Here is a 230,686-nt window from a genome sequence, read left to right as displayed (position 1 = left end):
CTGGGGCTGAAACTGCTGAACCGGATTCCGGGTCACCTGTTCCGGCGTGGTTTTGCCCTTATCGTTACTCTGCTGGCACTGCGCCTGCTTTGGCAGAGTTTCAGCGGCTAACTCTTTATTTTGTTGGCTGGGGCAAAAATAGTGGCATGGCTCATACCTTTTTATCGCAGATCTCTATAAGCTGTTGGTTATATTATGATTGCTGGTTTTAGTGGCTTAGGATTTTTCTGGGTTGCTGGCATTCCGGGAGACCGATAATGAACAAACGCATTCTGATAGTTTGCTGCACTCTGATGACCCTGCTGGCGTTTCAGGTACGGGCTGACGGACAACGATACGCTTATGTGGTATCTGATCTGCGCATCCCTTTCTGGAACATTATGTGGCGTGGCGTTGAGGATCAGGCTAAGGCGCAGGGTGATCAGGTCTTTGTGCTGAGTGCCGATAACAGCGCGAAAAAAGAGCTGGAAAATATGGTGCAGGCGATCAGGGAAAAGGTCGATGGCATTGTTTTATCGCCCACCAACTCCTCCTCTGCGGTAACCCTTCTTAAGCTGGCGGAAAAAGCCGGTATCCCTGTTGTGATCTCCGATATTGGTACTCAGGGCGGTCAGTTTGTCAGCTATATCGAATCTGATAACGAAACCGGTGCTTACCAGCTGGGGCAGATTCTGGCGAATGAGTTCCAGCAACTGCAGTTGTCCGGCTCTGTAGGCATTATTGCGATTCCCCAGACCCGTCAGAATGGCAAATTAAGAACTCAGGGCTTTCTTTTAGCACTGAGCGAAGCGGGCATCCCCAGTGCTTATATCCATCAGCAAAGCGACTTCAGTTATGAAGAGACTTTGACCTACAGTCAGGCACTGATCCGGGATTATCCCGATTTGAAAGCTATCTGGTTGCAGGGTTCCGATCGTTATCAGGGCGCGTTGGATGCGATCCGTCAGGCGGGTAAAGCGGGTGAAATTCTGCTGATCTGTTTTGATGCAGAACCTGAGTTTATCGACATGATTCAGCAGGGTACTTTGGTCGGTGCTGGTATGCAGCAGCCTTTCCTGATGGGAGCAAGGGCCGTGTCGTCACTCGATCAGCATCTTTCTGGCGGTAATGTCCCCCGTATTCAGCAGCTGGAAGTGCTGGCGGTATCCAAAGGCAATATTGATGACTTACTGCCCACGATCAAACGTAACGTTCTGGGTATTACGGCCGATTAAAGGAAGGTTCCAACGCTTGTTCCTGAATCAGTTGTGCATCTTAGTGTGATTTAACGGGTTTGTGTCTGTGTCGTCAGTATCGATAGTGTCTCAGAAAAAGTCTTCGCTCTATCTGATCACCCTTCTGGTGGTGATCAGCGCAGGTCTTGTGTTCAGCGGTTATGGTGCTTATACCTACCACTGGCAGCAGGAACAGCTGGAGCATGAAATCATCGGCCAGACCGAAGAGAGTGCAGTGCGTCTGGCGGGTACGCTGGCTAACTATATCGAATCCTATCAGGTTAATGAGTACGACAAGCTGGTGGCTCACGAGATCCGTACCCATAACCACTCGGCACTTTCTGCCATTGTGGTGGATGACTATAAGATGGGTGAAATCACCGGACAGAAGGTGTACACCTCCGGTTGGGAGCGCACCGCAGAGGGTGTTGTCAGCATAGAGGCTGAGGCCGCTTCGGCGAACAAACTGATCAGTCATAACTCTTATTTTGCCGAGCTTAATATCTCCGGTAGCAGTGGCGATGCCCTTGGGCAGGTGAGAGTTTACGCCAGTGACCGCGAACTGAAGAAGCGCTCTCTGGCATTGCTGATGCAGATTGTCGGTTCCATGCTGGTACTGCTTCTGGTGCTCTCTCTGGTATTGATTCTGCTGCTGAAACACCTCTTTATCCGTCCGCTGAGAACCCTGGCTGAAGCTGTGGATCAGCAGGATGGCTCCTCCATTCCTCAACTGGTTGAACCTGTTTCCCCATATCGTGAAATTTCCCAACTAACCGATGCCATGGGACAGATGCTGCGCACCATTAGCCAGACACAGCAGGAGCTGCAGCGGGAACATGAGTATCTGGAGAACATCGTAGAAGGCACCCGTGCCGGAACCTGGAGCTGGAATATTCAGACTGGCGAAACGGTTTACAACGAACGCTGGGCCGAGATGGTGGGTTATACCCTGAGTGAGCTTGAGCCGGTTTCAATCGAGACCTGGCAGTCGCTGTCGCACCCGGATGATCTGGAGCGTTCAGCTCAACTGCTGGAGAAGCATTTCTCCGGTGAAGACGACTTTTACGAGTGTGAAGTCCGTATGCGCCATAAGGATGGACACTGGATCTGGGTACAGGATCGTGGCCGTGTTGCATCATGGCAGGCTGACGGTCAGCCCCTTGAGATGTACGGTACTCATCTGGAAATCACCGAAGTGAAGGAGTATCAGGAGCAGCTTCAGCGTATCGCCCATTACGATATGCTCACCGGTTTACCGAATCGGGTCCTGTTGTTTGATCGTCTGGGATTAGCGCTGGAACATACCCGCAAAGAACGACGTGATCTGGCGGTCTTCTTTATCGACCTTGACGGTTTCAAAGAGGTAAATGACGAACACGGCCATGATGCGGGTGATTTCCTGTTAGTGGAAATCGCCAACCGTCTTGCCTCTGTACTGCGGGCTGAAGATACGCTGGCTCGCCTGGGAGGCGATGAATTTGTCGCGGTACTGCCCGGTATTCGGGGGCGGGATCAGTTAGAGCCAATTCTGAACCGTATGCTGCAGGAGATGAACAGACCTGTGGTTATGCCTGAGGGCACAGAGCTGAAGGTAACCGCCAGTATTGGTGTCAGCCTTTTTGCCGGCGAGCGGGATCTTGGCGTTAATCAGTTGGTTACTCTGGCAGATCAGGCGATGTATCAGGCCAAAATGCAGGGTAAAAACAGCTTTTGCTTTTCAAACTCCCTTGATGTGGACTGAAGTGGCTGCGCCACTTGACCAGCTTGCTTTCTGACTCCTCTTTTCTTGCTACAAGGATGAACCATGTCTGAGGCTCTCTATCTGGCCTTGCTCTATGCCACGCTGGCTGCAGTAACCATTCCTCTGGGCGGCTTTCTTGCCCGCATCGAACACTTCCAGAATCAGTGGTTGGAAAATGAGCTTAAGCACTCTGTGGTTGCTTATGGTGCCGGGGTTTTGCTGGCAGCAGTTGCACTGGTATTGGTGCCGGAGGGGCAGAAGGCGCTTTCCACTCTCTGGATTGTCATTGCGGTGCTTAGCGGCGGTCTGATGTTTATGGCGGCAGATATCATTCTCAGTCGTCGTGGCGGTTCCACGGCGCAGCTGTTGGCGATGCTGCTGGACTTTACACCGGAAGCGATGGCTCTGGGGGCATCTTTGGCTCTCGGTAGCGAAAGCGGTTTGTTACTGGCGCTATTGATGGCGTTGCAGAATCTGCCGGAGGGTTTTAACGCCTACCGGGAGATGATCGCGATTCGTCCTCACCAGTGCCGTAAAATTCTGATCTTTTTTATTCTGCTGGTGCCTATCGGCCCTGTTTCCGCCTGGATCGGTTTTGTCTGGCTATCGGAGATGGAGATGCTTTTGGGCTTTATTATGCTCTGGGCGACCGGCGGCATTCTCTATCTTACCTTTCAGGATATTGCCCCTCAGGTTCGGCTGGATAAAGACTGGTGGCCGCCGATGGCGGCAGTTGCCGGTTTTCTCACCGGTTTAGTCGGGCAGCATCTGCTGGTACATACCTGATACTGAGCCTGACGTTTTCTATGTTGTCATGACAGGGAAAACAGCCTTAATATGCGCTTTTTTAGGGCAATATCGGCCGATCTTGCAGCTTATTGCTCACAGGCCGGAAGCTGATTAATTGTTCCTCTGTGATGCTATTTAAAGCTGAGTATCATAGTCCGTTATTCAAAGAATCAATCCAATTGTCCTACGCTTCGTATAGCAGAGCTCAGGTTTTGCCGTCATTTCCTGGTCGGTTTGACCTGTAGTTTTGCAGACGAGGTTTAACGACAGCATAAAAATGCTCAAGGATAAGCAGAGGCTCAATCGCATGAAATATTCCCTTCCCCGGACACTGGCCTTCGGTGCCTTACTGCCACTGATCAGTGCCCTTTCTTTCAGTGCTCCACTGGCTCAGGCGGCCGGACCACAGATGCCCCCTATGCCTGTGGAGGCTCAGATCGCCAAGGCAGAAACACTGGAACGTACCGTGGAAGTGGTGGGTTCTCTGTCTGCCGATGAAACGGTCACCATCAGTCCGGAAGTGTCCGGTCGTGTGGCTCAGATTCTTTTCCGTGAAGGTCAGGTCGTTGAAGCGGGTAAGCCTCTGTTCAAGCTGGATGATTCCATTCAACGCGCAGAACTCAAACAGGCGGAAGCCAGTCGCGGTTTGAGCGAAGTGGAATATAAGCGTGCCAACCAGCTGGTGAATAATAATGCCGGTAGTGTGAATACCCGCGACAGTGCGCTGGCAAAACTGCGTATTGATCAGGCGGGTGTGGCGCTGGCACAGGAGCGTCTGGGCAAGATGACCCTGAATGCACCTTTCAAAGGTCTGATTGGTCTGCGCGAAGTAAGCACTGGTGAATATGTAACACCGGGCCAGCCTCTGGTGAGTCTGGTATCCGTTGATCCGATGCGTGTTGAATTCCGCGTTCCTGAAATCTATCTGACCGGTCTGGCTGTGGGTCAGAGCGTTGATGTGATGCTGGACTCCATTCCGGGCGAGCACTTCAACGGTACTGTCTTCGCGGTTTCTCCGCAGGTGGATGTGAACGGCCGCAGCGTTAAGGTGGTAGCAAGCCTTGCGAACGACAGCGGTAAGCTGCGTCCGGGTCTTTTTGCCCGCGTGAACCTGAAACTGGAAACCCTTGAGAATGCACTGATGGTGCAGGAGGAAGCTCTGGTGCCTCAGGGCAATACCCAGCTGGTTTACGTGCTGGAAGAGGGCAAGGTTGCTATCCGTCCTGTAGTGACCGGTATCCGTGAGCGTGGCCGTGTTCAGATTCTGAAGGGGGTTAACGCTGGTGACATCGTTGTCACTGCGGGTCAGATGAAGCTGCGTCCGGGAGCACCGGCCATGCCTGTTAATCTGCAGGCCGCTAAACCTCAGCCTGAACAAGGCCAGTAAGCCCGTACGCTAACGGCTAATTAAGGAGCATCTTCGGCATGGTATTGTCAGAAATTTCCATTAAACGACCGGTATTTGCAACGGTGATGAGCCTGTTGCTGATGCTGGTGGGCGTGATCGCCTACGACCGTCTGTCGGTTCGGGAATACCCGAATATCGACGTACCAACGGTTTCCGTTGTCACCACTTATACCGGTGCCAACGCCAGCATTATCGAATCTCAGGTGACCAACGTGCTGGAGGATTCTCTCTCCGGTATCGAGGGCATCGACTTTATGACCTCCTCTTCCAGTACCGGTAAGAGTCAGATCACCATTAACTTCAAGCTGGATCGTGATGCTGATAACGCGGCGTCTGATGTACGTGACCGTGTGGGGCGTGTGCGCGGCCGTCTGCCGGCTGATATCGACGAGCCGATTGTGGCTAAGGTAGAAGCCAATGCCCAACCGATCATGTATCTGGCGTTCTCCAGTCCGAATCATACACCGCTGGAAATGACCGACTTTGCCGACCGTCTGGTAAAAGACCGTCTGCAGACCGCACCGGGTGTGGCTGAGGTGCGTATCTTCGGTGAGCGTCGTTACGCCATGCGTATCTGGCTGGATAAAGCCCGTATGGCGGCTTTCGGCGTAACCACGACTGATATCTCCAATGCGATCCGCAGCCAGAACCTTGAGGTGCCATCGGGTACGATTAAGTCGGCAAACCGTGAGTTCACTCTGTTAGCACAAACCGACCTGCAAACGCCGGAAGAGTTTGAGCAGGTGATTCTGCGTAACAACGACGGTTATCTGGTACGGGTTAAAGATGTTGCCCAGGTTCGCATTGCGGCAGCTAATGATCGCGGTACCGTGCGCTTTAACGGCAAAACCGCCGTGGCGATGGGCGTGGTAAAACAGTCGGTGGCGAACCCGCTGGATGTATCCGGCAGTGTTCGTGGCATGATCCCTGAGATCGAAGCGATTCTGCCGGAAGGGATGAAGGTGAATGTGGCCTATGACTCATCCATCTTTATTGATCGCTCTATCAAGGCGGTTTACTCCACCATCGCAGAAGCTGTGATCCTGGTTATTCTGGTGATCTTTATCTTCCTGCGTTCTTTGCGTGCGACTCTGATTCCTCTGGTGACGATTCCGGTCTCTCTGATCGGTGCTTTTGTCTTCATGTATGTGTTGGGCTACTCCATCAACACCCTGACCCTGCTGGCGATGGTGATGGCGATTGGTCTGGTGGTGGATGATGCCATCGTTATGCTGGAGAACATCTACCGTCATATTGAAGAGGGTATGCACCCGATTCAGGCGGCGTTCAAAGGCTCGAAAGAGATCGGCTTTGCGGTAATCGCGATGACGATCACATTGGCAGCGGTATTTACCCCGCTGGCCTTTACCGAAGGTCGTACCGGTAAGCTGTTTGCGGAATTTGCCCTGACACTGGCAGGTGCGGTTCTGGTATCCGGTTTTGTGGCGCTGACTCTGTCGCCGATGATGTGTTCGCGCATTCTGAAGCACGAAAACCACGGTAAGTTTTATCTGTGGGGTGAGAAGGTTCTGGATGGCATGGGCGATCTTTACCGTCGCTCCCTGAAATGGACCCTGAAGGCGCGTCCGGTTGTACTGCTGGTAGGTGTTGCCTGTCTGGGCGGTCTGTATGTGACCTTTACCAGTCTGAATAGCGAACTGTCTCCGGTTGAAGACCGAGGCACCATTATCGGTTTCGGTATTGGCCCTGAAGGTTCCACCACCGAGTTTCTGGATAAGTACAGCCGCCAGATCGAAGGCGTGTTCTCTACCGTGCCTGAAATCGAGCGCTATTTTGTGATTACCGGTCTGTTCCCGACGGAAAGCAACGTGATCTCCTTTGCCGGTATGAAAGACTGGGAAGAGCGTGAGCGTAGTGCTCAGGAAGTGGCTGGTTCTCTGCGTGGCCCTATGTTTGGCGGTATTCCGGGTATTATGTCTTTCCCGATTACTCCGGCTTCTCTGGGGCAGAGCCCGATTGCACGTCCGGTTGAACTGGTGGTTCAGTCCACGGCGGACTTCAGCGATCTGCAGAAACTGATCGGTGCCGTAATGGGCAAAGTGTACGCCAGTGGCAAACTGGTGAACCCGGATGTGGATCTGAAGCTGAACAAGCCGCAGATCAATCTGAAGATCAACCGTGATAAAGCAGCAGCGGTGGGCGTGTCCATTGCGGATGTGACCAGTACGCTGGAAACCCTACTGGGTGGTCGTACCATCACCCGTTATAAAGATGGTAACGAGCAGTATGATGTGATCGCTAAGGTTGCAGATGTGGATCGTGCTACACCATCCTCTCTGTCTTCTATCTACGTGCGTTCAGCCTCTGGTCAGATGATTCAGTTGTCGAATCTGGTGACACTGGTTGAGACGGTTGCGCCGAAAGAGCTGAACCACTTCAACAAGCTGCGTGCTGCGACCATTAAGGCAAGTCTCACACCGGGTTTGACTCAGGGCGATGCGCTGGTTTGGCTGCGAGATACGGTTGAAGAAACCGCTAAAGAGATGGGCATTCAGGGTATTCAGTACGACTACAGTGGTCAGGCCCGTGAATATATGGAGTCCGGTGACTCCCTGATGATCACCTTTATTCTGGCCCTGGGCTTTATCTATCTGGTACTGGCTGCGCAGTTTGAAAGCTTCCGTTCCCCGATGGTGATTATGCTGACGGTTCCTCTGGCGATTCTGGGTGCACTTCTGACCATGAAGATGACCGGCGGTACGCTTAACGTGTATAGCCAGATCGGTCTGATTACCCTGATCGGTCTGATCACTAAGCACGGTATTCTGATGACTGAATTTGCCAACCAGCTGCGTGAGGAAGGCAAAGAGAAGTTTGAGGCAATCGTAGAGGCGAGTGTACTGCGTCTGCGTCCGATTCTGATGACAACCGGTGCGATGGTGTTGGGTAACCTGCCTCTGGCGTTGGCCACAGGTGCCGGTGCGGAAAGTCGTCAGGCGATCGGTTGGGTGATTGTCGGTGGTCTGACCTTTGGTACGCTGCTGACCCTTTACGTGGTGCCAACGGTGTACACCTATATCGTTCAGAAACTGCCGCACATGCCTGAACCTGATTATGAATAGGAGAATCCGTTTTTAACGGTGACTTATTCTGTCAGAAAGCCGACTACCTTGGGGTAGTCGGCTTTTTTGTTACATTTCATAGGGTTATCGCGGGTGTTTACTATATATGGCTAATAAATGTCTTGAATCCTGCTCTAAGACCATATCCGGAATACTGCTTTTTTGACCCAGATGCGATATAAATTATCTTTTAAGCCGCTTATTAATCACCCCGCAAATATTCACGGCTATAGATAATCAGATAACTCAGCTCCCCGGTGGCGCTATTCTTTTAAGGTATTTCGATGAGTAAAACGGTTTTGGTGGTGGATGACAGTCGCGTATCCCGCATGATGCTGAGCAAAATGATCAGCATGGCTGATAGTGAGTGGGAGATCGTGGAAGCAGAAGACGGTCAGCAGGCCGTTGAGAAAGCCTCAGCCAGCACCCCGGATCTGATTGTGATGGATATTAATATGCCGGTGATGGACGGTTTTCAGGCGATTGAGATCCTGCGTCCACAACTGCCGGATACCACCATGATTCTGTTGTCTGCCAATATTCAGTCCTCCAGCCAGGCGCGGGCAGAAGAGTTGGGTGTTCACTTTATTGCCAAACCCATAACGCCAGCGGTTGCTGAAAAAGCACTGGCGATCTGGAGCCAGGAAAATGCATGATCTGACCGTGCTTGAACTGGACGCCTTAGCTGAAATTTTTAATATCAGTGTTGGGCGTTCAGCCTCTGCCCTGAGTGAACTGACTCAGGAACCGGTTACCATGAGCGTGCCTGTGGTGCACGTGATGCCGATTCAGCGTGTTATTGAGCTGCTGTCACCGGGCATCGGTGCCGAGCGTCTGACTTGCGTCAGCCAGATGTTTAACGGCAGTTTTGCCGGTGAAGCCATGCTGATGTTCCCGGAAAACTCCAGCCTTGAGATTGTTCGCCTGATGCTGGGTAGTCAGGTGCCGATTGAGCAGCTCAGCGAGATTGAGCAGGATGCCCTGAGTGAGATCGGTAATATCATTCTGAATGCCTGCTTCTCCACCATCGCGGATATGCTGCAGGATACCTTCTCCTGTGATCTGCCGGAGCTGACGGTGGCCTCTGTGGATGAGATTCTGCAGAAGCCGGAAAGTGAGCAAACGGTTCTCTTTATTCAGATTCAGCTGGCGCTGGAAAGCCGCAGTCTGGAAGGTTATCTGGCCTTTATTATGGGCAGCGAGTCTGAAGCGAATCTGCAGCAGGCACTGCGCGGTTTCCTCAATGGTGTTCAGGGTTAAGTCTCTGTTCCGGTAAGTTTTGCGGAGTTTTTGAACACTATGCAGCTTTTTGAACAGGCATTGGCAGTCCTTCAGTCCGGCGTAATGATTCTGGATGCGGACTACCGCGTGCATTTTATCAATCAGTGGCTGAACAAAGCCTTTGATGATTCCGAAGATCTACAGGGTGAGTTGCTGTTTGCTGTTTATCCTGAACTGGAAGGCCGCCGTATCCATCAGGCGGTGGAGCAGGCATTGAAAACAGGTCTGCCGTCTCTTTTATCCCCGGGTCTGAACCGCTCTCCCCTGCCGCTTTATCATGGTCAGGGCGACCGTCGTGAGCGTTTTGCTCAGTCGATCCGTGTGCAGCCGATGCAATCGGAAGGTAAGCGCTTCTGTGTGATCGAGGTACAGGATGTAAGCTCTATGGTTCGCCGTGAGGCGCTGCTCAACAAGCAGGCGGAGAAGCTCAATCAGATGGCGCTTACTGATGAACTGACCGGCATCGCTAACCGCCGTCATTTCAATATGATGCTGGAAAAAGAGTTGCGCCGTGCTGAATTGCAGGGAACGGCGCTGAGTCTGGTGTTCTTCGATATCGACTTCTTCAAGCAGTACAACGACCATCTGGGTCATCAGGCCGGTGATAAGTGTCTGATGGCGGTGGCGGATTACCTGAAAAATCAGCTGGAGAGTTACGGTTATCAGGTGGCCCGATACGGTGGTGAAGAGTTCTGTATTATCCTGCCGGGTCAGGATCTGGAGGTGGCGCAGCATCTGGCTGAGCGTTGCCGTAAAGAGATTGAGGCGCTGCAGCTGAAACACCCGAGCAGCAATGTTGCCCCTGTGGTGACCGCAAGTTTTGGTGTGGCAGCGAAAAGTGATAAGCAGTCTGAGACCCAGACCGGACTTATTCTGCGGGCCGATAACGCCCTCTATCGCGCTAAACTGGCGGGACGTAATCAGGTGGTTGTGGCGGAGCGTCAGGATCAGAACTGATCTGGATTTTGCTGTTCCAGGCCATTCGCAGACCATAAAAAAATCCCCGCTGATGTCACCATCAGCGGGGATTTTTTTCAGAGATTAAATCTGGAGTCGATTTAAACGTCTGGATTTGAGCTCAATTTTTAAACAAAAGAACCAAAACCTACGGTTTTGCGCAGGCGATCGATCAGGTCGCTGGCTTCGGCGCGTGCTTTTTCCGCACCCTTCTGCATCACATCCTCAACGTAGCCCATGTCGTTCATCAGCTCTTCGTACTTGCCGCGCGGCTCTTTCAGGTGATCGTTCACCAGTTCGAACAGGGAGTTTTTCATATCACCCCAGCCGATGCCGTTTTCGTACTGCTGGCGCATGTCTGCAATCTGGCTTTCGTTAGCAAAAGCCTGCCAGATCTGGAACAGGGTGCAATCCTCAGTGCTCTTCGGCTCGCCCGGCTCCAGTGAGTTAGTTTTGATCTTACGGATCAGCTTGAGCAGTTTCTTCTCAGAAACAAACAACGGAATCGTGTTGTTGTAGCTCTTACTCATCTTGCGGCCATCCAGACCGTTCAGCACAGCAACGCTTTCTTCGATGCGGGCTTCCGGCAGTTTGAAGTACTGGCCTTTGTAGATGTGGTTGAAACGACCGGCAACGTCACGGGCCATTTCGATATGCTGAATCTGGTCACGGCCAACCGGTACGTCGGTGGCGTTGAACATCAGAATGTCTGCTGCCATCAGGATCGGATAGCTGAACAGGCCCATGGTGATGCCTTTATCCGGATCAGCGCCGCCTTCAGCTTCGTTGTCCTGAACCGCTGCTTTATAGGCGTGGGCGCGGTTCATCAGACCCTTGGCGCAAACACAGGTCAGCAGCCAGGTCAGCTCGGTGATTTCAGGGATGTCAGACTGACGGTAGAAAACAGAGTTATCGGTATCCAGACCCAACGCCAGCCAGGTGGCAGCGATCTCGCGACGGGATTCCTGTACGCGTTTCGGATCGTGGCATTTGATCAAAGCGTGCAGGTCAGCCAGGAAGTAGAAAGATTCATTATTCGGATCACGGCTCGCTTCAATAGCGGGGCGGATCGCACCTACATAGTTACCCAGATGAGGGGTACCTGTGGTGGTGATGCCGGTTAAAACTCTGCGTTTTTCCATGTCGGATCTGTCTTCTGATTCAGTGTATAGATAGATCACCCGTGCTGAAAAAGCTCAGGTGTTCATAAGGTTGCGAACTATTCTAATCGTTCAGGGGCGGGGTTTAAACGGTGCTAAAGCCTTAAAAGGCCTGAGCACCGTTTTTCCTGATCTGTCTTCAGGATTATTGCAAACGGTTTGGTGCGGATTTGCAGCTTAACCGTTACAGCTCAACGGTAACCGCAGCAGCGGAGCGTTTGGCTTTCTCGATAGCAGTCTCAATGCTGTTTTCCAGTGCCAGAGCAACACCCATACGGCGTTCACCTTTAACTTCCGGCTTACCGAACAGACGCAGCTGGGTATCAGGTTCCGACAAAGCTGCCGCCAGATTACCAAAGCTTGCCTGTTCCGAGTCGCCTTCCACCAGAATCACAGCGGATGCTGCCGGGCCAAACTGACGGATAGAAGGGATTGGCAGACCCAGAATCGCACGGGCATGCAGAGCAAATTCCGACAGATCCTGAGAGATCAGAGTAACCATGCCAGTGTCGTGCGGGCGTGGGGATACTTCACTGAAGTAAACGTTATCGCCTTTAACAAACAGTTCAACGCCAAACAGACCACGGCCACCCAGAGCGTCTGTGATCGCTTTGCCGATACGCTGGGATTCTGCCAGAGCAACGTCTGACATCGCCTGTGGCTGCCAGGATTCACGGTAATCACCTTTCTCCTGACGGTGTCCGATAGGCGCGCAGAAGGAAGTGCCGCCTTCGTGACGCACGGTCAGCAGAGTGATCTCATAATCAAAATCAACAAAGCCTTCCACGATCACTTTACCGGCACCGGCGCGACCACCTTCCTGAGCGTAATCCCAGGCGTGATCCACATCCGCTTCAGAGCGAAGCAGGCTCTGGCCTTTACCGGAACTGGACATGATCGGCTTAACCACACAAGGGATGCCCACTTCCTTGATGGCAGCCAGATACTCTTCTTTGGTACCCGCAAACTTATAAGGCGAGGTGGAAAGCCCCAGTTCTTCAGCCGCCAGACGACGAATGCCTTCACGGTTCATGGTCAGCTGAGTGGCGCGGGCGGTGGGTACTACGGTGAAGCCTTCGCTTTCCAGTTCTGCCAGAGTATCGGTGGCGATCGCTTCGATCTCCGGTACGATCAGGTGTGGTTTTTCCTGCTCGATTACGTTGCGCAGGGCCGCGCCATCCAGCATAGAGATCACATGGCTGCGGTGAGCCACCTGCATGGCTGGTGCGTTGGCGTAACGATCAACGGCGATCACTTCGCAGCCCAGGCGTTGCAATTCGATAACCACTTCTTTGCCCAGCTCGCCGGAACCGCACATCAGAACGCGGGTTGCTGTCGGGCTCAGAGGGGTGCCGATGGATGGGCTGTTAGCAGATGAGCTTGCTTGCTGTGTCGATGTATTTGCTTGCTGTGTCGATGTATTTGCTTGCTGTGTCGATGTATTTGCTTGCTGTGTCATAACGTCAGGTCCTTAAAAATTAAAAGGCCAGCGGAAATTGAATTCCGCTGGCACCAGAAAGGAGATGAAAAACAAAATAGGTATCAGACCTCAAACGGCAACGAACGCCTGATCGAGGGTCGCCCGGCGCTGACAACTGTTCAGCACCTGACGTTTCTGGTCGTCGTTGTATGTGTTCCAGAGGCGGATCTCGTTGCCATCACGGTAGCAACCGATACAGAAACCTTCATCATTCAGTGCACAGATGCTGACACAAGGTGATGGTGTTGGCTTAGTGCTCTCAGACCCGTTTGCGGTCTGAGGCTGAGATACTTTTTGGCTCACAAAAACTCCAGATCGAGACACTTACCTGTCGGACACTGACAAAACGGTCTCTGAAAAATGCCGTATCGGCTATTCAATTTATGTTTGCTTCGGGGATCAGCTTTCTAATTTTTTAGAGGGGATTAATCATCCGCTCTGGGTTTGAGCTGCTCACGATAGCGGGCACCATTATCAACATAGTGCCGGGCGCTGGCTTCTAACATGGCATATTGGGCTTCGGTAATCTGGCGTTTAATCACCGCCGGAGCACCAACCACCAGAGACCCGTCAGGAATCTCCATGCCTTCTTTAACCACGGCGCCGGCGCCAATTATGCAGTATTTGCCAATTTTCGCACCATTTAAAACCACGGCATTCATGCCAATCAGGCTGTAATCACCAATTTCGCAGCCATGCAGCATCACTTTATGGCCGATGGTGACGCCTTTGCCCAGTGTCAGAGGAACGTCATCGTCCACATGCAGTACGGAGCCATCCTGCACATTGGACTGCTCGCCAATGGTAATCGTATCGTTATCAGCCCGAATGGTGACGTTAAACCAGACACTGGCCTGATGTCCGATGCGGACATCACCGATAAGATCAGCGCTCGGGGCGATAAAGTGCTCTCCGGACGCGAACTGTGCGCGTTTGTTTCCAAGATCGTAGATCACGGTTGGCTCCTTTTACGGTTACTGCTTATTGTTGTTTTTATCGTTTTTATGATGCCGGTTGTTTCCAACCTTTGGGGTGTGCTGCGTCGTCAACGCTTTCTGAGCACTTATTATGTGCTTCTGTTCTTACTGTTTTCTTATCGGGAATCAGTCACTGACCCGGCGATGCTTGCTCGGTTCAAGGTGGCGCAAGGGGCTGCCAGCCGGTGGCACCTTATTCAGTGAAAAGTCTGCTCCCAAACCTGTCTTAAGCAGGTCTACCAGCATCATGGCAGAGAGTCCCCAGATAACAAATTCGTCAAAGTGATAACAAGGCACGTAAATCGCCTTCTTCTCCACCGGAATCACATCGGTGTGGTGGCGTTCATCTTTCAGAAAGAAGCTCAGAGGTACACGGAAAATCGCATCCAGCTCATCTTCATTGGCGGTTAGCTCAATATCTTCCGGCACGATGCCTACCCAGGGCGTTACCCGAACACCCATGTGGGATATCACCTGATTGAGCTTGCCGATGATCTCTACCTGATCTGGCTGCATCGCCACTTCCTCTTCGCTTTCACGCAGAGCGGTGTGCTTCAGATTGCGGTCGGTTTTATCCTGCATGCCGCCGGGAAAGGCAACCTGACCGGAATGGCTGGACAGATGAGATGACCGTCGGGTCAGAATGATTTCAGGATTGTAGGGGTTGTCGGTCAGGGCGATCAGTACCGCCGCATCCGGATGAGCGCCCTTAATGCGCGCTGGGGTGAAGTTGCTCAGTCGGTCACGGAGCAGTGCCAGATAATCAGTGCTCTGGTCAGCAGAGGTGTTTGTCTTGTCAAAAGACAGATGTTCGGAGGTTTCTGCAGTCACAAGCTTGGGTCCCTGTTGCCTAGGATCTTTCCCATAGTAAAGGAGAATCACGCTTCTGGGAAAAGTTTGACGCTAGTCAATCGGGTTTTTCTGCCGTATTCTTTCAACAATATGCGGCAGGGGGCTTAGCCCGCTGATGAAACTAGCTCGAAACAGAAGGCTTTATAAGCTTTCGTAAAGGACAGTCTTTAGGATGAATTTTTGTAGCGAATGCGGTGAGAAAGTTCGGATCGGCATACCGGATGATGATAACCGTCCACGCCATATCTGTGATGCCTGCGATACGATTCACTACCAGAACCCTAAGATTGTTGCGGGCACGATTCCGGTCTACGGCGATAAGATTCTTCTCTGTAAACGCGCCATTGAGCCGCGAGTGGGCTATTGGACGTTGCCCGCTGGCTTTATGGAGAACGAAGAAACCACTGCTGAAGCCGCAGCCCGTGAAACCTGGGAAGAAGCACAGGCAAAAGTGGATGTCAGCCATCTGTATGTGCTGATCGATACCACAGTGATTAGTCAGGTTTATATGATGTTTCTGGCGGATCTGCCGAAGCCGGAATATGCTGCAGGCCCTGAAAGCCTTGAGGTAGAGCTGTTCACCGAAGAGGAGATTCCCTGGGGTGAGCTTGCGTTTCCGACCATTGAAAAGACCCTGCGCCTCTATTTTGAGGATCGTAAAAAAGGTCACTTCCCGTTGCATCAGTGCGATGTCAGTAAAGAAGACAGAGACCGTTTTTATTCCGCTATCGAAAACGCAAAAGCCAGCTAACCGCTGGCTTTTTTTTGCACCGATGAGTTCCGGCTTTCCGATCAGAGATCTTCCAGTCTGAACACATCATAAGCAGGTTCTTCGTAGGGATGAGCCAGCTTCATGGCGGCAATTGCCTGCTTAATCAGCTTGTCCTCGCACACCAGTTCAACCCGATATTCCTCCACAGTCTCCAGTTGGTCATGAGAGCCGATATGAGGATGACTGCCTTCCAGTGGTCTGAACTGCCCCTGACCTTTCACCTGCCAGCAGCAATGATCGTAATGGCCGATGCGTCCGGCTCCGGTTTCAAAAACCGCATTCTTGACCGGCTCAAGATGAGATTCGGGAACGAAAAAAGCGAGTTTGTACATAAGGTTTCCTTGCTTAATCAGCACTGTCATCCGGAATTGAGTCTATTAAGAATAGAAGCTGTTACAGCCCTGTGAAGCTTAAATTGTTTCCGGTTCAGAATCAGTTTTCAGAGGCTTCCGGGTGAGAAATCGTCAGTTGCTGTCGGCTTTTAAAGAAGCGTTCTTCGCCGGTTACCGGATCGGTAAACTCCAGTGTGTAGGCCAGTAGCTGCAGTGGATGGCTGTAGTCGTCGTGATCACCTTCCGGTTCCACTTCCGGATACCAGGGGTCGTTCTCAATCGGGATGCCCATGGATGCCAGATGCACCCGAAGCTGATGTTGGCGTCCGGTATGGGGCTTCATTTCGTACAGCGCCCGATCACCTTCTTGTATCAACAAATCAATTGCAGTTTCGCTATTGGGTTCGCCTTCGGCTTCTTTCATGGTGAAGAAGTGATCACCACGCACAATCAGGCTTTTATGCACGCGGGGAAGCGTCAGTTCCGGATTGATCGGTGCAACCGCACGATAGGTTTTCTGCACATTTCGCTGCTGGAACATCGTTTGGTACGCACCTCTGTGTTCCGGCTGTTTGCAGAGCAGAACCAGCCCCGCAGTTTCCCGGTCCAGTCGGTGTGACGGTGCCAGATCCGGCAGATTAAGACGGTTACGCAGACGGATCAGCAGGGTCTCTTTCAGATGGCGTCCCGCAGGAATGGTTGATAACCAATGAGGTTTGTCTGCGATAACGATCAGGTCGTCTTCGTAAACGATAGATTCTTCGAAAGGCACAGGCTGCTCGTCCGGCACTTCCCGGTAGTACCAGATCTTTTTACCGGCGATAAAGGCGGCGTCTTCCGCTAAGGGTTGGCCTTCATCATCCACCAGATCCCCTTTTGCTAAGCGCTGGCGCAGTACCTCGGGTTCAATATGAGGAAATCTGTGCTGCAGAAAACTCAGCAGGTTCGGCCAGCGGCCTTCCGGATGTTCTTCATCGCAGGGCAGCACCAGATAGCTGGGCGGCACACCGTCCCGGTAGGGCAGAGGTGAATTTTTTGAGGTGGAGCGTTGTTTCTTGCGAGCCATGGATAGTCCGGAATGAAGAGCGAAGACAATCGGTTTTATATCGATCAGGTGGCGGAATTGTAGGCTATTCGGCAGATGAGGTCATGGAACAGTTTTAGCTTGCTGTTTTAACCTGCTGAGCCTGAGCGCAAAAAAAAAGCGGGCCCTGAAAAAGGGCCCGAAATGAACATGGCTTTACAGAGGATAGCGATCAGAAAACCTAGCCACTTAAGGCTGCTTTCTTCCTGCTAAGTCGAACACGTCCCTGTGAGGGTGTGGGGTTGTTCTGTTGGTGTTCTATTTTGAATAAGTTACGTGATTAATGGGTAAATACCGGCATCATGCCCATGCCCCAGAGCACGACCGTGGTTACGATCATGCCAACCAGCACGACAAGGCCAACGGTCAGAATGGAGGTGCCAAACATAAAGGCCTGTTCTTCAGGGATTTCCATAACGGTTTCAACACCGTTGTAGAGCAGATAGATGGTATAGGCCACCGCCAGAAGACCGGCAAAAACTACAAACCAGAGCACTGGCCAGAGTCCGGCAAAGCCCGCCATAAAGAGCGGAGTGGAGGTGTAAGTTGTCAGCACCATGCAGCGGTCGAAGCTGGCATCAGCGCCATAGGTTTTTTCCATCCAGTGAACAGATTTTGCCATCACATAAACGCCAACCAGCAGGGCGAAATAGAAGGCGATGGAGATAGGCAGAGCGCTGGCGACGGTGAGTTTTACGTATTCACCTCCGGCGATACTCCAACCCATCTGGGTGGTTCCGATAAACATACAAAGGGGTGGGATAGCTGCTAACCAAACCAGATCGTTTTTATAGCAATCAACCCAGGTGTATTTCTCTTCGCGAATTTGCTGCCACTCAGCTTTTGGGTGATAGATCACCCCAAAAAGATGCTGAAACATGACGACCTCCTAACCTTTTCAGGTTTCTACAGATCTTTAAGCGCGGACTGCGCTTGTTATCATTTCATCCGGTCTTTGCTCGCTGCAAATTCCCGGTAGCCTTGGCTTTTCAGCACAGGCGATATGCAGAGGGCAAAGGTTCTGGCTGTTGAACGTGCATCTGTTTTTAGCCTGAGATTTTTTGCATCCCTTTAGCCAATAAACAGATAGTGATCCGCCAGCAACACCACAAACAGCCACATGATGTATCGGATCGAGAACCAGAAGGTTCGTATTGCCGCTTGTTTATCCTGCCCCTGATACAGTTTCCAGACGAACTGAACGAAACGGGCATTCAAAATCATCACGCCTGTTATATAGAGTAGACCACTCATTCCCGTGACGTAGGGCAATATTGTGGTCAGTATCATCAGAACCGTGTACAGAATAATTTGCAATTTGGTGAAAGCTTCGCCGTGAGTGACCGGTAACATAGGAATATCCGCCTTGGCGTATTCCTCCTTACGGTGCAGGGCCAGCGCCCAGAAGTGCGGTGGCGTCCAGGCGAAGATGATCAGCACGAGCAAGAGGCCGTGCGGGTCGAGCTGGCCGCTGATCGCTGTCCAGCCAAGCAACGGCGGTGCCGCTCCGGCAAGGCCGCCAATAGTGATATTTTGCGGCGTGGCGCGCTTCAGAATCGCGGTATAGATCACGGCATAACCGATCAGGGATGCCAACGTCAGCCATGCGGTGAGGGCATTCACAGCAACAAACAAAATCCCGATGCCCAGCGTGCCTATGATAAAGGCGAAGCCCAGTACCTGAGCCGGTTGCAGCTGTCCCTGAGGCAGAGGCCGGTAACGGGTTCGGGCCATAATACTGTCGATCTTCTCATCCAGCAGATGGTTAATGGCGGCAGCAGAACCAGCGGCTAAACCGATGCCGATCAGACCGAAAACCACCTTATCCACAGGGGGAAGACCGGGAACGGCGAGAAACATACCCACAACAGCGGTGAGCAACATCACAGCGACCACCTTGGGTTTGCACAGGTTGTAATAGCTGCTGAAGCTGGCGCGACCGGCAGCAGTTGGATGATGACGAGCGGCGAGTCTAGGCATGACGAATCACTCCTTTTGCCGGAATAGGCGGATGCATGGCGTTCAGACTCCAGAGCAGGTTGCTGATGGTCAGCAGCAGAAAGGCTCCGCCCAGATTGTGCAGAACAGCCAGACTTAATGGAAAATAGAACAGGACATTACTGATGCCGATGGCGATCTGTGCCAGAAGCGCAAACAGCAGCCAGAAAGCGCGACGTTGCAGAAAGAGCGTCATCGGGCGGCGCAACATATAAAGCGCAAGACCACCGACAAAGATCAGCACGATTAAAGCGCCGACCCTGTGGGTCAGGTGGATGGCAACACGGCCATCGCCATCCAGCTGGCCACCCAGATAATTAGGGCCAACGTGTTGGGTAAAGTTAAAGCCTTTCTCCATCGAAAGATTTGGCAGCCACTGTCCCTGACATTGAGGGAAATCCGGACAGGCGACCGCAGCATAGTTTGCACTGGTCCAGCCGCCAAGAGCGATCTGCAGCACGATCAGCAGAAAGGCGATGCTGGCCCAGTGGCGTAAGCGCCAGAGCAGGAGCCACTCGTGCTGACCGGTATCTTTTAACAGCAGAGAATCAAAGCGGATCTCGCTCCAGCCCTCTTCATCTCCGGACTTGTCTCTCAGGCGCTTCAGGCGAAGCGACAGCATATAAAGCAGTGTCAGTGTTGCCATGCCGCCTAACAGGTGCAGTGTGACCACCTGAGGCCAGAGTTTCAGGGTCACCGTCCACATTCCGAACATACCCTGCAGGATTACCAGAAAGAGCAGGAAATAGCTGTGCTTGGCCGGATAACCTGCTACCCGACGCCAGCGAAAGGCGAGAAAAGCGAGCCACATAATCACCAGACCCAGAGTGGATGCGGCATAGCGATGAATCATTTCCGGCCAGCCTTTGGCGGGATCTACCGTGTGTTCCGGGAATAGTTCGGCAGCGCGAGCCAATTGCTGTTCTGAGGTTGGCACCGTGAGATGGCCGTAGCAGCCCGGCCAGTCCGGGCAGCCGAGACCAGCATCCACCAGTCGTGTCCAGGCTCCCAGAGCGACTACGGTAAAAGCCAACAGAAAGGCGAAGCGGGTCAGCAACAGAGCATCATTCAGCACGCTGCGACGAAGAAAGGTCGTGCCCGACGCCCGTAAACGGTCGGATTGTCGGTAAAGGTTGGCAGGGGATCTGATCATATCCCACCTCCATAAAACTGGGTGTGCTTGCTCGGGTGCTGACTTGCCAGGGTTGTCGGGAGTCAGACTCAGCCCGTAGAGGAAGCCTTCAATAAACGTCTCAGGTCGCGCAGCAGATCACGCCCGGTATTGCTGTCGGCGTAACCTGTGACCAGATTGCCCATGGGATCAACGATAAGTACCTGATAGCCCTCTTTAAGCCAGGGGCGAGCCAGCCAGTCCGGTGTCGACATGGTCAGGCCGTGCCAGCGACGCACATCCTGACTACCCATGCCATCAAGAGTCAGAGGCAGTGCATTGCCCGCAGTGACCGGCTGCAGAAGAACCCGTCTGACACGGTCGCCCTCTTTGCCCAACGCTTTATGGATCTGCTGCAGATTCTGTTGCCATTGGGAGCAGCTTTCGCTGCAGGTATCCGGTGTTACCAGTACCAGCAGCCAGTGCTGTTTCAGGTTGTCAGGAAAGCCTTGTTCTGATTGCCATGGCCAGCGGTGCAGAGGTTCTTTTCCCGCTAAAAAATCACCGTTGTTGATGGTTTGAGCCGGTAACCAGACCTCAAAACGCACCATGATCCAGGCGAGAAAAAAAGGCACCATCAGGCAGCTGATAAGAAGCAGTAATCTCCGGCGGTTACGCCGGATCTCATGTTCGGTAAGCACATACATAAGATTCTCCTGACCCTGTTTGAGCGACTGTCAGGCAGCGCTCAGGGCGTTATTATTTTTGTTCAGAGATCTGTTTTTCTGGTTTAGAGAACAGTTTTGCGATTGATTCAGGTTTTGAGCAGTGGCAGGTCTTTGCGCTGTTCACTCTTTTAAAGCTAGCAAATATTGGCAGGTGTGCTGGTTTTATTTCAGGTCATCAGAGGTGTTTGTACGCTTGGTTTTTTTGCGACGCCAGAGAGGTCGGCTCCACATCAGAGTGAAGGTAAAGGCGAGGGCAAACCACTGTACGCTGTAGCCGACATGCTGCTCCGGTTGCATGTTGGGGCTGGTGGGGCGGGGAATCATTACGCCGGGCTGTCCGGCATCAGAAAGACGGAATTCATAATCAGGCAAGGCGTGGCCTGTGATCTCACTGAGTTGAGGAGCAGACAGTTGCTGCACCCGAACTGGCCAGGTCAGGTTGAGTTGTTCCGGTTGAAGATCATCCTGGAGGGCTTTGGCCTGAACCTGAATACTGACCGGCAGTAGCGGAGTATCAAACCCCGGCAGATCGCTACGAAGCCTTGGTGCCTCAATCCAGCCACGATTTACCAGAATCCAGCGGGGTGTCTCTTTGGTGGAATTTCCAATCAGACGGAACGGGGTTAGCAGGTGATAGCCGACCCGACCTTCGTAGGTTCGGTTATCCAGCAAAACAGAGCGATCAGGATCATAGATACCGTAGAGCTGATACTGGCTGTAGGGCGCAAGAACAGCCAATGCCAGTGGCTGATCGGTATTGGCAGCCCAGAGTTGAGCCTCAAGCACTTCCTGTTGCAGAGGTTGCGCGCGGCCTAAGCGTATCTGTTCCAGTAATTTCTCTTTCTCATCGGCGCGCTCCAGTTGCCAGAAGCCAAGCCCTGTGCAGAGCAAAATGGCCGCCAGCATCAGCAGATGAAAGCTAAGGCCGGGAATAGAGCCGATAAAATGAGCAGCACGAAAACCCTGCTCAGGTTTTGGAGAAACCTTGGGCGGGGTTTCGTTATTTTGCCCTTCACCCTTTTGAGGCGGTGGGTTGTCCGGTGAAAAAGGTGCTGTCATATCAGAATTCTGGCTGTCTCTTGCTCAGGAGCTAACTAAGCTTCAGGTAAGGATTGAGATTGCTGATCGGGAGCGACCCATGCTGAAACTTGTCATTGCACTTTTATTTATCGCGGTTGTTATCAGTCTAGCAGCCGGACTTCTGTTTTTGCTAAAACCCAAAAGCGAGTTAGCCAGTGTACGTTTGCTGACCTCGCTGAAATTCCGCATCGGATTAACGGCTCTGTTGTTGGTGCTGCTTGTGTGGGGCTTTGCCACCGGGGCACTGCATTCACAGGCCCCGTGGTAAGAGAAAGGGTGAGGAAAAAGAACTGAAAAAGCACAAGAGTCTAAACAGAAAAGACTAATCCTCAGAAGACATAAACAAAGAGGAAGAGTCCCAGCCAAACCACATCAACAAAGTGCCAGTACCAGGCTGCAGCTTCAAAGCCGAAATGTTGCTGCGGGGTAAAGTGGCCTTTCAGAATTCTCAGCAGCATCACCAGCAGAATAATACTGCCCATGGTGACATGCAGGCCGTGGAAGCCGGTGAGGATAAAGAAGGTGCCGCCATAGATGCCGGATTCAAGGGTTAAGCCCAGCTTGGTATAAGCCTCCACATATTCCTCTGCCTGAATCACCAGAAATGCGGCACCGAGTAGTAGCGTCAGCGCCAGCCAGCTGGCCAGAGCTCCACGCTTATTAGCTCTCAAGGCATGGTGAGCAAAGGTCAGAGTCACACTGGATGTGACCAGTAGCACGGTATTGATCAGAGGCAGATGCCAGGGATCGATAATCTGCTGCGGGCCGGAATAAGCCGAGGTATCCGGTGGCGTCATCAGAGGCCACTGAGCGACAAAATCAGGCCAGAGTAGTTCATGGGTCATGGCATTGCTGCCATCGCCAGCCAGCCAGGGCACCGCCAGCTGGCGTACATAGAAGAGAGCGCCGAAGAAGGCCGCAAAGAACATCACTTCTGAGAAGATAAACCAGCCCATCCCCCAACGGAATGAGCGATCCATCTGCTCATCGTAGAGTCCGCCCATGCTTTCTTCGATCACATTGCGGAACCAGCCAAAGAACATCCAGATAATGATGAGCGCACCGACAACGGACAGCCAGCGCAGCGGGCTATCGGGATGATTGATCATCTGCCCCGTGCCGAACATCAGCAGAAAAAGCCCGCTGGCAGCAACAATCGGCCAGTGGCTCTGATGGGGTACGTAATAGGATTGATGATCACCACTGTTGTGGTTGGCATCATGGGAGTCGTGCGCGTCTGATGAGTGAGATACGGTTGCCATAATTGCCTCCTCAGAGGTCTGAAGCCAGAGTCGGTTGATCAAGCCCGGTCGGATTATCGAGTAATGCCAGAGCCTGAGCGTTGTCCGTACTGCTGGTGATATCAAATAAGGTGTAAGCCAGTGTCAGGGTACCGATATGCTCCGGAAGCTTGGGATCTACCCGAAACAGCAGTGTCATCTGCTGATTAGCACCGGGACTGAGTTCCTGCTGTTCAAAACAGAAACACTGGGTTTTCAGCAGGTATTCCGCCCCTTCGGAAGGGCTGACGCTGGGCACCGCCTGAGCGGTCATGCGTTGAGTGGTTGGGTTGATCACGGTGAAGCTGACTTTTCTCAGCTCTCCCGGATGCACCCGAACCTTGTGCTCAGCGGCTTCAAACTCCCAGTTCATGCTGGCGTTTTTGTTGGTTAAAAACTGCACAGTTACCCAGCGGCTTTTATCCACCAGTAAGCCATCTTCAGTGGCGTAGGCTTTGCTGCTGGTTTTGCCGTTCAGTCCTGTGATATCGCAAAAGACGTCGTAAAGAGGCACCAGCAAAAAGCCGAAGGCGAACATGCCAATGGATGCTAATATCAGGCGCTTTACAGTTCTGATGGGGTTGCCTGCCGAACCTGAGTTGCTGACCTGTTGTGATCGGTTTGAATCTGGAGACGACATAACACTGCCCTCCGTTTATTCGTTTAAAGCGGCAGATCCCGGAATGGTCTCTGCCGCCATCTCAAAAGCCTTATTTCACTTCCGGTGGCGTACTGAAGGTGTGGTAAGGAGCCGGAGACGGAACTTCCCACTCCAGACCTTCTGCGCCTTCCCACGGATTAGCCTCAGCCTGTTTTCCGCCACGGATGCACTTGATCACGATGTAGAGGAAGAGCAGCTGGCTGAAGCCGAACAGGAAGCCACCGATACTGGCGATCATGTTGAAGTCGGCAAACTGCAGAGCGTAGTCGGGAATCCGGCGTGGCATACCTGCAAGGCCGATAAAGTGCATCGGGAAGAAGGTCAGATTCACACCTATCATCGACAGCCAGAAGTGCCATTTACCCAGGCATTCGTCGTACATGTGCCCCGTCCACTTCGGTAGCCAGTAATAAGCTCCGGCGATAATGGAGAACACGGCACCCGGCACCAGAACATAGTGGAAGTGCGCGACCACAAAGTAGGTGTCGTGGTACTGGAAGTCGGCGGGTGAAATCGCCAGCATCAGGCCGGAGAAGCCGCCGATGGTGAAGAGAACAATAAAGCCGATGGCAAACAACATAGGGGTCTCAAAGGTCATCGCCCCACGGAACATGGTGCTGACCCAGTTAAAGACTTTTACCCCAGTTGGCACCGCAATCAGCATGGTGGAGTACATAAAGAACAGCTCGCCAGCCAAGGGCAGACCCACGGTAAACATGTGGTGTGCCCAAACGATAAAGGAGAGCAGGGCGATGGAGGCTGTGGCGTACACCATAGAGGCGTAGCCAAACAGGCGCTTGCGGCTGAAGGCGGGCACAATATGGGAGATGATGCCAAACGCTGGCAGGATCATGATGTACACCTCGGGGTGGCCGAAGAACCAGAACAGATGCTGGAACAGAACCGGATCACCGCCACCACCGGCGTCAAAGAAGCTGGTGCCGAAGTGAATATCCATCAGCATCATGGTGATAACTCCAGCCAGAACCGGCATAACCGCAATCAGCAGGAAAGCCGTGATCAGCCAGGTCCAGACAAAGAGCGGCATTTTCATCAGCGTCATACCGGGGGCGCGCATATTCAGAATGGTGGCGATGACGTTGATCGCCCCCATAATGGAGCTGATACCCATCATGTGAACCGAGAAGATAAAGAAGGTCACACTCGGTGGCGCATACGTCGTGGATAGCGGCGCGTAGAAGGTCCAGCCAAAGTTTGGCCCGCCACCTTCCATCAGCAGGGTCGACAGCAGCATGGCAAAGGCGAAGGGCAGAATCCAGAAACTCAGGTTGTTCATCCTTGGCAGCGCCATATCCGGTGCGCCAACCATCATGGGGATCATCCAGTTGGCGAGGCCGACAAAGGCAGGCATAACGGCACCAAAGACCATAATCAGGCCGTGCATGGTGGTCATCTGGTTAAAAAATTCCGGCTGTACCAGTTGCAGGCCGGGCTGGAACAGCTCGCTGCGGATCACCAGTGCCATACAGCCACCGGTCAGAAACATGATAAAACTGAACCAGAGGTAAAGCGTACCTATGTCCTTATGGTTAGTGGTGTAGATCCAGCGGGTAATGCCTTTAGCCGGGCCGTGATGATCATGCCCGCTCTGATCGCTTTTTGACGGGCTTTGAGATGTGCTCTGTGCAATATCAGACATGATGTTTCTCCTCACTGACCCGCTTTCAGATGTTGCTGAATGTCTTGCGGCGTGACCATCTCACCTGTGTTATTTCCCCAGGCGTTACGTTCGTAGGTGATGACGGCGGCCAGATCGACAGGATCAAACTGACTGCCGTAAGCCGCCATGGCGGTTCCGGCTTTACCGAACAGCACGATTCTGATGTGACCCTCTTTGTCTTTTGTTGCCAGAGGGCTGTCTTTCAGTGCGGGGAAGGCACCGGGGATGCCCATACCGTTAGGCTGGTGACAGGCGGCGCAGGCGGTGTTGTAAACCTGTTCACCTTTGGCAACCAGCTCTTCCAGTGTCCACTCTTTGGCGGCGGACGCTGTTTTGGCGGCTTTAGCGGCCTGTTGTTCAGCAACCCAGTTCTGATACTCCTCGGGGGGAACCGCTTTCACCACGATGGGCATAAAACCGTGGTCTTTACCGCACAGTTCAGCGCATTGACCGCGATAGATGCCGGGCTTGTCGATTTTGGTCCAGGCCTCGTTGATAAAGCCGGGGATAGCATCTTTTTTCACCGCAAAATCCGGTACCCACCAGGAGTGAATGACGTCGTTTGAGGTCAGCAGAAAACGAATCTTCTGACCAACCGGCACCAGCAATGGATTGTCCACCTCCAGCAGATAGTTCTCGGTTTTCTCTGCCTGATTATTGATCTGCTCTTTCGGCGTGGTGAGGTTGCTGAAGAAGTCGATCTCTTCATTCAGGTACTGATAGCGCCACTTCCACTGATAGCCGGTGATCTGAATATCCACTTCAGATTCTGAGGTGTCGTACATCTGACGCAGAGTGGCAGTGGCAGGAATTGCCATACCTACCAGAATCAGCAGGGGTATGACGGTCCAGAGAATCTCGACAAAGGTGCTTTCGTGGAAGCTGGCGGCTTTGGCGCCCCGTGATTTCCGGTGATGGAGAATGGACCAGAACATGACACCAAAAACGATCAGGCCGATAACGACGCAGATCCAGAAGATGGTCATGTGCAGGTTGTAAACCGAGGCGCTGATTTCAGTAACGCCGACCGGCATATTCAGTTCCCAGTCAGCCTGAGCCTTAGGGGCGGCAAGCAGTTGGGCAAGCATCAGCAAGGGGAGGAGTAACAGGGCGAACAGCTGCGCTTTTTGGTCTCCTGCCAGCAGAAGAAAGCGTTTATCTTCTGAGACCGGAAATGAGCGCGGCATCGACGCAGCACAGGGCTTTTGCGTCCTTTTGCATACAGTATCCATGGGCCCACCTTCTTTATTATTTTGCGGTTGGCGTATTGAGTTATTCCCAGCTCTGGTGAGTCGCGGACAAAGCGTCAGCCTTGTAACCGTGGGATGGATCTGTAGCGTTAAATCAGAGCCTGGAATGCACGATCTTCTTGTTCAGGGCCAGCATCTGGCCGATTTTTCATCTTGAACATGCTTGAGTATAGACGGGGTTTGTCAGGCAGCAATTTTTCGGAGAGAAATTTAAGTAAGACGTTGTCTGTGCGAATAAAGGCTTTAAATGTCGCTATTATTCATAAAGTTGTGTCGATATTCTGGTTTGCTGTTTTTGATGGTGGCTTGCTTTTTTGGCGCTTTTGGTGGGCTCTGATCAGTTTTCTGTCAGCCAACGTACCAACATAACCAGCAGGAAAATCAGCAGCAGAGTCATCACAATTCCGGTGATGATATAGGGCCAGGGAGAGCTCTTCTGGAAGTCCTGCTGGCGCTTATCTTCACTCTGTACGCCGATAAAGGCCGCCAGAACACTTTGTATGACGGAGAGAATTGAGCGTATGATGCCCGCTCGATGCGCTATATATTTATTAACAGACAGCATAACTGGGCCTCTTTGCTCAGGTGTTTTTGCCAACGGTTTATGAGTCAGTCACCGACTCCTGAAAGTAGAGATATCCTCATTGAACGCTGCAGAACTGATGACAACTCCCGGCGCACTTGCCAATAACAATCTCCTTCTCTGGTTGCTGATGCTGGTCAGCCTGCTTTGTGTTGTACTGGCGGTGCTTTTAATGCGCCTGCAGCGCCTTAACCGTCAGTGCCGGGCTCAGCACGAGTTGCGAGAACAGGATCGTCAGCGTCTTACCGAAAGTCATCAGCTGTTGCGCCATCTGATCGACCATCTGCCCCAACTGATCGCGGCGAAAGATCAGCAGGGTGTCTACATAGAGTGTAATCAAAGCTATCTGAATTTTCTGGGACTTTCCCGGGATGCGGTTGTCGGCAAGCGCACCAGGGATGTGTTTACCAGTAACGATATCCATCGTTCCATGGAAGAGCAGGACGAGCAGGTGCGCCTTTCCAAGTCATCCCACTCACAATCCCGTTGGTTGGCCGGTGCTGATAATGAATTGCGACTGATTTCCACCCAGAAGTTGCCCTTGGTGGACTCTGCGGATCGTCTCTGGGGCGTACTCAGTATCAGTGAAGATACCACCGCTGAAAATCAGATGCGCCAGATCGATAAGCACCGTAACCGGGTTCTGGAACAGCTGGCGCAGGGTGCTCCGCTGCTCGACATCTTTAATGAACTGGTGACCTTTACCGAGGAGCTTTATCCCGGATTGCTTTGCTCGATTCTGCTGTTGGACGACAGAAGCCAGACGCTTCAGTTAGGGGCTGCTCCCAGTCTGCCTGATTTCTACAACAAGGTGGTACATGGTATTCGTATTGGTGAGGGGGTGGGCTCCTGCGGTACAGCCGCTTTTACCGGACGTCCGGTGCTTGTCAGCGATATTCAGAACCATCCTTACTGGCGAGGTTTTGAGGAGCTAACAGCCAAGGCCGGGCTTGCAGCTTGTTGGTCATTGCCGATCAAAAACCGTCAGGGCAAGGTGTTGGGGACTTTTGCTATCTACTACACCGAGCCTGCGGACCCAACACCGGACCAGATGGAGCTGATGATGGTAAATGCCCATCTTGCAGCCATCGCGATTGAAGCGGCCAAGATGGATGAACAGTTATCCCAGCTGTCCCAGGCGGTTGAGCATTCCGCAAGTTTTGTGGTGATCGCTGACAGTGAGCAGCGTATGGATTACGTCAATCATAGTCTGATGGAGGCGACTGGTTACCGCAGCGATCAGTTGAAAGGTCAGCCGATCAATATGCTGGCTGCGGATGATGAAGATCCTGAGTTGCAGGAAAGTATTCGTCAGACCGTGCAGCAGGGTGAGATCTGGCATGGTGAACGACGCTTTAAAGGTCTGGATGGTCAGGGTTTCTGGGTGATGAGTTCGGTAGCGCCAATCCGTAATGCCGACAATGAAGTGACCCATCTGGTGTGTGTCAGTGAAGATATCACCGCTCTGAAACAGGAACAGGAGCGCATGGCGCGACTGGCTTTCTATGACCCGCTGACAGGGCTTGCCAACCGCCGCCTGTTTAAAGATCGGCTTGATGTGGCCTTGAAACAGGCCCAGCGTCAACAGCAATCCCTGGCGCTGATCTATCTGGATCTGGATCGATTCAAGGCAGTGAATGACGAACACGGCCATGAAGTTGGCGATGAACTGTTGAAAGAGGTCGCGTTAAGACTGCAGCAAACCCTGCGTGAAAGCGATGTGATTGCCCGCATTGGTGGAGATGAATTCAATATTATTCTGCCGGATGTCACCGACAGTGATGCCGCAGAGCAGGTGGCAGATAAGGTACTGCAAGCGGTGGTTGAGCCTTTTGTCACCGGTGATATCGAACTTAAGGTGTCTGCCAGTATCGGCCTGACCCTGTATCCGGATGATGGCGTCGATGCCAAGCAGCTGATTAAGAATGCCGATGTAGCCATGTACCGCAGTAAAGCGCAGGGCAGAAACTGCCGTCTGCGCTATACCGCCTGAGATTTGGCTTTGCTTGCGTGATGAACTGAAGGGTCAATCGCTAGGTGTGAGTGGCAGGGTTGGTGCACTGCCGCTGGTTTCCAGAAATGAAGCCCGTCCGGTCTGGTCAGCGATCAGGCGTTCGGTCAGATTCTCCTGCATAAAATCCACAAAGGCGCGACTGGCTTTCGACAGGTAATGATTGCGCTTCCAGCCTAAACCGATATTCAGCGGAATCCGGGGGTTGAAAGGGATCGCCTTCAGATTATCTTCCGGCCGGATAATACCGGACAGCACAGTACTGATACCCACACCATTACTCACCATGGATTTCAGCAATTCGATCAGGTTGGTCTCAAAGCGGATATCCAGCTTGATATGGTGCTGCTTGGAGAATTTACTCACCGCTTCCCGCAGGAAATAACCTTCACGGAACAGGATTAACGGCTCGCGACAAAAGGTCTCCAGTGTGATGGTGTCATGGTTAGCCAGTGGGTGATCATCCGGGATACAGGCAACTATCTCCTCGAGGAAGAGCTCGACACTACGGATCTGCTCATGGGGGCGATCCAGTCGAACCAGTGCGATATCCAACTCACCTTCTAACAGCATCTGTTGCAGAGAGGCGGTACCGGCTTCCACAAGATTGATGCGGACTCGCGGATATTGGCGTTTAAACTGCGCCAGAATCTCCGGCAGGTAATAGGAGCTGAGCATACTGGATGCGCCGAATTGAATGGTGCCGGTTTCGCAGCCCTTAAGCTCCTGCAACTCAAGTTCCGCATCACCCACTGCATCCAGAATCTTCTGGGCGTGTCGTAGCAGAACCTTGCCATCCGAGGTCAGCGCCATCTTGCGTTCGGCCCGGTTGACCAGCTTCAGATCAACCTCTTCTTCCAGCTTCTTAATCGCCATACTCAGCGCAGGCTGGGCGATTCCGAGGTAGGTCGCGGTGTGGGTGAAGTTACCGATCTGCGCGAGCGCACAGAAATACTTGAGGCGCTTAATATCCATGACTCACCATTCGCAATAGTTATTAAAACTATACCTACTATATATTGTAATTATCGTTCCCGTCTCGTTAATTTGCTTAGTAATAAGACAAATAATAAAGCGAAAAGCTACTCCTCACAGGAGCAGCGTGCAAATTAGGGAGAATCTTATGGGCGCGCTATCTCATATTCGGGTATTGGATATGAGCCGTATTCTTGCAGGCCCCTGGGCCGGCCAGATGTTGGCAGATCTGGGAGCAGATGTGATCAAAGTTGAGCGACCTGAGCGCGGTGATGATACCCGCTGCTGGGGCCCGCCATGGATGCCGGTTGCGGACGAGCAGCGCGGCGAGGCCGCCTATTATTTGTGCGCAAACCGTAACAAGCGTTCGCTGGCGCTGGATATCACCAGTCCGCAGGGACAGGAGATTATCAAAAGTCTCGCTGCCCAGAGCGATATCCTGCTTGAAAACTATAAGGTTGGTGGCCTGAAAAAATACGGGCTGGATTATGACAGCCTGAAAGCCGTTAACCCTCGTCTTATCTATTGCTCAATTACCGGTTTTGGTCAGAACGGCCCTTATGCCAAACGGGCGGGCTATGATTTTCTGATTCAGGCCATGAGCGGTCTGATGAGTATCACCGGTGAGAAAGATGGCCGCCCCGGTGCTGGTCCGCAGAAAGTCGGGGTAGCCCTGACCGATGTGCTGACCGGGATGTACGCCACCACAGGTGTACTGGCTGCATTGGCCGCCCGTGAGCGAACCGGTGAAGGCCAGTATATTGATGTTGCCCTGATGGATGTGCAGGTAGCCTGCCTTGCCAATCAGGCGATGAACTATCTGGTTTCCGGTAACTCGCCAACCCGACTGGGTAACGCCCATCCCAATATCGTGCCCTATCAGAGTTTCGAAACCTCAGACGGTTATATGATTCTGGCGGTGGGCAACGATGATCAGTTTGCCAAATTCTGTCAGGAAGCCGGACAACCGGAGCTGGCCAAAGATGAGCGCTTTGCCACTAATGCTCAGCGAGTCGGTAACCGGGAGATTCTGATACCTCTGTTAGAGCCTCTGATCAAACGCCGGACGACCGCAGACTGGATCTCAGCTCTGGAAGCCCTCTCGGTACCCTGCGGCCCAATCAACAGCATCGGCGAAGCCTTTGAAGATCCGCAGATCAAAGCACGGCAGATGCAGATTGAGATTCCCCACCCTACGGCGAACAGCGGTAGCTCTCCCTCCGTGGCAAACCCGCTGAAGATGTCCGGAACGCCGATCACCTACGATAACCCCGCACCACTTCTTGGTGAACATACCCGCAAAGTTCTGGAAGAAGCAGGACTGACACCGGATCAGATTGAAAACCTGCTGGAGAAGGGAGTGATTTCTTCCCGCCAGTAATCTGAGGGTGTGAAGAAAGGAGTTCTTACTGCTTATATAGGTGTTAATCTTTAGTCTAATCAGGGCGTGCCGGAAGGTGCGCCTTTTTTGGTTTGGGCAAGATAAAAAATGACCTGTAAAACAGCGAAAAAAGATGACGAAAAAGAGATTTTTTCATCTGCGCCAGAAAGAAAAAAAGCCCCAAAATAAGGCGTTGTTTATAAAACCCTGCCCGGAGAAAGGCCTGAAGGCCGTATGGTTATTAGTTTTGAGCGTGAGGCAGGTCAATTTATTGATTGGCGATAAAAGCTATCTTATTGAAAATTATCACTTATTTACCCTTCCTGACCTAAGCTGATGCAGTGCTTTTCACTTCTGCCCATCAATAATGCATAAGCTTAAGTATCAAAAAAAATTATCATAAATATAATTGTCATATTCTTTACTTATTTAACCTGTCTATATACCTTCGGGGCTAGTCTGCGATGCAGTGCCGGCAAACGGCTAAGAAATACAGGCTATTTCTTAGCTGATACGGAGTCGTTTTCCTTCGGGTAAGCCCTTCACTTTGTTGCACTCTTTGTAGCTCCGATGATGTCCTCTTATCGTCGACCCTATTACCGGTTTAAAACCACTACAGATGGTTATCCCGGTGCAGATGATGCCCCTAAACTGAAATAACAATTAAAGTGAGCAAAAAGATGCTGAAAAAAATCGGTCAACTCAAGAAACAGATTCTGACGGGTTCCCTGGCTGCTGTAATGGGCCTGGGCGCTATGACTTCCACTGCACAAGCAGCAGAGCACAACTGGCGCTTTGCTAACCTGTACTCCCGTGGTACTGCTTTCGGTGAAGTTTACGGCAACATGGCTAAGAACATCGAAGAGATGTCCGGTGGCCGTATCTCCGTAAAAATGATGTACGCCGGTGAAGGTGTTTCCACTACAGGTATTCTGGGTGCGGTTAAGTCTGGCCTGATCACCATGGGTGCTCACTTCCAGCCAATGAACGCCGGTGAACTGCCAGCGGGTATCGTTGAAGTTGGTCTGCCAGGTGGTACTGCTGACGTTGCTAAACTGAGCGTTCTGTTCCACGAAGATGGCTGGAACGAAGTTCTGACTAAAGCATACGGCGAGCAAGGTCTGGTTTACCTGGATCCTTACATCCAGCCACCGGTTTACCTGCTGACTAAAAAGCCAATCAACTCTGTTGCAGACTTTAAAGGTCTGAAACTGCGTGCTCCGGGCGCATACGGCAAGTTCGTACGTAACCTGGGTGCATCTCCTGTATCTATGACCTGGAGCGAGATCTACACCGGTCTGGCAACTGGCGTAATCGACGGTTCTATCGGTTCTAACCTGATCGACCACCGCGATGGTAACCACGTAGAAGTTGCTAAGTACATGTACCGTCTGCCTCTGGCGGGTGCACAGGTACTGCCTGTTGTGGTTAACCAGAAAGCATGGAACAAACTGCCTGCTGATCTGAAAGCGATCGTTAAAGCAGCAACGACTGTTCACGCTCGTGAGCAGATGACTAAGTCTCGTCTGTGGGAAGCTGAAGCAATCGCTGATATGGAAGCGAAAGGCATGAAGTGGAGCCCAGAGCCAAGCGAAGCTGACAAAGCTGCATGGGCTAAAGCGGGTGAGTCTCTGTGGGACGAGTACGCGAAGTCTGACAAGTTCAGCGCTGAGCTGATTGAGATCCTGAAAAAGTAAGCTTCCGGCTTATTGGAATGTCAGGTTCCGTTGTTAAATAAAGGGCGAACTCCGCCCTTTATTTTTTTTTCACTGCAGGCATAGTGTTATGGTTAAAAAAATATTTATATTTTACTGCTCATGGATTGATCGGCTCGTTCGCTTCATAGGGAAAAGCGTCTCTGTTCTGATGCCCCTGTTGGCGGCTGTGATCGCATTCGAAGTGGGTTCGCGATACATTTTTAACCAGCCTACTATCTGGGCTTACGATACCTCTTTGTTCCTGTCTGCGTATCTGGTGGGTTTGGGCGGTGCTTACGCCTATCAGAAAAAAACGCACATCAACGTCGATATTCTCTATCTTGCCGTTTCACCAAAGACTAAGCGTGTTTTTGATGTCCTGACCGGACTGCTGGGCATTTTCTTTATGTTTGTCCTGATGATGATCGCTTACGAAAAGTTTGGTGAGGCGCTGCAGTTCAACTATCGCAAGATGAGTAACTGGGCTCCGCCGACCCATCATTTCTGGATGATGCTGGTGGTATCCGGTGCACTGATCACTCTGCAGATCACCAGTAATATGGTGAAAGATATCTATTATGTTGTGGCCGGACATGCGTTGATCTCTGAGCCAGAAGAAGAGGATGAAGACGATGGGAATTGAGTTGCTCAGCGGTGTTCTGCTGCTCTGTATTCTGGTGAGCTTTGCGCTGGGTGCCCCGGTTGGGTTTGCACTGGGCGGTATTGCGATGGCCGTGGGTTATGCAACCTGGGGTGAAGGTATTTTCAATATTCTGCCAAATACCTTCGAATCGACCATGTTCAGCTTTATTCTGCTGGCGATTCCTCTTTATATCTACATGGGACAGCTGCTGACCCGATCCGGTATCGGTGATGCGATGTTCAACGCCAGCCAGCTGGTGATCGGTAAGATCCGTGGTTCTCTGGCAATCAGCGTGATCGGCGTATGTTCCATGATTGGCGCTATGGTGGGCATTATCGGTGCCGGCATCATGACCTCCGGTAGTATTGCTCTGAAACCTATGCTGGATCGTGGTTACGACAAGCGTCTGGCGCTGGGTGTGATCATGGCTGGTGGTGGTCTGGGTATTCTGATTCCACCAAGCGTACCTATGATTATGTTCGCTGCATCCACCCAGAACTCCGTGGGTAAGATGTTCATGGCGGCGCTGTTCCCGGCGGCTCTGGCGATTATCGTTCTGGTAGCCTACATCCTGATCAGCTGTAAGCTGAATCCGGAGCGTGCGCCTATGGGCACGGGTGCTGAAGCCAAGATGACACCGAAAGAAAAAGCCCGCACCCTGCGTGACGGCTTTATGTCGGTACTTCTGATCTTCGCAGTACTGGGCAGTATTATCAGCGGTATTGCAACACCAACCGAGTCCGGTGCTATCGGTGTTGTTGGTGCGATTATTCTCGCCTTCTTCTTTAAGCGTTTCCGACTGGGGATGTTTAAGATGGCTGGCATGGAAACCGCAATGCTGGTTTCTGTAGCGATGTGGATCATCCTGGGTGCGTCTCTGTTCAGTAACTTCCATCTGCTGATGGGTGTTCAGGACATGATTGCCAACTTCACCAAAGATCTGGGTCTTCCACCTCTGGGTGTGATTATCCTGATGCAGCTGGTGATGCTGGGTCTTGGCTTTATCATCGACGAATTCATCATCGTTCTGATGTGTGCGCCGCTATTCACGCCAATCGTGGTTGATCTGGGCTTTGACCCGATCTGGTTCGGTATTCTGATGATTCTGAACATTGAGATCGCGGTACAAACACCGCCATACGGTTTCGCACTCTTCTATCTTAAAGGTATCGCACCGCCCGATGTCACCATGCTCGACATCTATAAATCGGTGACTCCTTTCATCCTGCTGAAACTGATGGTGCTGATCATCTGTATGCTGAATCCGGATCTGGTGATGTGGCTGCCAAATAAGGTAATGGGATAGATTATGTACAACACAGTTTTGATCCCGATGGATCTGGAACATGAAGACATGTTCCCTAAAGCGGTTGCGCTGGCGCAGCAGTTGATTGGTGATGAAAAAGGTGAGATCCACGGGATCTATGTGGATCAGAATCTGGTGCATCACGGCAACTTCTCCCTGTCAGAAGATGCAGTAAAGCAGGCGCAGGACGATATGAAGCAGCAGGTGAAGAGCCTGTTCAAAAAATACGTTCCTGAGCATCTGCGCGGTAAATGCCGTGTGAAGTCCGGTGTGGTTTACGACACCGTGCTGGAAGAGGCCGAGAAGGTAAAACCTGAAGTCATTATTGTGGCTGCGGGTCGTCCGGGTTTCTCCAGCTATCTTCTGGGTTCAAACGCTGAGAAGATTCTGCGTCACGCCAACTGCTCTGTCTTTGTCGTTCGCGACGAGAAGAAATGGTAAGCATGACCGGAAGCCCGCTTTAAAAGCGAGGCAAAGGGTACAAAAAAACCTCAGACGCTTCGGCGGCTGAGGTTTTTTTATATCTGCTTTTTTAACTCTGTTGGTTCAGATTGGTCTTTTCACATCTAAAGCAGAGCTGTGATCAGTTGGCAGGAATACTCTGAGGCAGCAGTTTGCGGATAATCGGAATCGGGCTCAGGATATGACCGTACATGAGTTCCGTTGCTTTGGCCTTGTCACGGTTCAGCAGAGCATCCACCAGCTCGGCATGCTCCTGACGTTTCTCTTCCAGTGCGTTCTGGGAGAAAACCGTTTGCTTCAGCCAGAGCTGACGATAGCGTTCCGCCTGATCCAGCAGGGAGGCGCGCATCTCCAGAAGTTTTGGCGAGCCGCAGCCGTTCACTATCGCCTGATGGAAAGATTTATGGCGACGATCCCACACCTGCAGCATCTCTTCCGGTGTGTTCACTTCATTAACCCGCGACAGCTTGTGGGCTTCGCCCAGTACTTCCGCTTCCCAATCTTCATCGCCGCGTTCAACCGCAAGACCAGTAATCAGGGCTTCAAGGTGTGCACGGGCATCATAAATATCGGTCAGCTCTTCCTCTGACATCTCTGCCACCCGGAAGCCGCGCTGGCTGATCGCGGTAACCAGACGATCCGCCACCAGCTGTGACAGCGCCTCACGCATGGGGCCTGCGCCAATCTCGTAATGACTTTTCAGATGGCTCATCAGCAGTTTGTCGCCGGGTTGGTATGCGCCATTGATGATGTCCTGCTTCAGCAAACGATAGGCGATAGTGGCCTGATTGGCTTTGCTGCCTTCCACCATCTCTTTCTCGGTCACGCCTGCGGCGTTGCCATTGCTGTGTGTGCTGTTTGTCACGGGCGTATTCATTTTTCCGGTTGGTTCCATCGGTTGCGCATGCTGCTGATTATAAACAGAGTCTCCGGCCTTACAACTCAGGCGGAGTTTCTTTGCTGTTCTCTCAGCACAGGTGTCTTTGCTCTAGCTTTGGGTATTTTATCTTCAATAATAAAAAATGTAGATATTTTTGTAGAATGAATATATTATTTGTTCATCGAGACATTTTAAGTGTCCAAGCGGCTCAATTCACAGAGCCAAAACAACGACAAACCCTATTAGCAGCATGATTAAGCACTGCAGGAGCCACTAAAGATGAGCACTGTTATCGAACGCAACGGCCTGACCGCCGGTACTGAATACAAAGGTTTCACTGTTTCTGTTTCTGAGCAGAGCAACGGTCGTCTTCTTGAGCTGAAATTCAGCAAAGAAACCGTTGAGAAATTCTTCGCAGCAATCGAAGAGTGGCCGATTCAGGCGCTGGAATATAAGTCTTTCCTGCGTTTCCGTGTTGCTAAAGTTCTGGACGATCTGTGTGGCAACAAACTGCACGGCTTCCTGGTAGACACTCTGACCGATCGTCAGACTGGTGCTCTGCTGATCACTCCGGAAGGTCTGGATGATGTATCTCAGGCGGATGACATGGTGCGTTTCACCACTGCTGTTGCTCACCTGATGGGTCGTTCCAACTTTGATGCCATGAGCGGCAAATACTACGCACGTTTTGCGGTTGTGAATGTTGATAACTCTGACAGCTACCTGCGTCAGCCACACCGCGTAATGGAGCTGCACAACGACGGTACTTACGTTGAAGAAGACACTGACTTCAACCTGATGCTGAAAATCGACGAGCAGAACATGGAAGGCGGTAACTCTCTGCTGCTGCACCTGGACGACTGGGAAGATCTGGAGAAATTCTCTACTCACCCTCTGGCGTACCGCGATATCCGTTGGGCTGTTCCACCAAGCAAGAATATCTCTAAAGACATCTACCACCCGGTATTCGATCTGGATGTAAACGGTGACATCATCACTTCTTACATCGATCAGTTTGCACAGCCTGCAAACCTGGAAGAAGGTGTGTTCCTGTCTGAGCTGGGCGAGTCTTTCGAGACCAGTAAAGGCATCCAGTCTATCCGTGTACCAGTAGGTAGCTTCCTGCTGATCAACAACCACATGTGGCTGCACGGTCGTGACAAGTTCACTCCACACCCAGAGCTGCGTCGTGAACTGATGCGTCAGCGTGGTTACTTCACGCACAAGAAAACCCTGCGCAAGCCACGCCAGTAATCCGGTCAACGGCTGACCTGTCACTGGTCACCTTTCGACGGTGAAAGAACGTGGAAGCAAAAGCCGGAAACATGATGGTTTCCGGCTGACCTGAGGGGTATCCTTCGGTCCTTACCCTGCCTGGAAGCATTGAGCTCCCGGCGGGGTAAACTGCCTTATAGACACTGCATTTCTGTAACGCCGGATCTGCCTTACAGAAGCTCTATTCGCGCCAAGCGAGGAACAGAATGTACGATTACATCATCATCGGCGGCGGCATCGTAGGTATGTCCACCGCGATGCAGCTGCTACAACAGAAGCCCGATGCCAAACTGCTGGTACTGGAAAAAGAATCTCAGGTTGCTGAGCATCAGACCGGTCATAACTCCGGCGTAATTCACGCGGGTGTTTACTACACGCCGGGCAGCCTGAAGGCGAAATTCTGTCTGGAAGGTAACAAAGCGACTAAAGCTTTCTGTGACGAGAACAACATTCCTTACGATGAGTGCGGCAAGCTGCTGGTTGCCACCAACGACATCGAAATGGAGCGTATGAAAGCGCTGTGGGAACGTACCGAAGCTAACGGCATCGAGCGTTACTGGCTGAACGCGGAAGAGCTGAAAGAGCGTGAGCCGAACATCACAGGTATCGGTGGTATCTTCGTACCTTCAAGCGGCATCGTCAGCTACCGTCGTGTGACTGAAGTGATGGCGGACAAAGTTCGTGAAGCCGGCGGCACCATCGAATTTAACTGCGAAGTTAAAGCGCTGAAAGAAACCGATTCTGAAGTGGTTGTTACCACCAGTCGTGGTTCCTTCACCAGTAAGTATATGATCTCCTGTTCCGGCCTGATGGCGGATCGCATCGTGCGTATGCTGGGTATCAAGCCTAAGTTCAAGATCTGCCCGTTCCGTGGCGAGTACTATCTGCTGAAGCCGGAGCACAATCAGGTTGTAAACCACCTGATCTACCCGATTCCTGATCCGAGCATGCCGTTCCTTGGCGTGCACCTGACCCGTATGATCGACGGCACCGTAACCGTAGGTCCTAACGCGGTAATGGCGTGGAAGCGTGAAGGCTACAAGAAAACCGATATCTCCCTGAAAGACAGCATCGAAGCGCTGACCTATCCGGGTATCCTGAAAGTACTGAAAGACAACCTGAAGCCAGGTCTGATTGAGATGAAGAACTCTATCTTCAAAGGCGGCTACCTGAAGGAAGTGAATAAGTACTGCCCGATCATCAAGAAATCTGATCTGGGTGCTTACCCAGCGGGTGTTCGTGCTCAGGCGGTATCGGAAGATGGCAAGCTGGTAGACGACTTCCTGTTCGTTAAAACCAAGCGCACCATCAACGTATGTAACGCGCCGTCACCGGCAGCGACCTCTGCGATTCCGATCGGCAAACACATTCTGGAAGAGGCTGCTGCGAACTTCGCGTAAGCACCTTTCAGATCGCCAATCTGTGCTCAGACTGGTTGTATAAAAAAGCCCCGAAACCGCTTGCCGGTTCCGGGGTTTTTTTATGGCTGAGACAGCAGGAAGAGGTGCGGTAGTGACCTGTGCGTCATCTTGATAATGGCTTCTTATAGAAAGTATATGATTCATATATTGTACTTATCGTTCTGCCCTCGCTAACTTCGATACATCAGATCTCTCTATCGAATCTAATCAACCAATAATTCTAAAAGCCAAAGAAAGACAGAGGTTAACGAACATGAGCCAACGCGCAGCATTTAATTGGGAAGACCCGTTCAATCTGGATCAGCAACTCACGGAAGAAGAGCGCATGGTGCGTGATATGGCCCGTGAATATTGTCAGGGCAAGCTGCAACCTCGGGTTCTGCAGGCTAACCGCGATGAGATCTTCCATCGCGAAATTATGAATGAAATGGGTGAAATGGGCCTTCTGGGCAGCACCCTGCCGGAGAAATACGGCTGCGCGGAAGTTAACCACGTTTGTTATGGTCTGGCGGCTCGTGAAGTAGAGCGCGTAGACAGTGGTTACCGTTCTGCGATGAGTGTGCAGTCCTCTCTGGTGATGCACCCGATCTACGCTTATGGCTCTGAAGAGCAGCGTGAAAAATATCTGCCGAAGCTGGCTACCGGTGAGTGGGTAGGTTGCTTCGGTCTGACCGAGCCGGACGTAGGTTCCGATCCGGGCGGTATGAAAACCCGTGCCGAGCGCGTTGACGGTGGTTTCCGTGTGACCGGTGCAAAAATGTGGATCACTAACTCGCCAATCGCTGATGTGATGGTGGTTTGGGCGAAGCTGGATGGTGAGATCCACGGCTTTATTCTGGAGCGTGGTATGGAAGGTCTGACCACGCCGAAGATCGAAGGTAAGTTCTCTCTGCGTGCGTCTATCACAGGTGAAATCGTGATGGATAACGTCTTCGTTCCGGAAGCGAACCTGCTGCCTAACGTGAAAGGTCTGAAAGGCCCGTTCGGCTGTCTGAACAAAGCCCGTTACGGTATCGCCTGGGGTGCTCTGGGTGCGGCGGAATTCTGCTGGCACGCGGCACGTCAGTACTCTCTGGATCGTATCCAGTTCAACCGTCCTCTGGCAGCGACTCAGCTGGTGCAGAAGAAACTGGCAGACATGCAGACTGAAATTACTCTGGGTCTGCAGGGCTGTCTTCAGGCAGGCCGTCTGATGGACGAGGGGAACTGCCCGGTTGAGCTAATCTCTCTGATCAAGCGCAACTCTTGTGGTAAATCTCTGGATATCGCCCGTGTTGCCCGTGATATGCACGGTGGTAACGGTATCTCTGATGAGTTCCATGTGATCCGTCACTCAATGAACCTGGAAGCGGTGAACACCTACGAAGGTACTCACGATATCCACGCTCTGATTCTGGGTCGTGCCCAGACTGGTATTCAGGCGTTTGGTTAATCACTGAAGCTGAATCCCGTGTGAAACACACTCTGTGTCAAACGGTTAGAGATCCGGGCGGTGTTCGGTCGTCGTCATCGCCCCTAGCTTGCTTGCTGAACTAACCGTGCTTTAGCCTGCCCCCTGTGGCAGGCTTTTTTTGTTATTGCTGGGCGATTTTCCGGTGTTTTTTTCAGCCAAAAAGCCTGCGAGAGCCTTTGGCGAAAATTGCTGAACATGTAAACTGTTTTTCCCTTATTTCGTTCATGACTTATGCCTAATAGCCTGAAACCGGAAATAAGGTCACGGTTACCGGATATGAAAAATAACTGCTGCTTCTGTTTACCCGAACGGAGCGCCATCAAAGCAGAATAAGAACACCGGAACCCCGTTATTATTTGGAGGAAGTATGCAAAAGAAAATCTGGCTGCCGGAAAATGAGATGCCGACCCATTGGTACAATGTGGTGGCTGACATGCCGAATGCTCCGACACCACCTCTGGGTCCCGATGGCCAGCCTGTTGGCCCTGATGCGCTGAGTGCCATTTTCCCGAATGCGATTATTGAGCAGGAGATGTCCGCCGAGCGCTGGATCAAGATTCCTGACGAAGTGCGTGAAAAGCTGCTGTTGTGGCGTCCGGCTCCGCTGGTTCGTGCTACCGAACTGGAAAAAGCACTGGGCACTCCTTGTAAGATCTTCTTCAAGAACGAATCCGTAAGTCCGGCCGGTTCTCACAAGCCAAACTCTGCCATCCCTCAGGCTTACTACAACAAGCAGGAAGGTGTTAAGCGCCTGATCACGGAAACCGGTGCCGGTCAGTGGGGTAGTTCCCTTGCGTTGGCAGGTCAGATGTTCGGTCTGGATGTTCGCGTTTATATGGTGAAGGTGAGCTATGGTCAGAAGCCATATCGCCGTTTGCTGATGCAGACCTGGGGTGCGAACGTATTCCCAAGCCCAACCAACATGACTCAGGTTGGTCGTGATGTACTGGCGAAAGATCCAGATTCGCAAGGTTCTCTGGGTATCGCCATTGCTGAAGCGGTGGAAGAAGCCGCCGGTACTCCGGAAGCAAACTACGCGCTGGGTTCGGTACTGAACCACGTTCTGCTGCACCAGACCATTATCGGTCAGGAAGCGAAGAAGCAGCTGGAAATGGTGGGTGAATATCCGGATATGGTCTTTGCGCCATCCGGTGGTGGTTCTAACTTCGGCGGTATCGCCTTCCCATTCTTTGCTGATAAAGCTGCGGGTAAAGAGGTGCGTCTGATCGGTGTTGAGCCGACCTCCTGTCCGTCACTGACTAAGGGTGAATACACCTATGACTTCGGTGATTCTTCCGGTCTGACTCCGATGATGAAGATGTACACGTTGGGTCACGACTTTATGCCGCCGGGCATCCACGCCGGTGGTCTGCGTTATCACGGTCAGTCTGCACTGGTGAGCCAGCTGTACCATGAAGGTCTGCTGGAGGCGATGGCGGTTGGCCAGAAAGAGACTTTCGAAGCGGGTGTGCTGTTTGCCCGTACCGAAGGTATCGTTCCGGCTCCGGAATCCAACCACGCTATCGCGGGTGTGATCCGTGAGGCGCTGCGTTGCAAGGAAACCGGCGAAGCGAAAACCCTGCTGTTTACGCTTTCCGGTCACGGTCACTTCGATATGACTTCTTACGATCGCTTCTTTAAGGGCGAGCTGGAAGACTTTGAATATCCGGAAGAGGCGATCAAAGCGTCTCTGGCGAATCTGCCAAAGTTCTGAGTGCGGTGCGGGACAAGAGCGTTATCTATCTCTTGTCTGGCTTAGCGTCAGAAGACCAAAAAACACCGCCAGCTGGCGGTGTTTTTTTATGGCTGTTTTGTCGGGTTGGAATGTAAATTTCAGCTATCGGACAGCCAGCGTTCCAGCTTCTCTTTTAAGGCCATAAAGTCGATCGGTTTGGAGAGGTAATCCGACATACCGGCTTCCAGACAGCGCTCCTTATCGCCCTGCATGGCGTTGGCGGTCATGGCGATAATCGGCAGATCTATCATGCCCAGTTCTTCACGGACTTTATGGGTTGCCGTCAGACCATCCATTACCGGCATCTGCAGATCCATCAAAACCAGTTGATAGTGGTTATGTCTGATCTTCTCCAGCGCCTGCTCACCATTTTCCGCCAGCTCAAATGAGATGCCGATCTTGTCCAGAAAACGCCCGGCAACCATCTGATTGATACTGTTATCTTCAACCAGTAACACCTGGGCTTCGCGCTGAGTTTCTTTCATGGCCGGAGCTGATTCCGGTTGGCCTGAAGGCTGGTTCAGTTCAGTTTTTGGCATCAGCCCATTTCCGTTGATGGAATTAGGATGGGAAACGCTCTGAATGGCTGTTTTATAGACCTGATCACTTAACGACCAGAGTTTAAGCGTTGCCGTAAAGCAGCTGCCCTGAGCGGCTTCACTGGAAACGGTGAGGTCGCCCTGCATCATTTCACACAGCTGTTTACTGATGGCAAGGCCAAGCCCTGTCCCACCAAACTGGCGGGTAATGGAGGCATCGGCCTGCGTAAAGGCGGTAAAGAGATGGGCTTGTTTCTCTTTGGATATGCCGATACCGGTATCCTGCACAGCGATAATCAGCTCAACCCCTCTGGCGTTCGGATAGGGCGGTCGCTGAGACTGATGTTCAGCATCATCAGATTCCGGAGACGCCGGACGGCAGGAGATACTGATTTTTATCTGCCCCTGTTCGGTAAACTTGGCGGCATTACTGCTCAGGTTGGCCAGCACCTGATTGATGCGCATCAGGTCACCAAAGAACTCTGCAGGGGTATTGGGCGTGACCTGCCACTGATGCTCAATAGGACGACCGTCCAGCAGAGGTTTCAGCAGGGTATCGGTGTGGGCTATCAGGTCTGACAGCTCAAAATGCTGCGGTTCGATGGATAGCTTGCCCGCTTCAATTTTGGAGAAATCGAGAATGTCGTTCAGTATGCCCAGCAGCTGCTTCGAGGAGTAGTGAATCTTATCCAGATATTCGGTCTGTTCCGGTGTCAGCTCGGTGGACAGCAGAGCCAGATGACTGAGGCCGATAATGGCGTTCATCGGTGTGCGGATCTCGTGGCTCATATTAGCCAGAAACTCAGACTTGGCCTGATTGGCAAACTCAGCCCGTTCTTTCTCGGTACGTAGTTGCTCCTGCAGTTTCTGGGTGTCGGTCACATCGCTGTAGATGCCTACGGTGCCACCTTCAGGGGTAGGGTATTCCAGTGCCTGTATAAAGCGACCATCGGTGGTTTCTGCGGTGTTGATCCGTACCGTATAGCGGGTCTCTTTATTGATCTGATACTGAAGCCAGACATCTTTGTCGACCGGTAATACCAGAGCGTTACGCTCCACCAGCGTGTGAGCCAGTTCCGGGTAGGTAACGCCGAGTTCAATCTTATCCGCCATTTGTGGATAAAGCTCTTTGGTGCGCTCGTTGAACAGCACCAGCTGATCGTCTTTATCAAACAGGGCGATACCTTCGTTAATACTGCCGATGGCGGTGCGCAGGCGGTTCTCGATCTGCTCCAGATACTCATCGGTTTTACGCAGTTCGGTGATGTCTCTGGCAGTGCCGCGATAGCCAATAAAATTGCCTTCAGCATCAAAGCGGGGCTTGCCGCTGACAGAAACCAGAACAGGGCTATCGTTGCCTTCCAGCTCATACTCCAGATCTCTGAATGGCCGGTGAGCGTTCAGATCATCAATATGCTGTTCAAAGACCTCGGACGGTGCGTTTTTCATCAGCTCCATACGGCTGCGGCCGATCATGCTCTCCTGATCGATCCGTTTCAGTACCGGGGTAAAACCGGTCAGGGAGATGACCCTGTGTTTTGCATCGGTTTCCCAGAACCAGTCCGAGGAGGATTCGGCAAAATCCCGGAACATGGATTTGCTCTGACGTAACTTGTCCTGTGCCGCAACCCGCTCACTGATATCACGGATAATCAGCAGGGACTCCTGGCGGCCATCGTGGGTGAGTTGGCTGAGCACCAGCTCGACAGGGCTTTGATTATGGGCTATTCGGGTTTCCAGCTGGCGCTGGTCAGCGTTGGGAGCCTGATCGAAGAGTTCATCAAGAGGGTGTTGCTGCAACAGTTCCAGTGGCTGATCCAGCAGTATCTCGGCCTGTTTATTTCCGTTTTGAATCCGTTGTCGGCTGTCGAGAAAGAGCACTCCATCACCTACCCGGCTGAGTACGGTTTCGAAGTACTGCCGGGCCTGATCGATATGTTGCCGGTGCAGGGTGACCAGCTCTTCTTCCATCAGCTTGGCGGCGCGATCTGCCAGTCGGTGCTCTTTATCAGCCTCATCGTAGCTGTCACTGATCAGCTGCAGCAGATAATCCATATCCGGCTGATCAGTGCCCGATCTTCGTCTGGCTTTTGCCAGCTGACGCTGCAGAAGTTTGTGCATCTTAGTGCTCCTGCAGCAGAGTGATGGTCATGGTCTGATTGTGCAGTTCGCACTGACCTGTATAGCCATCCGGGGCGATCTCTCCATAGGAATAAAAACCGGTCAGGGCGATATCCTGCCCCAGAATATCGGCAACCACTTCAACCTCATCGTTGATACGTTGGCCCATCAGCAACTTGCGGCCGATACAGCTGACCAGAAGTGCCAGTCCACGACCTTGCTGATGCTGCAGGTGTTCGGCCGCATTGGCCGCGCCTTCAATCAGACGATCAAAGTTGCCCCGCATCAGCTGAGCGCTGTAACCCTCCGGTACATTACCGGCGAAGGTCAGGCTGTTGTTGCTTTCATCCACCGCGAGAATGGTGCGCACAACGGCACCTTCATCCTGATGGGGCGGACGTATCGAAAGCGGGAATAACAGGCCGCTGCCGGGCAGGTTCTGAGCTTCGTCTCCCAGATAATGCTTGTACAGATCCAGTGCCGGTTGGCCATCCAGCTCATACAGCACATTGTCTTCCGAGCGGGTTACGGTGCGCAGCGGGCCAAAGCGATCCCAGCCACCAAAACTACTGCTACTGACCTGCAGGCGCTCGCCATAAAACCCTATGGCAACCAGCTGACCGCTTGTTGGCTCGGCATTGCAGCCGGTGTAGGTGGTGGTGAAATCCGGGCCATCTCCGGCAAGTCCGCCGGTGATCATGATCTCTTCAGGCAAGACTTCCCGACAGCCTCTGATCAGCTCGCTGCCGTTCACCTTAAGACCGTCGCTCAGTAACCAGACCAGGCGTAGCCCCTCTTGAGGCAGTTGTTGCACCAGGTCATGGCCTGCAGCAGATGAGCTGAGCTCTTCGGTCAGATGAACGGAGGCGGTTTCTATTCGGGAGTGTTCCAGCTCAATGGCTGTTGCCGCGAGGGAGTCATCAAAAACTTCATCGGCGAGAATTTCGCCGCCAGTGCTCAAACCTGCGATATGAGCATTGGGAAATTGTTGCTGAAGTTGCTGATAAGGTGATTGGCTGCGGCAGATCTCGGGGGCGGCGAAGTAGAGTACCAGCTGAGGTTGGCTGACACCGTCGTCAGAAAGAGTTGTCCAGCGACCGTTTTCGAAGATCTGCTGCCTGATTTTCATAACGCCACCGCCTGTAAGATTTATTTTATGGGTGTGTTTAGATTGTGTCTTAAAAGCGGGCAAAAAAAAAGCGCCCTGCTTAAGGCGCTTTTTATGGAGGTTTCAGGCTGTATTGAGCCTGAGGTTCCGGGCTTAGCGGAAGGACTCAACAGGCCAGCCTTTTTGCTGCGCCTCGGCCAGCAGACTCTCGTCAGGATCAACGGCTACCGGTTTGCCTACTAAGCGTAGCAGAGGCAGGTCGTTGTGGGAGTCGCTGTAAAACCAGGTTTCCGCCAGATCAAAGGACTTATCTTCCAGCCAGTTGTTCAGGCGGATCACCTTGCCTTCTTTAAAGCTTGGGATACCGGCGACCTTACCAGTGTAACGGCCGTCAATCTGTTCCGGCTCAATGGCGATCAGTTCGTGTACACCTAAGCGCTCAGCGATCGGCTCTGTGATAAAGCGGTTGGTGGCGGTGATGATCAGAATGTAGTCACCCTGTTCGCGGTGCCAGTCCAGTTTAGCGAAGGCTTTATCCAGCAGAATCGGCTCGATCTTTTCCTGCATAAACTGGTTGTGCCACTGGTGCAGCTGTTCCGGCTCATGCTCGGCCAGCGGTGCCAGTGAGAAATTCAGGTATTCCATGATATCCATGGTGCCGCTCTGGTACTGCTCGTAGAAGCGGTCATTGGCTTCTTTATAGAGTTTGGCGTCAACAATGCCTTTCTCGGTCAGAAACTCGCCCCAGGCATGATCACTGTCTCCGGCGATAAGGGTGTTGTCGAGGTCAAAAATAGCCAGATTCACGTTAGGTTCTCCAGTCTGCATAGGGCGGCTTTCGCGGAGGAAGGAGCCGGATAATCGATGAAAAGCTCGATTATCCCAGAGCCCGAAAGCTTGTAAAGGATTGTTCTGACAGGATTGATTTGCCAAAGCAGCAGAACTGTTGTCTGATTGAAGAACTCAGGTGCTTTGTGAAACAATAGCGCTAATATAAATACAAGGTGATCTGCGTGATTGATGCTGATGGTTACCGGCCCAATGTCGGTATAATCTTGACGAACCAGTATGGGCAGCTGCTGTGGGCGCGCCGTGTGGGTCAAGACGCATGGCAGTTTCCGCAAGGTGGTATTAAAGAACACGAAACACCGGAGCAGGCCCTTTATCGCGAGTTAAAAGAAGAGATCGGCCTGGGTGCTGATGATGTCCATGTGTTGGGCTGCACCCGGGGCTGGTTACGCTATCGTTTGCCGCGAAAAATGATTCGCCGTCACAGCAAACCGCTGTGTATCGGCCAGAAACAAAAGTGGTTTTTGCTGCAGTTACGCTGCGGCGAGAAAAGTATCTGTGTTGACCATTCGCCGTCGCCGGAATTCGACCGTTGGCGCTGGGTGAGTTACTGGTACCCACTGGGACAGGTTGTGCCCTTCAAGCGGGAAGTGTACCGCAAGGCGCTGAAAGAGCTGTCCCATCGATACAACAGGAATCTGTTTAAGACTTTATAGACTCAAGAAACTATAGATCCGGGAAGTTCGATCCGAGAACCTTAGATCGACGATCTCAGATCGACAACGGATCAATCAACAACGTCAGGATTACGACTCCGTCTGACACCTCTTAAGAAACGAGGGTGATTATGCTCAAGACCTTGCAGCGCATCGTTCAGGAAGTGAACTCGGCCAGGACTCTGGACGAGACGCTTTCGATTATTGTGCGCAGGGTTCGCCGGGCGATGAAGACGGATGTGTGTTCGGTCTATCTGCTTGATCAGGAACAGCAGCGTTACGTCCTGATGGATACCATGGGTCTGAAGAAGGAATCCATTAAGCAGGTTTCCCTCGACGCCGGTCAGGGTCTGGTAGGTTATGTCGGTGAGCGGGAAGAACCCGTTAACCTTGATGATGCCACTCAGCATCCGAACTATGTCTATTTTGCCGAAACCGGTGAGGAGCGTTTTCACAGCTTCCTCGGTGTTCCTATCATCCATCAGCGCCGTATTCTCGGCGTTATCGTGGTTCAGCAGCAGGAAAAACGTCGCTTTGATGAGGGTGAAGAAGCCTTTCTGGTGACAGTTTCTGCCCAGCTGGCCGGTCTTCTGGCGCACTCTCTTGCCACGGGCTCATCCAGTCTTTCAGGTCTTGCCCAAAACAGTATTCACGGCAGTTGCTTTAAAGGCGTTGCCGGAACCTCTGGTATTGCTATGGGATCTGCGGTGGTGATTCTGCCGATGGCGAATCTGGATACGGTACCGGATCGGGTGCCGGAAGATCCGGATGCTGAGATCGAGCAGTTCCGCGAAGCGCTGACCGCTGTTCGTAACGATATCCACGAAGTTAACCGCCGTCTTGCTCAGCGTCTGAGTGAGGAAGAGCGCGCCCTGTTTGAAGCCTATCAGCGTATGTTAGATGACAGCGCGCTGGGACAGGAAGTGATCAACAAGATTGGTGAGGGTAACTGGGCACAGGGGGCTCTGTGTCAGGTGGTTACCCGTCATGCCCGTTTCTTTGAACTCTCTCAGGATGATTACCTGAAAGAGCGTGCTACCGATATCCGTGATCTGGGCCGTCGCGTGCTGGCTTATCTGCAGAAGATTGAGCAGGACGAGATCGAATATCCTGAAAAAGCGATTCTGGTCAGTGAGGAGGTCACTCCAGCTATGCTGGGTGAAATTCCGAAGGAGAAGCTGGCAGGGCTGGTCTCTGTTCAGGGCTCCAGTAACTCTCACGTTGCGATTCTGGCCCGGGCGATGGGTATTCCTGCGGTGATGGGGACTATTGATCTGCCTTTGGGTCTGTTAAACGGCCAGAAGCTGATTGTGGATGGCTATCAGGGGGTGGTGTTTAACAACCCCAGTGATGAGCTGCTGATTCAGTACGGCAACCTGATGCGGGCGGAACAGAAGCTGCAGAAGGGACTGGAAGATCTGGCGGGTCTGCCGAGCGTCACTCTGGACGGCTTTAAGATGCCGCTGCTGGTGAACACAGGTCTGGCTCAGGATATTACACACTCACTGAATCATGGTGCCGAAGGTGTGGGGCTTTTTCGTACCGAAGTGCCTTTCATGGTCAGTGAGCGCTTCCCGTCGGAAGGTGAGCAGCAACAGGTTTACCGTGAGCAGCTGAAAGCATTTTATCCACAACCGGTGACCATGCGTACGTTGGATATTGGTGGGGATAAAGCTCTGCCTTATTTCCCGATTAACGAAGCTAACCCGTTTCTTGGCTGGCGCGGTATTCGTGTCACCCTGGATCATCCGGAAGTGTTTCTGGTTCAGGTGCGGGCGATGTTGCGCGCCAGTGAAGGTCTGAATAACCTCCAGATTATGCTGCCGATGGTGTCTAACCTTCCTGAGGTAACGGAATCTATCTCGCTGATTGAGCGTGCCTTTACCGAGTTGTGTGAAGAGGGGCTGGATCTGAAACGCCCGGATATCGGCGTTATGATCGAGGTTCCGGGTACTATCTATCAGGTATCCCGAATTGCACAGCTGGTGGATTTCCTGTCGGTGGGCAGTAACGACCTGACTCAGTACCTGCTGGCGGTTGACCGCAACAACCCTCGCGTTGCAGATCTCTACAGCAGTTTCCATCCGGCGGTTCTGAATGCGCTGAATACCATTGCTCAGTCCTGTCGTGGGCACGAGTGTCGCCTGAGCCTTTGTGGTGAGTTAGCGGGTGACCCCCGTGGCGCTGTGCTGCTGATGGCGATGGGCTATGACGCACTGTCGATGAACGCCGTGAACCTGCCCCGGGTGAAGTCGGCAATTCGTCAGCTGCGAAAAGCAGATGCTGAAACACTGCTGGATCAGGTTCTGCAGTTGGGAACGTCAGAAGAAGTGATTGCCCGGCTGGCTGAGATGATGGGCGAGCTGGGGCTGGGTGCTCTGCTGCAGCCTGTGATGAGCCTGAAAACACCGAAGAAAGTTCAGTAAACAGCACTAATCAGAATTACGATCTCTCCGGCACCTGACAATAAAAAAGACCCGCATTTCGCGGGTCTTTTTTTTATTTATTGTTTATTGATTCTTTTCTTTAGCGGCGATCAGAAGCTTTTCAACCTGTTCCGGTCCCGGCAGATGATCCTTGCTGTAGATATCATCCCGCCATTGCAGGGTGCCGTTCTCATCCTGCCAAACGGTCCAGTACATCAGATAAACCGGCAGCAAAGGTTCCATCTTCAGATAGCGTTCCTCTTTGGATCGCAACACTTCCTGTACTCTGTCTTCGGTCCAGCCCCATGGCTTATCAGCCAGCAGACGATCCACCAGAGGCAGCGCATCTTCCAGACGCACACAGCCGTTACTCATGGCTCTGTCGCGACGATTAAACAGATGCTTGGCTGGGGTATCGTGCATATAGATCGCTTTGTTGTTCGACAGGCGGAATTTTACATAGCCCAGCTGATTGTATTTGCCCGGCAACTGCACAAAACGGTAAGGGAATTGCTCCGGGTCTTCCTCAAACTCGTTAAAGTTGATCTGTTCTAACGGCACTTCCTGAGCAGGGGTGTTCCAGCCATCAACAATCTGCATCTCACGATCTTTCAGATAGTTGGGGTTGTTTTTTACCCTCGGCAGGATGCTCTTCACGCCAATACTTTGCGGAATATTCCAGCGTGGGCTGAGGATCACTGAGGTCAGCGCCTGCTTCATAATCGGCGTACGGTGCTCCGGCGAGCCAACAATTACCCGCATCTCCATGGTGGGTTTGTTCTTCTCCACCAGTTCCAGTTTGTAGTCCGCCATATTGATCATCATATAGCGGTTACCCAGCTTGGCTGGCAGATGGTAGAGGCGGCGGAAGTTGTGCGCCAGTCGCAGCACACGCTTCTCAGGCGACAGGTTAAGTACCCGGCGTGTCTGCAGGCCGATAATGCCATCAACAGTCTGGCCGTGGCTGGCCTGCACCTTCTTCACCGCTGCGACCAGTTCGCCGTCATAACGTCCCGGGAAGGCGGGTTTGTAATCCTTGGACAGAACCTGCAGGCGTTGCAGCTGTTCGATCAGAACCGGCATCCAGCTCTCGCGAATCATACCCGGGTCGAGACGTTCACCCATAGACAGCTTCGGCCAGGGCGTTTTTAACTGGCTGCGCCAGTAAGTCAGGGCACTGAGAAGCGGTTTGGTTTGCTGTGCCGTCGGGTAGAGTTTGCCAATCAAACGATCCAGATAGCTGTTGCGCTTGGCTTCCGGCATAGCTGAAGCCATTTTCAGTTCCAGCTTCAGATCTTCCATCCAGGGCTTAGGTGCTGACTGAAAGCTGTTCAGGGCAACTCCGCCATAGCGGTATTCCTGATGGTCGTCATCTTCATCCGCCAGAATAAAACGTTCGGTGGCAATATCGTGACGCAGCTGAGCATAGATCTCACTGTAACGGAGATCCGTTGCCAGCAGATCACGGGGTAGCGTCAGATCCAGCGGAACCTGCTTCGGATAGAGGAAGTTCCGGTAAGGTTTCAGCCACGGATGCGGATTTGAGGGCAGATCCATGGTGGCAAAGACAGTCGCCAGTCGGGTCAGTTCTTTTGCGGCTTTACCGGGCTTGCCTGTTTTATCCAGCCAGATAGGTTTGAAGCCATTGTCCTGATAAGCCGGTGCAATCTGAGCGGCGAACTCGGTCTTGCGCTCATCAAAGAGGCTCAGCAAGTTAGTTTGCTGATAGAGGTGGCGGAAGTTGTCGGCCAGTTTCAGAACTCTATCCTGAGGCGGCAGATTCAGGAGCTGACGGGTTTGCTGCCCGATAATACCGTCAGCGGTTTGTCCGTGTTGTGTCTGCAGACGTTTTACCGCATCCACCAGCTGATTGTCGTAGCGACCCGGAAAATCCGGTTGGTAATCCTGAGGTAAAACCTGAAGACGTTGCAGCTGTTCGATCAGAGCGGGCATCCAGCTTTCCCGGATCATGCCGGGGTCGAGGCGCTCACCTTCAGACAGTTGCGGCCATGGCTTTTCCAGCTGTGTTTGCCAGTAGCCGAGATTTTCCAGCAGTGCGGCAGTTTGGTCGGCTTTCGGATAGAGGTTTCTGATCTGAGCCTGCAGATAGGCTTCCCGCTCGATTGCTGGCAGAAGGGAGGCGCTCTTCAGCTCTTTTTCCAGTTTCAGCAGTTCAGCTTTTTCTGTTTTCGTGACGCGATTACGACCTGTGCTTTGAGTGCCTGCGTCAGTCGCCATAAAGCGATTGGTGGCGATGTCGTAATGCAGTCGGGCATACATCTCGCTGTAGAGCAGGTCGGTGGCCAGCAGATAGCGGGGCAGTGCCAGATCCATGGGTTGCTGCTGGAACGTCAGAAAGCTCTGATAAGGCTTCAGCCAGTGCTGAGGATTATCCGGCGTTTCAAGGGCCGAAAAGATACGAACCAGCCGGATCAGCTCTTTAGCTGCAGCGCCCGGCTCACCGGTTTCATCCAGCCAGATATGTTTAAAGTCATTATCCAGATAAGCCGGAGCGATCTGGGGGGCAAAATCCGTGGTGGCATTATCAAAACGGCTGCGCAGGGTCACGCCGATCCAGGCACTTTCAATATTACTGATACTGCTGACAGCTTTTGGCGCAGGTGCTGCCGTAGTCGTAGATGTGGACAGGGTGGCATGAGCTGGACTTGCCAGCATCAGGCTCAAAATAAGCCCGGACAGAATGCCGGTGACCGCAGCACGCACGCCGAAAATTGAGGTTACGGTAGACGGAGAAAACCTGAACAAAAGACTACCTTCCGGATATGAATCGATGGCTGGAAAACTCGGCCCGGGATCAGAAACAGCTCACAGGCAGATCAGAGTTCGTACTCCCCTTTGTCCACCCGGATGCCACGTTTGTTCCATCAGAGTTTGCCGCCCGGAGTGGTTGCGGATCAGTATTGTACTGGCCCTTGTGCCATAGTCCATACTGGATCGGATAAAAGATGGAGATAAAAAGCGTTCTTTAGCCAAACCTATGCCTGTATCAGGTAATTCGTGGTCTGCAGCCTCTTCATCGTTGGCGACAACTGCCAAAAAATGGTTCTCGTTCAGAGGATAATGGGAGGCGGTCAGCTCCTCCATAAACTCTTCCATCAGCTGCTTGCTGTGACGCACTTTGGGCCAGGGGGTATCCAGTCGGTGATTGCTTAATCCGTAAACTCCGGCGGGCAGATTGGCGTCAAAGTCGTAGTAAGCCGCTCCACTTTCAGCACCAAAGCGATTGCAGCCATAGCCAAGAGTTTCGCCATCACTCACCAGCAGATTAAAACCACCGGTATCCATGGCGCTGGAAGCGATCTCCTTGAGAAATGCTTCCGGAGTCATAGACCCTTCAAGAAAGTCCTGACAGAGTTTTCCCCGACTCAGAGGATAACTTTTGCTCATCTCTGAAGCCTGACGATAGTTGGTTACCGCAGCAAAGCGACCGCTTTCAGTGATGCCCATCCAGGTGCCGCCGGCCTGCTGGTCACGGCCCGCGATAACCGGGCTGTTGTTCCAGCAGGCAAGTGGCGCAGTAGGTCGCTGATAAAACTCATCACGATTTGCTGCGACCACCAACGGATAGGTCTGATCTTTTTGCCAGGAAAAAAGAATTAAACACATAACAGAAGCCCGGATAAAAAGTGTGTCTGGATCAGGCGGCGATGACGCATGCTGTAACCGGCCGGAACCTGAGGCTGATCACTTAAATGTAAGTGAAAATGTCGTTGCAGACAGTGTATGATACTTTCTCTTCAGAAATGAATTCTGCCGGAAAGGTTTATTCAGGGAAGCCCATGCCAGAGACCGATCAACCGTTGCGTATCTCACTGAAAAAGTGGATCTACAAAGCCTACGTGCGCTCTAACATGGTGCAGCTGATTTTTGTCAACGCTGCCTTTCTGATTCTCCTGCTGGGAACCTTCTTTCTGCTGGGGCTTAACCAGCAAAACACCGCCCGCAAAGAATACGAGCAACAGCTGATCGGGGCGCTGCAATCCAAGACCGATTGGGTTAATGCCCGACTGAGTTCAGTACAGAGTCAGTTGCAGGTTTTGCAGCGTCAGACTGAACGAACGCTGACCTCAGATCAGCCCGGTGACTGGACAACGCCTCTGGATTACACCGAGGGCAACGTACTGATGAAGCCGCAGGATGACGGCGGTGTTGCAGTTTATTACTCCACCCAGTCCCGTGATCTGTCGTCCCGTGAAGAGAAAGCCCGCAAGTTACTTCCCCTGAGCTACCTGTTTGCAGACCTTCAGCAAGCCAACCAGCTGGTGAAACAGGTTTATCTGAATACTCCTGACAACCTTAATCTGCTCTATCCCTATCAGGATGTGCATGCTCAGTTTGCACCGGATCTGGATCTGACCACCTTCAGTTTCTATTACCTGGCGGATAAAACCCATAACCCGCAGCGTCAGCCGGTATGGACCGATGCTTATCTTGATCCGGCAGGTCTTGGCTGGATCATCTCCCATATTGCGCCGGTATATGACGGCGATAGTCTGGAAGCGGTTGTGGGCCTGGATCTGACCGTTGAAACTCTGATCAGCAATCTGTTCTCTCTGCCTCAGCCCTGGTCCGGTTATGCGGTTCTGGTCGGCAAAGATGGCAACATTCTGGCGTTGCCACCGGAAGGGGAAGAAGACTTTGGCCTGAAAGAGCTGACTGACGGTCAATACAGTTTCCGTCATGTCACCACCAATGAATTTAAACCGGAACTGTTTAATCTCTATAAACGCCCGGAGATGTCCGATCTGTCCCGACTGGTCGCACATCAGCAGGCAGGATTGGCGCAGATCGAACTGAACCGCCCAAGTGTTGTGGCCTGGAATACTGTGCCTTTAACGGGCTGGAAGCTGCTGGCGGTGACACCTCAGGAAGAACTTTACGCCCAGGCAGAGGGCTTTGCCGGTTACCTGAAAGATATCGGATTGCTTGTTCTGTTACTGATCCTGATCCTGTTTGCGCTGCACCTGGGGATTCACAAATCCCGCAGCCGTAAACTCTATCAGCAGATGCAGGGGCCATTGGAGTATTTTGATGGCGTTGCCCGGGCAGCACTGGAAGGCAAGGCGATGCCTCAGAAAACCCTCAGTAGTCCGGTCACTGAGATTCAGAATATTGCCGATCTGCTGCGTCGTTTTGCTCAGGAAAACGACACCCTGAAGCAGCAGTTGGATCAGTATCAGGCCAGTTGCCACAAACAGAATGATCATTTCCGCAGTTTGTTGAACAGCATTCCTATGCCGGTCTTTGATACCGACAGTGAGTACCGCCTTCAGGGCTGCAACCGTGCTTTCGAGCAGTTCTTTGGCAAGAGTGAAGCGGAGCTGAAAGGTCATCTGCTGACGGAGTTTATTCCGGTGACACCGCCCGATGACGGTTCCTATTCCAAAGAGCTGGTTCTGACCAGTGCCAGCAAAGAAAGTCATCCGGTATCTGTAGTACTGTCCCGTGCAACGGATAATTCCCGTTCAGAAAGCTCCCGTGGTGAGCTATCCCGTATTGAGGGGGGGCGAATCGACAGTTCCCGCCGTGAATACGGTCGTGGCCGACCTATGGTGGGTTTGCTGATGGATCTGTCGGATCAGTATCAGGCGCGGGATCAGATGAAGTTTGATCGTGACCGTGCTCTTGAAGCATCCAAATTGCAGACAGAATATCTGCAGGCGATGCGACGAGAACTGGAAGGGCCGCTGTTGAATCTGGTGAGCCTGACAGAACAGTTACGAGAGCAGCCGGATCAGCGTGAGCGTCTGAGTCTGCTGCTGAAAGAGAAAGTTGATGCCCTGATGTACCTCACCCGGGATAACTGGGTAACGGAAAATCCTGATGCGCCACCGACTCCAAAGCCCAAGGGCGAGCAGAAGCAGTCCCATGTACTGGTGGTGGATGATGGTCCGGTAAACACCATGTTGGCGAAATCTGCCCTGCAAAAGGTCGGTTACGAGGTGGATGTGGTGAACAGCGGTCAGGAAGCGCTGGAACTGATGACTGAGAAAACCTATCAGGTTGTGCTGATGGATATCTTTATGCCGGAGATGGATGGCATCGAAACGACCATCCGCTGGCGCGAGCGGGAGAAAGCGATGCAGCTATCCCCTGCTGCTATTATCGCCGTAACCGCTAATGTGCTGGAAAGTGAGCGTCAGCGCTTCTTTGATGCCGGTATGAACGAATATCTGGCGAAGCCCTATCACCCTTCTGAGCTGCGCTCCCGGGTTGATCACTGGCGACAACAGTACGAAGAGGGGCAGGTTCCGGCCTGAATCTCTGATACCCTGTACTGAATAATAATTTTAATACCCTATACCGACAGACTGAGTCCCAGCTGTCGGTTTTTCTGTCTGGAACATAAGATTTATGGAAACGCTCTTAATGTATGTGGCTCTTGGAGCCGCAGCGGGAACACTGGCTGGTCTGTTTGGTATCGGCGGTGGTCTGATTATTGTGCCTGTGCTGGTTCTGAGTTTTACCGCGCAAGGAATCTCTCCTGAGGTGCTGACTCACCTGGCGGTGGGCACCTCGCTGGCAACGATTGTGGTCACCTCAATCAGTTCGGTCAAAGCTCACCATGCCAAAGGCGCTGTGCGCTGGGACTGGTTCAGCGGTATCGCGATCGGCATCGTTTTTGGTTCTGCTCTGGGTGTTAAAACCGCCGGTATGATGAGTGGAGATCTGCTGCAGAAAGTGATCGGTGTCTTTGCCATCGTGATCGCTTTCCAGATGGGGCTGGGGCTGAAACCCAAGGCAAGCCGAACCATTCCGGGTCGTCCGGGTCTGATCGCTGCAGGTGGTGTGATCGGTTGGGCTTCTGCCATTTTTGGTATTGGTGGCGGTTCTCTGACCGTACCTTTCCTGAGCTGGTGTAATGTGAAGATGCAGACGGCGGTTGCCACATCTGCAGCTGTTGGTTTGCCGATTGCGGTGGTAGGTGCACTGGTGAATATCGAAGAGGGCTGGGGACACCCGCTACTGCCGGAATACGCCACCGGTTATGTCTATTGGCCGGCTTTTATTGGCATTGTTTCCACCAGCGTTATCTTCGCCAAAGTGGGTGCCAAGCTGGCGCATAGTCTGCCTTCCGATACCCTGAAGCGTATTTTTGCCGTGTTGCTGCTGATTATCGGCAGTCGCTTCCTGTTAAGTTAATGTTGAGCTGATCGTTAGGTCCGCTATCAAAGTGAACATTAAGGTTATTTCATGCTGCAGTACCCACAGATAGATCCTGTTCTGGTGGCGTTAGGGCCACTAAAAATCCACTGGTATGGCCTGATGTATCTGATCGGCTTTGCCGGAGCCTGGTGGCTGGCCAAACAAAGAGCACATCGTCTGGGCTGGAGCCGGGATGATGTCAGTGATCTGATCTTCTACGGTGCGGTCGGTGTGGTGCTGGGTGGTCGCTTTGGCTATGTTTTCTTCTATAACTTTGATCGCTTTATGGCAGAGCCGCTTTGGCTGTTCCGGGTATGGGAAGGCGGTATGTCCTTCCACGGTGGTCTGTTGGGCGTGATTGTCGCCATGATCATTTTTGCCCGCCGTATGAACGCCAATATGCTCACCGTAACTGACTTTATTGCCCCTCTGGTGCCGATCGGCCTGGGTGCTGGTCGTGTGGGTAACTTTATTGGTGGCGAACTCTGGGGGCGCCCGACAGATCTGCCCTGGGGTATGGTATTTCCTCATGTGGATAATCTGGCCCGGCATCCGTCCCAGCTGTATCAGTTTGCATTGGAAGGTGTCGCCCTGTTTGTGATTCTGAATCTGCTGGATCGTACCCGTCCGGCGCGCGGTGTGATCTCCGGCGCATTTCTGACCTGTTACGGCATCTTCCGTTTTGTGATGGAATTTGTCCGTCAGCCGGATGCTCATCTGGGTTTTATCGCTTTCGACTGGCTGACCATGGGGCAACTCCTGTCCCTGCCGATGATTCTCGGTGGTCTCGCACTGATCGCCTGGGGCAGAAAACAGGCGATTGTGGATCAGAAAGGCTGATCTGTTTTACAGCACATCTGCCTTTAAGTCCGGTAAACGTCTTTTTAGTTCTTTGCAAAAGGGCGCGCTAACGTAAAATAGCGCCCCTGAATTTTTAAACTCTGGAATACCCCATGCAGCAGTATCTCGATCTTAGTCGTCGCATCGTGGAAGAAGGCATCTGGGTTGATAACGAACGTACCGGCAAACGCTGCCTGACGGTTATCAATGCGGATCTGGAATACGATGTGGAAAACAATCAGTTTCCACTGATCACCACCCGGAAAAGCTTTTGGAAAGCGGCGATTGCAGAGTTGCTGGGTTACCTGCGGGGTTACAGCAGTGCTGCCGAGTTCCGGGCTATCGGCTGCAACACCTGGAACGCCAATGCCAACGACAATCCAAGCTGGCTGAATAATCCGCACCGCAAAGGTGAGGATGATATGGGGCGGGTTTATGGTGTTCAGGGTCGTAGCTGGGCAAAGCCGGATGGCACGTATCTGGATCAGCTGAAAAAGATCGTTGATGATCTGAGCCGTGGCGTTGACGACCGGGGTGAAATTCTGAATTTCTACAACCCGGGTGAGTTCGATATGGGGTGTCTGCGTCCTTGTATGTACAGCCATCACTTCTCCCTGCTGGGCGGTAAGCTTTACCTGAACAGTACCCAGCGTAGCTGTGATGTGCCGCTGGGGCTGAACTTTAATCAGGTTCAGGTATTTACCCTGTTGGCGCTGATGGCGCAGATCACAGGTCATCAGCCGGGTAAGGCGTATCACAAGATTGTGAATGCCCACATCTATGAGGATCAGCTGGAACTGATGCGTGATGTGCAGCTGAAACGTGAACCTTTCCCGTCACCTCAGCTGAAGATCAATCCTAAGATCAAAACACTGGAAGATCTGGAAACCTGGGTAACGCTGGATGATTTTGAAGTGCTGGGTTATCAGCACCACGACGCGATTCAGTATCCGTTTTCGGTCTGATCCACTTTGTGGGTTGTTGAACCTGCAAGTCTGAGTAAAGCATCAGGAATTTTATGCCGATGGTGAAAGCTGAAGGTTAACTTCTGCCCCGCCATCAGCAGCATCGATAAAAAGTGAGAGTAAAATGGCGTTAGAACTGGATGCACCGGTAGCCCTGATCTGGGCGATGGCAGAGAACCGTACTATCGGTATCGACAACAAACTGCCCTGGTACCTGCCAAAAGATCTGCAGTTTTTTAAGCAGTGCACCTGGGCAAAGCCTGTGATCATGGGACGTAAGACCCACGAATCCATTGGCCGCCCGCTGCCGGGTCGTACCAATATCATTGTCACCCGTGATACGGCTTTCACTGCTGAAGGTTGTGTGGTGGTGCACTCACTGGAAGAGGCGCTGGAGCGTGCGGACCAGCAGTGTCTGATCGATGGTGGTGAAGAGATCATCATTATGGGTGGTGCTGATATCTATAAGCAGGCACTGCCTTATGCTAATAAACTCTATATCACCAAGGTTCACGCAGAGGTTGAAGGCGATGCCTTCTTCCCGGAATACGATGAAAGCCAGTGGCAGGAAGTCTCCCGCGAAGAGTGCAAAAAGGAAGGCACCGGTGAGTACGATTATGGCTTTTATATTTATCAACCAGCAGGGTAACATGGCGTAACAGCCGGTAAGGCCGCCGTAGAAATGAAGGATAGGGTATTGCCCATGCCAAGTGATTCATCAGCCAGCACACTAGATCACCTGTTCAATGAACTCAGCGAACGGGCGGATAACAGTTTTCAGGCGCTGAAAAGCCATCACCAGAAAATTGCGGAGTTGAATCAGACCTGCTCGGGGCTCAAGGGAGAGAACCGGAATCTGCAGGAGCGTTGTGATCATCTGGAACGCAGTCTTGCGGAATCCAGAGCGGAACTTGAAGCCGCTCAGGAAGCTGCGCTTTTAGCTGCTGTGGAACAGGCTGCCGAAGAGCCTGAAGCCCCTTCGGTGGAAGAAGCAATTTCAGTTGTTGATGATGGTCTTGTTGAAGAGCTGCAGTCGGAAAACTTACGCCTCAGTACCGAACTTGAGAGTCTTCAGGGCGAGCACCAGACCCTTGAGCAGCGCATGGCGGATCTGCAGCAGCGCCTTAAGGCTCTGATTGACGGTTCTCTGCTGGATAGTTCAGAAGCGATCCGTAGTCTGATCCGGGAAACGCTGGATCCTGCGGACTGGCCTGCGGCTGAGGCTGCAACCGGAGCCGTTTCAACAAGGGTGACTGAAGCTGAAGAAGAATCAACACCGGATAAGTTTGATGCCAAGTCGATTCTGGCTGGCTGGAGTGAACGCTACCCGAAAGCCTTCTCAACGGTGACTATTCAGCCCCTTAAGATCGGTATCCATGAAGATCTGGCGCAGAGTGAATCCCTGCCGGATCACTGGATTCGCCGAGCTCTGGCCGGTTATGTACGCAGTCCCCGTTATCTTCGGGTGCTGAAAACCGGTGCGGTGCGTATGGATCTGACCGGTAATAACGCGGGTTTTGTGACGGAAGAAGAGGCTGGTCACGCTAAAGATCAGCTGGAAACGATCCGTCAGCAGCGACTTGAGAAAGAGAAAGCTGCACGGGCAAAAGAAGAGAAAAAACGTTTGAGCAATAAGCTATCTCAGCTGGTGACGAAGAAATAATCCTCGTTTTCTGAGTCTCAAATGGGCGTTAATAGCGCCGAAAATAAAAAATCCCCTCCATGTGAGGGGATTTTTTGTGACATTTATTTAATATTTTTGTCGCTGAAGCGACCTGTAAAAGTAGGTTCTTTACTTTAAACCGTAATTAGCACCTAACTTTTCAGTACCAGGCTTCAAGCTTGCCGTTGATCATCGCCTGCAGAAGATCAGTGCGAGTGATAATACCTTTCAGTTCATCTTTTGCTGTTACCACAGGCATGGCGGAAACTTTTTGCTCCAGCATGGCGTGAGCGATATCCAGCAGTGACGCATCCGGGCTTACGGTCAGCAGTTTACGGCTGATCAGATCGCCCAGCATCACTTCATCAGCGGTCCGCCCTTGCAGTTCAATATCACCAACCCCTGAGGTGACCTTGAGAATATCCTTGTCGGATACCAGTCCCATCAAAGCACCTTTGCGGTTCAGCAGCAGGAGATGATGTACCTGATGTTGCTGCATCAGTCGCCAGCCCTGCTGCAGGTTCTGATCAAATTCGGCAGATACGATAGGTGTCGACATGATCATGGCTGCACTGACTGCCGGACGTTCACCGTGGCTGTGGCTTTGCTCTGTGGAAGAGTAGGCTTTCAGGGCTTTGCGGGACAGTTCAACCTTACTCTCCGACTTGGCATCTTTGCTTTGTTCCTCTCCGGTCTGACCCTCTTCCCGCTCCTGAAGGTCTTCTTCCCGGCGTTGAATCGCGTTGCGTTGAATCTGCTCAAAAGGGCGTTCTGCCATGCGTTCGAGGTGGCTGGAATCACTGTCAGTATCGGACAAACGACGGGTATGCTTGGCCTCCTGCAGGGCATCAATGCCGCGCCGGCCAAGCAGCGTTTTGCGCGGGGTGTGGATTCTCATCCCCTGTTCATAAACGGCAAATACCATGACTTTCTCCTAAACCTGACTCGGGCACTCTTATCAATCACACAATCAACCACACAGGCTATCTATCGGCCGCAGGGTCAATAGATTTACATCTGTTAACAACTTTGACTGCAAAGCTAACAAAATGATCCTGGTTGCAGCGGCTCTACGAAGTCAGGTTTGAAAGGTAATATTGTCTGCTGATCAGAGGGGGTACTCGTCCAGAAATGCAAAGCTCAGAAAGCAGCACAAGAGACCAAGAATCATCAGGAAGGCCGGGACTGGAAAAGTCAGAGCAAGAATACCGGAACCGATCCACAGCTCCTTTACCCGACGTTTCCGTGCCAGGTACTGACGGGTAAACCCCCGGCGGTAGAAGTGCTTATCATCCGGTGTTTTGTTCTGCATCCAGGGAAGATCAAACCATTTTTTGAAGGATTTCATCGAGTCACCTCCCACTCAGGGGTTCTAAAACCGTATGTAAAATATGGTTTACAAGTGATTATTTGTCACAGTCTTTATGCACGTTCTATAAAGTTAGGAAACTTATCCTGTCTTTTTTTGGGAAGTCGCAACATTTAGCTTTCACTCAGCGGACCTCTCAGGAAAATTGACTGGAAAATTTCATACGATTGCTTTAAAAATGACACCTTGGTCTAATACGCCGAACTAAAATTAATAAAAAACATCCACAATTCACTCGATACCAGGAAGCGCACCCCATGTCCGACGCGCCTGTTGCTCTGGAAATCAGAGATCTCCATAAAAGTTATGGCTCCTTAGAAGTTTTAAAAGGTATTTCCCTGCAAGCCCGTGACGGAGACGTCATCTCAATTTTAGGTTCCAGCGGCTCCGGAAAGAGTACTTTCCTGCGTTGTATCAATCTGTTGGAATCCCCTTCATCCGGTACGATTACCGTAGCCGGTGAATCCCTAAAGCTTAAAAAGAACAAAGACGGCGAACTGGAAGCTGCAGATCAGAAGCAGCTGGAACGTATGCGTTCCGAGATCGGCTTTGTATTCCAGAATTTCAATCTCTGGCCGCACCGCACCGTGCTGGAAAACATCATTGAAGCGCCGGTACATGTTTTAAAGCGTAGCAAAGATGAAGCGATTGCCCGTGCTGAAGAGCTGCTGAAGAAGGTTGGTCTGTACGATAAGCGTCATAACTATCCGAGCCAGCTTTCCGGTGGTCAGCAGCAGCGTATTGCGATCGCCCGTACTTTGGCGATGGATCCTCAGGTGCTGCTGTTTGATGAGCCGACCTCTGCTCTGGATCCTGAGCTGGTTAACGAAGTGCTGGCGGTAATGCGTGATCTGGCAGCTGAAGGCCGTACCATGCTGATCGTGACCCACGAGATGCGCTTTGCCCGTGATGTATCAACCCAGATCGTGTTCCTGCATCAGGGACAGGTTGAGGAAGTGGGTCCACCGGAGAAAGTATTCGGTAATCCTGATTCAGAGCGCTGCCGCGAGTTTTTGAGTAGCCATATTTAAGATTTTTACTGCTTATGGTGCCTTACCATGGCGTTAAAAACCGTGCCCGTTGGGTGAGAACTTCCTTTACGGCGCACAGCGATAATTAAAATAAATCCCAAGAGGAATCCACAATGAATCTGAAACACGCTCTGGCCGGAGTGGCCGTTGTTGCGGCTACCCTGACCGCTCCATTCAGCATGGCGGCGGACAAAATCCGCATCGCGACCGAAGGTGCCTACGCGCCTTTTAACTACATCGATGAGTCTGGTGAGCTGAAAGGCTTCGATGTTGATATCGCTAAAGCGCTTTGTGAAGAGATGAAAGCAGATTGCACCATCGTTGCTCAGGACTGGGACGGTATTATCCCGGGTCTGATGGCTCGTAAGTACGATGCGATCATCGCAAGTATGTCCATCACTCCTGAGCGTAGCCGCGTGGTTGATTTCACCGACCCGTACTACTCCAACAGCCTGATCTTCGTTGCACCTAAGAAGAGCAAGTTCTCTCCTGAGAAAGTATCCGGTAAAGCGATCGGTGCTCAGCGTGCGACTATCGCAGGTCAGTACCTGGAAGATAACCTGGGCGACAAAGTAAGCGTTAAGCTGTATGACACTCAGGACAATGCATACCTGGATCTGGCTTCCGGCCGTCTGGATGCGATCGTATCTGACCAGCTGCCTGCATACGACTGGCTGCGTTCTGACGCAGGTCAGGCGTTTGAGTTCAAAGGCGAGAAGATCGATATCGATGACAAGATCGGCATCGCTGTTCGTAAGAACGACAAGCTGCGTCAGAAAATGAACAAAGCTCTGAAAGCGATTCTTGAAAACGGTACTTACGACCGCATTAACGCGCAGTACTTCCCGTTCTCTATCTACTAAGACCGGGCGTTTCGTCTGATCTGTAATGGCCGCCAAGCGGCCATTACTTTTTCAACCTATCCCTAACGTCATCGGTATCTCCTATGGATCTGCAAGGTTTTGGTCACCTGCTCATCAGCGGGGCCTGGGTTACGCTGCAGCTGGCATTGTGCAGTCTGGCAGTAGGCCTGATTTTTGGTTTGTTGGGCGCATCTGCCAAGGTGTCCTCTTCAAAAGTTCTCCGAGCAATCGGTAACGGTTACACCCTGTTTGTCCGGGGTATGCCTGAGCTGTTGCTGGTTCTGACGATCTTCTTTGGTTCGTCTGCTGTTCTGATGGCGATCGCCAGTCAGTTTGGTTATGACGAATATATCGAACTCAGCCCTTTTGTGGCGGGTGTTACTGCCTTGAGTATCGCCTTTGGTGCTTATGCGACCGAGGTGTTCCGTAGTGCGCTGCAGGAGATCCCTAAAGGTCAGAAAGAAGCGGCAGTTGCTTTGGGTATGACCAAGTACCAGACCTTTAAGCGAGTGACTCTGCCTCAGGTATGGCGTATTGCTCTGCCCGGTTTAGGTAACCTCTTTTTGGTATTGCTGAAAGACACCGCACTGGTTTCTGTGATCGGTTTGAATGAACTGATGCGTCAGGCGGCTGTGGCAGTAGGTTATACCAAAGAGCCGTTCACCTTTTATGTGGCTGCTGCCTGTATCTATCTGTTCCTGACCTCGATCTCTATGGCGGGTCTGTATTATCTGGAACGCTTCGCCAATCGTGGTTATCAGGGGGCACGCTAATGAACTGGGACTGGACTGTTATCTGGGAAAATATCCCGAAACTGATGGACGGCGCGCTGCTGACGCTGGAACTGGTTCTGTTCTCAGGCCTGATCGGTGTTTTGCTGGCGATTCCATTGGCGCTGCTGCGTGTCTCCAACAATATATGGGTACGTGCGCTGCCTTACGCCTATATCTTCTTTTTCCGTGGAACACCGCTGCTGATTCAGATCTTTCTGGTCTACTACGGCGCGTCTCAGTTCGAATGGATTAAAGAGTCGTCTCTGTGGCCGATTCTGCGTGAGCCTTACTGGTGTGCTGTGATCACCTTTGGTTTGCACACTGCAGCCTATATTGCAGAGCTGCTGCGTGGTGCGATTCAGTCGATTCCGAAAGGTGAGATTGAAGCGGCTAAGGCGCTGGGTATGAGCTATCCGAAAATGCTGCGTCGTATCACTCTGCCCCGTGCTTTTGGCATCATGATGCCATCTTACGGTAACGAGGTGATTCTGATGCTGAAGGGGAGTGCGCTGGCGTCTACTATCACTCTGCTGGATCTGACCGGTATGGCGCGTACCATTATCGCCCGTACCTATACGCCACTGGAGATCTTCCTAGCAGCGGGTGTGATGTATCTGATTATCAGTGCTCTGATTATCTTTCTGTTCCGCATGCTGGAGCGTTACTTCAATCGCCACCAGCATTGGCCGAATGAAAAGCCAAAAGGTCTGGATTCTCAGCTGCTAAGCAAGGATTGAGCGGAAGAATAGCTTAAGAGATAAGCAGTTAAGGGATATGAAAAAGCCCCGGTTTCTGAACTCTGTAATGAGTCAGGAACCGGGGCTTTTTTTGTCTATGCCTGTGCTGATTTACGGGGCTATTGTGCTGCTTCGTTAACCGACAGCTCCGAAGTGGAGGGAAACCCCGGAGCTGCAATAGGTTAAGTCAGGAGCACTTTATCCCTTTGTTTAGCACTTAAAGCGGGAGATATTCTGCTGCAGCTGAACTGCCAGTTGCGACAGCTCCTCACTGCTGGCGGCAACCATATCGGAACCTGTTGCTGCTTCGGCAGATACGTTCACAATGTTCACCAGATTGCGGTTCATCTCTTCAGCAACGGCACTTTGCTCTTCAGTCGCAGTAGCTACCTGAGCGGTCATATCACGTACAGTCTGCATCTGCTGAACAATCATCTTCAGCTCTTCACCGGCGTGAGTTGCGGCCTCTACAGACTCTTCAGCCCACTTACGGCTGCGTTCCATTACTTCCACTGCGTTACGGGCACCGCTACGCAGACGGTCGTTCATGTCGCGGATCTCTTTGGTGGAGTCCTGAGTACGCTGTGCCAGCTGACGAACTTCATCAGCAACCACCGCAAAACCACGACCACTTTCACCGGCACGGGCTGCTTCAATAGCGGCGTTAAGTGCCAGCAGGTTGGTTTGCTCGGAGATACCCTGAATCACTTCCAGAACGGTACCAATTTCTTCGGTATCGCTCTCCAGAGCGCGGATAACGCGGGACGCTTCTTCCACTTCATGGTTCAGATGAGTGATCTTTCTGACGGTGTCTTCAACTTCGTGGTTACCTTCGTCAGCTTCTTCATCGGCTGCGTTGGTTGCCTGAGCGCTGGCGCTGGCGTTATGCGCCACTTCCTGCACGGTTGCAGACATTTCGTTCATCGCGGTAGACAGCAGGTCAGTCTCTTCAGACTGGCGGCGGATACCGGTACTGGTTTGCTCGGCAGTCGAGGCCAGCTCTTCCGCTGCGCCCTGTAGCTGGTTAACGGAGCTGGTCAGCAGGAAGATGAGGTCCTGGAAGGTTTGCAGGGTGTGATCCACTGAGCGGGACATGCTGCTCAGTTCATCTTTACCTGTCATATTCACGCGAACTCTCAGGTCTCCATTGGCAACCTGATCCATGGTTTTGCTGACCTGAGCCAGAGGTTCGGTTACGGAGCGGGTGATAGCAATAGCAACGGCCAGCATGATCGCCAGTACCACTGCCAGCTGAACGGCTGCGTGGATCAGCTCATCAACAAAGAGTTCTTCGATTTCGTAGATGTAATCACCGGAACCGACAACCCACTGCCACTCCGGAAGTACTTTAACATAAGAGGTTTTGCGCTTCGGCTCGTTGAAGCCGGCTTTTGGCCAACGATAGGTGAAGAAACCATCAGCTTTGCCCTGACGACCCAGATTGGCGATATCTTTAAAGACAAACTGGCCATCCTGAGTTTTAACACCGGAAAGATCACGACCAACTACCTTGGCATCACCACCGTGGGCGATGGTTACAGCATCGTAATCCAGTACAAAGAAGTATTCGCCGTCAGCATAGATCATATTCTGAACAGAGCGTTTGGCGGCCGCCTTGGCTTCTGCTTCAGACATTGCGCCGGATTTAGCCAGTGCGGCGTAACCGGAAATCATAGTGTGGGCAGACTCTACAAGAGCTTTCACCTTCTGATTGGAGTCTTCAAAAAGAGCATCCCGGTGATCCTGCAGGGACATAAACTGCAGAATAGCCATCGCTACCACAGCCAGTCCTATAAGAAAGTAAAGGCGGGCCTTTACCGTAAATTCCTGAAGATTCATAACACTCCCTCGGGGCATGTGAGCTTGATTATCAATGCAGATGCAACATCAAAGCGTCAGGCCAAGGGGTGCATCCGTGCATTAGGTTTTCAGATCATTCTAGCAGTGAATGTTTAAACTTTCTGTTACATTCAGCGTTTCCGGCGGTGATCCTTTTGTTGGAAAATTGCCCTAAGACAGTTTTCAGTTATATCTATTGGAAAACAATAGCTTGGCAAGAAAAAGCGGTGCACATCCGGCACCGCTTTGGGGCATTTTCCGGAATACAATCCGGAAGATTAAAACCGGCGTAACGAACCCTGCAGAGGCATAAAGCCACCTTTGTCCACCACAGGTCCCATCTCGTCCGGATTGTTATCCGAATTCATCGGATCAACACTGACAATAATCTGGGCATTGACCAACTGAGTCTGCATCCATTGGGGCACATCAAGTTTGATCAGTCCGGAATGGGGCAGAGTACCTACCATGGCGTACTGATCACCCACTTTCAGCCAGAGTTTGCAGACTTTGCCATCGGGAATTGAGGCGGGTTTAACCGTCTGCACCATCAGGTGGCTGCGATCCATGCTGGCGTTAACCAACCAGGCCGGATTTTTTTCCGGAGAGTTCACCACATAGAGATGGTCGGCGGTATCGGCATTGATCATGGGCGGTTTAAATAGCAGTACCGTTGCCAGAGCCAGTGCAAAGGAGAAAGAAACCATCGCAGATAGCTGCCAGAACTTCAGGCTAAAGCCACTCCGGGCAGGCTCTATCTGCTGTTCGATCTTTTTCCACAAGCGCGCAGGCGGCTGAACAGGATCCAGACTGGTATCGAGAATCTGCAGATCTTCCCGCCATTGCTGAACATCAGCCTGCAGATCCGGGCTGAAAGCCAGCAGAGCTTCAAAGGAGGCCTTCTCCCGGGTAGACAGGGTGTTAAGAACGTACTCCCCGGCGGCCAGATGGCGCTGTTCCGGCGAAGTCAGGTCATAGGGTTCAGTTACATGATTGGGCTCAGACATGTTTTCAACCTCTCAAGACCACGACGAATCCAGGTTTTTACAGTGCCCAGCGGTTGGTCGAGTCGCTCGGACAGCTCCTGATGGCTATAGCCTTCAAAGTAGGCCAGTTCAATGCATTGGCGCTGAGCCTCTTTCAGCTCTTTCAGGCACCGATGCACGTGACCGGAGTCCTGCCATTGCTGTGCCAGATGATCAGTCTGGCTTGCGTGATCAGCCTGTTGTACCAGAACCTCATCACTGTCATTGAACTGATCATTTTTATGGCGGCGTAACCAGTCCAGAGCCTGATTGCGGGCGATGGTGTTCATCCAGGTCATCGGACGGGCGATCTCGGGATTGTATTGTCCGGCGCTGTTCCAGATTTTCAGGTAGACCTGTTGCAGACAATCTTCCGCATGGCTCTCATTGCGTAAGATACGCAGCAAAACCGCAAACAGATGCGAAGAGGTTGCTTTATACAGAACCTTAAGTGCTTTCGGCTCCTGTTGCTGACAGCGGGTCAGTAGCTTTTGCAGATGAGTTGGATCCGGAGTCTCTGATTTCATAATCACTCTCTTTTATCGTGCCTTCATTGTGCACTAAATCGGAGTCTGGCAGAAAGCGCTCTTTGCAAAAGGCTTTTTGTTAGCAGGCTGAGGAGGCTGCCTCAGATCACAAGACCGGATAAAGCATTCAGTCGACACTGAAATAGCCGGTAAAACTGTGTTAGGGTTTGATCTGATTAATTTTTCTCGTTCTGACTGGGTCAGAGACGAATAGGGTATCAAGCGTTACCCGTTAAAGAATAAAACAGGACAGGATTATGGCGATGCAGCATCAGGCAGGTATTTGTTGGATTAAAGAAGATCAGTGGCAGCGTTTTCTGGAAGTGACTGATGATGCTGATATGCTGGAAAGCGACTGGCACGAGTGGGCAGCAAAGACTGAAGAGATGATTGAAACCTTCTCTGCCAAAGGCATTGAAGTGGTTAAGGTTCCGGTGGATGTGGAAGAGCTGATCGCTTGGTGTAACGAGAAAGAGCGGACTGTAAACAGCAGCAGTCGCGCTGAATACGTCACCAAATTGATGACCGGCCAGCCGGTGAGTGGTGAGACCCGTCACTGACTCTTTGTTGTATGGGCTCAGAACAAAAAAGGGCTGCCTGTTATTTTGACAGGCAGCCCTTTTTGTTGACGGACTGCGAGCTGTATTAGCTCGCTAATGCCGCTGTTTCTGTTTTTGAAGCGGTCGCCCGATGGGAAGCGACTTCCTTAAACATCGAGCGCAGTTGCTTTACCGGCGTGCTTCCCGGATAGCGGATATTCATCGGGCCTTTGCGGAACAGGCGGTGATCCATCTCGATCAGGTCTTCTGCAATCTCCGGTGTGAAATCCATCTGTGCCAGAATGTCTTTTTCCAGATCGACTCCCGGTGCAATTTCCGTGAGTAGCAGGCCGTGTTCAGTCAGGCGGAATACGGCGCGTTCGGTAATAAAGGTCACCTTCTGACCTTTCTGGGCGGCATATTCCCCGTTAAAAGTAATCTGCTGTACCGACTGACAGAACTTCTTCTGCTGGCCGTTGCTGATCACCTGCAGGGATTCACCTTCAAAGGTCAGCTCCTGTTTACCTGAGGTAAAGGTGCCCAGGAAAAAGACTTCCTGTGTGTTCTGGGTGATATTGATAAAGCCTCCGGCCCCGGCCAGTTTTGGGCCAAAGCGACTGACATTAACGTGTCCTTCCGGGCAGGTTTCCGCAAGACCCAGAAATGCCTGATCCAGACCGCCACCATCGTAGAAATCAAACTGTGCAGGCTGATCCACTACCGAGGTCGCATTGGTCACCGCACCGAAGCTGAGGCCGCTGGCCGGTTGTCCACCGATACCTCCTGGTTCAACGCTAAGGGTAAAGCTGCTGAGCAGGCCTTCTTCTGCGGCTACCTGAGACACCATCTCAGGCATGCCGATACCCAGATTGATCACGCCACCTTTTTTTAGCTCCAGCAGAGCACGACGACCAATCACCTTGCGGGCATCCAGAGTGACCGGGTTAACCTGAGTCTGAGGAACGCGAATCTCACCGGTATAGGCTGGGTTGTAGGTCTCTGCAAAAGTTTGCGGATGATCTTCAGCTGGGGCGACGATAACGTAATCCACAAGACTTGCCGGAATACGTACCCGATCCGGTGTCAGCTGATGTTGCTCGGTCAGGCGTTCTACCTGAACAAAGACCTTGCCGCCGCTGTTATGCACCGCTTGAGCGATGGCAAGACCATCTAATGGCAGGGCTTCACGCTCCATGGAGATATTGCCTTCAGCATCCGCCGTAGTACCACGCAACAGGGCGACATCCAGCGGGAAGCTTTTATAGAACAGGTAATCCTCGCCATTAATCGGCATCAGCTGCACATGATCTTCTTCGCTGACCTGATTCACCTTGCCCCCATCCTGACGGGGATCGACAAAGGTGTGCAAGCCCACACGGGTGAGAGTGCCGGGTTTGCCGGCAGCGATATCGCGATAGAGATGGCAGATCACACCTTGCGGCAGGTTGTAGGCAGCAATTTCATTATTCATCGCCATACGGCCAAGGCCGGGAGCCAGCCCCCAGTGCCCGCCAAGAACCTTCTTCACCAGACCTTTGTGGGCAAAATGGTTAAGCCCTCGGGTCTGGGCGTCACCCTGACCTGCGGCATACACCAGAGACAGATTGTTGGGATGGCCGGTTTCCAGAAAGCGTTTCTCAATCGCTTTCGCCAGTGTTTCGGCGAAACCGATACCGATAAAGCCGCCGGTGGAGATGGTTGCGTTGTCGTCGATGAGCTGAGCCGCCTGTTCGGCGCTGATTAACTTATCCATTGTCAGAACTCTCAGATTATTTTTGTTTTGATAGCTGTAAAAAAGGGCTCTGTCCGAGCCGGATCTGGAGTCTGTTATTACAAGGTTCAGGCCAGTTTGCTGAAGGTCTGTGAAAACAAGGGGTTAGAGTTTTTGATCGATTTGATAGAGCTGCTTTGTGTCTAGCTTAAGGCTAAAAATGTATAAATAGCTGGACGATTTCTTAATTATTAGACGTTTTATCTTGGCATCGTTTCAGACGGTTGTAGAAGGTTGCCCGTGAGATACCAAGGCTTTGTGCTGCGGCGGTGCGATTACCCTGATGGCGATTAAGTGCTTCCTGCAGCAGCTGGCATTCATGCTGTTGCTGAAGACTCTTCAGATCCGTTGGTGTTGGTTTAGCAGGAGCTGCATCGTTTTGCAGATCACTGGCATTTGATACGACTTGGGTGACGGGTGAGACGAAAGATTGAAGCGCCGCCGAAGGATCAAGTGCCGAGATAGGATCGTCAGCCCCCAGATCCTGCGGGCTGATCTGTTCGCCTTCGGCCATAACGCAGGCCCGCTCGAGACGGTTGCGCAGCTCCCTGACATTGCCCGGCCAGTGATAATCGCTAAGCCAGCCTAGTGCGGATTCTGACAGCTGTAGTTCCGGCAGGTGGGTCTGGCGCTGAATATCCTGTAGCAGATGTTGCGCAAGCAGAGCGATATCTCCCTGCCGCTGGCGAAGAGGAGGCAGATGAATCGGCAGAACGTGCAGCCGGTAGTAAAGATCGGCGCGGAACTGTCCCTGCTCGACAAGCTCGGCAAGATTCTTGGAAGTGGCCGCGATAATGCGGACATCCACGCTGATCAGGCGGTTGGAACCGAGAGCTTCAACTTCCCGCTCCTGTAACACCCGCAGCAGTTTGGCCTGCATCGCCAGTGGCATCTCGGCAATTTCATCCAGAAACAGGGTGCCGCCATCCGCCAGTTGGATTTTACCGATCCGGCCTTTGCGGTCGGCACCGGTATAGGCACCTGCTGCGGTGCCAAAAAGCTCCGCTTCTGCCAGAGGCTCCGGCAGTGCCGCCATATTGATGCCGACAAAAGGGGCGTTACGTCTGGGGGATGCCTGATGAATCCCCTGTGCCAGCAGCTCTTTACCGGTGCCGGTCTCGCCTAATAACAGCAGTGTGGTATCCAGCTGAGCAGCACGCTGCGCCTGACGTTTCATCTGGGTGATCTGAGGCGACTGGCCGATAATATCGTCCAGCTGATAGCGACTGGTTCGCAGCAGGTTCTCTTTTTCAAAGCGCCGGCGCAGACGGGCAAACTTATCAAACAGCGGCTGCAGTTCATCCAGATCGTTGTGGAAGATAAGCCCTAAAGCACCGACTACCTCACCGGCTTCATTGCGTAACGGCAGACGGTTGACCACACACCAGTGGTTGTTGATCTCCATAAGATCGACAAACATCGGCTTACCGGTCTGCACCACCCTTGGCATCTGAGAGGTTGGTAGCAGTTGTTCTACCGGCATCCCGGCAGGATCAAGATTTGCAGGCAGATCCAGCAGTTTGCGGTAAGCATCACTGATCCAGACAATGCGGCACTGACGATCGATCACCAGCGAACCCTGACAGGCGTTGGTCAGCTGTTCCAGCAGAATATGGGACGCGTGATCGTTGGAAAGCAGGTGCATCAGATTTTTCGGGGTCATCAGTTATACCGTCTCAAGCCTTTGTTTTTATTCGATTGAGAAACCTTTGCTGGGTGCCACCATCAAATTAGGGCTAAAATAGCACGGCGGATCAAGAGGTGGCTATTTCACCTGATAAGAGGGAAACATGCAGATACAAGAGATTGATAAACAAAACTATTTAAAGCTGAGCCGAAAAGTCAGTCTGGTGCTGATTGTCTGTTTTGCGGTTACAGCGATGGCCAGTGGCCAGTTTCTGGTGCTGACCTGGGGTAACCCTGAAGGTGGAAACTTCTATCTCAATCTGGCGGGTGTGATTGTTGGTGTTCTGGTGACCAGTCTGGTGTTCTCCTTCTACAAAAATGACCCGCGCCTGACCGACCTGCTCTATGTTTTCCGCCTGAAACGTATGCTGGCGCGAATTACCAACCGTATGCATCTGCTGAAAAAAGCAGTAAAAGCAGATGATGAGGATGCTCAGCGTATCCTGCGTTTCTATTATGAAGGACTGATGCAGGTCTACTATCTGGAAAGCAATGAGTACGGCCATTCCGAACTGATTAAAGAGCGGGATGTTTTTTACGAAGGCCTGTCGGATGCTCTGAAAGAAGAAGCTCTGGTGGATCTGCAGCCGGAGTTTATTGAAGCTATTGCCAAGCGGCATGCGGATTAAACCGCTTTGTTATTCGGGAGTCTGAATCGGTTATGGCGATCAGCAAATCTGAATCAGCTTTGATAGAGCAGACCCTTCATTCGATTGAGGGGCTGAAACTGGCCTATCTTTTTGGCTCAAGGGCTCAGGGATGCTCAACTTCAGCAAGTGATTGGGATATCGCTTTTCTTGCACAAAAGCCCATGGCTGCATTGGATCGCTGGGAGTTAGCCCAGGCACTGGCTTCTGAATTGGGTGCTGATGTTGATCTGATCGACCTTGCCGAAGCCTCAACGGTAATGCGCATGCAGGTTGTGACTCAGGGCGTTCGTTTATATGGCAAACCGTATGATGCGGACGTTTTTGAGATGCAGGTTTACAGCATGTACGGTCGGCTACAGGAGTCCAGAGAAGGGATTCTGCAGGATTTTATCGGGGAGCTGAAAGATGAATGATGTTGTTGTGAACAAGCTGGCGACAATCCGTCGTTGCCTGAATCGTATCAGAGAAGAGTTTACTGACGAGACGGAATTTCGCAGCAACTTCACCAAGCAAGACTCTGTCATCCTCAATTTGCAGCGAGCCTGCGAAGCTTCAATCGATATCTGCAATCATATTATTCGCCAGCGCTCACTGGGGATTCCTCAGTCAGCCAGAGACAGTTTTGAAATTATGGTTCAGGCTAAATTGATACATACCGATAGTGGCGAAAAGCTCAAAAAAATGGTGGGGCTACGTAATATCGCAGTACACGATTATCAGGCTTTGAATCTGGATATTGTGGTTGCTGTGGTGAAGAAACATCTGATCGACTTTGAGGACTTTTCCCGCCAGGTGGTTGATCTTTAAAGCCCATTTTTGAGCTGTTTAGTCGGAAAAGGCCTGCTATTGCAGGCCTTTTGTTTTTTAGCTGTGCCTGAAAATCACAGCGAGTGATCAGACAGGTTTCTGCGTTGTTGGCGGATCATCCTGTGAGTTGTCGTTTGGCTTCGTGCCTTCATTGCTATCTGTTTTATCCGTTGAGGAATGTTGAAGATCCGGCAGTGGCACAGGTTTCATATGGCGCTGGCGACCATCCCGTCGGGAAAGTTCAGTACCGCAGAGTTTGCAGTAGTCAGCATCGGCATCATGGCCCTCTTCGCCGCAACCACGGCAAACCAGATGCATGTGCCGCTTCATGGTATTGGAGAGCTCTACCGTTACGATACCCGTTGGTACGGCAATTACGGCGTAACCCATGATCATGACGATTGATGACAGGAACTGGCCGAAGTTGGTCTGCGGGGTGATATCGCCATAGCCTACGGTAGTGAGGGTCACAATTGCCCAGTAGATGCTGCGGGGAATGCTGGTATAGCCGTTCTCCGGGCCTTCAACCACGTACATGATGGAGCCAAATACGGTCACCATGGTGATAACGGTAAAAAGGAATACCGTGATCTTACGGCGACTGGCCTGCATCGCCTTGGCAAGAGCTGCGGCTTCGCCAACGTAGTGGAACAGACGCAGAATCCGGAAAACCCGGAGCACCCGCACTAGACGAACCACCAGTAAGACCTCGGTTCCGGCAAAAAATAGGCTGAGATAAGTCGGGATAATACAAAGCAGATCCACCACACCAAAGAAGCTGGTGGCGTATTTCAGCGGTTTGCCAATGCTGTAAAGGCGCAGCAGATACTCGATGGTAAAGATGATGGTGAAGCCCCACTCGATAATATAGAGCTCTTCATGCCAGCGATCATGGATCTCCTGCACACTGTCCAGCATCACCAAGGCGACGCTCAATAAGATGCAGATGATGAGTGCTATATCGAAACCTTTTGCCAGCGGCGTATTGGCTTCGAAGATGACGTGATAGATCTTCTGACGCAGCCCCTGTTGTGCAGGTTGCTCCGTTTGTTCAGTGGAGGGTGTTTTCTGATCCGCAGCCATTGTGGGGGTCACTTTTGTAGCTGGTTAAGACATCGTTGCGGGAGCCGAAGCTCCCATTTATTCGTTTGCCGGAATTGTCCGCTAATCAGCGCAGCAGATTCTGCTGCAGACTGTTGAAGGTCAGCTCGTGGCGGCCAAGCTCCAGAATCAGTTCGTACTGATCGTCCTGATTGCGTTTGATCAGTTTTTGATCAATGCCTGCAGCACCTTCACGTTCCAGTTTCAGCAATGCCATCTCTTCTGCCATCAGGCCACTTAATTTCGTGATGTCTTTGAGTAGCTCTTTGGTTTGCTGCTGCAGGTTTTTGACTCCCAGTGCTGGTGTCGGGTACTGATAGTGAATCCAACGACTCAGGTGTAACAAAGGTGCTTGTTGGCGCAGCCATAGGACTTTGTCGGTGGGATAACGTGGCAGCTGTACCCGATTCAGAAGCGCCTGAAAGATTGTCTCGCTGTCACTGAAGTGACTTTGCGGTAGCTCACGGTTCATCAGATAGAGCCACTGCATCACTTCCAGCAGGGTTTGACCGACCCAGGGGGCGGTCATCAGGCGCTGATAGTGCTCGTTCAGGGTAGAAAAGTCGGCACTGTTTCTCAGTTCTGCCGGGCAGCTTTCCAGGCGCTCCCAGCTGTTTTTCTGCTGGTGCGATGTTGCCAGGTATTCCAGTGAATAGCTCAGCATGCGCATTTTATATCGCAGTGCAGTTGGGTAGCGCAGAATCTCAGGGATGTTGTTTTGTCGGCTCAGGTGCAGCAGGCACCAGCGCAGCTGGCGCAGACTGTCATAAAGCTTGTCCAGTAAAACCCAGTTGCGGTTAAAGGCCAGTTGGTCTCGGGCAGAGATAAACTGATCCAGCTCGCTTTGTGCTGCACGAATCAGCCCCTGAATATCCTCAAACGCGGGAACTCCGGCAGGCGTCAGGCCGGCCTTTTCCGGTGCAAAAAGACGGAAGCCTCTTTGAGCTTTGCTGATATTGCTGATTAGCAGAGGGACTTCATCGGACAGGTCGTGGGCGACTTTAAACAGCAGGTCGGCATCACCGGATTTCAGTTCCAGTTCGATCTCGCTGATAGGGTCTTTTTTGCCTTGGGCGATCGCTTCGCCCTGATCGTGGACCAGCTCAATCTCAGCATTCAGATGCTCATGGCTGACCTTCAGCATCCAGCGTTGGCGGGTGAAGTTGGTTTCAAAGGCGGGTTGCAGAGTTGCTTTCAGCTGATCGGCATCCAGAGACTTGGGCCAGCAGTCGGCATCGATCAGACTCAGGTCTAGTTCAGGTTTGCTCAGTTCCCATTCCCATTCGCCTCTTTCATGCAGACCACCGCTGCCACTACCACTGGTTTTCAGGGTCTGAATGTAGCGGTCACCGGCTTTTCGGATGCGCAGTGCTACTCTTGCTTTATTAAGCTGTAAATCCTGTGTATCGAAATAGATATTTGTCAGAACCTTACTGTCGAAGCTGACCGCCTGACCTAAAACAGGGTGCTGGCGTAACAGAGCGCCGGCCTGAGCAGGTATGGTCAGTTTGAGTTCGATTTCCTTGGCCATGGTGTCCTCTTTAACAGTGGTTCGGTGGCGATACACAACAAGTCAGTGAAAAACAGATCGTTCAAAGTAGTGCTGCAGGATAAAAAGCATCCGTGCAGTTTACCAGTCTAATATCTGTTCAGGTTGGCATTTTGTGCTGGCATTTTAGCCCTGCAAACCGGCTTGCGGATTTTGGTCAAAAAAGTCTGTTAAGGGTTGGGTTGTAATAAAGCTGTAATATAACTGACATATAAAATGGCCATATCAAGAAATCATGACAGTTGAGTCAAGAAAAGATGACAAAACTGGGATTTTTTTATGACATGGCGAAAAACAGCTCTTATACTTTCGCCCAAATTCATACTCCAAGGCAGAAACCCACATGAGTAATCCATTTTCCAAACTCTTTGGGCGCTCCCCATTTGGTCCTATGCAGGATCATATGTCCAAATCATTCAACTGCGCGGAGCAGTTGATTCCGTTTTTTCAGGCCGTTCTGGCGGAAGATTGGGAACAAGCTGAAAAGCTACAGCAACGGATCGCTGTCATGGAGAACGAAGCTGACGATATGAAAACAGCTATCCGCACCAATATGCCGGACAGCCTGTTTATGCCAGTGCCTCGTTCAGACTTGCTTGAACTGCTGACCGTTCAGGACAAGATCGCCAATAAAACCAAAGATATCGCCGGTATTATGCTGGGCCGCAAGATGAAAATCCCTGCTGCAATGGCCGATGCGATGGTTGCTTACGTTGAGAAAACGGTAAAAGCCGCTGAGCACGCTTCCCGTGCACTGAATGAAATTGATGAGTTGATTGAAACCGGTTTTGGTCGTCACGAATCTGAACTCGTGAAGAAGATGATTGCTGAGATCGATGTTTGTGAACACGAAGCGGATCAACTTCAGGTTGAGATCCGTGCACAGCTGTTCAAGCTGGAAGCTGAATTGCCTCCGGTAGACGTGATCTTTATGTACAAGATCATCGACTGGATCGGTGATGTTTCCGATCGTGCTGAGCGTGTGGGCAGCCGCCTGCAAATCTTGCTGGCGAAATAATCAGCTGACTTAACAGCTGTATTTGCTGATCCAATAACGAAAGACGACTAGATACGGTTTTTTTATGGAAATTATTGCTCAATACGCCGACGTATTTATTATCCTGGCCTGTGTGTTTGGCTTTTTCATGGCCTGGGGTGTTGGTGCTAACGACGTGGCAAATGCCATGGGAACCTCTGTAGGTTCCAAAGCGATTACCATCAAACAAGCGATTCTGATTGCGATCCTGTTTGAATTTGCCGGTGCTTATCTGGCAGGTGGTGAAGTAACGGCTACCATCCGTAAAGGCATTATCGACCCGAGCCTTCTGTCGGGTAGTCCGGATCTTCTGGTTTACGGCATGCTGGCGTCTCTGCTGGCAGCGGGTATCTGGCTGCTGGTGGCGACTCACTTTGGTTGGCCGGTATCCACTACTCACTCCATCGTAGGTGCGATTGTCGGTTTCGCCGCTGTCGGTATCTCTATGGAAGCGGTTGCCTGGGGCAAGGTGGGTAAGATTGCGGCAAGCTGGGTTGTTTCCCCTCTTCTTGCGGGTACCATCGGCTTTATGCTGTTCCGCAGTGTTCAGAACCTGATTCTGGAAAAAGACGATCCATTCGCTAACGCCAAGCGCTACGTTCCTTTCTATATGTTCCTGGTAGGTTTCATCATCGCGATGGTTACCCTGCTGAAAGGTCTGAAGCACGTTGGTCTACACCTGAGCTATGGTCAGGCGACCCTGTGGTCTCTGGTGATTGGCGCGGCTGTTATGGTTATCGGCATCATGCTGCTGAAAAACATCAAGCGTGATGAGAAGGCTGACAAAGAATTCCACTTCTCCAGCGTTGAGAAGGTGTTTGGTGTTCTGATGATGTTCACCGCCTGTGCGATGGCTTTTGCTCACGGTTCTAATGACGTAGCAAATGCTGTAGGTCCTCTGGCTGCGGTTGTAGGTGTTGTTCAGTCCGGTGGTGAGATCGCCAGCAAGTCTGCTATGCCTGCATGGGTTCTGCTGCTGGGTGCCGGTGGTATCGTTGCAGGTCTGGTGATGTACGGCCACAAGGTTATCGCGACCGTTGGTACTAACATCACTGAACTGACGCCAAGCCGTGGTTTTGCCGCGACTCTGGCAGCAGCAACAACGGTTGTAGTGGCTTCCGGTACAGGTCTGCCGATCTCTACCACGCACACTCTGGTTGGTGCGGTTCTGGGTGTAGGCCTGGCTCGTGGTATGGCTGCTCTGAACATGAACATCGTTAAGACGATCTTTATGTCCTGGATCATCACTCTGCCAGCAGGTGCTGCTCTGTCGATCTTCTTCTTCTTTATGCTGAAGGGTATCTTTGGTTAATTGAAATCGCTTAACCAAAAGTAGATTACCCGGAAGATCCGGGATCGAAACTGACAATGGCCGCTGATGCGGCCATTGTTGTTTCTGGTCTGGCCTGAAGTCTTGTGAGTTAGCCCACAACCTGCTTCTTTTCCTTTTGCTCTCTTTTCTCCAATCCTCAGCCCGACTACAATCAAGGTCATATCTGAGGTTCGCTTAAGCGGACGGAAGATGCTATTTGCGAACTCGCATGCTCGTTTTGTTCCGACAAGGCAGAAGCTATGCGGGTTTTTCTGTCTTTAAAGCCCTGATCGGGCCGGAGAGCCATTTACTTACTGATCTGCTGGGATTCATCTTGAACTCAAGTAACCAAAAGACCAACGACTGCCTGCCATCCTCCAGTGACTGTCTTCAGGCCACAAGTGATTATGTGCGCAGTTTTCGTAACTCCTCGCCTTATATCAATGCCCATCGGGGCAGAACTTTCGTCGTTCTGCTGGATGGTCACGGTATTCAGCACCCAAATTTTGCCAATATCATTAATGACCTTGCCCTGTTAAACAGTTTGGGTGTGCGTCTGGTGCTGGCTTATGGTGCCCGTCCTCAGATTATGGAGCGACTGGAGCGACGACGTTTGGCTTTGGAATACGTAGGGGCAAGGCCGGTTATCACCACGGATGTGATGGAAGCGGTTAAGGATGCTGCAGGTTCAGCGGGTATCGATATTCAGTCCCGGCTCTCTATGGGGTTGCCGAACTCACCGATGCACGGTGCATCTTTGCGGGTTGCTACCGGCAATATGATTACCGCACGCCCTGTTGGTGTGATCGATGGTAAGGACTTTGGTCATACGGGGCAGGTTCGCAAGGTCGATTGCGGCGCTATCAATCGCCAGCTGGGTGATGGGGCTATTGTTCTGCTGCCGCCGCTGGGTTTTTCGCCCACGGGCGAGGTCTTCTCCCTGAGCGTGGAAGAAGTTGCCACCCGCGCGGCTATCGAGCTGAAAGCCGATAAGCTGATTGTGTTCAGTGAGGCTCAGGGGCTTCTTGATGAAGCCGGTGATGTGATTCGTGTGATGCCACCCCGAGAGGCTGGTCGCCGTCTGGAATCCCTTGATGAAACGACGACAGACTATGCAGCCCTGCATGCAGCGTGGCAGACCAGTCGCTTTGGTGTTAATCGCGCCCACCTGATCAGCTATCAGCAAGACGGTGCCTTGATCGAAGAGTTGTTTACCCGCAATGGTGGCGGCACCATGATTACGCAGGAGCTCTATGAACAGGTTCGTGATGCCACCATCGAAGATGTCGGCGGTATTCTGGAACTGATCCGTCCTCTTGAAGAGCAGGGTGTCTTGGTGCGCCGCTCCCGGGAGCGATTGGAAAACGAGATCGACCTGTTCACCGTGGTCGAACTGGACGGCATGATGATCGGCTGTGCCGCCCTCTATCCGTTTGCGGAAGATGGGATCGGAGAGCTGGCTTGCGTTGCGGTTCACAGCCAGTATCAGGGTGGCCATCGGGGTGATCTGATTCTGCAGCATATTGAGAAACGTGCGAATCGTATTGGTCTGGAGCGTTTGTTTGTGCTCACAACCCATACCGCGCACTGGTTCCGTGAACGAGGCTTTGAACCGGCGGATGTGGATGCACTACCAAGAGCCCGACAGGAACTCTACAACTGGCAACGTAACTCTAAGGTGTTTGTTAAAACCCTTTAAGAGATTCTTACACGGTTAGATCCAAAAAAAGGCGGGGCTCTCCAGTGCTACCGAGAGCTTCCCGCCTTATTTGCTGCAAGAGCAGCCAAGCAAAAGACCTGTATCACCCGACAAAACTTGTCGGATTAACGTAAGCATAGTCCAGAGCTTCGGCTACCGCCTGATTTGTTACCTGTCCTGCATGAATATTTAGCCCATTCATCAGGTACTTATCGTCTTTTATTGCATCTTGCCAACCCTTGTTAGCCAGAGCCAAAACGAAGGGCAGGGTAGCGTTGGTCAATGCCAGAGTTGATGTGCGGGCAACTGCTCCCGGCATATTGGCAACGCAGTAGTGCACAATATCTTCTTCGATAAAGACAGGGTCATCGTGGGTTGTGGCGCGACTGGTTTCAAAGCAGCCGCCTTGGTCGATGGCGACATCCACCAGCACACTGCCTTTTGGCATCTCTTTCAGCATCTCTCGGGTAATCAGCTTGGGAGCTGCTGCCCCCGGAATCAGTACTGCGCCTACCACCAGATCACTGCGACGAATGCAGTCGAGTACCCCTTCCTGCGTGGAATAAAGGGTTTTAAGACGACCAGCATAGCGGGCTTCCAGCTCTCTAAGGCGGGGAATAGAGCGATCCAGAATCGTAACTTCTGCGCCTAAGCCCATCGCCATTCTGGCTGCATTTTCACCGACGACACCGCCACCGATAACAGTGACATGACCCGGTTCAACACCCGGTACGCCGCCCAGTAGCACGCCACGGCCTCCCATGGATTTCTCCAGACAGCGGGCTCCAGCCTGAACTGAAAGCTTACCGGCGACTTCACTCATCGGTGCCAGCAACGGCAGGCCACCATGGGTATCGGTAACGGTTTCATAGGCGATAGCGGTACAGCCGGATTTGATCAGACCTTTGGTTTGTTCCGGATCGGGAGCCAGATGCAGATAGGTAAAGAGCAGCTGGCCGGGTTTCAGGCGAGCGTATTCCACCGGTTGCGGCTCTTTGACCTTAACGATCATCTCTGCTTTATCAAACAGAGCCGCAACATCCGGTTCGATGCTGGCCCCTGCGGCCTGATAGTCGCTGTCGGGAAAACCAATGGCATCGCCGGCATTGTGTTCGACGATGACCTGATGACCGGCGCGGGTCAGTTCACTAACGCCAGCGGGTGTCATGCCCACGCGGTATTCCTGATTTTTGATCTCTTTTGGTACGCCGATAAGCATAGAGTGCTCCTTATAGATCTCAGTGCAGTTTGTCCGGCAGTTTTCCGTGTTTCAAAAGAAGAAAAGGCGCTGTAATGAACCGGAATCCGGCTCTCTTGCCTGTAAAACAGGGCTCTGCCAGTAAAATCCAACAAAAACGTACGGTTATCGCCAGTATAGAACAGGCTTTGCAGTGAAAATTTCTGTTTTAAGGCCGTTTTTCCACCCTCTATGCCTAGCCATACCGGCGTCACAATGGTAAAAAAGTGGGTTGCAAGAGTTAATCTATAAAGAAGGGTAAAGCCACTGTTTTTACGGGGCTTTTATCCGCACCAAGCTGCTGAGGACTACCCATGCCCGTGTATCGTTCCAAGACCTCCACCGCAGGCCGTAATATGGCTGGCGCCCGTGCCCTGTGGCGCGCAACCGGTATGAAAGATGATGACTTTCAGAAGCCGATTATTGCGGTTGTGAACTCCTTTACCCAGTTTGTACCGGGCCACGTACACCTGAAAGATATGGGCCAGCTGGTTGCCCGCGAGATTGAAGCTGCCGGCGGCGTTGCTAAAGAATTTAATACCATTGCGATCGATGATGGTATCGCTATGGGACACGATGGCATGCTGTACTCGCTGCCATCCCGCGACATTATTGCGGATTCCGTTGAGTACATGGTGAACGCACACTGCGCCGATGCCATGGTTTGTATCTCCAACTGTGACAAGATCACTCCGGGGATGCTGATGGCAGCCATGCGACTAAATATTCCGGTCATTTTTGTCTCCGGTGGCCCGATGGAAGCCGGTAAAACCAAATTGTCTGAGCACAAGCTGGATCTGGTTGATGCTATGGTGCTGGCGGCTGATCCGAATGCGTCTGACGAGATGGTGGATGCTGTTGAGCGTTCTGCTTGCCCTACCTGTGGTTCCTGCTCCGGTATGTTTACCGCCAACTCCATGAACTGCCTGGCGGAAGCCCTGGGTCTGGCACTACCGGGTAACGGTACTGTGGTAGCCACTCACGCGGATCGTGAGCAGCTGTTCAAACGTGCCGGTCACCGCATCGTTGAAATGACCCGCGAATACTACGAGCAGGACAACGAGCGTGTTCTGCCACGTTCGGTGGGCTTTAAAGCGTTTGAAAACGCTATCGCGCTGGATATCGCCATGGGCGGTTCCACCAATACCATTCTGCACCTGCTGGCGATCGCTCAGGAAGCAGAAATCGACTTCACTATGAAGGACATCGACCGTATGTCCCGCGTGGTGCCTCAGCTGTGTAAAGTAGCACCGAACACGCAGAAATATCACATCGAAGACGTACACCGTGCCGGTGGCATCATGGGCATTCTGGGTGAGCTGGATCGTGCCGGTAAGCTGCACACCGATACCCCAACCGTACACAGCGATACCATGAAAGACGCTCTGGATGAGTGGGACATCATGCGCAACCCATCGGAAGAGGTGGTTGAGTTCTACAAGGCTGGCCCTGCCGGTATTCCAACTCAGACCGCGTTCAGTCAGGCAACCCGTTGGCCGACACTGGACGGCGACCGTGAAAACGGCTGTATCCGTTCTCTGGAGCACGCTTTCTCGCTGGAAGGTGGCCTGGCGGTACTGTACGGCAACATCGCGCAGGATGGCTGTGTGGTGAAATCTGCCGGTGTGGATGAATCCATTCTGGTGTTTGAAGGCCCGGCTCATGTCACCGAGTCACAGGATGAAGCAGTAGCCAACATTCTGGATGACAAAGTGGTTGCCGGTGACGTGGTTATCGTACGTTACGAAGGCCCGAAAGGTGGCCCGGGTATGCAGGAGATGCTGTACCCGACTTCGTACATCAAATCCAAAGGTCTGGGTAAAGCCTGTGCCTTGCTGACGGATGGTCGTTTCTCTGGTGGTACTTCTGGTCTGTCCATCGGTCACTGCTCACCGGAAGCCGCAGCCGGTGGTGCCATCGGTCTGGTACGCAATGGCGATATGATCCGCATCGACATTCCAAACCGTACCATCGACGTGCTGGTTTCCGATGAAGAGCTGGCCAAACGCCGCGCCGAGCAGGACAAACTGGGCTGGAAACCGGCAGAAGAGCGCCCGCGTCGTGTATCGGCGGCACTGAAAGCCTATGCTAAGTTGGCAACCTCTGCCGACAAAGGCGCAGTACGGGATCTGTCTCAGCTGGATTAATTACTAGCTAAGACGAAGAACCTAAAAGCCCGCTGTGAGCAATCACAGCGGGCTTTTTGTTATTAGTAGGCTGGCACTGTTTGTGATGACTGGATCCTTGTAATATAGATGGAGGCTAATATTGGGATGATTTATCAGTTTTAAGGATATTGCTTTGGAAATGAAAGAGGCACAACTTGGAAGTTTACGGACGTTACTGGGAATTATCCCGGAATTAGAAGACAAGGACAGCTTGTTTTTCTTTCGAGGGCATGCAAATAAGACTTATGAGTTGAAGCCGTCAATTTATAGAAAGGCACAATGGATAAGTAATGAGAATAGAATTATCCGAGAAGTCATAATGCGCTGCCCAACCGAATTCAGCATGATGAACAGTAGCTTTGAAAAATTGGTTAAGATGCAGCATTACGACTTGCCAACTAGGTTATTAGATTTAACTGAGAACCCATTAGTTGCCTTGTATTTCGCTTGCGTCGGAGGCGATGAAAATACTGAAGACGGTGAAATCATTTTTTTCAAAATACCTAAGTCTGAAGTTAAGTATTTTGATAGTGATACGGTAAGTGTAATTTCGAATGTGGCTTGGGCTAATTCCGATTTTGAAGTTGGTGAGCGTTTTAGGGGAAGCTCGAAGGCTTTCCATCACAATGATAATCACCATGCTGTTAACTTAATGCATGATATCAAACAAGAGAAACCTCATTTTTTAGATAGAATAGACCCCAAGCATATTGAAAGCATTGCCTGCGTTAAACCTAAAATGGATAACCCAAGAGTTGTTAGGCAAGATGGTGCTTTTTTACTCTTTGGTATTAATGGGAATAAGCATTCTGCAGCATCAGTCCCTAGTAATTGGATTTATCGACCTAGCGGTAAGAGATATATTGTAAAGGCTTCTGCAAAAGAAGGTATTTTGAAGCAGTTAGCAAGCGTAGGTATCTCAAAAGCAAAGCTGTTTCCAGAAATAGATATGGTGTCTCAGTTTATAAAAAACGAATATGGGCTTGATGAAATTGCATTTTCATCAAGTATCAAGGAGTTAGAAATTCCAAAGATGAAATTCAAGATGTACTGATATTTTCTAAACTAACTGATACGCGCTGCTGCTCAGCAGCGCCCCGCCGATTAACGTAATCAATACGCCGCTGACCATCCGGGTTTTATTCAGAGCCCCCATGCTTAGCTTCTGGGCTAACAGATGCGCGCCGAGGGCGTATCCCATCATAATGCTGACATCCAGCACCAGCCAGCCGAAGGCGAGATAGAGTGAGGCCTGCCAGTAGGGCAGGTCGGTGATGATAAATTGCGGCAGAAGGGTGGCAAAAAAGATCAGGTCTTTCGGGTTGCTGATGCCGGTATAGAAGGCGGATTTAAAGAGTTCTTTGTCGCTCTCGTTATGTTCGCCTTCCTCATTCAGCTCTATCGGTTTAAAGCTTTTAAAGCCAATCCAGATCAGCAGACAGGCTCCCAGAATCGATAGTACGTTGATCCAGATACCCTGCACCAGAAAGGCAACACCGCCCAGTGAGAGGGCGATGAGAATCAGGGCTGCGCTGACACCGCCCAAGGCGTTATAAAAGCTGCGCTTTACGCCATAGGATGCTGAGTGCTGCATGATCAGCAGAATTGAAGGGCCGGGTGTGGCGATAATCAAAAAGATGGTGGCGAGATAAAGCAGAAACAGGCTCATAAAGCTCCGGTATTCAGGGGGCAGATATTTGAGGTACAGGAAACAAAAAAGGCTGCCACGCAGAGCGTGGAAGCCAGTTTGTTGCTCAGAAATTCAGTTTAAATAGAGTACGTGGGCGAGCTTAAGTTCTGTCCGTAGCGGAGGGTTAAACCTCCGCCAGATTACCGTATTGCTGCAGCCAGTCTTTACGGTCACCAGAGCGTTTTTTCGCCAGCAGCATATCCATCACTTCCAGTGTACCGTCGTGCTCTTCACGGGTTAGCTGAACCAGTCGGCGGGTGTTCGGATCCATAGTGGTTTCTCGCAGCTGCAGCGGGTTCATTTCACCCAGACCTTTAAAGCGCTGTACGTTGACCTTACCGCGTTTGTTCTCAGCTTCCAGACGATCCAGAATGCCCTGCTTCTCATCATCATCCAGTGCGTAGTGTACCTCTTTACCGATATCGATACGGTACAGCGGTGGCATGGCAACAAAGACATGACCGTTATCGACCATTGCCGGGAAGTGGCGGATAAAGAGCGCACAGAGCAGAGTTGCGATGTGCAGACCATCGGAGTCCGCATCAGCAAGGATACAGATCTTGCCATAACGCAGACCGGACAGATCCGGATTAGCCGGGTCGATACCCAGCGCGACCGCAATATCGTGTACTTCCTGAGAGGCCAGAATCTGATCGGAGCTGACTTCCCAGGTGTTCAGAATTTTACCGCGCAGGGGCAGAATCGCCTGATATTCACGATCCCGTGCCTGCTTGGCAGAACCGCCTGCAGAGTCACCTTCCACCAGAAACAGCTCAGAACGGGCGGTATCCTGACCGGAACAGTCCGCCAGTTTACCCGGCAGAGCAGGGCCCTGAGTGACCTTTTTACGAGCCACTTTTTTGCTGGCGCGCAGACGTTTCTGGGCGATGTTGATGGTCATCTCCGCCAACGCTTCCGCTTCAGCGGTATGTTGGTTCAGCCACAGGCTGAAAGCATCTTTGACCACGCCGGAAACAAAACTTGCGGTCTGACGGGAGGAGAGACGTTCTTTTGTCTGACCGGCAAACTGCGGGTCCTGCATTTTTACAGACAGCACATAGCTGCAGCGTTCCCACAGATCTTCGGGGGTCAGTTTGACGCCACGGGGAATCAGGTTGCGGAACTCACAGAATTCACGCAAAGCATCCAACAGGCCGGCACGCAGACCGTTGACATGGGTGCCGCCCTGAGCGGTAGGAATCAGGTTGACGTAACTTTCCGTCAGTAGCTCGCCACCTTCCGGTAGCCAGTGCAATGCCCAATCTACGGCTTCTGTAGTAGCGCTGAAACTGCCGGTAAAAGGTGATGCTGGCAGAGTTTCCCAATCTACAGAAGATTGCTTCAGGTAGTCGGTCAAACCATCTTCATATTGCCATTCGGTGGTTTCGCCGGTGTTCTCATCCCAGAAGGTGATATGCAGACCCGGGCAGAGAACTGCTTTGGCACGCAGGTTGTGCTTTAGCTTACTGACGGAGAACTTAGGGCTGTCGAAGTAACTGGCTTCCGGCCAGAAGTGAACCTTGGTACCTGTGTTGCGTTTGCCAACGGTGCCGATCACTTCCAGATCTTCAACCTTGTCGCCGTGGGCAAAGGCGATTTTCAGCTGTTCGCCGCCTCGTTTTACAGAGACTTCCAGACGGCTGGAGAGGGCGTTTACCACAGAAACACCTACCCCGTGCAGACCACCGGAGAACTGGTAGTTGCTGTTGGAGAATTTACCACCGGCATGCAGGCGGGTCAGAATCAGTTCAACGCCGGTAACGCCGTGTTCCGGGTGAATATCCGTTGGCATACCCCGGCCATCATCTTCCACTGAGACAGAGCCATCTTTAAACAGGCAGACCTGAATATTGCGGGCAAAACCGCCGAGTGCTTCATCGACACTGTTATCGATCACTTCCTGCGCCAGGTGATTTGGGCGGGTAGTATCGGTGTACATTCCGGGACGTTTTTTCACCGGATCCAGACCGCTTAAAACCTCGATGGCCTGAGCGTTATAACTTTGTGTAGGTTTATCTGCACTCATGGGTGTTCCTGATATTCTTTTTGTCTTGTATGACGGCCAGAGCCTTTTCGCTTTTGGGTTTTATACCGCTTGATCTTTATACCGTCTGGCCTTTATCTGAGGCCGTTTTTAAACCAGAGCTCTGAGCTTCAGCACTTCATCTTCTTCCGGCATGGTCAGCTTATCGGGATAGCTGATTCCGGCAAAGTCCAGAAGGGTGGTGAAGTGGTGTTCAAAATTCTGGAAGCCGTGATCGCCGCCTTCAATAACCTGTACATCCGCCTGACGGTAGTAGTTTTCGGCCCGACGATAATCCAGCACTTCGTCATCGGTTTGCAGCAGCACTTTAATATTCTGGGTGCAGGCAGGTTCGGCCATGTGCAGTTTACGTAGCTGCTGCATGTGGTCCTGAGTCAGCTCGTACTGTTCGCCAGTATAGAGGTTCTCGTTCAGCCCGAGATAGGCTGGTAACAGCTCCTGCGGGAAGACTGCCGGATTGATCAGTACTGCTTTAAGACCGGGATAACGAGCCATCAGATAGGTGCTGTAGAAACCGCCCAGTGAACTGCCTACCAGCAGAATGCGGGTAATCTTCCCTGCAGCCTGATCATCGGCTTTGATCTGTTCAAGCAGATCTTCCAGCGCATCCATCGCTTTTTCCGGCCAGTGGCTGAGCATTGGCGAATGGTATTGCAGATCCAGCTGGTTCTGTTCGACAAAAGCTTTCAGCTGCAGCGCCTTAAAGGAGCCCGGCGAGCTGTTAAAGCCGTGCACATAAATGATGTGATGTTGAATCTGGTTATCCACAATGACCTCATCTGCCGTTTATACAGGACGGATTTAGGGCAAACAGTTTAGGTAAATACTGGTTGGGTGTACAGATGCTATTTGTATCTGGCTGATCTGAATCAGCGCAGGAAAAAGGCTTAAAATTCAGCGACAAAAAAGCCCGGCAAACCTTTGCATTAACAAAGGATGTCGGGCTTTTTCAGTCCCAGTGATTAAACCGGGCCAGAGATCAGAGCTTTGTTGTGCTTAGATCAAAGCGCTTCGATCTTTTTGTACTGCTCCTGCAGTTTGGCCTGAGACTCCTGAGCTGCGGTCAGTTTCTCGCGCTCTTTTGCCACAACCTCTTCCGGCGCGCTGGCAACAAACTTCTCGTTGCCCAGTTTGCCTTCCAGACGGCCCACTTCTTTCTGCAGTTTTTCCATCTCTTTCTTCAGACGACCCAGCTCGGCATCTTTATCAATCAGACCGGCCATAGGTACCAGCACTTCCATCTTGCCAACCAGTTTGGTGGCAGACATAGGTGCTTCTTCGTCTGCTTCCAGCCAAGTGATCGCTTCCAGCTTGGCCAGCTTGGTCAGGGCAACGTAGTTGTCCTGCAGACGACGGAAGTCTTCGTCGCTACCGTTCTGGATCAGAACCGGCAGTTCTTTACCCGGAGCGATGTTCATTTCACCACGGATGTTACGGATACTGACGATCACAGACTTCAGCCACTCGATGTCGCTTTCAGCAGCTTCGTCGATTAGCTCAGCTACAGGAACCGGATACGGCTGCAGCATGATGGTGTTGCCTTCTTTGCCCGCAAGATCTTTGATCTGCTGCCAGATCTCTTCGGTGATAAACGGCATGATCGGGTGAGACAGACGCAGAATTGCTTCCAGAACACGTACCAGAGTGCCACGGGTGCCACGCTTCAGAGCCGCCAGCTGGGCTTTCTCTTCTTCGGTTTCACCTTCGGACTCATCCCACAGTACCGGCTTGGACAGTTCCAGGTACCAGTCGCAATACTGGTTCCAGATAAAGTCGTACAGGGTCTGGGATGCCAGATCGAAACGGTATTCGTCCATCTGACGCATCACGGTTTCTTCGGTGCGCTGCAGGCTGCTGATGATCCAGCGATCCGCCAGAGACAGGATCACTTCTTCACCATTCTGACCACAATCCTGACCTTCAGTATTGGTCAGCACGTAACGGGCGGCGTTCCAGATCTTGTTACAGAAGTTGCGGTAACCTTCCAGACGCTTCATATCCCAATTTACGTCACGGCCGGTAGAGGCCAGTGCCGCCAGAGTGAAACGCAGGGCGTCGGTGCCGTGAGCTGCGATACCTTCCGGGAATTCCTTCTTGGTACGCTTGCCGATCTTTTCAGCCAGCTGCGGCTGCATCATGTTGCCGGTACGCTTATCCAGCAGCGTCTCCAGATCGATACCGTCGATCATATCCAGCGGGTCCAGAACGTTACCCTTGGACTTGGACATTTTGTCGCCGTTCTCATCACGGATCAGACCGGTGACGTAGACGTTTTTGAACGGTACCTGAGGTTTGCCGTCTTCATCTTTGATGAAGTGCATGGTCATCATGATCATGCGGGCAACCCAGAAGAAGATGATGTCAAAACCCGTTACCAGCGTATCGGTCGGGTGGAAGGTTTTCATCTTCTCGATATCGTTTGGCCAGCCCATGGTGCCGAAGGTCCACAGGGCCGAGCTGAACCAGGTATCCAGTACGTCGTCGTCCTGACGCAGTTCCAGCTCAGGATCCAGATTGTATTTCTCGCGCGCCGCTTCAGCAGAAGCTGCTACGTAAACATTGCCTTCGTTATCGTAGAACGCCGGAATGCGGTGGCCCCACCACAGCTGACGGGAGATACACCAGTCCTGAATGTCACGCATCCAGGAGAAGTACATGTTTTCGTACTGCTTAGGTACGAACTTGATCTCGCCGTTTTCAACCGCTTCGATAGCAGGCTTAGCAAGTGTTTTGGCATCGCAGAACCACTGATCCGTCAGCATCGGCTCGATCACCACACCACCACGGTCACCGTAAGGTACCGTCATGTTGTTCTCTTCGATCTTAACCAGCAGACCTTTCTCTTCCATCTCGGCAACGATCGCTTTACGGGCAGCGAAACGCTCCATGCCACGGTATTGCTCAGGAATAGTGGTGTCGATTTCAGTGTTTACCGAACCGTCGGTGTTAAACGCCTGCGCCTCATCACGGATATCCGCGTTCAGGGTCAGCACGTTGATCATCGGCAGGCCGCAGCGCTTGCCCACTTCGTTATCGTTGAAGTCGTGTGCCGGAGTGATTTTTACGCAGCCGGTGCCTTTTTCCATATCGGCGTGCTCGTCACCCACGATAGGGATGAGACGGCCCACCAAAGGCAGTTCAATAAACTTACCGATCAGGTCTTTGTAACGCTCATCTTCCGGATTTACCGCAACACCGGTATCACCCAGCAGGGTTTCCGGACGGGTGGTACCCACAACGATATGGTCTTCACCGGCAGCAGTTTTAACGCCATCGGCCAGCGGGTAACGCAGGTACCACATCTTGCCTTTAACTTCTTTGTTCTCAACTTCCAGATCGGAGATCGCAGTGTGCAGCTTCGGATCCCAGTTCACCAGACGTTTGCCGCGATAGATCAGGCCTTCGTCGTGCAGACGGATAAAGACTTCCTGTACCGCATGGTAGAAGCCGGAATCCATGGTGAAACGCTCGTTTTCCCAATCCACAGAGTTGCCCAGACGACGCATCTGTTTGGTGATGGTGCCGCCGGATTCCTCTTTCCATTCCCAGATCTTTTCAACGAAGGCTTCGCGACCCAGATCGTAACGGCTTTCACCGGTTTCAGCGGCTAGCTTACGTTCTACAACCATCTGAGTGGCGATACCGGCGTGGTCAGTACCCACAACCCACAGCGCGTTACGGCCCTGCATACGACGGTAGCGGGTCAGCGCATCCATAATGGTGTGCTGGAAGGCGTGGCCCATGTGCAGACTACCCGTGACGTTTGGCGGCGGAATCACGATGGAATAGGCATCACCTTCGCCGGACGGGCGGAAGTATTTGTTGTCTTCCCAGTTCTGATACCAGGTGCGTTCAATCTGTTCGGGTTGGTAAGTCTTATCCATGGAGGTATGGTTCACCGCTAATCTGGTTGGCTGCCTGCATATAGGTTGGTCAGAGACCGCCGGGCAGCTAACGGAAGTTGTAAGTTAGTACTTGATTGAAGGGCAGTACTTGATAATCGGTCGATTATACATGGCGTTGGCGGCTCTGATAACCGCCCGGAGGCTGCTCAGTACGAGAAATTAAGTCCCGTCAGGCGAGTTTTCAGGCGGAAGTTTTACAGCGCGTCGTTTGCGACACTAACGCCGCATATCGTGACGGTTCAGCGCATAGCCGCGCTCTTTATAGAAACGCCAGTCATCGCGCTTGGCTTTGAGCAGATTTTCCTGCTGGAACACGATCTCAGCAACACGCTCGAAACGGCTGAAATGATCCGGCACATGGTGGCAGAGGTTGATCATCACATCATGGTGGTGAGCACAGTCTTCACCGTGGCCGATAGCCACCGGCACTTCCTGAATTTTCTCATCGCCTACCATAAGGTGCGGGATAAAACTGTCCGAGCGGAACTCCCATAACAAACGGTCGATCTCTTTCGCCTGAGCCTCATCTGCTGCCTGAATATAGATCTGGTGACCTTTGCGCAGCACCTTCTCAGTCAGACGACAGACAAAGTTGAGCTGAGCTTCCGGCTCAGTGGCAGGCAGGATGTAGAAATCGACTTGAGTCATGGCAGGTGTCCGGTTGCTTCAGGCGAGTACTGGTCGGTGATTATATCAGAGGCGCAAACTGCACGAACCCTGATGGATGACCAGTAGTCGAGAGCTGCATATCGTGTAATGGCGTAGATAAACCGTATCTAATGTCTGGTTGATCCCTACGCAGGTTGGAGTATTCTGGCTGTTCAGGTGAGGATGGTTTCCTCAGTTTTTCAGGGAGTTGATGATCTGATGATCCGCGAGCAGTTGGATTTTATTAAGCGTTGCTGGCTGCAATTAGCGATGCTGTTAGGTGTTACTTATCTGTTAATGACGTTGATTCTGGTCTTTGGTCGCGAGGTTTATGATGACGGGCTGAAAAGTCGTACAGCCGAGCGCCATCAGTATCTGTTGGACCTGGCGGAAAGTCAGATCCACGAATTTATCCTTCGCATCACCCAGGATATTCAGCAATTGAGCATTCTGCCCAGTGTTTCTGAATATCTGGCTCTTCCGAATGCCGTTAACCGACGAACTCTTGAAGAAACCTTCGCTGCTACCAGTCATATCTATGGTCGTTATGACCAGATTCGTCTGCTTGACCTCAAGGGACAAGAGCTGATTCGGGTGAATTATCACGCTGGCGGACCCGTAGCAGTGCCCCAGAGCCTTCTGCAGAATAAAGCGGATCGCTATTACACCCGGGAAGGCATGCAATTAAATCCGGGTGAGTTTTATTTGTCACCCTTGGATCTGAATGTCGAAAACGGTGAGATCGAAAAACCCTTGAAGCCGGTTATTCGTGCAGTGAACTTACTCAGGAATTCGAGTGGGAAACCTCAGGCACTGTTGATTCTGAACTATCGTGCCGGAGATTTTCTTAATAATTTCCGGGCGTTGTTCAGTCACGGCGGTAGGGGCATGTTGATTAACAATGACGGTTACTGGCTTTCCAATCATGAGCGGATGAATGAGTGGGGCTGGCAGCTGGGTCAGCCCGATAAGCAGATTTCGCAATGGAATCCTGAACTTTGGTTGAAAATACAGGACAGCAAATTTGGTCGATTCGACTCTGAAAGCGAGATGGTGAGTTTCCGGACTATTCAGCCCTCCAGCTTTGATAAATTGGTGGATGGCCGCTTTGCTTCCAGTAGTGGTTTGAAACAGGATGTGAAAATTCAGTCCTGGTATGCATTGGTGCAGAGCACCAGAGATCAATGGTTGGAAGACGCTTTTTACCATCATCCAGCGGTGAAACTCTTCATTTTCTCTCTGTATCTGGCGACCTTCGCTCTGATCTGGCTATTCCTGAAGCACAAAGCTGACAAGAAGCTTAATGCGGAACAGCAGGCTCGTTATACCTCTGAGCTGGAGGATCTCTACTACAACGCTCCGATCGGCTATCTGACAATCGATGCTGAAACCCGAATTACCAATGCGAACCGAAAGATTCTTGAGTACCTGCAGTATGGACGGGAGGATCTGTTGGGGCATCGACTAACGGATATTCTGTCACCGGATTCTCATAAAGAGCTGATGGCGGCTATTACCACTCGTCATAGCGGGGAGTTACGCATGGAAGCGCGCTGCAAGGATGGCAGTTGGCTACCGGTGAATAGTGCGATTTCATCTAAGTTTGATGGCACGGCGCTAACGATGAGCCGCTGCAGTGTGCAGGATATCAGTCTGCAGATGGAGCTTGAGCAGAGACTGAGGAATCTGGCAAATACTGATGCTTTAACCGGAGCTTATAATCGCCGATATACTGAGATTCTGTTTTTAGAGGCATTGGAGCATCTGGCTGATGGCGATCTTGGGGGGGAACTCTCAATTCTGGTCTTGGATATTGATCATTTCAAAGCGATCAATGACAACTACGGCCACGGCGCAGGTGATGAAGTGCTGGTGGCATTCACCAAACTCTGTCTGCAATGTATTGGTTCGAAAGGGCATTTTTCCCGATTCGGTGGTGAAGAGTTCCTGGTGCTGATGCCGCAATCTGATAGTGCTCAGGCAGTTCGATTGGCAGAGAAAATACGACAGGAAACTGAAAAACTGGTTGTTGAAACCAGTGATCGCCGAGAAGTTCGGTTTACCGTTTCTATCGGTATAGCGGTTTACCAACATTCGAGCCATGAAAACCTGGATCAGCTGATCCATCGGGCTGATGAGAAGCTATACGAGGCCAAACGATCAGGTCGAAACAGGGTGGTTGGTTGAGTTCGATCTAGGGTAGTGCTGCCGACAAAAAGGCCATGCTTAATGTAAAGCATGGCCTTTTTTGGGCTTTGAGTTCGGCAAAGCTACGCTGAACCCAGTTAGTTCCTGCCTTGTTTCTCATCTGATTACAGCAGGTACTATTCGTTTCAGACGGCTATTATTCAGCCTTGGACAGCAGGTACTGGGTCAGCAGAGGTACCGGACGACCGGTTGCTCCCTTCTCTTTACCGGAGTGCCATGCGGTGCCTGCGATATCCAGGTGCGCCCAGCGGTAGTCTTCGGTGAAGCGGGACAGGAAGCAGGCGGCGGTGATGGTACCGGCCGGACGACCGCCGATGTTAGCCATATCGGCAAAGTTGGAATCCAGCTGCTGCTGGTATTCGGCCCACAGCGGCAGGTGCCAGGCTTTATCGTTGGCATCGATACCGGCTTCCAGCAGTTCTGCTGCCAGTTCGTCATCGTTCGCCAGCAGGCCGGAGGCGTGATGACCCAGACCGATAATGCAGGCGCCGGTCAGGGTCGCGATATCCACTACGGTTTCCGGGTTGTATTTACCGATATAGGTCAGGGCATCACACAATACCAGACGGCCTTCGGCATCGGTATTCAGAATCTCAACGGTTTTACCGGACATGGTGGTGACGATATCACCTGGCTTGGAAGCGTTACCCGCTGGCATGTTTTCCACTGCGGCAACCACACCGATTACATTCAGCTTAGGCTTCAGCTGTTTCAGCATCGCCATGGTACCCATGACACTGGCAGCACCGCACATGTCGAATTTCATTTCGTCCATGCCTTCGCCCGGCTTCAGGCTGATACCACCGGTATCAAAGGTCACGCCTTTGCCCACCAGAACGTGTGGCTTGGCATCGCCATTGCCCTTGTATTCCATGACGACAAGGCGTGGCGCTTCGACACTGCCTTTAGCAACGGACAGCAAGGAGTTCATACCCAGTTCTGCCATCTGGTTTTCATCCAGAATAGTCAGGGAGAGTTCGTCAAAATCCTTTGCCAGCTCTTCAGCCTGTTCTGCCAGATAAACCGGTGTACAGATGTTGCCCGGCAGGTTGCCCAGAGTACGGGTTACATTCATGCCCTCACCGGTAGCGGCACCGGTATCCAGCGCTTTCTGCACGGCACCTTCAGCACCCGGTACAAACAGAGTAATGCTGTTCAGAGCGACTGGATCGGCTTGTTTGCTCTTCAGCTGATCGAACACATAGAGAGTCGTTACCGTGTTTTCTGCCAGCAGACGGGCTTTCCAGTTCAGGTCACGGCCTTTGATCTCAACATCTTCAAGGCTCAGAGCCAGAGTGGCGATTTTGGTGTCTTTAACTGCAGAGATCAGATTTTTGATCAGGGTGCGGAATTTGCCATCTTTCAGCTCTTCAGGCTTGCCTGTGCCGACCAGCAGCACTCGACCTTTCAGCTCACCGGCTTCCGGCAGCAGTTGTGTCTGGCCAAATTTACCGCTGAAATCACCCAGCTCCAGAATACGGCTGATGGCACCGCCACTGGCTTTATCCAGTTGTTGAGCATTGTTACCCAGTGCAGCATCTGCACCCACAAAGGCGATACGGCAATCTGCTGATAGTTCGGTTAGTGCTTGAGTTGTAGCGTTAAAAGACATAAAAACCCCACTCGAAAATGATGACAGGCAAGACAAAAGCAGTCTGTTATTAGATAATTTGCCCGTTTGACTCAGTAGTATATGGTGACTGCTGACAGTTTACGCAATGCCTGATGTAACGGAAAGCAGAGGAAAATTGTTCTCCGTTATTATTACTCTATTTAAATGAGCATCCGTGTTTATGGGTTTATTTCTGGGAGCCGCCTTTTGATCCTGTTTCGCTATCTGGTCCGTGAGGTTTTGCTGACACTGACAGCGGTATCTGCTGTTCTGCTGTTGATTATTCTCGGTGGACGTTTTATCGGGCTGTTTCAGGATGTTGCCGAAGGCTCTCTGTCGCTGGATTTTCTCTGGACACTGTTGCTGCTGCAGTTCCCTTCGGTTCTGGAACTGATTCTTCCCTTGGGGTTCTTCCTTTCTGTCATGCTGACGTACGGTCGTCTCTATCAGGAAAATGAGATCGGCGTTCTTCTTGCCTGCGGTTTCTCACCTAACCGACTGTTGGCTTATACCTTAATTACCGGACTGTTTGTTGCTGCAATTGTCGCCAGTTTTAGTCTTTGGTTAACCCCTTTGAGTGAGTCGAAAACAGCACAAATTTTGGACGAACAAAAACAACGGGTCGATTTCTCAACGATTCAGCCTGGACGTTTCCAATCATTTTCCGGTGGTCAGGTGGTATATACCGAAGATCTGAAAGATTCCAATACCAAGATGCACAATGTTTTTTTATCCCAGCAAATTAAAGGGGAGGATGGCAAAGTGCGAACAGCTGTATTCAAAGCGGAACTTGGCTATCAGTATCTGGATGAAAAAACGGGTAGTCGTTATCTGGTATTAGAGGATGGGGCCAGAACTGAAGGGCGCGCAGGACAGAGAGATTTTTCGATACTTACTTTCGAACGTTATGCCGTTCGTATGTCAGAGAAGAAAAAATCAGCAGCGTCACTGAAGGTTCGCCAACTTCCCTCTACAGTCGTTTTTTCCTCGGATAATCCTGCCCATCAGGCGGCAACTCAGTGGCGATTATCGCTTCCTATTATGGTTCTTGTGGTTACTTTAATAGCTGTCCCCCTGAGCTATGTTCGCCCGAGGCAGGGGCGCTTTGCTAAGTTATTCCCTGCTGTGTTTCTACATATTTTTTATCTCAGCGCGCTTATTTCTGTTCAGGGAATGATCGAAAAGGGAAGGCTTGACCCTTCCGTAGGTCTTTGGTCTGTCCATGCAGTATTTTTGTCGATTGCAGTATATCTCTTGTTTAAAGAGCCACTAATCAATGGATTGAAAGCAATCAAGCGTGAAAGAGGTTCTGTGTGAGAAGGATTGATAATTACATAGCGAAGAACGTTTTTGGTGCTGTACTGGTTGTTCAATTACTTTTGCTTGGGCTTGATATGATGCTGGCCTTGGTTAATGAACTGGATAACCTCAATCAAACCTACCAGTTAAGCAGTGCTCTCTATTATGTTTTATTAAGTGCGCCGCGGCGTTTTTATGACTTAGTCCCCGTTAGCGTCATGGTCGGTGCATTGATTGGCCTTGGGAGTTTAGCTAGCAATAATGAGTTGGCTGTTATTCGGGCTGCTGGTGTTTCTATCACTCGAATTATCTGGGCCGTAATGAAACCAATGTTGTTGATTATCGCTGTAACAGCTTTCATTGGTGAATATGTATCCCCGAAAACAGAAGTTGATGCACAGAATTACCGCACAATGAAGCGCTGGAATGCCGCAGGGGTTGGTAAAGGGGGGGTTTGGATTAGAGATGGAAGTGATTTTTTTTATTTCCAGTCGATTCGAACCGATGGTCGCTTATTCGGTATCCAACGACACAGTTTTGACAGGACAGGTCAGGTTCTAGAGTCTGTAACCGTTGCTGATAGTGGACGTTATGACTTTGATCGAGAAGGTTGGCTTTTAGAGAGCGGTCAGAAGACACTTTTATCCAGTAAGACAGTTACTACAACAAAGCTCGATACAGTTTTCTGGCAGAGTGACCTCAAGCCAGATCTCATGAAGGTGATTATCCTGAATCAACGCTACCTTGCGCCATCAGATCTTTGGCGTTATTCGCAATATCTGAAAGAGCAGGGTCTGAAATCCCATGAACATGAGATGGCTTTCTGGCAAAAAGTGTTGTTGCCTGTGACCATTGGGTCCCTGGTGCTAGTTGCCGCTTCCTTCGTTTTTGGCCCTCTACGTTCGGCGCCAGCAGGTACCCGGGTGTTCAGTGGTGTGGTAGTGGGGCTGGTTGTTAAATATATTCAGGATATTTTGGGCCCTGCCAGTGTCGTATATGGCTTTGATCCGGTTTGGGCCGTGCTGACACCGGCGATAGGCTGTGCTTTATACGGTATTGTTCTGATTCGCCGAACCGGATAAACATTTCTTAATTTTTTGCTCTCAGTGCTAAGGCAGATAAATGACAACAAGTGGACGCCAGTTTCCAAAACAGACCTATACCCGACCAGCAGGACTAATTCGTCGGTTGGGTGCGATGATGTACGATTTTCTGATTATTGTGGCAATTTGGATGTTGTTGGGCTTTGCCCGTCTGCCTTTTGTACCGGAAGGCGTTGATGCGATGAACGATCATGCAGGCCCGGGCTTTCAGAGTGTTCTGTTTTTAGTGACTTTTGGTTTCTTTACCTTCTTCTGGCGTCGTACCGGTCAGACTTTGGGGATGCAGGCGTGGCGAATTCGTATTCAGAATAGCGATGGCCGTGCTATTACGCTGACTCAATCACTGATGCGTTTCTTCTGCGGGGCTTTCTCTCTGGTGTGCTTGGGGTTGGGGCACTTCTGGATGCTGTTTTCACCTTCGAAAAAGACCTGGCCGGATAGTTTTTCTGAGTCTGAGGTGGTCTATGTACCTTCTGATAAAGAGATTACACGCCTGCATGCAGACGATGAGAATGCTGCTGAACCTGCCGGTAAAGAAAGCCGTAAGAAAAGCAAAAAAAAGAGCTAAGCGTTCAGGCTTAGCTCCAAGTCCTTTCTGATTTTCCTTTTAACATCCCGCTATCTTATTCAGTACTGGTTAGCTGTTGGCCTGAATCCAGGCTTTCAGCTGAGCGGGCTGCAACACACCTGACTGCCGGGCAACCTCTTTGCCGCCTTTAAATATCGCCAGAGTTGGTATGCTTCGGATACCAAACTGAGCACCCAGTTGCTGTTCCTGTTCGGTATTGACCTTGGCCATGCGGACATAAGGCTCCAACTCAACGGTCATCTGAGAAAAGATCGGCCCCATCATCTGACAAGGCCCGCACCAGGGCGCCCAAAAATCCACTACAACTGGCAGGTCAGAGTTAGCGATCACCTTAGCCATGGTCGTCTGTGTCAGATTCTGAGGCTCACCAGTAAACAAAGGTTGTTTGCATTTGCCGCAATTAGGTCGGTCAGACAATCTCTGGTTAGGAATACGGTTAACGGCACTGCAATGAGGGCAGACAACATGAGACGTTTGCTGTTCGGACATGATGATTCCTGTCGATAAGATTTGTTAGTTAAATCTTATATAAGGGTGGCGAGGCACTTTTCAACCACCCTTTCCGGGATGAGTCTCTACAGACAGGTATTTGTCAGCGAAGAATTTGTTCCAGCTGCTGAAGGTTCTCAAGGCATTGCTTGTGATCCAGCAACAGTACGGCCTGATTCTCCGAGTCCAGCGTTAGCCCCTTGAGCTGTTCGCTGGCAGAAAACAGAATGGATGGCTGTAAGCCGTAACCTTCTGTCAGAGAGCCATTGCGAAAAATTGCAAAGTTCAGAGAACTCAGTTTTTGCTGGTTTGGTAACGCGAGTTTACCCAGTCGGGCGAAACTGTGGGCCGGTTTAATATTCAGTCCATCACCTAAAGGCAGGTCTGTGAAAGGCACCAGTAAAAGGTCTCCGATCAGGCTGCCCTGTTCCAGCTTGTGTCGGAACCATAAAGCCAGGTTTTGCAGGCGATGCAGTTTCTGCTCTTCGGCAGACAGCAGTTGCCAGTCCAGTTGCGTCAGTTTTTCCAGAGGGCTGGCAAAGTAAAGCCATTCCTGAAGATTACCCTTCTGTTCTGTTGGAATACTGGTCAGGCTGCGTGATGACAGGTGCTGATGCAGAGCCTGATTGGCACTGAAGCTATCATCGGGTTGCAGTGAAATTTGGTAGTTCCAGACCTGGTTTTGCCACTCTCTGCTGACAGCAAAAGGAATATTGGTTTTCAGCTGCTGGGCAAGGAAGCGTGATGATTCTGGTAGTGTCTGGGAGAGGGGTTCAGAAGCATGCTCTGACAGATGAGTGCCAGTAGATGTTGAATCGAAAAGTTTTAGCGCGCTTTGAAGAGGAAGCCGGCAAAGGGTGCCGAAGCAGTCGCCCAGATCAAAAAGGGCAGAAGTCAGATGAGATGATGAAGCAAATTCAAATGGATTAGCAGACGGATTCTGAGACAGCATGATGAAGTTCCTGATTATGTGATAGTCGTTCTTGTGAGCTAGGTAGTGATTCAGCGGTAATGGTCATAATCTTGCGCATCATAGGTTTCATCATCGTGGTCATAATCATAGGTTTCATGGTCGTATTCTCTTTCTCAGTTGTATTTGAAAATAAAAAAACCGGCAAATCGCCGGAGTTCTATTGATATCACGTCAACGCCGCGACCACAACTGCATATAAGTGCTTTCCCGTAGCCGAATGTGAACGATCAGATAACCTGATAGGTTTTGTCTATTAATTTGATCTGAAAGTTATATTTATCCAATCAGAATTGAAGCGATATAGTGGCTACATCAAGGTTCAGCACAGACATGAATTGTTATGCTGTTGTTTGGATCTGAATGTTTAAGTAGAGGAAACGCTTACCCGCGCTGATCCTTAAGCCGATACCTGACAACAGGATGTCGGAATCATTACCCGCATTGGAGAAACAAGATGTTAGCGAATCGTGAAGGTCAGAGAGTTCCTGAAGTTGCATTTAACACCCGCATCAACAACGAGTGGGTTCAGTTAAGCACTGACGACCTGTTTAAAGGCAAGAATGTGATCCTGTTTGCGCTGCCGGGAGCATTTACACCGACTTGTTCCAGCACCCACCTGCCTCGCTATAACGAACTGGCTTCTGTGTTCCGTGAACAGGGTATCGACGACATCATCTGCCTGTCGGTTAACGATCCCTTTGTGATGGATGCCTGGGCCGGTGATCAGAATGCAGAGAATATCTCTATGCTGCCGGACGGCAATGGCGACTTCAGCCGCGGTATGGGTATGTTGGTCAATAAAGGTGAGCTGGGTTTTGGTGATCGTAGCTGGCGCTACTCTATGCTGGTTCGTGATGGTGTTATCGAGAAGATGTTTATCGAGCCGGATGTGCCGGGCGACCCGTTTGAAGTGTCCGATGCCGATACCATGCTGAACTATCTGGCACCGGAAGCCGCTGCACCGAAGCGTGTCACTGTGATCGGTAAGCCGGGCTGCAGTCACTGCACGCGAGCCAAGAATGCACTGAAAGAGCGCGGCATGAAGTTTGAGGAAATTACCATCGGTAGTCACGGTATCAGCCTTGCGACTCTGCATGCGGTATCTGGCCGCGGTACGACACCTCAGATCTTTATTGAAGGTGAGCATATTGGCGGTGCGGACGAACTGGAAAACTGGCTGAAGTCGCACTGAGTTCCAGTTCAGAGACTGCTAGCCTGAAATAAAAATGCCCCGCCCGATCAAGATCGGGTGGGGCATTTTTTTAAAAGGTCGTTCTATGAACAGCCTTTTTATGAGCAGTCATTTTATAAGCAGCCTTTCTATCTTATGACCTGACCGATAGCTTAAATCAGTTCTGTCCCATCAGCAGACCTATCGCATTACTCAGGGCATCACTTCGATCCGGATCACGGAACTGAGCGATAATCAGAGTACGCAGACCCGGTACAAAAATCAGGTCACGCACGATCTTGATAAAGGCCTGTTCACCGGCAGGGCATGCTGCCAGTTTCTCCAGATAAGGCTTCAGCAGCTCTGGGTTCTCCAGAGATTCCCAGGCGCGGGCAGCAATAACGGTAAGAATTTCAATATCGTCACTGTGCGCGCTGGCCAGTACATCTTTGATCAGGCCGTCACGCAGGCCTTTGGCCTGACTGTGACCAACACCACGGATCGCCGCCGCCAGTGTTAAGCGGTCAGCTTCCGAATCTGCAATCAGCTTTTCAGCCCGGTCACAGATCGCGGCGGTCAGCTTGTGATCGATGCTCTCATTTTCAAGGCAGCGACACAGAGCGCTGAATGGAATATCCGGGAAGGACGCGATGTGCTTTGTCAGATCACCGGCATTGTCCTGTTTCTCAAGACGAACGGTAAAGTCTGCAATCCCCTGCAGGCCGACGTCTTCCCAGTCATCCATATCGCGCTGGCCAGTAAAGTATTCTTCCGCCTGATCATGGAAGCGGGAAGCTGGCTGACCCAGAGCTAACTTGGCTTTGGCGTTAAAAATCGCAATGCGTTCCTGATCCGGCGTAAATGCCAGCGGGTTATCCTTCATCAGGTTCTGGGCCTGCTGATTTTCTTCGGCAGACATATCTTTGGCATTCTGGCCGATGGTTTCTAACAAGCGCTTCAGGAAGTCGTCGCGGGCCGCCTGAATAATGAAACCCTGTTCATCCAGCGGAAACTGCAGGAACCAGATAAAGTGTTGCTCGGGAGCCTGTGGATACCAGAACAGAATCCCAAGGCGCGCGTGATACATATAAGGCTGCGGATAAGGCAGTTCGCACTGTTCAAAGCGGGAGAAGGTATTAGCAGACACCAGGGACACCCGACGTCCCATATCGAACACGCGAAGGTTAGCCCCGGTTTTGTCGAGAAAGTCGGTAAGGGTTGTGATGTCAGACATAGAGCTTCCTGTTTTGCCAGCTGAAGATTCAGATCATGGGGATTTCAGAGGTTGCAGAGATTACTGCTTTTAGCCTGAATTCTCCAGTATGCAACAGTGTTATACGGCTCGACAGAAACTTATCTGGTTAAAAAATGAACAGTTTTCTGCAGGCATGATAATCCCTGATGTCGCTCCTGTTGTCCCACAATTATCCACAGTTGTTTACCGGATACTTGTGCATAGTCGATAATTTCTGTCACAGAAAACGTGGTTGAGCTGTAAGGTAGCGCAAGAGTCTTTGATGGGTATAAAAATCGAGCAAAAACAGTTAATTATAGTGTTTTTATATCCAGTGTTTTAACGGTTTTACCAAACTTGGCGGGTGATGTTATCCCCTTGGTCAGCCGTGCATTTAACGGAAATAACAGTATACTCCCCGATAAGTACCAAGCTATCCCTGTGGTTATCCACAGCTTTGGCGCAAACCTCAGAAAAAGAGAGTTTTCCACAGTTCCGGCCGCCTGAATCGAATAATAAGAGACCATCAGCAATGAGTTCAGCAGACAATCGCTATCACATCCGGATTATTTTGCACGGCAAAGAAGCACAGAATATTGCCCTGCGGGATGCTGTGCGTCTGCTGCGTGATCACAGATATAAGATTGATGTCCGGGTCACCTGGGAAGAGGGGGATGCCCGACGTCTTGCCAGAGAAGCCCGTCAGCTTGGTGTGCATACCGTTGTTGCCGCCGGTGGCGATGGTACCTTGAACGAAGTGGTTAACGGTTTGATGGCCGCCGATGCCCGTCTGGAGATGCCATCTCTGGGATTGATCCCTCTGGGAACAGCGAATGACTTTGCCATGAGCTGCCGGATTCCATTGGCTCCGCTGGAAGCGTTGAGGCTGATTACTGAAATATCCCCGGTTGCTGTGGATTTAGGTCGGGCTAATCAGCGCTATTTTCTGAATCTGGCGTCTGGTGGTTTTGGTACCCAGATTACCACCTCGACCCCGGATGAGCTGAAACGGGCTCTAGGCAGTCTGGCCTATCTGCTGACAGGAATGAGTAAATTCACCAGTATCGCTGCGGTTGAGGGCAGAATTAAAGCGCCTGATTTTGATTGGCAGGGTGCATTTATGGTCCTGGGAGTGGGCAATGGCCGACAGGCAGGTGGTGGCCACGAGCTCTGCCCGGATGCGCTATTGGATGACGGGCTTCTGGATCTGAATATTCTGCCGAAAACTGAGCAGCAGACCCTGACCGATACCCTGCAGTACTTTATGCTCGATAACGGTGCTGTGTTGCAGAACCTGATGATCCATCGCCGGGTCCCCTGGCTGGAAATCGAGGCTGAACAGAGTATGAACATCAATATCGATGGTGAACCCCTGTCCGGGCAACATTTCCGCTTTGAAATCCATACAGCTGCTTTAAAGATGCACCTGCCGCGAAGAGCTCCCTTGCTGAGTAAAAACGCAGGTGATGAGGGTCTTACCTAATAAAAAAGCCGGTTTTACCGGCTTTTTTATTGCTGAGTCAGAGAAGGGGGGAAATCGGGTCAGTTCTCTTTTTCCAGCTTATCGTTAATAAACAGGATGGCATCATCCACAGCTTTAACCACCTGTTTTCGCATCAGCAGGTAGTCTTCACTTTCCATGTAAAAGCCCATATCGACTTCAAAACGGAAGTATTGAGTAGGCAGGTTGTTAAGGGCCACGCAGGCGATATCTTCCACATATCCTTGCTCGTAGCCGGACAGAAAGCCCCGCTCGGTCAGTTCTTCCAACACCAGTTTTTCATAATAATTCTGCACATTCTGAAACAGCATAACCATTCTCCGGCAGTCAGATATCTCCTCATCCCTGAAGGTCTTTTGTCGTATGCTCCTGCTTCACCTTCAGCATAGTCCGTCAGCATTTATTGTGCACAAATTGTCGTATCCGGTGGCGCTGTAAAGGCGTTATCAGCCGCTGTAGATCAAAGATTCCGCCTGCTCGATGTGATCCGTCATACCCTGAAGAATCAGAGTGTCGCCTTTCTGAAGCTCAAAGTCGGCTGACGGACTCTCAATATCCACGTCGTCACGATTGATACGCAGCACCTGAACCTGACAGCTATCCAGATTCAGATCGCCTATGGTTTTTCCGTGAGCAAAGCAGCTGTCGCTGATCTGAACCGGATGCAGTCGGATCAGCGGATTACCCTCTTTATCCAGCAGCTGAGACAGACGACCGTGGAAGTAACCGTGAAGCAACTGATAGCGCTGCTCCCTTGCGGTCTGAACCATACGAGCGATGCGGCGGAAAGGGATCTGCATCTGGGTCATCACATGGGTCACCAGCATCAGGCTACCTTCCAGTGCTTCCGGTATCACCTCGGTGGCACCTTCCTGCTTCAGGTCTTCAAGGTGGCTGTCATCACGGGTACGAACCACCACAGGAATCTCATGGCTGAGTGCTCGCACGCTGCGCAGAATCGACAGTGTCTGTTCGTATTCATTAACGGTAATCACGACCAGGCTGGCGCGATGCAGACCGGCGGCTTCCAGTACCTTACGGCTGGATGAGTCTCCGAAGAAGATATTTTCACCACCGCCTGTCGCTTCCTGAACCCGGATCGGATCGTTATCCAGAGCCAGAATCGGGAGTTTCTCTTTGCGCATAAAACGGGCAACGGTCTGCCCGACACGACCAAAGCCGCACACGATAATATGCCGGTCCAGTTCTGATGTTGCAGCGGCCAGCTCTTCAGAATTGTGCGGAGGTGGTTCTTCGTAAGGTTTGTTGGGTAATAGCAGCTGACAGATCTTCGCATTGAAGCGAATCAGGAAAGGGGTTACGGCGATGGAGAATACAATGATCGCCACCACAAGGCTTGCGATCTCGGCCTCGAGAAGGCTGTTTGCCAGCGCCAATGTCAGCAGAGCAAAACCAAACTCACCACCTTGTGCCAGAACCAGCCCGGTTCGGATCGCGGTGGACCTGTCTTTACCCAGCAGTTGAGCCAGCAGGCCAATCAGAATCGCTTTCGATAGCACCAAACCGATACTGCCGAGTAATACCCAATGCAGGTTGCGGATCAGTACCTGATAATCCAGCTGCATGCCCACGGTGACAAAGAACAGGCCCAGCAGAATATCCCGGAAAGGGCGGATGTCGGCTTCAATCTGATGTTTGAAGTGACTTTCTCCCAGCATCATGCCTGCCAGGAAAGCACCAAGCGCCATAGATAGTTCAAGGGCGTGAGTGATCCAGGCCGCGGTCAGGGCAACCAGCAGTACCGTCATCACGAAGAGCTCTTCGGAGCGGGTTTTGCTGATTTCATGGAAGATAAAAGGCATTAGCCATTTACCCACAGCAAGCATGACCGCAAAGAGGGCAACGCCTTTCAGCAGAATCAGGCCGATGGCAAAAGAGAAACTGTTGTCACTGGTGCCTGCCAGTGCAGGAATCATAATCAGGAAGATAACCGCTGCCAGATCCTGAAACAGCAGCACGCCGATGGCAGAGTGGCCGTGGTTGCTGTTGAGTTCGTTCCAGCGGGTCAGCTCCTGTGTCACGATGGCGGTAGAGGACAGGCCAAGGGCACCGGCAATAATAAGAGAGGCTTCAGAGCTAAGCCCCAGCAGGAAATGAAGAATCGACCAGAAGAAGAGGCTGCAGATAATCACCTGACTGCTGCCAAGACCGAACACGGTTTTACGCAGGGCGTTCATCTTGCCCAGAGAGAACTCAAGTCCCAGAGAGAAGAGTAGGAAGACGAGGCCAAACTCAGAGAGAAAGTGCAGATCATCAGGTTTGGGGATCAGCTGGAAGGCGTAGGGGCCGATCAACAGGCCAACCATCAGATAGCCCAGTACCGGCGGCAGGCGCAGGCGGCGCAACAGCGCCGTGGAAATTACCGAGCCTCCCAGAATAATCATCACCTGATTGAAGTAGTTAGCACTCTCTAACATCTGCATCCTTAGGCTGAAGCCCTTGCCTGTTCTTATTCTTGATTGGTGTTATTAGCTTTGGCTGAGCTAATTAAGCGTTCAGATTATCACTGTACACAGAAAATAAAATACCACTTCCGTGAGTCAAGGTGGCGAAACGTAATCCAATGGGGCGGATCGGGCCCATACAGCAGACAGAAGCGTTTTGCCGAGCAACGTCAGTCTATTTAAAATGCACGATGACTTGATGCATTTCCCCGCGTCGCTGTTTTTCTTAAATGAAGGTTTAGAAATGCCCCGAAATTTACGCGAACTGTTATTTGAACTTGAGGCTGAAATGAAAGCGACAGCTCTCTGGCAGGCAGAACCTTTGCCGCCGTCTGCTTATGAGAGTACGGAGCCTTTCTGCATTGATCGTATGAATTTTGCTCAATGGCTGCAGTTTATTTTTCTGCCCCGGATGCATGCTTTGCTGGATGCAGAGCAGCCGTTGCCGGCACAGATCAGCATTGTCCCTCTTGCCGAAGTATATTTTGCTCAGGCGGGGGTTAAGGCGGAAAAGTTAGTGAAATTGCTGCAAAGGATTGAACAGGCTGTGTTGGCCTGATAGTTTTTTCATACCTATCGGTAAGATGATAGATAGCTCAGCTTACGCTAAGATGAGCAGCGCGCCAGATATAAAAACAATAAGGCGAAGTGCATTCCGAGGATGCACACCATAAAAATGTGCGTCCGGTCTGACAGGAAGGATGCAGCTAAAAATAACAATTAAAGAAAAAAGCCGCAGGCAATGTCTGCCGCTTATTTAGGGTCAAGATGAATAAGAACAATAACTCATCGACGGCTGAGCGTATTCTGGATATTGCCCAGGATCTGTTGCAGCGTCAGGGCTTTAACGGCTTTAGCTATCAGGATATTGCCGAGCGGGTCAAAATTCGTAAAGCGAGTATTCACTACCACTTTCCTTCCAAAGGCGATCTGATCATCAGCCTTTGTGCGCGTTATGTAGACCAGTTTCTTGAGCGTCTGCATCAGCTGGACCGTAAACATGAATCCAGTCACGCCCGTCTTAAAGAATTCACTCAGATCTACAGTCGTATCATTAAGGATAAAGAGAAACTTTGTCCGGTGACCATGCTGTCAGCCGAAGTTGAGGCCCTGCCGACTCAGGCAAAGGAACACCTGCAGCGCTTTGTCAGCGAAACAGAACGCTGGCTTGGCCAGACATTGGAGCAGGGTAAGCGCGCCCACGAGCTTCAGTTTCCGGGTGGCTTTCAGTCTCAGTCCCGAATTCTTCTGGCGACTCTTCAGGGTGCTATGCTGGTGGCACGAGCATCTGGTGACCGTGGACATTTTCAGGGTATCGCCGATGATCTGCTGCGTCAGCTTCAGCTCAATCCGGCAAGACCGGTTGCGGCCGTTCCTTCGCAGAAGCTGGCTCACGCCTGATAACGCCTCTTCTTATTTGGCATTGATCAGCAGAGATCTTTATCCCTTTACGGGATCTCTGCTGATGCTCTTCCTCCTGACTATTCCCCTGCTCGCCCTTTCGGTATGATGCACAGCAACGCATGTTCTGAAGGAAGAGGTTTTCAATGAGTGGTCAGCCTGAATTAGCGGTAGATTGGCAAAGTCAGATACTGAGGGATGCAGCCATCGCGCTGTTTAAAACCGAACGTATCCGCCGGGATGTTTATACCTGGCCGCTGATCAGTGAGCTGCTGGATCTGGAATGGATCAGTCAGACTGATGGTGCTGAAAGCTACACCCTGACCACGAAAGGCCGCCATCAGTACCCCAAGCTACTGGATCAGAATCTTCCACAGTGGCAGGAACTGGCCCTGTCCGGTATGAGTATGCAGGACGAAGAACGCGATGCCTTTATGCGTCGTCTGGAGTTTATCCGCGCCAATACCCGTTTTGACCTGCCGGTATGGATCAACCGTAAAAGCTTTAACACGCTTTATGGTGGCGATGAGCGTGCTGAGATTTCTGAAGAGCTGCAAGGCTTGCTGCCAAAATACCGAATCAGTGAAGATGCGGTACTGAGAGTTCGCGGCACCACAGATATGCATCTGGTGCGTAAGATGCTTAAGCCGATCCGGTTAGGGCCGATTCTGCAGCTGATGTCCCATGCGGCTATTCCGGAGCGGGATGTGATGGAGCTGACCGAAGTTGATGGTGAACAGCCTTATATGGTGATGACCGTCGAGAATCTGTCTGTGTTTACCGATATGGATATTCCGGATCATCTGATGCTGATCTGGGCTCCGTTGAATTATCCTGATCTTGCAATCAAAGTGCTGAAGATGATTCCTCAGTACGTTCCCCATGTGCACTTTGGTGATCTTGATTCCAGTGGCCTTGCACTGGCAGAACATATTGCCGATGAAACCGGTCGACCCGTTCGCCGTTTCCTGCCGGAGTTCTGGCAGGAATATATGAATGAATATGCACAGCCTTGCGCGGATAAAGCGGTGAAAGGTTGTAGCTGGCAGCAGGCGATCAGTTCTAACACTCTGATTCGTAAGCTGATGTTGCGTAAAGAGTGGCTGCCACAAAGTGCAGTCCTGCTTGATCCCCGTCTGAGAAGTGAGCTCTCAGCCCTGATGAACTAAGGCTTTCAGCGAATATTGCCGACACGAACCTCCCGGTTAACAATATGGGAATCCTGAGCCTGATCAGGGTTCCGTTATTCCTCTGGCGGATAAATTGTTTTTGTAACTGAACTCCGTTACCTTCAATAAGAGGGTAAAAGAAGACTGATCTGCTCAATCTCCGGGAGTCGCTTATGAACGATAGCCAGTCCTTCACCGAACAGCCTGCCGTTTCCGGGGCTTCATCTACGCCTGCCGCCTGGAAAGTGCTTATTGCCGATGATGATGCCGCTGTGCATCAGGTCACCAAAATGGTGATGTCCGGCTTTCAGTTCGATGACAAACCCGTACAGTTCATCAGCGCCTTTAGCGGTAAAGAAGCTTGTCAGGTGATGGATCAGCACCCTGATATTGCCTTGGTGCTATTGGATGTGGTGATGGAAGACGATCAGGCCGGTTTATCCGTTGCCCGTCATATCCGCGAGACATTGTGTAATCACAGCGTACGTATCGTGATGCGGACGGGGCAGCCAGGTCAGGCTCCTGAAGAAGATGTAGTGCGTCGGTACGATATCAACGACTACAAAGACAAAACGGAGCTGACCAAAACCAAACTGGTGACACTCTTTTTCTCTGCTCTGCGCTCCTATCGGGATATCACCGGCATGCAGGACGCCGCTGATGAAACCGTTTCCCGCCCCGTTTCCTTTCTGCAAAACCCTGATGCTCTGCCCTCCGATATTCTGATCTCCGGCATGGCCCATGAGATAGGCACTCCGCTGGGGGTTTGTATCAGTAGTCTGAGCTATCTCCAGGAGTTGCTGGATGGTCTGGCTGAAGCGGCGGAAAATAATCGGCTGAGTCCGGAGCAATTGAAAACCGAATTGGCTTCCAGCCGGGAAGCAGCTCAACTGACCTGGGATAACCTGCAGCGCTCTGCGGATCTGGTAAAAAGTTTTAAGGCGATCGCTACTGATAAGTCCTCGGCCTTTGTCAGTCGTTTTAATCTGGCGGCGTTACTGCAGGATGTTGTTCGTAGCTTGCAGCCGGAAACCCGCAAGAAAGTCGCTCAGGTAGAGTTATTTTGTCCGGACAATCTGGAGGTTTCCTCTGATGCCGGTGCGATCACCCAGATTCTCTCCAACCTGATTATCAATAGTCTAAAGCATGGCTTTGCAGAGTCGTCATCGGATGACGATAACCGAATTAAAGTTTCTGTGGCTCTGCTGGAAGATAAGTCTGAGCAACAGGGTGGTGAGATCGAGCTGGTCTATCAGGATTCCGGTGTCGGGATTTCAGATCAGAACCGTTCCAAGGTTTTCGAAGCCTTCTTTACGACTCAGTCTGAAGAGGGTGGTACGGGGATTGGATTACCTGTGGCGCGAGAGCTGGCGCAGAAGCGGTTAGGGGGAAAGCTTGAGCTTATGGAGTCTGATTCCGGTGCTTGTTTCCGTCTGCTGTTCCGTCGTAACCAGATAACGTAACGCTTTAATTTTGAACAGGTTTTGACAGGCAAGGAGAAAGCCTGTTGCTCTGTTTAGACTAAAGGATTAGACATCATCTTCGGGCTGTGGTTATCTATGTAGCCCGAAGGCAAGGAGCACGTGTTGATGAAAGCGTCAAAACCGATCACTTGGCACAAATCCAACCTGAGCGAAAAGCCGGTACATTTCCCTATGTCCGAGCGAAATCTCAGGACTAACGCCTTTGCTCAATCTTCAGTATCTCCGGAAGATTCATCCTCAGCTTCAACCTCTTCTCTGGCTCCTTACTACATTGTCTGCTCTGCTTTCGGGCTTATGTTCTATGGCATTTTTACTCTCTTTCAGGGAGACGTGGCCTTAGATGGGTTTCAGACTTCAGCCCTGTCTGATGAGTGCCACTATCTGAGCCATCTGGGGTTGTCCGGGCAATATCAGCATCAACGGGATGGTTCGGTTCGCTGTCAGAGTCAGGTGCGTTATTTGGGGGTGAATAATCAGCACACGCTGCGTTATATGGCTGTGGGTAGCGAAGGTGTCATTGAAGAGATGCGGGTTAGTCTGCGCCTTGGGGGGCACGGCCAGGCGAATGCAGTGGATGAGTTGATCCGTTTTGGCCAGAGTTTATCGCTTCCTGTTATTGGCCACACCATGCCTGCGGAAGTGGGACAATACCTGCGGGAAGGACATGTCGGTCACTGGGATTTCTCCCGGGCGAGCCTCTACATTGAGCGTCACCATTATCCTGTTCAGCGGGTTGTGGCTTCAGAGTCGGGAGAAAGCGGCTATGAAGATATCGAGTTGGTTTTCCGCAAAAACCGCGTCCACTGAAGCCTGTCTTATTCGCTATATGAGCGGCGGCTGTTGCCGGTGCTCCTCTTCTTTCTGATCCGCCAGAGTCCCCATCCCGTGGCTGATCGCTTGGGCTAATGCTCTGAAGGTTGAGTATTCGCTGTCAGTCAGGCTACGGCCTGAATCCTTGGTATCAGCATACAAAATACCGGACACCTTACCCCGTAACATGATGCTGGAAAGCACAAATTCATCTGGTGTACCCAGATGCTCCCAAAGTCCTTCCGGTAACTCGGGAACGTAACGAGCACGATTCTCTTTTTTCACCCAAAGAGCTGCTTGCTTTACCAGAAGCTTCCCGAACAGGTGTTTGCTGTCGGCGTTGAGGGTCATTTTGGCGAAAGGGCTGTTGTCAGCAAAGCCTTTGGCATAAACCCCTTTTACACTGCCGTGGCTGCGGGATTTCATAAACAGGATGCAGCGGGTCAGTCCTAAATCGAAGTGCAGAACCTGACTGGCACCATCCATCATCTGATGGATTGAGAACACTTGCTGTTGTTTCACCGTTTGCAGGTAATAAAGCTTAAACAGCGCCGTTTGTACGGCATGGTTCTTATCGGCAACAGGGGACTTAGCCTTGCTTGAGGTCTGTGTTACTGGTTTGACCGCCGGCTTAACTTCAGCCACCGGTCGTTTTACTGTTTTTTGAGGGTTCACCGCTTTCAGAGGTTCAGCGGCAACCCGAACCGGTTTAAGTTCTGCCCGAACCCGGGTGTCGCTGGAAAGATCTTTATAACGCTTCGCTTTTTTGCTCTCGTCCGCTTTGATCTTTTTACGAACCGAGCGCTTAGGCAAAGGCGGATGCAGAAGTTTTATCGCCGGAAGCCAGACACCGTCAATCGAGTGGCTGGAAGAACACAGCACAGCATTCTGGTGCAGGAAAGGCACAACATTATCTAAGTGCTGATGCAGGTAGGTCGCAATCATGCGTTCAACACGATCGGTTTTCGGGCTTAACCAGTTTACCGAGGTGTTGAGTGCCAGCCAGTGAGCCAGAACAGAGGCTGTCCATGGCGTTTGCAGAAAGTGACCAGCACTGCGCGGAACTTCCGGAGCTATCTCTTTACGCCATGCGCATTTAGCGATCTTACCAAGCATGGCTGGCTTAGCTCCCAACAGCTGATTCAGATTAGCCTGAGTGTATTCGCTCAGATACCAGTCCTTCAGCATGGTTTGGGTTAGCTGTTGAGTGGTGCACCCCATCAGTTCCTGTTCGACACGGGTACGGCTTTCGCCGGTTTGAACCCGCTGTTCGATGGCGTGATAGGTTTTTGGCGAAGCCAGAGACAGCTGCCAGAAAACAGAGCTCAAACGCAGGGAGATCCAGTAATTACCTTCACCGGTACCGGGGTTTTTCCGTTCCGCAATCTGATACGCCTGAGTGGCGGCGTGAAGGCTGAGATTAAGCGCCTGCAGAAAAGCTTTATGCGCTGTTTTAGAGGCATCGAAGCGGATGTACTTCACCTTGGTCAGCATAGGACGCAGTTTATCCATGCCTACCAGAGAAAGCGCATGCGGCAGAGAGAGCACATCGTTTTCCGGATTGGTGCGCAGCTGACTGGCTTTGGCAATCAGCTGAAATGAAAGCACCGGATCGTCAGAAATGACCTGTTCCAGATCCCGCAGGGAGATATCGGGATTTTTCAGCATCTTGATCAGGCGGGCACCGGTATCGGCCAGAGCGGGCAACGATACTTTTAACAGCTCTTTTCGCCAGTAATTGAGTCCTGTGGCTGAAGATGTGCTTGCGGCTTTTGATGGCATGAAGTTATCCAGAATTCCGATGCGTTGGGTGCTTTCAGACCCACTAAATACAGACAGTTAACTGCATTGTAACTCAGATATCTGAAGGTTTGTTTATCTGAACAGGCTTTTTATTTACTGAGAGAAAAGGGCGGGAGTTTATAAGGGGCAGAAACAACAAAGGGCCTGAAAAGGCCCTTTGCTGACGGTTACGCAGTTTGCGAACTGATCGGATTAGCGGTTAGCTACCTGATCAAATTCTGCCTGAATTTCCTGAGATGGTTCAGGGGTTACCAGGCTTACTACGTAGATCGCGATCCAGGCCAGAATGAAGCCAGGTACGATTTCATAGATGTCGAACAGACCGCCGGACAGCTGTTTCCAAACCACAACAGTTACGCCACCAACAACGATACCCGCCAGAGCGCCCATCATGTTCATGCGCTTCCAGAACAGAGCCAGAATCAGAGTTGGACCGAATGCAGCACCGAAACCTGCCCAAGCGTAAGACACTAAACCCAGTACGGAAGAGTCAGGGTCACGAGCCAGCAGCAGAGCGATTACTGCGATTCCGACTACGGCGATACGGCCAACCATAACCAGTTCTTTCTGAGTCGCATCTTTGCGGAACAGAGACTTGTAGAAGTCTTCAGTCAGAGCAGAAGAAGATACCAGCAGCTGGGAATCCGCAGTGGACATCACTGCAGCCAGAATCGCTGCCAGCAGAATACCCGCTACAACCGGATGGAACAGAGCGTTAACCAGCACCATGAATACAGTCTCGCCGTCCGCCAGACCGGTATCCAGATAGCTGATCGCGCCGAAACCTACGAAACATGCACCCAGCAGGCTGATTGCAGTCCAGATGGTTGCAATGCGACGTGCAGTCGGGATGTCTGCTTCGCTGCGGATTGCCGCAAAACGCGCCAGAATGTGAGGCTGACCGAAGTAACCCAGACCCCATGCAACCAGAGAGATGATAGCAACAGCACCCAGAGATTCGCCGTTAGTTCCGGAGAACAGCGTCAGCAGCTCAGGGTTTTTCGCTTCCATCGCAGCAAAGGTACCGGATACACCGCCGGTTTCACCCAGCAGAATCACAGGAACAATCACCAGTGCAGCAGCCATCATCAGACCCTGAACCAGGTCAGTCCAGGATACCGCCAGGAAACCACCGAAGAAGGTGTAGGTGATTACTGCCAGAGTACCAACCAGTACTGCAGTGAAGTAATCCATGCCGAATACAGTAGCAAACAGCTTACCGCCTGCAACCAGACCGGAACTGGTGTAGAACAGGAAGAACAGCAGGATGAAGAACGCAGAAATAACACGCAGCAGGTGAGAGTTATCGCGGAAACGCTTCTCAAAGAACTCAGGCAGAGTCAGAGAGTCGCTTGCCACCTGACTGTACACGCGCAGACGACCTGCAACGATCAGCCAGTTCAGCCAGGTACCTACCAGCAGGCCACCGGCCAGCCAGAACGCTTCAAAACCAGCCGCCAGAGCATAGCCCGGCAGACCCAGCAGCAACCAGCCGCTCATGTCAGAAGCACCTGCCGATAGCGCAGAAGGCCAAGGGCCCAGGCTACGGCCACCCAGAATGTAATCGGAAAGATCTTGTGTTTTGCGGTAGGCGTAAATACCGATCCCCAGCATCAGGGCGATATAGACCACAAAGGTCCAGCCAACAATCGCGTTAGTTTCTACCATGGTAGTTTACCTTTATGTGCAGACTCTTTAGTTATTTTTATGGGCACACCGGATGGTGTTTAGACCGCCTCTACTTATGGAGGCTTATACCCAACGGGCTACACCGGACAGAATTGGGTTTGAGCATACAGGCTAAACCGAATTCAATGCGATGTAGCAGAACATTTGCTATGTAATATCTACAGAGGGTAGATGATTACTTCTGTTCCTGCCTCACTTGAGGCGATTACTTCCTGTGGGTGTCTTTTCTCCCCCTGCATTTGGAGAAAACAGACGTCGCGTGGAGGTACAGAGATCCACGCTGAAGCCACTTTATTGAGATAAGAGCGGTGCTTCTTGCAAAAAACTGTGATTTTTTTGCAAAAAACTCTGATGTTCTTTGTAAGAAGGGACTAATGTTTTTGACGGAATTGGCCGGGTGTTAGCTGAAAATACCGTTTAAAGGCATTGCCTAAGGCGCTTTGACTGGTAAAGCCGGTTTGTTCGGCAATATCGTTTAGTGGAGACTGGGACTGGCGCAGCAGACGAGCCGCTTCTTTCAGACGCGCCTGAATCAGATATTGGTGGGGAGTAATGCCGACAACATTGCGGAACATGATATGAAAATGGCTTTCACTCATGCAGGCAACTTCGGCCAGTTGCGCCACAGAGATCTTTTCTGCCAGATGTTCTGCAATATACCGGTCGATCAGATCGAGTTTGAGGGTTACCCGGTCAATCTGTTTGAGGGGCGCTTCCTGCTGAAAGATACGCTGATGCAGTCGATGCAGAAAGGCAAAGGCGAGAAAATCCGCCGTACCGGGATCATCACCAAAGAGCTCAATCTCTTTCAGCATAAAAGAGAGGAACAGTTTCAGATTGCTGTCGATGGTGAAATAGCCGGGGGTATCAAACAGACGGCTCAGATCGATCACACTGCTTTGCAGTAACGGATGACGGTGAGGCAGGTCGATAATCAGATGATTATTGGCACCTATGCCTTCGTAATAATGCGTGTGCTCTGAAGGGACGAGACAACCTTGCCAGGGCGTAACAATGCCCTGATTGCCTTCAATCTCAAATTCAGCTTTACCGGACAGAGCAACAACCAGCTGGTGGTACTCATGGTCGTGGCTCAGACAGCTGTTAGGGAGTCGGTTTACGCGGATCGCCGTATTCATGGGTCGCCTCTTGACCGATTTCAGATAACACACCAAAGGATCAGATATGCCGGAATGACACGAAACACGGGTATTTTGTCCGCTACGTGTCTTCCAGAGCGGCTATTGTACGACTTTGGTTTAGCGGGTAAAGGTCTTTTTTGTGAGCAATTCTCATTTGGAAAGGAGTGAACTTAGAAATCCTCTTGGGATTCAGGCGGTTAGTGAATCCTGCTCTCTGAGTTGATTTAGTTCCTCTTCGATCATTTTCAGTCCCTGCCGGGAAAACATCAGTTCCGGTTTACCCAAACGGGCAGATCGGTGCTGATAGTACTTCTCTTCAATATCCATACAGCGCTGCCGAACAGCCTCAAGTCTCAGGTCATGCCGTACCGGTACGTGCATGATGGAACTCCACTGGTCATAGTCTGCCTGACCGGTCAGTACGAGATTCATCACCCAGGCAAAATCCCTCTCAGTGGCATGAAACTTTGGCTCATGGCGAAAGCAGGCCAGCCAAAGGCTGAGGGAGATAATCAGAAAGGCAAAAAGTGCGGTAATCAGAAACAGGTACATCTTTTTCTCCCCCAATAGTCTGGTGATTGCTTCTCAGTATAGATAGCCATTCTCACTCTTTCTTAAGCTTTATAGCGCAGCAGAATCTTTTCAGATCATATTCGTATACAGGATGAAACCGCATTCCTGCTGGGCTGGTGATAAAGCTGAATAAAAAAAGAATCAAATTTTTTCAGTAATTCGCAATGGGCATTTGACACCTGCCAATATCAACTATGCTGTAAATGTGGCCGGTTTTTCAGGACCTCATATTTCAGACAGAAGAGAAACCGGTGTTGTGCGTCACAAATGAATTCAGGTTTCAGCCAAGGGTTTTAGGCCCATCTGGCCATAAAAGGTCAGAGTTAAAGCGGGTTTAGCGCATCGCTTCTGCTGCTTGGCTGTATCGAGGAGGCCACTATGAGCATCTTTAGTCATGTACAAAACCGTTTCGACCGGGTTCAGCAGGAAGAGTACAGCCTGCAGGAATATCTTGAGATCTGTAAAAACGATCCGATGGCTTATGCCAGCGCAGCGGAGCGTATGCTGCAGGCGATCGGCGAGCCTGAAGTAATCGACACCGCCAAAGATTCCCGGCTCAGTCGTATCTTCTCCAATAAGGTGATCCGTCGTTATCCGGCCTTCTCTGAGTTCTATGGTATGGAGGAGGCCATTGAACAGATCGTTTCCTATTTCCGTCACTCTGCTCAGGGGCTGGAAGAAAGTAAGCAGATTCTTTATCTCTTAGGTCCGGTTGGTGGTGGTAAGTCTTCGCTGGCAGAGCGCCTGAAAGCTCTGATGGAACGAGTGCCCTTCTATGCCATTAAAGGCTCTCCGGTGTTTGAATCGCCTCTGGGCTTATTCGATCCCGATGAAGATGCCGAGATTCTGAAAGAGGAGTTTGGTATTCCGCACCGCTACACCACCTCCATTATGTCGCCATGGGCCGCTAAACGCCTGAAAGAATACGGTGGTGATATCTCTAAATTCCGGGTGGTGAAACTCTACCCGTCCCGCCTGGATCAGATCGCTGTGGCTAAAACAGAGCCCGGTGATGACAACAATCAGGATATCAGTGCGCTAGTGGGTAAAGTCGATATCCGTATGCTGGAAGACTTTTCACAGAACGATCCGGATGCTTACAGCTTTTCCGGTGGTTTGTGTCGGGCTAACCAGGGCTTGATGGAGTTTGTGGAGATGTTTAAAGCGCCAATCAAGGTGCTGCACCCTCTGCTGACGGCCACACAGGAAGGTAACTACAATAGCACCGAGGGTATGTCTGCGATTCCTTTTCAGGGGGTGATTCTGGCGCACTCTAACGAATCCGAGTGGAAATCATTTAAGAACAACAAGAACAACGAGGCCTTCCTTGACCGCGTATATATCGTCAAGGTGCCTTACTGTGTCCGTGTTTCTGAAGAGGTGAAAATCTACGAGAAACTGCTGGAAAACAGTTCGCTGCATAGCGCCCATTGTGCACCGGATACTCTGAAAATGCTGGCGCAGTTCTCGATTCTGTCCCGCATGAAAGAGCCGGAAAACTCCAGTATCTACTCGAAGATGAGGGTCTATGATGGTGAAAACCTGAAAGATACCGATCCGAAAGCCAAGTCGATTCAGGAATACCGTGATAACGCAGGTGTTGATGAAGGTATGGAAGGTCTGTCGACCCGTTTCGCCTTCAAGATCCTGTCGAAAGTGTTCAACTTTGATGCCACAGAAATCGCGGCTAACCCGGTTCATCTGCTCTATGTGCTGGAAAACCAGATTGAGCAGGAGCAGTACGCACCGGAAATCCGTGAGCGCTATCTGCGCTTTATTAAAGAGTGGCTGGCACCGCGCTATGTGGACTTTATCGGTAAAGAGATTCAGACCGCGTATCTGGAATCCTACAGTGAATATGGCCAGAACATCTTTGATCGCTATGTCACCTACGCAGATTTCTGGATTCAGGATCAGGAGTTCCGGGATCCTGAAACCGGTGAGCTGTTTGACCGCCAGTCCCTGAATGATGAACTGGAAAAAATCGAAAAACCCGCAGGTATCAGTAACCCTAAAGATTTCCGTAACGAGGTGGTCAACTTTGTACTGCGCGCCCGAGCCCAGAACAATGGCAATAACCCATCCTGGCTGAGTTACGAAAAACTGAAAACCGTGATCGAACACAAAATGTTCGCCAACACTGAAGAACTGCTGCCTGTGATCTCCTTTAACGCCAAAGCTTCTTCCTCTGAACAGAGCAAACATGAGGACTTTGTAGCCCGTATGACTGAGCGTGGTTACACCGAGAAGCAGGTGCGTTTGCTGTCGGAATGGTATCTGCGCGTGCGCAAATCCCAGTAAGGCGTAGTGCAGGCTGAATGTTTGCGCGCTGAATCCGAAAGGCATTCGCAAGGCATTAACCCGGGGCGCTGTTGCATCTTTGAATAGCGGCAGTGGCCCGTAACGGGTCTTAACTTAAACCGGATGAAAGCCATGCGCTTTCATCCGGCAGAGGGTTGGCCGGTGCAAAAGGAGAGTTCGCATGAGCTTTATTATCGACCGACGCCTTAACGGCAAGAATAAGAGCGCGGTAAACCGACAGAGGTTTTTGCGCCGTTACCGTAATCACATCAAAAAGGCGGTGACCGATGCGGTTAACCGTCGCAGCATCACTGATCTTGAACATGGTGAGAAGATCAATATTCCCACCAAAGATATCAACGAGCCTGTATTCCAGCAGGGACAGGGCGGTCATCGTGAAATCGTCAGCCCCGGCAATAAAGAGTTTCAGCAAGGGGATCGTTTCAGCCGGCCTCAGGGCGGTGGCGGCGGTGGTGGTTCCGGCGAGGGTAAGGCCAGTAATTCCGGTGAAGGTGAAGATGAGTTTTCTTTCTCCATTACCAAAGATGAATTTCTGGAGTTTATGTTTGATGGCTTAGAGCTGCCTAACCTTGTGCGTAAAGAGTTCAAGGATATGGAGTCTGTTAAGCAGGTTCGCGCTGGCATTATCAAAGATGGCACGCCAGCCAAGGTAAATATTGTGCGTTCTATGCGCAATGCTCAGGCACGCCGTCGCGCCATGACCAGTAAAAGCCGTCGCAAACTGCGTGAGCTAAAAGCAGCCCTTGAAGAAGAGCTCAGTAAAGATGAATTACTGCGCAGCTCAGTACGTATTGAAGAGCTGGAAACGGCTATTGCCCAGCTGAAGCAGAAGATTGAAAGCGTTCCTTTTCTGGATACTTATGACCTGCGCTACAACCATTTCCGTCAGGAACCTCAACCCAGCAATCAGGCAGTGATGTTTTGTCTGATGGATGTTTCCGGTTCCATGACTCAGTCACACAAAGATATGGCTAAGCGTTTCTTTATCCTGCTGTATCTGTTTCTTGAGCGTAACTATCAGAAGATCGAAGTCGTTTTTATTCGCCACCACACCAGTGCTACCGAGGTGGATGAAGAGACCTTTTTCTATTCCCGCGAAACCGGCGGCACCATTGTCTCCAGTGCGATCCGTCTGACCCAGGAAGTGATCGCTAAGCGGTATTCACCCAGCGAGTGGAATATCTATGTTGCTCAGGCCTCTGATGGTGATAACTGGGACGATGATTCCACCAACTGCAGCAAGATTCTGGTTAACGAGCTGATGCCTCTGTTGCAGTACTTTGCCTATGTTGAAATCACCCCACATGCCCATCAGTCTTTGTGGGAGGAGTACGAAGGGGTTCGGGATAAATTTCAGGATCGTTTTGCCATGGAGCAGATCGTTAGTGAAGCTGATATCTATCCGGTATTCCGGGAGTTGTTCAGGAGGAAAGAGGCATGAGTGAGCATACTGATAATAAAGCCGTTTCTGAACCGGATAACAAACGTGAGCCTATTTCCAAAGGTTCCGAGTGGAGTTTTGAACTGCTGGAAGATTATGACCGCGAGATTAGTCGTATCGCCAAAGAGTACCGGTTGGATACCTACCCGAATCAGATTGAAGTGATTACCACAGAGCAGATGATGGATGCTTATTCATCCGTCGGTATGCCTTTGGGCTATCACCACTGGTCATTTGGTAAGCAGTTTCTTTCTGTTGAGCAAGGCTATAAACGGGGGCAGATGGGGCTGGCTTATGAGTTGGTGATCAACTCTGATCCCTGTATCGCTTACCTGATGGAAGAGAACACCATGACCATGCAGGCGCTGGTGATCGCTCATGCTTGCTATGGCCATAACTCCTTCTTTAAAGGCAACTACCTGTTCCGTACCTGGACGGATGCCAGCTCCATTGTTGATTACCTGCTCTTTGCGAAAAAGTACATCAGCCAGTGTGAAGAGCGGTACGGTGTCGAAGAGGTAGAGACTCTGTTGGATGCCTGCCATGCCCTGCAGAACTACGGTGTCGACCGTTACAAGCGACCATCACCGATCTCGGCTGAAGAAGAGCAGCGTCGTCAGGCTGAGCGGGAAAACTATCTGCAGCAACAGGTGAATCGCTTGTGGAGTACGATTCCGCAGATGAATCATGATGAGGTAGATGAGGCCCAGAGCCGTGCCCGTTATCCGGCAGAACCGCAGGAAAATCTGCTCTACTTTATTGAAAAAAATGCTCCGCTATTGGAACCCTGGCAGCGGGAAGTGGTGCGTATTGTGCGTAAGATAGCTCAGTACTTTTATCCACAACGTCAGACTCAGGTGATGAACGAAGGTTGGGCAACCTTCTGGCATTACACCATTATGAATCGTCTGTATGACGAAGGGCTTGTTACTGAAGGTTTTATGCTGGAATTCCTGCAGTCACATACCAGCGTTGTTTATCAGCCAGCTTATAACAGCCCTTATTACAGCGGGATCAACCCTTATACCCTTGGATTTTCGATATTCACAGACCTCAAGCGTATATGTGAAGAACCTACAGATGAGGACAAAGTCTGGTTCCCGGATATTGCCGGCAGTGACTGGCTGGATACGCTGCACTTCGCCATGCAGAACTTTAAGGATGAGAGTTTTATCCTGCAGTATCTGTCACCAAAAGTGATGCGGGACCTGAAGCTCTTCTCCATTGTTGATGACGACAAAGACTCCGAACTGGAGATTTCGGCCATTCATGATGAGATGGGCTATCGCAGACTCAGGGAGCAGTTAGCGGCTCAATATAATCTCGGTAATCGTGAGCCGAACATTCAGGTCTATGAAGCAGATATCCGGGGGGATAGATCACTGACTCTGCATCACTACGCCTACAATCGCAGACCGCTGGATGCTTCTGCTCAGGAGGTGATGCGACATCTGCATTTCCTATGGGGGTTCCCGGTGCATCTGAAATCCATTTCAGAGGGCAACGAGACTCAGTCCTTCCAATGGCCTGAGGCTTCCGAAGAAGGCGCTTCAGCAGCCTGAAGCTTCATGTCTCTTATCGAAGGTTTGATCGCCTGATGATTGGTTTTGTCAGGTGGTTAAACCTTCTTCACCCAAGCCTGACACCAACCTTCAGGTGCAACACTGTTTGATGAAAAAAGCACGCAGCCGTTGTCCAGAGGGTTAAACAACTGACAGTTGGCGCAAACCTGACCCTTTTGGTATTTGGGGTGCTTCACGCGACTGACATCGCTTTTGTAGTGCAGGGCTTTTGCTTCAGCAGCGCGTTCTGAGAGTAACGGAAACGCGGCTTCAACGCGCTGGCTGACAAAAGGGATGACGGGCAAGGTGCAGGCCATCATCAGGAATTTGCGACGACTAATATGCATCTTTAGTTCTCCTAAACGACAAAGGGCCCGGTAGAAACCGGACCCTTTTTTAAAGCAGAGACTTAAGCTTACAGAGAGCTGAAGTATGCCGCCAGATCAGCGATGTCCTGATCGCTCAGGTTTGTTGCCTGAGGTGTCATCAGGGCAGCAGTTGCACCGCCACGCTGACCTGCTTTGTATGCTTTCAGTGCGTTTTCCAGGTACTGAGCTTTCTGGCCAGCCAGGTTCGGGTACATAGGAACCATGCTCACACCGTTGGCACCGTGACAAGCTGCACATACTGCCGCTTTGGTTTTTCCTGCTGCTGCATCACCAGCAGCCATCGCAGAACCGGAAGCAGCCATTGCAACGATACCCGCTGCAGCTAATAGTTTTTTCATAAGATTCACCTTAGGTCTTTTTATCATCAAGCTTTTTTAAAATTATCACTGAGCGCTTCAGACCAAGATAAGGATAAAACGCTCTGTGGTTGTAAACCGTGCACGTGATCAAAGCAGATGGCATTGGGTCACGCATTGGCGTAAATCATATTTGTCCTAAGAATACTCTCTTTCAGGGATAAAAAAAGGCGGTCATAAGTCGCATGCCGCCTTTGATCATAATTCTTTGTCATGAGTTCCCGTCATCAGGGTGTCTGAGAGGGACTGAATAAACGGGGTTTCTGCATAGTACGGCGGGAGATCCAGTTGCCTGCACGCTCCTCACCGGTTGCACCCAAATGGTAACTCTGCAGACCGTCTGGCTGAATGTAATAACGAATTGTACCTGTCTTATCCAGGTGGTACTGCTCGATAAAGTAAACCGGTTCTACGTTGATGGTTTCATACATCTCAAAGCGGTAGCGGTTCAGTATGTCGCCATCGCTGGTGATCATCAGCTCACCTGTGGTGCTATCTTTGTATTCTTTCTTCAGCTGGATAATCGCCTGAGTATCCTGTTCGGACTGCTGATCAAACAGATAGCGGATACCCAGTGCTGCTGAGGGCTGATCAATAAACAGCGTCTGGAAATTACGGGTCAGAAAAGGCGCTGCTTCAGTACGGGCAGAGATATGGTTCACATCACTCATATCCGGAGAAACACTGTACCGGAAACTGCCGAAGAAAAGTTCATAGTGATTTTTGCTGGCTTCGTAATTGATCAGTACTTCTTTCAGTTCTGTGCCCGGTAGGGTGCGCAGAATAAAACTGTCGGGGTGAGCCGAAACCAGACTGCCATCTTCTGCTTCGGAAAACAGCGGACGGTAAACCAGTTCCTGAGGGCCGGAAACATAGGCGCGAACCAGAAGTGACTGACCCTCACCGATCGGGTTGAAGACGCGTTCGATCGTTGCCCGATTCGGGTTGAGTTGTTCTGTCAGAAGTAAGCGGAAATGTTGGAGCGCATCATCGGAATTTTCCGAATTGCCTGCAGCAAAACTCGTCTGTTGGGTGAGCGACAGCGTGATGAAAAGAGTAATGCTAAAGACGTATTTGATAAGTGACATTTTGGGTCGCAGGCTGATGCAGTTTGGTGATTAATTATGTTGACTCTACCCCTTATAAACACGGTAATCTAGCGATAATTGGTGCTTTTTGATGATAAACGGTTGCTAAGTGTCAATTATGTTTAGTTATGTCAAAACTTCAGTTTAGTGGTATTTCTGGCTCAGGTTTTACCCTCGTCGTCAGACAGATTTTGTCGTAGCTGTTGGACGGATTTTGACCGGCCTGAGCATAAGGAGTGTGGTATGCATATTGAGTTTCATGGTGCAGCACAGGAGGTCACCGGATCCTGTCATCTGATTCAGGTTGGCCATTACCGGATTCTTCTTGATTGCGGATTAATTCAGGGTGGCAAGTATGGAGAGCAGCGCAATGCCGAGCCTTTCCCCTTTGATCCGAAACGTATTGATGCCGTCGTCCTGAGTCATTCCCACCTTGATCACTGTGGAAGGATTCCTCTGCTGGTGAAGCGGGGGTTTAAAGGCCCTGTTTATACCCAGAAAGTATGTCGCGAAATGTGTGGCATCATGTTCCGGGATGCCGCCAATATCTATGATCACGACACCCGCACCCTTAACCGCAAGCGTGCACGAAAACATCAGCCTCCTGTCGAGCCACTTTATACCGCTGATGATGCTGAAAAAGCCCTGCAACACTTTCAGCCGAAAGATTACGATGTTGAAGATGAGATTCTACCGGGAATCCGTATCCGCTTTAAGGATGCGGGGCATATTATTGGTTCTTCTATTGTCGAGCTCTGGCTGGAAGAGGGGCGGCATAAACGCAAAGTAGTCTTTACCGGTGATCTTGGTCATAGCGAAGCGCCGATTCTGAGAGACCCGGCACCTATTCCGAATGCCGATGTGGTGCTGATGGAAAGTACCTATGGAGGACGCTGTCATCGCCCCTGGCAGGAAAGCATGGATGAGATGGGTCAGATTCTGAATGAAGCCGCTCAATCGAAAGGCAATATTCTGATTCCGTCGTTTGCTGTTGGCCGTACTCAGGAGCTGCTATATCTGTTCAGTGAGTACTTTGATGAGTGGAATCTGGGGCGCTGGCAGATCTTTCTGGATAGCCCCATGGCGATTGAAGCGACAGAGGTCTATCTGAATCACTGCGAGCTCTATAACAAAGAAGCCAAGCAGCGGGTTCTGAACCATCAGGCGCTGAATAGCCTGTCCAATCTGCGTTTAACCAAAACACCGGAAGAGTCGATGGCGCTGAACCGAATCGCCTCCGGGGCCATTATTATTGCCGGTAGCGGAATGTGTGAAGGCGGCCGCATTCGGCATCACTTCAAATACCAGCTCTGGAAACGGAACACCAAGGTGTTAATGGTGGGGTTTCAGGCCAAAGGCACTTTGGGGCGACAGCTGGTTGAGGGTGCGGAAACCGTCAAACTCTGGGGGGAAACCGTTAATGTCGGTGCAACGGTTCATACTGTTGGTGGTTTTTCGGCTCATGCCGATCAGGAAGAGCTGATCGGTTGGCTGCAGCATTTTAAGAAGCAGCCAAAAGTTATTTTGGTACACGGTGAACCCGGAGCACAGGATGCTCTGCAGCAGGAAGTTGAGCAGCGTTTGGGTTATCGACCTGATATCGCCAAACCGGAGCAGAAGCTGGATCTGATTCAGATGAGGTATGAGTCTCTGGAAAAATCAGCAGACTAAACGCTGGTCATTCCTCTTAGCCTGTTATGCAGTTTTGCAGGGCATGACCCGATAGGGTTAAGTCTTTAAACTAAGCCAAACTCTTTATCGGGTTTGGCTTTTTTCATCCTGTTCAGTCAACTGAAATAGAAAAGGAATACCTGTGCGTTCAGTTCCTGTGATTCTGGCTTTTATATTGGCCATTTTGGGTAGTACGGCCTGGTACTATCTTGAGCAAAACAGTCGAAGCAGTTTTATCTACGGTGGCATGCCGGAGCGAATGGAATCCGGCTGGCAGCACTGGTATCGGGTGCTGAGAAATGAAGGCTATATGGTGGGGTATTCCGACCTGCGTATGAATCCCCTTTGGGCAACCTATTGGCTACAACCGTTAACGCCAGAGCAAAAACAAAATGGCTATAAACGTCCGGGACAATTCAGTGAAGACTGGCGTACCGTCTGGCGGGTAAGTCATCAGGACTATACCCGTTCAGGTTATGATCGCGGGCACTTGGCACCTAACTACGCGATTTCCCGTCTGTACGGCAAAGAAGCTCAGGTCGAAACTTTTCTGATGACCAATATAGTCCCGCAAAAGCCAAACCTGAATCGCAAGGTGTGGCAACGACTGGAAGAGGCGGCGATCGATCATTTTACAGAGCAGTTCAGTCGTATTGCGGTGATCACAGGGCCTGTATTTGATGCTCAGACCGAACGGTTGGATAGCTGGGTTGAAGTGCCTGATGCCTTTTATAAAATTTTCGTTGGTTTTGATGCTGATGGTCAGGTTAAGAGTATGTTGGCGTTTCTGATGCCGCAGAATGTTCGTGGTAGTGAGCCGCTGACAAAATTTGTAGTCAGTGTGGATCAGATAGAAGAAGCGACAGGTCTGAACTTCTTTAGCGAATTGCCGGATGGACAGGAAGTGCGCCTTGAAGCTATGACTGATAGAAGAATGTGGAAACTCAATGAGGTTGCCCGTAAACCTTCACGTTATTAGTCGTGGTCAAAAGAAGGTCAATGAAAGGCTGGATGGTTATGCGTGTTTCTGAGCGCGTTTAGCCGGAAGGCTTTTTTGATATTTGAGAAAGGCGAAAAGAGAGAAGAAAAACCAAACCCCAGAAACGAAAAAAATCCCATGCGGGATTTATTTTCTTTTAGGCTTGTCTTTGTTTTGCTTGCATTGGGAATGGTGCCCAGAAGAGGACTTGAACCTCCACGGCCATACGGCCACTAGCACCTGAAGCTAGCGTGTCTACCAATTCCACCACCTGGGCGCAATGCACAGGCAAAACAGATGTTATTTAACTATCAGCCAAATAACTTAGTTGTCACATCAACCGCTTAATCTGCCTAAGATTAAGAGTTGGTGCCCAGAAGAGGACTTGAACCTCCACGGCCATACGGCCACTAGCACCTGAAGCTAGCGTGTCTACCAATTCCACCACCTGGGCTGGACAACTGGAGGCGTATTATAGGGAGGTTTTTCGGATGTGCAACACTTTTTTTTAGAAAAATCAGTATGAAAGGGAAATTTCTTCGCCAAGCCGCATAAACAGTGGTACTTTGGTGGCGAAATTAAAAACAGATGAACATAAAAGAAGATATCGATTGATAAAAAAGGCAAAAAATATGACAGGCTGGTCAGTGAATCAGGATCCCCAGGCCGATCGTGAAGCTCAGAAATATGATAATCCGGTGCCAAGCCGTGAATTTATCATGGAGTGGCTGGAAAATTACGGGCGTCCACTGACTCATATGCAGCTATGCGAGCGTATGGGGCTGACCACCGATGAGGATATTGAAGCGTTGCGTCGTCGTCTGAAGGCGATGGAGCGTGATGGTCAGCTGCTGAGCAACCGAAAAGGTGCTTACGGCCTGATCTCAAAAATGCAGTTAGTGAAAGGGCGCATTGAAGCCCATGGAGATGGCTTTGGCTTCCTGGTGCCGGATGACGGTGGCGAAGATCTGTTTCTTTCCAATTACCAGATGAAAACGGTTTATCACGGTGATCATGCGCTGGCGCGTGTGGTTGGCGTGGATCGCCGCGGCCGTAAAGAAGGTGCTGTGGTTGAAGTTCTGCAGCACAACACGACGGAGATTGTTGGTCGTTACGTGATTGAGCGTAATGGCATCGGTTATGTGCGCCCGGATAACCCAAAACTGCACCATGATGTACTGGTGCCGCCGGGTCAGAATGCCGGCGCGGAAGATGGTCAGGTGGTGTGTGTCGAGGTGACACAGCAACCGGCACGCCGTACCCATGTTCAGGGTGTGATTAAAGAAGTACTGGGTGATGAGATGGCTCCGGGAATGGAGATCGACATCGCCATCCGTAAACACAATATTCCCCATGAATTCCCTGAGGATGTACTGAATCAGATCCGCTCGATGTCGGATCAGGTTCAGGAGGCTGACAAGCTGGATCGAGTTGACCTGCGTCATCTGCCGTTTGTGACCATCGATGGTGAAGACGCCAAAGATTTTGATGATGCGGTTTATTGCGAGAAAAAACGTTGGGGTAGCTGGAAGCTTTATGTCGCTATCGCTGACGTGTCTCACTATGTGGGCGTGAACACCCCGCTGGATCATGAAGCCCATCGTCGCGGCAACTCGGTTTATTTTCCGGGGCAGGTTGTTCCTATGCTGCCGGAGTTGCTGTCTAACGGCCTTTGCTCGCTGAATCCTCATGTGGATCGTCTGGTAATGGTCTGCGAAATGAGTATCAGCGCCAAGGGCGAGATCAGCCGCTACCGTTTCTGTGAAGCGGTTATTCAGTCCCATGCTCGTCTGACCTATACCCAGGTGGGCGCGTTGCTGGAAGATCCTGATCTGCCGGATGCGGCCATCTTTAAAGATCGCTATGCAGATCTGGTTCAGCCGGTTGAAACCCTGTACGGACTGTATAAGCAGCTGCGTGCCGCTCGTGATGTTCGTGGTGCGATCGACTTTGAAACTGTTGAAACCCGTATCGTTTTCGATGAAAACCGCAAGATCGAGCGCATCGTTCCGGTTGTGCGTAATGAAGCGCATAAACTGATTGAAGAATGCATGCTGTGTGCAAACGTAGCGTCTGCCCGTTTGCTGGAAAAATACAATGTGCCGGGTCTTTTCCGGGTGCATAAAGGCCCTAAAGAGCAGCGTCTGGAGAAGCTGAAGTCCTATCTGGGTGAGCTAGGCTTTGAGTTGGGTGGTGGTCTGAAGCCAACGCCGGAAGATTATCAGGAAGTACTGCAGGCGATTGCAGAGCGTCCGGATGCCGGGACAATTCAGACGATGCTGCTGCAATCTCTCTCTCAGGCGGTTTATACCCCGGAGAATGAAGGGCACTTTGGTCTGAACTATAAGGCTTATACCCACTTTACCTCGCCGATTCGTCGTTATCCGGATCTGCTGTTGCATCGGGCGATTCGCGCCTTGATCCGCAGCGACATCAAATCCAGTCACCTGCAGCGCTCGGAAACAACGCCAACGCAGCCCCGTAGCCAGTGGCTGCCCTATGACGAAGCTCAGATGATTGAGCTGGGCGAGCATTGCTCCATGACTGAGCGTCGTGCGGATGATGCCACCTATGATGTGCTGGCATGGCTGAAGTGCGAATACACCGCGAGTCATATTGGTGAAAGCTTCACCGGCAAAGTGACCGGCGTAACAGGCTTTGGCTTGTTTGTTCGTCTGGATGAGATCTACGTTGAAGGTCTGGTGCATATCACAGGTCTGCCATCGGATTACTATCAGTTTGATCCGCTGAAGAATCGTCTTCGTGGCGAACGCAGTGGTCGTGTCTTTGGCATGGGTGATGAGCTGACGGTAATTGTGGCTCGGGTTGATCTCGACGAGCGTAAGATCGACTTTGAACTCGATCAGAAGCAGCCGGATAACTCCGTTGGTCGCAAGAAGAAGGCTCCGGCTCGGCAGCCAAGAAAGCGTGCGCTTAGCGATGCGGAAGCGGGTCTTGCTAAGGTCGTTGAGGCTAATCAGAGTGAAGCTGACAAAGCTGAAGCGAAAAAAGACAAAGGCAAGCCGAAGAAAAAACACGGCAAGAAAAAACTGAAGCCAGCTGAAAAAGGCCGCTCCGGTTTTAAAGCATCTGCGGCGAAAGGCGCTGAGAAGAAAAAACGTCCGAAGAAAAAGAAGGCCAAAAAAAGCAAAGTGGATTAAATCAGTCCGAGACTGAACCGCTGGCCGGAAGCTGATGCGCTTATTTTTTCCTTTTTGTTCTATCGGATGGGATAAACTAGAAGCCATCGGATTTTATTTGGCAGACGACCTGACAGGGCTCTTATTCAGAGCCCTGTTTCCGTCTAAGGCCGGAACGGAATTATTGAAACAGCAGGGCGGTGTCCTGTTGATGGTTACGCAAAACTGAGAGTGCACAGTGAAGCAACAGAGAAATGATCGTCCACAAAACGGTGGCGGTAAAAAGCAGCAGGGCCGACGTAAGGCACCGAAAAAAGCTTCCATCGAAGCGGTATTTGGCATCCATGCGGTAACCAGTCTGTTGGAGCGTCAGCCAGAGCAGGTGATCAGTCTGCATCTGCTGAAAGGGCGTGACGATGAAAAGCTGAACAAAATTGTCCAGTTGGCGACTCAGGTTGGTTTGCGTCAGCAATTCCATGAGCGCGAGTCTCTGGATGAGATGACGGATGGTCTGGTTCATCAGGGTGTAGTTGTCGTCTGCAAACCCCTGAAAACCTATAACGAACAGTGGCTGTTTGAGCGTCTGGCGGAAAAATCAGCACCTCTGCTGCTGGTGCTGGACGGTGTTACCGATCCTCATAATCTGGGGGCGGTTCTGCGAACCGCTGATGCAGCCGGTGCTGATGCGGTAATCGTGCCGAAAGATAAATCCGCCAGCCTGAATGCGACTGTGCGCAAGGTTGCTTGTGGGGCTGCCGAAGCGATGCCGGTTGTGAGTGTGACGAACCTTTCCCGTTGTCTGGAAGAGCTTAAGCAGCAGGGCATCTGGGTGATGGGTACGGCTGGTGAGGCGGATCAGGGACTTTACGAGACTGATCTGACAGGGCCTGTGGCTCTGGTGATGGGGGCGGAAGGTAAAGGTATGCGCCGTCTGACCCGTGAACACTGCGATCTGCTGGTGAACCTGCCGATGGCGGGTGAAGTCAGCAGTCTGAATGTTTCTGTTGCTACCGGCGTGTGTCTTTACGAGGCCGTGCGTCAGCGACAGCAAAAAGCGTGATTCAGCGACAGCAAAGAGTCTGATATTGCCTGTGTCCCGACTTTTTCGGGGCGTTAGGGTAAATTATCTTGCGTCTTGAAGTCGGGGTCTGTAAGATCTCGCGGTTGTTTTTAAACAACGTTTCTTTCCACTCCTTGCTTTTCCGGGGAATAGCCCTCAGAGAAGCTGTAAAACCGTAAGGAGCTATAATGCGTCATTACGAAGTTGTGTTCATGGTTCACCCGGACCAGAGCGAACAGGTTCCAGCAATGATCGAGCGTTACACCAGTCTGGTACAGGACAATGGTGGTGCAGTTCATCGTATGGAAGATTGGGGTCGTCGTCACCTGGCATACCCAATTAACAAGATTCACAAAGCTCACTACGTTCTGATGAACGTTGAGACAACTAGCGAAGTTGTTGACGAGCTGACTGAGATCTTCCGTTACAACGATGCGATCATCCGTAACCTGGTTGTTCGTACTAAAAACGCTGTGACTGAAGCATCTCCTGTTAAAGCAGAAGCCTCTCGTGAAGATCGTCGTGACGAGCGTAAAGCAGAGCGTGCTCCAGAAGCTGTTGAGTCTGAAGAAGTAGCTGACGAAGCTGCGGATTCTGAAGAGTAATCACTAAGAGACTTTTGGGGAGTATATCCATGGCACGTTTTTTCCGTCGTCGCAAGTTCTGCCGTTTCACCGCTGAAGGTGTAGATCAGATCGATTATAAAGACATCGAAACTCTGAAAAGCTACATCACTGAAACTGGCAAGATCGTTCCAAGCCGTATCACTGGTACTAAAGCACGTTATCAGCGTCAGCTGGCTACCGCTATCAAGCGCGCCCGCTACCTGGCTCTGCTGCCGTACACTGACGGCCACCAGTAAGACTTAAAACGATATAAGGCAGGTGCATGCGTTCTATCGCAGAATATGCACTCAAATCGCGGACTAACGCGATTATTGCAACAGCGTTGAGTGCAGCTATCCCGTTTCTATTCTGGATTGCTGCTGCTGTTGTCAGTGTGGTCACCCTGAGAAAGGGTGGCAAAGATGGCAGTCAGGTGATGCTTTGGGGCTCACTGCCTGCGATCTTTTGGTTAGCTCAGGGCGATCTGACTCCCGCATTTGTGATTATCGGTGCCTATATTATGGCGCTGGTGCTGAGACAAAGTGTCAGCTGGTCACAAACGCTTCTGGTCAGCGCCGGTATTGGAGCTGTGACTGCAAGTACGGTTCAGTGGTTACCACCGGAATTGATGCTCGAGCTTGCTCAGGTAAGCCGTGAAATGATTCTGAGTGATGCTGAACTGGCAGAGCGTTCAGGAGTTGAGCTTGATCAGTTTCTGGTCGGACTTTTCTCCGGTGTGATCTCTGCAGTACATGCGCTGATGATGACGGGAAGCCTTATGCTGGCCCGTTACTGGCAAGCAGGTCTGTTTAATCCGGGCGGCTTTCAGAAAGAGTTTCATCAGCTTCGGCTTCCGGTCTGGGCGGGTTTGGTTCTGGGAACTCTGGTTGTCTTTGGTGTGGGTATTACCCCCGAAGCAATTAAGTGGATTCCATCACTGACACTACCACTGGTATTCGCCTGTATCGCTTTAGTACACGCTGTTGTAGCGATCAAACAACTGAGTTCGTACTGGCTGACAGCCTTCTATTTTGTGCTGTTTTTTGCCGGACACTCACTGTACGTATTGATGATTTTTGTGGCGCTGCTCGATAGCAGTCTGAATTTCCGCCAGAAGCTGGCGAAGTCTTCAGATGATGAGACGCCATAAAAGAGAGAGAGGTTAACGAGATGGAAGTTATTCTGCTCGAAAAAGTAGGCAAACTGGGTGGCTTAGGCGACAAAGTAAGCGTTAAGCCTGGTTATGGCCGCAACTTCCTGTTGCCATACGGTAAAGCTGTAGTAGCAACAGAAGCAAACATTGCTGAATTCGAAAGCCGCCGCGCTGAGCTTGAAGCTCAGGCTGCAGAGATCAAAGCTGAAGCAGAAGCTCGTGCAGCTGCTCTGGGTGAGATCGAACTGTCTATCGGCGCTAAAGCTGGTGACGAAGGTAAGCTGTTCGGTTCTATCGGTACTCGTGATCTGGCAGAAGCAATCAGCGCTGCTGGCATCGACGTAGCGAAAAGCGAAGTTCGCCTGCCAGAAGGCCCGATTCGTAACGTTGGTGAATTCGACGTTGCAATCCAGCTGCACAGCGATGTTATGACTTCAGTTCGCGTTATCGTGACTGCTGAAGACTAAGATCTGCTGATCAGTTATAAAAGGCACTTTGGGGTTTCCCCAAGTGCCTTTTTTTGTCTCTGGCGTTTGCTGATCAGATAGGGATAAGCCTTGTATGACTGAAGGCTCATCCCTATCTGATTATCCGTCTTTATAGGTTTTATTTGCGGTACACTATCCGCACAACTTGTTTTATCCACATCCGTTTTTGCAGAAGAGAGTCTCAGGTTTATGGCTGAACGAACCGATACCGATAAGCAAACAGAAGCCCTGAAAATTCCTCCCTATTCCCTGGAGGCTGAGCGTTCCGTTCTCGGTGGTTTGCTGCTGGATAACGAAGCCTGGGATACGGTTGCTGAACGGATCAGTGCCCATGACTTTTATCGTCGTGACCACAAGATGATTTTCAACGCGATGATGGAGCTGGCCGAGCGTGCTCATCCCTTTGATGTCATTACCATTTCAGAGCTGCTCGAAGACCGGAAAGAGCTTGAGCAGGTAGGTGGTTTGGCTTATCTGGCGGAGGTGGCCCGTAATACGCCATCGGCCAGTAATATCGCCGCTTATGCCACCATCGTGCAGGAGCGTTCAACTCTGCGTCAGATGATCCATGCGGCGAATAAAATTGCTGAAAGCGCCTACGATACCGAAGGGCGAACCTCTGATGAGCTGTTGAACGAAGCAGAGCAGCTGGTTTTCTCCATTGCGGAAAACAGACCTAAGGTTGGTGGGCCGGAAGGCGTGGTTTCGATCCTGCAGAAAACCGTGGACAAAATTGACGAACTATACCGTCTTGATTCGTCAATGACAGGTATTGCCACCGGATTTACCGACCTGGATGGTATGACCTCAGGTCTTCAGCCATCGGATCTGATTATTGTGGCGGGTCGTCCTTCCATGGGTAAAACCACCTTCGCCATGAATATCGTGGAGAACGTGACCCTGTCTCAGGAAAAGCCTGTGGTGGTCTTCAGTATGGAGATGCCTAGTGATTCTCTGATGCTGCGTATGCTCTCTTCTCTTGGCCGTATTGACCAGACTAAGGTGCGTACCGGTAAGCTGGATGATGATGATTGGCCGCGCCTGATGTCTGCGGTGAACCTGCTGGAGAAGAAGAAACTCTTTATCGACGATACACCGGGTCTTAGCCCCAGTGAAATGCGCTCCCGTATTCGTCGACTGCACCGTGAAAACGAGGAGATCGGGCTGGTGATGATCGATTACCTTCAGCTGATGCGTGTACCGGGTCTGTCCGATAACCGTACGGCTGAGATCTCTGAAATTTCGCGCTCTCTGAAAGCGATCGCAAAAGAGTTTAACTGTCCGGTAATTGCACTATCACAGCTTAACCGTAGTTTGGAGCAACGTCCGAATAAGCGCCCGGTAATGTCGGATTTGCGTGAATCCGGTGCGATCGAGCAGGACGCCGACGTTATCGCCTTTATCTACCGTGATGAGGTCTATAACAAGGATGACGAAGCCAACAAGGGTATTGCGGAAGTAATCATCGGTAAGCAGCGTAACGGTCCTATTGGTAGCGTTAAGCTAGCATTCCGTGGTCAGTTTACCCGCTTCGAGGATCTGGCACCTGAACACTATGCCCAGTACGTAGAAGCGATGGGAGGGGAGGAGTAATGCTCTCTTTTCAGTTCGCCTTTATGGGGCTGGATCTGGGTAGGGGGCGGATCAACACAACATACAGCGCTTACGGCGATTATCGTAATGCTCCGTCATTACCTTAAGTGCTGCTTCCGGCTCCAGTACACCAAGCAACTCTGAGCGATAGTCGGCGGTGTAGAACAACATCAGCTTGTGCTCGTCATCGTCGATACCTTCCTCACTATCCTCTTTCAAAAGATAACCGCTGAACGCGGTGCCGAAAACCCCCGTAAAAATAGGTAGAGCTTTAGGTTGCTCTGGGCCTCTGAGGGCTTTCGTCTGATCGGAAGTCAGTGCGAGTGCCGGCGTGGTTTCCGGGTTCTTAATAAAGCGCTCCGCGCGTGCTTTTAGCTCGTTTTCATTACTGAAATAACCAAGATGGAGGCTTTTATCAGCTTCATCTGAGAGCCAGAAAAGGGCGGCCTGCGAGTCGTCAGTGCGGATATAACCTGCCAGAGCACCGTTGTCGCTTGCTACTCCTAAACAGGTGAGTTTGGCGCGAAAGATTAACCGAAAGTCAGGTCTGTGCGACATGTTTTGGCCTCTTAAATCTAAATATTAGATTTATCTTATCTTGCGATGAGCAAAATGTCAGGCTACTTTTTAAGTTCAGATTCTCAGGTTGTGACTGGTGGCGTAGAGAGGAGAGCAAGCGGCCGAAGAGGCTGGCCGCTATTTATAAAGCTGATGAAATTCAGATCTGACGGCGACGTTCAGCCAGAAGACCGACCATCAGGAAGAGAATCATCACCGCCGGTGCCATATAAAGCGATGGAATGCGGCTGATCAGATCTTCCAGCACGGGAGTAGCATAGACCGTCAGCGCTCCATAACCAAAGGCGCAGAGAACAACAAAGCCGATCAGGCGCACGATGTAAGGATAAGGGCGCAGTTGCTTCTTAACTGCACGGTTGATGTCGTCACCATAGACAACCAGTAAGGTAGCGATCAGTGCCAGTGCAATATTGCCGCTGTGGGGGCGAATCCAGTCAGCCAGAGCAAAAAGAACTTCGCGAAAGAGTTCCATAAAAGTGAGTTCCTTACTTGGGTAAAACAGCTAGTTTACGGATTACGATCTGATCCACCAGTTAAAAAAGTAATAAGCCTTGGCGGTTTGTAATCGGTCCGGGAGTAATTTGTCGCTTTGTAACTTGTGTCATACAAAATAAGCCCTATAATCCTTCGCCTTTCGTTCAGGTGAACGGGTTTCTGATCAACGCGTTACATATATATGAGGAGTATTCATGGCAGGCTTCCGTCCCGGAGCACGCAGACAGCGTGTACCTAAATTGCAGGGCAAGGGAACACTAGAATCGGTTGCTACGGAAGGACCATTTCAGGAATGGCTTGGAATGCCGGAACTCTATCGTCACGCGTTGATTGTTGATGGCGTTACTTATTCTTATCAGACGGAAGAGCCTGAGCTGTCCGTTAGCGTGGGTGATATCGTGGTTTTCCGCTATAAGGAAAACAAGCAGGGTAACTGGATCGACCGTAACTCACTGGGTGTCTGGATCGATCCGGCAACTTACAACCAGTAAGCTGCCTCAGGGTTGAGTTTAAGGCTGCACTTAATGCCTGCTGCTCAACCCTCTTTCTTCTTTCTGCTTCTCTTTCCCAGTCAGGAAATCACGCCACGAGCCTGACGCCATGGGCTGGGTGCATAAGTCCCCAGAATCCGGATATCCTGAGCAAAAAATGCCAGCTCTTCTAAGGCATTGATCATCCCCTGCTCTGACTGGTGGGCCTCCACGTCCATATAGAAGGACGTTGCCTGGAAGCTACCGGTATCCATATAACTTTCCAGTTTCACCATGTTGATGCCATTCGTGGCAAAACCGCCCATGGCTTTATAAAGCGCAGCGGGCAGGTTGCGTACGCGGAACATCAATGAGGTCAGATACTTCTGGCCGGGGCGATATTCCGGCATCTCAGCTTCACGGGACAGGATGATAAAACGAGTGGTGTTGCCATCGTGATCCTGAAAGTTCTCCCGCAGAATATCCATATCATAAAGCTCGGCCGCCAGAGATGAAGCGATCGCTGCACGGGAGGTATCCTGAAGCTGCATGATTTCATGGGCAGCACCGGCCGTATCGGATTTAACATCCGTTTCCAGACCCAGTTTCATAATATTGTTATCACACTGTGCTAAAGCTTGTGGGTGAGAACATACGGTACGGATCTGATCCAGTGTGCTGCCTTTTAAAGCGATCAGGCAGTGGTTGATACTTTCAAAGTGTTCGCCAATGATCGACAGGTGGGTTTTTGGCAGCTGTCGGTAGATCTCTTCCACACGGCCAGCAGTAGAGTTTTCAATCGGAATCATTGCCAGTCCGGCTTCGCCTTTTTCGACCATCTGCATTGCGGCGGTAAAGGTTGCACATGGGATCGGTGACAGTTGAGGGCGTGCATTGCGACAAGCGAGATGGGAGTAAGCACCCAGATGTCCCTGGAAAGCAATAACCTGATCCGGAGAGCTTAGCGAAGTTTTGATTTCAGACACTGACATTTTCCTGTGAAAGCCGTAGGTTTAGAAGATGTACAAATTAGGTCAGTCATGGCATTTTGTTTTAGTTGCCATTGCCCTAAATAATTAAAAAAAATATATGTTTTAATGGTCTCCGGGATGCTAAGTTTTCTCCCCAGAAACTGAGTGATCTAAGGCAGTCATTAAAAACTAACTAGAATTAAAAAAATAGCGCTGATGAGGCGGAGAACATAATGAGTCAGACTTCCCCGGGAACCTCCATTCAAACCAAAATCACTGTGGCGTTGCTTTTGGTTTTTGTTTTGGTGCTTGCGGTCTCCATGGTCTTCAGTGTCCGTAATGAACGGGCAATGGTTGAAGAGGTGATTCTGCAACATACCCAAGATACTGCAGATTCCTACTTTGATGCAGTAAACATCATGATGATCACAGGTACGTTGGCAAATAGGGATATTTTGCGTCAAAAGGTAATGAGCCAGCCTGATGTGGTCGACGCCCGTATTATCCGTGGACCGGATATCAATAAATTCTTTGGCCCGGGCTTTCCGGAAGAGAAAGCATCTGATGAGCTGGACCGTCGTGCCTTGGGTGGTGAAAAAATCATCCATATCGATGAAGGTGACAAGGGCCGGGTTCTGACCGTGCTTAACCCTATCCGGGCAAGCAAGGATTACCGCGGTACGAACTGTCTGATGTGCCACGTTGTCGATGAGGGCACGGTTCTTGGTGCCGTTCGTGTGAGCTATTCGCTGGCGACTCTGGATAGTCATATCTCCGCAAACCTGTGGCGCTTAGGTGCAACTCAGGTGGTGCTTTTCTTTGTCGGCTTTATGGTTATTCTGTATCTGCTGCGTCGTTTGATTGTGACGCCGATTAACCGCGTGCGAAGTGTGATGCAACAGGTTGAGCAGCAGTCTGATCTGGCGGTTGAAGTTCGTAATGTACAAAGCGACGACGAAATTGGCGCTCTGGCAACAGCCTTTAACAATATGCTGGGTCGTTTCCGTAACAGCATGCAGCAAGTAGCCGGAACCACGCATCAGCTGAAAGAATCCGCTGAGCGTATTTCTAAGGTTTCTGAAAGTACTGTTAAGGCTGTGCAGAGTCAGCAGGCGGGAACGGAAACCGTTGTCACCGCTATGCAGCAGGTTGAAAGTAATGCCCATGAAGTGAAGTCCTATGCGGAAAGTGCCTCTGATGCCTCCGCTAGTGCCAATGAGCAGGCAAAATTGGGCACAGCTCTGACTGGTACTGCAATCTCGGCCATCAGTCGTCTGACCGGTGAAATCGAGCAGGCAGCAGCGGTGATCAGCAAAGTGGGTAACTACAGTAATGAAGTGGGCACGGTTTTGGACGTGATTACCTCCATTGCTGAGCAAACCAACCTGTTGGCACTTAACGCAGCGATTGAAGCGGCTCGTGCTGGTGAAGCTGGTCGGGGCTTTGCGGTGGTGGCTGATGAAGTTCGTTCTCTGGCAACTCGTACCCATGAGTCGACTCAGGAAGTTCACAAGACCATCGAGCAGTTGCAGCAGGAAGTGGCAGAAGCCGTTGAAGTGATGCAGAGTGCTCAGGAAAGTACCCATACCAGTGTCAGTGAAGTGGAGAAGGTTGCTAATTCTCTGCAGGAGATCGCGGAAGCGGTGGCAGGTATTAATAGCCTGAACAGTCAGATGACTCTTTCTGCCCAGCAGCAGGAAAGTGCATCCGCAGAGGTAAACCGTAGCGTTCAGGAGATTGGCTCCATTGCAGAGCAAACCTCTTCTGAAGCCAATGAAGGTGTGGCAGTGAGTGAAAGCCTGCTGAAGCTGGCTGTTGATCTGGAGAAGATGGTTGACCAGTTTAAATTGCGTTAACCATTGGCTCCTTCCTCGCTAATAATGCTGGGAGGGAGTTTAAGTTCTGAAAAGAAAAGCCCGTCAGTTGCCTGACGGGCTTTTCTTTTGAATTCAGAGCGTTGTACTTAGTTAGCTTCTTCTGCTTCCGGTGGCAGCATTTTTTTACGGCTCGGTTTGATTGTACGGGCTTTGATAACACCCGGTCCGCCACCCAGTTTGCGGGTACGTACAATCACTCGTTTGGCTGGACGGGCAGGCTGGTCGGAAGCGGTTGATGTCTGATCCGGTTGTGCAACCGGATAGCTGTCACGATCAATTTCGTTACCCACCAGATAGTCGGCACAGGCAAACATATCGGAAGAGATAAAGCGGAATACGTCCATACCGCCAAACTGCTGGTAAACCCGTTTTTTGTAAGAGTTGAAGTGACGGGTGATGGTTTGTGTCAGCTGCTCGGAAAATAGAATTGCCGAGGAGTTGATGCCGTTACCCTGCAGGCCGCACTTCGGTGCCTGAATAAACATCAGCTCAATGGGCATGCCATCGAAGCTTTTCTGCACACCATTATGCTTACTCATAATGGTTTCGACGTGTTTTACCAGATCGTCGCGTAGGGCCTTACTAACGTGTTTATACAGGTCGATGGGGTTTTCCATCGGCAGATCACGTCCCTTGATACTACGGGACCATTCTCCGCGATAGTTAACCTCGATCTTGCCGTAGAGCATACGACTATTGATCAGAGTGATACCGTAAGTATGTAGTACAGCTTGATCCACAGTGATCTGGCGGTCATAAACCTCAACCTGAAGATTGTTAATCACAATCATATCGGTGCTTTCGCCAAAAGCGGTCTTCAGCTTGCTGGCTACATCGGCACAGTTTTCCTCTGCGCGGGAGTCACTTTCAGGGCGAAATTTATATTCGGTCAGGATCATTGTTATTGGGCTCTGGTAATAGATTACGCATGCATATATCAGGTTGATTATAGTCAGAAAACTAATCAACTGAGTAGATGCACTTTATCGGCAGCTTTGGCGCTTTCTTAATGCGGGATTAACTCACTTAGGCAAGTGAGATGAATCTATTACAGCTCTTGATATGAACCCTGTAAAGATAAACAGATGTTAGTTAGACTTGGGTAAAAATTTTTCCGTGTGAACAATCAATGGATTACCGAATCGGATGAGCGCACCTATTAACCCTGTTGGCCCGGGCTTCGATGGCATTGAGCAAATCTCGCTCAAACAGTACACCGAAAAAGCCTATCTTGATTACTCCATGTACGTGATTCTGGATCGTGCATTACCTCATATTGGTGATGGCCTGAAGCCGGTACAGCGTCGCATTATTTATGCGATGTCTGAGCTGGGGCTGAAAGCCAGTGCCAAGCACAAGAAGTCTGCCCGTACCGTGGGTGATGTTCTGGGTAAATTCCACCCTCATGGGGATAGCGCCTGCTATGAAGCTATGGTGCTGATGGCTCAGCCGTTTTCCTACCGTTATCCGCTGGTTGATGGTCAGGGTAACTGGGGCTCGCCGGACGATCCCAAGTCCTTTGCCGCGATGCGTTACACCGAAGCTAAGCTGACCAAGTTTGCGGAACTGATGCTGTCCGAGCTGGGGCAAGGTACCGCGGACTGGTTGCCCAACTTTGACGGTACATTGAATGAGCCTGCTGTACTGCCAAGTCGGGTGCCTCATGTGCTGCTGAATGGCTCAACCGGTATTGCTGTGGGTATGGCGACGGATATTCCTCCCCATAACCTCAATGAAGTGGCTCAGGCAGCGATTCACCTGCTGAATAATCCTGCTGCGGGCATTGTGGACCTGATGCGTTTTGTTAAAGCGCCGGATTACCCTACGGATGCTGAGATTATCACTCCGGAAGCCGAGATTCGTAAGATATACGAATCCGGTAAAGGCAGCCTGAAAATGCGTGCGGTCTATCAGATCGAAGACGGTGATGTTGTGATCACCGCTCTGCCGCATCAGGTTTCTGGAGCCAAGGTGCTGGAGCAGATTGCGGCTCAGATGCAGGCGAAAAAACTGCCGATGGTGGTGGATCTGCGGGATGAGTCGGATCATGAAAACCCGACCCGCCTGGTGATTGTACCGCGTTCAAACCGTGTTGATACAGAAGCCATGATGGCGCACCTGTTTGCTACCACGGATCTGGAGAAAAGCTATCGCGTTAACCTGAATATGATCGGCACTGATGGCCGTCCTCAGGTAAAAGGTCTGGTGCAGATTCTGGGCGAGTGGCTGAACTTCCGTCGCGCCACGGTTAAGCGTCGTCTTGAGCATCGCCTTGAGAAAGTAAAAGATCGTCTGCACCTGTTAGAAGGCTTGCTGATTGCGTATCTGAATATCGATGAAGTGATCGATATTATCCGTACACAGGATGAACCCAAGCAGGAACTGATCAAGCGTTTTGGTCTTAGTGAGCGTCAGGCAGAAGCGATTCTCGAATTGCGCTTGCGCCAGTTAGCGAAACTGGAAGAGATCAAAATCCGTGGTGAGCAGGATGAACTGCAGGAAGAACGTGAAAAACTGGAATATCTATTGGGCTCTGAAAGCGCGCTCAATCAGCTGATCGAAGATGAGCTGACCGAAGATGCAGATAAATTTGGTGATCTGCGTCGTTCACCTCTGGTGCATCGTCAGGAAGCCAAAGCGCTGGACGAAACCGCTCTGGTAAGTGCTGATCCGGTAACCATCGTGCTGTCCAAGCAAGGCTGGGTTCGTGCCGCCAAAGGTCATGATATCGATCCTGAAGGGCTGAACTATAAGTCCGGTGATGGTTTCCATCTGGCCTGTAAGGGTAAATCGAATCAGCAGGTTGTCTTTGTTGACAGTAGTGGCCGTAGCTACTCACTGCCTGCACATACCTTGCCTTCTGCTCGCGGACAGGGTGAGCCTCTGACCGGACGTATCAACCCCCCATCCGGAGCTACCTTCCAGGGGCTGGTAATTGCAGAAGAGAAGCGTCGCTTCCTGATGGCCAGTGATGCAGGCTACGGCTTTGTGGTGGATTCAGCAGATATGCTGGCCAGTAAAAAAGCGGGTAAAGCCCTGTTAACTGTACCAAAAGGCTGTGAAGTGCTTCCGCCTCAATCGGTACCTGAGGGTGAAGATACTCGTGTTGCCGTTGTCACCACAGAAGGTCGCTTGCTGGTATTCCGCCTGGATCAGCTTCCGGAACTGGGCAAAGGCAAGGGTAACAAGATGATTGATATCCCATCGGCGAAATCGGCAGGTCGCGAAGAGTTTGTACGTGATCTGGTAGTTATGGATGGGGAAGACTCTCTGACCATCTATGCCGGTAAACGTCATCTGAAGCTCAAGCCTTCCGATCTGGAGCATTACCTTGGTGAGCGTGGTCGACGTGGTAACAAGTTACCAAGGGGCTTCCAGAAGGTAGATCGCATCGGTATCAAAGATGATGACTGATCATTAATCAATAAATTTGATCCCGCTGGGCTGTTAAGCCTCCTGAAACCAGCGCTGCGGCGCTGGTTTTTCTTTTTAAGGAATGTATTTGTGTGGGCGATTGGGAAAAGTGTCGATACGCCTTGTAAGTAATATCCTACAAGGTGCGTAGAGATTGGCACTATAGGACAGGGATTTAGCACCTATGGTCAGCAGGTTAAAAGTAAAAGTCATTTTAAAACAGTGGGTTATGGTTTTCGGTTGCTTACCTTGAGGAGGTTGGAGCTGATTGGCGTTGTTTACCGCTTGCGGGAATTTGCTAAAGTTAACTTGCAGTCACGGAGCGGCTGCAACCGGTAAGGAAACCGGAATCAGGGACGTTAAGGAAGCAGGAATGGACCCGTGGCGAACAGGGATGCAGGATGCAATCAAAGTTCAGGAATGCCACAAGGATGACTTAGGATAAGTCAGCTATCAGGATGATGGCGCTGTCATGGAATTGACGGGATAGGGATAAGGGCGGCCAGGCCGCCCTTCTCTTTTTTTTTGGCAAGCCTTTCTGGAAGGTTATCAGTCCTCAAGTCATCAATCCCGTCAGCATATCACTTTCTGTATTTTCTCAGGCTTTCCCGATTTTTCTTTCTTATTACTTGTTGACTCAGATTTTAAGTTCCTTAAGGTTCGCTCTCCCGATTTGTTTAGCCAGGCTGACCAAACTTAATCTGGTGAATCATCGGGCGCTTCATCTTCATTTATAAATCACCCCTAACCCAGCTATGCCCAGACGGGTTCGTTTCACAATTCCCTTGTTGCCACCGATATCGCATATCTCCTCCCAGTTTGTAAGATATTTCCTACAAAGATCGGAGACATTGGTACTACAGCACCGAGTTTTAAGTGCTTTTATTATAAGATTTAATTAAATTTCCTTTAAAATCAAAATGTTAGTATTTTTTGGGTTGCTCGCAAAATGAATAACCTTGTTTAGTGTAGGTTTTCTCATCGGGGAAATTTGCTAAAGTTATCTTGCAGTCAGGGAATGGCGGCAAGCCAGTAAGGAAACTGGTTAAAGGATTTTTAGGATCAGGAATGGAACACAGTGGCGAACAGGGATGCAGGATGCAATCAAGTTCAGGAATGCCACAGGGATGACTTAGGATAAGTCAGCTATCAAGGATCAGATAGCGCTGTCATGGAATCGATGGCAAAGGGACATAGGGCGGCTAGGCCGCCCTTCTCTGTTTCTGGGTGATAGGTTTTCCAAACCCTTCCGCGATTCACCCGTTTTCATATTCGTTTTTTATCAGATGTCTCGCAGTTTTCTCACCGGTTAGATATCCGGCATACCTTCAAGTTTATCCAGTTTATCTGCCACACCGTCCCACTTTTCGGCATCCGGCAGCGGGTCTTTGCGCCCAGAAATATTGGGCCAGTGTTCCGCCAGCACCTCATTCAGTTCCATAAAGTGCTGCATCTCGTTGGGTAGCTCATCTTCTGAGTATATCGCCTTAGCCGGACACTCCGGTTCACACAGAGCGCAATCGATACACTCATCCGGATGAATCACCAGAAAGTTAGGCCCTTCATAAAAGCAATCCACCGGACAAACGTCCACGCAGTCGGTGTATTTACACTGAATACAGTTATCGGTTACCACAAAGGCCATATTGGGTTACCCCTTTGCTAACGCTTTCAGTTCATAGAGTAGCTCAAGGGCCTGGCGGGGTGTCAGGTCATCAGGACTGATTCCTTCTAGCTTTTCCAGCGCCGGGTCGGGCTCGGTTACGGCAAACAGGTCATCCTGTACCGGGGTGTAAACCGTCTGCACCTGAGAGCCTTTCTGGCTGTCCTGCTGTTCCAGCTGAACCAACTTCTCTTTGGCCTGACCCACCACATCCTGTGGAATACCAGCCAGTTTTGCTACCTGAAGACCATAACTCTGACTGGCGGGGCCTTCCTGTACCTTATGCATAAAGATGATGTTGTCGTTATGCTCGGTGGCATTCAGGTGCAGGTTCATTACACCGTCGAACTGTTCCGGCAGAGCGGTCAGTTCGAAATAGTGGGTGGCAAACAGAGTGTAGGCCCGTAGTTTTTGTGCCAGATGCGCTGCACAGGCCCAGGCCAGCGACAGGCCGTCAAAGGTACTGGTACCCCGGCCGATCTCATCCATCAGCACCAGTGAGCAAGGTGTTGCGTTGTTGAGGATATTGGCGGTTTCCGTCATCTCAACCATAAAGGTCGAACGGCCACTGGCCAGATCATCCGATGAGCCGATACGGGTGAAAATACGGTCGATTGGGCCGATTTTTGCGCTCTCTGCCGGTACATAGCAGCCGGTGTGAGCCAGTAGTACTATCAGGGCAATCTGGCGCATATAGGTCGATTTACCGCCCATGTTCGGACCGGTAATTACCGCCATGCGCTCATCGTTACTGAAGGTCAGATCGTTCGGTACAAAGGGCTGATCGGAAACCTGCTCCACAACAGGATGGCGGCCACCCTCAATAAGAATGCCGTTGTCGCGCATCAGCATCGGGCGGGAGAAATTCAGAGTTTCCGCGCGCTCGGCAAAGTTGTTCAGCGCATCCAGCTCCGACAGGGATACCGCCAGATTCTGCAGACCCATCAGATTTTCGTTCAGCTGTTCGATCACCTGCTCGTACAGCGCTTTTTCCCGTGTTAGCGCACGGGATTTACTGCTCAGTACCTTGTCTTCAAACTCTTTCAGTTCCGGGGTGATAAAACGCTCAGCGTTTTTCAGGGTCTGACGACGGATATAGTGTGCCGGAGCCTGATCGGATTGCGCGCGGCTGATCTCGATGTAGTAGCCGTGTACGCGGTTGTAGCCCACTTTCAGCGTAGAAAGACCTGTGGTGGCTTTCTCCTGCTCTTCCAGACGGATCAGGAAATCACCGGCGTGTTCGCTCAGCTGGCGCAGTTCATCCAGTTCGGCATCAAAACCTTCCGCAATAACACCACCATCACGGATCACCACCGGAGGGTTGTCGATAATCGCGCGGGCCAGCAGATCTGCTTCCACCGGGAAGTCGATAATGGTGTCGCGCAGATGATCCAGTGCGGATTCATCAATGCTGCCCAGGAGTGTCGTCAGCTCCGGCAGTTCCTGCAAAGCATCGCGCAGGCGCGCCAGATCCCGTGGGCGGGCACTGCGTAATGCCACACGGGCGAGAATACGTTCAATATCACCGATCGCTTTCAGGTGGTCGTAGATGCCCTGCCATTGGAAGCTGTCCTGAATCGCCTGTACACAGGACTGACGCAGATGCAGTTGATCGTGACAGCGGATCGGACGGTTCAGCCAGCGGCGCAGCTGACGGCTGCCCATGGCCGTTGCCGTGTTATCCAGCACCGAAGCGAGAGTGTTTTCCGTACCGCCTCCCAGATTGGTATCGATCTCCAGATTGCGACGGCTTGCTGCATCGATCTGAATGCACTCATCGCGGGATTCTTCCTGCAAAGCGCGTACGTGGGGCAGACCGGTACGTTGGGTATCCTTAACGTATTCCAGCAGAGCACCGGCGGCACCAATCGCCACTTCCAGTTGCTGACAACCGAAACCGGCCAGATCACGGGTTTCAAACTGGCGGCACAGCTGAGTGGTGGCGCTTTCGGTATCAAACTGCCAGGGTGGCACCATACGGGCACCTTTACGCTGACGAATCTGAGGTTCAAACGCTTCACCTTCATCCAACAGTAGTTCTGCCGGATCCAGACGTTGGATTTCGGCTAATAACGCGGATTCGTCATCCAGCTCCTGCACCGTGAAACGGCCGCTGGTGACATCCAGTGCCGACAGACCAAACACCTCGCCACGACGGGTCAGGGAAACCAGCAGGTTATCTTTGCGCTCGTCCAGAAGCGCTTCATCACTTACCGTGCCCGGTGTCAGCACCCGAACCACTTTACGTTCCACCGGACCTTTGCTGGTGGCCGGATCACCTATCTGTTCCGCAATCGCCACCGACAGACCACCGCGCACCAGACGCGCCAGATAGTTCTCTGCCGCATGGAAAGGAATGCCCGCCATAGGAATCGGCTGACCACCGGATTTGCCCCGTGCCGTCAGCGTGATATCCAGCAGGCTGGCGGCCTTTTTGGCGTCATCAAAAAACAGTTCGTAAAAATCCCCCATCCGATAAAAAACAAGCTCGTTCGGGTGATCCTTTTTGATGCTGAAGTACTGTTGCATCATCGGCGTATGCTTTTCGCTGGACACGGCATTTCCTATCTGTTTCTGGCTGCTTTTTCAGGCAGCGGTTTGATAACCAATTACGGACGAAAGGTGGCTGAATTCGAACCGGCCATTTTACTGAAATGCGTCAGCGGGTTACAGGTGAATTGGCAGAGAATTTTGATCATCTGCCCTGATTTCACAGCATATTTTTCAGCCCATCGCCAAAACCTATCGCAGTGATAGAAAAGGGTGATTTTCGCAAAGGCTCAGGCAGGTCTATCTTGTTTAGCATGCTTCAGTAATTCGTCGTGCAGGAGGGTTGCTGAATAAACAAATATGCAGAGCATCAAAAAGGATAATGACTTATGAGCCAGAATAACTCTTCAGGCGGAAAGTGCCCGGTAATGCACGGTGCGAATACTGAATCCGGTAACAGCGTAATGGCCTGGTGGCCGAATGCTTTGAATCTCGACATTCTTCACCAGCACGATCAGAAAACGAATCCTTTGGGCGAAGACTTTGACTACGCCGAAGAATTTAAAAAGCTGGATCTTGAAGCAGTTAAAGCCGATCTGAAAGCCATGATGACCGAGAGTCAGGAGTGGTGGCCTGCGGACTGGGGGCACTATGGTGGCCTGATGATACGTATGGCATGGCACAGTGCGGGTTCTTACCGCACAACAGATGGTCGCGGTGGATCTAACACCGGTAATCAGCGTTTTGCACCGCTGAACTCCTGGCCGGATAACGGCAATCTGGATAAAGCCCGACGCCTGTTATGGCCGATCAAGCAGAAATACGGCAACAAGCTGTCCTGGGCGGATCTGATGATTCTGGCGGGTAATATGGCCTATGAATCTATGGGCTTTAAAACCTTTGGTTTTGCCGGTGGTCGTGCTGATATCTGGCACCCTGAGAAAGATATTTACTGGGGTTCTGAAAAAGAGTGGCTGGCGCCAAGTGGTAGTGAAGGAACCCGTTATAGTGGTCAGCGTGATCTGGAAAACCCGTTAGCCGCTGTGATGATGGGGCTGATCTACGTTAACCCGGAAGGGGTTGATGGTAATCCTGATCCGCTGAAAACGGCTGCCGATATGCGTGTCACCTTTGAGCGCATGGCGATGAATGATGAAGAAACTGTTGCCCTGACTGCCGGCGGTCACACCGTGGGTAAAGCTCACGGTAATGGTGATGCGGGTAATCTTGGCGCAGACCCTGAAGGAGCAGATATCCACGAGCAGGGTCTTGGCTGGAACAACCATAAAACCCGTGGAATCGGTCGCGACACCGTGACCAGTGGCGTAGAAGGTGCCTGGACCACAAACCCGACCAAGTGGGATAACGGCTACTTCGAGCTGCTGTTTAAGTATGACTGGGAGCTGACGAAGAGTCCTGCCGGTGCGAATCAGTGGCAGCCAGTGAACATCGCAGAAGAAGATATGCCAGTGGATGTGGAAGACCCTTCCATCCGTTGCATGCCGATGATGACCGATGCGGATATGGCGCTGAAGGTTGACCCTGAGTACCGCAAGATCTCTGAGCGCTTCCAAAACGATCAGGCTTATTTTGAGGATGTGTTTGCCCGAGCCTGGTTCAAGCTGACACACCGGGATCTGGGACCTAAGAGTCGTTATCTGGGTACGGATGTTCCGGCAGAAGATCTGATCTGGCAGGACCCGATTCCGGCTGCGGAATATGTTCCTAATCAGTCAGACGTTGCCGTGCTGAAACAGCAGATTCTGGCCTCCGGCCTGAGTGTGTCTGAGCTAGTCGCAACGGCCTGGGATAGCGCACGAACCTTCCGGGGTTCCGATTATCGCGGTGGTGCAAATGGTGGTCGTATCCGTCTGGCACCGCAGAAAGACTGGGTCGGTAACGAACCAGAACGTCTGCAGAAAGTTCTGAGCCAACTGGAAGCGATCCGCTCGGCCTTTGGTAAGCCGGTCAGCATGGCAGATCTGATTGTGCTCGCTGGTAGTGCTGCGGTTGAGAAAGCAGCCAAAGATGCTGGTGTTGATATTGCAGTTCCTTTTGCAGCGGGTCGTGGTGATGCAACCGATTCGCAGACCGATGCGGCATCCTTTGATGTGCTGGAGCCACTGCATGATGCTTTCCGCAACTGGCAGAAAGAGCACTATGCTGTTCAGCCGGAAGAGATGATGCTGGATCGTGCGCAGTTGATGGGGCTGACAGCACCGGAAATGACAGCACTGATTGGAGGTATGCGGGTACTGGGTGCTAACCATGGCGGTAGTCAGCATGGCGTCTTCACCGATCAGGTGGGTGTGCTGAGCAATGACTTCTTCGTCAATCTGACGGATATGGCTTACACCTGGCAACCAACCGGTCGTAACTCTTACAACATCGTTGATCGTAAGAGTGGTGCGACTAAGTGGACCGCAACCCGGGTTGATCTGGTGTTCGGCTCTAACTCTATCCTGCGTGCTTATGCCGAAGTCTATGCGCAGAATGACAACAAAGAGAAATTTGTCCGGGACTTCGTCAAAGCCTGGGTAAAAGTGATGAATGCGGACCGCTTTGATCTGAAATAAGTACAGATTTAATATCCGCAACTGGAAGATGAACCCGCTTCGGTAAACCGAAGCGGGTTTTTGCGTTTAATGAGCCGATTTCCCTGCAGGCTGAGACATCCATCACGGTTTTATCACGATTTGTACTGATCCTGGAGTGGATCAACTTCGTAACACTGTAACTGCTCATGGGACTTCTATTTCAATTCAGAGGTTTCAGTTGATCAGTAATATGAGTAAATGCACTAAACTATTTATTAGGTTTTGTTTGATTAGCTTTTCTGTCGGGAGGTTGCTGCCGTTGCTTTTGAAAGCCAAATGGTTGCCGGCATTACTGTTGTCTCTGGCGGTTTCCGTTGTTCTGTTTTCACTGCCCTTTTTACCGGCGCTTTTAAGTGACGGGAATTACTTCGGTCTGAAGCGAAAGACAGATGTCGGTGAACTGGCCTTACCTGCAACGGATAAGCAGACTCTTAGCCTTGTATTTCTGGGCTATCTGCAGTGCGGGACCGTATGTCCGAAGCAGTTGCTGAACCTGAAAGTTCTGGATGAGCGTCTGAAGAATGCTCCGGTGCGTTTTATCTTTATCAGCCTTGATCCCGAGCGGGATACATCAACTAAGCTGAAACAAACCATGCAGGCTTTAGGCGAGCGTTTTGTAGCGGTCAGACCTGAATCGTTTCAAGCGGCTCAGAAATTGGCTATGGATCTGATGGATTCAGCCGCCATCCGGCCAACCTCGCAAAGCTATGAAATCGACCATAGTGGATTTTTATATGTGGTGAATCCGGCTCGACAGCTTGAGCTGGTTTACACCTCAACAGCTCTGGATCTTGATCGCGTTGAGCAGGATCTGAGACGACTGATCAATAGGTTTGATGATAGGAAGTAAACCATGAACAACTCCAACTATGCTCAGCAACAGCTGCTTTCGATCGATAAGCAGATGCTGATCCTGCTGCTGCTTCATATCCCCGTGGTCGGACTTCTTGTGCCTTACGGTTACGGCACGACGGTTTTTGCTTTAGTCGCTTCTCTTATGGTGGGCGGGCTGGCATTTGCCGGTTACAGCCTGTTGAAGGGAACCCGCGCCTGTTCTGCACTGTTTGCTGCCTGCGTAATGCTTTTCTCCGCCATTATGATTCAGGCGCAGATGGGGCGTATCGAGATGCACTTTCATATCTTTGGCGCACTGGCGCTGCTGATTATCTATCGGGACTGGCTGCCGGTACTGGTCGCGGCAGGCGTGATCGCGGTACACCATCTGCTCATGACCTTCATGCAGCTATCCGGGGTTGAACTGGGTGGTATGGCGCTGATGGTTTTCAATTATGGGTGTAGCTGGGGAATCGCTTTTCTGCATGCTGCCTTTGTGGTTTTTGAAGCCGGTATTCTGATCTATTTCTCGATTCAGATGGGAGCACAGCGGGATCAGGCTAACAGAGTGATTGAGTTGGTGGATCAGTTCCGGGCTGAGAATGATCTGTCCGGTCGTGTTGAGTCAGGCAATGCTGCCGGTGAGTCTTTCAACTATCTGATGGAACAGTTTACCGGACTGGTTGAGAAGGTTCGTGGGCTTTCAGGGCATTTGAAAGAGAGTGCAGGAGAGCTGGTTGCGGTAAGCGAATACACCAGCCGTATCTCTATGGAGCAGGAAGGTCAGCTGAACTCCGCAGCAGGCTCAACTCAGGAGATGACCGTGAGTGTGCAGCAGGTGGCAGAGAATGCGCAACTGGCCTCGGACTCTGCCAATCAGGCCGTGGATGCCGCCCGCGAAGGCTCCAGAAGTATGCATCATTCCATCGAGATGACGGAAACGACCAATCAGGCGTTAGAGGCCGCGATTGCTCAGGTTAACGAGTTGGTGAGTAAGGTTGCGGCGATTGCGAATATTACAGGATCCATCAGTGATATTTCGGAACAAACCAACCTGCTGGCACTGAATGCTGCGATTGAATCAGCCCGTGCCGGTGAGCATGGGCGTGGCTTTGCAGTGGTCGCTGATGAGGTGCGCACACTTTCTCAGCGTACTCAGGAATTTACCCTGGAGATCCGCAATACCGCTGATGAACTGACCCGAATCTCGAGCGTGGTGTTGGAATCTATCGAACAGGGACATCAGCGTTCTGAAGAAACACTGGCTTCTATTCAGAATGCGGGTGTTGCGATTGAGCATATCGAAAGTGCTATCGCTCAGGTGAATGAGATGAATATTCAGATTGCCTCAGCAACGGAGGAACAATCCGCTACCTCTAATGCGATCAATGAGAACCTACAGGTTATGACAGAGTCGGGACAGGGTCTGATAGATGGGGCGCAAAAAGCCAGAACAATGGCTGAGCAGTTGGATGAGCAGATCCTGCAGGTTGATCAGCTGATCAGTGGTTATAGAACCTGATCTTATTTCCAGAGCTGATTTTTGGCTGCTTTCTTTCCAGGTCAAAAGGCCCGCTAGCGTTTAGGTTATCGGGCCTTCTAATATCTGTCATTGGGTGATGAACGCTTGATCGTTAAGCGGAATACCCTAAGATGCCAGTTCTCATTCCTGATCTGAGTAGTCTTCAATGAATAACATTCAGCGCCTTAAAACTATCAGCCAACTGGCAAATCAGTTAACCCGGCGGCAGGTTTTTATGGCCACGTCGGAATCCTGCACAGGTGGCGGTATCGCTCAGGCTTTAACCGCTGTGGCGGGAAGTTCTGCCTGGTTTGATGCCGGTTTTGTTACCTACTCCAATCAGGCGAAAAGCCGTATGCTGGATGTTCCTGCTGAGGTTATTGCTGAGCACGGAGCAGTGAGTGAGGCTGTGGTCAAAGCCATGGTTGCTGGCGCGGTAGCCAATAGTGAAGCCTCCTTTGCTGTAGCCGTCAGCGGTGTCGCGGGCCCGGGGGGCGGTAGTCCGGAGAAACCGGTCGGCACCGTCTGGATTGCTTGGGGTGGTCTCTCTGAAAGTGCAGGTGACGACATTCAGGCTGAGTGTTTTTTGTTTGAGGGCGATCGGGAAGCCGTTCGGGAACAGACCATAGATATGGCCTTGTCCCGTCTGCTGGCTTTTCTGTCATAAGTGTAAGTTCAGGTGGTCGTTTTGGGTTTGCGGCTTGGGTATTTTCTGCCGGAGCCTGCACTACTGGCTTTAGTTTTTGTCTTTGTTTTACTGGTCGCCCCTGACTTTGCACTACTTTTACGACGTTTCTTAAACGGGCTTTGTCCTTTTAAACCGGCCAGTCCGCTCATGCGGGTTGTCTTGGCTTGTTCGACCAGCGCTTTAAGGTCCTCCAACATGGGCGACATAAAATCGTTGTAGCGTTTGGCTTTCTGGCTGATGGCATCCAGCTGACTTTCCCACTGAGCAGTGCGATCCGGTAGTGTGGTGGATTCCGGCAGATTCCGGATCAGTGCCTGACCTGAGTCTGTGGATAAAATGAGTTTGTTCTGTCGTCGGATAAAGCCTCGTTTTATCAACAGCTCGATAATGCCCGCCCGGGTCGCTTCTGTACCCAGTCCATCGGTTTCCTTCAGAATTTTGCGGATCTCGGCATCCTGTACAAAGCGGCTGATCCCCGTCATCGCTGCCAGCAGGGTCGCATCGGTAAAGTGCTTGGGTGGCTGCGTTTCCTTAGCCAATAACTCACCATGACTGCACCAGAGGATATCCCCCTGTTTGAACGGTGGCAGGTGTTGCTCCTCAGGCTCCTGTTTCATTAGTGGCTTCCAGCCGAGGTCCTGATTTTGTCGTGCCTTGGCGATAAAGTGACCGCCTTTGATCTCGAACTCTGCCGTTTGCGCCAGATAGCGATAAGCGGGAAAAAACTGCGCCAGATAATACTGGGCAATCAGGCGATACAGTTTCTGCTCCGTAGCGGAAAGTCGGCTGATATCAGAACGCTTTCCCGTCGGGATAATCGCATGGTGCGCATCAACCTTGCTGTTATTCCAGACTTTGCTCTTCAGCTCCGGATTGGCTTGTGAAACAAAAGTAGCCGGATGCTCGTTACCCAGATTATTACCGATAGCACTGAAAACCTGATGACGATCGCCCCATTGTTCAGTGGGCAAATGACGGCTGTCGGAGCGGGGGTAGGTGATCAGGTTGTGCTTTTCGTAGAGACTTTGGCAGGTATCCAGCACCTGCTGGGCAGAAAGGCCAAATGCCTTGTTCGCAGTAATCTGCAGCTGTGACAGATTGAACGGCAGTGGCGGTGCTTCACTTTTCTGCTTCTCCTCCAGTTTCACCACCTTAGCGGGTTGCTGGAAAATACTCTGCACCACATGCTCAGCCAGCTTGCGATTGATTACTCTGCCCTCTTCATCCTGATGGGGCAGGCAGGCTTCGCTGGGAAGCCACTTAGCGGTAAAACTGACAGGATCACCTTCGGCAGGCTGGATATGAGCCAGCACCTCATAAAAGTCTTTCGGTCGGAAATTGTTAATCTCTTCATCCCGCCGTACCACCAGACCCAGCACCGGAGTCTGTACACGACCGACGGATAGCACACCGCTATAACCGGATTGCTGGCCTTTCACCGTGAAGGCGCGGGTCAGGTTGATGCCGTACAGCCAGTCGGCCCGACTGCGGGCGAGGGCGGAGGTCGCCAGTGGAATAAAGTCACGATTGGATCTTGGGTTTTCAATCGCTTTTTTAACCGCAGCCGGAGTCAGATCGCTGATCAAAACCCGCTGAGCGTTTTTGATCTTATTCACAGGTGGTTTAAGGTAGCTGATCACCTCATCCACCAGCAGCTGTCCTTCGCGGTCCGGATCTCCGGCGTTAACCAGTTGGCTGGCTTTCTTCACCAGCTGGCGCAGCACGGTCAGCTGCTTGCGGGTCTGGCTTTTGGGTTTCAGCTGCCATTCTTCGGGAATAATCGGCAGGCTATCCAACTGCCATTTTTTCAGGGCGGGGTCATAACTTTCCGGATCAGCCTGTTCCAGCAGATGGCCAATACACCAGCTGACACAGTCACCATTGGCCGCCTCGATGTAACCTTCATGCTTTTTGTGAGGCTTGGGTAATACCGCAGCGATTGCGCGTCCTAAACTGGGTTTTTCCGCAATATAAAGTTTCATCAGACTGCCAGACCGTTATAATTTGCCACTATCGTTTCAACCTGTCCCTGAGCTGCCAAAACCTGGGTTTTATCCAGTGTTTTACCGGATGACTTCCGGTTAAGGAAGCAGGTTTAAAGCTTAATTTTTGTCCTGATTTTGCGCTATCTATTTGATTATAAAGTACTTTGAAAATGTGCTTCAGATAGTCGCTGGGAATACTGTACACCTATACTGTTTTCATATACAGTATTCCGCAGTTTAAGGATCTCAATCGAAAGGTGTGTCATGTCTGATCAAGAAAATCGCCAGAAAGCTCTGTCTGCCGCATTAGGCCAGATTGAACGTCAGTTTGGTAAAGGCGCGGTAATGCGCATGGGCGAACAGCCTCGTGAAGCTATCCCTGCAGTATCCACCGGTTCTCTCGGTTTGGACGTTGCTCTGGGTATTGGCGGTCTGCCTTTTGGTCGTATTGTTGAGATTTTCAGAAAGCCTATAGGGAATTCGGTTTGCACGCTGTAGATCTGTTTTAGTTTCACGAAAATGTTTGTTTAAAAAGTGTACTGGTATACACAGGTTTTGGAGAGAGATAATGGATGAAAATCGAAAAAGAGCTTTAGATGCTGCTCTATCCCAGATTGATCGTCAATTTGGTAAAGGCGCAATTATGAGAATGGGTGATACACCACGAGAGGCAATTCCAAGTATTTCAACAGGCTCTTTGGGTTTGGATATTGCGTTAGGGATTGGAGGTCTTCCTCTGGGGCGCATAATTGAGCTGTATGGTCCAGAAAGTGCTGGTAAAAGTACGCTTTCTCTACAGGTTGTAGCAGAAGCACAGAAAGCAGGTCATCAATGTGCATTTGTTGATGCGGAGCATGCACTGGACCCAATTTATGCAGAAAAGCTTGGTGTAAATCTCGATGACTTGCTTGTCTCTCAACCAGATACTGGCGAACAGGCTTTAGAAATCGTTGACATGTTGGTACGTTCTAATGCAGTTAATGTAATTATCGTTGACTCAGTTGCAGCTTTGACGCCAAAAGCTGAAATCGAAGGTGATATGGGGGATTCTCATATGGGGCTTCAAGCACGCCTCATGTCGCAAGCCCTTCGTAAATTGACTGGTGCAGCAAAGAACGCGAACTGTATGATTGTGTTCATCAACCAAATACGAATGAAAATTGGCGTCATGTTTGGTAACCCTGAAACCACAACCGGTGGTAACGCACTGAAATTTTACGCGTCTGTTCGTCTGGATATACGTCGTACCGGTTCTGTGAAGCAGGGGGACGAGATTGTGGGTAACGAAACCCGCGTTAAGGTTGTAAAGAACAAGGTATCACCGCCTTTCAAACAAGCGGAGTTCCAGATCCTATATGGTCAGGGGATTTACCATATGGGTGAAGTGATTGATCTTGGGGTTCAACTAAAACTCATAGAGAAGGCTGGTGCTTGGTACTCTTACAAAGGCGAAAAAATAGGACAAGGTAAAGCTAACGCGTCGAAATACTTGGAAGAGCGTCCAGAGATAGCTGAGGAAATCGAAGCAGCTATTCGCGATGAGTTGTTACCTAAGCCAGCGCCAAAAAAGGTAGATGAAAACTCAGAAGAATAAAATCATTATTTCTCCTTAGCAGGTGAGGGGGGGATCATAGATACGAGAGGTCATTAATGCTATGAATTACACCCTCACTAAAGAATACCTATCCCGAGATTTCTCCCCCTTTCTCCAAGCATTTGGAAGCGACTTCTTACTGAAAATAATTGAAGCATACCGTCTGTGGACTGATCAAATGCCAAGGCGTTCAGAGGAAACGCATTGGGCACAGCTGCGTTCTTTTTTTAAATACTTTGCTTCAGAAAAAAAGATTGATTCTTTAAGAAAATTTGTAAGAGGCGAGGTTGAGCTTAATGCGGATGCCGAATTTATGCTCTGGCAGAATGCATTGTCATCTTATCGTGAACATATTGACCTTCATGAATATAAGTTAGTAACTAAAGATAATCTGTTAGCAGGGCCTAGAGTATTTATATGTGATTTCTGTGCTAACCAAGGAATAGTGCCTCATGACTTGGTACTGAAAGGGTGGAATATCGATAAAAGCTTAGGATCCGGTACCACTCTGCTTAATGAAAGTACTCTAGCAGTACTTGGATTATCTGAAGATGGATTGTCATCACTTGTAAACACTCTAGATGACGATGATGTACAGCTCGATTCCGATTTGGTTTATTTGCTTCAATCGCTGGTTAATCATCCTTCAGCTAAAATTATTAGTTCTTCTTCTCATATTAACATTGCGACAAGGCTCTTAGAGAATCGTATATCGCAGTTAAAGAGAGAGGCAGCGAAACAATATGTCAACTATATTCAAGCCACGAGTGAGGCGGCAGATTGGTGCAAAAATCCTGAGATTATAGCTCTTGCTACACATATAAATACTTTAATTGAAGGCCCTAGACCCGATCTGGGTAGTGACTTTATCTCTCCTTCCTATCGTCTGAAAGCCATGGTCATCTGGCTAAAGATTTACAACAGTGGTCTTTATCCTCTTTATAATGAAAAAGTTTATTTTAAATTCAATGAACTACGGAAGTTGCATGGTTTAGCGAGAGAAGAAATAGAGTTTTATTTAGGTAAGAGTCGATCTGGGATGGTGGCTGGTTACACTTTTATATTGTTTGAAACAGCTGGAAACTCGGAGTCGATCTGGAGTCTTTCGATTAATGATTTAGTAATTAATGATGGTGTAGAAGAAAGCTATAGGCTGAACTGGATCAAACGCCGTTCATCTGGTTTCGAAAGTATGAGTCGGGCCTTTACTGTACGTGATGCGCCATTGTCTGAAGATACCCTGACTGTAAAGGATGTTTTTGAACATCAGTTAGAATGTCGAAAGGATTTTTTGAAATATGTAAGGTTTAAAGATAGAGATAAATTATTTTTGTCATGGCATAAAAACTATACAAAAAATAGTACAACTGGTCCGCGTATCTATATACCAACTCACCCAACAAGTAGTTTTCTAAGAAATAGATTTTCAAAATTATGTGAAGATGCGTCTGGCGGTGCCTGGCACGCTACACCTCGTGCGATCAGGGGGTCTCTATTGCTTCTCGAAGGGATATTGACGAGAGATGCTACAGCTGTTGCAGAGCTGGGACAGCACGTAGGGCTTCAAATGGCAAATCGTTACACTTATCACTTGCCAGAAACACTTAGACGTGAAAAAAATATACGAGACTTTCTAGACTGGTTTGAGGCGTTGCTGACAATAGATATTACCGAGTTTGCGATGAAGGTTGGTATTGATGAATCTCTGTATTCTACGCGTGAGACTAAGGCAAGTAGCATTAAGAAAGCTGAACTAGAAGATACTCTGAATCAACAATTTGGCGGGATACACTGTCGCGATCCATTCGCAGGAGTCGCGCCGGATACATCTCCTGGCGTGATCTGCAACAAAGTGGAGCATTGTCCAACTTGTGATAATCGAAGAGGTATTTTCGTGCTTTCGCAGTCGAATATCGCAAATGTTATGCACTGGAATGAAATTCTGGAATTGGCAGAAAGAGAGTTGTCAGAGGATGCATTTGAGAAATGGCGAATCTGGCATATATTTACCAAGATGTTGCTAAATCGTTTTAGTTCGAATTCTATGCACACTGCGTTGATAAGACTTGCAGCAAGACAGCAGCGTAAAGAGACAAATCCTTACAGGCATGTGATACCAATGCTTGAGGTGCCTTAATGAACGTAGCGATCGATCTTTCTCCGTACGACATGTTTCTTAAAGTAGGCCATTACCATGCCTCTGATGGGTTATCGCTTCCTTGGTTCGATGGTTGCTGTTTTGATTCAGATGAATGGGTCTTGAAGTCAGAAAGGAATGCACAGAAAACATGGACTCTCAAGCTGGCTAATGAGCCTATTGATGTCGGTGGTATGACACTCAGAGAATCCCCTGATCTACTGCAAACCATAAAAATTTTTCTTGTCTTAAGCTGGATGATGAAGAAAGGCTATGTATCTATCTCTTCAACATCTCCAGAGGGAATATATAAAACATATAATATAATTATTGGTTTTGTAAGATACTTAAGACAAGTGATTGGTATTAGCAATCTATCCAGTATTAATAAGTCTGTATCGGAAAGAATAATCAATGATTATTTAAATAAGACGAATGAACAGCGGTTAAATATAGAAAACCGGGCAATTGAATCGATTTGCTACCTTTTTGATGATCCCGTACGACTATCTGACTTCAAGATATATAGGCTTGGCCAATCAAAACCTGTATTTGATCATACCGCTTTTATGGCTGAACTTGGACTTTCGCCTAGATCTGCTCAAAGCTGTCAACGCTATCAAGAAAAACGGATTATCTTGCTAAAAAAACACGGCTTTTCATATAAGAAAAATTCCAAGTTGCTAGTAGAAAATACCGATACGAAGACGGTACAGACTTCGGATACTATTAGAAAAAGTCTTCATCCTATACTGGGGCTTTTCAAAGCGGTATATATCTTTAGCTCTATATTTCCTGAGAGTCAGAGGCTGAAGGAGTATTGGCTCTCGGGTATAAACATTTCAGGGCTCTCCAAGAGACATGCATCCGCAAAACGAGGTAAAACACGTAATATCCCCCGGCAGGTTTTCTATAGACTGATGGATGAGGCAATTAGGTGGGTACTTGATTATTCTGAGGACCTATTAGCTTTTAAAAAGAAAGCTTTAAAACGTTATAGCCGGTACCTTGACGATCTTAATGAACGAGAGAGTAAGGCGTCAGATGCATCAAGGCGGCATTATGTATCTAAGAAAATGACGGAATGGTTTAAATATAATCAGCCTGATTTTTTTCCTTTCTCGATTAATTCTATAGAACGATCTTTTGCTAAAACTGGAGGTGCAGTTGATTTAGTTAAGGTTGCGGAAGCTAAGAGTCTTCGATTAAAAGGTAATACCTATCTTGAAGTGGCTAGGGAAATGGGTTGTAGTAAAGCGACAGCTCATAGATGGTGTAATTATACGCCGCCTATAGAGGGTAATTCATTGCAGCGTGTTATTAATAAACACCTAGTATCTGCATGCTTACTTGTGACTTTCGCTTTTACTGGGCGCCGAAAAGATGAAATTATGGGGCTTAAAACTGGTTGTATCCAGAAAATAAGTGATAGTTACTTTATTGTTTTCGATCAGGAAAAAGTTGGTAAGGGCGATAGATTATTGCCAACAACTAAGTTGGTTGCAACTTCAATCAACTTGCTTGAAAAAATAAGTGAGGATGCACGCAGCAAAGATAGTTCTAATAAGTTATTAAAGCTGCCATCAATAGTAAATGAAAATATCCAAGATGCTTGGCCTGATTTTAATGACTTCTGTGATTATTGCAGTATCGAAGCATTAGACGAATATGGGCATTCCTACTCATTTTCAGACCATCAGTTTCGTCGATTTTTAGCGATGAGTTATTACTATCGTTATGATGATGCTGATTTACCTTCACTAAGTTGGTTTCTTGGACATGAATCTGTAGATATGACAATGCACTACATTACAGATGAAGATGGACAATGGGCGTTTAAGTCAGTGAAAAATGAACGAATCATTGATCTTGTTGAAGAGGAGCTTAAGTCTTGTAGTGAATCGGTTGTTGGTAGCGAACTAGATGAAATATTTGGTCAAATTGACACACAGACCGAGAGTCGTATTCAGAGGATGGAAAGAAAAGAAAGATTAGCCGACCAGTATATTTTGTCCTTTGTACCAGATGGTGCGTGTTTTGGCCGGACCGAAAATATCAAGTCTCGCAGCAAGTGCTTTGAAAATAATACTGTACAACTTTCAGCTGCCTCCATTGGTTCATGTAGTGGATGTCATAACCTAATACCTGTAGAGCAACCTATGTCTCTTGTTAATATTAATGATTTAATTTCTGATAAATCACCAATTCTGGCTGCGGCGAAGCTTCGAGGGGTATCTGATGTCTAATATCTCGAATGTCAATACACAGAAAATGGTGGCACTAATTGAGAAAGTAGAAACAAAGCTAGCGGCACTTCAATGCTTTCTAGAAGGAGGTGATGGTGGATTTACAATTCCTGATAGGTTTAGCTATAACTGGTTTGTTTCACTCTCTGAAGGTGCATTTAAGCCGATATCAAAGGCCTCAAAATCACTAAAGTCTGGCACCGAATTACGAAGTAAGATTGACACGGCACTTTTAGAATGCGAGCAAATACGACGTAATGAAGCTCGAATCAGCAAAGGCAATCAACCAAAAATTGCAGAGTTAGAACGCCAGAAGAGAAATCTAACTGCAGAAGTAAAGCGTCTAAAGCGGCAACTGGATACCAAGGTGGATGAAAATATTCAGCTCAGGCGTGAGCTCATGGATATGCGCTGTCAATTAGGAGTTAAGCAGGCAGTATGGGCAGATCAAGTAACGTCAAAGAGAAACTTGTCTAAGGCTAACTATCGTGAAAGTTAGCTACTATAGTGCTCCTTCGTGTCCTGTTATCCATAGTGAAACAGGCGTAACTGAGCGAGACTTGACGGAGTTTTTAATTTGGCGGAAATTTTCGCTCAAACTTGATTACTCCACTGTGGCCAATGACGCTCGGCATTTGGTGAATTGGAAGAACTATCTCTCTGAAATAGGGGTGCCTCTTTACGGAGCTACAAGTTTAATTGTTGAGCAGTTTAGAGATTTTCTGGTCGAAGAGGATCTTTCTTATCAGTATGTTAATAAGCATTTGATTAGTATCTGTACGTTCTATTGGTGGTCACAAAATGAAGGGCGTTCAGATAGTATGATTGGTTGGAAAGATAAAGCCTCGGATGCGGAATATAGAATTCGTGTCAGCAAACAGAAACCAGGCAGTAACTCGGTAGTGGAATATCGTATCCCATTTTTACTAAAAACGATTAAATCTCACCAAAAACCTGTTCCGACACATAGTGATATAGAGCGTGCAGAAGAGACAATTCTACTTCGCTATGCGGCGCAAAACGAGGAGCTTTCAGAGGCAATGAAGCTCCGGGATCATCTCATCTTTCGTTGGCTAACAGCTGTTGGTTTACGCCGAAATGAATTAGTTAGTTTAGAAGTTGTTGATATTCCCAGTTTAGACAATCTTGATACTCATATGGTTGATGTGATCGTCAGTAGGGGGACTAAGTTCGCAAAAACTCGCAAGGTGATGGTTCCACGAACAGTGATTGAGGCGACACACGAATATATTGAGTTTGAGCGTGCGGATATACTTGAAGCAAAAAAAGAGAAGTTTGGGGCTCCGATTGATATACCCTATTTGTTCGTAAACGCAGGTAATAGCTCAAAGCATGCCAAAATGGATGCAAGAACAGTTTACGACTTTCTCAAAGGTCTAGGTAAAAATATCACTCCACATGCATTGCGCCGCTATTCGTTAACAGCACTTGCAACTGTTTTATATCGTGTTGAACGCACTATGGCTGCTGGTTCTCCTGATAAAGAGAGAGTAATTAAGGCCAACTTGATGCAGATTGTTGCAGTTCAGGCCGGTCACGAGAGTCCGGATACAACTATTCGATATTATGTCGATACTGCACAAGCTCGCTACATGTCAGAAGAAGGACGAGAAAATCTGTCGCTTCGGGAGTCTGAGCTAGAAATGGAATTGGCGCTTATTAGAGAACGTAAAATTGGTGGAATCACGAGAGTGCTTGCTTAATAAAAATAGGTGCTGGTTTTATTAATCTGCCTACGAATGGATGGTAAGCTTAGTGCAAAAGGCTTTTTGATTAACTACTTTTTTACTGCAGGATGAAAGAAGAGTCACAGCGTATCCACTTTGTTGGTAGTAGGTTTGTTCTTTAATATCATCAGGAAATAGCTCTAATGCATCAGGGTGGAACCATATATCATCAGCACATTTATCTTCTGTTAAAATAGTACCCGGAAATACATTAAAATTGGCCGTTTGAGATTGTTCAGGAAGCTTACACCCTTTGTTTATCATTAGGTGTTCCCTTGCACCTTTCCTATTGTTCCAAACTGAGTAACAAACCCCATTGTATGAGAAAATCAAAAACATAGGGGTGTTGTACATCAGCGTGCAACACCTTCTAGCTGTTAGGGCGAAACTTGCTTGGCTAAGCTCTGATAGTTCCTTGAACAGCTCTAAAGATGGCTCTTTGCCATTGAGATAAGGAGCTACTAAGTGCTCTGGAAGGATTAGTTTTTCTGCGAAAAGATTTGCTTCACGCTCAAAGATATCTTGTTTTTCGTTGAAGTCACTACTGATACACCCTTGAGTAGATCGGTGGTTTTGGTGAAGGTGATGGCCTAATTCATGTGCGATTGTAAAATTGTCTCTTCCAGGGGCATGGGGATGCTCTTTGTATAGGATGACTCCCTTTTCTTTGTAGTCATCACTAATAATCATGCCTTCAAGAGGAATTCCGCTCGAGTCCAGCCATGGAAGTAATTCAGAGAACGTAGCAATCTTGATAATGCCGGTTCTGAGGGCAATTTCTCTGACGGGAATTGGAAACGCCAAGTCGGGGCACTGTCGGAATATTTCGTTAACTTTATCATCAGCGTGAAAAGCATCCGACAGCGCCATCAAATCAAGATCAATCATCAAGTTCCTTTCTAGACTTCTCGATTAAAGCCATAGCCATTTGTATGGCATTTTGAATGATTTCTTTTTCAGAATCAGTAAGTTTGGCTTCATCTATTTCGCGAAAAAGAGCATTTGGGCTACTTACATACTCTTTTTCCTCGTTACCAGCCAAATAATCCACTTTCACATTATAGAATTGTGCCATTTTTGTCACTATCTCTAATGATGGGTTCTTTACCTTCCCTTTTTCTAACTCCCAAACATGGGGTTTGGATACTCCAACAGCATTAGCAACGGTTTGGAGAGACACTTCCTTTTCTGCTCGAAGCTCTCTCAGCTTTTCAGCAAGCTCTTTCATCGTTTTCTCCCTGATTCAAAATGTCGCGTATGATATACCTAACATAGGTCGTTAGCGATAGCTTGACAACAAAAAAAAGTATGGCATCCTTATCGTGTCGTTAGGTATTCCTATACGATTAACGTAAGGCAATTGATAACGGAGGCTTATATGGCCACAAATGGTAAATCAGGCGACAACCGTCGTCATGGAGCTGTACGCAGCAGGTCACAAACGCAAACTCCAAGTGGTAACTGGGTTAAACGCGATGCAAAGACAGGACGGTTTATGGATGTGAAAACATCTGATAAGACGCCTTTTAAAGGTGTCCGAAAGGAAAAATAGGCATTCACGTTCGTGAATGCCTATTTTGGCGAGATAGGAAATAAATGTTGTGGCGACATTTATTTCGAGACAATAACCGGAGGTGTCGGTCTCCGCAGTTACTGCTAGTGTCGAAATTGATCTCCAGCATAACTTTAGCTATCTCGCATTACAAGACGTCCCTCCGTAACTTTTTGAATGGAGGTATACACAATGGACAAGCAAAAAGTCGTTCATGTGTGTTCATACACAAGGTTTCGATGTGGAAGATGGGAAGACGTAGGAGCCCATTTCCGCTCTATGCCTACCCGATAATGCGAAAGGCCTGATGCCAGCCTGAAATGGCATCGACGTTTGAATTTTTTGAGGGGTAAATGATTATGTCTGGTAAGTTTGAAATTTTCCGAAGCACTGCAAATATGCAGTTTTATTTTCGCCTTAAGGCCGCTAATGGTCAGGTGATTCTCTCAAGTGAAGGTTATGTTAATAAAGGTGGATGTGAAAATGGTATCGCTTCAGTCCGGTACAACGCTACTGATGATAAGCAATATAACCGTAAGGTAGCTCGTGATGGTCAGTTTTTCTTCAATCTACATGCTGGAAATAATCAAGTGATTGGAGTTAGTGAAATGTACACTACCTCTGGTGCGCGAGATAACGGTATTGAGTCTGTTAAGAGCAACGCCCCTAGTGCCAATTTGATTGATTTAACATAGAAGGGTTTTGCACCGCTCTTCGATGAGCGGTGCTTTTCTGAGCCGGTGTGATTTGAAGGCAGGCCGAATTGTTTGTTTCTCGACGTCTGAGTAAGCTCAAGAAATGTGGCGCATGAATTCTTTCTGTGGCTTGTTGATTTAAATCGTCTCTTCAGGGTGCTGAACTACATCAGGTGTGAGGGCTTAGTGATTGACGAGGGCTTTTCATTGCCAACGATAAAATTTAAATGGACTCTTAGCCAACTCATTGATAAGTGTGCTAATCAGAATGTCATCTTTAGTTTCGATGGCTGAGGAGTTCAATAAGCTCCTGCTTTTTCTTTTCATCCAGCTTGGCTATCAGGCAGGCTAGCTCTGCACTGAGCTCATCTTCACAGAAGAAGAAGTTCAGTGGTACGTTGAGCTCGGCCGCAATTTTCCTCAGTGTTGCCACATCCGGAACGTGACGACCTTTTTCGTAGTGGTTCATGCGGCCACTGGCAGAACTTTCATCCATACCAATTTTTATCCCAAGTGCTTTCTGGGAGATGCCTGCTCTTGTGCGAGCTTGCTTGAGTCGTAATGGAATGGGATTGTCAGACTGCAATGGAACATCATCTTTGAAACCTAAGTTGCTTAGATTGTCTAAGTTTTGCTGATTTCTGTATACTTAGCAATCCTAAGTTTTATGGTTTCGAGATTTGAAATGAGCGCGAGAAAAACCAATATCAATTTCGTTTTTGCGAACATTCTTCGCAAAGTCAATGCTACGAGCATAGGCCGAAAAGAACTGATCCAACTGGTGATGGAGGTTAATCAGCTTCAGGAAGCGGATGCTACGCGCTTTGTCGGACGGCATATTCATCAGCTTAAGAAGAAAAATCTGCTTTACTCCGAAGGTGAGAGAAACACTACAAGATATGTTTTTTGCGATGCACTGGTGGAGATGCTTGCCAGCCCGGTCAAAAATCGGAACGAACAAGGCTACAAACCCGAATTAGCCATTTGTGCATCTTCACTACGACAGGAGAAAGATACACTATCTGCAGAGCTGAAGCTCAAAATGGGTGAGGTCGAAGCATTTCAGGATTACATGGCAAAGTTTCCTGAGGCGCAAAAAGTTATTGCAGACTTGCTGAATGAATCAAGAGATTCAGCCGCTCTGCTTTATGGCAGGCTGAATGCGATTCAGAAAATTATTGATGCGACCTCTGTGGAGAGAGCATCAGCATGTTGAGACGCTGGCAGAAAGACTGCCTGGAGCAGGCTGCAATATCCTACAAAACTCAGTCTCATTTTCTGGTTTTGGCGGCACCGGGGGCAGGCAAAACTAAGCTGGCAGCCGAGGTTGCGAAGCAGCTTATCACCAACGATCAGGTTGATTATGTCGTTTGCTTTTCTCCGTCGCGGATTGTTGCTTCAGGTATAGAAGAGGCTTTTCAGTCAGTTCTGGAGAGACCATTTCATGGGAGATTAGGCTCAGTCGGTGCCTCTAGGACCTATCACTCGCTGATCAGTGCCAACCAACTGATTAACGACCTTCGCAATAGCCGTGTGCTGGTCGTGTTTGATGAAATTCATCACTGTGCAGGTGATGGGGTTTCTGAATCGAATAGCTGGGGATTGCACCTTCTGACCAGTATTCAGGAACTGGCAACTTACACGCTTTCTTTGACTGGCACACCGTGGCGGACTGATACGCTACCCCTTCCTTTTGCCCGTTATGCCGATCGAGAAGGAAACATTCTCTGTGACTTCTCCTATGGTTTGGCCGAAGCGATCAGAGATGGTGTGTGCAGAATGCCTAAGGTCACTGCAATTGATATTGAAGATATTACTGTTAAACGTCAGCAGGATTTCACGACGTATCAAGATATAGCCGCAGTACTTGAAAGCGGTGAACTTGGATATCGGAACCTTATTAAGCACCCTGAAATCATTGAATATCTTCTAGGTAAAGGCATTTCAAAGCTCACTGAACTTCGTAAAAAATCCCCCAATGCCGGTGGGCTTATTGTGGCCTCTTCCTGTGAGCATGCGCTTCAAATTCAAGAGCTACTCGCATCAGTATTCGGCAAAATGGCGAGGGTGGTTTCCTACTATCAGCAAGATTCTTCGGACCTGATTGATGACTTCAAAAACGGTGATGCAGAGTGGATTATCAGTATTGCGATGATTTCTGAAGGTACTGATATTCCTCGTTTGCAGGTTTGTTGTCATCTCACAGATGTAACCACAGAGCTTTATTTCCGACAGATTACTGGCAGGGTTATACGCACTTCACCTGATCAAGAGAATGAGGCATACCTCTATATGCTCGCTGAACCGCGTCTGGTCAAATATGCCGAGCGACTAAATGAGGATGTGCCGGGTTGTTATATGCACGAGGGTTTAGAACAGGTAAGCGGAACTGCCATAGAGGTGTATTCAGAGCCCGCGGGGTACTGCGGTGCCTCAACTCACACTAATGCAGACCAAGGAATATCGGCTCCCGAGCTTTCTGGCTTAGGTCTTTATAAACAAGAAAATTGTAAATCAGTATCCTTTGAAGTGAAACTTAAATCATTTAGGGAAAGACTGCTGGCGAGTTTTTTTGATTTATCTAGTTATTATTGAATAATTATTATGGTTACTATGGTTTTATATTTTTTTATTTGTATATGTTCTTAGCGGCCAGTTATGAGTGCAACACCTAATCCAATATCGGATAAGGTGTTGTTATGACTTACAAAGAACTTAACATAGAAGAGCGCGCCACGATTCAAGTTGGCTTGCTCAACAATCTCAGCCTGCGGCGTATTGCTCGTCTCATTAGTCGAAGTCCGTCTACTATCAGTCGGGAGGTGCGTCGGAATCAGCTCTTTGATGGACGATATGAAGCACCAAAAGCTCAGGTTAATCGCTTGGCTCGAAGAGCTGCTTGTAGACCCAGTAAAAAGCTTATTCAGGGTGAGGAGCTGTTTGAACTGGTCATTGTAATGCTGCGCAAGAAGTTCTCTCCACAACAGATTGCGGGTAACCTTAAACACATGAAACTAACCGGATATGAAGACAGCTATGTCTGTCGAGAGACGATTTACAACGCCATCTATGCATTGCCTGTTGGTGAGCTGCGCAAAGAGCTGATTCATTGTTTGCGGCAAGGCAAAACGACCCGTAGGCCGCGGACGGGTGGTGTTGATCGCAGAGGCCAAATCCCTGACATGGTCAGCATCCACCTAAGACCACCAGAGGTTGAAGATCGCCTGATGCCTGGTCATTGGGAGGGCGATCTCATCAAAGGTAAAAACAACGCTTCTGCTGTCGGAACGCTGGTTGAACGCACCAGTGGTTATCTCATACTGGTCAAAATGAACGACGCAACAGCCACATCTGCTGTTGAGGGCTTCAGTGCCGCATTAAATGGTATGCCGCTGAAGCTACGTAAAAGCATGACTTATGACCAAGGTAAAGAAATGGCCAAGCATGCGGAAATCACGCAACGTACGGGTATAGCGATCTATTTTTGTGACCCACACAGTCCATGGCAACGGGGGAGCAATGAGAATATCAATGGCCTGATCCGTCAATATTTACCGAAAGGAACAGGTCTGTCAGTGCATAGCCAGGAGCAGTTGGATGCGATTGCTTATGAGCTGAATATTAGACCTCGGCAACGTTTTAAATACCGTTGCCCGATTGAAGTGATAAGTGATGTGATGGCTCGGGAATATAATGCCACCACATCAGTGCAATAGTGTGTTGCACTCAGAGTCTGCAACCGCCCATCCAGTGAGCATCTAGTTGAGCTTGGTTCAAGCCGCATGCTGCAAGCCGGTTTTCTTTATTAGACATACGACACCCCTGAATAGGATTGAGATACGAGCACAAGGCATCAAATATACTTTGTGTATACACTATATGAGGTGCAAAATGTTTAATAAATACCTAATAAATTAATCTAAGTTAAGCATATTGTTACCTAAGGCCAGAGGTAGGATGCACCGTAGGAACAGTCACTGTATGAAATGTTGTAACTCTTGACTGGAAGGAAGGGTAGAGTCGATCTGAATCGACCAGTCTTCTCTAGATGCTTATTTGATTAGCAGTATTAAGTGCCTAGAGCAGGCGCTATGAAATCCAAGTTATAGAAGGGGGTAAGATACAAGCTGTCAAACAGATCACGGAAGATGTTTATGCGGTCAGATGGATTTCTGAACGAAAAGGAGTGTCGTGCAATAGCCTTGTATGGTTCTCGGCATAAACACGGTCACGCAAATAATCTGCTGCCACTGTTTTACGAACAGGTTGGGGGGCTAACAGGGCAAAAACAGCCTAAAGAAGGCTGGTCGATCCAATCGATGAGCAACAAACAATAGCTGTGGAGTTCTTTCGGTGGATTACAGAAAAGGGAGTTGTTCTCCGGATCCAGTTTGAGTCAGCCCCAGAGACGCTAAAAAACCAAATAATAATGAACAGGCAAGCAGTGACAAGGTAAACCAAAACATTACTATCTTTTTGCTAGCACCCATGGCAATTGCAAATGCACCGGCGGCATGAATACCAATCAAAAATGGACCTATAAATGCCAAGCCTGGAACACCAAATTTTTCCATAATCAAATGCTTACGACTTGAGGTTCCTTCGGGATTTTGCTTTTTTTTCTGCTTATTTCCCCAACGGTTTATAAGTAATTTAACTTTTTCACTTGCATAGATTATGGGTAAGAGCGAAAGCAAATTTCCAACAAATCCTGCAATAGCGGCTGGAATCCATGGCAATCCAGCAATGACACCCAATGGGACAGCAATCCACACTTCAAGCACTGGAATCGCTGAACCCACAAAGACACTGGCATAGAGTAATAGATCGTTCATTTGAGTCGCTCTTTTGCTTTCTAGTATGAAGAATTACACATGTAAGCTGGGTGTAATAACTAGCGTTGATTAGTGCTTGAATCACTCGAAACTATCGAGAGAAGCACAGGGGTTATGAGCAACGCCGCTGTAAGCCTGAATAGATGGTTTAGCGCTACGAACGCTGCTTCAAGATGCATTGCTACTGCAATAATTGACATCTCTGCTAACCCACCAGGGGAGTAAGAAATGATGAATGTTATTGGGTCGCGATCAAGGGCTATCGCTGCTAACAAGCCCAATCCAACCGCTATTCCGATCTGAATAACGACGATCACTAATGATGTAAATGAAACACGTTTGATAGCAGAGCGGGTCAGAGTGCCAAACTTAGATCCTAAATTAATTCCAATAAGAAGTTGTGCAATATTTACAATATAAGTTGGCACTTCGAACTCAGTTATCCCGGACAGATGTAAAAGAGCGGTAATACAGAAAGGAATCAAAATTACACTTGCTTGAAGTTTGAATCGCTTCTCGAAAAATGCCCCACTCATCACGCAAAATCCGAAAAATAGCCAATCTATAAAGGACATGGTACCAAAGCCAGCATCTTCTGGAGCTTTGGAAATTTCGATATTGTATAGCGATGCTACGATGAGAGGCATTGCCAATACAGCTAGACCAACTCTGAATAGATGCGTTGTGGCAACTTGAACCTGATCACAGCCTGGGCGCTCGCTCAGCATCGATATTTCCGTCATTCCTCCTGGGATTGAGCAAAGTAGCGAAGTTGTTCGATCTACGTTAAAAACACGACTGAGTGTGTAATAGCCGGATAAGATCGTCAGCGCCATCGCAGCTAGCAGAAACACAATAGATGCCCATGAATCTATCACGAGCTGTATAAACTCGAATGTGACAGTTACACCGAGAAGAGTCCCAACTGCTCCCCTTACATAAGGCAAGTAGGGTTTGCAGGCGAGAGGCTTTATTCCTATTGCTTGGGTAACAACGACAGCCAGAAGGCTCCCTATCAGCCATCCTAACGGAATACCAAGATAAGAAAAAATCCAGCCCGCCAACACTGCAATAGTGAAAGAGCTGGTAAAAAAAGTAGTGAAAATTGAAATCACTTCGAGCAAAACTCCCTGTTCAATATTTAACTAATGACTCGATCAACTGTTGTACTGGTTTCAACATTGATTTTCCTTTGAGCATCCCCCCCAGATAGAGTCATTCCACGGCGTTGATTAAATGCCATCTTAATACCTAACAGAGTTACCAAAATGAACGAGACTAATGTCACGCCTAAAATACGCAGTGCCCATCCAAGAAGACCGGATCCGATCATCAGTACAGATCGAAGGTTGACCCTGATATTGCGTAGAAACCACCAAATCAGATCATGGCTACAACTGAAAATACCATTCGTATCGGTACCATAAGTACGCAAGTGAACACTTCAGCCAACGGGATATGTAGGGTCACCAATATAAAGTTTCCAATAATCAAGGCAGCGATTAGTCCTCAAACGATATTGAGGCTATTTGCAAATAACATTGGATATCCCTCTGGTGCCTTAGCTCCTAGGTAAGCTTCGTATTCAAAATCGCGAGATCATTTACATTTGTGGCCTTAGCCTGATGTGCTCATATTGCTCTCACTTATCAAGTAACAGATTGGGAGGGGCAGCAATGATTGATATTGAATCCATCAATTGCTTCAGGGTATACACCTTGAGTTTAACGAGAGCTCGTACAATATGAAGTCATTACGCTTCTGCAGTAAATAAAACACCACCTGCCCCTGTATATACTGCGAAAACCATATTGCCGCATCGGTCGCAATGGCTAATGCACACAGTTTCATTTTTGAGTGAGTCATCCCTTCTAAGAACTTCTGCCGATGTTCCAATTACATGTATGAAACGCCTTCAGTACAATTGCACATACATAATCATAAATGCAATGAAAATATTTTGTTGGAATTGCTCTTGCCATAGATTGAGATAAATTAACCATTCACACGAGATCAAATATCTGAAAGAGCATGCTCTATTAGCTGCATCTTTGGCCCTTTACAGATTTCTCTTCAAAACCCGCCACGGTCGACAGAAAGCATTTGTAAGCAAAAAAACTTGCAAAGTGCATTTCTATATATAAATATGCACATTGTGGTTAACAAAAACAATTAGAAGGTGTCAAAAATGTTTAACACATTCAAGAAGGCTCTCGCCGCCGGCTTAGTTGCTGCAATCGCTTTAATCTCTCACGTTGCTTTGGCTGAAGATTTCCCATCAAAACCCTTGAGAATCATCGTTCCTTTTAATCCAGGAGGCGGTGTAGATACTGTTGCGCGAATCATTGCTGACAATCTCCGTGAAAACTTAGGCGCGGAAATAATTGTTGAGAATAAACCAGGCGGTAGTGGAATGATCGGTGCTAATGCTGTAGTGAAAGCTGCTCCAGATGGTTACACGGTGCTGTTAGGCTCTGCAGGCGAAGCAGCAATCAATGAATTTGTTTACAAGAAGATTCAGTACTCTCCAACAGAAGATTTGGCACCTATAACATTGGTTGCTCGAATTCCAAACGTAATGGTTCTGAGTCCTAAAGTACCTGCGAATACTATGGAAGAGTTCGTTGCCTATGCTAAAGAGAACCCCGGTATGACCTACGGCACGAGTGGTATCGGTAATTCCCAGCACCTTAATGGAGCTCTATTAGCAGGTATGTCTGGACTTGATATGGTTCAAATTCCATACAAAGGTGCATCAAAGCAGTTGGTAGATGTTGCATCTGGTGACGTGGATATGACCTTTGTGAGCTACACAGCTGCACGCGGATTTATCACTGACGGAAAAGTTAAAGCTCTTGCGATTACGGCTGCTGAACGCGCCCAATTCGACAAAAACATTCCTGCGATCGCTGAGTATGCTCCACTCAGTAACTATCAGCTGGAGAACTGGTTTGGTATGTTCGCACCGGCAGGAACTCCAGCAGATATTGTTGACAAGCTCAACGGTGCGATCGTCGCTGCACTGAACAATGACGAACTTGCTACTAAGCTCCAGAACATGGGGGGGCAGCCTGCCCCTATGACTGTTGCTGAGTTCACAGCTTTTCTCGCAACTGAGCGTGCTCAGTTTGCTGAAATTGTTAAGAAAGCCGGTATCTCAGTTGAGTAATTCGCTCCATTCGCGGTTCGGTCATTCATCGGGCCGCATTTTTCGGTAAAAAACTTTATGAAACTTTCACGAGATTTGTGGGCTGGAATCCTACTGTTTTCTTTGGGGCTTATCGTCGCCATTTACGTCTACGCAAACTATCGCATGGGTACGTTACGAAGTATGGGCCCCGGTTATATGCCCTTTGCACTTGCTGTTGTTTTATCGGCTCTTGGTGTAATTGCTGCGATTATGTCCCAAGTACTTCCACCTCAAGATTATAGCGGTCGAGAACTGGACTGGAGGAAAGTAGTACCGGTCGCTCTGGGTGTTCTGATTTTCGCGCTGACAGTTACCAAATTGGGGCTAATAATATCTACGATTCTCCTCGTAGTGATCTCGTCTATTGCAGATAGAAGGTTCAATTTCAAGCATTCCTTCTTTTTGGCGATTAGTCTCTGCTTAATCTCCTGGGTCGTTTTTGTCCTGCTGTTAAAAATGACAATTCCAGTTTTTTGGTGATTTATGGATATTTTATCTAGTTTTTTTGACCATCTTGCAATCGGCGCAAGTGAAGCGTTTACGCTTCAGAATCTTTGGTACTGTTTCGTAGGTGTTTTTCTTGGAACCTTGGTTGGGGTAATTCCTGGTCTCGGTTCACTCATAACCATCTCACTGTTACTGCCGCTTACATATCACCTTGAACCAACCGGCGCTCTCATCATGCTTGCAGGCGTTTATTTTGGTGCAGATTACGGTGGTGGTACGTGCTCTATTCTCCTAGGTGTACCCGGGCATCCTGCAGCTGCTGTCGATGTCCTTGATGGCTACCCTATGGCAAAGCAGGGACGAGGCGGAATCGCCCTCTTCATGAAGTGTATTGCTTCGTTCTGGGGGTCAACCGTTGGTGTAGTTCTATTAATGATGTTTGCTCCAATGCTGGCTGCGGCTGCGCTAAATTTCGGGCCGCCAGAATACTTCGGCTTGATGTTTCTAGGTCTCGTGGCGGCTTCGACAGTCGGGGATGGTTCCCCACTTAAGGGGCTAGCAATGATGATTATTGGGTTGTTGGTGTCATTTATTGGAACCGATGTAAATAGTGGGACAGAACGCTTCACATTCGGCTTTCCGGATTTGTCCGAAGGGGTCGGTTTAATCGTCGTAGCTATGGGTGTTTTTGCCATATCAGAAGTGATGCGAAGCGCGGGAAGTCCTAACGTGCAACCGGTGAATCAGAAGTTTAGCCTCCGAGATCAGATGCCCACTCGTGAAGACTGGAAGCGCTCATTTGCCCCCATGTTACGTGGCTCAGGTATTGGATCTTTTTTCGGATCGTTGCCTGGTACTGGCGGTGGTATGGCAACCTTCTTGGCATATGCAGTCGAGAAACGTGTTTCTAAACAGCCTGAGCGATTCGGAAAAGGTGCCATAGAAGGAATAGCCTCGCCCGAGGCATGTAACAATGCCGGCGTGGGCACCGCGTTCATTCCTACCTTAACACTTGGAATCCCTGGTGATGCCATTATGGCGCTACTGTTAGCAGGGTTGGTTGTTCAAGGTATTCAGCCTGGTCCTATGGTTATGAGCACCAATCCAGAGCTTTTCTGGGGCCTGATCGTGAGTTTCTTCATAGGCAACTTGATGTTGTTGGTACTCAATATCCCTCTGATTGGAGTATGGGTGCGATTGTTGAGCATACCCTACCAGTGGCTTTTCCCTGGCATCTTGCTATTCACGTGCATCGGGGTATTCAGCACCCATTACAACGTCTTTGATCTTTACTTGCTACTTGGATTTGGCGCAATGGGCTACATCGCGTGGTTGTTAAAGTTAGAGGTCGTTCCTCTTATCCTAGGTCTTATCTTAGGACAGCCGATTGAAGAGAATTTCCGTCGAACCATGCTCATTTTTAAAGGTGACCTTTCAATATTTATTAGCCGCCCAATTTCTGCTGTTGCGATAGGCGTCGCAGTATTTCTGCTGATTTGGTCAGTTAAATCCCAAATTACTCGGAAGCATAAATTATGAATCAAACCCAACAGGTAGGATTGGACAAGTACAGTAATATCGCTCGTTTAAACATCGGTTCGAGCAGCTATCACGTAGTAGATATTCAGTCGATTGCCGGAAATAAGTTCAATCGCCTTCCAGTTGTATTACGATTATTACTTGAGAACGTTTACCGCAACTCTGAAGGTGTGGAACGCAAAGAAAATGTAAACGCGATTTTGAGTTGGCTAGATACTCACACTAGCGTTAGAGAGATACCCTACCAACCTGGTCGTGTGCTAATGCATGACACGACCAGCACGCCCGCTCTCGTTGATATAGCAGGGATGCGAGATGCGCTTCGCGAAGCCGGGACAGAACCATCCGTATTAAGGCCAACCTTGCATGTCGATGTTGCCATCGATCACTCATTGGCAGTCGAGGTCTTTGGTAAGGAAGACGCATCCTCAGAAAATATGCAGCATGAAATTCGCCGAAATGGTGAGCGTTATCGATTTTTGCGCTGGGCTGCGGGAGCACTGGGTAATGTGACGATTCATCCCCCAGGGACTGGAATTATGCACACTATCAACCTCGAACAGCTCGCAACAGTCGTTACAACAGAAGAGCGTGACGGCGAGCAGTGGATGGTTCCTGACATGATGCTGGGGACAGATAGTCATACACCTATGATTAATGGAATTGGTGTATTGGGCTGGGGGGTCGGTGGATTAGAAGCGCAAACCGTTATGTTTGGTATGCCGACCATGATCAGAGTTCCTGACGTTATCGGTGTTAAATTTACTGGAGAACTTTCCGCTGGCGTTCAGGCCTCGGATGTTGCATTGACAGTAACACATCGATTGCGTCAGGTAGGTGTTACCGGCGAGTTTGTGGAATTTTTCGGTCCTGGCGTTGCAAATCTGAATGCAGATGCGCGGTCTGTGATCGCTAATATGGCACCAGAATATGGGGCAACAACGGGCTACTTCCCTATTGATGACCACACTCTCGAATACCTCACAAAGACGGGACGTTCGGATGAATCGGTTAATCAAGTAAGAAGCTATGCGATTAGCCAAGGTATCTGGTTCGTCCCGGATTCGGAGCCAGAGTACTCTCAAGTTGTTGAAATTGATCTATCAGAGATCGGTTTCCACGCCGCAGGCCCAAAACGCCCGCAGGACCTTGTGACGCTGGATCAAATACCGGAGAAACTTCGAGAGGCGACTGGAGCCGAAGCCCCCGAAGCGCATGATTTTCCGCGGTTTCCGGTTGCAATCGCCGCGATTACCAGTTGCACCAACACGTCGGATCCTTCGCTTATTATGGCTGCAGGAGTTGTTGCACAAAAGGCCTCTGCTTTCGGTCTAACTGTATCAACCTGGGTTAAAACCTCTTTGGCACCAGGGTCGCCTACTGCGCTTTCGTATCTAAAACGAGCTAATTTGCTGGCTTCCCTTGAGTCTCTTGGGTTCGGGATCGTTGGCTACGGATGTACAACCTGTATTGGTAACTCAGGGCCGTTGACCACTCCTATTGCCGACTCTATATCTGGGGGGGAATGTAAACCAGTAGCGATACTGTCAGGCAATCGGAACTTTCCGGGTAGAGTACATCCTGATATTGATCTTAGCTACATCATGTCCCCGGCGTTGGTCGTCGTATATGCGCTTGCAGGAAATGCAGAAATAGATCTCAGTAGTGAACCGATACAAATCTCGCCTTCGGGTCAGCCTATCTATTTGTCGGATCTTTGGCCTACACATGAAGAGATCAACCTAGCGCTCAGCAAGGGCATCCAGACCATAGATTTCAAAAATGACTTCGAAGAAGCATCACAAAACCCACTCTGGAACGCTTTAGAGTCACCAGTCTCTGATTGTTTTCCATGGGATGAATCCTCAAACATACTTCGCCGTCCTCCATTTGCTTCGCTGGGCCAGGGATCCTCTTTAGGTGAGTTTTGTGCCTATCCATTGATGGTTCTAGGAGACGACGTTACAACAGATCATATCTCACCTGCGAGTGCAATTCCGAAAAACAGCTTAGTTGCGGACTACCTAGTGGCTCGAGGAGAAGATAGAAACGATCTAAATGTATTTGCGTCTCGGAGAGGTAACTGGGAAGTTATGATGAGAGCGGCTTTCCACAGCAAGTCGCTTGTTAACTATCTCGATCCTGATATGCCCGTCGCCCATACGCTGCACGTTCCTAGCATGGAGGTGATGCCTATTTGGGAGGCTGCTGAGCGATATCGACAGGACGGAAGCTCTGTCGTAATTATTGCAGGTGAACGCTACGGCATGGGGTCGTCGAGAGACTGGGCCGCTAAAGGACAGCAGCTGTTAGGTGTTAGAGCAGTAGTTGCAGCCAGTTTTGAACGTATTCATCGGTCAAATTTAATCGGTATGGGAATACTGCCTCTATGTTTGCCGCAAGGTATGAGCCCTGAGGCTCTAGCTATAAAACCAGGGGACCAGATTACTATAAATGCACCTATCGAAAATTTGATATGCAGAGGTGAAGTGTCTGTAAGAATCCTCCGAGGAGATCATCGTGAGGATAAGATCACCGCGATTGCTGCAGTAGAGACTCAACTTGAACTTGAGCTATTACGCGTCGGTGGAGTTTTACCAATGATACTAAAACGCAATTTGAGTAGGTATTGATCATGTTCCAGGATAATGATGTTTTGGATTCAGATATGCTGGATTTGGAAAAACTACAACGAGTTTTTGCGCCGACTGGGAAGCTTAGAGCTTCAATCAATCTAGGTAATCCGATTCTGGCCAATCGATCAGATGACACAGGTGAACTGTATGGAGTGTCTGTTGATCTAGCAACAGAATTTGCTAATCGATTAGGCCTGGAGCTTGAATTAGTCGTGTTTAATGCAGCGGGCAAGTCGGTCGAAGCAGTTGCTGCGGAACAAGCTGATTTTGGTTTTTTCGCGATTGATCCTCTTAGGGGTGAAAAGCTAAGTTTCACAGAGCCTTACGTCTTGATCACTGGCAGTTATCTCGTAGCCGACGACTCACCGATTAAAACGTTAAGTGACGTGGACCGTGCTGGTAATCGAGTTGTCGTAGGTCGTGGTAGCGCTTATGACCTATACCTTACACGTGAACTAAAGTTCGCCAGTATAGAGCGAGCGCAAACATCTCCGACCGTAGTCGATACATTCTTAGACCTTGGTTGCGAGGTTGCTGCGGGTGTGACGCAGCAATTGGAAGGTGATCTATTACGTTTTCCTGGACATCGAATGTTACCGGGCAACTTTATGACAATTCGACAGGCAATGGGAGCTCCAAAAAGTCGGGGAGATTTAGCTGCAAGTTATCTAAGCATGTTTGTTGAGACCATGAAATCAAGCGGTTTTGTCAAACGATCTCTCGCTAAACACAGTATTCAGGGTGCAAAAGTCGCTCCATTAGTAGGAATTTGATGATGTTTGCATATATTGGGTGTCGAACTACAAAAGAGCGTAACGCACGCGGTGAGGGTATCAGTGTTGTTAGCATCGACGGTCAAACAGGTGCACTCCAGCTAGTAGAGCTGATGGGTGGACTTACCAACCCCTCGTTTCTGACGTTGAATTGTAATCGTACCCGTCTCTACACGGTACATGGTGATGGATCAGAAGTTAGTGCTTTTAAGATTGATTCCTCTTCAGGGCGGTTGAGCCATCTTAATACTGAGTCAACCCAAGGTAATAATCCCGTTCATCTGGCTTTATCGCCTGACGAGGACTCACTTGTTGTCTCGAACCATATCACGAGTTCGTTAGCCGTACTGCCTATCGATGACGAAGGAAAAATTGGTCCGCTACGACAACTGGTAAAACTGGAAGGAGAACCTGGCCCTCATCGCAAGGAACAACCGTTTCCGAAGCCACACTTCAATCCCTTTGATCCTTCGGGTCAGTTCGTAGTCGTTCCAGATAAGGGTTTAAATAAAGTATTTTCTTTCCCTTTTAAGGAAGGTCGTTTGGTTGCAGAGGAGATGACAGAGGCAGTTACACGCGAAACGGCAGGGCCTCGCAACATAGTGTTTCACCCATTAAAGCCATACGCATACGTGATCAACGAGTTAGACTCGACCGTCACCAGCTATTCGTTTGATGGTAATACTGGCAAAATGAGTGCCTTCCAAGTTATCAGTTGCCTCGCAGACACATTTACTCAGGATAGCCGTGCCTCCAGTATTCAAATCGACAAAACGGGTAAGGCACTTTATGCCAGTAATCGCGGCGAAGACTCAATAGCAGTCATGTCTATTAGCCCGGAAACCGGACGCCTTACCTTGATTCAGACGATGGAAAGCCAAGGAAAAACTCCCCGATTCTTTACCCTGGATCCATCGGGTCGATGGATGTACGCCCTCAACGAAGACAGCGACACTATTGTTGGATTCTCGGTTGATCCATCAGATGGACGATTGTCAAATACGGCTATTGAATTCGAAACTGGTAGTCCTGTCTGTATGATATTTGCTGATTAGAATGATATACCCGGTGTAAGCACCGGGTTTTTTTAAAAATTTAGATTGAAAATTCGAGCGAGTAGTTAGGGTAATTTAGTCGGATTTCATGCTCTCGACCCGGTATGTCGAAAGGCTTGCAAAAGGCACCTGTGGTAACCCTCTGTCCTTTAAGCAGCGATAAATTTTGTTCCCGAGCATGATCGATCAAATAGCGAAGAGATGTCATTGGGTTAATTCCATTTTTACCCACAAGCGGCGACGATACGTTGTTACCATCAAGCTCAACGAAACATTCTCGCTGGAGTGATATCAAAAGTTCATCGGTGATTTCAGTTGATAGCCGGTCACCGATGACAATCGCTTCAAACGCAGCATTGTCTGCAACAAAACTAGGCCAGCCAATTGCTCGGCGATCAACGAAGCGCGATCTCACGATTTCAAAATTAATGGTGACCTCATCAATTAGTCGATTATCGATGGGTAGTGCCTCATGGGGATGTATGTCGCGAGAGAGACGAAGACCTACCTCACACTCAATAGTCAAAGCTCCGGTTGTCGGAGTTTGGATTATGTCTCCCGCCTGGTATGAGCGTTCTCGGAATAGCCTACCTACCAACCCACGAGGCAAATTGGACTGAGCAATTTGATTATCGCTTGCGGCAGCGAGCTTCCAGCCAAGGATCGTCAGATCGAGTTGCCGAACAAGCTCATTTTGAATCGAATACCCCTCGTTTAATGAGTTAGGTAGCAGGTCGTTAGGCAGTTCCGTTTCCAAGTTGCCTGTATGCCATCGATCAGCGATGAATTGAGCAGATCTAATGATTTTGTCTTGATTTGACGGTGGTATGTGCAATTTCTCATCCAGAATGATTACTTGAGTGAGCATTAACTATTTACATTTAATACGTTATTTTATTTTTTCTGTCAGACTTAGGTTATAATCTTCCAGTGATTATTGCATTTCTGTAAACATAAAAACAGTTTGATCTTTCTGTTTACATGAGAGAAAGAGGTATTCAGGTGACCGAGCGACTAACAGGTGTAACCGGCAGGCTATCCAAACAAATCGCGCAGGAGATTTTGTCCGGGCGGCGTTCTTTAGGAGAGCGACTGAACGCTAAAACAATCTCAGAAGAATATAGAGTATCTCGTACGCCTGTTCGTAATGCACTGATGGAGCTTGAAAAAAATTCGCTGGTAGAACGTATTCCTAACAAAGGTTTCTTTGTCGTTCAAAGCTTACCCGATTGCGCTCAAGGATGGATGGAAAGTCGCGTTTCGACTGAAATAGATGATTATCAGCTTCTCGCAAATGACTGGCTAACCGATTCAATTCCTTCGACGGTAACAGAGCAGTTTGTTAGGGAGCGTTATGGTTGGGCCAAGGTAAAAGCGGTATCGCTTCTTAACCGCGCTACACGGGAGGGTTGGGCTGAACGAAACCCCGGCTACGGATGGACTTTATTGCCCGTAGCGAAAACAACCGAGTCGTTTAGTGAACTTTATCGGTTTCGCATAGCTATAGAGCCAGCGGCATTGATGGAGCCAACCTTTAAGCTTGATAGAAAAGTTATCAATCAACAGCGTGACATTCAAAACATGATTCTTGACTCGGAAATGGGATCCATTCCGGATGAAGCAATTTTGGAGTACGGCGCATCCTTTCATGAAGAGCTTATCAAATTATCAGGTAACCCCTATTTTTTGATGGCTCTTCAGCGTGTCAATAAAATGCGCAAACTTATGGAATATAAAGCACAGATTAATCGCGAAAGATTGGTTGTCAATTGTTCTGAGCACTTGGAAATACTTGATATGTTGGAGCAAGGCAGTGTCGTTGACGCTTCATTCAAGCTTCGCCAACATTTGAGCAAAGCTCTCAACAGAAAAGCAGATAAAACCCGAACTTGGGATGAGACCGTCGAAAAGCTCGGTTAATCACCTCTATTTGAGCTGGATTGTTGGTTTTCACTTAAAAGTAACCCAGTATTTGCATCTAACATTGTAATTCCCCCGCTTTTACATGGTTTAAAATTTAATGAAAATATGAGGGGGAGAGGCATATTTCGGTGCAAATCAACAATTCAATCGAGATTTTTCTTTAGACCTGCCTAATCAACGCTTGTTATCAGCCATTACGTATATCTAAACTCACGAAGGCTGATTTTACTTGGCTGTGGTGCTCGATCTGCTTTCAAAAGCAGTAACTGGTTGGTCGATTCACTTTTTTCTGATGGATTACAGAAAAGGGAGTTGTTCTCCGGATCCAATTTGAGTTAGCCCTAGTGATGCTAAAAAACCAAATAATAATGAACAGTCAAGCAGTGACAAGGTAAACCAAAACATTACTATCTTTTTGCTAGCACCCATGGCAATCCAGCAATGACACCCAATGGGACAGCAATTCAAACTTCAAGCACTGGAATTGCTGAACCCACAAAGACACTGGCCTAGAGTAATAGATCGTTCATTTGAATCGCTCTTTTGCTTTCTAGTATGAAGAATTACACATGTAAGCTGGGCGTAATAATCAAGCATGGTTTAGGGTTGGGTATCAGACTGTATACGGTTTCAATTCTTGTATTCATACACCCTACTTATCTATTGCTAGCTTGGTGCCTAGTCCTACAAAAAGAATTCCCGTTCCTTTGTTTAATGCAGAAAGATAGTTCGGTTTCTCACGAAGGTTTTTACTGAAGATGGCCGCCGACCAAGCAAGAAGTACGCACCAAATGGTACTCGTTGTGACAAAGGTAGCCCCAAGTGCTAGAAAGCTTACAAGAGCTGAATTGGCATCCTCAGAAATAAACTGAGGAAGAAATGCTAGAAAGAACATCGCTACCTTAGGGTTGAGCGTATTTGTCACCAACCCTTGCTTAAATGCAGAGAATGCACCTGTGGTTTCAAAAGATGTTGGTTCCAAAGGGCTCGATTTACTGTTCAGAATCATCTTGATTCCCAAGTAAATCAGATAGGCAGCTCCCGCGAGTTTGACAATCATAAAGGCAGTTGCTGATGCGGTAATCAAGGCCGAAAGCCCGAATGCGGCAGCAAAGGTGTGAACCAATGCACCGCCAGAGATTCCTAGGGCAGATGCAACGCCGACTGACCGTCCTTGAGCCAAACTTCTACCCAGTATGTAAAACGTGTCTGGGCCGGGTATCAGATTTAAAATAATGCTAGCAACCAAAAAAGTTTCAAAGCTTTGAATACCAAGCATATAAACCTCCAGCCAATGCAAAAAATATGCGGCTCCGCGTAATTCACTGAACCATAAGAAGAGAGGAGGAATATACTCCCCTTTCCCTTGAATGCCTATGTTTAGCCTGCACCTCAAGTGGCTCGCAGCGAAATTTATTCTATAAGGCTTGTTGATTTATGGTGGGTAGCTTGTCTTGATCGGCTTTGGGCTATCACAAAAAATAGGGCTGCTAACAGCACGGGAACAAAGGAAACCCAAAGTACAGAATTCCAACCAAAAGCACTTAGTATCCCGCCTGAAGAGAAAGACCCAAGTGCCATTACTCCAAAAACGATAAAATCATTCAGTGCTTGAACACGCGTTTTCTCTTCTGGTTGGTGGCATTCCAGCACCAATGCAGAAGCGCCTAAAAATCCAAAGTTCCATCCTAGGCCAAGAATAATTAGCATCCACCAGAAATGATCAACTTCAGCCCCGATCAATCCAACCCCGGCAGACAGAGCGGTGAGGATAAGACCGAGTATTGCAATGCGGAGGGGCCCAAACTTTTCAATTAAGTTTCCTGTAAAAAAGCTAGGGCCATACATAGCTAGAACATGCCATTGTAATCCTAGGTTTGCTGACTCCTGTGAGTGACCACATAAATGCATTGCTAGTGGTGCTGCTGTCATTAAAAAGTTCATTACCATGTAAGAAACAGCGCCACATAACGCTGCAGCAATAAAGCGTGGCTGCATGGCAATTTCTGGCAGTGGACGTCCCTCATAAGGCAATTTGTTGTCATTGACGGATGGTTTAGGAAGCTTAACTCCTAAGAGGAGCAGTGCCGATAAAGCCGCCACTAATGATTGGATAACAAACGTGGCTGCAAATACGCTTGGCATCCACAAATACATTGTCCAGGTTACAAGCTGTGGACCAATGATCCCGGCGGCAATCCCGCCAGCCATAACAAGTGATAATGCTCTTGCTCTTCGTTCAGGTTGAACGCCATCTGCAACAGCAAAACGGTAAGTAAGAACGACAGCTGCGTAAGCCCCTCCGAAGAAAGTTGCCAGGCAGAACAGCCAAAACCACCCTTGTAAAATTGCGGCCAGAGATAGGATGCCCGTTAGTACTCCTGCACCTGTTCCTAGGATAAATGATGCTTGGCGACCATATCGGCTGGCTATAAACCCAAATGGCAAAATACTGGCAGCCATCCCAACAACGAAAATAGAAATTGGTAAGGTGGCTAATGCTGGAGATGGTGCCAACATATTGCCGATGATTGATCCTGTAGCATAAACAACAATTGAGTTTGCGCCTGCTAGAGCTTGTGCGATTGCTAAGAGCCATATATTCGCTCTTTGTTGCCTATCTGATAAAAGTGTTTCGGTATTTACCGTATTATTTGATGACATTCTATTGCTCGATTTTTCGTTAGTTAGAGCCTAAACATGCACTTTTGCATGGGTATAGCCTTCATATATTCGACGCTTCCAGACCAAACCCTTTGGTAAGGCTGGTTTGCTATTTAATGTTTATTCTGTTTCATCTTGAGCCTTCTCCCTTTGGCTAATCTGTATTGATATACAGCTGAGATTTAAAATCTGCTCGATAGCTGCCCTTAATTCATTAATGAGTACTGCTTGCCTGCTGCAATTCTGAGGTTTACCCCTAACTGGGCCGCATCAACAGCCCCAGCCAAATAACCAGGGAATAAGGGAGACCATTCACTTGCAATACCTACAAGCTTGTCTTCCCATGCGCCATGCACGACAGAAGGAATCTTCGAAGGTGAAATAGCTGGAAAAATCAAGTCTTCAGCTACGGCTGTAAACGGATCGCTTGCCCAATCTTTGTAAAATTCACAGAGTGGAAAGCTCCCTTCTATTCCAAAAAGTCGAGCAAGTTGCATACGGCAATGACGCTGAATCTCTTCGTCAGATATGTTTGAACGTTTGTGGGGGGGGAGGCCGACAAAACCAAACAAGGCCCCATAGCCAGCACCTGATGCATCATAGATTTCAATTAGAGGGCCTTTCGAGCTTCTAACAGCACCAGAAAGGCCGCCATCTCTCCAGAATGGGTAATTGAACACAGCAAGATATTTCGCATGAGGAGCCATCCATGTGGGGCACTCCGACCATTGTCGCTTTAACTTCGAAGGGAGCTCAGGAGTGAAGGCAATATTTTGTACAGCGAGCCGTGGAGGAACAGCTAAAAAAACCTGGTCAACACGGTATGAAGATGAGCCACTAATCGAGTTCTTCGCTTCTATATCAATATAACGGTCAAATTTTTTAAGACCCGTAACATGAGTATTAAGGACCCGCTGCCCATACCTCAAACGCTTTATCAGAGCTGCCGCGATAGAACCCATTCCGCCTATAATTCTGAACCCCTTGGGGCCGGACTCAATACCTTGGCTTTTTTGAAGGGGAGTTTTTCCGGTGTGTTCTAGCAATATATCACCAGTCTGATATTGCTCTGTGCATGTTAGTCCTAAGTCTTTAACAACTTGTGCAAAATCAGGTTGTAAGGCAGGCCAGAACCAGGTAGCTCCCAAATCAATATGATCCTTCATTGATGGCTCTGAAAGTACGCGTCCACCAAAATAGTCACGGGCTTCAATCAGCACATAATCCGAAATACCCTTTTGCTCCAACAGCATTGCAGCATATAAGCCGCTAACTCCTCCACCAATAATGGCTACACGCGCTTTTATCATCGAATACCTGCTACTGAGGTTAGGTCTTCAAATCGGCCATATTTCAAGTAGACAGTAGCTCCATCCTGGTGCGATTTAAGAGAAGGATGTTGGCCAGAGGGAAATCTCAGCCAGCTGCCTTTTGTGTACTTCCTGTAGCCATCTCATAGTGATCCCTCTAAGACTAATACTTCTGCGCCTACTACTGGTTCTTTGAATAAAGAAACATTAGCGGCAAGACGCTCAATTAGGACGTTTTCCGAGTCATCTTTATACAATGGGCAGGTATCACGGCCTTCAGAGAAATACCAATTACTCTTATCTTTAATATTGATGCGAACACAGGGTTGTTTTTTGCCGGCCATCTGCCAGAGCTTTACAAAAATTGTCGCGCCACAATCACTGGAAGGAGAATGAGAGGAATCAGGTGGGTTGCGTAAATACCACCCTGATGAATAAGACTTGCCGGATTCAGAAAAAACGCCATCTAGTACTAAAATTTCCTCCCCTCCAGGGTGAGAATGATGTGGAAAACCAGAGCCTTCCTCGAACCGAACAATACTGGTTGCACGACCCTTTTCAGCACCAACGCGATCCAGCATTACCCGTTGCACACCTTGCTGTGGCGAGCTTGACCATTCGTATTTATCGGGCGTTACTGAGACCTGAACGGAAAAATCAGTATTGACTAACATAAAGCCTCTCGAAAATCGGATGGTAGGTCCTAAATCTAAACTGATCACAGAGCCTTGATGGAAAGAGGCTCAAACATCCGTAGTCTGGAACTCTGAACGATATTCTTAGTTTAAAAGAAAAACTTTTCAGACCTTTAGTGGCTTTGAATTTTCATTCTTTTAATAGAGGGTTTCAAATGAGAAGATGTTTTTCCCTTTAAAAGAAAATATTTCAATATGACTTATCCATCACATCTAAACGCATTGCGAGCCTTAGAAGCGAGTGCACGGCACCAGAGTTTTTCGGGTGCAGCTGAAGAACTAAATGTAACTCCAGCAGCAGTTGGGCAAATAGTAAGGGGGCTTGAAGATTTGATTGGTCGCCCTCTCTTTATACGTCGGAATAGTGGGCGAGTTAGATTGATTCCAACAGAGGCGACAATGGGGGCCTTAGCAGATATAAGAATGGGCTTGGATAAGCTAAGTTTAGGCTTGGAAAAACTACGATCTCCTGAAAATAAAAATATTCTTACCGTTACTGTTAGCCCGGCATTTGCAGCAACGTGGTTACTGCCGAGGTTCGAAAGTTTTCAAGCGCGCTGCCCTGACATTGATCTCAGATTAGATACAAACTTGAAACCAATCGATTTCACCCTTCATCATGTCGATATTGGTGTTCGCTATGGTTCAGGGCGTTGGCCAGAACTCGAGTCGGAAAAGCTGATGGATGAAGAAGTTTACCCCGTCTGTTCCCCAGGCCTGTTCTCTAGATTGCCCCCTCAATTTGAGCCGAAAGATGTCACAGACTTTACCCTAATTCATGATCTATCCATGGATGGGCATATAGAATTTCCTACATGGGAGCGTTGGCTTTTGAAAGCCTGTGGGACTAAACATGATACATCAAGAAATATAACAATTAATAACTCAGCAGCAGTCCTCCAGGCAGCAGCTAACGGCAGAGGTATAGCTTTGGCCAGAAGCGTTATGGCGCAGGATGATGTTAAGTCGGGCAGGCTTATCCGCTTGTTCCCGGAAATAAGTTTCAAGCCAAAGCTGGGGTATTATATTGTTTATAAAAAAGAAAATATGAAATCAGAAAAGCTCAACGCATTTAAAGAATGGATCATAAATGAGACCGAATGCGCTTCATCTGAGTTTTAGTGGTTCACTAATTCCGGACAGAAAGCCGAAGCTTTTCTTCGGCTCATGAAGGAGCTAATCCCTTGTTGTACTGATTTCTCTGATCCGAGTGGAGCAGAACCTTTTGTAGTCTTCCACGCTGCTTGTAATCCATCTCTAATGCTTTCACCGCCAAGTTAACATCGGCTTTTCTCGATAGCGCCCAACTGACAACTCGGCGAACACAGAGATTTTCGCGGCGGCCAGATAGTGTCAGCGACCCGTGTTCGGAAGTAAGTGATATCAGCTCGCTTCACCGTTACCTGCGCGCCCCCTATTGCTTACACAATAGCCTGCTTCACGCATCAGCGAACTAACCTTTTAGCGACCAGTCTCAATACCATCTTTGCAGATGATCTCCATGCGACTGCCAGCAGAGCTTCGACTACAAGTAAATATCTCGCCAACTATAGCTCTCAGGCGAGGACGATTGATATTGATACGTGCCTGCCGTTGCCGATAGCTATAAAAATACGAGCGGTTGATACCAAAGGCTGCGCAGACCAAATTGATCGATCAGCGCGTACGACCGAGATCTTCTGCCATCAAGAGAGCGGTAGCCTTTTTTAGTATCGACTTCTCCAGCTCTAGTCGGTTCACACTGGCTTCCAACTCCTGAATACGCTGTTGTTCAGGCTTCAGAGCCTTACTGTTTGGGGTGATGCCACTGCGTTCTTATTCAAGCTGCTTTATTGCCCCCTACATCCAGTGAACGGCTCGCCTCGGCCAGTGAATATCCCTGATCAAGGACTAGGCTAGCAGCTTCCTTCTTGCACTCTGTTGAATAAGATCTACGTTGACTTGCCATTGAACACCTCTTCTAAGGTGGTGGCATTGCCACATAAATCGGTACATGGGGTCATTGGAACTCAACAATATGGTCTTTTTTGTGTGAGAACCACTTTGGAATAAAAGGCTTATCTGTTTTCTATCTACGGTCCTGAATCTTCCGGTAAAACCACACTGACCCTTCAGGTGATTGCTGAAGCGCAGAAGATGGGTAAAACCTGTGCCTTCGTTGATGCTGAGCACGCGCTGGATCCTATCTATGCTGAGAAGCTGGGTGTGAACCTGGACGATATGCTGGTTTCTCAGCCGGATACTGGTGAGCAGGCGCTGGAAATTACCGATATGCTGGTGCGTTCTAACGCGGTTGACGTGGTTATCGTTGACTCCGTAGCGGCACTGACACCACGTGCCGAGATCGAAGGTGAAATGGGTGATTCCCACATGGGTCTGCAGGCGCGTCTGATGTCTCAGGCACTGCGTAAAATTACCGGTAACATCAAAAACGCTAACTGTCTGGTGATCTTTATTAACCAGATCCGTATGAAGATTGGCGTTATGTTCGGTAACCCTGAAACCACAACCGGTGGTAACGCACTGAAGTTCTACGCTTCTGTTCGTCTGGATATCCGTCGTACCGGTTCTGTGAAGCAGGGGGACGAGATTGTGGGTAACGAAACCCGCGTTAAGGTTGTGAAGAACAAGGTATCGCCTCCGTTCAAGCAGGCTGAATTCCAGATCATGTACGGCAAGGGTATCTACCACGCTGGTGAAGTGATCGATCTGGGTGTAGCCAACAAGCTGGTTGATAAAGCCGGTGCATGGTACAGCTACAAAGGCAACAAGATCGGTCAGGGTAAAGCCAACGCCGCTCAGTTCCTGCTGGATAACCCAGAAGTGATGAACGAGATCGACGGCGCGCTGCGCGATATGCTGCTGACTTCTCCGGTTCCTAAAGCGGAGCAGGAAGCGGATGCAAAAGACGATAACCTGCAGGATGCTGAATAAGCATTAGCGGTCTTCGGGCAAGATCTTAAGACATGAAAAAGCCGGTTCATCCTAAGTGAACCGGCTTTTTTTGTGCTTGATGATCAGCGGTTTTCGCTGATTAGCTCAGTAAAAGTGGTTTACAGATTCGGCTTGTACTCAAAACCTGCTGACGCTTGGCTGTCGGAGAAGGCTTTAATGGCTGTCTTCTTATTCAGCATGCCGTTGACCAGTGAACCCGGGAACATCTGAATACCGTTGTTAAAGGCTTCAACGTTCTGGTTGAAGATACGAATTGCTGCGCCGATCTGTTCCTGCTGCTCTGAGATCTCCGCCATAACTTTCAGATAGGTATCAGAGGCTTTCAGCTCCGGATAGGCTTCTACTGCAACGCGTAGTCCCATCAAAAGATCATTGGTTTGCTTTTCTGCCTGCGCCAGAAGGTCAGCGTCCACTGAGCCGCTGGATAGCTGATCCAGTGCGCTACGCAGTTTGGTGACTTCCGTGAGTACGGAGGCTTCGTGCAGCTTGTAGTCTTCCACCAGCTGTTCAACATGAGGGATGATCTTGTTCTTCTGACGTTCCTGAGTCAGAACCGAGGCCCAGGCGCGATCGACTGCGTTATAACGACCGATAATGGCGTTGTAGGTCATGACCACCCAGATGCCGATCAGAACAATGGGGGCCAGAATAAAAAGTGTGCTTTCGCTCATAATTGCTTTCCCTGTAGTGTGTCATTTCAGACGTGTGTGCCATTTAAGGCTTGTGTGTCGTTAGTGACCGATTGGTGATGTGGAGATTCCATCGGTTTTGTGTCCGTCAGGACAATTTTAAAACTCAGTTCAAACTTAGTCAGAGGTCTGCTCTGCAACACTCGCCACAGGCTGACTGTTAAAGGTATGCGTGGTGTTATCGGCAAAGTTGTTATCCGATAAGCGCATCAGCTCGTGAATCAGATCCAGCAGGCCATCCAGTTTCTTCAGGTCAGCATGACTGGAGATCTCTTCGGCAAAGGCTGATGGATTTTCCAGGCTGTGTTGGCGCTTAAGGGTGATCAGGTCATCATCAGCAAAAGAGAGACAAAGCTGTTTATCGTAACTGAACTCAACCACAGGTCGTCTTACCTGTTCCTTCAGGGTTGAGAGCTTTTCAATAACGGCTGGCGACAGGAAGCGTGCCGCATCCATTTCTGATCCTGCCCGGACTTTAAAGATTTTATTGAATACTGTTGAGGCGGTTTGATATTTCACGCCATTGCCATTAACGCCGCCATCATTACTCAGCGTTAGATTCTGAGCAAAAGGGAAGGGCAGTACTAAACCGTGGCGGTAATAGGATGTGCGGGTTGTGGTGGTCCGGGTATTACCGTCCGAGTCTGTTGTGGTACGTGTCGTTTTCACTACGTAATGGAAGTGGTAGATCTGAAAATCAAAATTATGCACATCGCCTTTATAGTGTCCCTGATACAGCGAAAGCAGCTCGCGGGTATCGTTTCCGCGTTTGAAATCAGCATAACGGGAGTAAAGCTGGCCGTAGCGATCCGCACATTGGCTGCTGATATCATCGATACCGTTGTTAAACAGCGTATCCAGCAGGAAGATGCGATTCGACACAGGCTTGCGCCAGTTGCTTCGGGCGCGCAGATAGCGCCAGAGGAAGAAGAGAACAATCCCTGTTGTGATGCCATAGCCGCCAATGGGGGCTTCATAACCCAGACCGATAAGTTCGCCAATGGTGTCCAGTAGCCCCCAATAGAGCCCGTGCCAAAGCTGAATCGGATACAGTAGCAGCGTAGGAACGATAGCTGCAGCGGCAAAGCGCAGGAGAGGTTGCTCAATATACTGATCCAGATAGTATTTTTTGCCGTTGTTATCAAGCCACAATACGGTGTACAGCGAGATCAGACCTGGCACCCAAACAGAGCTGTTGATGATAATAAAGCGGAAGAAGTTATCGATAACTTCTGTGCTCAGGCTGTAGTAAAGCGGTGAAAAGAGTTGGCTGTAAAAGGCGTACACCAAAGTGGAAAACAGAAGCCCCGCCAGAGCGTAGCTGGCGTTGTCGTTGTAATCGAGGGGACCGGGGTGTTGGGCAACGTCTTCGATAACCTTAACCAGATCATCCTGGCTTTTTGACGCCTCGACCTGTTCCTTGATTTGGCGGATATTGTCTGCCACCTGTTGGTTATGGCGCATGAAATCGTCCTTATTCTTTTCTTTATTGTGATGCGCTGCAGAGCGTGCATCATCCTGAAAATATCCGTGTCGGCTTATGCGAAAGCATTCTACGGTTGATGTAGGTGATTGAAAGTACAACAATTTGTCAGAGCAATAATTTTAGTGCTTTAGCTCTTATATAGATATGACACGCTCGTCATTTTTGAAAACTCCTGACGGCAATGCTTAAACAGAAAGGCAGTGGTAATGGCAAAAAAACTGGCAGAAACAGAATCAGAGCTTTTTCAGATGGCGATGGAGTATCTGGCAAGAAGGGATCATGCTGAGAAAGAGCTGCGTCAGAAGTTAAGCACCAAGCTGGATAAAGAAAATCCTCAGAGTTCCGAATGGTTGAATGTGGTTGTTCAGAAGCTGCAGGAGCTGGGTTATCAGAGCGATGAGCGTTATATCGAGATGCTGGTACGTGCCCGTACTGAGCGGGGGTATGGCCCGCAGTTTATTCGTCAGTACCTGCAGCAGTATCAGCTGGATAGTTTACTGATCGAGGAATACATCGATCCGAAGGACAAGGCCTGGAATGAGAGAGCTTTGAACCAGTTGGAAAAGAAATTCCGACAGCCAACCCGGGACTTTAAGATCCGCCAGAAGCAGCAGCGCCATCTTTACCAGCGCGGCTTTTCCGGTGACAACATTCGCTGGGCGCAGGCCCGGTTCGATGAGCAGGGTTTTCTTGATGAGATCGATCCTGATGATGCCGATCACGGATCATTTAATTAATCTATTGCGGTTGTTTGCGTCCGTAACTGTGCCCCGATCACTCAAAATGGGGTAACGGAAACCGATCTTTGTCATTATCAGACTAATTAACCGTTTGAATCCCCTGACAGCGTAAAAGTAATACTACCTTTCCTGTGGTTAGGTCTTATAATGTTGGCCTTTTGTTTGGGATAAGCGGCCGCTTGTGGGCGGTGCGCGGTTAGTCTTCCCAACCCGCTTACGGGCGGTTAGCAGTGTCTTTCAGACGCTGTATTAAGTAGACCGGTATCGGGTATGAATCGATCCCTGTATTAGCATTAGCCAACGGACCCAGTTGTATGAAAAGCGCAGAAATTCGCCAGGCTTTTTTGAACTTCTTTAAGTCAAAAGGCCATCAGATTGAATCCAGTAGCTCACTGGTTCCCGCCGATGATCCAACCCTGCTGTTCACCAATGCAGGTATGAACCAGTTTAAAGACTGTTTCCTCGGTCTGGAAAAACGTCCTTACACCCGTGCTACCACTTCTCAGAAGTGTGTTCGTGCCGGTGGTAAGCACAACGACCTTGAAAACGTGGGCTACACCGCCCGTCACCATACCTTCTTTGAAATGCTGGGTAACTTCAGCTTTGGTGACTACTTCAAACAGGATGCGATCAGCTATGCATGGGAGTTTCTGACTTCCGAGCAATACATGGCGATTCCTAAAGAAAAACTCTACGTCACCGTTTATGCGTCCGATGATGAAGCTTATGACATCTGGACCAAAGAAGTGGGTGTGCCGGAAGCGCACATGATCCGCATCGGTGATAACAAGGGTGCGCCATACGCTTCAGACAACTTCTGGGCGATGGGTGATACCGGTCCTTGCGGTCCTTGTACCGAAATTTTCTACGACCACGGTGAAGATGTTGAAGGCGGCCTGCCAGGTACTCCTGAAGAAGATGGCGACCGCTTTATCGAGATCTGGAACGTGGTATTTATGCAGTTCAACCGCACTGCAGATGGCGAGATGCATCCGCTGCCGGCACCTTCCGTTGATACCGGTATGGGGCTGGAGCGTATCAGTGCGGTGATGCAGAAGGTTCATGCGAACTACGAAATCGACCTGTTCCAGAGTCTGCTGAAAGCGACTGCTGAAGCAGTAGGTTGTGCCAACGACGACAATCCATCGCTGAAAGTGATTGCTGACCACATCCGCTCCTGCAGCTTCCTGATTGCGGATGGCGTGACTCCTTCTAACGAAGGTCGTGGTTATGTGCTGCGTCGAATTATCCGTCGTGCTTGCCGTCACGGTAACAAGCTGGGTGCGAAAGGCTTGTTCTTCCACAAGATTGTTGATGCTCTGGTTGCCGAGATGGGCGAAGCCTTCCCGGAACTGAAAACCCAGCGTGACACTATTGTGCGTCTGCTGAAGTCGGAAGAAGAGCAGTTTGCCAAAACTCTGGAGCAGGGTCTGCGTATTCTGGAGCAGGATCTGGTCGAGCTGAAAGGCAAAGTGATCCCGGGTGAGGTCGTGTTCAAGCTGTATGACACCTACGGCTTCCCGATGGATCTGACCGCAGATATTGCCCGTGAGCGTGAGCTGGAAATCGATGAAGACGGTTTTGAAGCGGCGATGGAAGCTCAGCGTGAGCGTGCCCGTGCCGGCAGTAGCTTTGGTCTGGATTACAACAGCCTGATCAAAGTGGATCAGGACACAGTATTCACCGGTTACGAAGCGACTCAGGGCGAAGGAAAAATCATTGCACTGTTCCGCGACGGTCAGGAAGTAGACAGCCTGAATGCAGGCGAAGAAGGTGTGATCGTCCTGGATCAGACGCCTTTCTACGCTGAGTCCGGTGGTCAGGTGGGCGATTGCGGTACGCTGACAAGTGCCGGTAACCGTTTTGATGTGCGTGATACCCAGAAAGCTTCCGGTGCGCACGTACACCACGGTGTACTGGCAGAAGGAACTCTGGCAAAAGGCGATACCGTATCGGCTCAGGTTGAAGCGGACCTGCGTGACCGTACCGCCCGTAACCACTCGGCAACGCACCTGCTGCACGCAGCACTGCGTCAGGTACTGGGTGAGCACGTTCAGCAGAAAGGCTCTCTGGTAGACAGTCAGCGTTTCCGTTTTGACTTCAGCCACTTTGAAGCGATGACCGATGAGCAGATCGCTCAGGCGGAAGCCATTGTTAACGCTCAGATCCGTGCTAACACCCCGGTTCAGACTGAACTGATGGAGCTGGAAGCGGCGAAAGAAAAAGGCGCTATGGCGCTGTTCGGTGAGAAATACGCCGGTGAGGTTCGCGTGCTGAGCATGGGTTCTGACGATTTCTCCATCGAGCTGTGTGGTGGTATCCACGCTAAGCGCACCGGTGATATCGGCTTTATCCGTATCACCTCCGAAGGTGGTATCGCTTCCGGCGTACGCCGTGTTGAAGCGGTAGCAGGTGCAGAAGCACTGGCTTATACCCAGGAGCGTGAAGCACAGCTGTCTCAGGCGGCATCTCAGCTGAAGACCAAACCAGAACAACTGGTTGAGCGTCTGACTGCGTCTATGGACCGCAGCAAACAGCTGGAAAAAGAGCTGGAACAGCTGAAAGCCAAACTGGCAAGCGCTGCCGGTTCTGATCTGGCAGGTCAGGCGGTTGAGATTGGTGATGTGAAATTGCTGGCCATCCATGTTGAAGGTGCTGATGGTAAATCTCTGCGTGATCTGATGGATCAGCTGAAGAATAAACTGGGTCGCTGTGCGCTGGTTCTGGCGGCGGTGAACGGTGACAAAGTATCCCTGATCGCCGGTGTCAGCAAAGACCTGACCGGACAGATCAAAGCGGGCGAGCTGGTGAACCATGTTGCTACTCAGGTAGGCGGCAAAGGTGGTGGTCGTCCGGATATGGCTCAGGCGGGTGGTAGTGATCCTGCTGCTCTGCCTGCAGCACTGGAATCAGTGCAGGCCTGGGTGGAATCCAAACTGGCATAATTTATCGATTCGATAAAAACGCGCCCTTCGACCCGAAGGGCGCTTTGCTGTTTACTGGATTTTATCCTGGTCTGGCAAAGCTGTACCCTTGGTCTTAAAAGACTGTACTTTTTGGTCTCGAAAGACTGTTAAGCCCGAAACAAGCCCGGTTACCGGGTAAAAACAAACCCTAACGGAACGCTGATAATGGCTCTTTACGTTCAAAAATTTGGTGGCACCTCGGTAGGTTCCATCGAGCGTATCAAGGCCGTAGCTGAAAAAGTGAAAGGTTACCGTGCAGAAGGCCACGACGTAGTTGTGGTTGTGTCTGCAATGAGCGGTGAAACCAATCGCTTGATCGCGCTGGCTCATGAAATTAATGAAGACCCGACTCCCCGGGAAATGGATATGCTGGTATCCACCGGTGAGCAGGTTACGATCGCTCTGTTGTCGATGACCCTGAATACGATAGGTTGCCCTGCGGTATCCTACACAGGTCCTCAGGTGAGCATTACCACCGACAGCTCGCACACAAAAGCCCGTATTAAACAGATTGACGATCAGAAGATCCGTAATGATCTGAAAGAAGGCCGTGTGGTTGTCGTTGCTGGTTTCCAGGGTGCGGATGAAAACGGCAACATTACCACGCTGGGTCGTGGTGGTTCGGATACCACAGGTGTTGCTCTGGCTGCGGCTCTGAAAGCTGATGAGTGCCAGATCTTTACGGATGTGGATGGTGTTTACACCACAGATCCACGGGTTTGCTCCAAAGCGAAACGTCTGGAGACCATTACGGTTGAAGAGATGCTGGAGCTGGCCAGTCTGGGCTCTAAGGTTCTGCAGATTCGTTCTGTGGAATTTGCCGGTAAATACAATGTTCCCCTGCGGGTTTTGTCCAGTTTTGACGACCAAGGCCCGGGTACCCTGATTGTTGCTGAGGAAACAAACGAGATGGAAGATCCATTAATCTCTGGTATCGCCTTCACTGCGAATGAAGCCAAACTGACTGTTCTGAATGCGCCGGATGTTCCGGGTGTTGCTTCTAAGATTCTGGGCCCGATCGGTGCTGCGAACATCGAAGTGGACATGATCGTACAAAACGTTGCTCCGGACGGTAAAACCACTGACTTTACCTTCACTGTAAGCCGTGGCGATTACAAAAAAGCTCAGGCTGTACTGGAAGGTGTGGTTGCAGAGCTGGGTGCTGGCGAAATCTCTGGTGACAACGCGATCGCTAAGGTTTCTCTGGTAGGTGTGGGCATGCGTTCCCACGCTGGTGTTGCATCCAAGATGTTCCAGGTGCTGTCTGATGAAGGCATCAACATCCGTATGGTTTCCACTTCTGAGATCAAGATCTCTGTGGTTATCGACGAGAAGTTCATGGAACTCGCAGTGCGTGCACTGCACACTGCTTTTGGTCTGGATAAAGAAGAAGAGTAATCTGATTTCTGTCCGACTTGAGCCGGAAGCCTGCAGTTTACTGCGGGCTTCTTGCGTTTCAGGCTTCCGGAAACTTATGGCAGACAGCATTTTTGCAACTGATTGATTTTCTCCATAGGTTTTAACTCATTCTTCGATAGTTTTAGCCGACAATCTTTTTTGAATCTGCTAACGTAAGATTAAACGGAAGCAAACGGCGTAATGTGGTCGATTATTTACAGCTAAAGCCCCTATAACGGAAAGTTATGACAGGAAAGTGTTGAGCTGTAGCTAATTTGCCGCATAATATGCGCTCTTTTTACAAGATGGCCTCTACATCCATCTTATAAAGTCCAGACGCTAACCGAGATAGGGTCTGGTACCCCGAGGAAATAAGGAGATTCAACCATGTTGATTTTGACCCGTCGTGTTGGCGAAACTCTGATGATTGGTGACGAAGTAACCGTAACGGTTCTGGGCGTTAAAGGTAATCAGGTTCGTATCGGTGTTAACGCACCAAAAGAAGTTGCTGTTCACCGTGAAGAGATCTATCAGCGCATTCAGCGCGAGAAAGAAGACTCTCAGGGAAATGTATAAGACCCTGAGGTAACTATCGGGAAAATAACTAAAATTTTTTCGATTGAAGAGTAGACAAGTTAAAAAAACGTGGTATTATTTGCCGCGTGTTTGGAGAGGTGGCCGAGAGGCTGAAGGCGCTCCCCTGCTAAGGGAGTATAGGGTTTATAGCCCTATCGAGGGTTCGAATCCCTCCTTCTCCGCCACTTTTTTCGATTATTTGTAATCGATAACCCGCTCGTAGCTCAGCTGGATAGAGTACCTGGCTACGAACCAGGCGGTCGGAGGTTCGAATCCTCCCGAGCGGGCCATTATTTACTTCAACAATTTTTGTTGATTGCAAAATATTGGATTAAAAGTGGTTATATGACTCGTTTCAGGTTGAGTATAAATTCCTGAACCCACCCGCTCGTAGCTCAGCTGGATAGAGTACCTGGCTACGAACCAGGCGGTCGGAGGTTCGAATCCTCCCGAGCGGGCCATATTTTAAAAAGCTGTAGTTCAATGAGCTACAGCTTTTTTTATCCGATCTGAGTTTTCAGGTTTTGGATTCAATTTCTGCCGATTGGTAGGGACTCTTCAGATTGAGTATAAATGTCTGAATCACCCGCTCGTAGCTCAGCTGGATAGAGTACCTGGCTACGAACCAGGCGGTCGGAGGTTCGAATCCTCCCGAGCGGGCCATATTTAAAAAGCCGTTACTAACACTGTTAGTAACGGCTTTTTTCGTTTCAGGAGTCTGATTTATAAGGCCTGAGGTTTGTCACGCTTTAGGCTACTGCCGACTTATTCATTGGGCAGTAGATGAATGAAGTGTCGTTCTTTGCCAGCGCTTTGCTCAAGAATCTCAAACATAGTGTCACTGTTCTGGCAGGTTTTAACGGCATCGAACAGTGTATCTACAGGCACGAGTCCTTTTTTCATCATCCCCAGCCACTGCTTACCACGGGCGAGTAAAAACTTACTCGGATGGTCCATCTGCATGCGTCGCAGATAGATTAAAAGGGCGGCACTGAGATCAGCCTCTGTAGGTTTAATCTCTATGTTATCCACAATGCGTCTGGCCAGGTATGGATCGGCTAATAACCCCCGGCCAAGCATGCTATCAACGCAGCCGCTGATTTCCCTGCACTTGTCATAATCACCAAGACTCCAGATCTCGCCGTTGGCGATGATAGGGATGCTGCTTGCCTCACGAAGCTTTGCCAGCCACTCCCAGTGTGCTGGTGGTTTATAGCCTTCAACCTTGGTACGGGCATGTACAACAAGTTCAGTAGCGCCGCCTTCTTCTATCGCTTTCAGGTTATCGAATACAAGTGCGGTATCTTCATAACCGAGCCGCATTTTTGCAGTCAGTCGGGCATTGGTATCTTTAAGGGCTTCTGAGCAGGCTGAAACGATCTCGTGAATCAGTTCCGGTGTTTGCAGAAGAACCGCACCGCCTTTATGACGATTTACCGTTTTAGCTGGGCAGCCAAAGTTCAGATCGACCACTTCAGCGCCGTACCAGGCAACTTTGCTGGCATGAGCAGCCAAGAGCTCCGGATCACTGCCTAAAAGCTGGTAATGAACCGGTGTTCCGGTGCTGGTTTTGCTTTGTGTTACAAGCTCTGGGCAAACTTTCATAAAAGAACGGCGCGGCTGCAGCTCCGTCGTGACACGCATAAATTCAGTGACGCAGAAATCCAGTCCGCCTATTTCACTGATCAGTTGACGAACACCGGCATCAACAACGCCTTCCATGGGAGCTAACGCGATTCTTCCTTTTGAAGAAACAGTAGGTTCAGTCGTATTCGACAAACTCAGAGCAGTGGGTGCGTTCGACATAAAGAGAGATGACTCAGTAATGCTGATGGGATAACAGATCAAGGTGACTTGATAGGGATCAAGTCTTAACGTCGGGCGGCAATGATATAACGTCTGAAGTCAAAGCTCACGGCTGTTTCACAGGAAAGAGTGACTCTTTCAATTTTGTCTTCGGGGTACAGGGAATGCCTGTTACAGCTTTTTAAGCAATCCCTAAACCGGACTGATTTGATTGTGAAATAGTCTGTTACAACTGACTTACCAGTCTTACAAATTGTCAACAATAGACGGTAGTTTTATTGCCTGTATTTATTAATCAAGGTAAATTAGCTCCGCTGCTGGGCTTGTGTCATGGGCGAGAGCATGGGCACAGTAGCTTGCAACGCATGAGAAATGTGATGCAAGAGACAACAAAAATGGTGACAGGCTAAGTGTCTGACCCAACCAAAAACGAAACGAGGAATGGCTTAATGCACTCTTCTGAGCTGATCTCCGAAGGCATCAATCTGATGCTGTTTGGTATGGGGTTTGTTTTTGTCTTTTTGACGTTGCTGGTTGCTGTAACAAGTTTTATGTCCGCTACGGTCAATAAACTTGTTAAGCCGGCACCTGAAGCGACGAACAAACCAGCTCCTGTAAGCGCACCTGCAGCCGGTAACGATGAGCTGATTGCTGTTATGACAGCGGCTGTTCATAAATACCGTTCCGGTAAATAAAACCCGGCAGACGCGTTTTAGCCAATAAAACTCATTAATATGGAAAAGGCCAAACCCATGACCGAGTCCAAAAAACCACTAGGCATTACTGATGTCGTCCTGCGTGATGCCCATCAGTCCCTGTTCGCGACCCGCCTGCGCCTTGATGACATGCTTCCGATTGCTGAGAAGCTGGATCAGGTAGGCTTCTGGTCTCTTGAATCCTGGGGCGGAGCGACATTTGACTCCTGTATCCGTTACCTGGGTGAAGACCCATGGGATCGTATCCGTGAGCTCAAAAAAGCGATGCCAAATACCCGTCACCAAATGCTGCTGCGTGGCCAGAACCTTCTGGGCTACCGTCATTATGCTGACGATGTGGTTGATAAGTTTGTAGAGCGTGCTGCGACTAACGGTGTGGACGTATTCCGCGTATTCGACGCGATGAACGATCCCCGTAACCTGAAGCGCGCCCTTGAGGCGGTTAAGAATGTAGGTAAGCATGCTCAGGGCACGCTGTCTTACACGACCAGTCCGGTTCACAGTCTGGATGCCTGGATCAGCCTGGCAAAAGAGATCGAAGATATGGGTGCAGACTCTATCGCGATCAAAGACATGGCCGGCATTATGACGCCTTACGATGCCTACGAATTGGTATCTCGCCTGAAATCAGAAACCGATCTGGAAGTTCAGCTGCATGCGCACGCAACCTCCGGTCTGTCTGATATGACTATTCTGAAAGCTGTTGAGGCCGGCATTGACCGTGTTGATACTGCGATCTCTTCAATGTCGATGACTTATGGTCACACGGCAACTGAATCTGTTGTGGCAGCTCTGAAAGGAACTGACCGTGATACAGGTCTGGATCTGCTTCTGCTGGAAGACATTGCGGCTTACTTCCGTAAAGTTCGTAAGAAATACGCGAAGTTTGAAGGTGCACTGCGTGGTACCGATTCCCGCATTCTGGTTGCCCAGGTTCCTGGAGGCATGCTGACCAATATGGAAAGCCAGCTACGTGAACAGGGTGCAGGTGACAAGTTCGATGAGGTACTGGCTGAGATCCCACGTGTACGTGAAGATCTGGGCTTTATCCCTCTGGTAACACCAACTTCTCAGATTGTAGGTACTCAGGCGGTACTGAATGTACTGACCGGCGAACGCTATAAGAGTATCTCCAAAGAAACTCAGGGCATTCTGAAAGGTGAATACGGTGCTGCACCAGCTCCTTTCAATGCTGAGCTGCAAGCTCGTGTTCTGGATGGCGCGGAAGCAATTACCTGCCGCCCTGCAGACCTGCTTGAGTCTGAAGTTGAAAAACTGACCGCTGAACTGGCCGATCTGGCGAAAGAGAAAGGTTTCAACCTGTCTTCTGAGTCAATCGACGACGTTCTGACCTACGCATTGTTCCCTCAGATTGGTCTGAAGTTCCTGGAAAACCGTGGTAACCCAGACGCATTTGAGCCAGTCCCAACAGAAGAAGAAGGTACTAAAGCCGTGAGCAAACACACTGGACCAGAAGTTTACACCATCACCGTTAACGGCCAGAACTACGTGGTTCAGGTAACTGAAGGTGGCGATATCTCTAACGTACAGCCAGCTGCAGCTCCTGTGGCAGCCGCACCTGCTGCTTCCGGTGGTGAGCCTGTTGCTGCTCCTCTGGCAGGTAACATCTTTAAAGTACTGGTAAACCCAGGTCAGGCTGTTCAGGAAGGTGATGTGATCATCATTCTGGAAGCGATGAAGATGGAAACTGAAGTACGTGCACCTCGTGCCGGTACTGTTGGTAGTGTAAGCGTTCGCGAAGGCGATGCGGTTGCTGTTGGCGATACTCTGCTGACTCTGTAAGTCCCTGCTGAAACAACGAGGTTGATCAAATGGAACAACTTTTGAGCTTATGGCAGGGCTCGGGTCTTTACAATATGGGTCTGGGACAGCTGACGATGATCTTCATCTGTCTGCTGCTCCTGTACCTTGCAATTGTTAAGAACTTTGAACCTCTGCTGCTGGTTCCAATCGGTTTTGGTGGTCTTCTGGCCAACATTCCTGAGGCGGGACTTGCGCTATCGGCTGCTGAGCAGGCGATTCACTTTGCAAAACCTGAGGTACTGGCGGCTATTGCTCAGGCAATTGACGTTAATACCACTGACCCTGAAGCTCTGAAGCACCTTGTCCATGAACAGGGACCTAGTGCTTATGCAGCCGCTCAGGCTGTGGCTCAGGATGCAGGTTATACCAACGGTATGTTGTACAGCTTCTACTCAGTAGCGATTGGTAGCACCATTGCACCACTTCTGATCTTCATGGGTGTGGGTGCGATGACCGACTTTGGTCCTCTGCTGGCGAACCCTAAAACTCTGTTCCTGGGTGCAGCTGCTCAGTTCGGTATCTTTGCAACCGTATTGGGTGCAGTAGGTATGTCCGCTCTGGGTATCATGGACTTCTCAGTAGAACAAGCTGCTGCTATCGGTATTATCGGTGGTGCTGACGGTCCTACCTCTATCTATGTAGCGAGTCTGCTGGCTCCTGAGCTGCTGGGTGCAATTGCGGTTGCCTCCTACTCTTACATGGCTCTGGTACCTCTGATTCAGCCGCCAATCATGCGTGCGCTGACGACTCCCGAAGAGCGTAAGATTCAGATGGTGCAGCTGCGTACCGTATCTAAAGCAGAGAAGGTTATCTTCCCGATTTCTCTGTTGATTCTGGTAGCCCTGCTGTTACCTGATGCAGCACCTCTGTTGGGTATGTTCTGCTTCGGTAACCTGATGAAAGAGTCCGGTGTGGTAGACCGTCTGAGTGATACTGCTCAGAACGCTCTGATCAACATCGTAACTATTTTCCTTGGTCTGTCTGTTGGCTCCAAGCTGGTTGCAGATAAGTTCCTGGCGCTTGAAACTCTGGGCATTATGGCTCTGGGTATCGTAGCTTTCGGTATTGGTACCGCTTCTGGCGTACTGATGGCGAAAATTATGAACAAGGTGACCAAGACTCCGGTAAACCCGCTGATCGGTTCTGCAGGTGTATCTGCGGTACCTATGGCTGCGCGTGTTTCCAACAAGCTGGGTCTGGAATACAACCCGCACAACTTCCTGCTGATGCACGCAATGGGCCCGAACGTGGCTGGTGTAATCGGTTCGGCAGTAGCTGCTGGTGTGATGATCAAGTATCTGGGTGGCTAAGGCTTCCTGGTTCTGATCAGAACAAAAAAACCACCGCATATGCGGTGGTTTTTTATGCCTGAAGAAAGCCTGTTTATCAGCTTATGCCGCCTTGAACAGACTCTTTGATAAACAGCTGGATAAAGCTGTTAAACAGTTTCTCATCAAAATGATGGGACATCTTATCCTTCATCAGTTTCAGGGCTTCGAACACGGTCATCCCTTGCTTGTAGGATCGTTCAGCTGTCAGAGCATCATAGATGTCCGCTAAAGCGCAGATCTGACCAAACTGGTGGAACTCCTTACCTTTGAGTCCGTAGGGGTAGCCTGAGCCATCAATCTTCTCATGATGCTGTAACACAGTGATTTTACGAATCTCATCCAGCGAATTGGCTCTTTTCAGAAGTTGAGCACCGCGTTCAGGATGATTGCGCATGATCGTAAACTCTTCATCGCTCAGCTTCCCGGGTTTGTTCAGAATACCCGGGTCAACCTTAGACTTGCCGATGTCATGAAGGAAGAAACCCACTCCAAGATCCTTCATCAGATTATCGTCAGATGTTTTGAGGATGTGTTTGGCGATCAGAAGAGACTTCACACCCACATTCACACAGTGGGTATAGGTGTAATAGTCATGGGAGGTGATACGCAGAAGGCTGCCGGAAACCTCTTCGTCAGCGATAATACATTCTGCCAACTCAATAATCGGCTGACTGGTATCCTCGATCAGAGTCTCGGTAACAGGCTCATTCATCAGGTTATGCATCAGCCCGCTGCAGTGTTCAAACACCGCTTTAGCTTTTGCATCGGAACTGGTGGGGGCTTTCAGGGCTGCACTCAGTTCTTCCGATGGGCGGTTTTTCTTGCCCCATTCACTTGGGTCATCCTTAACAAATTGCACCAGAGGCTCAGCGGTACTGGTGTTAAGTTGAGACGGCTTCACCCTTTTATCCTCAAATTTAAGTGTACTTTTATTGATGTAAAGCATAGTAGATTTTTGAAAAACCATGACCTCGGAAAAACCCTTGGGAGATGCGGGTTTTAAGCGGATTTTTGTATCTTTATGTAAGTATTCGAATTGCGAATAACGCTAAAGCGACCGCGTAGTAATACCGAGGAATAATTCGGCTTTGATAGGGTTTTCTGCAAGCTGCTTTTTCGATACCCGTTTTCAGAAAACAAAGTTAGCGCCATAATAGGTGCTCATTTGACTTAAGCGACAGTTATGGATTTTTTAGCAGCTTTTTCACCACTGACGATGATCGTTATTCTGATCATTACAGCGCTGACTCTTTACTTTCACGGGCCGGTCTACTCATTGCGCACCGTGAATGCAGCGCCTTCGATTCTCACCAGTATCGGTATCTTTGGTACCTTTCTCGGTGTGGCACTTGGTCTGATGGATTTTGATACCACGGATATTGAGGGCAGTGTCCCGCGGTTGATCGAGGGCCTCAAAACAGCGTTCTGGTCCTCTATTGCGGGCCTGCTGGCGGCGATGAGTATCAAACTGCGTCATGTGATCAAGCATGTGCGCAATTATGAGACGGAAACGAAATATACCGGTGCAACAGTTGATGATCTGGCGACACTGCTGGGCGATATTCGTCTGGTTCTGAATAAAGCTGGTTTGGCTGATATCGGCGATAACATTCAGGCTGGAACCAAAGGTCTGGAGCAGCATCTTGAGCGTTTGGAAAGTGTTATCAGCCAGTATCAACAGGAGATGGTATCCGCTAACAGTAACGCCCTGACAACGGCGATTACCGACCTGATGACTAGCTTTAATGAAAAGATCACCGTGCAGTATGGTGATAATTTCCGTCAGTTAAATCAGGCGGTTGGCCGCATGGTGGAATGGCAGGAGAATTATAAGGGTGAGCTTGCTAAGCTGCTTGAGCAACAGAAAGCCAATGGTGATGTGCTGGATAAAGCTACAGAAGCTTATCAAACCATGGTGCAGCATACACAGGCCTTTAACGAGGTCTCTGAAAAGCTGGGTGATGTGATGACCGGACTTCAGCAGCAATCGGATTCTCTGGGCAGTTATCTGGATAGTCTGGCAAGTCTGGTGAGCAAGGCATCCGATGGTCTTCCAGCCCTTGAAGGGCGGATTATGACGCTGACCGAAGAACTGGCGAACGGCATTCGTGAAAGTCATCGTCAGATGAATGAGCTTCTGACGAATACCTCATCGACCATTGAGAAAACTGTCATTACAGTGAATAAACAGCTGGTCACGGATATGGAACAGGTGAACAGTCGTCATAACGATATCCTGTTACAGATGCTGGATCGTAATGAGCAGCAGCTGGTTCGCATGGATAACGCCATGGAGCAGGAGCTGACTCATGCCCTGCAGACCTTTGGTGGACAGCTGACAGCCTTGTCTGAAAAGTTTGTAAGTGACTACTTGCCATTGACCGAGAAGCTGCGTCAGGTTGTGCATCTGTCTGGGCAGATTCCGGCACAGGGCAAGTCGACGACTCAAGCGTCTAAAATGCCGGTAGCGCAGGAAAAGGTTCCTGTCAGAAAAGCGGCAGATATTCAGTCGCATACCAAGCCAGCGACGGAATCCCCGTCAGTCGCACCAGTTGCTCCGATGACATCAGATCGAACTGTGTCAGCCAGTGAGAGCAAAGCTGATGATTCTGGCATCGAGGAACCTCCGCAAGCTGAGGTTCCTTCCGTATATAGCAAGGAACACGCTGAGCAAAACTCAGATGTTGTAAATTCAGATGCTATGGATAAAACGTCAGCCAAACCTGAGTTATCTCCTGTGATGCCAACTCGTAAAACGCTGGCGGATGAAAGTGATCAGAACCCATCTCTGAGACCGGGTCGTCGTGCCGCCAGGGCAGGAAGGAATCTGAAGTGAATCCACTGAATCAGCAGCAGAATGAAGAAGAAAACCTGACCGCTGAAGAAGGGGCGCACTGGGTCGCTGTCAGTGACCTTATGGCTGGCCTGATGATGGTATTTCTGCTGGTTGCTGTAGCTTATATGGTGATTCTGGAGCGGGAGACTGAGAAGATTAAACAGGTCGCCCTGCTTTATCAGGATCTTCGGGAGCAGCTGTATCAGGATCTATATCAGGAGTTTAAGGATGACCTGCCTCGCTGGGGTGCAGAGTTGAAAGCCGATGACCTCAGTTTTCAGTTCTACAACACAGAAGTGATGTTTGATCTGGGTAAGTCTTCACTGCAGCCGGAGTTTGAGGAGATCCTGTCAGACTTCTTCCCGCGTTATACCCGTATTATCACCTCAGAAAAGTACCGTCACGATATCTCAGAGGTTCGTATCGAGGGCCACACCTCCAGTGACTGGACCAACGCCAGAAGTCAGGATGAAGCCTATATCAATAATATGAGGCTTTCTCAGGCCCGAACCCGATCGGCGCTGGGTTTTGTATTGGCTTTACCGGAAGTGGAATATCAGAAAGACTGGTTGAAAGGCCACCTGACGGCGAATGGCTTGTCATCGTCTAAGTTAGTTATCACTTCCTCCGGAGAGGAAAACAGTGAGCGCTCCCGTCGGGTTGAGTTTCGTCTGAGAACCGATGCGGATTCCCGGATTCGGGAGATCCTGAAAGATGTGCTGGATGAAGAGGCGCAGGCTGATCGATGAAGCTTCCGGACTTCAATCAGGATGAGGGGATGTTATCGCTTCGGCGTCAGATGAATGCCCGCAGACCCGGTCATTTCGTGCTTTTTGATGCCAGTAAACATCTCTCAGGGCAGGAACGGTCTCAGCTGGAGAATCAGGGGGTAACAACTTCCTATGACAGCCTGAGGGTATTACCGGATCAGACTCTGGCAATTAAGAATGGTCGGGTGATCGTTTTTTTCGCCGGTAACAGTACATCGCACAAGGAAAAGACTTCCGGAGAAAAAACGGTGCAGCCGCAGAAAAAGGAGAAAGAGTTCTTTCATGTGGCAGCTTGCAGTGTATTACGGGACCGGCGCCAGGAAGCTCTGATCGTGACTACCTGTCTGACATCACCGTTTCCAGTGCCCGGTATGGAGAGTAAGCGCAGAAGCTTAACGGTTTGTCCGGAATGCCTTACGCTGCTGGCTTACAAAGGATTCAGTCTTACCCGGAACCGGAAGATACGCTACAGCGAGAATCTGTTGCGGAATTTTCAGCTGCAGGATTTCTTTCGGGTTTATACCCTGTATCCACTCAGGATTGAGGGGCACTTCTTAACCCCTCAAGCCGGTACTAGTGCACGTTAAGCAGTTTTGACCAGTCAACTTACTTGATCACTGCCACTTCAGCTTTAATCGAATTGGCGATAAAGCAGTTTTTGTGCGCGCCTTCATGCAGTCGGTCAAGCTCAGCTTCCGTCGGTTGCTTTTCTCCGACAAATACGATGGTTGGTTTCAGTTCGATACGGCTGACAACCTGGCCTCGTTCTGCTTTGGTCAAAAAGCCAACAGCATTATCCTGATAGCTCTCAACTTTAAAGCCCTTGATATCCGCAATCGCCAGAAAAGTCAGCATGTGGCAGCTGGACACAGCGGCTACCAGCATTTGCTCTGGATCTGCACACTGGTCATCCCCTTTAAAACTTGCCGCTGACGAGGCGTTGATAGTCTGGCCGCCGTTCAGTGTTAAGGTGTGATTCCGGCAAAAAGTGCTGTCGTCTTCCGGGGGCGCTTTACGTTTCCAGTTCAGTTGGGCGCGATGTTCTGACATAGGTCTTTCCTTCTAAGATATGTGGGTTTGTTCTTATTCGGTTTGAAGCCAAATTATAATAAGAATGTTCTAATGTTTGTTGTTGTCGATGTTAATGGAACGTGAATCAGAATGGTGAATTCAACAGGAAATGCTGATGCAAAAGCACGATAGAGAAATATCAGGCAATAAAAAACCCAGCAGTATGACTGCTGGGTTTCGGTATTCAATGGTGGGCCTGCTCGGACTTGAACCGAGGACCTAACGATTATGAGTCGTGTGCTCTAACCAACTGAGCTACAGGCCCTTCAAGCAACGGTTGGCCTTAATAAGCTCAATCCGTAAAACTTAAGTGGCCGGAATTGTACAAAAGCTTAATCAGATTCGCCAGTCTTTAAACGCTCAAACTGTTTGATATATCAGAATTTATTCTAAAAAAAGGTTATGCAGTGGTGTGCTTAGTCTGCTTTATCGATCTGATCGGGCGTGAGTTCAATTAACTGAGGCTGTTGCAGAATATTCAGAAGCACCAGTACCCGGTCTTCGCCTTTACTCTGCTTATAAATCGCTTCAAGAAACTCGAAGGGGCCGCTGGTAATGCGTACTTTGTCACCGGCTTTGAGACCTTTGACAGGCGTTTCTGTTTGTTTCAGCTGAGTTTCATTAGCTTTGATCTCGTCGATTAGAGCCTGAGGAATAGCAGTAGGCAGTTCACCAAAACGAACAACATTTGCAATTCCCCGAGTTGCTAACAAAGACCGCCAATTGCCGACTCCATCAGGCAGCTGCACAAAGATGTAGCGTGGAAAGAGACTTTCCTCCACCAGAACCTGTTTACCATTGCGCTTCTTTTGCACCTGAATAACGGGGCGATAGCAGGTATAGCCTTGATTTTTAAGGTTTAGTTCTGCTCTGTTATCTTCCCGAGGCTTGCAGGTAAATAAAAACCAACTCAAAACAAGCACCTTCCGTGTTAAAAAATCTATTAAATACTATTTTAACGAAAAATTATTCCTCATTCGCCAAATATAACGTAGGAATGTGTAACGGCTCGTATTTTGCTGCTCAAATTTTTTTTATAAAAACTGCAAAAAGTAGTTGTAAAGCCATAAAGTCATGCTCTAATAGAGGTACTGCAGCACGGGTTGCAGAGGTAATGATGGAACGTCCTTCGGATGAACCATATAAGATTTTTTTCCCGGTGAGTCCGGGTGCTAGCAAGAGTAAAGAGGACGTTATGTCAGGTTTAATTACTGGTACCGTTAAATGGTTTAACGACGAAAAAGGTTTTGGCTTTATTTCTCGTGAAGGCGACAGCGATGTATTCGTACATTTCCGCGCTATCAACGGTACTGGCCGTCGTAGCCTTGAGGAAGGTCAGCAGGTTACTTTCGAAGTAACTCAGGGCCAGAAAGGTCCTCAAGCAGAGAACGTAACTGTAGTTTAATTGCTACTGTTCAGTTTTCTCGAATACCCGCCACAAGGCGGGTATTTTTTTGCCTGAATTTTTTGAATTGATGCTCGTTTTTAAAACTCGATATCCACCACCAGAACTTCCAGTGCTTTGGATGACGGGGTTTCCTGAATCTTAAAGCGGATATTAGCCTCCAATAGCCGAACACCGTAAACCTTCTCTTCAGATTTACCATGTCGATAAGCGGGTCTCGGATCCTGCTGTAGCACCTGCTCGATTAAGGCTTTGAAACCTCCATATTTCTCTCCATGGCTTTGACGATAATTCTCAAGGGCAAGCTCAGCTTCCGGTAGCCAGCTGACTGGGTGAGCAACCGGTGCTTCCGGAGCAAAAGCGCTCTCAGCATCTTCTACTTTATCCACATAGGGAATGTAAGGCTTGATATCCAGAACCGGAGTGCCTTCCACCAGATCCAGTCCGCTAATGTGGATAAGCACCTCACCGCCTTTGATCTCAACCTTCTCCAGCTTAACGACGGAAAGCCCTAGTGGATTGGGCCTGAAGGTGGCGCGGGTTGCAAAGACGCCAAGTCGTTCATTGCCTCCCAGACGAGGAGGACGCACGGTCGGTTTCCACTCATCTCTCAGGCACTGATGAAAAACAAACTGCACCCAGATATGGCTGTTCTCTTCCAGTCCCCGTACAGCATCCGTCAGGTTATAGGGAGGAAGTAAGCGAATGATCCCGGTTGAAGCTGGCGCGAGCCCCGGTTGACGGGGGATGCCAAACTTCTCTTTATAGCAGGAGTGCACAACGCCTATGGCTGGCAGATTGAATGCAGTTGACGTGCTGTTATCGGTATCTGGAGAGTGTTTGTGCATTGGGATGGTCGCTCGGAAATTCATCGGGTGTAAAACGCTTTTCGATGCTTAAAAAGCCTTGTCTGCACGCGGTGTTGTGCGAAAATGCGCTCAACTTACAACAGTCGGTAAGCATTGGCAAAAGACTTACCGCGCCTTACTCAACAACTGCGTTCTATTCTGTGTTTACATCCGGACGCTTCAGAGAGGATATACCGTGGTCGATCAGGCAAGCTATGCGATTAAAGCTCAGGAAGTGATTGAAGCTGGGCAATTTCTGTTTGCTGAGGGCTGGTCACCTGCAACCAGCAGTAATTATTCTGCTCGTATCGATGCTCAAAATCTGGCGATCACCGTATCCGGTAAACACAAAGGCCGTTTAAAGGCCGGTGATATCATGGTGGTTGATCTGCAGGGAAACCCTGTCCAGTCCATGCTGAAATCATCCGCAGAGACCCTGTTACACTGTGTGCTTTATGACTGGCGCGATGATATCGGTGCGGTGTTGCATACCCACTCGGTTGCGGCGACGGTATTAAGTCGTGCCCTGGTCGGTGAAAATGAATTGGTGCTGCGTGATTATGAGCTGCAAAAGGCGTTTCCGGGGATTGATACCCACGAAGGCGAGCTGCGCATTCCTATTTTTGAAAACACTCAGGATATTGATGCGCTATCTGCCGAGTCACTCGCCTATCTGAAGCAGCATCCGACTACACCAGCTTATCTGATTCGTGGCCATGGCCTGTACACCTGGGGCGCGACGATGGCAGATACTCTGCGCCATATCGAAGCGATGGAATTTCTGATGGCCTGTGAGCTGAAAGCGCTTTCGCTACGCTAGATGCCTTTCTTCACGGTCGATCGACAATTAACACTAAGGTAATGATCTATGAGTTTTCTTAATCTGTACGCGGCTGACAAACCGCAAGCGGTAGAATTATCGCTGACTGATGGTGATCAGATTCAGGCTTTTCTGGCGGAGCAGGGTGTTCGCTTTGAACGCTGGCAGGCGGAGCAGCCTCTGAATGAGGATGCCGACCAGGAGGTAATTCTGGCCGCTTATGGTAATGAAGTAACTCGTCTGAAAGCGGAAAATGGTTTTCAGACCGCTGATGTGATCAGCCTGACACCGGATCATCCGGACAAAGCCGCCCTGCGTGAGAAGTTTCTTTCTGAGCATATCCACAGCGAGGATGAAGTGCGTTTCTTTGTTCGTGGTAAGGGGCTGTTCTATATGCACCTGGGCGATAAAGTGGCCGTTGTGGGCTGCTGCAAAGAAGATCTGATCTCGGTTCCTGCAGGCACTAAACACTGGTTTGATATGGGAGATGCACCGGACTTTACCTGTATTCGCCTGTTCACTAATCCGGAAGGCTGGGTTGCCCAATACAGTGGCGACAAGATTGCTGATGCTTTCCCGCGTTTTGAAGATCTGGCAGGCCAGTTCTGATGAGTGAGGGCGCAGAGCAGAAAATTCGTTTCGATGGCGTTAAAGCGATCATTACCGATATCGAAGGTACAACCGGTTCAATCGACTTTGTGCATCAGGTGCTTTTTCCTTATGCAAAAGAGCATCTGCCGGAGTTTATCCGTCAGAATACCGAGAAGCCTGAAGTTGTTGAACAGCTGAATACTGCGCGTCAGGAGATGGGCGACGCAGATGCAGACGTTGATGCTGTCATTGCGCAACTGCTGCAGTGGATCGCAGAAGACAAGAAGATCACGTCCCTTAAAGCCCTGCAGGGCCTGGTATGGGAAGCAGGATACAGCTCTGGCGATTACACGGGACATGTTTATCCTGATGCTCACGAGTCACTGAAGCAGTGGAAAGAGCAGGTGCGCCTGTTTATCTACTCGTCTGGCTCAGTCTACGCGCAAAAGCTTCTGTTTGGTTATAGTGATTTTGGTGATCTGACGCCTTGGTTTGAAGGTTACTTCGATACCAAAGTTGGCGGAAAGCGTGAGCAAGCCTCCTATCAGAATATTCAGTCTCAGATCGGTTTGCCTGCAGAACAGTTACTGTTCCTGTCTGATGTGGTTGAGGAACTGGATGCGGCAAAAGAAGCTGGTTTCCAGACGGTTCAGCTGGTCAGAACTGAAGGTATGGTCACTGGTGACCACCCGCAGGTAGCCAGCTTCTCGCAGATAGAAATCTGATCGTTTATCTCGGCTGTAGTCAGCTGCAATAAAATGACAGATCGTTAAAAAGACCTGGTTGGTTTACAAGCTAACCGGGTCTTTTTGCTTTTATTGGCTGTTCGCAGAAATTAGCTGTTTTTCTACTGCTAATGGCGGATCTATCATGCTTTTTATCTGGGTTCCCCAAGCTGATAAAGCCTGATAGACTGCTTTATTTAGAAGCTGGAAGAAAAAATGATCCGCAATAAAGTACTTGTTAGTGCCTGTCTGCTTGGCGAGCGTGTGCGTTATGACGGCTCCTCCCGTCCGGTTGCTCACCCTGTTCTTGATCAATGGCAGAAGGAAGAGCGTCTTGTTCCGGTTTGCCCTGAGACTCTCGGCGGCCTCCTTGTTCCGCGTCCTGCGGCAGAAATTCAGCCCGGTTTTGATGGCAAAGATATTTTCCACGAAGAAGGTAAAGTGATTACCCGTCAGGGGCACAATGTCAGCCAATACTTCGTGCGTGGTGCCCGTAAAACTCAGGAGCTGGCGCTGAAAGAAGAGATCGCTGTAGCTATCATGAAGGCCAATAGCCCTTCCTGCGGTAATCAGCAGATCTACAGTGGTGAATTCAGTAAAGAGCTGCGTGATGGACAGGGGGTGACAGCTGCTGCTTTGGAAGAGGCCGGCATCAAGGTGTTTAATGAGCATCAACTGGATGAAGCTTCAGCCTATCTTTCGTCTCTGGAAAATACTGCTGCTGAAGCAATTGATTCCTGAGCTTGCCTTTAATCTCTTTATTTAAGCTGAATATCGAAGCAGGTGATATCAGATGAGCTTTGAACTCTTTCTGGCGTTTTTGTTGGCCTCTATACTGATCAGCGTTTCACCGGGTGCTGGCGCGGTGAATACCATGAGTAATGGTCTGCGCTACGGGGTGCGTAATAGTATGCCTGCGATTTTAGGTCTGCAGGTAGGTTACGGTGCTCAGGTAATTATCGTAGGGGTTGGTTTGGGTGCGCTTTTGGCATCATCCGAGGTAGCTTTTGGCCTGGTGAAATGGCTGGGGGCTGCTTATCTGGTTTGGCTGGGATATCAGAAGTGGCGTGAAGCTCCGTTATCCTTGGAAGCTCAGCAGGATCAACCGATAGAAAGTGGTAGCCGTCGTTTCTGGCAGGCGGCTTTTGTTAACCTGATTAACCCGAAAGCAACGGTATTTCTGGTGGCACTTTTCCCGCAGTTTATTGTTGCGGATGCGCCTCAGTTACCGCAGTTTCTGATTATGGGAACGACGCTGATTATCGTCGATATTCTTGTGATGGTGGGCTATGCATCACTTGCGGCTAAGCTGAGTCGTTGGTTTAAAGACCCTAAGCATCAGAAATCTCAGAACCGTATCTTTGGCGGTATGTTTATGGCCGCAGGAACCGCATTGGCTTCTTATAGCCGATAAACCGGCGGTAGATAACAGATTCTGCTACTGAACAAAAAAAGCCGCGCTTCGATCATTCAAAGCGCGGCTTTTTAATGTCTGATATTGCTGCAAGCCTAATCAGAATTCGTATTAGATCTAACTTAGATTTCAACCAGACGCATCGACAGGTCAACAGCTTTGCAGTCTTTGGTCAAAGCACCGATCGAGATGTAATCCACACCCGTCAGGGCGATATCGCGCAGGGTTTCATCAGTAACACCGCCAGAGGCTTCCAGCTTGGCCCGGCCATCGGCGATCTTCACGGCTTCACGCATCATATCGAGAGAGAAGTTATCGATCATGATGATATCGGCACCAGCTTCCAGCGCCTGATTCAACTCATCCAGATTTTCCACTTCCACTTCCACCGGCTTGCCGGGAGCGACTTCATGGGCGCGTTCTACTGATGCCGAGATAGAGCCGCAGGCAGAGATATGGTTCTCTTTAATCAGGAAGGCATCGTAAAGACCGATACGGTGGTTGTAGCAGCCGCCGCAGGTAACGGCATATTTCTGAGCCAGGCGCAGGCCCGGAATGGTCTTGCGGGTATCCAGCAGCTGAACTTTGGTATCCGATACCAGATCGGCATACTGCTGGCAGCGGGTCGCGGTACCGGACAGAGACTGAACAAAGTTCAATGCGCAACGCTCACCGGTCAGCAGGGAGCGGGCAGAACCTTCCAGATAGAAGAGCACCTGGTTGCGGATAACACGATCACCATCTTTGGCCTGCCAGATCACTTTCACATCCGGATCGATCTGACGGAACACCTCATCAACCCAAGCAGTACCACATAGAACTGCATCGTCACGGGTGATGACACGGGCGCGAGCCTGACGCTCTTCAGGAATCAGCATGGCCGTAATATCACCGCCGCCTACGTCTTCGGCAATTGCCCCGGCAACTTGTTCAGGGATACTTTCTACCAGCAGCTTGGGCATGGTTTCTAGCTGGGGATGCGCAGACATAAACAACCTCGGTCACCAATGGATAAAATGCTGCGGGCATTATAAAGACAAACGATCATAAAAGCAGCGACTGGCGAAAACTGTTTTGACCGCTAAATGATGAGAGCTTTAAAGCCTGGGATGGCAAGATAAGGTAGACTGTATCGCTCATAGAAAGAGCTGATTTGGCCGAAACAGAATAAAACGATGCATGATGATTTGCTGATTACATCTCTCGGGATTAACGTGACTGAAACTGCAGATATATGGCTGGATGGTGTCATCAAAAGACCTTCACCAAATTTTAATCAACGTCCGGATTCTGAGGATGTTGATCTGCTAGTGATTCATAATATTAGCCTGCCGCCGGGGCAGTTTGGTGGCGACAGTATCGAGCTATTTTTCACTAACTGTCTGGATCATTCACTGCATCCCTTTTTTAAAGAGATCGAGGGTGTTGAGGTTTCGGCGCATCTTCTTGTTCGCAGGGATGGGAGTGTGATTCAGTTTGTGCCTTTGAATCGGAGGGCATGGCATGCCGGACGATCGCAGTTTGAAGGCAGTGAAAATTGTAATGATTTCTCTATCGGCATTGAGCTTGAAGGCACGGACACTTGTCCCTATACCGATGAGCAATATATCGCTCTGGCCAAACTGACTTCAGATATTCAGCAGCTGTATCCAAAGATAACGAATGACCGAATCACTGGTCATAGTGATATTGCGCCGGGGCGAAAAACAGACCCCGGTGAGGCTTTTGATTGGGAGCGTTATCGGTCGCTTTTATGATTTCCAGCTGGCATTTGGCTGATTTATCGATAAACGATATTGCCAATAAAAACTATTAAGAACTTAAGGTAAGACAGGCGAGGTTTACTCATGGAATTTGTCGTTTTAATCATTGTGCTCATGCTACGTAGCCTTCTTGGCCTGTTGCCGGGAAGACGTCATGATCGATGGTTTTTGGCCCTTAAAGCATGGGCTGGCCGCCTATTTAAGCCAAGTGCGCCTCACCTTTACGACTCAGATGAAGAGTCGGAACAGCTTGGCAATCAATCGAAAGCTTCGGCTATCAATCCGACCCGTTGGTTTTCCGGAACTGGTGCATTCGTCGTAGCTGTTGTTTTACCCGTTGCAGCACTGAGTATTCTGATGGCGATACTGGATGATGTGATCTGGGGCTTACCTGCATTTGCTGTTTCGATTCTGGTCTTACTGTATAGCCTGGGGCGAAAGGATAGTGCTTATTGGTTAACCCGTTTCCAGATCGCATGGCGTCAGAAGGATCTGCAGGGTGCTTACCAATACGCAGCTGAAGTTCTTCCTGAAGAAGCTATTAAAGATGAAAAACAGCTCTATCAGCGCGTTTTTTCTCGCCTTGTAGGTATTAGTTTTCAGGACTTCTTTCTCGTCACTTTCTGGTTTATGTGGCTTGGCGCAGAGGGGGCTTTGCTGGCGCGACTGATGATCCTCTTCTGTGAGAAGCAACCGGAAGAGAAGGGGCAGGAATCACTGCAGGCTATAACTCTCAGCAAAATCAAAAGTGTGCAATATCTGTTTGAGTGGCTACCGGCGAAACTGATGGGCTTAAGCTTTATGCTCACCGGTCACTTTGTGCACTGTAGCCAGCAGTGGCTGACCTGCCTGTTTAATCAAAAGCTCTCTCACGAAATCCTACTGACCCGTTTTGCTCTGGGAGCACTCGGTGAGAAAGTAGAAGACAGCGCCAAGGAAGTGCTGCAAGCTGCACAGGATAATGCTCATAAAGACGAGCAACTGCAGGATCTTGAAGCCCTATTACGCAGAAGCTCAGTGCTGTGGGTGATTGCTATTGCTGTGACAGTGGTTTTGATGGAGTTGTGAGGCTTTGCAATAGCTGCAGCCTGCATCAGCTGTGGGGTGGTAAGCGCTGACGTCAGCATCATTACTTAACCCAGAGTTGACATATCAAAAATATCGTCTAAAAGCCCATCCGGTTGTTGATCAACACGACTAACATCGGAGCACATTTGATCTGAAGAGTCCGTCGCAGAACACTTTTTCGGAGGATAAAGAGAGGACTCAGAGATGCCAAAGATTGAAGAGAGCTGTTTTGCATTAAACAGCCCATCGTCACAAGTCTTTAACTGCTCCAGATAACCTGCAGATTTTTGACTGTAAAGGCCTGAGTTTAATATTACTCGGCGAGCTTGCCACTGAATGATCTCTTTTAAAGTTTTACCCGAGCGCACCAAACAGGTCACTTGGAACTTAGGCGCATATTGCTGAAAAAACGGCATCAGATGTGGAAAGTCCAGAGGAATATAAATACTACGACCTGCAATACCAGAAGCAGACTCTTCCTTATAAAGCGCTACATTTATGGGCTGTAGCAGCAGATCATTCACACTTTGCTCGATGAATTCAGAAGCCCCTCTTCCTTGCAACATCGCCTTCTTATCTGATAGCTGGGCGAGGTATCGTTCAAGCGCATCTCGGCGCGTATTCAAAGGAGCCATGGCCTCGGCTGAAAATTGGCAGCTGAGCTGTGCCAATGGCAATTGTTTAATCTTCAGTTTTAAGCTGCCTGCCAAGATACACTCCTTTCATGAGATTTACCTGGATCCAATTACTGTATATATGAACAGACTGCATATGGATACAAAGCTAACAGATAAAACCATGCTATCAAAGCGGTTTTTAGACTTGGGGTGTGTTAGCAGATGCCCACAAATAAAGGCATTGTTTTTGGCACCACAAAAGAAAGAACCCCAGCTTTTTGAACTGGGGTTCTTTTCATAAGAGAGGGGAGCACTCTGCTCAGTTGTATGTTTGACTGGGTTAATAAGCCATTGAAACTTTAATTCCTCTTTATAGCACCCGCCCCAGCAAGGCACGGGCTTCATCGATCAGCTCATTCAGATGCTGTTCACCCTTAAAGCTTTCCGCATAAATTTTATACAGCGGTTCAGTTCCACTCGGGCGGGCGGCAAACCAGCCGTTTTCCGTAACCACTTTAATACCTCCAATGGATGCCTGATTACCCGGTGCCTTAACATAGACCTGCTCGATTTTTTCACCGGCCAGTTGCGCAGAGGTGATACTCCCGGCGGTCAGGTTTTTAAAGCCTGCTTTTTGCTCTGGTGTCAGCGGTGTATCCACACGGCGATAAGCCGGACTGCCGTATTTCTCAGTCAGCCCCAGGTAATACTCAGAAGGCGATTTACCGGTTACCGCCATGATCTCAGCCGCCAGCAAACAGAGGGCGATACCGTCCTTGTCCGTGGACCAGGGTCTGCCATCGCGGGTCAGCAGCGTGGCACCGGCACTTTCTTCTCCACCAAAGGCGAGCCAGCCCTGCTTCAGGCCATCAACAAACCATTTAAGACCTACCGGTGTTTCATACAGATCTCGCTGATGTCCGGCAACCACACGGTCAATCATCGAAGAGGAGACCAGGGTTTTACCGATTTTCAGGTTTTCTGCCCACTGCGGACGATGACTGAGCAGATAATCGATACACACCGCCAGAAAGTGGTTAGGACTCATCAGCCCCTTATGGTCAACAATACCGTGACGGTCTGCGTCCGGGTCATTACCAAAAGCCAGCTGGAAACGGTCTTTAATGGCCAGCAGGTTTTCCATAGCAAAAGGACTGGAGCAGTCCATGCGGATTTTGCCGTCATGATCCGGCGGCATAAAGGCAAAACTGGCATCGATAGCGTCATTAACCACTTCAATCTCAATACCGGTGTTTTCGGTCAGTGCCTGCCAGACCGGCAGACCGGCGCCGCCTAAAGGATCAACCCCCAGTTTGATGCCGGCGTTACGGATCGCATCCAGATCCACTACCTGCTCCAGATCCCCCAGATACAGACCGGTGTAATCAAACTTCTCGGCGCTGGCAACAGCTGCTTCCAGTGCCACGCGTTTAACCCCCTCAAGACCGGCTGCCAGATAGGCATTCGCTTTAGCCTGAATCCAATCCGTTGCATCAGCACCGGCCGGGCCGCCATGGGCCGGGTTGTATTTGATGCCACCATCTTCCGGTGGATTGTGGGATGGCGTAATCACCAGACCATCACTTAACTGTTCCGGGTTCGCCGCATTATGAGCAAGGATGGCATGGCTGATAACCGGTGTTGCGGTAATCGCCAAAGCACCGGCATCAATACGCACATCAATATCGTTGGCAATCAGCACAGAAAGCGCAGAGTTCCAGGCCTGCTCCGACAGCGCATGGGTATCGCGGCCCAGATGCAGAGGTCCGGTATACCCCTGCTGTTTACGGTAATCCGCGACTGCCTGGGCAATCGCCAGCACGTGCTGTTCATTAAATGAGGTTTTAAGAGAGGAGCCACGGTGACCGGACGTACCAAAACTGACCTGTTGCTGCGGATTGGCCACATCCGGAGTTTGCTGAAAATATGCCTGTAATAGTGCTGATAACATCTCAAGACCTTGTTTGGTTGTAACCTAGATGGTTTGCCCACGACCTATAGCGGAATATACAAACCCTGCCTGCTGCGCCCGCTTTGGCGGATAAATATTACGTCCATCCAGTAACAAAGGAGTTTTCATACGGGTGGCAATTTCGGTCAGATTCAGGTTCCAGAACAGTTTCCACTCAGTTACCAGCATGATGGCATCGGCCTGTTCCGCAGCCTGCTCCGGACTGTCACAGAATACAACCTGACCGTCATCAGGCTTCTGTTCAGAATTTAACCGTATCTGTGCAGAGTTTAACCAGAGCTTCAGCGATTCCATCGCCATCGGGTCATAGACCTGAACCTGCACCCCGTGACTGAGCAGCGCCTGAATCAGAACCAGCGCCGGGCTACCGGCAATACTTGCGGTATTAGGTTTAAACGCGCAACCCCACAGGGCAACCGTACGGCCTTTGATTTCGGCATTAAAATAACGCCAGAACTTCTGAAACAGCAGGTCTTTCTGCTGTTCATTGATCTGCCAGACACTGCTTAACAGGCCGGAAGCCAGCCCTTGAGCGCTCTCTGTGGCTTCAAGCTCCTCACCCAGAAAACCGAGGGTATCCGTGAAGGCTTCGCCGCCAAAACCGCAGCCCGGGTAAAGATACTGATGGCCGATACGCGGATCAGCACCTATGCCCTGACGCACCGCTTCAATATCAACGCCCTGACGACTGGCGATATCAGCCAGCTCATTCATAAAGCTGATACGGGTGGCCAACATGCCATTGATGCCGATTTTGGTCAGCTCCGCCTCCCGGGCACTCATCACCATGGCAGCATCTTTACTGCGGTTAAATGGCGCCATCAGTTCACGGATTGCAGCAACACCTTCCGGTATATCACCTTCTGTTTTTGGGTTCTGACACAGGCGGCTGGCACCAATCAGCAAACGGCCGGAGCGGGTGAAACTCTCGAGTGCACGACCAGCTTCAATAAAAGAGGGCCAGTACAGGCAATCAATTTGTGCCTTAGTCTCACGGCCCTTGCAGGCATCCAGCAACATGCACTGCAGTTGATCTGTGGTACCCACTGCAACCGGTTGTACCAGAGCATAAATAGCGGACTCTGCCTGAACGGCATCAGAAAACATCTGCAGCGCCTGGAAACGCTGCTCTGCGGACAGGTTCGTGCGGGCATCAATCAGCAACTCACAGCTGTCAGCAGGATTAAAAACCGTATCCGCAAGGTCAATCAGCTGCAGGCGCCCCTGAGCCAGCTGCTTTTGCAAAAGACGCAGCAGGTCCAGCTCAGCCAGTTCACTGTGTTCATCCGGTAATTGTTTTGCCGCAATAACAACACGGCAGCCGGTTGAAGCAAGCACTGCCGCTAGTGTCCAGGCTTCTAAATTGTTGCCTAATACGCGTATATTCATTTTCCAGACCGTCCGTTCTGCCCACGAAGGTCGGCAATTCGCTCAGCCAACAACCGGGTTGAGCTGTCCAAACCTGCTTTACCGTCATTATCGCTCTGCTTTAACAACGGCTGCAGCTGAAGTGCAACCTGTTTGCCCAGCTCAACGCCCCACTGATCAAAAGGGTTAATACCCCAGATCATCGCTTGGGTGAACACCTTATGTTCATAACAGGCGATCAACGCTCCTAAGGTGTAGGCATCAAGCTGTTCCAGCAACAAGGTGGAAGAGGGCTGATTACCCGGATAATGCCGGAAGGGATTATCTGCAGGCTCCACCGCGGCATTACCCAGCGCCAGAACCCGGGACTGCGCCAGACAATTGGCAATATTAAGCTCATGCTGAGCAGTCAGAGCTTCGCCATGAGCCTGGTCTAACGAGCGGTCGTAACGCCGGGCTGCAAGAATAAAGTCAGCTGCGACCGGCTGGGTCCCCTGGTGCAGAAGCTGATAAAACGCATGCTGGGCATTGGCTCCAATCTCCCCCCAGAGCACAGGACAAGTGGCGTAGTCGATCGCCTGGCCATCCTGAGTCACCGACTTACCGTTACTCTCCATTTCCAGCTGTTCCAGATAAGAGGGAAAATACTTTAACCGGCCATCGTAAGGCAGAATGGCATGGGCACGGATATCCAGAATATTAACGTTCCAGACACCCAGCAACGCCATCATTGCAGGAATGTTTTCCAGAGCAGGCGCGGTGCGGAAATGTTCATCCATGGCATGGGCTCCCGCCAGCAGTTCACGGAAGGTGACCATACCCAGATCAAGCGCAATAGAACACCCTACCGCAGACCAGAGCGAAAAGCGGCCGCCAACCCAGGGCCAGAATTCCAGCTGATTTTCAGCAACAATGCCCCACTGGTTCATTTTTTCCACAGCTGTGGAAATACCCACAAAATGACAGCGTAGCATCAGAGCTTCATCCGGGCAGACACGGCTAAGCCAGGCCCGAACCGTATCCGCATTGGACAGCGTATCGATGGTCGTGAAGGATTTCGAAGCAATCAGAAACAGGGTTGTTTCCGGATTCAGGTGATCCAGCAGATCAAACAGCTGGCTGCCATCAATGGTTGAAGCAAAGTGAACACGCAGATTTTTAGCCTCCGGTGCCGCATACTCTTTCAGCGCCTGAGTCAGCATCAGCGGGCCCAGATCACTGCCACCTACGCCAAGATTGACCACATCGGTAATGCGTTTACCGGAAAAACCGCGCCAGACGCCACTGTGCACTTTATCCACCAGCCGGGACATACGCTGCAGCTGGTTTTCCACATCCTGATAAGCCTGTGGTTGTTTATCCGCCGGAACACGCAGCTGTGAGTGCAGTGCCGGGCGGTTTTCACTTTTATTCACCACCTCACCGCTAAACAGGTCTCGGATCGCTTCCGGAAGTTTCAGCTGGCAGAACAACTGTTCAAGAGCGGACAACACATCGTCATTAACCCGCTGTTTACTGTAATCCAACAGCATACCCGGGCCCTGCACCAGCATCTGCTGCGCCCGGTCAGAATCCGCTGCAAACAGATCTTTCAGATGCGGAACGGCAGAGGCTTTTTCCTGCAGCAATTTAAATACCGGCTGCTCAGTCAGTAACGGTTTATTCATGGAATCCAAACTTTACATCCTGCGAGAGCGCTCATGCTTAATCAATCAGACCCGCTTCACGCCCCAGAACCGTATTCGCCTGCAGCCAGCCCTGAATATAACCACAGTCAAAAGTACGCCCGCTCATACGGTAGGCTTCAACGGCACTGCCTTTAGCAATAAGCGCTGCAATAGCATCCGTCAGCTGAATTTCACCACCGGCACCCGGCTGGGTTTCAGCCAACAACTGCATAACCTCACCCGGCAGAATATAACGGCCTATAACAGACAGCTGACTGGGTGCTTCTTCTGGAGCCGGTTTTTCCACCATACCTTTTAACGCAAGGCTTTGCCCCGCCTCCGGTTCGCTGCCACAGCAATCAACAATACCGTACTGATTAACACGCTCTAACGGCACCTGCTCTACCATAATCTGCGCTGCCTGTGTTGCCTGATAGGTTTCAACCATCCACTTCAGATCGTTATTCGAATCTGTAACACCCGGCTGAGTCTTAACCAAAACATCCGGCAGAATCACAGCAAAAGGCTCGTCCGCATTTACCAGATGTGCCGCACAATAGATCGCATGCCCTAAACCCAAAGCCCGATCCTGGCGAACACTGGTCACTTTCAGCTGTGGCGGCGCAATCGCCCGCAGAGCTTCCAGCAAAGCGGTTTTTCCTTTGCGCTCCAGCTCGGTTTCAATCTCATAGTGGCTGTCAAAATGATCTTCCACGGCTGACTTACCACCGCGAGTGACCAGAATAATTTCGTTCAGGCCCGCTGCTATGGCTTCTTCCACCACGTGCTGAATCAGTGGCCGGTCTACCACAGGCACCATCTCTTTCGGGATCGACTTACTGATCGGCAACAGACGGGTACCCAGACCCGCCACAGGAATAATGGCTTTTTTTAATGTGGAAGACATAACAACCTCATAATGCGCGGTTTCGGATAATAAGTGCAATTCCTTGAGGGGTGGTCAAGCGGTATAGTTCGGCCATTTTCTCGCCAAAGGAAATTGCACAATGAGCTATATACACTTGACCGAAAACGAACGATACCAGATCTATTCATTAAAGAAAGCAGGCCTGAATCAAAAAGAGATTGCAGAACACATTGGTCGGAGCTTTTCTACGCTATCTCGTGAACTGGGAAGAAATAAAGGCTTCCGCGGATACCGCCCAAAGCAGGCTCACAAGCTTGCTGAAGAAAGGAAAAAGAAGGCATACAAAGCTACGAAAGTTACCCCAAGAATCCTTATATGTATTGAGGTCTTGATTCGTCAGGAACTCAGCCCTCAACAGGTGGCAGACTATCTGGCTAAGTATGCAGGTGTTGAGCTGCATCACGAAACGATCTATCAGATTATTTACCAGGATAAAGCACAAGGAGGAGACCTGTATCAGCATCTTCGAGTCGTCTTAAAACCTTATCGCAAGCGTTATGGTCGCTATGATCATCGCGGCAAGATTAAGAACAGGGTCTGCATTGAAAAGCGGCCTTTAATTGTTGATGAACGCAGTCGCATAGGGGATTGGGAGGGAGATACTGTGATCGGTGGAGGACGTAAAGGGGCCCTGCTAACCCTGGTTGAGCGTAAAGCCCTGTACACCATAATCGTCAGGCTCAACAGCAAGCATGCGGGAGACCTTGCGCAAGCTGCGGTCGATGCAATGACGCCTCTGAAAGACAAAGTGCATACGATCACCTTTGATAATGGGATGGAGTTTTCAGGTCATGAGACGATAGCTAAAGAGCTTAATGCTGAAATCTATTTTGCCCATCCCTACTCCTCTTGGGAGCGAGGTATCAATGAAAATACGAATGGCTTAATCAGAGAGCATTTTCCAAAGGGAACAGACTTCAACCAGGTTACGGATGATGATGTCCAAAGGGTGATGGATCGACTGAATAACAGTCCCCGAAAAACACGAGGATGTCAGTCACCGAATGAACTCTTTATGGCGCAGCGAGTTGATTTACTCGCTGCGTAAATTGGATTGCACTTATTACTTGAATCCAAGATGCATAAAAGCGATCCTGTGACCGCTTTTACTAAAATATCAAAAACAAGGATTAATGCAATTGGCCACTAACTTTGTCAGCGATTTTAGCTACTGGAGGCATAAGCAAATCCACCAGATCTGAAGAAGGCTTAAAACCACTGACCGCTTTTTGCAGCAGAGCACGGGCAGAGGCACAGTCATTCTGCTTTTCGTAATCAGACAGTTTTTGCAAATACTGCTGCAGTGTGAGGCTATCCAACAGCTCTTCATTGGCCCGCATGATTTTTTCATGGCCGGTACCGGTTACATTGTCACCGATCAGCAGCTCTTCATAAAGCTTCTCACCGGGGCGCAAACCGCTGAAAACCACCTCAATATCCCCTTGGGGATGGCTCTCATCTTTCACCTCAAACCCGGACAGGTGAATCATGCGTTTTGCCAGATCAACAATTTTAACCGGCTGCCCCATATCCAGTACAAAAACATCGCCGCCCTGAGCCATGGCTCCCGCCTGAATCACCAGCTGGGATGCTTCAGGTATAGTCATAAAAAAACGGGTAATCTCCGGATGGGTCACCGTTAAAGGGCCGCCTGTCTCAATCTGCTTACGGAACAGAGGCACAACAGAGCCGGATGAGCCCAGTACATTACCAAAACGCACCATACTGAATACCGTGACCGCGGACTCTACGGCCAGGTCCTGCACAACCATCTCAGCAAAACGCTTGGTAGCCCCCATAACATTGGTGGGGCGTACCGCTTTGTCGGTAGAGATAAGCACAAAATGCTGTACTGCAAACTCCTTGGCCAGTTCAGCAACCGTCTGCGTACCCACAATATTATTGCGGATGCCTTCAAAAATATTGTGTTCAACAATAGGTACGTGTTTATAGGCCGCCGCGTGATAAACGGTATGCACAGGATAACGTTGGAACAGCTCCTGCAGACGCTGTCGGTTACAGACAGAACCCAGCACAGGCAAGACGCGTAGGTTAAGGGAGTGCTCAGCAATCAGTTTGCACAGCTCCTGCTCAATCGCATAGAGAGCAAATTCACTCTGCTCATACAGAATCAGAGTGTCAGGTTTTGCCTTAACAATCTGGCGGCACAGTTCTGAGCCGATAGAGCCACCGGCACCTGTTACCAGTACTGTTTTTGCTTCAATACAGGCGGTGAACAGCTCTTCTTTCGGCGGCACTGGGTCCCGCCCCAGCAAATCCTCGAGATCCACCTCCTGTAACTGATCCACACTGGCACTACCGGCCAGGATTTCCGGCATAGAGGGGATAGTCTGCACATGTATCGGGAAAGGGGACAAGCGATCCAGCACGGCTTTACGTTGCTGCTTACTGGCATTAGGCAGGGCTAGCAGCACTTTTTTAATGCCATGGTCATCAACAAGCTTTTGAATATCCTGCGGCGGGTGCACACGGATACCCTGCACAGTATGCTTCCACAGGGCTTTATCATCATCGATAAAAGCCACCGGGTAAAATTCATGACCCGGCATTAAAGCAGACGCTAACTGAGTACCGGCACCACCGGCACCATAGATAAGTACGGCTTCTTTCTCGGTAAAGTGCTTAATCAGCCACTGATAATAACTACGCACCAATACACGACTGCCACCAATAAAAACCAACAGAACCAAGGCAAAATTGATAGGTACAGAACGGGGAAACCCCTGCAACTGCAGAGTATAAGCCAGCGACCAGAGCAGCAGAGCCATAACCGCAGCCCCTTTAGCCACGGCGACTACCGCCTGCCCACCCATAAAGCGAACCACAGCACGATACAGCCCCAGCTTGGCAAAAATCAGAATACCCGCTGGAATGACCGCAACAAACATCCACCAATGAAGCTGCATCTCTTTGAGTGACATAATCTCACCCAGACGCAACGCCCAGGCAGCCCAGAGTGCCAACGGAATCATAACAATGTCCGCGGCAATCATTATCGCTTTTTTGCGGCTACGGCTTAGAGTAGAGACTTTTTGATGGAAGTGCCGAGGCATAAAGTGGTCGCCTTAAAACAGTTAAAACAAGAAGCTCAGAAATACTGAAGGGAACTACTCACCCAGTACAGCAGAAACAATATCAACCAGAACCTGACATGTTTTATCCACTTCACCTTGAGTCAGTGTTGGGTGCACTAGGAACATCAGGCTGGTTTCGCCCAATATCTTTGCTATAGGCAAGGGTTCCCTCGGACGCCAGCCTGTATTGTCGAAAGCTTTTTCGAGATAAACCTCCGAGCAGGAGCCAGAGAAACAAGGTACACCTGCGCCATTTATCCGTTGCATAATCTCGTCACGCTCAGCCTCAGTACCTTCAACAAACACATAACACTTGTAAGCGGCATGTATGGTATCAGAAGGAGTTTCCGGCACACGCAGTCTAGGTAAGTGCCTGGCGGTATCCCAGATTTTCTCACTATAAGATAAGCGTTTCTCGTGCCATTGCGGCATACGCTGCAATTGAATTCGACCAAGAACCGCTTGCATCTCTGTCATCCGCCAATTGGTACCAAAAGATTCATGCAACCAGCGGAAGCCCGGTGGGTGTTCGCGCTCATAAACCGCTTCCCAGCTTTTACCATGATCTTTAAACGACCACATACGGGACCAGAGCTCATGATCATTGGTGGTGACCATACCGCCTTCGCCGCCAGTGGTCATAATCTTGTCCTGACAAAACGACCAGCAACCCACATGCCCCAGAGAACCAACAGAGCTGTCTTTATATCGGGCACCGTGCGCCTGAGCACAGTCTTCCACAACATACAGATCATACTCTTCTGCCAGAGCGATAATAGGATCCATATCACAGGGCCAACCTGCCAGATGCACGCAAACAATAGCTTTGGTTTTATCAGTCAAAACAGCCCGGATAGTATCTGCCGTAATATTTTGTGAGTCTGCATCCACATCTGCAAATATAGGCACAGCACCAGCATTAACAATACTAGAAACCGAGGCAAGAAACGTACGAGAGGTAACGATGACTTCATCACCAACACCAATGCCCAAAGCCTGAAATGCCAAATCCAAAGCGACCGTCCCATTCGCTAAAGCTATGGCATACTTGCTATCAGAAAATTCGGCAAACTCCTTCTCGAACAGCCGCCCCTCCTGCCCAGTCCAATAGTTGACTTTATTTGATAATAAAACATTGCTTATAGCATCGGCTTCTTCTTGAGTGAAAGAAGGCCAAGGAGAAAAAGGTCCGTTTAACATTATTACTTTAATACCTTATGCGTTAATGTTTTATTTTAGCTGGTACACCGAATGCTTTAGTGTTGTCTGCAATATCTGATACTACGACACTACCAGCACCGATAAGGCAGTCTTGGCCTATAACTACGCTTTGGATAATGGATGAGCCTATACCAACCCAAGCCCCTTTTTTTACTTGAACTCCTCCTGAGAGCATCGTTCCAGGACAAATGTGGGCGAAATCCTCTACATTACAATCATGATCAACACATGCGCCAGTATTGATAATAACTCCACTACCTATTTGGCTGCCAATATTGATGATTGCCCCCTGTACAATCAAGCTACCATAACCGACTTGAACAGATGGACTGATAATTGCTCGAGGACTTATCAATATAGCCAAAGATGCACCTGCATCTATAAGTGCTGTTTGCTTATTGGCTCTGATCTGATTATTACCAATGCTAACGAATATACTGTCGAACTCATTTAGGCGCTCAAACAACGCGAGCTCATTACCGACGATAGGCCAACGACCACATTGAGTTTTTTCGCCATACTTATTATCAAAAAAAGATATATCATCCCAACCGATTTGCTCGGCAATCTCTGCTGCTACTTTTCCATGGCCCCCTGCACCGTATAATGCAAGCCTTTTGGTTGATTGAGACATGTTTAGCTCCAGAAAATAGCAACGCTAAGTATAATAGTTTTACCGAGAGCATTGATTTGCAAAGATTTATTCCTAGTCAATAGTACGTAATACTGAAAAGGCTTCAGCAGCCATCACCCCTACAGCGGCACCACGTAATCGCGCTTGATGTTCTAAGGCTTGCAAAGAACGACTATTAGGAAAAGGTTTTAATTGAGAGTTAAAGCTGCTCATTGCTGCAAGCTTTTTGGTTAGGAAAGTCCCACTGATATCGACAAATTTATTAGCGATAAAAACCGCATCCGCAGAAGGATGTCCCCATTCTGTTTCTGAGAGAGTTTCATAGGCAAAGACATGCTTTACTGTTTGACCAGGCACTGGACGGGTAGCCACTAAAGCCGCATTATATATGGCTCCATGGTCAAGATGCAGATCACCTTTATGAGGCACATAGACGATATGAGCTTGAATCTCGCGAATCAGCTGATTGAGTGTAGAAGCTATCTTGTAGTTTGGGTATTGCTCAAGTTGCGGAGCGGGCATATTGTAGAAAAATGTTTCTGTTACATCGAGCAGTTGGTGGGCTTTTTTCGCCTCTGCCCTTACCTCGTCAATTTGCTCTTGTTTAAACAGCTCAGGTGCACCTAGGGCTGCATTGGTCATAATCGCAACATATACGTTATAACCTTGAGCTCTGTGCTTGGCAATCACGCCACCACAGCCGAGTACTTCATCATCAGCATGAGGGGCAATAACTAACACGTTGGCCATATTAAATTCCTATCGCTTGTTTAATTGCGGCTAATTCTTGAAACAGATGATAAATTTCCAACTGGCTATCAAACCCAAGTTTTTCACCGATCTTTGGCCGATCTCCACCACATTGATAGCGATCTATCCACAACAACCCTTTGCCAGTTTGTATCAATAGGCTCTCCTGCTCCACCTTCAGCACCCTGCCTATGATGCCTTGGATGTTAAGCGTCTGCTCCAAGCGACACGATAGGATCAGCATTTTCTCTTTCTTGAAAAAGCTAAAGGCACCGGGGTGCGGCGGAGCTGCAGCTTTAATGATGCGGTCTATCTGCACGGCGGGCAGTGACCAGTCAATCAAACCATCTTCGGGTTTACGGATACCGTATTCGCTCGCTTGACTGTGCTCTTGAGCCACTGGAGCCCAAATACCCTGTTTCAGCTGCGGCAGCCACTCATCTAAAGCTGAGTCAATAGCTACTAAAATCTTTTGCTCAACAGTTGTGGCATCATCTAATGCAGTTACCGCAAAACGCTGTTTAACAAAAATAGGACCGGAGTCAGCGATATCGTTGATCACAAAAAAATTTGCTGCGCCATCTTGCTGATTGGCCACCAGCCAAGCAATGGGAGCACGGCCTCTACCTTTCGGTAAGTCTGTCGGATGAAAGCCTACAACCCCAAGTTTCGGCGCCTCGATAATGCGCTGGCATACCAACTGAGAGAAGCCCACAACAAACAGCACATCAAGCTCAGCCTGTTCGATTAGCTCTGCATGGTCGTTGATTTTGACAAAAGGCACATAGTTAAGGTTATAGTCTTCACAGACACTGCGCATATTGGTCAGACCGCTGACATTTTCCGCATTAATCGGTTCAAACCCCATAACTAGCGTGATGTCGAATTGATGTTTGATCAGCGATTTCAAAGTCACCATAGTGCTGTTGACAGCGCCGACAATGCCTATTTTCATTTTTTACCCCATTGCTCGCCTAAGATCACAATCAGCACTGTTCTAAATAAAATCTTGATGTCTAACACCAGTGATAAATCATCGACATACTGGCGGTCTAGTTGCCAACGTTCAGGCCAATCAAGATAAATATTGCCTCTCACCTGAGCGAGACCAGTCAGCCCTGGTCGCACTTCCAAGCGTCTATGGCCATCGCTATTAAACGAAGCTTGTAATGAAGGCAAACAAGGTCTTGGGCCAACTAAGGACATATCGCCGCTAAGCACATTCAACAGTTGTGGTAGTTCATCAATTTTAAAACGTCTGATCCAATGACCGATTGCCGTGATCTCGTCACTACCTTGGTGAACCTGTACTGACAAGTCGCGTTTGGCATTAGTCATAGAGCGAAATTTATACAGTTTAAACACTCGGCCACGAAAGCCTAAACGCTCTTGAGTGTAAAAGATAGAGCCTGATGAAGAGAGCCTAATGCCAAGTATTACCAAGATAAACATTGGTGATAACAGCAAGATCAAACTAGCTGCCACCACAATATCCAACAAACGTTTAAAAATTGCATACATAAGGGATTTACCAGTATATTTTAATCTCAGATCAACTAGTGGTTAACCACAGAGCAAACTGATCCGATAGTCTGTTTCTATCAAACTCCTGCCCTGCCAAGGCTCTAGCATTCAGTCCAAGCAGTTGAAGTTGTGTTTTATCCTGCAGCGCTTTTTCAAGAGCATCGGCAAATAGCTTAGGGGCTTCGTGGTTCAACAGCAAAGCCACATGATGCTGTTCAATCATTCCCGCCAACCAGCGCGGGTAATTATTGATCACTGGCAAACTGGCGGCGATATAGTCAAAAAACTTATTCAGTGAGGTCTGGAAATAAAATGCTGGCACATCAGCTAAGATCTGCATGCCAATATCCGCACTACCCAACAGACTCGCCAGCTTTTTCTTATCGACTGGAGGGCGGAAGATGGCATTATCCAACCCCAGCTTGGCAATGTCATCGCCCCATACTTTTGGGAATTTCCGGCCTCAGGTCACGCATCTCAAAGTCAAAACTCTTACTGCGAAAGATTTCCGCAACGATCCCAGGAATTCCCGGCCGTCAAAAGTACCGTCGTTGCAAACAACAGGTCATTAGCTTCTTTAAACTCTGCTGCAAACCCGAATTACCACCAGCGTAAATCGCCAACCATGGTCACTTGATGACCTAAAGGAATAAGCTTAAGGGTATTTCATAGAAGAGAATATCAGTAACCATCTTGGGTAAAAATGCTGGTAGAAGTTCGACACCTACATATTAATAACAGTCAACTAATGTCGTGATGCGGCATTTATCTGATTTCAACTTCTAAGAAACCTCTAAATAACTCATCTACCAACCTCTTTGTTGCTGATTATTGAGCCTCAGCGC

The 230,686-nt window shown here is 49.8% G+C and carries 200 protein-coding genes, 7 tRNA genes and 1 pseudogene (1 of these 208 cut by a window edge); 115 read left to right on the top strand and 93 right to left on the bottom strand.

Annotated elements, in window-relative coordinates:
- The 9 genes from BV405_RS04860 to BV405_RS04820 form a co-directional block, all read left to right on the top strand.
- On the top strand, positions 1–111 hold the end of the coding sequence (locus BV405_RS04860) for a sulfite exporter TauE/SafE family protein (RefSeq protein ID WP_086479742.1). It extends 660 nt beyond the left edge of the window; the window shows 111 of its 771 coding nt (coding positions 661–771); its start codon lies beyond the left edge, outside the window; the stop codon is at positions 109–111.
- 146 nt (positions 112–257) lie between these two features.
- A complete protein-coding gene (locus BV405_RS04855) occupies positions 258–1,214 on the top strand; it encodes a substrate-binding domain-containing protein (RefSeq protein ID WP_217895571.1) in 957 nt (318 codons plus the stop codon).
- Between the two features lie 85 nt (positions 1,215–1,299).
- The gene (locus tag BV405_RS04850) at positions 1,300–2,955 is read left to right on the top strand and encodes a diguanylate cyclase domain-containing protein (RefSeq protein ID WP_086479741.1); all 1,656 of its coding nucleotides are present in this window, start codon (positions 1,300–1,302) and stop codon (positions 2,953–2,955) included.
- Positions 2,956–3,018: 63 nt separating this feature from the next.
- A complete protein-coding gene (locus BV405_RS04845) occupies positions 3,019–3,741 on the top strand; it encodes a ZIP family metal transporter (RefSeq protein ID WP_086479740.1) in 723 nt (240 codons plus the stop codon).
- 310 nt (positions 3,742–4,051) lie between these two features.
- Complete coding sequence (locus BV405_RS04840) at positions 4,052–5,131, top strand: efflux RND transporter periplasmic adaptor subunit (RefSeq protein ID WP_176330051.1); 1,080 nt, start codon at positions 4,052–4,054, stop codon at positions 5,129–5,131.
- 38 nt (positions 5,132–5,169) lie between these two features.
- Positions 5,170–8,235, top strand: coding sequence for an efflux RND transporter permease subunit (locus tag BV405_RS04835; RefSeq protein WP_086479738.1), 3,066 nt, complete (start codon positions 5,170–5,172; stop codon positions 8,233–8,235).
- A 284-nt stretch (positions 8,236–8,519) separates the two neighbouring features.
- Entirely contained in the window at positions 8,520–8,891 is a 372-nt protein-coding gene (locus BV405_RS04830) for a response regulator (protein WP_086479737.1), read from the top strand.
- Positions 8,884–9,495, top strand: coding sequence for a chemotaxis protein CheC (locus BV405_RS04825; protein ID WP_086479736.1), 612 nt, complete (start codon positions 8,884–8,886; stop codon positions 9,493–9,495). The genes BV405_RS04830 and BV405_RS04825 overlap by 8 nt, the downstream gene beginning before the upstream one ends.
- A gap of 39 nt (positions 9,496–9,534) precedes the next feature.
- On the top strand, positions 9,535–10,473 hold the full coding sequence (locus BV405_RS04820) for a GGDEF domain-containing protein (protein ID WP_086479735.1): 939 nt from the start codon (positions 9,535–9,537) through the stop codon (positions 10,471–10,473).
- Positions 10,474–10,601: 128 nt separating this feature from the next.
- Here BV405_RS04820 and BV405_RS04815 read toward each other — a convergent pair whose 3' ends face one another.
- From BV405_RS04815 to BV405_RS04795, 5 genes are all read right to left on the bottom strand, one after another.
- Positions 10,602–11,615 (bottom strand): tryptophan--tRNA ligase, encoded by a 1,014-nt coding sequence (locus tag BV405_RS04815; RefSeq protein ID WP_086479734.1) that lies wholly within the window; start codon positions 11,613–11,615, stop codon positions 10,602–10,604.
- Between the two features lie 202 nt (positions 11,616–11,817).
- Positions 11,818–12,951: a formate-dependent phosphoribosylglycinamide formyltransferase gene (gene purT, locus BV405_RS04810; RefSeq protein WP_245832262.1), complete on the bottom strand. Its 1,134-nt coding sequence runs from the start codon at positions 12,949–12,951 to the stop codon at positions 11,818–11,820.
- A gap of 231 nt (positions 12,952–13,182) precedes the next feature.
- Complete coding sequence (locus tag BV405_RS04805; RefSeq protein ID WP_086479732.1) at positions 13,183–13,416, bottom strand: DUF1289 domain-containing protein; 234 nt, start codon at positions 13,414–13,416, stop codon at positions 13,183–13,185.
- A 122-nt stretch (positions 13,417–13,538) separates the two neighbouring features.
- Positions 13,539–14,069: a gamma carbonic anhydrase family protein gene (locus BV405_RS04800; protein ID WP_086479731.1), complete on the bottom strand. Its 531-nt coding sequence runs from the start codon at positions 14,067–14,069 to the stop codon at positions 13,539–13,541.
- 147 nt (positions 14,070–14,216) lie between these two features.
- A complete protein-coding gene (locus tag BV405_RS04795; RefSeq protein WP_086479730.1) occupies positions 14,217–14,921 on the bottom strand; it encodes a CoA pyrophosphatase in 705 nt (234 codons plus the stop codon).
- 193 nt (positions 14,922–15,114) lie between these two features.
- Here BV405_RS04795 and BV405_RS04790 point away from each other — a divergent pair, with 193 nt between their 5' ends.
- Positions 15,115–15,693, top strand: coding sequence for an NUDIX hydrolase (locus BV405_RS04790; protein WP_086479729.1), 579 nt, complete (start codon positions 15,115–15,117; stop codon positions 15,691–15,693).
- A 41-nt stretch (positions 15,694–15,734) separates the two neighbouring features.
- On the opposite strand, the gene BV405_RS04785 is transcribed toward BV405_RS04790, so the two are convergent.
- From BV405_RS04785 to BV405_RS04755, 7 genes are all read right to left on the bottom strand, one after another.
- Positions 15,735–16,046 (bottom strand): YqfO family protein, encoded by a 312-nt coding sequence (locus tag BV405_RS04785; RefSeq protein ID WP_086479728.1) that lies wholly within the window; start codon positions 16,044–16,046, stop codon positions 15,735–15,737.
- Between the two features lie 100 nt (positions 16,047–16,146).
- Positions 16,147–17,112: a pseudouridine synthase gene (locus tag BV405_RS04780; RefSeq protein ID WP_086479727.1), complete on the bottom strand. Its 966-nt coding sequence runs from the start codon at positions 17,110–17,112 to the stop codon at positions 16,147–16,149.
- Between the two features lie 298 nt (positions 17,113–17,410).
- Positions 17,411–18,010, bottom strand: coding sequence for a Yip1 family protein (locus tag BV405_RS04775; RefSeq protein WP_086479726.1), 600 nt, complete (start codon positions 18,008–18,010; stop codon positions 17,411–17,413).
- Positions 18,011–18,201: 191 nt separating this feature from the next.
- Positions 18,202–19,110 carry a heme o synthase gene (gene cyoE, locus BV405_RS04770; protein ID WP_086479725.1) on the bottom strand — a complete coding sequence of 303 codons (909 nt, stop codon included), beginning with the start codon at positions 19,108–19,110 and terminating at the stop codon, positions 18,202–18,204.
- Positions 19,103–20,281 carry a COX15/CtaA family protein gene (locus BV405_RS04765; RefSeq protein WP_086479724.1) on the bottom strand — a complete coding sequence of 393 codons (1,179 nt, stop codon included), beginning with the start codon at positions 20,279–20,281 and terminating at the stop codon, positions 19,103–19,105. The genes cyoE and BV405_RS04765 overlap by 8 nt, the downstream gene beginning before the upstream one ends.
- Before the next feature lie 68 nt (positions 20,282–20,349).
- Positions 20,350–20,946, bottom strand: a complete 597-nt coding sequence (locus BV405_RS04760) for a hypothetical protein (protein WP_086479723.1) — start codon at positions 20,944–20,946, stop codon at positions 20,350–20,352.
- A gap of 183 nt (positions 20,947–21,129) precedes the next feature.
- Complete coding sequence (locus BV405_RS04755) at positions 21,130–22,026, bottom strand: SURF1 family protein (protein ID WP_086479722.1); 897 nt, start codon at positions 22,024–22,026, stop codon at positions 21,130–21,132.
- 79 nt (positions 22,027–22,105) lie between these two features.
- Here BV405_RS04755 and BV405_RS04750 point away from each other — a divergent pair, with 79 nt between their 5' ends.
- Complete coding sequence (locus BV405_RS04750; RefSeq protein ID WP_086480140.1) at positions 22,106–22,315, top strand: DUF2909 family protein; 210 nt, start codon at positions 22,106–22,108, stop codon at positions 22,313–22,315.
- A gap of 61 nt (positions 22,316–22,376) precedes the next feature.
- On the opposite strand, the gene BV405_RS04745 is transcribed toward BV405_RS04750, so the two are convergent.
- The 5 genes from BV405_RS04745 to BV405_RS04725 all read right to left on the bottom strand — a co-directional run bounded on the left by BV405_RS04745 (position 22,377) and on the right by BV405_RS04725 (position 27,484).
- A complete protein-coding gene (locus tag BV405_RS04745; protein WP_086479721.1) occupies positions 22,377–23,309 on the bottom strand; it encodes a cytochrome c oxidase subunit 3 in 933 nt (310 codons plus the stop codon).
- Between the two features lie 10 nt (positions 23,310–23,319).
- Entirely contained in the window at positions 23,320–23,967 is a 648-nt protein-coding gene (locus BV405_RS04740) for a cytochrome c oxidase assembly protein (protein WP_086479720.1), read from the bottom strand.
- 70 nt (positions 23,968–24,037) lie between these two features.
- Positions 24,038–25,648: a cytochrome c oxidase subunit I gene (gene ctaD, locus BV405_RS04735; RefSeq protein WP_086479719.1), complete on the bottom strand. Its 1,611-nt coding sequence runs from the start codon at positions 25,646–25,648 to the stop codon at positions 24,038–24,040.
- 11 nt (positions 25,649–25,659) lie between these two features.
- On the bottom strand, positions 25,660–26,757 hold the full coding sequence (gene coxB, locus BV405_RS04730; RefSeq protein ID WP_086480139.1) for a cytochrome c oxidase subunit II: 1,098 nt from the start codon (positions 26,755–26,757) through the stop codon (positions 25,660–25,662).
- A gap of 499 nt (positions 26,758–27,256) precedes the next feature.
- Positions 27,257–27,484 (bottom strand): DUF2970 domain-containing protein, encoded by a 228-nt coding sequence (locus tag BV405_RS04725; RefSeq protein ID WP_176330050.1) that lies wholly within the window; start codon positions 27,482–27,484, stop codon positions 27,257–27,259.
- Positions 27,485–27,563: 79 nt separating this feature from the next.
- Here BV405_RS04725 and BV405_RS04720 point away from each other — a divergent pair, with 79 nt between their 5' ends.
- Positions 27,564–29,495 (top strand): diguanylate cyclase domain-containing protein, encoded by a 1,932-nt coding sequence (locus BV405_RS04720; RefSeq protein WP_086479718.1) that lies wholly within the window; start codon positions 27,564–27,566, stop codon positions 29,493–29,495.
- A gap of 33 nt (positions 29,496–29,528) precedes the next feature.
- Here BV405_RS04720 and BV405_RS04715 read toward each other — a convergent pair whose 3' ends face one another.
- Positions 29,529–30,488, bottom strand: a complete 960-nt coding sequence (locus BV405_RS04715) for a LysR family transcriptional regulator (RefSeq protein ID WP_086479717.1) — start codon at positions 30,486–30,488, stop codon at positions 29,529–29,531.
- Between the two features lie 148 nt (positions 30,489–30,636).
- Here BV405_RS04715 and BV405_RS04710 point away from each other — a divergent pair, with 148 nt between their 5' ends.
- The 5 genes from BV405_RS04710 (at position 30,637) to BV405_RS04685 (ending at position 35,956) form a co-directional block, all read left to right on the top strand.
- Positions 30,637–31,869 (top strand): CaiB/BaiF CoA transferase family protein, encoded by a 1,233-nt coding sequence (locus BV405_RS04710; RefSeq protein WP_086479716.1) that lies wholly within the window; start codon positions 30,637–30,639, stop codon positions 31,867–31,869.
- Between the two features lie 680 nt (positions 31,870–32,549).
- Positions 32,550–33,566: a TRAP transporter substrate-binding protein gene (locus tag BV405_RS04700; protein ID WP_086479714.1), complete on the top strand. Its 1,017-nt coding sequence runs from the start codon at positions 32,550–32,552 to the stop codon at positions 33,564–33,566.
- A 169-nt stretch (positions 33,567–33,735) separates the two neighbouring features.
- Positions 33,736–34,209, top strand: a complete 474-nt coding sequence (locus tag BV405_RS04695; RefSeq protein ID WP_245832238.1) for a TRAP transporter small permease subunit — start codon at positions 33,736–33,738, stop codon at positions 34,207–34,209.
- Positions 34,199–35,515 (top strand): TRAP transporter large permease, encoded by a 1,317-nt coding sequence (locus BV405_RS04690; RefSeq protein ID WP_086479712.1) that lies wholly within the window; start codon positions 34,199–34,201, stop codon positions 35,513–35,515. The genes BV405_RS04695 and BV405_RS04690 overlap by 11 nt, the downstream gene beginning before the upstream one ends.
- 3 nt (positions 35,516–35,518) lie before the next feature.
- Positions 35,519–35,956: a universal stress protein gene (locus BV405_RS04685; RefSeq protein WP_086479711.1), complete on the top strand. Its 438-nt coding sequence runs from the start codon at positions 35,519–35,521 to the stop codon at positions 35,954–35,956.
- Positions 35,957–36,098: 142 nt separating this feature from the next.
- Here BV405_RS04685 and csiR read toward each other — a convergent pair whose 3' ends face one another.
- Positions 36,099–36,788: a DNA-binding transcriptional regulator CsiR gene (gene csiR / locus BV405_RS04680; protein WP_086480137.1), complete on the bottom strand. Its 690-nt coding sequence runs from the start codon at positions 36,786–36,788 to the stop codon at positions 36,099–36,101.
- Between the two features lie 348 nt (positions 36,789–37,136).
- Between csiR and glaH the strand changes: the two genes are divergently transcribed.
- The 4 genes from glaH (at position 37,137) to BV405_RS04655 (ending at position 42,720) form a co-directional block, all read left to right on the top strand.
- Positions 37,137–38,111: a glutarate dioxygenase GlaH gene (glaH, locus tag BV405_RS04675; RefSeq protein ID WP_086479710.1), complete on the top strand. Its 975-nt coding sequence runs from the start codon at positions 37,137–37,139 to the stop codon at positions 38,109–38,111.
- 227 nt (positions 38,112–38,338) lie between these two features.
- Positions 38,339–39,532, top strand: a complete 1,194-nt coding sequence (gene lhgO / locus BV405_RS04670; RefSeq protein WP_086479709.1) for an L-2-hydroxyglutarate oxidase — start codon at positions 38,339–38,341, stop codon at positions 39,530–39,532.
- 274 nt (positions 39,533–39,806) lie between these two features.
- Entirely contained in the window at positions 39,807–40,985 is a 1,179-nt protein-coding gene (locus BV405_RS04665) for an acyl-CoA dehydrogenase (protein WP_086479708.1), read from the top strand.
- A 388-nt stretch (positions 40,986–41,373) separates the two neighbouring features.
- Complete coding sequence (locus BV405_RS04655) at positions 41,374–42,720, top strand: TrpB-like pyridoxal phosphate-dependent enzyme (RefSeq protein WP_086479706.1); 1,347 nt, start codon at positions 41,374–41,376, stop codon at positions 42,718–42,720.
- 119 nt (positions 42,721–42,839) lie between these two features.
- Here the strand turns inward: BV405_RS04655 and BV405_RS04650 are convergent, their stop codons facing one another.
- The 3 genes from BV405_RS04650 to BV405_RS04640 form a co-directional block, all read right to left on the bottom strand.
- Positions 42,840–45,401 (bottom strand): response regulator, encoded by a 2,562-nt coding sequence (locus BV405_RS04650; protein WP_086479705.1) that lies wholly within the window; start codon positions 45,399–45,401, stop codon positions 42,840–42,842.
- A 1-nt stretch (position 45,402) separates the two neighbouring features.
- The gene (locus BV405_RS04645; RefSeq protein WP_086479704.1) at positions 45,403–46,530 is read right to left on the bottom strand and encodes an FIST signal transduction protein; all 1,128 of its coding nucleotides are present in this window, start codon (positions 46,528–46,530) and stop codon (positions 45,403–45,405) included.
- A 132-nt stretch (positions 46,531–46,662) separates the two neighbouring features.
- Positions 46,663–47,316, bottom strand: a complete 654-nt coding sequence (locus tag BV405_RS04640) for a histidinol-phosphatase (RefSeq protein ID WP_086480136.1) — start codon at positions 47,314–47,316, stop codon at positions 46,663–46,665.
- Between the two features lie 206 nt (positions 47,317–47,522).
- Here BV405_RS04640 and BV405_RS04635 point away from each other — a divergent pair, with 206 nt between their 5' ends.
- A complete protein-coding gene (locus BV405_RS04635; protein WP_086479703.1) occupies positions 47,523–48,014 on the top strand; it encodes an RNA pyrophosphohydrolase in 492 nt (163 codons plus the stop codon).
- Positions 48,015–48,145: 131 nt separating this feature from the next.
- Positions 48,146–50,440 carry a phosphoenolpyruvate--protein phosphotransferase gene (ptsP, locus tag BV405_RS04630; RefSeq protein WP_086479702.1) on the top strand — a complete coding sequence of 765 codons (2,295 nt, stop codon included), beginning with the start codon at positions 48,146–48,148 and terminating at the stop codon, positions 50,438–50,440.
- An 84-nt stretch (positions 50,441–50,524) separates the two neighbouring features.
- On the opposite strand, the gene BV405_RS04625 is transcribed toward ptsP, so the two are convergent.
- Positions 50,525–53,206 (bottom strand): L,D-transpeptidase family protein, encoded by a 2,682-nt coding sequence (locus BV405_RS04625; protein WP_140054467.1) that lies wholly within the window; start codon positions 53,204–53,206, stop codon positions 50,525–50,527.
- A gap of 60 nt (positions 53,207–53,266) precedes the next feature.
- Positions 53,267–54,067: an NRDE family protein gene (locus BV405_RS04620; protein WP_086479700.1), complete on the bottom strand. Its 801-nt coding sequence runs from the start codon at positions 54,065–54,067 to the stop codon at positions 53,267–53,269.
- A 173-nt stretch (positions 54,068–54,240) separates the two neighbouring features.
- Between BV405_RS04620 and BV405_RS04615 the strand changes: the two genes are divergently transcribed.
- From BV405_RS04615 to BV405_RS04590, 6 genes are all read left to right on the top strand, one after another.
- Positions 54,241–56,721, top strand: coding sequence for a response regulator (locus BV405_RS04615; protein ID WP_176330049.1), 2,481 nt, complete (start codon positions 54,241–54,243; stop codon positions 56,719–56,721).
- A 94-nt stretch (positions 56,722–56,815) separates the two neighbouring features.
- Positions 56,816–57,604 carry a sulfite exporter TauE/SafE family protein gene (locus tag BV405_RS04610; RefSeq protein WP_086479698.1) on the top strand — a complete coding sequence of 263 codons (789 nt, stop codon included), beginning with the start codon at positions 56,816–56,818 and terminating at the stop codon, positions 57,602–57,604.
- 51 nt (positions 57,605–57,655) lie between these two features.
- A complete protein-coding gene (lgt, locus tag BV405_RS04605) occupies positions 57,656–58,447 on the top strand; it encodes a prolipoprotein diacylglyceryl transferase (RefSeq protein ID WP_086479697.1) in 792 nt (263 codons plus the stop codon).
- 113 nt (positions 58,448–58,560) lie between these two features.
- The gene (locus BV405_RS04600) at positions 58,561–59,412 is read left to right on the top strand and encodes a thymidylate synthase (protein WP_086479696.1); all 852 of its coding nucleotides are present in this window, start codon (positions 58,561–58,563) and stop codon (positions 59,410–59,412) included.
- 124 nt (positions 59,413–59,536) lie between these two features.
- Complete coding sequence (locus tag BV405_RS04595; RefSeq protein ID WP_086479695.1) at positions 59,537–60,061, top strand: dihydrofolate reductase; 525 nt, start codon at positions 59,537–59,539, stop codon at positions 60,059–60,061.
- 54 nt (positions 60,062–60,115) lie between these two features.
- Positions 60,116–61,075 (top strand): ProQ/FINO family protein, encoded by a 960-nt coding sequence (locus BV405_RS04590; protein WP_176330048.1) that lies wholly within the window; start codon positions 60,116–60,118, stop codon positions 61,073–61,075.
- Positions 61,076–61,235: 160 nt separating this feature from the next.
- Here the strand turns inward: BV405_RS04590 and BV405_RS04585 are convergent, their stop codons facing one another.
- Together BV405_RS04585 and BV405_RS04580 are read right to left on the bottom strand one after the other, a co-directional pair.
- On the bottom strand, positions 61,236–62,000 hold the full coding sequence (locus tag BV405_RS04585) for a CBS domain-containing protein (RefSeq protein ID WP_086479693.1): 765 nt from the start codon (positions 61,998–62,000) through the stop codon (positions 61,236–61,238).
- 183 nt (positions 62,001–62,183) lie between these two features.
- Positions 62,184–62,423, bottom strand: a complete 240-nt coding sequence (locus BV405_RS04580) for a hypothetical protein (protein WP_086479692.1) — start codon at positions 62,421–62,423, stop codon at positions 62,184–62,186.
- A gap of 278 nt (positions 62,424–62,701) precedes the next feature.
- Between BV405_RS04580 and BV405_RS04575 the strand changes: the two genes are divergently transcribed.
- The 4 genes from BV405_RS04575 to BV405_RS04560 all read left to right on the top strand — a co-directional run bounded on the left by BV405_RS04575 (position 62,702) and on the right by BV405_RS04560 (position 65,848).
- Entirely contained in the window at positions 62,702–63,475 is a 774-nt protein-coding gene (locus BV405_RS04575; protein ID WP_086479691.1) for an ABC transporter ATP-binding protein, read from the top strand.
- Between the two features lie 113 nt (positions 63,476–63,588).
- Positions 63,589–64,338: an ABC transporter substrate-binding protein gene (locus BV405_RS04570; protein WP_086479690.1), complete on the top strand. Its 750-nt coding sequence runs from the start codon at positions 63,589–63,591 to the stop codon at positions 64,336–64,338.
- 83 nt (positions 64,339–64,421) lie between these two features.
- Positions 64,422–65,111 (top strand): ABC transporter permease, encoded by a 690-nt coding sequence (locus BV405_RS04565; RefSeq protein WP_086479689.1) that lies wholly within the window; start codon positions 64,422–64,424, stop codon positions 65,109–65,111.
- On the top strand, positions 65,111–65,848 hold the full coding sequence (locus tag BV405_RS04560; RefSeq protein ID WP_086479688.1) for an ABC transporter permease: 738 nt from the start codon (positions 65,111–65,113) through the stop codon (positions 65,846–65,848). Before BV405_RS04565 ends, BV405_RS04560 begins: the two co-directional genes overlap by 1 nt.
- Positions 65,849–66,058: 210 nt before the next feature.
- Here the strand turns inward: BV405_RS04560 and BV405_RS04555 are convergent, their stop codons facing one another.
- The 3 genes from BV405_RS04555 to BV405_RS04545 all read right to left on the bottom strand — a co-directional run bounded on the left by BV405_RS04555 (position 66,059) and on the right by BV405_RS04545 (position 69,239).
- A complete protein-coding gene (locus BV405_RS04555; protein WP_176330047.1) occupies positions 66,059–67,687 on the bottom strand; it encodes a methyl-accepting chemotaxis protein in 1,629 nt (542 codons plus the stop codon).
- A 278-nt stretch (positions 67,688–67,965) separates the two neighbouring features.
- On the bottom strand, positions 67,966–68,694 hold the full coding sequence (locus tag BV405_RS04550) for an anti-sigma factor (protein ID WP_086479686.1): 729 nt from the start codon (positions 68,692–68,694) through the stop codon (positions 67,966–67,968).
- On the bottom strand, positions 68,673–69,239 hold the full coding sequence (locus BV405_RS04545) for an RNA polymerase sigma factor (protein ID WP_086479685.1): 567 nt from the start codon (positions 69,237–69,239) through the stop codon (positions 68,673–68,675). Before BV405_RS04545 ends, BV405_RS04550 begins: the two co-directional genes overlap by 22 nt.
- A 257-nt stretch (positions 69,240–69,496) precedes the next feature.
- On the opposite strand from BV405_RS04545, the gene BV405_RS04540 reads away from it, so the two are divergent.
- Positions 69,497–69,799, top strand: a complete 303-nt coding sequence (locus BV405_RS04540; protein WP_086479684.1) for a hypothetical protein — start codon at positions 69,497–69,499, stop codon at positions 69,797–69,799.
- 85 nt (positions 69,800–69,884) lie between these two features.
- Here BV405_RS04540 and BV405_RS04535 read toward each other — a convergent pair whose 3' ends face one another.
- Positions 69,885–71,531: an acyl CoA:acetate/3-ketoacid CoA transferase gene (locus tag BV405_RS04535; RefSeq protein WP_086479683.1), complete on the bottom strand. Its 1,647-nt coding sequence runs from the start codon at positions 71,529–71,531 to the stop codon at positions 69,885–69,887.
- A 202-nt stretch (positions 71,532–71,733) separates the two neighbouring features.
- Entirely contained in the window at positions 71,734–73,212 is a 1,479-nt protein-coding gene (locus BV405_RS04530) for a sigma-54 interaction domain-containing protein (protein ID WP_245832237.1), read from the bottom strand.
- A gap of 127 nt (positions 73,213–73,339) precedes the next feature.
- On the opposite strand from BV405_RS04530, the gene BV405_RS04525 reads away from it, so the two are divergent.
- From BV405_RS04525 to hepT, 3 genes are read left to right on the top strand one after another with little or no spacing between them, the layout of a single operon-like run.
- Positions 73,340–73,864 carry a DUF3087 family protein gene (locus tag BV405_RS04525; protein WP_086479682.1) on the top strand — a complete coding sequence of 175 codons (525 nt, stop codon included), beginning with the start codon at positions 73,340–73,342 and terminating at the stop codon, positions 73,862–73,864.
- A gap of 32 nt (positions 73,865–73,896) precedes the next feature.
- A complete protein-coding gene (gene mntA / locus BV405_RS04520) occupies positions 73,897–74,298 on the top strand; it encodes a type VII toxin-antitoxin system MntA family adenylyltransferase antitoxin (protein ID WP_086479681.1) in 402 nt (133 codons plus the stop codon).
- Positions 74,291–74,692 (top strand): type VII toxin-antitoxin system HepT family RNase toxin, encoded by a 402-nt coding sequence (gene hepT / locus BV405_RS04515; RefSeq protein ID WP_086479680.1) that lies wholly within the window; start codon positions 74,291–74,293, stop codon positions 74,690–74,692. The genes mntA and hepT overlap by 8 nt, the downstream gene beginning before the upstream one ends.
- A gap of 87 nt (positions 74,693–74,779) precedes the next feature.
- Here hepT and BV405_RS04510 read toward each other — a convergent pair whose 3' ends face one another.
- Both BV405_RS04510 and BV405_RS04505 read right to left on the bottom strand, forming a co-directional pair.
- The gene (locus tag BV405_RS04510) at positions 74,780–75,775 is read right to left on the bottom strand and encodes an ion transporter (protein ID WP_086479679.1); all 996 of its coding nucleotides are present in this window, start codon (positions 75,773–75,775) and stop codon (positions 74,780–74,782) included.
- 85 nt (positions 75,776–75,860) lie between these two features.
- Positions 75,861–77,324 (bottom strand): CYTH domain-containing protein, encoded by a 1,464-nt coding sequence (locus tag BV405_RS04505; RefSeq protein WP_086479678.1) that lies wholly within the window; start codon positions 77,322–77,324, stop codon positions 75,861–75,863.
- A 361-nt stretch (positions 77,325–77,685) separates the two neighbouring features.
- Between BV405_RS04505 and BV405_RS04500 the strand changes: the two genes are divergently transcribed.
- The 3 genes from BV405_RS04500 to argA all read left to right on the top strand — a co-directional run bounded on the left by BV405_RS04500 (position 77,686) and on the right by argA (position 81,389).
- Positions 77,686–78,360 (top strand): TIGR00153 family protein, encoded by a 675-nt coding sequence (locus tag BV405_RS04500; RefSeq protein ID WP_086479677.1) that lies wholly within the window; start codon positions 77,686–77,688, stop codon positions 78,358–78,360.
- 64 nt (positions 78,361–78,424) lie between these two features.
- Positions 78,425–79,690 carry an inorganic phosphate transporter gene (locus BV405_RS04495; RefSeq protein ID WP_086479676.1) on the top strand — a complete coding sequence of 422 codons (1,266 nt, stop codon included), beginning with the start codon at positions 78,425–78,427 and terminating at the stop codon, positions 79,688–79,690.
- A gap of 334 nt (positions 79,691–80,024) precedes the next feature.
- A complete protein-coding gene (gene argA / locus BV405_RS04490; RefSeq protein WP_342743913.1) occupies positions 80,025–81,389 on the top strand; it encodes an amino-acid N-acetyltransferase in 1,365 nt (454 codons plus the stop codon).
- 103 nt (positions 81,390–81,492) lie between these two features.
- Here the strand turns inward: argA and ald are convergent, their stop codons facing one another.
- A complete protein-coding gene (ald, locus tag BV405_RS04485) occupies positions 81,493–82,608 on the bottom strand; it encodes an alanine dehydrogenase (protein WP_086479674.1) in 1,116 nt (371 codons plus the stop codon).
- A 332-nt stretch (positions 82,609–82,940) separates the two neighbouring features.
- On the opposite strand from ald, the gene ilvD reads away from it, so the two are divergent.
- Together ilvD and BV405_RS04475 are read left to right on the top strand one after the other, a co-directional pair.
- A complete protein-coding gene (gene ilvD / locus BV405_RS04480) occupies positions 82,941–84,773 on the top strand; it encodes a dihydroxy-acid dehydratase (protein WP_086479673.1) in 1,833 nt (610 codons plus the stop codon).
- Between the two features lie 160 nt (positions 84,774–84,933).
- Entirely contained in the window at positions 84,934–85,848 is a 915-nt protein-coding gene (locus BV405_RS04475) for an FRG domain-containing protein (RefSeq protein ID WP_245832260.1), read from the top strand.
- A gap of 6 nt (positions 85,849–85,854) precedes the next feature.
- Here the strand turns inward: BV405_RS04475 and BV405_RS04470 are convergent, their stop codons facing one another.
- From BV405_RS04470 to BV405_RS04450, 5 genes are all read right to left on the bottom strand, one after another.
- Entirely contained in the window at positions 85,855–86,463 is a 609-nt protein-coding gene (locus BV405_RS04470; RefSeq protein WP_086479671.1) for a LysE family translocator, read from the bottom strand.
- Between the two features lie 145 nt (positions 86,464–86,608).
- Positions 86,609–88,510 (bottom strand): DNA topoisomerase IV subunit B, encoded by a 1,902-nt coding sequence (parE, locus tag BV405_RS04465; RefSeq protein WP_086479670.1) that lies wholly within the window; start codon positions 88,508–88,510, stop codon positions 86,609–86,611.
- 108 nt (positions 88,511–88,618) lie between these two features.
- Positions 88,619–89,296: a YqiA/YcfP family alpha/beta fold hydrolase gene (locus BV405_RS04460; protein ID WP_217895570.1), complete on the bottom strand. Its 678-nt coding sequence runs from the start codon at positions 89,294–89,296 to the stop codon at positions 88,619–88,621.
- Between the two features lie 233 nt (positions 89,297–89,529).
- Positions 89,530–92,412: a valine--tRNA ligase gene (locus BV405_RS04455; RefSeq protein WP_086479669.1), complete on the bottom strand. Its 2,883-nt coding sequence runs from the start codon at positions 92,410–92,412 to the stop codon at positions 89,530–89,532.
- A gap of 237 nt (positions 92,413–92,649) precedes the next feature.
- A complete protein-coding gene (locus BV405_RS04450; RefSeq protein WP_086479668.1) occupies positions 92,650–93,081 on the bottom strand; it encodes a DNA polymerase III subunit chi in 432 nt (143 codons plus the stop codon).
- 183 nt (positions 93,082–93,264) lie between these two features.
- On the opposite strand from BV405_RS04450, the gene BV405_RS04445 reads away from it, so the two are divergent.
- The gene (locus BV405_RS04445; protein WP_086479667.1) at positions 93,265–95,268 is read left to right on the top strand and encodes a sensor domain-containing diguanylate cyclase; all 2,004 of its coding nucleotides are present in this window, start codon (positions 93,265–93,267) and stop codon (positions 95,266–95,268) included.
- 157 nt (positions 95,269–95,425) lie between these two features.
- Here BV405_RS04445 and BV405_RS04440 read toward each other — a convergent pair whose 3' ends face one another.
- Entirely contained in the window at positions 95,426–96,901 is a 1,476-nt protein-coding gene (locus BV405_RS04440) for a leucyl aminopeptidase (protein ID WP_086479666.1), read from the bottom strand.
- 207 nt (positions 96,902–97,108) lie between these two features.
- On the opposite strand from BV405_RS04440, the gene lptF reads away from it, so the two are divergent.
- Genes lptF through BV405_RS04425 form a run of 3 tightly spaced genes read left to right on the top strand, consistent with a single transcriptional unit; the run spans position 97,109 to position 99,871 of the window.
- A complete protein-coding gene (lptF, locus tag BV405_RS04435; protein WP_176330046.1) occupies positions 97,109–98,218 on the top strand; it encodes an LPS export ABC transporter permease LptF in 1,110 nt (369 codons plus the stop codon).
- The gene (gene lptG / locus BV405_RS04430; protein WP_086479664.1) at positions 98,215–99,282 is read left to right on the top strand and encodes an LPS export ABC transporter permease LptG; all 1,068 of its coding nucleotides are present in this window, start codon (positions 98,215–98,217) and stop codon (positions 99,280–99,282) included. Before lptF ends, lptG begins: the two co-directional genes overlap by 4 nt.
- A 40-nt stretch (positions 99,283–99,322) precedes the next feature.
- Positions 99,323–99,871 (top strand): RDD family protein, encoded by a 549-nt coding sequence (locus BV405_RS04425; RefSeq protein ID WP_086479663.1) that lies wholly within the window; start codon positions 99,323–99,325, stop codon positions 99,869–99,871.
- 69 nt (positions 99,872–99,940) lie between these two features.
- On the opposite strand, the gene trxC is transcribed toward BV405_RS04425, so the two are convergent.
- Complete coding sequence (gene trxC / locus BV405_RS04420) at positions 99,941–100,381, bottom strand: thioredoxin TrxC (protein WP_086479662.1); 441 nt, start codon at positions 100,379–100,381, stop codon at positions 99,941–99,943.
- Between the two features lie 103 nt (positions 100,382–100,484).
- Positions 100,485–101,333 carry a hypothetical protein gene (locus BV405_RS04415; RefSeq protein ID WP_086479661.1) on the bottom strand — a complete coding sequence of 283 codons (849 nt, stop codon included), beginning with the start codon at positions 101,331–101,333 and terminating at the stop codon, positions 100,485–100,487.
- A gap of 475 nt (positions 101,334–101,808) precedes the next feature.
- On the opposite strand from BV405_RS04415, the gene BV405_RS04410 reads away from it, so the two are divergent.
- Positions 101,809–102,546 carry a glutathione peroxidase gene (locus BV405_RS04410; protein ID WP_086479660.1) on the top strand — a complete coding sequence of 246 codons (738 nt, stop codon included), beginning with the start codon at positions 101,809–101,811 and terminating at the stop codon, positions 102,544–102,546.
- 157 nt (positions 102,547–102,703) lie between these two features.
- Here the strand turns inward: BV405_RS04410 and BV405_RS04405 are convergent, their stop codons facing one another.
- Positions 102,704–103,759: a DUF3549 family protein gene (locus BV405_RS04405; RefSeq protein WP_086479659.1), complete on the bottom strand. Its 1,056-nt coding sequence runs from the start codon at positions 103,757–103,759 to the stop codon at positions 102,704–102,706.
- 532 nt (positions 103,760–104,291) lie between these two features.
- Here BV405_RS04405 and yegS point away from each other — a divergent pair.
- A complete protein-coding gene (gene yegS / locus BV405_RS04395; RefSeq protein ID WP_086479657.1) occupies positions 104,292–105,242 on the top strand; it encodes a lipid kinase YegS in 951 nt (316 codons plus the stop codon).
- Between the two features lie 59 nt (positions 105,243–105,301).
- Here the strand turns inward: yegS and BV405_RS04390 are convergent, their stop codons facing one another.
- Both BV405_RS04390 and BV405_RS04385 read right to left on the bottom strand, forming a co-directional pair.
- Positions 105,302–105,571 carry a late competence development ComFB family protein gene (locus BV405_RS04390; protein ID WP_176330045.1) on the bottom strand — a complete coding sequence of 90 codons (270 nt, stop codon included), beginning with the start codon at positions 105,569–105,571 and terminating at the stop codon, positions 105,302–105,304.
- Between the two features lie 135 nt (positions 105,572–105,706).
- A complete protein-coding gene (locus tag BV405_RS04385) occupies positions 105,707–107,698 on the bottom strand; it encodes a monovalent cation:proton antiporter family protein (RefSeq protein WP_086479655.1) in 1,992 nt (663 codons plus the stop codon).
- A gap of 184 nt (positions 107,699–107,882) precedes the next feature.
- On the opposite strand from BV405_RS04385, the gene BV405_RS04380 reads away from it, so the two are divergent.
- The 5 genes from BV405_RS04380 to BV405_RS04360 all read left to right on the top strand — a co-directional run bounded on the left by BV405_RS04380 (position 107,883) and on the right by BV405_RS04360 (position 112,586).
- Positions 107,883–108,284, top strand: a complete 402-nt coding sequence (locus tag BV405_RS04380) for a YqcC family protein (RefSeq protein WP_217895569.1) — start codon at positions 107,883–107,885, stop codon at positions 108,282–108,284.
- Positions 108,285–108,493: 209 nt separating this feature from the next.
- Entirely contained in the window at positions 108,494–109,126 is a 633-nt protein-coding gene (locus BV405_RS04375) for a TetR/AcrR family transcriptional regulator (protein ID WP_086479654.1), read from the top strand.
- Positions 109,127–109,272: 146 nt separating this feature from the next.
- Positions 109,273–110,295: a hypothetical protein gene (locus tag BV405_RS04370; protein WP_086479653.1), complete on the top strand. Its 1,023-nt coding sequence runs from the start codon at positions 109,273–109,275 to the stop codon at positions 110,293–110,295.
- A gap of 173 nt (positions 110,296–110,468) precedes the next feature.
- Complete coding sequence (locus BV405_RS04365; protein WP_086479652.1) at positions 110,469–111,758, top strand: hybrid sensor histidine kinase/response regulator; 1,290 nt, start codon at positions 110,469–110,471, stop codon at positions 111,756–111,758.
- A 126-nt stretch (positions 111,759–111,884) separates the two neighbouring features.
- Positions 111,885–112,586 carry a hypothetical protein gene (locus BV405_RS04360; RefSeq protein ID WP_086479651.1) on the top strand — a complete coding sequence of 234 codons (702 nt, stop codon included), beginning with the start codon at positions 111,885–111,887 and terminating at the stop codon, positions 112,584–112,586.
- Positions 112,587–112,601: 15 nt separating this feature from the next.
- On the opposite strand, the gene BV405_RS04355 is transcribed toward BV405_RS04360, so the two are convergent.
- The 4 genes from BV405_RS04355 to BV405_RS04340 all read right to left on the bottom strand — a co-directional run bounded on the left by BV405_RS04355 (position 112,602) and on the right by BV405_RS04340 (position 117,775).
- Positions 112,602–114,371, bottom strand: coding sequence for an HDOD domain-containing protein (locus BV405_RS04355; protein WP_086479650.1), 1,770 nt, complete (start codon positions 114,369–114,371; stop codon positions 112,602–112,604).
- Between the two features lie 213 nt (positions 114,372–114,584).
- On the bottom strand, positions 114,585–116,060 hold the full coding sequence (gene putP, locus BV405_RS04350) for a sodium/proline symporter PutP (RefSeq protein WP_086479649.1): 1,476 nt from the start codon (positions 116,058–116,060) through the stop codon (positions 114,585–114,587).
- 392 nt (positions 116,061–116,452) lie between these two features.
- Complete coding sequence (locus BV405_RS04345) at positions 116,453–117,220, bottom strand: AraC family transcriptional regulator (protein ID WP_086479648.1); 768 nt, start codon at positions 117,218–117,220, stop codon at positions 116,453–116,455.
- A 192-nt stretch (positions 117,221–117,412) separates the two neighbouring features.
- Positions 117,413–117,775, bottom strand: a complete 363-nt coding sequence (locus tag BV405_RS04340; RefSeq protein ID WP_086479647.1) for a hypothetical protein — start codon at positions 117,773–117,775, stop codon at positions 117,413–117,415.
- Between the two features lie 399 nt (positions 117,776–118,174).
- Here BV405_RS04340 and BV405_RS04335 point away from each other — a divergent pair, with 399 nt between their 5' ends.
- The 3 genes from BV405_RS04335 (at position 118,175) to BV405_RS04325 (ending at position 123,121) form a co-directional block, all read left to right on the top strand.
- Positions 118,175–120,097, top strand: a complete 1,923-nt coding sequence (locus BV405_RS04335) for a PrkA family serine protein kinase (RefSeq protein WP_086479646.1) — start codon at positions 118,175–118,177, stop codon at positions 120,095–120,097.
- Between the two features lie 181 nt (positions 120,098–120,278).
- Complete coding sequence (locus BV405_RS04330; protein WP_086479645.1) at positions 120,279–121,559, top strand: YeaH/YhbH family protein; 1,281 nt, start codon at positions 120,279–120,281, stop codon at positions 121,557–121,559.
- Positions 121,556–123,121, top strand: coding sequence for a SpoVR family protein (locus BV405_RS04325; protein WP_086479644.1), 1,566 nt, complete (start codon positions 121,556–121,558; stop codon positions 123,119–123,121). Before BV405_RS04330 ends, BV405_RS04325 begins: the two co-directional genes overlap by 4 nt.
- A 56-nt stretch (positions 123,122–123,177) precedes the next feature.
- Here BV405_RS04325 and BV405_RS04320 read toward each other — a convergent pair whose 3' ends face one another.
- The 3 genes from BV405_RS04320 to BV405_RS04310 all read right to left on the bottom strand — a co-directional run bounded on the left by BV405_RS04320 (position 123,178) and on the right by BV405_RS04310 (position 124,954).
- Positions 123,178–123,468, bottom strand: coding sequence for a high-potential iron-sulfur protein (locus tag BV405_RS04320; RefSeq protein WP_086479643.1), 291 nt, complete (start codon positions 123,466–123,468; stop codon positions 123,178–123,180).
- Between the two features lie 68 nt (positions 123,469–123,536).
- The gene (locus BV405_RS04315; RefSeq protein WP_086479642.1) at positions 123,537–123,848 is read right to left on the bottom strand and encodes a c-type cytochrome; all 312 of its coding nucleotides are present in this window, start codon (positions 123,846–123,848) and stop codon (positions 123,537–123,539) included.
- Between the two features lie 245 nt (positions 123,849–124,093).
- Entirely contained in the window at positions 124,094–124,954 is an 861-nt protein-coding gene (locus tag BV405_RS04310; protein ID WP_086479641.1) for a hypothetical protein, read from the bottom strand.
- A gap of 243 nt (positions 124,955–125,197) precedes the next feature.
- Here BV405_RS04310 and BV405_RS04305 point away from each other — a divergent pair, with 243 nt between their 5' ends.
- Positions 125,198–126,625 carry an MBL fold metallo-hydrolase RNA specificity domain-containing protein gene (locus BV405_RS04305; RefSeq protein ID WP_086479640.1) on the top strand — a complete coding sequence of 476 codons (1,428 nt, stop codon included), beginning with the start codon at positions 125,198–125,200 and terminating at the stop codon, positions 126,623–126,625.
- A gap of 142 nt (positions 126,626–126,767) precedes the next feature.
- Positions 126,768–127,604, top strand: coding sequence for a DNA/RNA non-specific endonuclease (locus tag BV405_RS04300; RefSeq protein WP_245832236.1), 837 nt, complete (start codon positions 126,768–126,770; stop codon positions 127,602–127,604).
- A 190-nt stretch (positions 127,605–127,794) separates the two neighbouring features.
- Here the strand turns inward: BV405_RS04300 and BV405_RS04295 are convergent.
- Together BV405_RS04295 and BV405_RS04290 are read right to left on the bottom strand one after the other, a co-directional pair.
- Positions 127,795–127,881, bottom strand: a tRNA-Leu gene (locus BV405_RS04295).
- Between the two features lie 90 nt (positions 127,882–127,971).
- A tRNA-Leu gene (locus BV405_RS04290) sits at positions 127,972–128,058 on the bottom strand.
- A gap of 178 nt (positions 128,059–128,236) precedes the next feature.
- On the opposite strand from BV405_RS04290, the gene rnr reads away from it, so the two are divergent.
- The 7 genes from rnr to dnaB all read left to right on the top strand — a co-directional run bounded on the left by rnr (position 128,237) and on the right by dnaB (position 135,643).
- Positions 128,237–130,765, top strand: a complete 2,529-nt coding sequence (gene rnr / locus BV405_RS04285) for a ribonuclease R (protein ID WP_086479639.1) — start codon at positions 128,237–128,239, stop codon at positions 130,763–130,765.
- Positions 130,766–130,982: 217 nt separating this feature from the next.
- Entirely contained in the window at positions 130,983–131,804 is an 822-nt protein-coding gene (gene rlmB, locus BV405_RS04280; RefSeq protein ID WP_425435130.1) for a 23S rRNA (guanosine(2251)-2'-O)-methyltransferase RlmB, read from the top strand.
- A gap of 188 nt (positions 131,805–131,992) precedes the next feature.
- Positions 131,993–132,409: a 30S ribosomal protein S6 gene (gene rpsF, locus BV405_RS04275; RefSeq protein ID WP_086479638.1), complete on the top strand. Its 417-nt coding sequence runs from the start codon at positions 131,993–131,995 to the stop codon at positions 132,407–132,409.
- A 29-nt stretch (positions 132,410–132,438) separates the two neighbouring features.
- Positions 132,439–132,666 (top strand): 30S ribosomal protein S18, encoded by a 228-nt coding sequence (gene rpsR / locus BV405_RS04270; protein ID WP_028299482.1) that lies wholly within the window; start codon positions 132,439–132,441, stop codon positions 132,664–132,666.
- A 26-nt stretch (positions 132,667–132,692) separates the two neighbouring features.
- The gene (locus BV405_RS04265; RefSeq protein ID WP_086479637.1) at positions 132,693–133,559 is read left to right on the top strand and encodes a hypothetical protein; all 867 of its coding nucleotides are present in this window, start codon (positions 132,693–132,695) and stop codon (positions 133,557–133,559) included.
- A gap of 20 nt (positions 133,560–133,579) precedes the next feature.
- On the top strand, positions 133,580–134,029 hold the full coding sequence (gene rplI, locus BV405_RS04260; protein WP_086479636.1) for a 50S ribosomal protein L9: 450 nt from the start codon (positions 133,580–133,582) through the stop codon (positions 134,027–134,029).
- 210 nt (positions 134,030–134,239) lie between these two features.
- Positions 134,240–135,643: a replicative DNA helicase gene (gene dnaB, locus BV405_RS04255; protein WP_086479635.1), complete on the top strand. Its 1,404-nt coding sequence runs from the start codon at positions 134,240–134,242 to the stop codon at positions 135,641–135,643.
- A 51-nt stretch (positions 135,644–135,694) separates the two neighbouring features.
- Here dnaB and BV405_RS04250 read toward each other — a convergent pair whose 3' ends face one another.
- Both BV405_RS04250 and BV405_RS04245 read right to left on the bottom strand, forming a co-directional pair.
- Entirely contained in the window at positions 135,695–136,201 is a 507-nt protein-coding gene (locus BV405_RS04250) for a hypothetical protein (protein WP_086479634.1), read from the bottom strand.
- Positions 136,202–136,361: 160 nt separating this feature from the next.
- Positions 136,362–136,694 carry a DUF3392 domain-containing protein gene (locus tag BV405_RS04245; RefSeq protein WP_086479633.1) on the bottom strand — a complete coding sequence of 111 codons (333 nt, stop codon included), beginning with the start codon at positions 136,692–136,694 and terminating at the stop codon, positions 136,362–136,364.
- A gap of 217 nt (positions 136,695–136,911) precedes the next feature.
- On the opposite strand from BV405_RS04245, the gene BV405_RS04240 reads away from it, so the two are divergent.
- Positions 136,912–137,208 carry a hypothetical protein gene (locus BV405_RS04240; protein WP_086479632.1) on the top strand — a complete coding sequence of 99 codons (297 nt, stop codon included), beginning with the start codon at positions 136,912–136,914 and terminating at the stop codon, positions 137,206–137,208.
- An 80-nt stretch (positions 137,209–137,288) separates the two neighbouring features.
- On the opposite strand, the gene BV405_RS04235 is transcribed toward BV405_RS04240, so the two are convergent.
- Positions 137,289–138,173: a prephenate dehydratase gene (locus tag BV405_RS04235; RefSeq protein WP_245832235.1), complete on the bottom strand. Its 885-nt coding sequence runs from the start codon at positions 138,171–138,173 to the stop codon at positions 137,289–137,291.
- 218 nt (positions 138,174–138,391) lie between these two features.
- On the opposite strand from BV405_RS04235, the gene BV405_RS17615 reads away from it, so the two are divergent.
- The gene (locus BV405_RS17615) at positions 138,392–140,014 is read left to right on the top strand and encodes a methyl-accepting chemotaxis protein (protein WP_086479630.1); all 1,623 of its coding nucleotides are present in this window, start codon (positions 138,392–138,394) and stop codon (positions 140,012–140,014) included.
- 107 nt (positions 140,015–140,121) lie between these two features.
- On the opposite strand, the gene BV405_RS04225 is transcribed toward BV405_RS17615, so the two are convergent.
- Complete coding sequence (locus tag BV405_RS04225; RefSeq protein ID WP_086479629.1) at positions 140,122–140,934, bottom strand: nuclease-related domain-containing protein; 813 nt, start codon at positions 140,932–140,934, stop codon at positions 140,122–140,124.
- 247 nt (positions 140,935–141,181) lie between these two features.
- On the opposite strand from BV405_RS04225, the gene parC reads away from it, so the two are divergent.
- A complete protein-coding gene (gene parC, locus BV405_RS04220) occupies positions 141,182–143,449 on the top strand; it encodes a DNA topoisomerase IV subunit A (protein ID WP_086479628.1) in 2,268 nt (755 codons plus the stop codon).
- Between the two features lie 1,309 nt (positions 143,450–144,758).
- Here parC and fdxA read toward each other — a convergent pair.
- Positions 144,759–145,094 (bottom strand): ferredoxin FdxA, encoded by a 336-nt coding sequence (gene fdxA / locus BV405_RS04215; RefSeq protein ID WP_086479627.1) that lies wholly within the window; start codon positions 145,092–145,094, stop codon positions 144,759–144,761.
- Positions 145,095–145,100: 6 nt separating this feature from the next.
- A complete protein-coding gene (mutS, locus tag BV405_RS04210) occupies positions 145,101–147,644 on the bottom strand; it encodes a DNA mismatch repair protein MutS (protein WP_086479626.1) in 2,544 nt (847 codons plus the stop codon).
- Between the two features lie 347 nt (positions 147,645–147,991).
- Between mutS and katG the strand changes: the two genes are divergently transcribed.
- The 4 genes from katG to BV405_RS04190 all read left to right on the top strand — a co-directional run bounded on the left by katG (position 147,992) and on the right by BV405_RS04190 (position 153,222).
- Positions 147,992–150,178, top strand: coding sequence for a catalase/peroxidase HPI (katG, locus tag BV405_RS04205; protein WP_086479625.1), 2,187 nt, complete (start codon positions 147,992–147,994; stop codon positions 150,176–150,178).
- A 286-nt stretch (positions 150,179–150,464) separates the two neighbouring features.
- Positions 150,465–151,049 (top strand): SCO family protein, encoded by a 585-nt coding sequence (locus BV405_RS04200; protein ID WP_176330044.1) that lies wholly within the window; start codon positions 150,465–150,467, stop codon positions 151,047–151,049.
- 3 nt (positions 151,050–151,052) lie between these two features.
- Entirely contained in the window at positions 151,053–152,555 is a 1,503-nt protein-coding gene (locus tag BV405_RS04195) for a methyl-accepting chemotaxis protein (RefSeq protein WP_086479623.1), read from the top strand.
- 166 nt (positions 152,556–152,721) lie between these two features.
- On the top strand, positions 152,722–153,222 hold the full coding sequence (locus BV405_RS04190) for a CinA family protein (RefSeq protein ID WP_086479622.1): 501 nt from the start codon (positions 152,722–152,724) through the stop codon (positions 153,220–153,222).
- A gap of 8 nt (positions 153,223–153,230) precedes the next feature.
- Here the strand turns inward: BV405_RS04190 and BV405_RS04185 are convergent, their stop codons facing one another.
- A complete protein-coding gene (locus BV405_RS04185) occupies positions 153,231–155,225 on the bottom strand; it encodes a DNA topoisomerase III (RefSeq protein ID WP_086479621.1) in 1,995 nt (664 codons plus the stop codon).
- 267 nt (positions 155,226–155,492) lie between these two features.
- Between BV405_RS04185 and BV405_RS04180 the strand changes: the two genes are divergently transcribed.
- The 6 genes from BV405_RS04180 (at position 155,493) to BV405_RS04155 (ending at position 162,929) form a co-directional block, all read left to right on the top strand.
- A complete protein-coding gene (locus BV405_RS04180; RefSeq protein ID WP_086479620.1) occupies positions 155,493–155,726 on the top strand; it encodes a hypothetical protein in 234 nt (77 codons plus the stop codon).
- A gap of 70 nt (positions 155,727–155,796) precedes the next feature.
- Entirely contained in the window at positions 155,797–156,822 is a 1,026-nt protein-coding gene (gene recA / locus BV405_RS04175; protein WP_086479619.1) for a recombinase RecA, read from the top strand.
- A 61-nt stretch (positions 156,823–156,883) separates the two neighbouring features.
- Entirely contained in the window at positions 156,884–158,959 is a 2,076-nt protein-coding gene (locus BV405_RS04170; protein WP_086479618.1) for a hypothetical protein, read from the top strand.
- Positions 158,959–161,205, top strand: coding sequence for a site-specific integrase (locus BV405_RS04165; protein ID WP_086479617.1), 2,247 nt, complete (start codon positions 158,959–158,961; stop codon positions 161,203–161,205). The genes BV405_RS04170 and BV405_RS04165 overlap by 1 nt, the downstream gene beginning before the upstream one ends.
- On the top strand, positions 161,198–161,704 hold the full coding sequence (locus BV405_RS04160) for a hypothetical protein (protein WP_086479616.1): 507 nt from the start codon (positions 161,198–161,200) through the stop codon (positions 161,702–161,704). Before BV405_RS04165 ends, BV405_RS04160 begins: the two co-directional genes overlap by 8 nt.
- Positions 161,694–162,929, top strand: a complete 1,236-nt coding sequence (locus BV405_RS04155) for a tyrosine-type recombinase/integrase (protein ID WP_086479615.1) — start codon at positions 161,694–161,696, stop codon at positions 162,927–162,929. The genes BV405_RS04160 and BV405_RS04155 overlap by 11 nt, the downstream gene beginning before the upstream one ends.
- Before the next feature lie 30 nt (positions 162,930–162,959).
- Here BV405_RS04155 and BV405_RS04150 read toward each other — a convergent pair whose 3' ends face one another.
- Positions 162,960–163,841 carry an ImmA/IrrE family metallo-endopeptidase gene (locus BV405_RS04150; protein ID WP_086479614.1) on the bottom strand — a complete coding sequence of 294 codons (882 nt, stop codon included), beginning with the start codon at positions 163,839–163,841 and terminating at the stop codon, positions 162,960–162,962.
- Complete coding sequence (locus BV405_RS04145; protein ID WP_086479613.1) at positions 163,834–164,181, bottom strand: helix-turn-helix domain-containing protein; 348 nt, start codon at positions 164,179–164,181, stop codon at positions 163,834–163,836. The genes BV405_RS04150 and BV405_RS04145 overlap by 8 nt, the downstream gene beginning before the upstream one ends.
- Positions 164,182–164,331: 150 nt before the next feature.
- Here BV405_RS04145 and BV405_RS17610 point away from each other — a divergent pair, with 150 nt between their 5' ends.
- Together BV405_RS17610 and BV405_RS04140 are read left to right on the top strand one after the other, a co-directional pair.
- A complete protein-coding gene (locus BV405_RS17610) occupies positions 164,332–164,505 on the top strand; it encodes a hypothetical protein (protein ID WP_176330043.1) in 174 nt (57 codons plus the stop codon).
- A gap of 359 nt (positions 164,506–164,864) precedes the next feature.
- The gene (locus BV405_RS04140; RefSeq protein WP_086479612.1) at positions 164,865–165,200 is read left to right on the top strand and encodes a YegP family protein; all 336 of its coding nucleotides are present in this window, start codon (positions 164,865–164,867) and stop codon (positions 165,198–165,200) included.
- A 277-nt stretch (positions 165,201–165,477) separates the two neighbouring features.
- Here BV405_RS04140 and BV405_RS04135 read toward each other — a convergent pair whose 3' ends face one another.
- The gene (locus tag BV405_RS04135) at positions 165,478–165,786 is read right to left on the bottom strand and encodes a helix-turn-helix transcriptional regulator (protein ID WP_086479611.1); all 309 of its coding nucleotides are present in this window, start codon (positions 165,784–165,786) and stop codon (positions 165,478–165,480) included.
- Positions 165,787–165,885: 99 nt separating this feature from the next.
- Here BV405_RS04135 and BV405_RS04130 point away from each other — a divergent pair, with 99 nt between their 5' ends.
- The 3 genes from BV405_RS04130 to BV405_RS04120 all read left to right on the top strand — a co-directional run bounded on the left by BV405_RS04130 (position 165,886) and on the right by BV405_RS04120 (position 168,916).
- Positions 165,886–166,416: a hypothetical protein gene (locus BV405_RS04130; protein WP_086479610.1), complete on the top strand. Its 531-nt coding sequence runs from the start codon at positions 165,886–165,888 to the stop codon at positions 166,414–166,416.
- A complete protein-coding gene (locus tag BV405_RS04125) occupies positions 166,410–167,795 on the top strand; it encodes a DEAD/DEAH box helicase (protein ID WP_086479609.1) in 1,386 nt (461 codons plus the stop codon). Before BV405_RS04130 ends, BV405_RS04125 begins: the two co-directional genes overlap by 7 nt.
- Positions 167,796–167,899: 104 nt before the next feature.
- A complete protein-coding gene (locus BV405_RS04120; protein ID WP_086479608.1) occupies positions 167,900–168,916 on the top strand; it encodes an IS30 family transposase in 1,017 nt (338 codons plus the stop codon).
- A gap of 642 nt (positions 168,917–169,558) precedes the next feature.
- Here BV405_RS04120 and BV405_RS04110 read toward each other — a convergent pair.
- Positions 169,559–170,035 (bottom strand): small multi-drug export protein, encoded by a 477-nt coding sequence (locus BV405_RS04110; RefSeq protein WP_086479606.1) that lies wholly within the window; start codon positions 170,033–170,035, stop codon positions 169,559–169,561.
- A 59-nt stretch (positions 170,036–170,094) separates the two neighbouring features.
- Complete coding sequence (locus BV405_RS04105; protein WP_245832259.1) at positions 170,095–171,150, bottom strand: AbrB family transcriptional regulator; 1,056 nt, start codon at positions 171,148–171,150, stop codon at positions 170,095–170,097.
- Between the two features lie 1,073 nt (positions 171,151–172,223).
- Here BV405_RS04105 and BV405_RS04100 point away from each other — a divergent pair.
- Genes BV405_RS04100 through BV405_RS04075 form a run of 6 tightly spaced genes read left to right on the top strand, consistent with a single transcriptional unit; the run spans position 172,224 to position 179,675 of the window.
- The gene (locus tag BV405_RS04100) at positions 172,224–173,204 is read left to right on the top strand and encodes a Bug family tripartite tricarboxylate transporter substrate binding protein (protein ID WP_086479604.1); all 981 of its coding nucleotides are present in this window, start codon (positions 172,224–172,226) and stop codon (positions 173,202–173,204) included.
- Positions 173,205–173,261: 57 nt separating this feature from the next.
- Positions 173,262–173,705, top strand: coding sequence for a tripartite tricarboxylate transporter TctB family protein (locus tag BV405_RS04095; protein ID WP_086479603.1), 444 nt, complete (start codon positions 173,262–173,264; stop codon positions 173,703–173,705).
- 3 nt (positions 173,706–173,708) lie between these two features.
- Positions 173,709–175,211, top strand: coding sequence for a tripartite tricarboxylate transporter permease (locus BV405_RS04090; RefSeq protein ID WP_086479602.1), 1,503 nt, complete (start codon positions 173,709–173,711; stop codon positions 175,209–175,211).
- Positions 175,208–177,844 carry an aconitate hydratase AcnA gene (acnA, locus tag BV405_RS04085; RefSeq protein ID WP_086479601.1) on the top strand — a complete coding sequence of 879 codons (2,637 nt, stop codon included), beginning with the start codon at positions 175,208–175,210 and terminating at the stop codon, positions 177,842–177,844. The genes BV405_RS04090 and acnA overlap by 4 nt, the downstream gene beginning before the upstream one ends.
- Before the next feature lie 2 nt (positions 177,845–177,846).
- Entirely contained in the window at positions 177,847–178,620 is a 774-nt protein-coding gene (locus BV405_RS04080) for an ABC transporter substrate-binding protein (RefSeq protein WP_245832234.1), read from the top strand.
- A 2-nt stretch (positions 178,621–178,622) separates the two neighbouring features.
- Complete coding sequence (locus BV405_RS04075) at positions 178,623–179,675, top strand: lactonase family protein (protein ID WP_086480129.1); 1,053 nt, start codon at positions 178,623–178,625, stop codon at positions 179,673–179,675.
- Between the two features lie 40 nt (positions 179,676–179,715).
- On the opposite strand, the gene BV405_RS04070 is transcribed toward BV405_RS04075, so the two are convergent.
- The gene (locus tag BV405_RS04070) at positions 179,716–180,543 is read right to left on the bottom strand and encodes a hypothetical protein (protein ID WP_086479600.1); all 828 of its coding nucleotides are present in this window, start codon (positions 180,541–180,543) and stop codon (positions 179,716–179,718) included.
- 134 nt (positions 180,544–180,677) lie between these two features.
- On the opposite strand from BV405_RS04070, the gene BV405_RS04065 reads away from it, so the two are divergent.
- Positions 180,678–181,595: a GntR family transcriptional regulator gene (locus BV405_RS04065; RefSeq protein ID WP_176330041.1), complete on the top strand. Its 918-nt coding sequence runs from the start codon at positions 180,678–180,680 to the stop codon at positions 181,593–181,595.
- Positions 181,596–182,250: 655 nt separating this feature from the next.
- Here BV405_RS04065 and BV405_RS04060 read toward each other — a convergent pair.
- The 4 genes from BV405_RS04060 to BV405_RS04045 all read right to left on the bottom strand — a co-directional run bounded on the left by BV405_RS04060 (position 182,251) and on the right by BV405_RS04045 (position 186,246).
- The gene (locus BV405_RS04060) at positions 182,251–182,877 is read right to left on the bottom strand and encodes a LysE family translocator (RefSeq protein ID WP_086479598.1); all 627 of its coding nucleotides are present in this window, start codon (positions 182,875–182,877) and stop codon (positions 182,251–182,253) included.
- Between the two features lie 134 nt (positions 182,878–183,011).
- Positions 183,012–184,262: an MFS transporter gene (locus BV405_RS04055; protein WP_086479597.1), complete on the bottom strand. Its 1,251-nt coding sequence runs from the start codon at positions 184,260–184,262 to the stop codon at positions 183,012–183,014.
- A gap of 206 nt (positions 184,263–184,468) precedes the next feature.
- A complete protein-coding gene (locus tag BV405_RS04050) occupies positions 184,469–185,572 on the bottom strand; it encodes a flavin monoamine oxidase family protein (RefSeq protein ID WP_086479596.1) in 1,104 nt (367 codons plus the stop codon).
- A 143-nt stretch (positions 185,573–185,715) separates the two neighbouring features.
- Positions 185,716–186,246 carry a cupin domain-containing protein gene (locus BV405_RS04045; protein WP_217895568.1) on the bottom strand — a complete coding sequence of 177 codons (531 nt, stop codon included), beginning with the start codon at positions 186,244–186,246 and terminating at the stop codon, positions 185,716–185,718.
- Positions 186,247–186,462: 216 nt separating this feature from the next.
- Between BV405_RS04045 and BV405_RS04040 the strand changes: the two genes are divergently transcribed.
- Positions 186,463–187,389 carry a LysR substrate-binding domain-containing protein gene (locus tag BV405_RS04040; protein WP_086479595.1) on the top strand — a complete coding sequence of 309 codons (927 nt, stop codon included), beginning with the start codon at positions 186,463–186,465 and terminating at the stop codon, positions 187,387–187,389.
- A gap of 697 nt (positions 187,390–188,086) precedes the next feature.
- Here BV405_RS04040 and BV405_RS18105 read toward each other — a convergent pair.
- Complete coding sequence (locus BV405_RS18105) at positions 188,087–188,215, bottom strand: transposase (protein WP_425435129.1); 129 nt, start codon at positions 188,213–188,215, stop codon at positions 188,087–188,089.
- Between the two features lie 122 nt (positions 188,216–188,337).
- Here BV405_RS18105 and recA (BV405_RS04035) point away from each other — a divergent pair.
- A pseudogene (gene recA / locus BV405_RS04035) lies at positions 188,338–189,201 on the top strand (recombinase RecA); the annotation flags it as partial.
- Positions 189,202–189,320: 119 nt separating this feature from the next.
- On the opposite strand, the gene BV405_RS04030 reads toward recA (BV405_RS04035), so the two are convergent.
- Both BV405_RS04030 and BV405_RS04025 read right to left on the bottom strand, forming a co-directional pair.
- Positions 189,321–189,893 (bottom strand): LemA family protein, encoded by a 573-nt coding sequence (locus BV405_RS04030; RefSeq protein ID WP_086479593.1) that lies wholly within the window; start codon positions 189,891–189,893, stop codon positions 189,321–189,323.
- A gap of 135 nt (positions 189,894–190,028) precedes the next feature.
- Positions 190,029–191,375: a DUF3137 domain-containing protein gene (locus BV405_RS04025; RefSeq protein ID WP_086479592.1), complete on the bottom strand. Its 1,347-nt coding sequence runs from the start codon at positions 191,373–191,375 to the stop codon at positions 190,029–190,031.
- A gap of 228 nt (positions 191,376–191,603) precedes the next feature.
- On the opposite strand from BV405_RS04025, the gene BV405_RS04020 reads away from it, so the two are divergent.
- The 8 genes from BV405_RS04020 (at position 191,604) to BV405_RS03985 (ending at position 197,740) form a co-directional block, all read left to right on the top strand.
- Positions 191,604–192,134 (top strand): regulatory protein RecX, encoded by a 531-nt coding sequence (locus BV405_RS04020; RefSeq protein ID WP_086479591.1) that lies wholly within the window; start codon positions 191,604–191,606, stop codon positions 192,132–192,134.
- A 317-nt stretch (positions 192,135–192,451) separates the two neighbouring features.
- A complete protein-coding gene (gene alaS, locus BV405_RS04015; protein ID WP_086479590.1) occupies positions 192,452–195,082 on the top strand; it encodes an alanine--tRNA ligase in 2,631 nt (876 codons plus the stop codon).
- Positions 195,083–195,268: 186 nt separating this feature from the next.
- Positions 195,269–196,501 carry an aspartate kinase gene (locus tag BV405_RS04010; protein ID WP_086479589.1) on the top strand — a complete coding sequence of 411 codons (1,233 nt, stop codon included), beginning with the start codon at positions 195,269–195,271 and terminating at the stop codon, positions 196,499–196,501.
- Between the two features lie 387 nt (positions 196,502–196,888).
- A complete protein-coding gene (csrA, locus tag BV405_RS04005; RefSeq protein WP_086479588.1) occupies positions 196,889–197,077 on the top strand; it encodes a carbon storage regulator CsrA in 189 nt (62 codons plus the stop codon).
- Between the two features lie 92 nt (positions 197,078–197,169).
- Positions 197,170–197,262: transfer RNA gene (locus BV405_RS04000), tRNA-Ser, on the top strand.
- 28 nt (positions 197,263–197,290) lie between these two features.
- A tRNA-Arg gene (locus BV405_RS03995) sits at positions 197,291–197,367 on the top strand.
- A 94-nt stretch (positions 197,368–197,461) separates the two neighbouring features.
- Positions 197,462–197,538, top strand: a tRNA-Arg gene (locus tag BV405_RS03990).
- A 125-nt stretch (positions 197,539–197,663) separates the two neighbouring features.
- Positions 197,664–197,740 (top strand) — tRNA-Arg (locus BV405_RS03985).
- A 102-nt stretch (positions 197,741–197,842) separates the two neighbouring features.
- On the opposite strand, the gene BV405_RS03980 is transcribed toward BV405_RS03985, so the two are convergent.
- A complete protein-coding gene (locus tag BV405_RS03980; RefSeq protein ID WP_086479587.1) occupies positions 197,843–198,883 on the bottom strand; it encodes a tRNA dihydrouridine synthase in 1,041 nt (346 codons plus the stop codon).
- A gap of 449 nt (positions 198,884–199,332) precedes the next feature.
- On the opposite strand from BV405_RS03980, the gene BV405_RS03975 reads away from it, so the two are divergent.
- From BV405_RS03975 to BV405_RS03965, 3 genes are read left to right on the top strand one after another with little or no spacing between them, the layout of a single operon-like run.
- Positions 199,333–199,578 carry an OadG family protein gene (locus BV405_RS03975; protein ID WP_086479586.1) on the top strand — a complete coding sequence of 82 codons (246 nt, stop codon included), beginning with the start codon at positions 199,333–199,335 and terminating at the stop codon, positions 199,576–199,578.
- 57 nt (positions 199,579–199,635) lie between these two features.
- Positions 199,636–201,402 (top strand): sodium-extruding oxaloacetate decarboxylase subunit alpha, encoded by a 1,767-nt coding sequence (gene oadA, locus BV405_RS03970; protein ID WP_086479585.1) that lies wholly within the window; start codon positions 199,636–199,638, stop codon positions 201,400–201,402.
- 29 nt (positions 201,403–201,431) lie between these two features.
- On the top strand, positions 201,432–202,733 hold the full coding sequence (locus BV405_RS03965) for a sodium ion-translocating decarboxylase subunit beta (protein WP_086479584.1): 1,302 nt from the start codon (positions 201,432–201,434) through the stop codon (positions 202,731–202,733).
- 76 nt (positions 202,734–202,809) lie between these two features.
- Here the strand turns inward: BV405_RS03965 and BV405_RS03960 are convergent, their stop codons facing one another.
- Entirely contained in the window at positions 202,810–203,655 is an 846-nt protein-coding gene (locus BV405_RS03960) for an HD-GYP domain-containing protein (RefSeq protein WP_176330040.1), read from the bottom strand.
- A gap of 282 nt (positions 203,656–203,937) precedes the next feature.
- Here BV405_RS03960 and BV405_RS03955 point away from each other — a divergent pair, with 282 nt between their 5' ends.
- The 3 genes from BV405_RS03955 to BV405_RS03945 are packed head-to-tail and all read left to right on the top strand — an operon-like array spanning position 203,938 to position 206,947.
- Entirely contained in the window at positions 203,938–205,590 is a 1,653-nt protein-coding gene (locus BV405_RS03955; RefSeq protein WP_086479582.1) for a hypothetical protein, read from the top strand.
- Entirely contained in the window at positions 205,587–206,339 is a 753-nt protein-coding gene (locus tag BV405_RS03950; RefSeq protein ID WP_245832233.1) for an OmpA/MotB family protein, read from the top strand. The genes BV405_RS03955 and BV405_RS03950 overlap by 4 nt, the downstream gene beginning before the upstream one ends.
- A 29-nt stretch (positions 206,340–206,368) precedes the next feature.
- Positions 206,369–206,947 carry a hypothetical protein gene (locus tag BV405_RS03945; RefSeq protein ID WP_140054463.1) on the top strand — a complete coding sequence of 193 codons (579 nt, stop codon included), beginning with the start codon at positions 206,369–206,371 and terminating at the stop codon, positions 206,945–206,947.
- A 19-nt stretch (positions 206,948–206,966) separates the two neighbouring features.
- On the opposite strand, the gene BV405_RS03940 is transcribed toward BV405_RS03945, so the two are convergent.
- The 3 genes from BV405_RS03940 to rfaH all read right to left on the bottom strand — a co-directional run bounded on the left by BV405_RS03940 (position 206,967) and on the right by rfaH (position 208,345).
- Positions 206,967–207,410, bottom strand: coding sequence for an OsmC family protein (locus tag BV405_RS03940; RefSeq protein WP_086479580.1), 444 nt, complete (start codon positions 207,408–207,410; stop codon positions 206,967–206,969).
- Between the two features lie 209 nt (positions 207,411–207,619).
- Positions 207,620–207,696 (bottom strand) — tRNA-Ile (locus BV405_RS03935).
- 151 nt (positions 207,697–207,847) lie between these two features.
- Positions 207,848–208,345, bottom strand: coding sequence for a transcription/translation regulatory transformer protein RfaH (gene rfaH, locus BV405_RS03930; RefSeq protein WP_176330039.1), 498 nt, complete (start codon positions 208,343–208,345; stop codon positions 207,848–207,850).
- A 281-nt stretch (positions 208,346–208,626) separates the two neighbouring features.
- On the opposite strand from rfaH, the gene BV405_RS03925 reads away from it, so the two are divergent.
- A complete protein-coding gene (locus BV405_RS03925; RefSeq protein ID WP_028303926.1) occupies positions 208,627–208,836 on the top strand; it encodes a cold-shock protein in 210 nt (69 codons plus the stop codon).
- Positions 208,837–208,916: 80 nt separating this feature from the next.
- Here BV405_RS03925 and tsaA read toward each other — a convergent pair whose 3' ends face one another.
- Positions 208,917–209,708 carry a tRNA (N6-threonylcarbamoyladenosine(37)-N6)-methyltransferase TrmO gene (tsaA, locus tag BV405_RS03920; protein WP_245832232.1) on the bottom strand — a complete coding sequence of 264 codons (792 nt, stop codon included), beginning with the start codon at positions 209,706–209,708 and terminating at the stop codon, positions 208,917–208,919.
- 172 nt (positions 209,709–209,880) lie between these two features.
- Between tsaA and BV405_RS03915 the strand changes: the two genes are divergently transcribed.
- The 5 genes from BV405_RS03915 to rhtB all read left to right on the top strand — a co-directional run bounded on the left by BV405_RS03915 (position 209,881) and on the right by rhtB (position 213,234).
- A complete protein-coding gene (locus tag BV405_RS03915; protein WP_086479577.1) occupies positions 209,881–210,504 on the top strand; it encodes a methylthioribulose 1-phosphate dehydratase in 624 nt (207 codons plus the stop codon).
- A 48-nt stretch (positions 210,505–210,552) separates the two neighbouring features.
- The gene (locus tag BV405_RS03910) at positions 210,553–211,113 is read left to right on the top strand and encodes a 1,2-dihydroxy-3-keto-5-methylthiopentene dioxygenase (protein WP_086479576.1); all 561 of its coding nucleotides are present in this window, start codon (positions 210,553–210,555) and stop codon (positions 211,111–211,113) included.
- Positions 211,113–211,820, top strand: a complete 708-nt coding sequence (gene mtnC, locus BV405_RS03905; protein WP_086479575.1) for an acireductone synthase — start codon at positions 211,113–211,115, stop codon at positions 211,818–211,820. The genes BV405_RS03910 and mtnC overlap by 1 nt, the downstream gene beginning before the upstream one ends.
- 216 nt (positions 211,821–212,036) lie before the next feature.
- On the top strand, positions 212,037–212,561 hold the full coding sequence (locus BV405_RS03900) for a 2-thiouracil desulfurase family protein (RefSeq protein ID WP_086479574.1): 525 nt from the start codon (positions 212,037–212,039) through the stop codon (positions 212,559–212,561).
- Positions 212,562–212,613: 52 nt separating this feature from the next.
- Complete coding sequence (gene rhtB, locus BV405_RS03895; protein WP_086479573.1) at positions 212,614–213,234, top strand: homoserine/homoserine lactone efflux protein; 621 nt, start codon at positions 212,614–212,616, stop codon at positions 213,232–213,234.
- Between the two features lie 122 nt (positions 213,235–213,356).
- On the opposite strand, the gene nadC is transcribed toward rhtB, so the two are convergent.
- Positions 213,357–214,223, bottom strand: coding sequence for a carboxylating nicotinate-nucleotide diphosphorylase (nadC, locus tag BV405_RS03890; protein ID WP_425435128.1), 867 nt, complete (start codon positions 214,221–214,223; stop codon positions 213,357–213,359).
- A gap of 186 nt (positions 214,224–214,409) precedes the next feature.
- Between nadC and ampD the strand changes: the two genes are divergently transcribed.
- Positions 214,410–214,991: a 1,6-anhydro-N-acetylmuramyl-L-alanine amidase AmpD gene (ampD, locus tag BV405_RS03885; protein ID WP_086479572.1), complete on the top strand. Its 582-nt coding sequence runs from the start codon at positions 214,410–214,412 to the stop codon at positions 214,989–214,991.
- Positions 214,992–215,081: 90 nt separating this feature from the next.
- Positions 215,082–216,065, top strand: coding sequence for a regulatory signaling modulator protein AmpE (gene ampE, locus BV405_RS03880; protein ID WP_086479571.1), 984 nt, complete (start codon positions 215,082–215,084; stop codon positions 216,063–216,065).
- Positions 216,066–216,130: 65 nt separating this feature from the next.
- Here ampE and BV405_RS03875 read toward each other — a convergent pair whose 3' ends face one another.
- The 5 genes from BV405_RS03875 to BV405_RS03850 all read right to left on the bottom strand — a co-directional run bounded on the left by BV405_RS03875 (position 216,131) and on the right by BV405_RS03850 (position 222,596).
- Positions 216,131–216,775 carry a hypothetical protein gene (locus BV405_RS03875; protein ID WP_140054461.1) on the bottom strand — a complete coding sequence of 215 codons (645 nt, stop codon included), beginning with the start codon at positions 216,773–216,775 and terminating at the stop codon, positions 216,131–216,133.
- 277 nt (positions 216,776–217,052) lie between these two features.
- A complete protein-coding gene (locus BV405_RS03865) occupies positions 217,053–218,633 on the bottom strand; it encodes a phosphoglucomutase (protein ID WP_086479568.1) in 1,581 nt (526 codons plus the stop codon).
- A 24-nt stretch (positions 218,634–218,657) separates the two neighbouring features.
- Positions 218,658–220,043, bottom strand: a complete 1,386-nt coding sequence (locus BV405_RS03860) for a nucleotide sugar dehydrogenase (protein WP_086479567.1) — start codon at positions 220,041–220,043, stop codon at positions 218,658–218,660.
- A complete protein-coding gene (pgi, locus tag BV405_RS03855; protein WP_086479566.1) occupies positions 220,040–221,689 on the bottom strand; it encodes a glucose-6-phosphate isomerase in 1,650 nt (549 codons plus the stop codon). Before pgi ends, BV405_RS03860 begins: the two co-directional genes overlap by 4 nt.
- Before the next feature lie 37 nt (positions 221,690–221,726).
- Positions 221,727–222,596 carry a UTP--glucose-1-phosphate uridylyltransferase gene (locus tag BV405_RS03850; protein ID WP_086479565.1) on the bottom strand — a complete coding sequence of 290 codons (870 nt, stop codon included), beginning with the start codon at positions 222,594–222,596 and terminating at the stop codon, positions 221,727–221,729.
- A 100-nt stretch (positions 222,597–222,696) separates the two neighbouring features.
- Here BV405_RS03850 and BV405_RS03845 point away from each other — a divergent pair, with 100 nt between their 5' ends.
- Positions 222,697–223,665, top strand: coding sequence for an IS30 family transposase (locus BV405_RS03845; RefSeq protein ID WP_086479564.1), 969 nt, complete (start codon positions 222,697–222,699; stop codon positions 223,663–223,665).
- 82 nt (positions 223,666–223,747) lie between these two features.
- Here BV405_RS03845 and BV405_RS03840 read toward each other — a convergent pair whose 3' ends face one another.
- The 7 genes from BV405_RS03840 to BV405_RS03810 all read right to left on the bottom strand — a co-directional run bounded on the left by BV405_RS03840 (position 223,748) and on the right by BV405_RS03810 (position 230,202).
- A complete protein-coding gene (locus BV405_RS03840) occupies positions 223,748–225,610 on the bottom strand; it encodes a polysaccharide biosynthesis protein (RefSeq protein ID WP_245832231.1) in 1,863 nt (620 codons plus the stop codon).
- A gap of 135 nt (positions 225,611–225,745) precedes the next feature.
- Entirely contained in the window at positions 225,746–226,912 is a 1,167-nt protein-coding gene (locus tag BV405_RS03835) for a DegT/DnrJ/EryC1/StrS family aminotransferase (RefSeq protein ID WP_086479563.1), read from the bottom strand.
- A 22-nt stretch (positions 226,913–226,934) separates the two neighbouring features.
- Entirely contained in the window at positions 226,935–227,567 is a 633-nt protein-coding gene (locus BV405_RS03830; protein WP_086479562.1) for an acetyltransferase, read from the bottom strand.
- 72 nt (positions 227,568–227,639) lie between these two features.
- Positions 227,640–228,317 (bottom strand): PIG-L deacetylase family protein, encoded by a 678-nt coding sequence (locus BV405_RS03825; RefSeq protein WP_086479561.1) that lies wholly within the window; start codon positions 228,315–228,317, stop codon positions 227,640–227,642.
- Position 228,318: 1 nt separating this feature from the next.
- Positions 228,319–229,272 carry a methionyl-tRNA formyltransferase gene (locus BV405_RS03820; protein ID WP_086479560.1) on the bottom strand — a complete coding sequence of 318 codons (954 nt, stop codon included), beginning with the start codon at positions 229,270–229,272 and terminating at the stop codon, positions 228,319–228,321.
- Entirely contained in the window at positions 229,269–229,838 is a 570-nt protein-coding gene (locus BV405_RS03815; protein ID WP_086479559.1) for a sugar transferase, read from the bottom strand. The genes BV405_RS03820 and BV405_RS03815 overlap by 4 nt, the downstream gene beginning before the upstream one ends.
- Positions 229,839–229,869: 31 nt before the next feature.
- Positions 229,870–230,202, bottom strand: coding sequence for a glycosyltransferase family protein (locus BV405_RS03810; RefSeq protein WP_140054458.1), 333 nt, complete (start codon positions 230,200–230,202; stop codon positions 229,870–229,872).
- Between the last annotated feature and the right edge of the window lie 484 nt (positions 230,203–230,686).

The sequence above is a fragment of the Oceanospirillum sanctuarii genome (assembly GCF_002150805.1).
GTDB classification, from domain to species: domain Bacteria; phylum Pseudomonadota; class Gammaproteobacteria; order Pseudomonadales; family Halomonadaceae; genus Oceanospirillum; species Oceanospirillum sanctuarii.
The sequence above is the reverse complement of the archived record's forward strand: the minus strand, read 5'-3'. Positions and strand labels throughout refer to the sequence as shown.

Coding starts and splice junctions, on each gene's coding strand:
- BV405_RS04710 (WP_086479716.1), top strand. CDS start 30,637: ATGGGCGCGCTATCTCATATTCGGGTATTGGATATGAGCCGTATTCTT.
- BV405_RS04195 (WP_086479623.1), top strand. CDS start 151,053: ATGAACAACTCCAACTATGCTCAGCAACAGCTGCTTTCGATCGATAAG.
- BV405_RS03835 (WP_086479563.1), bottom strand. CDS start 226,912: ATGTTAAACGGACCTTTTTCTCCTTGGCCTTCTTTCACTCAAGAAGAA.
- BV405_RS04225 (WP_086479629.1), bottom strand. CDS start 140,934: ATGATCCTGACCGAATATAAATTTCGCCCTGAAAGTGACTCCCGCGCA.
- BV405_RS04585 (WP_086479693.1), bottom strand. CDS start 62,000: ATGGTATTTGCCGTTTATGAACAGGGGATGAGAATCCACACCCCGCGC.
- BV405_RS04740 (WP_086479720.1), bottom strand. CDS start 23,967: ATGTCGTCTCCAGATTCAAACCGATCACAACAGGTCAGCAACTCAGGT.
- BV405_RS04650 (WP_086479705.1), bottom strand. CDS start 45,401: ATGCACAAACTTCTGCAGCGTCAGCTGGCAAAAGCCAGACGAAGATCG.
- csiR (WP_086480137.1), bottom strand. CDS start 36,788: ATGGTGGAAGGCAGCAAAGCCAATCAGGCCACTATCGCCTATCGTTTG.
- BV405_RS04060 (WP_086479598.1), bottom strand. CDS start 182,877: ATGCTTGGTATTCAAAGCTTTGAAACTTTTTTGGTTGCTAGCATTATT.
- parC (WP_086479628.1), top strand. CDS start 141,182: ATGAGCGCACCTATTAACCCTGTTGGCCCGGGCTTCGATGGCATTGAG.
- BV405_RS04095 (WP_086479603.1), top strand. CDS start 173,262: ATGAAACTTTCACGAGATTTGTGGGCTGGAATCCTACTGTTTTCTTTG.
- trxC (WP_086479662.1), bottom strand. CDS start 100,381: ATGTCCGAACAGCAAACGTCTCATGTTGTCTGCCCTCATTGCAGTGCC.
- BV405_RS04055 (WP_086479597.1), bottom strand. CDS start 184,262: ATGTCATCAAATAATACGGTAAATACCGAAACACTTTTATCAGATAGG.
- BV405_RS04040 (WP_086479595.1), top strand. CDS start 186,463: ATGACTTATCCATCACATCTAAACGCATTGCGAGCCTTAGAAGCGAGT.
- BV405_RS04470 (WP_086479671.1), bottom strand. CDS start 86,463: ATGAGCCTGTTTCTGCTTTATCTCGCCACCATCTTTTTGATTATCGCC.
- BV405_RS04010 (WP_086479589.1), top strand. CDS start 195,269: ATGGCTCTTTACGTTCAAAAATTTGGTGGCACCTCGGTAGGTTCCATC.
- purT (WP_245832262.1), bottom strand. CDS start 12,951: ATGTGCGGTTCCGGCGAGCTGGGCAAAGAAGTGGTTATCGAATTGCAA.
- BV405_RS04180 (WP_086479620.1), top strand. CDS start 155,493: ATGTCTGATCAAGAAAATCGCCAGAAAGCTCTGTCTGCCGCATTAGGC.
- BV405_RS17610 (WP_176330043.1), top strand. CDS start 164,332: ATGGCCACAAATGGTAAATCAGGCGACAACCGTCGTCATGGAGCTGTA.
- BV405_RS04340 (WP_086479647.1), bottom strand. CDS start 117,775: ATGTACCTGTTTCTGATTACCGCACTTTTTGCCTTTCTGATTATCTCC.
- rnr (WP_086479639.1), top strand. CDS start 128,237: ATGACAGGCTGGTCAGTGAATCAGGATCCCCAGGCCGATCGTGAAGCT.
- BV405_RS04025 (WP_086479592.1), bottom strand. CDS start 191,375: ATGCGCCATAACCAACAGGTGGCAGACAATATCCGCCAAATCAAGGAA.
- BV405_RS04170 (WP_086479618.1), top strand. CDS start 156,884: ATGAATTACACCCTCACTAAAGAATACCTATCCCGAGATTTCTCCCCC.
- BV405_RS04425 (WP_086479663.1), top strand. CDS start 99,323: ATGACAACAAGTGGACGCCAGTTTCCAAAACAGACCTATACCCGACCA.
- BV405_RS04020 (WP_086479591.1), top strand. CDS start 191,604: ATGGCAAAAAAACTGGCAGAAACAGAATCAGAGCTTTTTCAGATGGCG.
- BV405_RS04700 (WP_086479714.1), top strand. CDS start 32,550: ATGCTGAAAAAAATCGGTCAACTCAAGAAACAGATTCTGACGGGTTCC.
- hepT (WP_086479680.1), top strand. CDS start 74,291: ATGAATGATGTTGTTGTGAACAAGCTGGCGACAATCCGTCGTTGCCTG.
- BV405_RS04365 (WP_086479652.1), top strand. CDS start 110,469: ATGAACGATAGCCAGTCCTTCACCGAACAGCCTGCCGTTTCCGGGGCT.
- BV405_RS04845 (WP_086479740.1), top strand. CDS start 3,019: ATGTCTGAGGCTCTCTATCTGGCCTTGCTCTATGCCACGCTGGCTGCA.
- BV405_RS04440 (WP_086479666.1), bottom strand. CDS start 96,901: ATGTCTTTTAACGCTACAACTCAAGCACTAACCGAACTATCAGCAGAT.
- BV405_RS04450 (WP_086479668.1), bottom strand. CDS start 93,081: ATGACTCAAGTCGATTTCTACATCCTGCCTGCCACTGAGCCGGAAGCT.
- BV405_RS04185 (WP_086479621.1), bottom strand. CDS start 155,225: ATGAAACTTTATATTGCGGAAAAACCCAGTTTAGGACGCGCAATCGCT.
- BV405_RS03850 (WP_086479565.1), bottom strand. CDS start 222,596: ATGTCTTCCACATTAAAAAAAGCCATTATTCCTGTGGCGGGTCTGGGT.
- BV405_RS04600 (WP_086479696.1), top strand. CDS start 58,561: ATGCAGCAGTATCTCGATCTTAGTCGTCGCATCGTGGAAGAAGGCATC.
- fdxA (WP_086479627.1), bottom strand. CDS start 145,094: ATGGCCTTTGTGGTAACCGATAACTGTATTCAGTGTAAATACACCGAC.
- BV405_RS04840 (WP_176330051.1), top strand. CDS start 4,052: ATGAAATATTCCCTTCCCCGGACACTGGCCTTCGGTGCCTTACTGCCA.
- katG (WP_086479625.1), top strand. CDS start 147,992: ATGAGCCAGAATAACTCTTCAGGCGGAAAGTGCCCGGTAATGCACGGT.
- BV405_RS04100 (WP_086479604.1), top strand. CDS start 172,224: ATGTTTAACACATTCAAGAAGGCTCTCGCCGCCGGCTTAGTTGCTGCA.
- BV405_RS03945 (WP_140054463.1), top strand. CDS start 206,369: ATGTTATCGCTTCGGCGTCAGATGAATGCCCGCAGACCCGGTCATTTC.
- BV405_RS04385 (WP_086479655.1), bottom strand. CDS start 107,698: ATGTTAGAGAGTGCTAACTACTTCAATCAGGTGATGATTATTCTGGGA.
- BV405_RS04150 (WP_086479614.1), bottom strand. CDS start 163,841: ATGATTGATCTTGATTTGATGGCGCTGTCGGATGCTTTTCACGCTGAT.
- BV405_RS03955 (WP_086479582.1), top strand. CDS start 203,938: ATGGATTTTTTAGCAGCTTTTTCACCACTGACGATGATCGTTATTCTG.
- BV405_RS04330 (WP_086479645.1), top strand. CDS start 120,279: ATGAGCTTTATTATCGACCGACGCCTTAACGGCAAGAATAAGAGCGCG.
- BV405_RS04715 (WP_086479717.1), bottom strand. CDS start 30,488: ATGGATATTAAGCGCCTCAAGTATTTCTGTGCGCTCGCGCAGATCGGT.
- dnaB (WP_086479635.1), top strand. CDS start 134,240: ATGGCTGAACGAACCGATACCGATAAGCAAACAGAAGCCCTGAAAATT.
- rpsR (WP_028299482.1), top strand. CDS start 132,439: ATGGCACGTTTTTTCCGTCGTCGCAAGTTCTGCCGTTTCACCGCTGAA.
- BV405_RS03860 (WP_086479567.1), bottom strand. CDS start 220,043: ATGAATATACGCGTATTAGGCAACAATTTAGAAGCCTGGACACTAGCG.
- BV405_RS04545 (WP_086479685.1), bottom strand. CDS start 69,239: ATGAAATCAGAGACTCCGGATCCAACTCATCTGCAAAAGCTACTGACC.
- ptsP (WP_086479702.1), top strand. CDS start 48,146: ATGCTCAAGACCTTGCAGCGCATCGTTCAGGAAGTGAACTCGGCCAGG.
- BV405_RS04455 (WP_086479669.1), bottom strand. CDS start 92,412: ATGGATAAGACTTACCAACCCGAACAGATTGAACGCACCTGGTATCAG.
- BV405_RS04090 (WP_086479602.1), top strand. CDS start 173,709: ATGGATATTTTATCTAGTTTTTTTGACCATCTTGCAATCGGCGCAAGT.
- BV405_RS04265 (WP_086479637.1), top strand. CDS start 132,693: ATGCGTTCTATCGCAGAATATGCACTCAAATCGCGGACTAACGCGATT.
- parE (WP_086479670.1), bottom strand. CDS start 88,510: ATGAGTGCAGATAAACCTACACAAAGTTATAACGCTCAGGCCATCGAG.
- BV405_RS04050 (WP_086479596.1), bottom strand. CDS start 185,572: ATGATAAAAGCGCGTGTAGCCATTATTGGTGGAGGAGTTAGCGGCTTA.
- tsaA (WP_245832232.1), bottom strand. CDS start 209,708: ATGAATTTCCGAGCGACCATCCCAATGCACAAACACTCTCCAGATACC.
- BV405_RS03845 (WP_086479564.1), top strand. CDS start 222,697: ATGAGCTATATACACTTGACCGAAAACGAACGATACCAGATCTATTCA.
- BV405_RS04570 (WP_086479690.1), top strand. CDS start 63,589: ATGAATCTGAAACACGCTCTGGCCGGAGTGGCCGTTGTTGCGGCTACC.
- ilvD (WP_086479673.1), top strand. CDS start 82,941: ATGCCCGTGTATCGTTCCAAGACCTCCACCGCAGGCCGTAATATGGCT.
- BV405_RS03830 (WP_086479562.1), bottom strand. CDS start 227,567: ATGTCTCAATCAACCAAAAGGCTTGCATTATACGGTGCAGGGGGCCAT.
- rplI (WP_086479636.1), top strand. CDS start 133,580: ATGGAAGTTATTCTGCTCGAAAAAGTAGGCAAACTGGGTGGCTTAGGC.
- BV405_RS04755 (WP_086479722.1), bottom strand. CDS start 22,026: ATGACAGCACCTTTTTCACCGGACAACCCACCGCCTCAAAAGGGTGAA.
- BV405_RS04590 (WP_176330048.1), top strand. CDS start 60,116: ATGCCAAGTGATTCATCAGCCAGCACACTAGATCACCTGTTCAATGAA.
- glaH (WP_086479710.1), top strand. CDS start 37,137: ATGAGCACTGTTATCGAACGCAACGGCCTGACCGCCGGTACTGAATAC.
- BV405_RS04565 (WP_086479689.1), top strand. CDS start 64,422: ATGGATCTGCAAGGTTTTGGTCACCTGCTCATCAGCGGGGCCTGGGTT.
- rhtB (WP_086479573.1), top strand. CDS start 212,614: ATGAGCTTTGAACTCTTTCTGGCGTTTTTGTTGGCCTCTATACTGATC.
- BV405_RS04765 (WP_086479724.1), bottom strand. CDS start 20,281: ATGATCAGATCCCCTGCCAACCTTTACCGACAATCCGACCGTTTACGG.
- BV405_RS04610 (WP_086479698.1), top strand. CDS start 56,816: ATGGAAACGCTCTTAATGTATGTGGCTCTTGGAGCCGCAGCGGGAACA.
- BV405_RS04355 (WP_086479650.1), bottom strand. CDS start 114,371: ATGCCATCAAAAGCCGCAAGCACATCTTCAGCCACAGGACTCAATTAC.
- BV405_RS03975 (WP_086479586.1), top strand. CDS start 199,333: ATGCACTCTTCTGAGCTGATCTCCGAAGGCATCAATCTGATGCTGTTT.
- BV405_RS04725 (WP_176330050.1), bottom strand. CDS start 27,484: ATGCTGTCTGTTAATAAATATATAGCGCATCGAGCGGGCATCATACGC.
- BV405_RS04405 (WP_086479659.1), bottom strand. CDS start 103,759: ATGTCTGACATCACAACCCTTACCGACTTTCTCGACAAAACCGGGGCT.
- BV405_RS04445 (WP_086479667.1), top strand. CDS start 93,265: ATGGTTTCCTCAGTTTTTCAGGGAGTTGATGATCTGATGATCCGCGAG.
- BV405_RS04780 (WP_086479727.1), bottom strand. CDS start 17,112: ATGGCTCGCAAGAAACAACGCTCCACCTCAAAAAATTCACCTCTGCCC.
- BV405_RS04475 (WP_245832260.1), top strand. CDS start 84,934: ATGAAAGAGGCACAACTTGGAAGTTTACGGACGTTACTGGGAATTATC.
- BV405_RS04250 (WP_086479634.1), bottom strand. CDS start 136,201: ATGTCGCACAGACCTGACTTTCGGTTAATCTTTCGCGCCAAACTCACC.
- BV405_RS04690 (WP_086479712.1), top strand. CDS start 34,199: ATGGGAATTGAGTTGCTCAGCGGTGTTCTGCTGCTCTGTATTCTGGTG.
- BV405_RS04240 (WP_086479632.1), top strand. CDS start 136,912: ATGGCAGGCTTCCGTCCCGGAGCACGCAGACAGCGTGTACCTAAATTG.
- BV405_RS04110 (WP_086479606.1), bottom strand. CDS start 170,035: ATGAACGATCTATTACTCTATGCCAGTGTCTTTGTGGGTTCAGCGATT.
- BV405_RS04530 (WP_245832237.1), bottom strand. CDS start 73,212: ATGACCCCGAAAAATCTGATGCACCTGCTTTCCAACGATCACGCGTCC.
- BV405_RS04785 (WP_086479728.1), bottom strand. CDS start 16,046: ATGTACAAACTCGCTTTTTTCGTTCCCGAATCTCATCTTGAGCCGGTC.
- BV405_RS04595 (WP_086479695.1), top strand. CDS start 59,537: ATGGCGTTAGAACTGGATGCACCGGTAGCCCTGATCTGGGCGATGGCA.
- csrA (WP_086479588.1), top strand. CDS start 196,889: ATGTTGATTTTGACCCGTCGTGTTGGCGAAACTCTGATGATTGGTGAC.
- mtnC (WP_086479575.1), top strand. CDS start 211,113: ATGAGTGAGGGCGCAGAGCAGAAAATTCGTTTCGATGGCGTTAAAGCG.
- BV405_RS04245 (WP_086479633.1), bottom strand. CDS start 136,694: ATGGAACTCTTTCGCGAAGTTCTTTTTGCTCTGGCTGACTGGATTCGC.
- acnA (WP_086479601.1), top strand. CDS start 175,208: ATGAATCAAACCCAACAGGTAGGATTGGACAAGTACAGTAATATCGCT.
- BV405_RS04820 (WP_086479735.1), top strand. CDS start 9,535: ATGCAGCTTTTTGAACAGGCATTGGCAGTCCTTCAGTCCGGCGTAATG.
- BV405_RS04080 (WP_245832234.1), top strand. CDS start 177,847: ATGTTCCAGGATAATGATGTTTTGGATTCAGATATGCTGGATTTGGAA.
- BV405_RS04390 (WP_176330045.1), bottom strand. CDS start 105,571: ATGCTGTTTCAGAATGTGCAGAATTATTATGAAAAACTGGTGTTGGAA.
- BV405_RS04120 (WP_086479608.1), top strand. CDS start 167,900: ATGACTTACAAAGAACTTAACATAGAAGAGCGCGCCACGATTCAAGTT.
- BV405_RS03900 (WP_086479574.1), top strand. CDS start 212,037: ATGATCCGCAATAAAGTACTTGTTAGTGCCTGTCTGCTTGGCGAGCGT.
- pgi (WP_086479566.1), bottom strand. CDS start 221,689: ATGAATAAACCGTTACTGACTGAGCAGCCGGTATTTAAATTGCTGCAG.
- BV405_RS04335 (WP_086479646.1), top strand. CDS start 118,175: ATGAGCATCTTTAGTCATGTACAAAACCGTTTCGACCGGGTTCAGCAG.
- ald (WP_086479674.1), bottom strand. CDS start 82,608: ATGCTTATCGGCGTACCAAAAGAGATCAAAAATCAGGAATACCGCGTG.
- BV405_RS04415 (WP_086479661.1), bottom strand. CDS start 101,333: ATGCTGTCTCAGAATCCGTCTGCTAATCCATTTGAATTTGCTTCATCA.
- BV405_RS03980 (WP_086479587.1), bottom strand. CDS start 198,883: ATGTCGAACGCACCCACTGCTCTGAGTTTGTCGAATACGACTGAACCT.
- BV405_RS04695 (WP_245832238.1), top strand. CDS start 33,736: ATGCCCCTGTTGGCGGCTGTGATCGCATTCGAAGTGGGTTCGCGATAC.
- BV405_RS04325 (WP_086479644.1), top strand. CDS start 121,556: ATGAGTGAGCATACTGATAATAAAGCCGTTTCTGAACCGGATAACAAA.
- BV405_RS04560 (WP_086479688.1), top strand. CDS start 65,111: ATGAACTGGGACTGGACTGTTATCTGGGAAAATATCCCGAAACTGATG.
- BV405_RS04540 (WP_086479684.1), top strand. CDS start 69,497: ATGGCGATGCAGCATCAGGCAGGTATTTGTTGGATTAAAGAAGATCAG.
- BV405_RS03865 (WP_086479568.1), bottom strand. CDS start 218,633: ATGTTATCAGCACTATTACAGGCATATTTTCAGCAAACTCCGGATGTG.
- ampE (WP_086479571.1), top strand. CDS start 215,082: ATGGAATTTGTCGTTTTAATCATTGTGCTCATGCTACGTAGCCTTCTT.
- BV405_RS03840 (WP_245832231.1), bottom strand. CDS start 225,610: ATGATTCCGTTGGCACTCTGGGCTGCCTGGGCGTTGCGTCTGGGTGAG.
- BV405_RS04125 (WP_086479609.1), top strand. CDS start 166,410: ATGTTGAGACGCTGGCAGAAAGACTGCCTGGAGCAGGCTGCAATATCC.
- BV405_RS04070 (WP_086479600.1), bottom strand. CDS start 180,543: ATGCTCACTCAAGTAATCATTCTGGATGAGAAATTGCACATACCACCG.
- lhgO (WP_086479709.1), top strand. CDS start 38,339: ATGTACGATTACATCATCATCGGCGGCGGCATCGTAGGTATGTCCACC.
- BV405_RS04075 (WP_086480129.1), top strand. CDS start 178,623: ATGTTTGCATATATTGGGTGTCGAACTACAAAAGAGCGTAACGCACGC.
- yegS (WP_086479657.1), top strand. CDS start 104,292: ATGAGTTCAGCAGACAATCGCTATCACATCCGGATTATTTTGCACGGC.
- BV405_RS04580 (WP_086479692.1), bottom strand. CDS start 62,423: ATGAAATCCTTCAAAAAATGGTTTGATCTTCCCTGGATGCAGAACAAA.
- BV405_RS04620 (WP_086479700.1), bottom strand. CDS start 54,067: ATGTGTTTAATTCTTTTTTCCTGGCAAAAAGATCAGACCTATCCGTTG.
- BV405_RS04555 (WP_176330047.1), bottom strand. CDS start 67,687: ATGAATCTTCAGGAATTTACGGTAAAGGCCCGCCTTTACTTTCTTATA.
- BV405_RS04505 (WP_086479678.1), bottom strand. CDS start 77,324: ATGGCCAAGGAAATCGAACTCAAACTGACCATACCTGCTCAGGCCGGC.
- BV405_RS03965 (WP_086479584.1), top strand. CDS start 201,432: ATGGAACAACTTTTGAGCTTATGGCAGGGCTCGGGTCTTTACAATATG.
- BV405_RS04855 (WP_217895571.1), top strand. CDS start 258: ATGAACAAACGCATTCTGATAGTTTGCTGCACTCTGATGACCCTGCTG.
- ampD (WP_086479572.1), top strand. CDS start 214,410: ATGCATGATGATTTGCTGATTACATCTCTCGGGATTAACGTGACTGAA.
- BV405_RS03825 (WP_086479561.1), bottom strand. CDS start 228,317: ATGGCCAACGTGTTAGTTATTGCCCCTCATGCTGATGATGAAGTACTC.
- BV405_RS04495 (WP_086479676.1), top strand. CDS start 78,425: ATGGAAATTATTGCTCAATACGCCGACGTATTTATTATCCTGGCCTGT.
- BV405_RS04030 (WP_086479593.1), bottom strand. CDS start 189,893: ATGAGCGAAAGCACACTTTTTATTCTGGCCCCCATTGTTCTGATCGGC.
- BV405_RS04315 (WP_086479642.1), bottom strand. CDS start 123,848: ATGAAAAAACTATTAGCTGCAGCGGGTATCGTTGCAATGGCTGCTTCC.
- BV405_RS04165 (WP_086479617.1), top strand. CDS start 158,959: ATGAACGTAGCGATCGATCTTTCTCCGTACGACATGTTTCTTAAAGTA.
- coxB (WP_086480139.1), bottom strand. CDS start 26,757: ATGCTTGCCCAACTGCTTGCCGCCCCTAAGGCTCAGGCTGACTGGGAA.
- BV405_RS04305 (WP_086479640.1), top strand. CDS start 125,198: ATGCATATTGAGTTTCATGGTGCAGCACAGGAGGTCACCGGATCCTGT.
- oadA (WP_086479585.1), top strand. CDS start 199,636: ATGACCGAGTCCAAAAAACCACTAGGCATTACTGATGTCGTCCTGCGT.
- nadC (WP_425435128.1), bottom strand. CDS start 214,223: ATGTCTGCGCATCCCCAGCTAGAAACCATGCCCAAGCTGCTGGTAGAA.
- BV405_RS04500 (WP_086479677.1), top strand. CDS start 77,686: ATGAGTAATCCATTTTCCAAACTCTTTGGGCGCTCCCCATTTGGTCCT.
- BV405_RS04345 (WP_086479648.1), bottom strand. CDS start 117,220: ATGAATACGGCGATCCGCGTAAACCGACTCCCTAACAGCTGTCTGAGC.
- lgt (WP_086479697.1), top strand. CDS start 57,656: ATGCTGCAGTACCCACAGATAGATCCTGTTCTGGTGGCGTTAGGGCCA.
- BV405_RS04375 (WP_086479654.1), top strand. CDS start 108,494: ATGAATAAGAACAATAACTCATCGACGGCTGAGCGTATTCTGGATATT.
- BV405_RS04550 (WP_086479686.1), bottom strand. CDS start 68,694: ATGTCTGAGCCCAATCATGTAACTGAACCCTATGACCTGACTTCGCCG.
- BV405_RS04535 (WP_086479683.1), bottom strand. CDS start 71,531: ATGGATAAGTTAATCAGCGCCGAACAGGCGGCTCAGCTCATCGACGAC.
- BV405_RS04510 (WP_086479679.1), bottom strand. CDS start 75,775: ATGGCTGCGGATCAGAAAACACCCTCCACTGAACAAACGGAGCAACCT.
- BV405_RS18105 (WP_425435129.1), bottom strand. CDS start 188,215: ATGGCAAGTCAACGTAGATCTTATTCAACAGAGTGCAAGAAGGAAGCT.
- BV405_RS04655 (WP_086479706.1), top strand. CDS start 41,374: ATGCAAAAGAAAATCTGGCTGCCGGAAAATGAGATGCCGACCCATTGG.
- BV405_RS17615 (WP_086479630.1), top strand. CDS start 138,392: ATGAGTCAGACTTCCCCGGGAACCTCCATTCAAACCAAAATCACTGTG.
- BV405_RS04360 (WP_086479651.1), top strand. CDS start 111,885: ATGAAAGCGTCAAAACCGATCACTTGGCACAAATCCAACCTGAGCGAA.
- mutS (WP_086479626.1), bottom strand. CDS start 147,644: ATGATGCAACAGTACTTCAGCATCAAAAAGGATCACCCGAACGAGCTT.
- BV405_RS04835 (WP_086479738.1), top strand. CDS start 5,170: ATGGTATTGTCAGAAATTTCCATTAAACGACCGGTATTTGCAACGGTG.
- BV405_RS04615 (WP_176330049.1), top strand. CDS start 54,241: ATGCCAGAGACCGATCAACCGTTGCGTATCTCACTGAAAAAGTGGATC.
- BV405_RS04140 (WP_086479612.1), top strand. CDS start 164,865: ATGTCTGGTAAGTTTGAAATTTTCCGAAGCACTGCAAATATGCAGTTT.
- BV405_RS04830 (WP_086479737.1), top strand. CDS start 8,520: ATGAGTAAAACGGTTTTGGTGGTGGATGACAGTCGCGTATCCCGCATG.
- BV405_RS04645 (WP_086479704.1), bottom strand. CDS start 46,530: ATGAAAATCAGGCAGCAGATCTTCGAAAACGGTCGCTGGACAACTCTT.
- BV405_RS04685 (WP_086479711.1), top strand. CDS start 35,519: ATGTACAACACAGTTTTGATCCCGATGGATCTGGAACATGAAGACATG.
- BV405_RS04825 (WP_086479736.1), top strand. CDS start 8,884: ATGCATGATCTGACCGTGCTTGAACTGGACGCCTTAGCTGAAATTTTT.
- BV405_RS04160 (WP_086479616.1), top strand. CDS start 161,198: ATGTCTAATATCTCGAATGTCAATACACAGAAAATGGTGGCACTAATT.
- alaS (WP_086479590.1), top strand. CDS start 192,452: ATGAAAAGCGCAGAAATTCGCCAGGCTTTTTTGAACTTCTTTAAGTCA.
- BV405_RS04045 (WP_217895568.1), bottom strand. CDS start 186,246: ATGTTAGTCAATACTGATTTTTCCGTTCAGGTCTCAGTAACGCCCGAT.
- BV405_RS03940 (WP_086479580.1), bottom strand. CDS start 207,410: ATGTCAGAACATCGCGCCCAACTGAACTGGAAACGTAAAGCGCCCCCG.
- rpsF (WP_086479638.1), top strand. CDS start 131,993: ATGCGTCATTACGAAGTTGTGTTCATGGTTCACCCGGACCAGAGCGAA.
- BV405_RS04575 (WP_086479691.1), top strand. CDS start 62,702: ATGTCCGACGCGCCTGTTGCTCTGGAAATCAGAGATCTCCATAAAAGT.
- BV405_RS04130 (WP_086479610.1), top strand. CDS start 165,886: ATGAGCGCGAGAAAAACCAATATCAATTTCGTTTTTGCGAACATTCTT.
- BV405_RS03910 (WP_086479576.1), top strand. CDS start 210,553: ATGAGTTTTCTTAATCTGTACGCGGCTGACAAACCGCAAGCGGTAGAA.
- BV405_RS04525 (WP_086479682.1), top strand. CDS start 73,340: ATGCAGATACAAGAGATTGATAAACAAAACTATTTAAAGCTGAGCCGA.
- BV405_RS04410 (WP_086479660.1), top strand. CDS start 101,809: ATGTTAGCGAATCGTGAAGGTCAGAGAGTTCCTGAAGTTGCATTTAAC.
- BV405_RS04190 (WP_086479622.1), top strand. CDS start 152,722: ATGAATAACATTCAGCGCCTTAAAACTATCAGCCAACTGGCAAATCAG.
- BV405_RS03815 (WP_086479559.1), bottom strand. CDS start 229,838: ATGTATGCAATTTTTAAACGTTTGTTGGATATTGTGGTGGCAGCTAGT.
- putP (WP_086479649.1), bottom strand. CDS start 116,060: ATGGTAGAAACTAACGCGATTGTTGGCTGGACCTTTGTGGTCTATATC.
- cyoE (WP_086479725.1), bottom strand. CDS start 19,110: ATGCCTAGACTCGCCGCTCGTCATCATCCAACTGCTGCCGGTCGCGCC.
- BV405_RS04750 (WP_086480140.1), top strand. CDS start 22,106: ATGCTGAAACTTGTCATTGCACTTTTATTTATCGCGGTTGTTATCAGT.
- recA (WP_086479619.1), top strand. CDS start 155,797: ATGGATGAAAATCGAAAAAGAGCTTTAGATGCTGCTCTATCCCAGATT.
- BV405_RS04760 (WP_086479723.1), bottom strand. CDS start 20,946: ATGTATGTGCTTACCGAACATGAGATCCGGCGTAACCGCCGGAGATTA.
- BV405_RS04775 (WP_086479726.1), bottom strand. CDS start 18,010: ATGTTTCAGCATCTTTTTGGGGTGATCTATCACCCAAAAGCTGAGTGG.
- BV405_RS03925 (WP_028303926.1), top strand. CDS start 208,627: ATGTCAGGTTTAATTACTGGTACCGTTAAATGGTTTAACGACGAAAAA.
- BV405_RS04665 (WP_086479708.1), top strand. CDS start 39,807: ATGAGCCAACGCGCAGCATTTAATTGGGAAGACCCGTTCAATCTGGAT.
- BV405_RS03820 (WP_086479560.1), bottom strand. CDS start 229,272: ATGAAAATAGGCATTGTCGGCGCTGTCAACAGCACTATGGTGACTTTG.
- BV405_RS04745 (WP_086479721.1), bottom strand. CDS start 23,309: ATGGCAACCGTATCTCACTCATCAGACGCGCACGACTCCCATGATGCC.
- BV405_RS04790 (WP_086479729.1), top strand. CDS start 15,115: ATGAATTTTTGTAGCGAATGCGGTGAGAAAGTTCGGATCGGCATACCG.
- mntA (WP_086479681.1), top strand. CDS start 73,897: ATGGCGATCAGCAAATCTGAATCAGCTTTGATAGAGCAGACCCTTCAT.
- BV405_RS04815 (WP_086479734.1), bottom strand. CDS start 11,615: ATGGAAAAACGCAGAGTTTTAACCGGCATCACCACCACAGGTACCCCT.
- BV405_RS04370 (WP_086479653.1), top strand. CDS start 109,273: ATGAGTGGTCAGCCTGAATTAGCGGTAGATTGGCAAAGTCAGATACTG.
- BV405_RS04310 (WP_086479641.1), bottom strand. CDS start 124,954: ATGTCACTTATCAAATACGTCTTTAGCATTACTCTTTTCATCACGCTG.
- ctaD (WP_086479719.1), bottom strand. CDS start 25,648: ATGTCTGATATTGCACAGAGCACATCTCAAAGCCCGTCAAAAAGCGAT.
- BV405_RS04320 (WP_086479643.1), bottom strand. CDS start 123,468: ATGCATATTAGTCGTCGCAAATTCCTGATGATGGCCTGCACCTTGCCC.
- BV405_RS04145 (WP_086479613.1), bottom strand. CDS start 164,181: ATGAAAGAGCTTGCTGAAAAGCTGAGAGAGCTTCGAGCAGAAAAGGAA.